This window comes from Exiguobacterium sp. RIT452 (genome assembly GCF_003598705.1).
Taxonomy (GTDB): domain Bacteria; phylum Bacillota; class Bacilli; order Exiguobacteriales; family Exiguobacteriaceae; genus Exiguobacterium_A; species Exiguobacterium_A undae.
The window spans coordinates 230,687-461,372 of sequence record NZ_QXJB01000002.1; the positions used below are offsets into that span (position 1 = coordinate 230,687).

Below are 230,686 nucleotides of genomic sequence, written 5' to 3' on the forward strand. Positions count from 1 at the left end.
TGTATCTGACGATGTTATGTTTAGGGGAAATGGCGGTGCACATGCCGGTTTCCGGATCGTTCCAGACGTATACGACACGGTTCATCGGACCGGGCGTCGGCTTTGCCGTCGGTTGGATTTACTGGCTCGGCTGGGCTGTGACGGTGGCGCTCGAAATCACGGCAGCCGGCAGTTTGATGGGACGTTGGTTTCCGGATATGCCGATTGTCGTCTGGTGCGCCCTCTTTACGCTGATCTTATTTGGTCTGAATGCCGTTTCAGCAAAAGCCTTCGGGGAGGCTGAGTTTTGGTTTTCCAGTTTAAAAGTCCTTGCCATTCTTTTCTTCATCGGGCTCGGGGGAGCCGCTTGGTTTGGCTGGATTGAGATGACGGCAGCCCGTCCGGACACACTGTTCGCTAACTTTACGGCCAACGGTCTGTTTCCAAACGGGGCACTCGGAGTCTTGACGACGATGATCGCCGTCAACTTTGCTTTTCAGGGAACAGAATTGATTGGTGTCGCTGCCGGTGAATCGAGTGATCCCGAAAAATCAATTCCAAAAGCCATTCGCAACACTGTCTGGCGGACATTCATCTTTTTTGTCCTCTCGATCACGATTGTCGGTGCCTTGATTCCCTATGAAACAGCTAGCGGAATCAGCAGTCCGTTCATCATGGTATTTGACGCCATCGGAATTCCTTATGCGGCTGACTTGATGAACATCGTTGTCTTGACTGCCCTGTTATCCGTTGGAAACTCAGGCTTGTATGCGGCGACACGGATGTTATGGTCGATGTCGCAGGAAGGTATGATTTCAAAAAAACTCGCAATCATCAATTCGCGCGGGGTACCGATGCGCGCGTTGTGCTTTACGATGTTATTCGCCATGTTATCACTCCTGACCGCCTTTTTTGCAGAAGATACCGTCTTCATCTGGTTGTTGTCACTCGCCGGACTCGGGGCGCAGGTCGGATGGATTTCGATTTCTGCTTCACAGATTGCCTTCCGTCGCCAATTCATCAAAGACGGACACTCTGTCAATGAGTTGAAGTTCAAGACACCATTTTTCCCGGTCTTACCGATTCTCTCATTTTCTTTGAACCTGCTTGTTCTGATCAGCCTTGCCTTCCAAGCGGATCAACGGATCGCCTTATATATCGGTGTTCCCTTCTTCCTTTTGACATGGGCGTCGTATCATTGGTTCGTTAAAGGAAACCATCTCGCTGCCCAAACGGAACGTCAGGCAGCCAGTTCGACCTTAGAACCATAATCCAAAAGAACGTGATCGGCTGCAGGAGTGATTTCCTGACCGTCACGTTCTTTTTTCAGTCATTTTTTATTATCAGAGAGACTTCGTAATACAATCACTTCACCCGTGTGGACCGTGACATCGGCAAGCTGATGATCCGTCCATTCATTGCTGACGGTTAAGGAGCCGCCGACGGGCACGTCATGATCGGTCAGCGGATACTTGACACCCCGAAGCGTTAAACGGGTCGGAACAAGTGGGATGAAGGACAGGTAATGATACTGGTCTGCCTTGATTTGATCGTGTCCCTCCTGTAAGAAACGCACCTCTTCCCGCTTCGTCACAAGACGGGCTGCCGGAAACTGTTTCAATAAATAGACGTTTTGCAGGGTCATATCCAGTCGACCACCTGTCGCCCCGAAAATCAACACGTCCGTCACTTCATACTGTTCGTTGACATGACGCAAAGCGAGCTCTAAATCGGTTTCATCTTTTTCAGCCGGATGAATCACCGCCCCTTCCGGCGTATATCCAAGCGAATCAAAGTCGCCGATTGCCAAGTCAAACGCAAGACCTTGTTGTACTAGCGTAGCGACACCGCCGTCGACAGCGATGACCACCGTGTTCTCGTCGATGAACGGCGTTAAGGACGGGATGTCCTCGACCGGTCCTGCTGCAACAATCACAGCCCGCATCAGACACCTCGCGCCGAATAACGGAGGAGTCGTGGCGCCGTCGTAAACAAGAGTCCTGCGACGATACCGCACAACAGATACGACGGAACCATATACGTCGCATTGTAAATCAAGGAGTACGGGACGACCGGACCTTCTGCGTATTCAGCAAAGAAGACGATTCCACTGATGACATGGCAGACATACCGTAATCCGGCACCAAGGAACGTCGCCATCAGGACGATGGCCATCAAACGTCCGTTTTTCCCAGCCGCTGCCGCCTTTTTGACTTGACGGGCAAATAAACCACTCAGTCCAACAACACCAAATGCAATCGTATAATCGAGTAACGGTTGGACGACCGTCAAGATTTGCGGCGCGAACATCAGCTGAATCGTTCCGACGAGAGCTCCTGTCACGACACCACCCACGACGCCGTGACGGAACGCCATCACAAAAATCGGTAGCATCGCTAAGCTGATAGCTCCTCCTTGAGGCATCTTAAAGGGAATCAATAAATCAAACACCACTCCGATACTTGCAAAAATTGCAATTTCCATTAACATTTGTAGCCGTTTCATACTTGTTTCCTCCTAAAAATAAAATCGCAGGACGGCAAAAAGGCAGTACGACGAACGCCGTACTGCCTGCGTGCGCCACATCCCTACGTCCGTCTGAACGGAACAGGTTCGAAGGGTTAAAGTCCAATCACTTCTCTCAGCCGCTTGACGCGACACCCCTTGCGGTCATCATTAAGTTTTGTTTGCCTTTTTATTATACGTGAGCCGCATTCCGAATACTAGTGATTGCTTCCGTATAATCAGGTGCATTGTAAATCGCGGATCCGGCAACAAGGACGTTCGCCCCGTTTTCGATGCACAGCTTCGCTGTCTCCGCATTCACACCCCCATCAATTTCAATTTCAAACGTCAGTCCACGCTCTGCCTTTAGGTCTGCAAGTTGCTTCAGTTTCGTCATGACACCAGGCAGGAAGGCTTGACCGCCGAATCCAGGATTAACCGTCATCAACAAGACCATATCGACCTCTTCTAAGACATGTTCAATCGTCGTAAGCGGTGTATGCGGGTTCAGAACAACCCCCGCCTTCGCACCCGCTGCTTTGATTTGCTGGAGGACACGATGCACATGGTTCGTCGCCTCAACATGGAAGGTCACGATGTCAGCACCTGCTGCAACAAAAGCCTCCACAAAGTTTTCCGGACGATCAATCATTAAATGAACGTCGAGAACCATATCTGTTTTTTGGCGTAAACTGTTTAAGACCGGTAAACCAAAGGAAATGTTCGGGACAAACTGACCATCCATGACATCAAAATGAATGTAATCGGCGCCTGCCGCCTCGACAGCTTTGACGTCCCGCTCCAAGTTTGCAAAATCTGCTGATAAGATTGATGGTGCAATTTTAATCATCTCAATACCTCCGGGCTCGATTCTTGATTTCCTCTACAAACATACCATAATTCGTATACCGTGAGGGCATGATTTCGTGTGCTTCAATTGCTTCTTTGACGGCACATCCCGGTTCATTCAAATGCAGACATCCCCGGTATTTACAGTCATCCTGCAAGGCGACGAATTCTGGAAAACACCAACGCAATTCTTCGAGTTCCATTTCATGCGGGAAATCGAGGTTTGAAAAACCAGGTGTATCGGCGATTAACCCTTCACCGAGCGGAATCAAGGTGACATGTCGTGTCGTGTGTCGACCGCGTCCGAGTGATTTCGAAATATGACTCGTTTCCAGGGCCAGCGAAGGTTCAAGCGCGTTGAGCAACGAACTTTTTCCGACACCGGATTGTCCGGCCAGTACGCTCGTCTTATCTTTCAGCAAGGGACGGACGAGCTCCACTCCGACAAGCGTCTCACTCGAAGTCTCAATGACAGGGTAGCCGATTTCCCGGTACGCCGCGATGGCTTCTTTCACCGCCAGTTCGGTAGTTCCGTGCAGCAAATCCATCTTCGTCAAAATAATGATCGGTTGAATGTCCTTCGCTTCAATCAGCACAAGAAACCGGTCGAGCAGATGGGCGGAAAAATCGGGTTCCGCAGCTGAGACGACCAGTAATGCTTGATCGATATTCGCAACCGGTGGTCGGACCAAGAAATTTTGACGTTCTTTCACTTCCAAAATGTAGCCGGTCTCACTTTCAATGTGTAATACAACCTCATCGCCTACGACAGGACTGATTCCACGTTTTCTGAAATTACCCCGGGCGCGTGACCGGATTTCTCCTTGAGGGGTCATGACATCATAAAATCCACCTTGCAGACGAATAATCGTTCCGTCCCGGTTGTCTTCAATTCGACTTTCCGCCATCCTATGCACTCCTTTTGTCAGCATTCCGCTGCTTACTCTTGTGATTTTGCTTGATTGTACGTGATGGTCTTCGAACGATATACGTCATCATCTTTATAGATCGTGATTTTTCCTTCTTCCCCCGGATCAATCGTCAACGGGACATCAAAGGTTTCATCTTGATCAATCGATTCTTCGATGACGGTCCGCTTTCCTTTCGCATCTTCCGTTTCAATCCGGACGACTTGACGGGGTGCTGGTTCATCCTCTTCACTGATGCCATCATACACCACTTTTTCAGGGAATGTAGCCGTGACTGTTTTTTCTTCCTCACCGCGTGAGATAAAGACCGTCACCGAGTCATTGGGTTCGACTTGAACACCGGCCTGTGGAAATTGCCGGATGACTTGATCCAGTTCGACGTCACTTGAAAACTCTTGTTCAAACGTTCCGTCCAGTCCCATTTCATCCAGATACGCTTTGGCTTCATCGCTCGATAGATTCGTCAAATCCTTTAAGACAAAGGCAGAAGAACCGTTCGAGACCGTGATGGTGATCATTTGTTCTTTCGCAATGACCTCGGTTCCCGCTGAGATGGACTGTCGGATGACGTTTCCGCGTTCGATGTCTTCTGATTCTTCCCGTTCAACATCGACTTTCTCAAATCCACTGTCCTTTAATATCGCAATCGCTCGTTTTTCTGTTTCATCGGATACATCCGGCACTTCGACCGGATCACTTCCCGTCGAGACGACCAACTCGACCGTTGATCCTTTTTTGACAGCCGCCTCTGCGCGCGGCGACTGACTGATGACAAGACCTTCTTCGACCGTGTCACTGGAACGTTCCGTTGACTCGACGAGGAACCCGAGCTTTTCGAGTTTCGTCTCTGCTTCGTCCGCATCCGTTTCCGCTACGTTCGGAACGACTACTGTCGGATCCGGCCACATCGCAAACGTCGTTGCCGCCCCGCCCAGTAACAGGAACAAAACAAGCACGATCCACCAGGTCCGCTTCTTTTTCTTTTGTTCCTTCGGCAAAACCGTCGCAACCGTTGGAGACACGGCTTCTTCTTTCGAATCGTTTGGCAAAGACACGGGACTCAATACCATCGTCTGTTCCATTTCATCGTCTCCACGAATGCCTTCCTGTGCCCGTTCGTCAGACATGGCGGTCACCATGTCCTCTTTAAAGGCCGCCACCGACTGTTGCCGGTCATGTGGTGCTTTCGCGAGTGCCTGCATGATACAGTTTTCCAGCGCTTGTGGTACGGCAGGATTTAATTCCGTCGGACGCCGCGCCGTATCTTGCAGGTGTTTTAAGGCCACTGCGACCGGCGAATCCCCTTCAAACGGAACTTTTCCTGTCACCAATTCGTAAAGTACCGCTCCCAGTGAATAAATATCTGATTTTTCATCCGCGAATTTCCCTTTCGCCTGTTCCGGCGAAAAGTAATGGACGGATCCTAACACAGACATCGTATGCGTCAATGTCGCATTCGACATCGCAACGGCGATACCGAAGTCTGTCACTTTGACGGTTCCATCCGCTCGGACGAGCATGTTTTGTGGTTTGATATCGCGATGGATGATCCGGTGCGCATGCGCATGATCAATGGCGTCACAAATCTGGCTGATGATGTCAATCGCTGTTGTCACCGGTAAAGCCTGACCTTCACAATATGTTTTTAATGTCATACCATCGATGTATTCCATCACGATGTAATAAATCGCTTCTTCTTCCCCTACATCATATACGGCAACGATATTTGGATGATTTAAACTCGTTGCAGCATGTGCTTCTCGTTCAAATCGACGGATGAATTGTTCATCATGCGAAAACTCGGTACGTAAAATTTTGATTGCGACCATTCGATTCAAGATTTCATCATATGCCTGATAAACGTTTGCCATCCCGCCATTTCCAACCAGCCGTTCTATGCGGTAGCGGTCATTCAATCGATCTCCGTAACGCATATTCAGACCCTCTCTCTTTCTTTAAAACGGATTGCAGCAATCGTGATGTTGTCTGCTCCCCCTCGCTCATTCGCCTCGAGGACCAATCGTTCAACAATCGTTTCCAGTGGTGCATCTGCTTGCAATAGCCGTTGCATGACGTCATGAGGCACTTCGTCCGACAATCCGTCACTGCATACTAAAACAATTTCATAATCAGGTGCATCGCGCACTTGAATGTCGACATCAACGGATTCGTTTGAACCAACCGATCGGGTGATCACATTTCGGCGGGGATGGTTTTCCAGTTCCGCTTCCGACAATTCCCCCAGTTGCTTCAACATATTGACATAGGAATGATCGTCGGTCAGCTGTTTCAACTGTCCTTCCTCAATCGCATAGACCCGGCTGTCTCCGACATGACCAATGACAAGCAAGTCATCGGACCAACAGACACAGGCCATCGTCGTGCCGACGATGGATAGATTCTCGACTTGAGAAAAACGTAAGATTTGAGCATTTGCTTCCTTCACCAATCGCTCAATCCAAGAAGATAATTCAATCGGACGGCTCGGCATCTCGGCATAGGCTTCATCAAAGATTTGACGTACAATCGCACTCGCCGTTTCACCTGCTGCGTGCCCGCCCATTCCATCGGCCACGACGGCTAACCCTTTTTGGGCGTCGCCGACGAGCAAGACGGTATCTTCATTTTTTGAGCGGACCTTTCCCGTCGTCGTCAAATACGCTAACTCCATGACCCGTCCCCCTGTTCGTGTTTGATCCTCGTTCTTTCAGACGATTTTCTTAAAGGCAGCGATATAAAATCCGTCTGTCCCAAATGATGTGGGTAACAATTTCAGTTCCGCCCGGTCGCCGATCAACGATTGAACGGCTTCCGGCATCCGTGTTTTGAACGTCTCGTCAAATTCATAGCCTTGACTCAGGATATATTCTGTCTGCTGTTCATTCTCGACGGGATCAATCGTACACGTCGAATAGACAAACGTTCCGCCCGGCTTGACTAGTGGCAGGACCGCTTCGATGATTTGACGCTGGATGACCGGCAGCTGAGTGAGATCTTCCGGACGTTTCGTCCATTTGATATCCGGCTTCCGGCGAATGACGCCCAGTCCGGAACACGGTGCATCCACTAAAATCCGGTCAAACGATGCTGCTTCGAACCGCGTACCGGCTTGGCGCGCGTCGAGTACTTCCGTCTGAACCGTCTCTAACCCTAAGCGTGTTGCTTGTTTTTCGAGTAACTTCACTTTATGCGGATGAAGATCAAGTGCCGTCAACGAACCGGTCGTCAGTCCTTCTGCGATATGCATTGCTTTTCCGCCTGGTGCGGCACAACTGTCCAAAACCCGGTCAGAAGGTGCTGCCCCGACTGCGGCAGCAACCAGCATCGAACTTTCATCTTGCAACGACAGATAGCCGCGCTCGAGCAAGTCGGTCTGTTGGACACTTCCACTGATGATTTCCAGACCATCAGGTGCTGCATGCGCTGGTTTTGCCGTCACTCCTTGTTCTTCAAGCAGTTGAATCAGCTCTTGTCTATCGGCACGGGTCCGATTGACACGTACGGTGACGGGAGCCGGTTCATTGTTCAGTCGACAGATCTTCCAAGTCTCTTCTTCTCCAAACAGTTCGATCCAGCGCTCGACGAGCCAGACCGGATGACTTGTTTCGATGCTGATTCGTTTGACCGTCGAAGAAATGGCTGCAAAATCAGGTTGCCCTGATCGAAGCACATTTCGTAAGACACCGTTGACGACCTTGGCGATATGCGGTTTGCCGCGGGTCTTGGCAATCTCCACCGCTTCATTGATGACCGCGTGATCCGGAATCCGGTCTAGATAAAACAGTTGATAAACACTCATCCGCAACAATGGACGCATGAAGGGATCCAATTTTTTTTGCGAAGCCAGAAACGGCTCCAAGATATAGTCGAGTGTCAATTCCCGGCTGAGCGTACCGTAGACCAGTTCTGTATATAAACCGACATCCGCTTTTGAAATCGCGCGCTTCTCAAGCATCTGGTGGACGGAAATCGTCGAAAACGCTCCGCCTTGTCCAATTTTTAATAAGGTTGTGACTGCTGCATCCCTGACGTTCATGCTTGTTCGCCTACTTTCTGTCCAATCGTCAATGTCTGTCCGACACCACGCATGAACGTTGCACCGTCCATTCGCTTTTTCCCAGCCGGCTGGACGTCGATTAATTTAAGTGCGACGTCGGAACCGGTCGCGATGACTGGTCCATCCGCTTCCAAGGCAATGATCTCTCCGGCGGTTCCGTTACCTGGTACTTTTTCAGCAAAATAAACTTTCAGACGATCGCTTCCAAGCGTCGTATAGGCACTTGGGAATGGATTCATCCCGCGAATTTGGTTGTATAAGTCTTCACCCGGTCGGGAAAAGTCCAATCGCTCCCGTTCCCGGCTGATGTTCGGCGAAAACGTGACGGCGTCTTCTTGTTGTGCTTCCGGTGTCAACGTACCGGCAATCAACTGCGGTAACGTTTCGATCAACAACCGGGCACCCGCAGCACTTAATTTATCGAACATCGTGCCTGCTGTATCCTGTTCTTCAATCGGGACGATGATTTTCGATAACATATCCCCTGCATCCAAGCGATCGACCATGTACATGATCGTGACGCCGGTTTCTGTCTCTCCATCGATGATTGCTTGATGAATCGGAGCACCTCCACGATACTTCGGCAACAAGGACGCATGGACATTGATGGCGCCAAACTTTGGTGCCTCAAGGACGGCTGTCGGAACAATTTGTCCATATGCCGCCGTGATGATCAAGTCCGGCTTTAAATCGAGCAGATCCTGATAGTCTTCGCGGATTTTAGTCGGTTGCAACACCGGAATGTCGTGTGCGAGCGCCACTTCCTTCACCGGTGTCGGCTTGATTTCACGTTTGCGCCCCACTGGTTTATCGGGTTGCGAGACGACACCGACGACGTCATATCCGGCATCGATGACTTCTCGTAATGTATTGGCGGCGAAATCCGGTGTCCCCATGAAGACGACACGTGGAGACGCTTCGGTTTCCACTAACTTATCGGTAAATAACACGCCGTCCAGATGATCCATCTCGTGCTGAATGGCCCGTGCAAAAAAACCATTTGCTTTAATTTTGACGCTCCGTCCTAGACGGTCTTGCGATTTCACGACAATCTGTTCAAAGCGTTCGACGGGTCCGAAGACACCCGGCATGCTCAGACACCCTTCATCATCGATTTGTGAACCACTTGCTTCGATGATTTCCGGATTGATCAGCTCGATTGGTCCCGTCTCATCATCCGTATGGACGACCGCCACACGAATCGGCTGATTGACTTGTGGAGCCGCCAGTCCGACACCATCGTATTCGTACATCGTATCGAACATGCGATCAATCATTTTTCCTAACTTTTTATCAAACTTCGTCACCTTTTGGCAGGTTTGACGCAACACTTCATTTGGTACTTCTACAACTTTGTACATATTGCCACCTCACATGAATACAAATGGATTTAAATCCACTGTTACTTGGACTTTTTGTTTGATGCGTAACGCAAGCATCGCACGGAGTGCCTCCCGCACTTCTTCCTGACCTTTATGTTTTAAAATCACCTGTTGCCGGTACATGTTTTTCAACCGGGCAAGCGGTGCCTCGAGTGGACCGTTGACAATCAAGTCCTCTGATTCGAGATGCCGGAGTTCGCCGGCGATTGCTTCCGCTTCCGCCTGTGCTTCGAGCGGATGGGCCGCCGATATCGTCACCAATCCTAAAAACCAGAACGGCGGGTGACCGCCTAGTTTCCGTAACTGCATCTCCCGCTGATAAAATGTTTCATAGTCGTGCTGTTTGGCCGTTTGGATGACATAATGATCCGGATTATACGTCTGGATGATGGATTGTCCGGCGAGTGCACCACGCCCTGCCCGACCCGAAACTTGCGTAATCAGCTGAAACGTCCGTTCACTTGCCCGGAAATCTGGTATGCCAAGTGTTGCATCAGCCGCAATGACACCTACTAAGGTGACGTTCGGAAAATCCAACCCTTTGGCAATCATCTGCGTGCCGAGCAGGATATTCCCTTCCCCTCGCTCAAACGCGTTTAATAGTTTTTCGTGAGCCCCTTTACGGGATGTCGTGTCTTGATCCATCCGAATGATTTTTGCTTCCGGAATCAAATGGGCCAACTCTTCTTCGATTTTTTGTGTCCCGGTCCCAAACTGACGAATTTTTTTTGACTCACATGTCGGACATGTTTTGGGCATGGCTGCTTCAAATCCACAATAATGACACTTCAGACAATCTTGGTGTTGATGATATGTCAGATTGACGGCACAATGCGGGCATTGAAGCGTCTCACCACAATCACGGCAGAGAACAAACGTCGTATAACCACGACGATTCAACAGCAAGACCGTCTGTTCGCCACGTTCGATTCGTTGTTTGATCCCTTCAACGAGCGGCAGACTGAAGGGTGTCCGATTACCGCGTTCCAGTTCTTTTCGCATATCGATGATATCGACCGGCGGCAATTCGCCGCCAAACCGTTCTTTTAGCGGCAAATACCGGTAAACCCCTTTTTGAGCACGGGCATATGTTTCAAGAATCGGTGTCGCACTCCCGAGAACAACCGGACACTGATGGTACGCCGCACGCCAACTCGCGACATCACGGGTGTGATACCGCGGATTTTCTTCTTGTTTGTATGTCGTCTCATGTTCCTCATCTAAAATGATGACACCGACATTCGTCAACGGTGCAAAAATGGCCGACCGGGCGCCGACGACGACATCGACTTCCCCTTGGGCGATCTTTCGCCATTCATCGTATTTTTCACCTAACGACAAGCCGCTGTGAAGAACGGCGACCCGTTCCCCGAACCGGCGTTTAAAACGTTTGACCATCATCGGCGTCAAACTGATTTCCGGTACGAGCAACATCGCTTGGCGCCCACGTTCCAGCATCGTGTGAATCGATTCCAGATAGACTTCCGTTTTCCCGCTTCCGGTCACGCCGTGGAGTAAAAAGGTACTTGTTTCGTCCGGTGTTGTAATGGCATCGACGGCAGCTTGCTGCTGCTCGGTCAATCGCGACGGAACAAAAATATCTTGTACCAGATGTTCATATGGATTCCGATTCACATCAATCGTTTCGACGGCAATGACCCCTTTTTTCTCCAAACTGTTCAGGATGCTGACTGTTAAATCGAGTTCATGCATCACTTCACTCCACAATACTGTCGGATGTTCAATCAAATGATTCCGTAACAGCAGTTGTTTCGTCGCTTGTTTCGATAATTCAATCGTCGGGTCGACTAAACGAATCCGTTTATCGGTTTTTGATGTTTTCTTTTCTTTGACAATCGGTTGCAGGTGCAACTCCCCTTGCCGGGCGGCCACTAAAATCTGCTGTTGGATCTCACTTGGAAACTGACTGATTTTCTTATGATGCCAGTTCGAAAATCGTGGCGTTTCCGTCACAATCAGTTTATCATAACTGACTTTCAAGGCGGCCGGTAACATCGCGAGCAGCGCTGTCGCCTGATAGCACAGCGTCGTATCCGAAAGATAACTGGACAGTTCGAGCAATTCTTTTGTATACGTCGGCGTCTCATCCAAAACCCGGACAATCGGTTTTGTCCGGGCGAGTTCCGTCTCGGCTTTTACCGCCACGACGATGCCAAGTAAAGCGCGTGGACCAAACGGTACCTCGACACGCATACCCGGGACGACGAGATCACGCCATAACTCCGGCACTTCATAGTCAAAAGGTCGGTCAACCGTTGCCGCTGCAACGTCGACGATGACTTCGGCAATCATCGGAGCGCCTCAGCGAACTGGGCCATCAATTCTTGCGCCAACCGGGTTTTCGATTGTTGATCGTAGTGGACGATTTGATTTTCTTTTCCATAAACGGTCACCTGATTTTCGTCACTCGAAAAACCGATTTCCGGACGCGATACATCATTGGCAACAATGAAGTCCGCCTGTTTCCGAATCAACTTTTGCTTGGCATGACTTTCGAGATTTTCGGTTTCTGCCGCAAATCCAACAAGAATTTGATTACTTTTCCGTTCCCCAAGCGTGCGCAGGATATCAGTCGTCTCTTCCAACTCAATCCGTAACGGTCCATCCATCTTTTTTTGTTTCCGGTCGTATTGGATCGTCGGACGGTAGTCGGCAACGGCCGCTGCCATGATGACCAAATCCTGTTTTTCGTAGTGCGCAAGCATCGCTTCGAGCATCTCTTCGCCAGACTCGACGGCAACCGTCGTTACTCCGGCCGGCAATGTGCCACGAACCGGACCGTGAACAAGCGTCACAGTTGCTCCCGCGTCACGGGCTGCTTCTGCGAGCGCGATGCCCATCTTGCCGGATGAATCATTCGTCAAGTAACGGACGGGATCAATTCGTTCAACGGTCGGACCGGCACTGATCAAGACGTGACGATCTGCTAATTTTTTTGATTCAAAAAGTCCGGATAATGTCTCGACGAGTTCCTCAGGTTCCGGCAACCGTCCTTTTCCGACCCAACCGCATGCCAAATTCCCGACGCCTGGTGCAATCAAGTGGACTCCGTCTGCCATCAGCCGTTCCATATTACGCACCGTTGCCGGATGTTCCAGCATATTGACGTTCATTGCCGGGGCTACGACGACCGGACAGGTTGCCGCCAAAATCGTCGTCGTAATGAAGTCGTCGGCAATGCCGTGGGCAAGTTTGGCAATCAAATTGGCGGTTGCAGGAGCAACAACGATCAAATCTGCTTCATCCGCCAAATCGATATGTGCGATTTTGGATGCATCATGCTCGATGAAGACATCATCATAGACCGGTTTCCGTGTCAACGCTGCAAACGTCGTTTTTCCGACGAATTGTTGCGCATTTTTAGTCATCGCGACCTGAACACTCGCACCTGCCTGAACCAATTTTGATGCCAAGGCAGCCGCTTTATACGAGGCGATTCCCCCTCCGACACATAATAGGATTTTACGATTCGTTAGCATGATGAACTCCTCCTTATTGAAAAAAACAGCCACAATGAGGAGTGGCTGCTTCAAAATTAGTCTTGCGGTTGGTTCGTAACCACGACTTCACCAGAAAAGAGTTCTTCGAGCGCTTTTCCGACTGGTTTGTATGATTTCGGGTTCGCTACTTTCACACGTTTCCCGTCTTGGATTTGACGTGCACGTTTTGCTGCGACCGTCACGATTGTGTATTTCGAAGGGACCGTCTTTTGAAGCTTGTCTACTGATGGATATAACATGTTATTTAACCTCCATGGCTTTTTTATACAAGGACGCAACGCGTTCCCGGCTACAATGTTCTGCGGTGACGATTGCTTGAATTCTGTCACAGGCTTTGTGGATTTCATCATTCGTGACGACGTAATCATAGGCATCCATCATTTCGATCTCTTCTTTCGCAACGAGCAGACGCTGTTTGATGACTTCTTCTGACTCCGTTCCACGTCCGACAAGGCGGTTACGAAGTTCCTGTAGACTTGGCGGCGCCAAGAACAGAAAAACAGCTTCAGGGAAATGTTCCTTGACCTGCATCGCACCTTGTACTTCAATCTCTAAGATGACATCTTTTCCTTCATCTAAGATTTTGTTGACCCAATCAACGGGTGTTCCATAATAATTCCCTACGAATTCAGCGTATTCCAGCAATTGATTGTTGGCGATCATACCCTCGAATTCTTCACGTGTCTTGAAGAAATAATGGACGCCGTCCACTTCTCCTTCACGCGGTTGGCGTGTCGTACATGACACGGAATAATGTAAATCATTGTCTTCATCTTCGCGTAAGGCACGGCAAACCGTTCCTTTACCAACCCCACTCGGACCAGACAATACAAGTAATAAGCCACGCTCTTTAAAAATCACTTCAGAACCCCTCCATCTAACAAACTTCACATTGTTTCATATTAGCAGTAGAGACGGGAAGTTCGCAAGTGGTCTTTTTCAGCTCGACTGCTTAATCATACCATAACAAGGCGGTTTCTGTTACCTTTAGAAAGTGGAAACGAAATCAAGAAAGAAGGTAATTTCATGGCTTTTGATGGATTAATGACGACACGGGTCGTCCGTGAACTCCAACCGCTCGTTGGCGCACGCATCAATAAGATACATCAACCGTACGCACTCGATTTGATTTTCAGTGTCCGGGCAGATCGAAAAAATGTGACCTTGCTTGCATCGGCCAATGCGATGTATGCCCGTCTGCATCTGACGTCGGAGTCAACCAGTAACCCAAGCGAACCGCCGATGTTTTGTATGATGCTCCGGAAACATCTTGAAGGCGGGTTCATTGAATCGATCGAACAACTCGGGCGCGACCGGGTCATTCTGATGCGCGTCCGCTCGCGGAATGAGCTCGGTGACGAGGAAGCGAAAAAATTATACATCGAACTGATGGGACGTCACTCCAATATTTTATTGACGGATGGTCAAGATAAAATCTTAGACGCCATCAAACATCTCCCGCTCAGTCAAAACACATTCCGGACCATCATGCCGGGTCTGCAGTACCAGTTACCGCCGGAGCAGGACAAAGTCGATCCATTGACCGGCGATATCGAACAAGCGTTGCACCGGATCGACTGGAACGCCGGAAAAATTGATCGTCAATTGTTAGGTCTGTTCAGTGGTTTCTCACCACAAATCACGGCAGAAATCGTTGCCCGGGCGGGACTTGCGAACCGGTCGTCGCTCGCAGAAGCAATCCGGTCCGTTCTTGATGAACTGACGGGACCTTATTATTTACAGCGGCTTGCGAACGGCAAGGAACGGTTCTCTCCCGTCGCCTTGCATCATGGAGACGTCGTCGAAGAAAAAACCTTCTCATCCAGCGGTGATGTACTCGATGCCTTTTTCCATCAAAAATCCAACCGGGACCGGGTCAAACAACAGGCAGCTGATTTGGAACGGTTCATCAAAAGTGAATACGATAAGAATATTCTCAAACGTTCCAAATTGGAGCGCGATCTCGCCGCCACGGAAAAGATGGACGAACTTAAACATAAAGGCGAGCTGTTGACAACCTATCTCTATCAGTTAGAACGCGGCATGAAAGAAGCCACGGTCGTCGACTACTATGACGAGGACGGCAAAGAAATCACGATTGCCCTCGATCCCCGCTTCTCGCCGAATGAGAACGCGCAACGTTACTACAAACGCTACAACAAACTGAAGACCGCTAAAATCGAGGTCGCGAAACAACTCGAGAAAAACCAACTCGAGATTGATTATTTTGAAGGGCTGCTCGCCCAACTTGATGTCGCTTCTCCGGACGATATCCGGGAAATGCGCGAAGAGCTCGTCGAAGAAGGGTATGTCCGGGAGCGCAGTAAAAAGAAAAAGAAACCGCTTGTTCCAAAACTTGAAGCCTATCAATCATCGACAGGCATTCCGTTTTTCGTCGGAAAAAACAATAAACAAAATGATTATGCGACTTTTAAATTCGGACGCCGTTCGGAAACTTGGTTGCATACAAAAGATATTCCCGGTTCACACGTCATCATCCGCAGTGAACAGCCGGACGAAACGACACTGAAGGAAGCCGCCATCGTCGCTGCGTATTATTCGAAAGCCCGCGAGTCGAGTCAAGTCCCGGTCGACTTCACGGAACTCCGTTATGTGAAGAAGCCGAGCGGAGCAAAACCCGGGTTTGTCATCTATACGGATCAAACGACGCTTTATGTCACACCGGACGCCGACCTTGTGCAGTCGCTTCGGACCAGTTAAACACAAAAAAAACGCCGTCCCGCTTAGCCTTTTTCTAAAAAGAGCAAACTGGGACGGCGTTTATTTCATTTTTTCGAGTTGTTCACGATAATCGAGCAGATGACCGTTGATGATGTCTTTGACTTCACTGATTTCTTGATCGAACGTAAACATCGGTTGGTTGCGGTCATGTGAAAAAATCACATCATAATGATGGCTGAGCAGAAAATCGATTTCCTGCCCCAATGCTTTTTCCTGTTCTTCCGACATCGGCAAATCCCGGTGACTGGCGATGCTTTCGAGTAGCAACAGCAACTTATCTTCCAAGTCAACAAGCTGCTTCAGTTGAATGAAGGCCTCGCTTTGACCACTTGCGACCAGAGGATATTTTTGGTCTTCTTGTAACATGATGATCATCTCTTCATGTTTTAAGACCTGTTTTCGAACAGCCAGTAACTTCGAATCATCCTTGACCAGACTGCGCCAATCCTCCATTAATTGTTTCGTCGTCTTTTTAACGAACAGCAACAAACGGTCTTCGTAGTGTGGCGGAAAGACGATATAGTTCACCGCGACGGCCGATAAAACGCCGACGACTGTTAATAACGAACGGGTCAGCGCGTAATGTGCATAATCGGCCGTCGGGCTTTCGAACATCAGCACGATGGCAAATGCCGCAAACGTCGACATGTCCGTCCGTCCGATCATCGAATTAAACACAAGCGATACGATGACGGCGAGCCCAATCGTCAATGGATTGGCGCCGAGCGTCGCGACGACGGCCAATCCACATACTAACCCAAGAATTGTTCCAAAAATCCGATTAAAGACGATTTTAAACGAACGGTGAATTGTCGGTTGCATCGCTACGATTGCCGCAACGGCCCCCATGCCCGAGTAAATTCCAAACACATACCACGAAAAACCGAGGGCAATCGCGACAGCAATTCCGGTTTTGATTGTCCGGAGACCTACACGAAACTGGAGTTTCACTCGAGTGTCACCTGCCCGACTTCACTTTCAACGGTGACTTCCGGTTTTTCCTGTTTCGACAATTCAAATAAGGCGACATCGACCTCTTTTTGTTTCGTGTAGCGGTCGGCCGCTTTAATGTCTCCTTCTGTCGTGACGGCAATCGTCCCGGCGGCTTTGGCCGGTTTCAAACGGATTGCGCCGTCGATTGTCGAGACGTTCAGACTGAGTTTGGCTCCGTATGCAGCTAAGTTAACCGATTCGCCCACTACGTCCGCATGAACGGCATTCATGTTTTCCACCTGGACTTTCCCCCGTCCGGTCAAGGAAATGTCGTCAGCATCGATTTTATTCAAATCCATCGTCCCTGCCGTCATTGAAATCGTTTTGGCGAAGACGCCCATTCCTTTTAACGATTCTGCTTCGACGTCAATTTGATTCATATAACTGGGCAAACCGACTTGAATCGTATAATCACCGGGTTCTTCACTCGGACGATTGCCAAGACGTGCCGCAAATCCATCCCGTCCGGTGACCGTAAGTGTAGTGCCTGACGTACCGATTTTCAGTCGTTTTTGACTCGACGCACTGTCGACCAATTTCAATTGGACGTTTCCATCCGTGCTCCGGACAAAGTTAACCGTCGCGTTCGGGGCGTCCACCTGTAACGTTTTATACCGATTCGTCGTTTTGAACGATTCGCCCCGCGATAAGGAATCCGTCGTCAAAAACAGTGTCACCGTATATAACAGGACAAGGCTCAAGACGACCGATCCATACACGATGACCGGACGGCGGATCGGCTTGCGCGTCCCGATCCGGTCAAATGATGCCGCTACCTTCCGTCGCTTGTCTTTCAGTCGTGTAAACGACGATTGTTTCCGTTTCCGTTCCGTTCTGCTTGTATTCTCATCCATGGGTCTACCTCCATCCAATTCTCTCCCATTATTCCGAATATAGGATTCGTCTGTCAACATTCCTTCTTTATCATACGAAATTGTTCACATATTGCCATCGGGCGGAGGATGGAGCACAACAAAAAACGAACACCTCTTCCTGCTTCATCAGAAAAAGTGTCCGTTTTGATGATCGAAGATCCTTCACATGGAAGGTCTCGCCGTATGTTAGAGTTCGATCGATGCGTCAATTTTTAACGCATGACCCGTCTGCCCTTGGGCTTCGAGATTCGCACAAAATGCCTCGGCGTCCTGTTTGATTAAATCAAACGTATCGTAATGGACCGGAACGACCGCTTTCGCTTGGAGCATGTCTGCTGCAACTAACGCATCCTCAGGTCCCATCGTGTAGTTATCCCCGATCGGCAAGAAGGCGAGATCGATGTCATAATGGGCACCATAAAGCGCCATATCACCGAATAGTGCCGTATCTCCGGCGTGATAGATGACTTTGTCTTCAATCGTCAATAAGAATCCGGCAGGCATCCCCATATAGGTGATCGTCTGCTTTTCTTCATCGATGATGCTCGAAGAATGGAAAGCTTGCGTCATCTTGACCTTACCAAACGGAAATTCAAACTGCCCGCCGAGGTTCATCGGATGGACGTTCAATCCTTTAAAACTGAGATAGGTCGCCAGTTCGTGTGTTGCGACAATCGTCGCTCCCGTCGCTTTCGCAATCGCTTCCGCATCCAACATATGGTCAGCATGCGCGTGTGTCAGCAAAATGAAATCCGCTTTGACGTCTTCCGGTTTTGTCATCGCTTGATCGTTACCGCTGAAAAAAGGATCAATGACGATATGTTGTCCGTTCGTTTCGATTGTGACGGTAGATTGTCCGTGATAAGTCAACTTCATGTGAAATAACCTCCTGAGATTAATGATATCAACAGAAAGATTAGTTCCCTTCTCCCCACGCACATAAACCTTTCATCGCCGGTTGTAACGTGTAAGCGGCGTCTGTCAACCGGTACTCGACATGTAAGACGGCTTCGTCGAATTCAATCCGTTCGACCATTCCGAGCCGTTCAAGTTCCTTTAATTGATCGGTCAAGACTTTACGTGAAATACCCGGAATCGCACGTTGTAACTCTAAAAAACGTTTCGGACCGTCCTCTAACGTGCAATATAATTGTGGACGCCATTTTCCGCCGATGATGGCGAGCGCCCGATTGACTGGAAATTGTTCTGTCGTCATTGTTTCTGTCTCTCCTTCAAGTAGTTACTTCAAAGTGCGTACTATGCAGTCGAGTGTATCGTAAGTTATCGTTGTCGTAAATCAAAATGCAAAGGAGATCGATGTCATGACCTATCCACGTAATTTTTCACACATCGGACTGTCCGTTCCGAATTTAGAACAAGCCATTTCTTTTTACTCAGAGGTGATGGGCTGGTATATCATCATGGAACCATCTGATGTCGTAGAGGATGATTCGCCGATCGGCGTCATGTGCACGGATGTATTCGGAGCAGGCTGGGAGAAATTCCGGATCGCACATATGGCGACGGGTGACCGGGTCGGGATCGAATTATTTGAGTTCCCGAACAATGAACAACCGGAAAACAACTTTGAATTCTGGAAAACAGGTATTTTCCATTACGCGATCCAAGATCCGGACATCGAAGGCATGGTCGAAAAAATCGTCGCGCACGGCGGCAAACAACGGATGCCGATCCGTGAATATTATCCGGGCGAAAAACCATACCGCATGGTGTACTGTGAAGATCCGTTCGGCAATCTCGTTGAACTCTATTCCCACTCGTATGAACTCACGTATTCGGAAGGAGCATATTAATCATGAAAGCATGGCTCAATGAAACGGGAACGACGGTCGAAAACTGGATTTACACGGACATTGATACGCCTACACCGATGACGGGCGAAGCCTTGATTCGTGTTCAAGCGGTCGCCTTGAATCCAGTTGACTATAAAGCGACAAAAAATCCGGCTTGGACCTATCCGCATATCCCGGGTGTTGATTTGACCGGTGTCGTCGAACAACTTGGACCGGATGTGACGGACGTTCATCTCGGAGATCGTGTGGCCATCCATACGAACTTACAAAAAAACGGGGCCTTCGCAGAGTATGTCACCGTTGACGCCCGGGCTTTGGCTAAAATTCCGGAAGCTGTCAGTTTCACCGACGCAGCTGCCATTCTGTGTGCCGGAATGACGGCCTATGAAGCGATTTTCCAAAAGATGAATACGACGGATAAAGAAACGATCCTGATTCATGCCGGTGCCGGCGGTGTGGGTGGTTTTGGGATTCAGCTCGCGAAACGCCTCGGACTGCAGGTCGCGACTACCGCGTCTGCTGACAATCATGACTGGGTCAAACGTTTAGGTGCTGATCTTGCGATTGATTACCGGAACGAAGATGTTACGCAGGTGATCCGCGACTGGACGAACGGACGTGGGGTCGACTTGATCTTGAATACGGTCGGTCGTCAGGAAGCAACCGATGATTTGGACCGTCTTGCATTTTCCGGTCAGTTGGCTTACATCGCCGGAGGTCCCGATCTGTCCGTCGTCACACCGTTCACGTTGTCGCCGTCAATCCACGAAGTCGCACTGGCCGCTGCCTACGCGAGTGAAAATGACCGCGCGATCCGCAATCTGGGTCTGATGGCATCGGAACTGTTACAGCTTGTCGCAAGCAAACAACTCGATCCCCTCGTGACGAAAGTCGTTGCCGGATCGGAGATTGCCGACTACCTTGAATTGTTGTCCCAACGTCACGTCCGTGGAAAAATCATCGCGACGTTCTGATTAAGTATGCTGGATATACAAAAAGCAGATGCCCTTCCTTGGTTCAAGGATGGGCGTCTGCTTTATCGTGCAGTCAGCGGGTCATTGGTATTTTGGACGTTTTGTAATTTGAACCGAACGTCCGACAAGTTTAAACCCGATCGCTTGATAAATCTTATTGGAAGTCGGATTCGACCAATCCGTGTACAGCGAGACCATCGGATAGTTGGTCAACAAATGATCCGACAGACAAGCGACCAAATAAGACGCAATCCCCTGTTTCCGCCATTTTTGAGGAGTAAAGACATATGAAATCGTCACACCGGAAGCAGTTGGCCGACTCGACGAAGCCATCGCAAGCAACTGTCCGCCGTCGAACAGACCAAACAACGTCCCCGCCTCGATATGTTTTCGAATCGTCTGTTCATTTTTCAGCCGGCTTCGCTCCGTCGCGGGCAAGGCCCCCGTCTCTTCGATGAATGCCCAGCCGAACCGAACCGCATCCTCCGTAAACGACGGCTCAATCAAACCGAATCTATACTCAAGCGTAGCAGGCGGAATCACGGTTCGCAACGTATAAATCCCCTGATCCATCTTGATTTGAAAAGGACTGTGCGATGCAAGCAACGGTTCAATGATCGTCTGCTCTCCGATGTATCCCGGACAGTTCAGAATCCGGGATAATTTCCGGATTCCATTGTATGTAAACGCGTCTCCCGCCAAGATGGCTTGCTCTTCAATCGTTTGCAGCACAACGATCGTCCGGTCTCCTTCTCGCGCGATGGCCATTAAAATCGGGACATCTCCTCGCTCCAGGATTCCGAGCGGCAGTTGATGAATATCCGAGCGCTGCTCAAGCAATGGAACGGCAATCTGCTTAAAACTTTCGTAATCACGGTAATGAGTCAACATCTGAAAAACAACTCCTTTTCTCTTTTTTAGTGTATCAAAAAAAGAAGCGGCTGACTCCTCCCTCTCGTTTTTTGACGGAATCGCCTGGAGCAGCATCATCCACGAGACAAAAAAACACTCGTTGTACGCACTGGCAATAAAACAGCGTGCGACAGACGAGTGATTTCTTGTACCATCAATTTTTTTCAGTTGCCGCCATGAACGCCTCACTCCACTTGACCGGATCAACCGCCCAGTCCTGCAGACGGTCCTGTTCTTCGTGGGAAATGTACGTGGTCGCGACCGCCGTTTCCAGCAGTTCAGAAAATGTCAGTAAGGCATCCGCTTGAACACGGGCCGCTTCTAGGTTTTCCATTAATCGTGTCATTCCATACGAAAAAATCGCTTGAATCCGTACGACCGTTGCACCTGCTGCCTCGACCGCTTGTGTCGCTTCAATCGAGGACATGCCGGTCGACAATAAATCCTCAATGACGACGACGCGTTGTCCTGCTTGAATCCGTCCTTCGATTTGATTGCCTTTGCCGTGTGCTTTCGCACTGCCCCGGACATACACCATCGGCAATCCGAGCCGTTCTGCGACCAGTGCCGCATGAGGAATTCCCGCCGTCGCCGTTCCGGCAATCACATCGACCTGAAGCGGTTTGATGCGTTCTGCGAGCAGATCCGCAATCAACGTCCGGACGGCGGGACTCGACAACGTCAATCGGTTGTCGCAATAAATCGGTGAGCGCAGACCACTCGCCCACGTATAGGGTCTGTTTGGTGCAAGTGTCACGGCTTCGATATCGAGTAGCGCTTTTGCGAGTTGATTCATGCTTTGATCCCCTTCCATTGTGTCAGTACCATTTCATACATCTGTTTCGGATCCGCTGCCTGTGTGATGGCACGTCCGATGACGAGATCCGTTGCACCAAATTGCCGTGCATCCGTGACGGTCGCAACCCGCTTCTGGTCATTTGCGTCCGTCCCGGCTGGTCGAATGCCCGGTGTGACCAATTGGAACCCCGTCCGACAAACGGTTTTAAGTGTCGGTGTATCGAGGGCCGAGCAGACGACGCCGTCTAGTCCCGCCTGTTCCGCTTGTTGCGCATAATGCGTCACTACCTGATCCATCGCATGGGGAATCATCAAATCGGTCAACATCGCCTGATCCGTTGACGTCAGTTGGGTGACCGCAATCAAACGGGTCGTCGGGGAGGTTTCCCGCAATCCTGCGAGTGCCGCCCGCATCATCGCCTCTCCACCCGCCGCATGGACATTCGTCAGTTCGACACCCAGTTGACCCAGAATCCGCATTGTACGGCGCGCTGTTTCTGGAATGTCGTGAACCTTCAAATCCAAGAACACGGCATGTCCTTGTTCCGTCAATCGCCGGACAAACGCAGGACCCTCAGCGTAGTACAGTTCCATGCCGACTTTAACCGCCGGACGGTATGGTGCCAGTTGATTCAAAAATTGTTCGACCTCTGCTGCTGATTGAAAATCAAGCGCGATGTAAAGTTGCCCCATATGCTTTCCCCCTGATGTCTAGAATGTGTTCGATTCCTAATTCATCCATCCGTTTCGGCAGAGCTGAAATCAATTCCTGACAGATGAACGGATTAACGAAATTTGCTGTCCCGACCGCTACGGCGGACGCGCCCGCATAAATCATCTCAAGAACATCATCCACTTCCATGACACCGCCCATCCCGATAATCGGAATTTCGACGGCTTGAGCGACGTCGTGAATCATCCGGACGGCCACCGGTTTGATTGCCGGTCCGGACAGACCACCGACGCGATTCGCCAATATGGGTTGCCCTGTCCGGACATCAATGCGCATGCCAACGAGAGTATTGATCATCGTCAGTCCATCCGCCCCTGCTTGTTCAACGGCCTGCGCCATGTCGACAATCGACGTGACGTTGGGCGACAGTTTCACATAAACCGGTTTGTCCGAAACGGCTTTGACCCGTTTCGTCAGCTCCGCTGCCATCCACGGATCCGTCCCGAATTGCATCCCGCCGGATTTAACGTTCGGGCAGGAGATGTTCAGTTCAATCGCTTTAACGACCGGATCTTGACTGATTCGTTTCGTGACGGTCTCATACTCTTCCGGCGTCGAACCGGCAACGTTCGCAATGATTTCCGTATCAAATTGACCAAGGAACGGCAATTTCTGGGCGATGATACCGTCGACGCCCGGATTTTGTAAGCCGATGGCATTGAGCATGCCCATCCCGCTCTCCGCGACGCGTGGTGTCGGATTGCCGTACCGTTCTTCACCGGTCGCCGCCTTGATCATGATGCCGCCTAAGATCGACAAATCGTATAGTTTTGCAAATTCTTCGCCAAATCCAAAACAGCCGGACGCCGGGATGATCGGATTTTTTAATTGGAGACCGGGTAAATTAACCTGTAAACGACTCATAGGATCACCTCTTCCGCCCGGAAAACCGGACCGTCGGAGCAGGTCTTAACGTAGTGTCCATCCGGTGTCGGACAGACACAAGCGAAACAAGCCCCAATGCCGCAACCCATTCGATTTTCAATCGATAAAAATTTATGCGTGATCGGAACGTGTTGAATCGACCGCAACATCGGTTCCGGTCCGCAGGCAAACAACGTGTCAAACCGATTGGGTTCAAGTGCCGCGGTCACAAATCCCTGAACACCGGCTGTCCCGTCGACCGTCGTGACAGTCGTCGGACCAAGCGCTCGGAATTCGTCTTCATAAAACACGCTGTCCGCCGTATCAAATCCAAGAATCGCCTCACAGGAAATCCCCCGTTCCACGAGTTTTCGCATCGTGTAGTAAAGCGGTGGTACGCCGATTCCGCCGCCCACCAGTACAATCCGGGTGTCGGGCGCGACGTGCTGGACCGGAAACCCGTTTCCGAGCGGACCGAGAGCATCAATCTGATCTCCCGGACGTAACTGGGCGAGTTCTTTTGTCCCTTGACCGATTTCCTTAAACAAAAAGGTGATCAAGTCCCCTTCGACGTTGGCGATCGAAATCGGGCGGCGTAACAGGGGACCGACCCGTAAGTGCATGAAACGTCCCGGTTCGATAACCGTTGCGTCAGGCAGACGACAGACTAACTCTGTCGCCCCCTTCGCGATTTGCCGGCGTGTCACGACTGTCAACATATGAATCATCGGGTCACCGCCTTTTTCATGTAGTCGAACGGTTGGATGGCGCTGGCTTCAAAGGATAAACTTTCGATGACACGCAACAAGGCTTCTGCCGTATCCAGTGACGTCAGACAAACGACATTGTTTTCTGCCGCCGCGCGACGAATGATGAAGCCGTCTTTTGTGACTTGGGAGTCACGGCTCATCGTATTGATGACATACTCCACTTCTGCTTTTTCAATGACATCAAGCATCGACCCTTTTTCCGAACCGATTTTTCCGACGACTTGAACACGCAACCCGTTTTCTGCCAGGAAACCGGCGGTGCCGGCCGTCGCAAGAAGTGTAAACCCAAGTGCCGTGAATCGTTTTGCGAGATCCAGCATTTCGTGTTTATCCTGATCCGCGACGGTCATCAAGACGCGACCGTGTTCCGGAATCGCCATTCCGGAGGCGAGTAGTCCTTTGTAAAGTGCTTTCTCGAGTGTCCGGTCGGTTCCGATGACTTCGCCGGTGGATTTCATTTCCGGTCCGAGCGACGGATCCACTTCTTTTAACTTCGCAAACGAGAAGACCGGCACTTTGACGGAGACAAGGGCTTCTTCCGGTAAGACACCACTCGTTAATCCATAAGAAGCAAGCGTCTCTCCTAAAATGACGTTCGTCGCAAGTCGGGCAACCGGTAATCCGGTAACCTTTGAGATGAACGGGACAGTACGACTCGCCCGTGGATTCACTTCCAAGACATACAATTCACCGTCCGCGAACACGAATTGGATGTTGAGCAGTCCTTTAATCCGGAAGGCTTTGGCGATCCGTGTCGTATAATCGACGATCAAATCCTTGATCGCTTGCGGCACCCGTTGCGGAGGATAGACACCAATCGAGTCCCCCGAGTGAACCCCGGCGCGTTCGATATGTTCCATGATCCCCGGTATGACGACATCGTCCCCATCGCAAATCGCATCTACTTCCAGCTCCATCCCGGTCAAATACCGATCGACAAGGACAGGACGTTCCGGCGAGGCGATGACGGCGTGCTTCATATAGTGTTCTAGCTCCTGCTGTCCGTACACGATTTCCATCGCACGTCCACCAAGGACATAGGACGGTCGGACGAGCACTGGATACCCCAGCCCGTTTGCCGCTTCTGTCGCTTCTGCTACCGTAACCGCTGTTTTTCCGGGTGGCTGAGGAATGTTGAGTTGCGTCAGAGCAGCTTCAAACTGTTTCCGGTCTTCTGCCCGGTCTAAGTCTTCCAGTGATGTTCCAAGGATATTGACGCCTTCTGCTTCCAGCGATTCCGCCAGATTGATTGCCGTCTGTCCCCCGAACTGAACGATGACACCAATCGGCTGCTCATTCCGGATGACTTCCAAGACATCTTCCGTCGTCAAGGGTTCAAAATACAGGCGGTCGGAAATCGAGAAGTCCGTTGAGACGGTCTCCGGATTATTGTTGACGATGATCGCTTCATAACCCGCTTCGCGAATCGCTTGAATCGAATGGACGGTCGCATAATCAAACTCAACGCCTTGTCCGATCCGAATCGGTCCGGAACCTAACACGAGGATCGACGGCCGGGTAGTCGGCATCGCTTCATTTTCGACTTCGTACGTCCCGTAATAATACGGTGTGTCCGAAGCAAATTCAGCAGCACATGTATCGACCATCTTATAGACCGGATGCAGTCCGGCATCTTGTCGGACACGCCGGATTTCCGTTTCCGTCTGTCCGGTCAGCCGTGCGAGCATCACATCACTGAAACCGTAGCGTTTGGCATGACGGAGGCGTTCCTCGGTCAATCCGTTCTCGATGATGTCCTGCTCGATCCGGTAAATATGGTGCAGTTTCTCAAGAAAGAGCCGATCGATGTTCGTCCACGCGTATAACTGTTCAACGGAGTAACCGCGCTCGATGCCCGCATATAAAGCAAACAACCGCTCGTCCGTTGCTTTGATGATTTGCTGGTGTAATTCCGCTTCCTCCATGCCGCCAAATCGCGCCATATGGAGATCCGACTGGCCGATTTCCAGAGAACGAACTGCCTTGAGCAACGCTTCTTCCATCGTTCGTCCCATCGCCATGACTTCGCCGGTCGCCTTCATCTGTGTACCGAGTGTCCGGTCCGCTGATTCGAATTTATCGAACGGCCAGCGGGGAATCTTCGCAACGACATAGTCGAGTGCCGGCTCAAAAGAGGCGAAGCTTGTTTCCGTAATCGGGTTTTTTAATTCAGATAAGGCGTAACCCACCGCGATTTTAGCGGCTAATTTTGCAATCGGATAACCGGTTGCCTTAGAGGCCAGCGCCGACGAACGGGAGACCCGCGGGTTGACTTCAATGACGTAATACGTGAAGCTCAACGGATCCAGCGCAAACTGGATGTTACATCCCCCTTCAATGCCGAGTGCCCGGATGATATCGAGTGAGACGTTACGCATCATCTGGTAGTCCCGGTCGGACAACGTTTGTGTTGGTGCAAAGACGATCGAATCGCCGGTGTGAACACCGACCGGATCAAAGTTTTCCATCGCACAGACGATGATCGCTTGGTTCGTCGCGTCCCGCATGACTTCGAATTCGACTTCTTTCATGCCGGCAATCGATTTTTCCAGCAAGACTTGTGTCGCCGGACTGGCCTTCAGTCCTCCTTCGACGATGCGGATGAACTCGTCCATCGTCTCGGCGATGCCTCCGCCTGTTCCACCAAGTGTATAGGCGGGACGGATGATAATCGGGAGACCGATTTTTGCACAGAACTGTTCTGCTTCTTCCACCGTATGGACGATTTCACTTTCCGGCACACCATGTCCGAGTCTAAACATCAGTTTTCTGAACAAATCACGATCTTCCGCTTCCTCAATGGCGGATAATTTTGTCCCGAGCAGTTCGACGCCATATTCTTTCAAGACACCAAGACGGTCGAGTTCGACGGCAAGATTCAGACCCGTTTGTCCGCCGAGCGTAGCAAGTAAGGCATCCGGACGTTCTTTTCGGATGATCCGGGCAACGAATTCTGCTTGGAGGGGTTCGATGTACACCCGGTCCGCAACCGTCGGATCCGTCATGATCGTCGCTGGATTCGAGTTGACGAGTACGACTTCATACCCTTCTTCCTTCAAAGCTTGACAGGCTTGTGTTCCCGCGTAATCAAATTCTGCTGCCTGTCCGATCACGATTGGACCGGAACCGATGACGAGTATCTTCTGAATATCTTGACGTTTAGGCATGAGTGACCTCCTGTTGGTTCGTGATTTCTGTTAAAAACTGATCAAATAAATCGTTGGCATCGGTCGGTCCCGGCGAAGCCTCCGGGTGATATTGAACGGAAAAGACCGGATGTTTAGTATGACGAATTCCTTCCACTGTCCCGTCGTTGATTGCCCGGTGCGTCAACGCGAGGTTCAATCCGGCAAGCGATTGTTCTTCCACGGCATATCCATGATTTTGTGACGTGATACTGACTTGACCGGTTCGGATCTCCTCGACCGGGTGATTCGCACCCCGGTGACCAAACGGTAACTTAAACGTATCTGCGCCATGCGCCAGGGCAATCAACTGATGACCGAGACAAATCCCGAAGATGACGACTTGCCCCGTCAATTCTTGAATCAATGGAATGGCCGTCGGGACGTCTTTCGGGTTCCCGGGACCGTTCGACAACATGACACCGTCCGGTACATAATGGAGGACTTCCTTCGCCGTCACGTCGTACGGTACGACGACGACTTCACATCCACGGCGGACGAGCTCCCGGACGATTCCAAGTTTTGCGCCAAAGTCCACGAGGACGATCCGGGGTCCGGCGCCGGGAATAACGTAAGCCCGTTCCGTCGAGGCCCGTTTCACTTGATCAGTCGCCAGTTGCAACTGCCGAATATGATCGAGCTGTTCCTGCAAGTCGTATGCCCCATCGACCAGTACACCTCGCATGACACCTTTTGAACGAAGATGGCGGGTCAACTGCCGCGTATCGATGCCGGTCAATCCGGGAATGTTGAATTCTGTCATCGCGTCGGCAAGCGAGGTCTGTGACCGGAAGTTCGACGGCGTGTGGCAGATTTCACGGACAATCAGCGCTTTAGCAAGCGGTCGTGTCGTTTCATAGTCGTCCCGATTCATCCCGTAATTTCCGATCAACGGATTCGTTAACACAATCATTTGATCACAATAGGAAGGATCCGATAACATTTCTTGATAACCTGTCATTCCGGTCTGGAAAACGACCTCGCCCATCGTCACCTCGTCTGCTCCAAAAGCTTCTCCCTCAAACACCAAACCATCCTCTAAAATCAACGTCCGTTTAGACATGTGTCATTTCCCCCTTGAATACGATTTCTCCGCCAACGATTGTCAGGACCGGATAGCCAGTCAGATGTTCTCCGCGAAACGGTGTGTTTTTCCCCTTTGAGAAGAACTGCTCCGGTTCGACCGCACGGCTTGTCTGCAGATCCAGCAAAACAAGATCGGCCGGCGCCCCGACTTCGATCCGTCCATACGGCAGTTCAAACAATTCAGCAGGTGCTGCCGACAACCAGTCGATGACCCGCGCAAGCGGCAGGATTCCCGGTTCGACCAGCTTGGTGTAAAGCAACGCGAATGCCGTTTCAAAACCGGTGATGCCAAACGGGGCACGTTCAATGCCGAGTGCTTTTTCGTCTGCCGCATGGGGTGCGTGATCCGTTGCGATACAATCAATCGTCCCGTCCAGCAAGCCTTCGATCAGAGCCTGGCGATCCGCTTCGCTGCGAAGTGGCGGGTTCATCTTGAAATTTGGATCCCGTCCGATGATGTCGTCTTCCGTCAATACTAAATGGTGGGGCGTGACTTCCGCCGTCACCCGGATGCCTGCTCGTTTCGCATCCCGGATCACCCGGACCGATTCTTTTGTCGAGACGTGGCAGACATGATAATGGCAGCCGGTCGCTTCGGCAATCAAGACATCCCGTGCGATGTGAATGCTTTCCGCAAGTGACGGGATGCCTTGTAGTCCTTCCCGTTTGCTGTAAGTGCCTTCGTGGACACACCCCGCCTTGAGCGAATCATCTTCACAATGGGCGACGATGCTTTTATTCAGGGCCGCAGCCCGGGTCATCGCTTCGCGCATGACGGCGGCGCTTTGGACACCGACTCCGTCATCCGTAAAAGCAAAGGCATCGGTCAACTGTTCAAACGCGACGAGTTCCTGCCCTAGCTGATTTTTTGAAATCGCCGCATAAGGGAAAACACGGACAGAGGCCGTTTCCTCAATTTTTTTAAACAGTGCGTCCAGCGTTTCCCGGTCGTCCGGCACCGGACGCGTGTTGGGCATCGGACAGATTGTCGTAAAGCCGCCTGCAGCCGCAGCCGCTGTGCCCGTCGCAATCGTTTCCTTGTGCTCGCCGCCCGGTTCACGTAAGTGGACGTGAATGTCGACGAAGCCCGGCGCTACGAGATAGTCGTTCGCATCAATCACATGGTCCGTTTCCTTCGGTGTCGCATCCAGTTCCGTAAACAGTCCGTTTTCGATTCGGATGCTCGATTGTTGCCGTTCACCGTTTTTATACCACGTTGCATGATCAATTCGAATTGCCATCTTATATCGTCTCCTTTGTTGTCGGCTCATCAAAAGCCCGTTCTAAAATCGCCATCCGTGCAAAAACACCGTTCGTCATCTGGTCAAAAATCCGCGATTGAGGATGTTCCACAAGTTCTTCGGCAATCTCGACACCCCGATTGACCGGTGCCGGGTGAAGGACGATGGCTTCCGGACGAATCCGTGCCATCCGTTCATGCGTCAAACCATACCGTTGATGGTAGACCGTCGCCTCAAACGACTGGTCGTCCAAGTGACGTTCATGTTGCACACGCAATAGCATGATGATGTCACTGCTCGTCAACGCTTCGTCGATTTCTTGATACGCAATGCCTAACGTGTCGTCGAACCATTCACGGGGACCTGATCCGATGACCGTCGCCCCCAATCGTCGCAAGACATGTGCATTGGATCGCGCGACACGGCTGTGTCTAAGGTCTCCGCAGATGACAATCGTTTTCCCGGTGACATTCCCAAACGCTTCATACATCGTCATCAAGTCGAGCAACGACTGTGACGGGTGTTGGCCGCTCCCGTCGCCGGCGTTGATGATCGGAATCCGGAGCTGTTCTTGTAAGCGTTCGTAGTAGCCGGTCTCGCCGTGACGAACGATAAGTGCGTCGACCCCGATCGCTTCCAGCGTCTTACAGGTGTCGAGCAACGTTTCGCCTTTTTGGACGGAGGACGTCGCTGTTTCAAACGGCAGGACGTGCAGTCCGAGGTGATGTTCCGCCATTTCAAATGAACATTTTGTTCGTGTCGAGTGTTCGAAAAATAGGTTGGCGACTGTTTTGGTTACCGTCCTGTGCGGCGGAGCCCCTTGCTTTAACTCTAATCCGCGGGCGATCAACCGTTCAATTTCAACCGTTGATAAGTCATCCAAACTGACGAAATGTGAAATGCGTTGCTGTGTCTGCATCTTATTCTCTCCTTTTGCCCCACAAAAAAGCGCACCTTCTGATGTGAAGGTGCGCTGAAGAAGACAGGGCTGTTCGCCTGCACTTCTGAAGGGCCTCCACTTTATCGTTCTCTCTGGAACGTCTTAAAAGTCGTTAGCTGCTCGTTTCGATTGTAAGGTGTCTTGTTCGCTTTGTTCTGCTTCTACCGGCGTCTTCGGCAGGATCAGATTCAGGAGGATGCCAAGAACCGTTGCCAGTGCCATGCCTTCTAAAGAGAAGTCGCCAACTTTCAGGGCGGCCCCACCGATACCGATGACAAGAATGACGGCCGTGATCGTTAAGTTTCGTTTGTCTGCCAGGTCCACTTTACTTTCAACCAATGTCCGGAGACCGTTGGACGCGATGACACCGAATAACAAGATGCTGATCCCACCCATGACCGGTGTTGGAATCGTTTTGATGAACCCTTCGACATAACCGAGGAAACCAAAGCTGATGGCAAGAACGGCGGCACCACCCAGGACAAACACACTGTAAACCCGCGTAATCGCCATGACACCGTTGTTTTCACCATATGTCGTAACCGGTGGTCCACCGAGCATCGAAGCGACCGTCTTGGCCAACCCGTCTCCGAGGACCGTCCGGTGCATCCCTGGATCAAGAAGCGTCTCGCGCCCGATGATCCGTGATGTCACTTTTTGTTCCCCGATATGTTCCGTCAACGTGACGAGCGTGACCGGGACGATGAGGGCGAGTGCCGCCCAGTTCAACGTAGGTGAGTAGTCGAGAAACGGTACCGTGAAGTCTGGAATCTGGAAGAAACTTGCTTGACGAAGCGAGGTGAAATCCACGATTCCGACAGCTGCTGCGACAAGGTATCCCGTGCCGATCCCAAACAAGATCGGAACCGTGCTCCACATGCCTTTGAAGTACGTCATCGCCAGCAAGGTCACGGCAAGTGTCGTCAAGGCAACGAAGAACAATGTGCCGCTGTATTTGCCATCCGCATCGTTCATCGCCATGTTGACAGCGGTCGGAGCAAGCGATAGACCGATGACCATGATGACCGGTCCGATGACGACAGGCGGCAAGAGTTTCATCAGCCAACCGACACCCGTATAGGTGATGATGAGCGACACCAGTCCGTAGACCAGACCGGCGACCATGCCGCCGACTAAGGCGTCTTCGACGCCCCAGCGTTCACTGACGGCGATGATCGGCACGATATAGGCAAAACTCGAGCCTAAGTATGTTGGGACTTTGAAGCGTGTGACGGCGAGGAAAATCAAGGTGCCGACTCCACTTGCGACGAGAGCGACTGACGTGTTCAATCCCGTTAATAACGGAACGAGGACAGTCGCGCCAAACATCGCGAAGACATGTTGCAGGCTGAGCATCAGCCACTGGAGAGGATGGTTCGGACGTTCTTGTACATCAAGAACTGCTGTGTGTTTTTTCATGAGGATAACTCCCTTTCTGGTCTCTCTGGACCACGTTAAAGGTATTTTGTTTAACGTTTGATGAATACTTGATCGGCGTCATCGACTTCTGACAACGCGACGACGACTTGTTCTTCCCGTGACGTCGGCACGTTCTTGCCGATGAAGTCCGGTCGGATCGGCAGTTCGCGGTGTCCCCGGTCCACCAGGACGGCGAGCTGGATCATGCTCGGACGTCCATGGTCGACGAGTGCGTCCATCGCGGCACGGACAGTCCGCCCGGTGTAGAGGACATCATCGACGAGGACGATGATTTTTCCAGTTACGGTCTCCGGCATGTCCGTGCCCTTGATTTCCGGTTCCAGGCTTTTCTTCGATAAATCGTCCCGGTACATCGAGATATCAACGACACCGAGTAAAACCGGCTTCCCTTCAATCTGTTCAATCCGGCGGGCTAAACGACGGGCTAACGTTTCGCCCCGTGTCTTGATCCCGACGATCATCAGTTGATCGATCCCTTTGTTACGTTCGATGATTTCATGCGCAATACGTGTCAACGCGCGACCGATTGCTGCTTCATCTAAAATGACGGATGGTTTCATGATTGGCTCCTTTCTACAAAAAAACCTCCTGCGTAAAGTCGCAGGAGGTTGTTGAAGACAAAACGTGTCGGTAGCAGACAGCTACACGTGTATACACAAATTAAGTGTCTCCCTTTCGAAGCCTCTCCGGACTCGTTTAAAGGTGTGCTATAGGTAGGATCGTCAACGCGGACGACCGATTGTGAGGCAGATGTCTCGCATCGCTCTCTAGGTGATACTCTACCGTTTTATCAGAAAAACGTCAAGACTCTAATTCGAGTTTTTTCAACTGACTGATTTCAAATGTCATCTCTTCCGGCAAATCGGCTTCAAAACGCAACGTCTCGCCAGTGCGTGGGTGCGTGAATCCGAGAACCGCGGCATGGAGTGCTTGACCGTTCATTTTCATCGTTTTCCGCGGTCCGTATTTCGGATCTCCGGCAAGCGGGAAGCCGATGTAACGCATGTGGACACGGATTTGGTGCGTCCGTCCTGTCTCGAGCTTACACTCGACGACGGTAAATCCTTCGTAACGCTCAAGTACACGGAAATGTGTCACCGCTGCTTTTGAATTCTTGTCGGTCACGGTCATTCGTTGGCGGTCATTTTTGTCGCGTCCGACCGGCGCTTCGATTGTTCCGAGTTCATGCGGAATTTCACCATGGACCAGGGCAATATACAACCGTTCAGTCGTTTTGTCTTTTAATTGTTGCGCCAAGGATTCATGAGCCAAATCATTTTTAGCGACCATCAGGAGACCTGATGTATCTTTGTCGATTCGGTGGACGATCCCGGGACGTTTCACACCATTGATGCCGGAAAGATCCTGGCAGTGGTACAACAAGGCGTTGACCAATGTACCCGATACATGACCGGCGGCCGGGTGGACGACCATCCCTTTTGGTTTGTTGATGACGATGACATCACTGTCTTCATACACGACATCCAGTGGAATATTCTCGGGTAATACTTCAAGTTCGACCGCTTCAGGAATCCGGACGAGAATGTTTTCTGTTCCGGACATCTTATAGTTCGGTTTCACGATGCGTCCGTCGACTTCGACATGACCGGCTTTTAGCCAATCCTGGACTTGTGAACGCGACCAGTCTTGTTGTTCCGCCAACCATTTATCGATTCGACCGGTTGCACCATTGGCTTTTACAGCCCATTCATTCTGTTCATTCATTAATCAATCGTTCCCTTCTTAGTCAAACGCTCTTCAAACATGACGCTGATCAGCATCAAAATCACCCCAAACGTCAAACAGACGTCTGCGATATTGAATATCGGGAAGTTGTAACCAAACGGATAAAAATGGAAAAAGTCAACGACTTCTCCGCGCGCCATCCGGTCGATAAAATTCCCGATCGCCCCGCCCAGTAATAAGGCAATGCTCCAAGCAAATACTTTGTTTTTTGTGCCTTCTTTATACAGAAAATAAATCAATCCGATGACGACGACAACGGTAATCACGAAGAAAAAGCCAAATTTCCCTTCTAACATGCCCCATGCCGCACCACGATTTCGGTAGGAATTCAAATAAAAGAAATTCGGAATGATCTCAATCGCCTGACCGATCGTCATTTGTTGTACGACGATCCATTTCGTCAATTGATCCACGCCGACGAGTACAGCAGCAATCGCTAAGTAAAGCCACATTCTTTTTTCCTCCACATCCAAAAATAATGAGGGACCGCTACGAAGTCGCCGCAGCTGCCCCTCCCTGACCATTATAAAGAATTGACGACCTCAGTACAACGTGGGCAAAGTGTCGGATGAGCCGGATCTTGACCAAGTTCGGTCGAATAGGTCCAGCATCGTTCACATTTTTCACCGTCTGCTTTGAGAACCGTGACTCCTGTCGTTTCGTATGTCTTCTCAGCCGAATCAACGAAAACAATCTGTGAGACTTGCAACAACTGTTCGAGGTGATCAATCGTCCCAAGCAACGCCTTTGTCTCGTCATTTGGCGCAAGCTCGAGCTTGGCTTCAAGTGTTTTCCCGACAAGCTTCTCCGCACGTGCTTCTTCGAGTGCTTTTAGGACGTCATCGCGGAAAACGAGGAAGCTGTTCCATTTCGCAATCAACGCCAGACCTTCTTCCGTCACTTCCGGTGTTTCCGGAAGATCCGTCAAGAAGATGCTTTTCGTTTCGACACCCGGAACGAATTCCCATGCTTCGTCTGCCGTATGCGGCAAGACCGGTGCCATTAATTGTAACAACGTCACGACCGTGTCATACATGACTGTCTGAACGGCACGACGCGCCGGTGCATCTTCTTTTTCGATGTAGAGGATGTCCTTCGTGTAATCCAGATAGAACGAAGACAAGTCCAAGACACAGAAGTTATGCAACAGTTGATATACTGCCATGAAGTCGTAGGCATCATAAGCCGCCTTCACTTTGCCGACAAGTTGGTCAAGCTTCGTCCGCATGAAGCGGTCGGACTCTGGTAAGTCCTCAAAGGCAACACGGTGTGTCGTGTGATCAAATTGATCGAGGTTTCCGAGTAAGAAGCGGACCGTATTCCGGATTTTCCGGTACGATTCCGATACTTGCTTGAAGTTGTCCATCGAAGCGCGAACATCTGACTGATAATCAACGGAAGCGACCCACAGACGGAGAATTTCAGCTCCGAACTGTTGCATGATCTGGATTGGTGCAATCGTATTTCCGATTGATTTCGACATCTTCCGTCCTTGTCCGTCCAGAACAAATCCGTGACTGACGACCGCTTTATACGGTGCTTTCCCCGTCGTTGCGACGGCTGTCGAAAGGGATGAGTTGAACCAACCGCGGTATTGATCCGATCCTTCCAGATAAAGATCCGCTGGACGCTCGAGCTCCGGACGTGCTTCTAACACACCCGCATGCGAGGAACCGGAGTCAAACCAGACATCCATGATGTCCGTTTCTTTTTTGAAGACACCATTCGGGCTTGCCGGATGCGTGAAGCCTTCCGGAAGCAGATCAACCGCTTCGCGCTCGTACCAGACGTTTGATCCGTGTTCAGCGAACAGATTCGCGATATGGTCAATCGTTTCCGGTGTGACGATTTCCGTGCCATCTTCCGCATAGAAAATCGGCAGTGGTACACCCCACGCCCGTTGACGGGAAATGACCCAGTCTCCACGGTCTTTAAACATGTTGTGCAGGCGGGTTTCGCCCCACTCCGGTACCCACTGGACACCTTTGATCTCATCCAGGATTTCGGTACGGAAATCTTTGATCGAAGCAAACCACTGTGGTGTTGCCCGGAAGATGACCGGTTTTTTCGTACGCCAATCGTGTGGATACGAGTGTTTGATGAACGACAATTTCAACAAGGCGCCGGCTTCTTCTAAAGCAATTCCGATTTCTTTGTTTGCATCTTCATAGAACATGCCTTCAAAACCGGGTGCTTCTGCCGTCATGACACCTTTATCATCGACAGGGCAAAGGATATCGAGTCCGTAGGCTTGACCGATTCTAAAGTCGTCTTCCCCGTGTCCTGGAGCCGTATGGACGACACCTGTTGCTTCCGCTGTGACGTGATCCCCAAGCATGACGAGTGATTCACGGTCATACAGTGGATGTTTCGCTTTGATGTATTCAAAGTCCGCGCCGTTGAAGACACGACCTACCGTCGCTTCTTCCCAACCTAATGCTTCGATGACTTCCGGTACGAGTGTCTCGGCAACGATGTAGCCTTTGCCTTGGTATTCGATGCGTGCATATGTCAACTCACCGCTGACAGAAATCCCGAGGTTCGCTGGAATCGTCCATGGTGTCGTCGTCCAGATGACGAAATGATCCGTCGGCTCCAAGATGTTTTTCCCGTCCATGACTTGGAACGCGACGTAAATGGCAGCCGATCGTTTGTCTTGATACTCAATTTCCGCTTCCGCGAGAGCCGACTCTGAAGAAGGTGACCAGTAAACCGGTTTTTTCCCTTTATAGATGTATCCTTTGTTCGCCATGTCACCAAACAGACGGATTTGTGCCGCCTCGAACTCCGGTTGCAACGTGATATACGGATTGTCATAATCACCTAACACACCAAGTCGTTTAAACTGCTCTCGCTGATGATCGACTTGCTCGAGCGCATATTTCGCACAGAGCTTCCGGAATTCAGCAACCGACATCGACTTGCGGTCGACACCTGCTTTTTGTAAAGCCGTTTCGATCGGCAGACCATGCGTGTCCCAACCCGGTACGTACGGTGAACGGAATCCGTTCATCGATTTGTAACGGACGACGATATCTTTTAGGACTTTATTTAAGCCGTGCCCCATGTGGATGTCACCGTTCGCATAGGGAGGACCGTCATGTAAGATAAACGTCGGTTTCCCCGCATTTTTTTCTTGGACTGCTTCATAGAGATTCATCTCGTTCCAGCGTGCCTGCATGTCCGGCTCACGTTTTGGTAAGTTTCCTCGCATCAGAAATTCCGTTTTCATCATCAATAATGTATCTTTGTATTCCATCTGGCATTCCCTCACTTGTCTGTATTTTTAAGTACAAAAAAAAGCCAAGCTCATCCCCTGATAGGGACGAGTTTGACTTGAACTCGCGGTACCACCCTACTAGCAATCCTTACGAACGGATTACCACTTAAGAGCCCGATAACGAGGGCGAAACGACGGAACTTACTGCATTTGTTCAGTCCCGTACTCAAAGGGGATATTTTTTTTCATTCACTGGTCGGGCTCACACCGTTTCCCGATTCGCTGACAGTATCCTGATAAAAAACGTGTCCTTCTCACTGCTTTACTTTATATGACATCGTCGTCATTATACGCAACTGCCGGAATCTCGTCAAGCGCACCTCGCGTCGAACTATCAAACGCATCCCAGTCGTGACTTGTCAATAATTCCATCTGGGCATCAATCAACACTTTGAACCGGTTTCGGTACAACTCGATTTTTTTACGCATCTGTTCGACTTCAAAGTCCGTCCGTTGGGCGCGGCGTTGCGCTGCATCTTGTAACTGCTCCGCTTCCCGTTCAGCTTGTTTGACGATCAGGCTCGCTTCTTTCGTCGCGTTGGCCTTCACTTCTTCTGCCGCTTCTTGAGCGACGATGATCGATTTGTTTAATGTTTCTTCCATCGAACTGAAGTAATCGACACGAGACTGCATGTTTTGAATGACTTCTTGTTGTTGACGGTTTTCCCGAAGCAACAATTCAAAATCCTTGATGACTTGATCAAGAAATTCATTGACCTCATCTTCGTCATACCCGCGAAACTTCCGTGTGAATTCCTTATTGTGAATATCAAGTGGCGTCAATGGCATAATGAATCCTCCTCAGTTTGTTTGTTAACCTTTTAACAGACCGTATTGCAGTTTGATCCGATCCCGCTTTGTTGAACCGAGTACGGCAATCAACTTGACACGACCTGTTCCGCGAAGGGACAGTAAATCCCCTTCATCTAACAGAAAACTTGGATCTTCCACGATTTTGTAATTGACTTTACTTTCACCTTGCTTAATCAAGCTTTGCGCTTTTTGTCTCGAAAAACCAAGAATCTCACTGACTACGGTATCGAACCGCAGGGAACTGACAAAACCTAACTCTTCTTGCCATTCCTGCTCTTTGATTTTCAATTGTTCTTCCGAATCCACGACGGACAAACGGATTTTCGTCTTGCCTGCCCGATCGACATTCGCTTCGATATACGAGGCAACTTCTTTCGCGACAGCAAATTGCACTGTCTGGTCCTGAATCACCACATCGCCGAATTTTCCGCGTTTCAGCCCAATATTCAACAACGTGCCGGTCACCTGTCGATGCGACAGTTCAACGAATTTTGTAGGATAATGAATACGATAAATGGCAATATCAAAGTCGTCTGCATCGAGATCATAATAATCAGGTGCAATCAATGCACGCTGTCGTTCTGCGCCTTCGAAACCGCCCTCAAAAAAGAGGGCGCATTTCGTACCGACGAGTTCCCGTGTGATTTGCTGTTCACGTGGATCCAGAAAATCAGTTAGCTTAAACGTGTAGGTCGCTTCGACATGGTCGATCCAGTTTAAGACAAGATCGACAAACTCCCGCTCATGTCCGCGATAATGATCATAAACACTCATTACAGGAAGATAGCCCGGATTCCTGCCTGCGCCAAGTTAAGCACAAGAAAGGCAACGATTGGTGAAATGTCAAGCATACCTCCGATGGGCGGGATAATCCGTCGGAACGGTGCAAGAAACGGTTCGACTAACATCGCTAAGACCTGACCGAATCTGGATTCCCGTGCATTCGGGAACCAAGAAAGTAAAATGTAGACGATCATAACGTAGCTGTAATATTGAAGTAATGTGCCAAGTGTACGCCCGATTGCATACATGACTTGTGAATCCATGTTTACCACCCCTTATGGTTGATATCATCTTCGCCGAGCAGATTGGAAATACTTCCTGCTAGCTCGACGTTGTTCGGAACACAGAGGAGTGTATTTTGACTAATCGTCGTAATCGTCCCGTCCAGAGCAAACACGACACCGGATAGGAAATTGATCATCTGACGTGACTGATCTTTAGACATCCGTTGCATGTTCACGATGACGGCACGATTTTGACGAAGGTGTTCGCCAATCTCTTGCGCTTCGTTGAACACACGTGGTTCACTCAAAATCACTTGTGATTTTGCCTTTTTAGTATGAATCGGTACGATGTTCGATTGTCTCACAGGGTCCTCCTTTTGAGTAACACTCGGGGTAGATTCCTCGTAGTACTCGTCATATTCTTGCTGTGAAGCACCTCTACCTTTATTTATTGTAGCATCATTTTCGTATTCGAGTTCATCTAAATCGTCTGTGTTTCCGAGAAATAGATTTTGCATTTTCGATTTGAATCCCATATCGATTCTCCTTTCGCTTATCTAGACAATTTATCGTTGGACTAAAACAGTACCCACTCGAACGTATGTCGCACCCTCTTCAATGGCAATCTCATAGTCGGAAGACATGCCCATTGATAACTCCGTACACGGTGCATGGGGAAGGTGACGTGCTGCAACTTCATCCCGCAAGTGACGAAGCGATCGGAACACGGAGCGGATCGTCTGCTCGTCTTCTGTCAAGGGTGCCATCGTCATCAAGCCGATGACCCGAATCATCGGATATTGACCGACCTCGTGTAAAAAGGAGTGGATATCGGTTGGATGGATTCCTTGTTTGGACTCTTCACCGGATACGTTGACCTGTACAAAACAATCGACAGGCTGTTTCGCCCGCTTGTTGATTTCCTCGGCGAGGTGCAACCGGTCAAGAGAATGCAACACATCAATCCGATCGATGACCTGACGCACCTTTCGTGTTTGCAGTGTCCCGATGAAGTGCCATTCGCATGCCGTGCGACCCAGTGCTGCCTGTTTGTCCGCCAATCCTTCCGGACGGTTTTCACCCAGTGCGGTCACTCCTGCTTCCAGCAACTCCGCCGCTACTTCGCTTGACACTGATTTCGTCACGCCAATCAATTGTACCTGCTTGTTTTGCTCAGTCTTTTCATATGCCTGTTTCATTTTTTGGTGTACGTGTCGTACATTTTCAGAGATTGACATCAAGAGGCTCCTTTACAATCAAACTAGCAAATCGTCCACCGTGGTCACCATGTCGGTAGGAGAAATAATCTTCCGCTTGGCAATTCGTACAGATGCCTGTATCAAGCACATCACCGACTCCACTTCGTTCTGCTAAGAGAGCATTCGTTTTTTGGAGCGATAACATCGCTTTGCCGTTTTCCTTCCGGACGTACGGCGATTCTTCTAGTCCGAGTTGATCGATGGCTTCGAGCACAGGACCATCCACTTCATAACAACATTCCCGAATCGACGGTCCGATTACCATCTGGACGGAAGAGCGCTCTGCTCCTGCTTGTTCCATCTTCGTCAATGTCTCTTCGACGATGTTCGCTACGGTTCCCCGCCATCCGGCGTGGACATTTGCGATGATGCCTGTTCGCGGATCACAGAAGATCAACGGTACACAGTCAGCGAACAACATCATCAACAAGACATTGGAGTCGGTCGTCACCAATCCGTCTGTACCCTTAATGGCCGTCTCATAATCGGATGCGCCGCACCCTGAATCGAGTGTCGTCACCTGTTCGACATGATTGCCGTGAATTTGTTCCGCCCAAACGGAATTTTCAAGTGCTAATTCCAATTGTCGGACGATGACTTGACGGTTTTCGACGACGCCGTTTGCATCATCCTTGACATGTAATCCAAGATTTCCATTTCCATGTGGCGCTGCAAACTTTGTGGTGAACGCTGCCCGAACGGTTCCCGTCGGGGTATCCCATTTTATCCATTGACCAAACATCTCATCCCATCCTTTTTTAAAAAAAGAGGTGTCGCTTACGCGACACCTCTTGATCTAGCAATCGTGTCTTTGGAATATCGGTTTAGCGATTATTCCGGCGAAGGAAAGAAGGAATATCCATCGTCTCTTCGACATCTGACCCTTTTGCTGGTTCTTGGTTCGAGCTACTAGGTGTCTCTTCGACTTGTGGTTTCGGCTCTTCAGCAACTGGTGATGGTGCCGCTTGTTTTTTCTTCAACAAGTTTTTCATCATTTCTTGTGCTGATGGAATTTCGAAATCGAGTGGTTCGTTTTCAAATTCTGTTGCGATGACCGTGACGATGATTTCATCTTCGAGGTTATCGTTAATGACCGAACCGAAGATCAAGTTCACTTCTTCATCCGCGGCACTTTGAACGATTTGAGCGGCTTCCGTCACTTCATACAGGCTCAAGTTCGCACTTCCGGTAATGTTCATCAAGACACCTTTTGCACCTTCGATCGATGTTTCGAGCAATGGACTAGAAATTGCTTTTTTCGCAGCTTCCGTCGCACGGTGTTCACCTGTTGCGACACCGACACCCATTAACGCTGAACCTTTTTCTGTCATGATTGTTTTTACATCGGCAAAGTCTAAGTTGATCAGACCAGGAACGGCAATCAGATCCGTGATCCCTTGAACCCCTTGACGAAGAACGTTGTCTGCCTCTTTGAATGCTTCAAGCATCGGCGTATTACGGTCAACGATCTCAAGCAACTTATCGTTTGGAATGACGATGAGTGTATCTACTTTTTCTTTGAAGTTTTGGACACCAGATACAGCATGTTGCATCCGCTTACGTCCTTCAAACATAAATGGTTTCGTGACGACACCAACTGTCAATGCACCAATTTCTTTTGAAATCTCCGCGATGACAGGAGCAGCTCCTGTTCCTGTACCTCCGCCCATTCCAGCCGTGACGAAAACCATGTCCGCACCCGAAAGAATTTCCGTTAACTGCTCGCGACTCTCTTCAGCGGCTTTTTTTCCGATTTCCGGATTTGCTCCCGCTCCAAGACCGCGTGTCAATTTTGCGCCCAATTGAAGTTTGACGTCCGCTTGAGACATATTTAACGCTTGCGCATCCGTGTTGACAGCGATGAATTCTACGCCTTGGACACCATGTTCAATCATTCGGTTGACAGCGTTTGATCCACCGCCACCTACTCCGATGACTTTGATTTTAGCTACTTGGTCCATCATTTCATCAAAATGCAACATAAAAGGGGCCCCCTATTTTTTTATACTGATTATTTTTTATTAACCGAAAAATTTCTCAAAGAAACTACTGAATGACTTGCGTTCTTTTGGAGGCTGTTCTTGCGGCTTTCGATCTTCGCGTGCGGGTGCTTGAGGCTGACTCGCCAACAGTTCTTCTTGTTCACGCCCTTGTGCGATACTACCCTTTTCATCCGCACGGTCAAACCCGGACTTCGAAACTGTACTTCGTGACAGGACGTAACGTAACATCCCAGCAGCCACTGCATACTTTGGATGACGAATACCGAGGCTCGCCGGCTGATAGACGTTGACGTTCTGTTTGAAGATCCGCTTCCCGAGCTGATCGATTCCAGGAAGCGACGAACTTCCACCGCAGAGAATGATACCGCTGTTCATTTGCGAATAACCGGCTTGCGTCATCCGCTTCTGAATCATTTCAAAAATTTCTTCAAGGCGTGCTTCGAGTACGAAACCAATTTCCGTTTGCGGTTCGAAACGGTGTTCCCCGTTGATTGTGACGTACGAAACTTTTTCTTCCGGATCGCCTAGTGCTTCAAGCGCAACCCCGTACTCTTCTTTTGCAAGCTTTGCATCTTGGTATTTACAATTCATTTTATACGTCAAATCGCGTGTCAGGTGATCGCCACCATACGCTAATGTCGTGGAATACACTAAGTCATTTTTTTCGTAAATCGAAAGCGTTGTTGTTTCGTGTCCGATATCGACAATCCCGACACCAAGTTCCAATTCATCGATGGAAGCAGCAATTCTTGAGACGGCTAAGCTTTCTAGCACATATCCCGCAAGTTCCAAGCCCGCTCGTTCGATGGAACGTTTGATGCTATGTAGAATCGTCTTCGCTCCAATGATCAGTTTCCCGGTCACTTCTAAGCGATAACCAATCATTCCGCGAGGATCCGTAATCTCCGTTTGCTGGTCGACCGTAAAGGTTTTCGGAAGAACATCTACGACACTCAGCTCATTCGGAATGCGCATGACCATGGCCGAATGAAGGACATCCTTCACGTCATCGTCCGTGATTTCATTGTCCTCACCCTTGATGGATGTCATGCCTTGGCAATCCTTCACTTGAATATGCTCACCAGAAATCGCTACGTATACTTCACCAATCGGTTCACCAAGTGTTCGTTCCACTTCTGTGACCGCTTGTTTAATGGCATTCACTGTTTGATCGATATCGACGATGACACCTCGCTTGACGCCAGCAGACGGAGCAGATCCTTCCGCTAACACATTCAGCGTTCCACCAAGAAGTTCACCAACGATGAGTTTCACTTCCGATGTCCCAATGTCTAGTGCGGCAATCGTACCTTTCGTTTCCATGGGAGTGACACCTCCACTTTCATAATACTAATCCAATTCGTTCCTGTTTATATTCACAGGAATCAAGAGAAGCTTCTTCTCGTTTAAGTCTACACTATAAAAAACCTCACGAAAAGAAGTTATTGCCTAACATACCCATCTAATAGATTACGATTTGATGACGATACGCCCGGTTTCTTCCTAATGAAAACAAACGTTTGTTAAACCGTTCTATCTCGCCCTTTGTTTTTCTATTTTTTTCCTGTATATGGTTTGAAATAGATTCCACCATCAATTGTAATCGTCCCTGTTTTTCCTTTTGGCAAGGCGGAAATCACTTTGACATATTCATTCAACGAATTAGAAAAAGCCGACGTACTCAATAAGACGGTATTCCCGTCTGTCATGAATAACTTCAATCCCCCTTTATCGGTCTGATCGTTGGCGACGATTTCCGAAATCCGACTCCGGACTTTCGGTTCAATCTTCACGAGTTCTTTCGTCAGACGTTGCAGGGATGGATCGGTGAATCCGGTTAGAATCGGTGCATCGAACAGCTCTTCCTTTGACTTACCAGGAAGGATCGTACCATCTGCCAATACAATCCGGGCACCGGGTTTATCTTTCGCGTACGCAATCTCTTTTTCTTCGACGACTTCTACTTCATAGTGGTGAAGAAATCGTTTTTTCATCGTCGCTTCTCGAATACCCGGTACATCTTCGATTCGTTCCAGTACGGCTTCTTCCGACACATTGAAAGCATGTGTCTCCTTGACCTTAATACGCGATGCTTGAATGATGTCTTCCTTCTTGACGTTAATCGTGCCGTCGATATCAAATGTCGCGACACGTGAATAACTGGATTGAAGGTAAAAGACGACACCAATCAATAGACCGATCAGGATGAGGACATAGATTAGACGACGGTTTGCTTTCTTCCGACGCTGCTCACGGACATATGGAATTTTATCTTCTAAGCTACGGACAGTCGTATCCGTCTGCGGCTGTCTTTTCGGTCGTTGTTCCCTCACGTAAGCCTCTCCCTCCATACTCATTCATTTCAGTTCCTTATCGGTCTATTCCTGCTTTGATTTAATTTTTTTGTTGGATCAACCGCAACAGCTCGTCGACTAAGTCACTTGCTGCGTCTGGCATACCGAGTGCCAAAGAGGCTTTTGACATCGCGTCCTGCTCGGCAATCGCCGTCGTACAGGCTTCGAACAGACGGTCGCCCGTCAATTCCTTTTCGCGCACGAGCAGACTGGCTCCCGTTTCGACAAGTGACGAGGCATTCACTTCTTGATGATTTTCCGTCACGTAAGGGCTCGGAATCAAAATGCTCGGTAAACCAAGTGTCGTCAATTCCGCCAATGTACTTGCCCCTGATCTTGAGATGACCAGTTGACTGGCTTTTAAAATCAAAGGCAAGTCATAGATGAACGGTCGCAGTTGGATGCGTTCCGGTAACGTTCCAAGTTGTGCCTTGATTGTTTCGTAATGGACCTGTCCCGTAACGAACAACAATGACCAGTCGGTGTTTTCCAGTCGTGGAATCATCTCGACGACGGCCTGATTGATGGCCGGTGCACCCCGGCTTCCACCATAGACGACGATCAAGGGACGTCCTTCTTCAAACCCGTATTTCCGCCGTTCTTCCACCGGATTGATTTCCAACAAAGCAACTTCGGAAGCACGCGGATTACCAATTAAAATCGTTTTTGCTTCGTTTTTCCCGAAGTGATGACCGGAGCCTTTAAAGGACAAAGCGACACGATCCACATAGCGGGCTAAAAATTTATTTGTAATTCCAGGTAAACTGTTTTGCTCATGAACCAATGTCTTATATCCCATCTTCGCTGCCGTATACAGCACGGGACCACAGACGAAACCGCCTGTCCCGACTACGATGTCCGGTTCGAAATCACGCAACAACTTCCGGACACGGACGACACTTTTCAAAAATCGGATGCCGGTCTTGACGTTTTCAAATGAAAGCGACCGGCGGATTCCTGAAATCTCGATGGATTCAAACGGAATTCCCGCGCGTCGGACGATGTCTGCTTCCAATCCATTTTCCGTCCCGATATAGAGAACTTCGCATGGCATACGGCGTTCGATTTCCCGAATCATTGCTAAAGCCGGATAGATATGACCACCCGTGCCTCCTCCAGAAACTACAATTCTCATTTCGCCGCGCCTCCCTGTTCTTGGACGGAGCGAATGAAGTGTTCGCCGCGCTCTTCGTACGTTTTATATTGATCCCAGCTGGCAGAAGCCGGTGACAGTAAAATGATGTCGCCCGGTTCAGAAACGTCAAATGCCGCTTTCACCGCTTCTTCCATCGCTTGTGTAACCGTTGCTGCCACCTGTTGTTGCTCTGCCAACTCAGCGAAGCGTTGACCGGTCTCTCCTAACCCGATGACATGCTTGACATGGGTCATCGCATGACGGAGCGGACTCAAGTCTGCCCCACGTTCAAGACCCCCGCACAACCAAACGATTGGCGCTGTGAAGCCGGATAAAGCGGCTTCTGTCGCGACATTATTCGTTGCTTTTGAGTCATTGTAGACTTTGCGTCCCTTGAACTCTCCGATGTATTCCGTCCGGTGGGCGACGCCACCAAATGTCCGCAACACATCCTGAATGTCTGTCATGGCGATGGCGAAGGGTTCGATCAACGTCAAGGCTGCCAAGACGTTTTCCAGATTGTGCCCACCGCCTAATGCCAACTCATTGACCGGCAGTACCGGCGTCTCACCGATGATGATCATCCCGTCTTCCACCCGGGCATACGCCGATTGTTTACGTGAGAACGTCAAGCGTTGCGCTGCCGTCTGTTCGCTCAACTGCATGACATGACGATCATCTGCATTGACGACGAGACGTCCGGAGGCCTCCATATTCTCAAAGATCCGTGCTTTCGCTTCAGCATACGATGCGACATCCCCGTGATAATCGAGATGTGCCGGCGAGAGATTCAAAAAGGCTGCACTGACTGGTTGAAAAGCATCAATCCCCATCAGTTGGAAGCTCGACAGCTCAATCACGATCACATCTCCTGCTTGTGCCTGTTGCGCGATTTCAACTGCCGGAAATCCGATGTTACCAGCCAGATGGACACGTGCTTGACCACGGCGCAACAGCTCGTGCACCAGTGTCGTCGTCGTCGTTTTTCCATTGGATCCGGTAATCGCCACCCAGCTCGCACCGGTCGCCCGATAAGCCAATTCCACTTCCGTCCAAATCGGGATTCCTTGCGCCAAGGCTGCTTGCAACAACGGAATCTGATACGGAATTCCTGGATTTTTAACGATCAGCTCGACTCCTTCAAGTAAGGATAGAGGATGACTGCCAAAAATCGTCTCGACCTTTAATGTTTGTAATGTCTCGACATCTTCTACGCTGGGTGTTCCACCATCATTGACGGTGACGTCGGCCCCTGCTTGGACTAAGTAGTGAGTTGCTGCAATACCACTCTTGGCCGTTCCGAGAACCAGTACCTTTTTTTTATCCAGTTCAGAGATCTTCATCTTTAAATCGCTCACTTTCTTGACCACAAATTTCGGTTATACAAACAGGTAGGCGATGAACGCCATGATAAAGCTGATTGAAGCAAACGTTCCGACAATCCGCCATTCACTCCATCCGACCATTTCAAAATGGTGATGGATCGGACTCATCTTAAAGATCCGTTTTCCTGTCGTCTTAAAGGAGATGACCTGTAAAATGACGGACAGCGTCTCGACGACAAACACGATACCAATCAAGACGAGCAACAGTTCTAGTTTCAGTAAAATCGACAATCCGGCTAGCGCCGCCCCTAATGCAAGTGATCCGGTATCCCCCATGAAGATTTTAGCCGGATAGACGTTAAAGACTAAGAAACCGATCAAGGCACCGACTGCTGAAAAAGCAAACAAGGCGACACCCGGCTCATCTGCAATCAACCAACCGTATAATCCAAAGAACAAGAAAGTTGGGATCGCTGTAAAGGAGACCAGCCCATCCAGTCCGTCCGTCAAGTTAACGGCATTCGAAAAACCGACCAGCCAAAACAAGGCGACGAACGGATACAGAAGACCAAAATCAAACGACAACGACGTAAACGGAATCGAGAGATAAGTGGCTTCGCTTGTAAATCCACCACTCAACCAGACGAAGAGCAGTCCAACCACAATTTGACCGATTAGTTTTTGTTTGGAATTCAAACCGAGGTTCCGTTTTTTGACGACCTTGATGTAATCATCGATGAACCCGATTGCTCCATAGGCAAGCGTCAAAAAGAGTAACGACAAATGACTTGCTTCAAAGCCGTTCGTAAACAACGTGACGATGAGACTTCCGATCATCGCCAGTAAAATCACGATACCGCCCATCGTCGGCGTTCCAGATTTCACTTGGTGCCAGTCCGGACCTTCTTCGCGGATTTCTTGACCAAATTTCAGACTGTGCAAAAACGGAATGGCTTTTGGCATCACGAGTACGACAACCAAAAACGCAACAATTAAACTGATGAATAACGTGATCATTGTAAACACCTACTTTTAAGGATTAAATTTTGTTTAGATATGTGAAGATTTGTTCGAGGGCAAGCCCACGTGACGCTTTCAATAAGACAACCGTTTGTTCTCCTAACAAGGGTTCCAGCAGACGAGCGGCCTCTTCGACCGTCTCCGCAAATTGGACTTGGACGGTTGGATCGACGATTCCGTCTGCAATATGGCGCCCCTTCTCCCCTACAAGGATAGCATGTGACACAGGAAGTGCAATCTTCTTCCCGACAGAGGCATGTAACGACTTTTCCTGTTGACCCAGTTCATACATGTCTCCGAGGACGACGACCTTGTTCGTAAAGCCGTCCAACTCCACAATCGTCTCGATTGCGGCATTCATCGAAGTCGGACTGGCATTGTAAGCATCATTGATGATCGCCGTTTGTCCATACATCAGACGTTCCATTCGCATCGGTGTCAATTGCACCGCATTTAATCCGTCTTGGATGACATCATTCGACAATCCAAGCGCTTTTGCTGTCGCAATGGCATAAGCGGCATTGCGGACTTGGTGTTTGCCGAGGACCGGAATCGTAAACTCTGTCCCGTCGAATTTAAACGTTGTTCCGATGAACGTCGCTTCCGCTTGTTCGATGACGAAGGTGTTCGAGTGGCGATATCCGATTCGTTCAGCAGTCGCTTCTGCCAGTAACGGTTCATCTCCGTCGATGAACAGGTGACCATCCGGCTTCAAACCTGATTGAATTTCCAGCTTCGCCCGTGCGATTCCCGTCCGTCCGCCGACCTGTTCGGCATGTGATTCGCCGATGTTGGTCACGAGCGCGATATCCGGTTCTGCCAGATTCGACAACAGTTCGATATCACCGAATCCGTTCATGCCCATTTCGAGCACGGCGACTTCCGTGTCGAGTGGCATCATCATGATCGTCAACGGCATCCCGATGTCCGAATTAAAGTTTCCTGCTGTTTTATGTGTCCGGTACGTCCGCTTTAAGACACTTTCGATCATATCCTTCGTCGATGTCTTACCGTTTGACCCTGTAATGGCAACAACTTTCGGGGAAACGAGTTGTAAGTATTTCCGGGCAACGAGTTGAAGCGCTGCTAACGGTTCCTCGACCTCAAGGACGACGATATCGGTCTCCGGAAGAGGAACTCCTTTTTTCCATAACGTCGCGATTGCCCCGTGTTGCACGGCTCCCTCGATGAACGAATGTCCGTCGACGCGTGCTCCCTGAATGGGAATATAGAGCCCATCCGTCAGTGTGCTTCTTGAGTCTGTCGCAAAGTTTCGCAACGGTCGTGCATCCGATTGGTCGATTCCCAACCAATCTGCTAATTGTGCAATGGTCACCATATCTTTTCCTCCACTCATTTACAGCAAACGAGGACGAACAGAAGTCAACGAATGACTCCGGTCCGTCCTCGTTTCACTGCAGAAATCAGGAAACCGCCGTTCCTTACTCTTTTGGTTCAGCGAGTTCCACCGTCAGCTTTCCATTTTCCTTTACTAGTGTACCAGTTCGTGCCGATTGTTTGGTTACAAAACCTTTACCAATCACATCTAACTTCAAGTTGTACAGACTGACTAATTTTTTAACGTCACGCTGCGACCACCCGGTCAAATCTGGAATTTTGAACGTGTTCGCTGTTTTCAACAGGACACGTTCTCCGCTGACGAACTCTTGTCCTCGTGTCGGGATTTGCGACACGACCTCGGCACCGTCCCCAAGAATGACGGGAACCGCCCCTTGTTCTTTTGCTAATGACTCTGCCTGGTTCATGCTTTTTCCGATGTAACTCGGAATGATTTTTGCTTTGACATCCACGGACTCTTTTTGTGTGGCCGGTTTGATGCTCCGATATTGCAACGCCGTATTCATGACGCTTTTGAAGACCGGACTCATGATGCTTGGACCGGAAACCGACGATTCGTTTTTAGAAGGTCGGTCGACGGCAATATACATGATCAGTTCAGGATCATCCTTTGGAGCCATTCCGATGAAGGAGTGGATGAACTGTCCTTGAATGTATTTGCCGTTCTCCGAAATCTGTGCGGTTCCGGTTTTTCCGATGACACGGTAATCTTTTAACTTATACATCTGTCCTGTTCCGATTTTACTGTTGACGACACCGTCGAGTGCTTCTCGTGTCGCTTTTGCCGCTTCAGCTGAAATCGGTTTGCCAACCACTTCGGTTTTGGCTTTGTACGGAGCCTTATCGGTATGGTCGGCTTTTTGGATGATGTGTGGTTTTACCATCTCGCCGTCACCGGCGATCGCTGTCGCCCCTTGCAGGATTTGCATTGGCGTGACCGCCGTTGATTGTCCCCAAGACGTGATCAGCGTATTTAACGGTTTAGATAAATCCGACTGGCTGTTGACTTCGCCCGAGATGTCTATACCCGTTTTTTGATCAAAATGAAACTTCTTGAAATAGTCTTTGTACCGTTCGATGCCCAACTTTTCCGCCGTTAAGATCGAGAACATGACGTTCGACGAATGATAGACCCCTTCAATCATCGGAATCGTTCCCCACCCGACGTCATTGTAATCTTTGATGACGGTCCCTTTGTAGTTGTAGCTTCCGGATTTGTAAGGTTCTTTCGGACGGAAGACACCGGCATCGATCGCCGCTGCCAATGTAAAGATTTTCATCGTTGATCCCGGTTCGAAACGGGACGACACGGCAAAGTTCGTAAAGTCCGTCATGTCCCGTAAGTTAGGGTTAAACGACGGTCGATCGGCCATCGCCAGAATCTCACCTGTTTTTGCATCCATGACGATCCCGGTTGCATTTTTCGGTTTGTATTCGTCGTACATTTTTTGCATCTGTTTTTCGAGCGACTGTTGGATTCGGTGATCAATCGTTAAGTAGAGATTTGATCCGTCTTTCGGTTCATTCGAGATTTTGGATGTCCCTTGAACGAGCTCACCGCCGCTCCGGTCTTTCTCGAACACACGGGAGCCAAACGTTTCCCGTAATGCCTCATCGTACTGCTTTTCGATCCCCATCTGCCCTTTTAAGACGACACGTCCGTTATTTTCCGTAATCTTTTGGACGAATCCGAGCGTATCCGACAAGAAAATTCCGTTTGGATAATACCGTTTCGGTTCCTCGATCAAACGAATACCCGGTAGTTTCAAGCGGTCAATCTGCTCTTTTTGATCAACGGTCAAATCATTTCCTTTTTTCCCGAACTCGATTTGCGACCGTTCCTTGTTCTCAATCAAGTAAGTTTCCAGTTCTTTGACGGACATGCCGAGAATCGGTGCAAGACCTGTCGCTGTTTTCTTGAAATCCACGACGGTCTCGTCCGGATCCTTTTCACCGCCTAAACGATAGACCGCAACGAGATGATAGGACGGGATGTTGATCGCAATCGGCGAACCCAACCGATCAAAAATCTCTCCCCGTTCCGCCGATAACGTCGACTGGGCTTCCCACCGTTTTTTTTCGGCATAGACGATCATATCTTCACCATGAAATTGTTTGGTCGTTGATAAATACAAAAAGCGGCTGATGAACACCAAAAAGAGAGCAGCAAATATCCATAAGATAATGCGTACTCTCCGTCGGGATTTAGATAGTGGATTCATTTAGGAATCACCTTAATGTTCCCTTTTCGCATATCAAGACCTTGTTCTTTCGCAATCTTGTAAATTCGTTCTGGAGAGCTTAAGTTTGTCACTTCAAGCTGAAGCCGTTCATTTTCTTTTTTCATCGTTTGCGTCACTTGATTTTCCTTCGCCAGATCCCGACTGATATTGTAGGCATCATTATGTGCCCCAATCGTCATGCTGCCAAAAAGAACGATTCCACCAATCATTGCACTGTAGAGGAATTTTTCGAATGGATACAAACGATATTTTGGGCGAACCGCGACGCGACGGGCGATATCTTCCGTTTTACGCGGTTCTTGCATCGGTTGCTGTCGAACGGGTTCCATTGTTTGAATCGGTTTACGAAGTGGTTCTGCCATGTGAATGCTCCTCTCAACTTTCTTTCATTTTTTCAACAATCCGTAACTTCGCGGAGCGTGACCGGCGATTGTCATCGAGTTCGTCGTCTCCTGCTGTAATCGGTTTTCGTGTAACCAAACGCAATTCCGGTTCAAACTCTTTCGGAATCATCGGTAATCCTGGTGGAAGTTCTGGAAGTGATGATTTTTCCTTGAACGCTTGTTTGCACATGCGATCTTCAAGCGAATGGAATGTAATGACACATAACCGACCGCCGATGGCTAATAGATCAATCGCTTGATAAACCGCGCGGTCAAATACATTCAATTCATCATTCACGGCAATCCGAATCGCTTGGAACGTCCGTTTTGCAGGATGTCCGCCTTTTCGTCTCGCCGGAGCTGGAATGGCGTCCTTAATCAGTTCGACAAGTTCAAACGTCGTTTCGATCGGCCCGAGTTCACGTGCTTTTTCAATCTTGCGGGCAATCTGTTTGGAGAACTTTTCTTCCCCGTATGTAAACAAGATTCGGACAAGATCGTTGTACGGCCACTCATTGACGACTTCGTAGGCGGATAATGAAGAGGATTGATCCATCCGCATATCCAGACGCGCATCAAAGTTGTAGCTGAATCCACGTTCTCCTTCATCCAACTGAGGGGAAGACACGCCTAAATCAAACAAAATCCCATCCACTTTTCTCACACCGCGTGCTTCTAATTCTTCTTGCAGATGTACGAAATTACTTTTTATTAATGTAAAGCGACCTTCATACGCCGCGAGACGTTCTGCTGCATGTGCCAGTGCGACATCATCTTGATCAAACGCATACAGATGTCCTGTCGTCAGCTGTTTGACGATTTCTTCACTGTGTCCTGCTCCACCCAACGTGCAATCTACATACACGCCGTCAGGCTTGATGTTTAGTCCTTTAATGGACTCCCATTTTAATACTGTTTCATGCTCAAACATGTGCTGCCTCACCTTTCACTGTCCAACTGGACGTTACTCTTTTTCAATGTATCATATTCTTTCTTAAAAACGTTACGAAAATGAGACAGTTTCCTTGATTTTTTGAACTTTTGTGTATCTTTCGTTAAAAAAACAAAAAAACCTGCCTCATCAGCAGGTTTAGACCAATATTTTTAATTGTTCCGCTTCCGTTTGCTCATACTCGATACGGAGCGCTTGAAGCAAATCCAAACCGTAACGGTTCAGCCACGGCAAGACCGAATGAATCCGCTCTTGTGGTGCGTGATCCGGTGCTAGTTGATACTGAAGGGCACGATCGGAACGATTCGCCTGTTCGTGCAGACGCCGCTCTTGCTCAACGATGGTTTCGAAGGCCTGTTGCAGCTGTTTTGTTAACTTCGTCGTGATGACCGATGTTTTTAACCGCTTCTGTTCAACCTGCTTGATTTCCTCCACCAAGACCTCACTGAGCAAGGAAGAGGCATGCAGGTGTTGTTTGACTTCACCGGCGTCAAACGGAGTAAGTGGTATGCCGTCACGCAAGGCTTGATCGATTGTGAGCTGATGTCTGCGCAACCGCTTCTCGTCTCGAGCTTGTAACAAGATAGCGCCCATTCGCGGAATCAACAACGGCATCGTCCAATCGAAATGATGAAACAGCGGACGGAGTCGCGTCCAGTACGCAATCTCACCAGGACCGCCGATGTACGCAAGCGTCGGGAATAAATAGTCCTGCATCAACGGACGTGTGACGACACTGTTTGAAAAACGCTCCGGACTCGCATAAAGCAACGCCAACAGTTCAAGTTCGGTATAGGTCTTTCCTTGTTTCGTCACAAAATCCTGACCCGGATACAACAACTCACGTCCGATGTCTTCAACAAACAGATGCGCTGCTTCTTCGTTCAAGAAGGTATCCGGTAAATCCGACGTTTGCGCGATCCCTTTCGACAAGGCTTGCCGGATTTCCGGGTTATCTTGAATCAACCGTTCAAAAAACGGGATTTCGATTTGCCGGACGGCTTTCGCATCGGCATCAAAAAAGATGATGTCATGATTCACCAATTCACCTAAGAAGGCGGCAAAGAAACCACCGTACGTCGTGTTCGTTTCAATCAATCGATCCGTTAAAGCCAACAGCTCTTTTGTATAGGGTGTCTCACCTTCTGTACATAACGCCTGACGGACAACTTCCTTGACCGCATGTTGGTCAAACGGAATTCGACTGACTGAACGCTGGATGGAATCCGGAGGCGAAACGGTCAGCTTCCGTGTTCGAAAGTCATGTGTCGGAACGATGAGATGATTGATTTCATCAAAATCATGGTCTTCGGTTGCAAGCCAGAAAACGGGCAGGACCGGAATGTCGAGCAGTTCCTCCGTTTCGCGTGCAACCTTTAGACAGGTTAACAGCTTATAAACAGCATACAGTGGACCGCCGAGAATGCCGGTCTGTTGACCGGTAATCACGACCTGCGCCTCTCCGGTGCGCAGACGTTCGAGTTGTCCTCTCAGCCTCTCACTCAACTGAGGGTTTTGTCGATTCAGCTCGTCCACCAGCAAACTGAGATGCGGGTATTCCCGGTGCTTGAGGTGTTGGCTACGCGCGAACATCCCTTCTTCTCCAAGATGATCCACGTATTTCGAAAATTCCGGTTGTGATGCTCGATGCATCAATGAATCTTCTGCATACAGAGCATGAAATGGTTGTACCTTCAAACAAAATCCCTTCTTTCTGACAAGATCAATGAATGAACAGTTGACGGATTCCAATCCCAAACAGCATCAGCTGGACAGGCAGGGCAATCAAAATCGTGATGCGCCAACTGTGTCGAATCATCTGTAAGTAATCAACATCCACTTGTTGGATCCGTTGCCATAAGGCATTCACTGCAAAGATGAGGAGAATGGCAATCAATAGCCATCCTAAGTAGTTTTGACCGGTCAAAGCAATCAGTGCGACATGAATCCCATAGAGGACGACAAATGTGCCGACATCCAGTGCAAGTCGAAGTGCTTTTTGGTGTGTTCGAAACACCATAAAAAAAATCATATAGAAAACAACCAAACTAAAGATTGGGAAGATTATAAACAATGTCACATGGAATCCCCTCTTTTTTCCTGAGATGTAATCTGTTCAAAATAAAACGTCAATAAGGGCGTCGGTGTCACGGCTCGTTCCAGAACATATCCGACAATCGGATCAATCTCTGTCCTTCTCCCCTGTTCGATATCCTGCAACATCGATGACCGGTTCAGTCCGGTACGCTGCATGACCTGTTCAATTTCCGCATACGATATGTCGTGTTGCGGAAAAACATGGCGCAACTCTTCAAATAAAGCATGCGCTTTAGACGCGTACGGTTCCTCGAGTAATTGTCCGTTTGTGATCCGGTGGTAGGCCGTGAGTGGATTGATGACAGCGTTCATGAACAATTTCGTCAACATGACCGACTGGATGTCCTCTACATGTTCAAAATGCAGGGGACTATCCTCGAGCATCGGCAAAAACGCCTGTCCATATCGAATGCGTCCAACTCCGGTATGCCGGACTTCATATTTCCCGGTTCTCATGGCACCGTGCTCCACGATGCCGAACAAAGCATGCGGCACCTGTTCGACTTGCGTCACGTGCCCCATCCCGTTCTGTAAAAACAGGACCGGTGCCGTCTCGGTCATTAAATATGGAATCACACTTTTTATATCATACGACTTTGTCGTCACGAATACCAAGTCTTGCGACTCGAATTGATCGAGTGGTCGAACCTCCACCGGTTGGCTGGCTGTTCCGTTCCTGATGATGCGGACATCCCAATCTTCCGTCTGCCGCGTATAAACGGTTACCTCATGCTGTTCTGATAAGTAGGAAGCGATTAATAACCCGATGGATCCCGCTCCGATGATTCCGATTGTACTCATGCGCCCACGCTCCTTTTGTCATCAAAAAAAGCGACCTGCCAAACCGATTGCTCGATTCTTGGGTCGCTTTTATACCGATCATTCAGCTTACTTGCTGACGATTTCTTTACCTTTGTACGAGCCACATGCTTTACAAACGCGGTGTGAAAGTTTCATTTCACCACAGTTTGGGCACTCGACCATACCTGGTACACGGAGTTTGAAATGAGTACGGCGAAGACGTTTGCGTGTTTTCGACGTTCTGCGGAATGGTACTGCCATCGTTGTCCACCTCCTTGAAAAAATACACTCGCCTTTATGAAAAGATTAGGAATCCTGATCCTTTTTAAAGAACTGAGCGAGACCCGCAAGTCGCGGATCAATTTTTGGTTCAGCTTCTTCTGGCGCTTCTTCTGAAAGAACCGTCCAGCCTTCCCCTTGAACCAACTGATTTTCTTCATCATCCCCATGCACTTGCACTGGCACATGAAGTAAAATCAATTCTTGCACGAGCGGTTGAAGATCAACCGTATTCCCGTTCGGTAAATTGATGTCGTCCGAATCAATCGGAACAGCATCAACTTCGAGCAGGAATGACTCGATCGATTCAATCTCGAACGGGTACGCGACGTCATTCAGCGTCCGGGCATCCGGAAGCGTCATTTCGCCTGTAATCCGGAGATTGAATATTAATTGATTCGATGTAAACGATGCATTTGCACGAACGTGCACAGGTTGCACCGCCCGGATATCCGGATGGAGGGCGATGAGCTCAGGAAGCTCAATCGTCTCGTTAACCTGAAGTTGACCCAGATTGCGCAATTTATTCAATTGCATCAGGGACCATTTCATCCGAATCACCTCAATTGCAACAATATGAATTATAGAGAGGACATCTTGTTTTGTCAATGTTTTTTCTTTACACTGAAATCGCTAGAGAACGAACACTTTTGGACGTCTTCATCCATATTACCGCACTTAATTCGGTTTGCAAAGGAGAAAGTTTCATGAGAATGACAGCAATTATTTCTGAGTACAATCCGTTTCACAATGGACACCTTTATCAAGCGAAAATCGCCCGGCAGGAAACCGGTGCTGATTTGATCGTCGCCATCATGAGCGGAACGTTCATGCAACGCGGGGAGCCCGCCTTCACTGACAAGTGGTCCCGGGCTCAAGCGGCAGTCGCAAGCGGCGAGATCGACCTTGTTCTGGAACTTCCTTTCTACTTTGCCGTCCAACGTGCTGACCGCTTTGCACGCGGCGGGGTGACGATCGCCGAGACAATTGGGGCACAGACGTTGTCTTTCGGTAGCGAGTGCGGTGACATCGCTCCCTTTATCCAAGCGGCTACTGAAAATCATGAAACAACTCCACGGTACCAAGCGTTGGTCCAACAAGGACTGGCCAACGGATTGTCTTCCGCAACGGCCGCGAGTCAGGCTTTTGCGGCCATGACGACGACGCTTGATTTGACGACGCCGAACAATACGCTTGGTTATTATTACGCCCGGGCAGCGTCAAGCATCACGCTTCATACAACAAAACGCATTGGCAGTGGCTATCATGATCTGTCAGTCGGAGACATCATGAGTGCAACGGCGATTCGCGCTTATTACATGAAGCACCAGTCGTTGATCGGTTTACCGGACGCAACTGCTGACGTGCTCCAGAATGGCGCCTTCGCCTCTTTTGATGCCTACTATCCTTTCCTCCGCCATCGTCTTCTGACAACCAGTCTCGTTGATTTGATGCAATTCAACGGCATCGATGCTTCACTCGCCCCGCGTCTGATCGAAGGTGCCCGGCAGGCCGCTACTTTTGAAGAGTGCCTTGCTTACGTCAAAACACGGCGATATACCCGGACGAGCCTGCAACGTGCCCTGATCTACTTGCTGACGTCGACGACAACTCGTGAAATGGAAGATCTGGCGTTTGATCAAGTGGAGTATGTTCGTCCCCTTGCATTTAACGATCGGGGGCGTGCCGCTTTACGCGACATCAAAACACGTATTCCGGTCGTCTCAACGTTTTCGAAACATCCTTGGCTCATCAAAGAGAGCCAAGTCACAGCAGCGTACGCTGTGCCCTTGGCTCGTTACAGTGATTTGGAAGAACACCGCCGCTTTGCTTATTTTTCCGGTAAGGCTTCCAAATAATCAATCGCTTCTTCCACCGTTTTAATCGGGACGAGTTTCATTTTCGTCTCGATTTTTTTAATGGACGGTTTAGCCTCTTGATAGTTGGCGCCGGCTGGAACGAACATGATTTCCGCGTCGGCTTCATCCGCCGCCACGACTTTCTGCCACGCACCGCCGATTGGTCCAACTTTTCCACCTTCTTCAATCGTTCCGGTTCCGGCGATTTTATACCCTTTCGCCAAATCCCCGTCTGTCAATTGATCGTAAATTTCAAGCGTGAACATCATGCCGGCGGATGGTCCACCGACATCTTCAACATTAAAATCGATGTCCGGATTCGTTTGGACAGCCGACATCGGGAGTGGTTCATAAATCCCGAGTCCGACCCGTTCCGACTCTTTTGTCAACCGGTTGACCGCAACTGTCATCTTTTGCTCCTTCTTGTTTCGCAGCAACGTCAAATCGACTTGTGTCCCGGCTTTTTTGGCACTGATGGTCTTCATGAAGTCATTTAACGACGTGATGGACTTCCCGTCCACCGAAACCAGTTGATCCCCGGCTTTTAATTTTCCTTCCGCCGGTCCTCCCGGAATGACACCTGATACGTAAATCCCTTTAAAATCGACGGCTACTTTTTCTCCGGCTAATTCATACCCTTCGATTGTCGCATTATGCTGGGCTTCTTCCATGTAGAGTTTCTGACGCTTCTCGTACTGGTTGTCCGACTCACCATCGTAGAGGTAGTCGCTGACACTTGAGCGTTCAGCAAACGGCAGGAACAGGCTCTCAACGAGGAAATAAGGAGTCGCCCGACGCTGGGCGATCGTCAACATCATCAAATCACCCGGTTCTTTTGTTGCGCCCTCGACATCGATTAATTGTTCGGTCGACGTCGCATCTCCCGGATACGAAATAAAATAAGGTAGCGGGACGAAAAAAGCGATCATGGCAGCGAGGATCGCCGCTAAAGCCGGTTTCCATGCCTTCATTTCAATTCCCCTTTGCTGTATTTATGACGTAACGCTTCCTCGACGACCGGCGGAACAAGTCCTGCCACCGATGCCCCGTATTTCGCGGCTTCCTTGACAATCGATGAACTCAAAAAAGAATACTGATTGTTCGTCATCATGAACAACGTCTCAATCTGATCATTCATTTTTTTATTGATCGAAGCAACCTGCATTTCGTACTCAAAATCGGATACGGCCCGTAACCCCCGCACGATGGCGTTGGCTCCGACTTCAGCAGCATAATCCACGAGCAGCCCGTCAAAGGAATCAACCTTGATGTGCGGCAGGTGTTCCGTCACTTCAGAGATCAGCTCCATCCGTTCCTTGACCGAAAACAACGGTTGCTTTGAGGAGTTGTTGAGGACGGCGACGATGATTTCGTCAAAAATTGGTGCGGCACGTTCAATGATATCGAGATGCCCGTTCGTAATCGGATCAAAACTACCGGGACAGATGGCAATTCGTTTCATGCGTTTTCCTCCAGCTCTGTAAATTCATATAATGTAATGGAAATGACCGTCGAGTAGCGGAGCCGTTTGATGACGCTCAAACGACCAATTTGGTCCGGCAGTTCCGTCTCCGAACCATGTTCGCAGATGATGACCCCGTTATCCGTCAGCATGTCATGTTGCTCTATGTAGGCGACTTGGTCCGCCAATTGTTCTTTGGCATACGGCGGATCAAGAAAAATCAGCTTGAACGGCTCTTCTGACGCCAATTCCGCCAAAGCGACCGTGACATCCTTTTTCAAGACACGGCTGCGGTCCGTCAGGCGGGTCGTCGCAAGATTCTCCTTGATGGTCTGAATCGCCTTGAACTGTTGATCGACGAAAACCGCTTCCTCACATCCCCGTGATAACGCTTCAATCCCGAGTCCGCCGCTACCGGCAAATAAATCGAGTGCTTTTCCCCCATTGAAATAAGGACCGATGACATTAAATAAGGATTCCTTGACCTTATCCGTCGTTGGTCTTGTCTGATCTCCTGGTACAGCTTTGATTCGCATGCCTTTTCGTTCCCCTGATATGACTCGCATCCTGTTCCTTCCTTTCAAAAAGGAGCGACGAGGATGTCCTCATCGCTCCACCAGTTAAACTTCTTCTTGCATCTTACCTTTTTTATTGGCGTATGTCTCGATGATGAACGGTCGCTCCGAACGCAACACGCTCTCGACGAACGGCAAGGCCGTAATCCGTTCGATTACTTGTTCATGTTGATCAAGATCAACATATAAGAACACGTACCGTTCACGTTTTGAAGTAAAATAGACATTCCCGAAACGGCGTAACTGACGCGACGCCTTCAACGCATTGACATAGACGATAAGTCCAATCCGATCCTTGATCACAACACCGTTCCTCCCTTTTTCAGCGATTAGCCGCTACAGCTGCAACTTCCACCTGTCGAACATCCGCCCGCACACCCTTGATCGAAGAATGGATTGCCTGTCGGGACTTTGATTTGGGGCGAGACTTGCCCGGCGAGGACGAGGCTCACTTGTCCGAGTAAGGTTTCGAGTTGCTTCTCTGCTTTTTTGAACACGGCGACCTCTTCTTGCAGATCAAGCGCGCGTTTGATTTCGTGCACCTTTTTCGTGATCGTTTGGTAGTCCGGATGATACCGGCCAAACCGTTGGACCAATTCATATTCTTCTTTGATCCGGTTAAAGTCACGAATCACATCCTGCGCCTGCCTTGAATTCGCACGCGCTTGTTTCGCTAATCTATATGCTTGACCTGTTTCGCTTTGCGAGAGAGAGTGTGCAAGGTCTTCCGCTGCGTTGATGAGGTCTATCGTTTTATCTGAATATATCACAACGAATCTCCTCCTTGACTTAACCATCATATCATAACATTTATCTCGCTCCTAGCACGCTGAATTGTGTATAATTTGTTCAGAAGGAAGGAATGAATTGTATGCAATTTTTATCATTTAACATGTTCCGCACGATCGGGATTAAAACCGAACATGCGAAGTCCGATTATCACTTTGATTCACTCGGCAAAATCGCCCAAGCTGACGTGATTTTGTTCCCGGAATATTGGCAGATCCATTCCATCATCTACGGGATGAAGAAACCAATCTTCCCTTCTGCGGCCACGTTCCATCTTGGGCACGATAAGATTGAAATGACCCGTATCTTCCAGACTGTCATTCCCGAGAATATCCCGCGAACCGGCATCTATGGAAAAAACGAATTTACGGTCACACGGGTACTGGAGGAGTTTTCGTTCCCCTTCGTCGCGAAGACGGTCCGCAGTTCGATGGGACAAGGTGTCCATCTGATTAAGGATCAAGCCGATTGGGACAAGTATGTCGCGTCGCATGAGACGTTTTACATTCAAGAATACATCCCGAATGAGAAGGATCTCCGCGTCGTCGTCATCGGTGATAAGGTTCTTGCTGCTTACTGGCGTGTCGGAGGCGCCCAATTTTTGAACAATGTGGCCCAAGGCGGTGTCCTTGATTTCGAGAACATTCCACAGGAGGCACTTGATTTTGTTTTGGCATTGGCAAAACGACTCGACATCGATCACGCCGGATTTGACCTGATCTTCCGGGACAATCACATCTATGTCCTCGAATTTAATGTGTTTTTTGGTGGAGAAGGTTTAAATCATCTCGGAATTCATGCGCCTGATACGATTCTCGAATATGTCGAACGGAAATACGGAAGTTCATGAATTCTTCAAATTGACTTCACAACTTTTTCTTTATCCGTTCATTCATTATGGTATGATAGCTTGGAAAGACTAGTGCACACTAGCAAACTGGGGTATAGGGGGATTCACACATGAAGTTTGAAAAGTTCGGAATCGAAGGCAAGGAAATTAAGTTCGGGTTACTCGAAACAATCATGGATCATCATCGTTTTGTTCGGGAAGGACAATGGGATTATGAACGTGCCATGTATGACATGAAATACGAAAAACAATCTACGGGAGAAGTTTTTTATCTCCGCGTTCCGGTTTACGCGATTCAAGGTGAACTCGAAGATCGTCACGCTGTCGTTCGGATGCTGACGCCTCTTCTCGGAAAACATTATTACCCGCACGGTGTCGAGTATGATGAGGAGTTCCCTCCGGAAATCGTCAAAGACTGCGAACGTCGTTTGACGGCATTACTCGAAACACTCGAAAAATAAGTTACCTTGCCAAAGTCCGCCTCCCAGTGGACTTTGGTTTTTTTATAGACTTGGATACAAAAAAGCGACGAGGGGAACGGATACTATATCCGTCCCCCTCGTCCCTCTTCATTTCGCAATCAACTGGAGATAATCCAAAACATCTTCACCGAGCTGTAAGTTTACCTGTTCCCGTAAATGATGGTACAACGCAGGAAGCTGTGCCGGTGCGACGCTGACCTTCATGCTGAATGAGATGGTATCTTGCGACAATCGTTTGATCCGGATAACGGATCCTCCAAAATCCACGACCGTACATAATAACAACTCTTCAATCGCTTGAACCGCTACCGTTACCTCACCTTGTACGTCATAGTGTTCAACCATCGTATTCACTCCTTCGCAAGTTGTTTGACCGATGTCATAACTTCCTCTAAGTCGACCGGTTCATCCGGAGTCTTCGCCATCGATGAAATCGCCCGGACTTTGTTGTCTCGATCAAGAATGAACATTTGTGTTCCGTGCGTCACTAAGCCACTTTCCGCTTTAGAATAATAAAAATTCAATTGACGGGTCAGACGGTCAATGACGACGCCATCTCCTGTCAACACCTTCCACCCTTCCGCATTGGCTTCAAAGTTGGACGCATATTTTTTCAAGACTTTTGGTGTGTCGACTTTCGGGTCAACCGTCACAGCGACAAGTTCGACATCCGAGCCGTACAACTCTTCCGCCCGTAACTGTTTCTCTAACTTCCGGTAGTCATTTAATGTCAAGGGACAGATGTCCGGACAGTTGGAGTAGAAGAAGGTCAAGACCTTCACCTTTCCGTCTTCGGAATCAAACTGTTTCCCGTCCACCGCATTCGTCAATTCAAATGGAGTCGGCTCTGCGATGACAGGTAATTTTTCTTTCATGAAAAAGTAATAGTAGCCACCGGCTGCCGCAATGAGAATCAAGACAGCTGCTGCAACCGTCAAATAACTGTTTTTCTTCAAGTCATGACCTCCTTAGTGGTTCCAGATTGCCCGAAACACGTTTGTCGTCTCTCCCGGCTCATACACCACATAGAGGAGGCAGTAGACGATGACTCCTGTAATCGCGGTCAAAAACCAGATGACAGAAGCTTTGGGACCGATTTTACGATGACGCGTAAAGTTTTTCTTGTACGCATAAAAGAGAGCCATCAATCCAAGCACGCCACCCGATGTCGCTAAAATGATGTGGAAGATTAAAAATCCTGTGTAATACGGTTTAATCGTGTCCGGTCCGCCAAAGGCGGTGTTACCTAACAAGATTGTCCGTAACGCATACATGATGAAAAATAACAGTGCTAAAGCAGCAGCAATCGTCATGACGAATTGGTGTGCTTTCATGTTCCGACGCGTCTGAGCAATCAAGAACCATCCAATCGCTACGAAAATCGCGCTGATGACGATCAACGTGACACAAATCAACGGCAAATAACTCATGTTCCAACTTCCCCCAATTTAATCCGCTTTTGGCGAGAAGGACATACCTTCATCGACAGCAGTACTTTTAGAACGTCTCACCCATGTGAAGAACGTAAGTCCAAAGAACAATCCGTATACCAGCTCTTGACCAAGCTTCATCAATACGCCACCAAAACGTTGGTCTTCCAGCAGGTCTTTTGTTGTTCCGAACAAACGCTCCATATCAAGTCCACTTACATCATTGTTTGGCATACAGTACGCAAGAACTTTTGCGAACGTCGCCGGATCTTGATAGGCTTCATATTGAAAACTTTGACTAAAGATCATGAAGGCACAGGCTGGTGTCAACAAGACGCCATTGGCGACGATGTAGACCATCTTCTTCAAATCCGATAAACTGTCTTCCTCGTTCACCGGTGCGATGATCGGATACCACATCGTCATGCTGAGGAAAATCAATGCCCCGTGGAAAATCCGGTGCACCGTGTAATTCGTCAGGACATAATCAAAAATGAAAGGCATATGATAAAACGTAAACAGTGAATTAAACACGACCAATGCAATCAATGGCAAGATAAAGAACCGTAATACTCGTCCAAGATAAGGGACTTCAAACAAACGTTTGAATACCCATCCAGGAATCGCCAGCATCAACAGTGGCGGTGCCACCATATAGACGAATACCATCTGCAACATATGCGCTGAGAACGTAAGATGCGCCATTACATCGAGCGGACTACCAAAACCAATGTAATATACTACCAAAGCAGCCAACATCGAAAATTTCTGACCAAGCGTTGTCTCCGCCTCATCCGGTCGACGAATTTTTTCCGTCACGACTGCATAAAAAATATAGATTCCAATCAACAGTAAAGCATAATATGGACTCCACAAAACCGTCCAGTCAAATTGTGATAAAGATCCCCTTAAGTTGCCTAACACATTTCTCACCCCGTTCCTTTTTCCTACAGATTAAGATTACCGTTCCCCTATTTCATTGTAAAGGTTTCTCATAAAACGATTCTAAAATAAAAGACCATCCTGCTAAACGTTAGCAGAATGGTCACAATTTATTACCAGATTAAAAGACGCAGTGTCGCGACAATCGTCAAGGCGACGAAGATCCCAAGTGCCATCATGACTTTAATCCATGTGTTCCCTTTATTGTTCATGTGCATGAACATATAAAGTTGAAGATAGACTTGCACGATCGCCATGATGATCAAGAACCCACCGGCTGCCCAGTGAGGCATGAGTTCTGCCATGACCGCACCAAAGGCGATCAACGTCAGGAAGATCATCAAGGCAAAGCTTGTGAGTTGAAGTTGCATCTCGCGGCTGCGGTCTGCTTTCATCTCGAGCTCCATTTGATTACGTGTCAGTTGCGGTTCGTGTTTTTCCATCTTATTTCACCATCCCCATGAGGTAGACGACTGAGAAGATAAAGACCCAGACGACGTCAATGAAGTGCCAGTAAAGACTTGAAACATAGTACTTCGGTGCGTTCACGACTGTGATACCGCGGTTCCAGTTACGGACGAGTAATGTCGTGATCCAGAGAAGACCAAACAAGACGTGTGCACCGTGGAATCCGACAAGTGTGTAGAATGCTGATCCAAAGGCACTTGACGTAAACGTATGACCGATGTGGTAGTAATGATTAAACTCATAAATCTCACCCGCTAAGAACGCTAATCCAAGAACAAGTGTGATGATCAACCACATTTTCATCTTCTTCACATCGTTGCGTTTCATCGCCATCATCGCAAGAACACTTGTCAGTGAACTTGTGAGAAGCAGCATTGTCATGATGAAGACAAGACCCATTTCAAAAATATCGTAACTGCGTAATCCTTCTTTCGCACCCGAGTTATGCAACCCGATGTACGTCCCGAACAGCGAGGCAAACAATGTTGTCTCTCCACCAAGGAAGAACCAGAAAGCTACATATTTATTCTTACCCTCAAGTGTTGCTTTTTCAACATGATCCGGAATACCCGTGATCGGGTTATTTGGAACTGAATGATGTCCCATCTTACTTCGCCTCCTTTTCAGCTTCAAGGCGTAGATCTTCTTCGATGACGGATTTTGGAATGTAGTATCCTTCATCGTCAATCCATGAACGGAGGAACATCGCAACGAGTGTCGTAGCGAGACCGATCAACGCAACGACGAGACCGACTGTTCCGTAGTCCAGGCGAAGAATAAATCCGAGACCTGCGAGGAATAGACCGACTGACATGACGAACGGCAGAATCGTGTTGTTCGGCATGTGGATATCGCCAACTTCTTCCGAAACGGAAACGGTTTTGTTTCCTGCCATTTTTTCGAGCCAGTATGTGTCAAGTCCTTTGACAAGTGGTGTTTGTGCAAAGTTATATTCTGGTGTTGGGACAGGAAGCGTCCACTCGAGTGTCCGTCCATCTCCCCAAACGTCACGTTTGACGTATTCTTTTGACATCAATGCCGCTGCAATCGAAACAACCAATACGATTGTCGAGACACCCATGAAGCCTGCCCCGATTGACGACAGCAAGTTCATTGTTTCCCAGCCTTGGTTTGGCAAGTACGTGAAGACACGACGTGGCATTCCTGTCAGACCGAGAATGTGTTGCGGGAAGAACGTCAAGTGGAAGCCGATGAAGAACAACCAGAATTGAATTTTACCCCAGAATTCGTTCAACTGTTTTCCGAACATGAGCGGGAACCAGTAGTAAAGACCGGCGAAGAGACCAAAGACAACCCCACCGACGATAACGTAGTGGAAGTGGGCAACTACGAAATAACTGTCATGGTACTGATAATCGGCTGGTGCAACAGAAAGCATGACACCCGTCATACCACCAACGAGGAACGATGGAATGAAGGCAACCGAATACAACATCGCAACAGGGAACGTCAGTTTACCGCCCCACAGCGTAAAGAGCCAGTTGAATATCTTAACCCCGGTCGGAACGGCAATCGCCATTGTGGCAACCGCGAAGATTGCGTTCGCAACTGGCCCGAGACCGACTGTGAACATGTGGTGAACCCAAACCATGAATCCTAAGAAACCGATCAACATTGTCGCAAAGACCATCGTCGTATAACCGAAGAGACGTTTACGGGCAAAAGTAGGAATGATTTCTGAGAAGATACCGAAGGCCGGTAAAATCAAGATATAAACTTCCGGGTGACCGAAAATCCAGAAAAGGTGTTCCCAGATGACGATGTTACCACCCGCTGCCGGATCAAAGAAATGAGCTCCGAACAACCGTTCAAACGTCAAGAGGAATAATCCGACCGTAAGTGGTGGGAAGGCGAAAACGATCAAGGCAGAAGCAACGAATGCTGTCCAAGTGAACAACGGCATCCGCATCAGTTTCATACCTGGTGCACGCATGTTTAAAATCGTAACGAGGAAGTTGATCCCCCCCATTAATGTACCAAAACCAGAAATCTGTAATCCAAGTGCGTAGAAGTCAACACCAAGTGATTCTGGAACTGTTGAAAGTGGTGCATACGCAGTCCATCCTGCGTTTGGTGCTGCGCCGAAGAACCATGATAGGTTCAAGAGCACTCCCCCGAAGAAGAACAACCAAAAACCAAGTGCATTCAAAAACGGGAAGGCAACGTCGCGCGCCCCGATTTGTAATGGTACAGCTGCGTTCATGTACCCGATCAACATCGGCATCGCTGCCAGGAAGATCATCGTCGTACCGTGCATCGTGATCAACTGGTTAAATAACTCACCGCTGACGAAATCGTTCATCGGTTTAATCAGCTGAAAACGAATCATTAAGGCTTCTACGCCACCGACCAGAAGGAAAAACAATCCGGACATGATGTAGAGAACCCCGATTTTTTTATGGTCGACTGTCGTTAGCCAGTCCATGATGCCGCTTTTTTTCTTCGGCATACCCATAGTATGTGTCCCCACTATGATTCCCCCTTAAATATTATTGGAGCTTCTTGTCCAATAGATAGTCTGCCAATTCGCTTAACTCGTCATCGCTGATCTGATCCTCAGAGAAACCAGGCATTTTCGTTCCTTGTTTTTCTTTTTGTGGATCGCGAATCCATTTTTCGAGATTTTCTTTGTCATGATCAAGGTATCCTGCGATACGCTCACGATCACCAAAGTTTGTTAAGCTCGGCGCGACTTTCCCGCCGCCGTGACAACTGAGACAGTTTTGTGCGTAGACTTGCTCGCCTGTTGTCCAGTTCTTTTCGTTTTTCGCATCAAGCTGTTTTGTTTCTGCTTCTTTTGCTGTTTTCATGTCTTTAAGCCATGCATCGTACTCATCCTGCTCAAGTGCGATGACTTTAAAGTCCATCAATGCGTGTGATGGTCCACATAACTCCGCACATTTACCGTAGTATGTACCGGCTTCTTGTGCTTGTAACCACATTTCATTCTCAAGACCTGGGTTTGTATCTGTTTTACCTGAAAGTGCAGGTACCCAGAATGAGTGAATGACGTCTTTTGATGTCAGGTTGACAGCAACTCGTTTGCCGACTGGGATGACAAGTTCTTGTCCTGTCGAAACGCCTTTATCCGGATATTCAAATTCCCACCAGTAAAGGTTTGCCGTAACGTTGATGACTTCATTTTTCTTCGCTTCTTTTGCATCTGCTAATTCGACTGTCGTTTTGATCGTCGGTACAGCAAGGACGACTAACAAGAGGATTGGAATGACCGTCCAGATGATCTCGAGCGTATGATTCCCTTCAACTTGTTTTGGAACTGTGTTGTCTCCAGCTTTACGACGGAATTTCATAAGTACGTAAATATAGATGACTGCTACAATCGCAAGGACAAACAACATGACCCATAAGCTGAGCTTAATGATCTCAAGTTGCATTTGTGCGCCTTCCCCGCGAGGCTGTAGTGCGGACAATTCCGGGATTCCACAACCTGATAACAACAATGCCATCAAACCGATCGGAAGAAGCCGGAAGAGCATTTTTCCTGATTTTTTCACAACCATCCCCACTTTCTTTTCCCCAATTTTTTTCTTTCTTGCTGATGTTCGTGAATATGTCAAATCGTTTTAGAGAGAAACGAGTACGACCGTCACGATCCAAGCCGTGAAGTAGAAGAGCGAGAAGAAAAACATCTTCGAAGCCCACTTAATCTCAGCTTGTTCTTCCTTGATTTTGAGACCTTTCAATCCCATGTAGAGCCAGTATCCGCCAAGCACTGCCATGACAAGCATATAAATGATGCCGTAGTGCGCAAGGAGGAGTGATGATGGAACTAAAACTGCGATCCACCATACAATTTGTCGTTTCGTGATTGCAAAACCATTGACGACAGGTAACATTGGAATACCGGCAGCCCGGTACTCTTCCGTCCGTCTCATGGCGAGCGCAAGGAAGTGAGGCGGTTGCCATACGAACATGATGAGAAATAAAATCCATGCATCGATATGAAGTGTCGGAGTGACTGCCGCAAATCCAATGATCGGTGGCACTGCTCCAGATATACCACCTACGACCGTATTGATCGTATGCGTCCGCTTCAGCCACATCGTGTAGATGACGACGTAGACAAACGATCCAATCAATCCGAAAACTGCTGCGACATGGTTAACGATTAACAAAAGGATGGTACCGGTAGCCAGTATACCAAGTCCTAATGCCAATATCCGTTGCCCGTCCATCTTACCGGTCACACTCGGTCTCCCCATCGTCCGTTCCATCTTATAATCAATGTCACGGTCGATGTAGTTATTGAGGTAACAACTACCGGCAATGACCAGTCCACTTCCAAGAAGTGTCCACAATAACGTCAACTTCGTCTGCCACAAATAGAGTAGAACATCATCCGTTAAGTACGATGCTGCCACGACATAACCTGCGAAGACGGTGATGAGATTCGCACGGACGATTCCCATCTTTGCTAGGGTGACATAGTCCTTGAACGTCGGTTGATCCGATTGCTCGATCATGATGTCCAGGGTCTCCCCATTTACTTTCGCCATGTTGTTTCCTCCTTCTAACCGCCTGTGTTCTCTCTGTACGCATGGTACACGCATTTTCTTCACAGAAATAACACAGACACGCCACGAAACGTCCTTTTCTCTATAAAAGATACCACATATTCAAGGTCGTGACGTATGAAAATACTTTCGACATAATGAACAAAATGTGAAATCTATGTGATTTACCTCACAGTTCACCATATTTACCTAATATTAGAATAGCGTTCTTCTAAAAGATTGCAAGCGTTTCGATATTTTTTATGCGATACTATTGCTAGGTATTTCAAGTATCTTGTATTTTTCCAGAAAGGTGGTGTCTGCGTCTTGAATCGAAAACTTTCGATCTTTTCAGCATTCGTGACATTCACGATGATGATTGTTCTCCTCATGGGGGGGACTGTCACAAAAACCGATTCAGGTAACGGGTGCGGAACGGACTGGCCGCTCTGTCACGGTGAATTGATTCCAACCAACCCTAGTGTCGAAACGATGATTGAATATAGTCACCGTGCCGTGACAGGTGTCGTCGGATTATTGATCATCGCGCTTTGCCTATGGACACTCGTCGCATTCAAGGAGCGTCTAGATATAAAAATCTTCGCTTTCCTAGCCTTTATTTTCATGTTGATTCAATCCATCGTTGGTGCAGGAGCAGTCGTCTGGCAACAGTCCGATCTGGTCATGGCGTTGCATTTCGGAATCTCACTGATTTCCTTCGCTTCCTTGCTCATCTTAACGATATTGATCATGGAACGTCCCGGTCGAGAATTCAGGGAATCCGTCCCAGCATTCTTGCGTAAACTTCTGTACGGCTTATTGGTTTATACACTAATCGTCGTGTATACCGGCGCGTTTGTCCGCCACGTCGGTGCTACATATGCCTGTGTCGGCTGGCCGGTTTGCGAACAACCGACTATGACGTTTGAAGCCTGGGTGCAAATGATTCACCGGATACTCGCCGGACTCTTATTTTTCTATACGTTGTTCGTTCACTTCATGGCGATCCGTCTGAAACATCGAACGACACGGACTGCCATGTGGTTTGCGACCTTCTTCATCTCTTGTCAGGTCGCGACCGGTGCCTGGATCGTCTTAGGTGGTCACGCCACTTACGTTCCATTGTTGCACGCATTCTTGATCACGTGTTACTTCGGTGTCATTTCGTATCTCGCATACCATGCTTTCCGGACACGAAAAACAGATTCCCGATTGCATTGATCCTTTTTCAGAGTTCTAAAAAATCGCCGGCTGAATCGTCGGTCGGTATACGCAACAGGGGGTGGATTTTAAAATCCACCCCCTGTTGCCATCTATTGATTTCTTTTATTCTTTAAAACGGGCAATCGCCCGCTTCCGTGCCATGTCATGATCGACGATGGGCATGGGATAATCGTAATCTTTTCGTTGTTGTTCCGTCGGTTCATGAATCGACGTTTTCGGTAAATCCTTGATTTCCGGCAAATAGTTGCGGATGAACGTTCCATCCTTATCAAACTTCTTCGATTGGGTCGTCGGATTAAAAACTCGGAAGTATGGAACGGCATCCGTTCCGACCGATGCCGCCCATTGCCAGCCTCCAATATTCGAGGCGGCCTCATAGTCGACCAGCTTTTGTTGAAAGTACCGTTCTCCTTTTTGCCAGTCAATCAGCAGGTCCTTGGTCAAAAAGGAGGCGACGATCATCCGGAGACGATTATGCATCCATCCAGTCGTATTCAGTTGCCGCATGGCGGCATCGACGATCGGATAACCGGTTTTTCCTTCCGACCAGGCTTTAAACCCTTCTTCATCCTCTTCCCACTTGATTTGCGTATACTGCTCATTGACCGGAAGACGCTTAGCTTCTGGATAATGTAACAGAATCGTATAGTAAAATTCGCGCCAAATCAGCTCCGTGATATAGGTTTGTTTCCCTTTCGAATCCTTCTCCTGGCTGACCGCCTCAAAAATCGTCCGAATCCCAATCTCTCCGGTCCGCAGATAACGTGACATTAAACTCGTGCCATCAACAGCCGGAAGATCCCGCTGCTCTTCATACGATGCCAGGCTAGCCTTCAGGAACTGCTTCAACCGCTTCTTCGCCTGTTCTTCACCGGGTTTAAAATCGATGTCCGATTCCGCCTGTTTAAAATATTCCAGCATGAACGCATTGTTTTGCCGACGCTTTTGATAACGTTCCTGCAGACGCTTGAGGTCGACCGGATACGGTTTTGGCAACTCTTTTTTGAGAAAGGCATTTTTGTACGGGGTGAAGACTTTATAATACGAGCCATCGTTTTTCTTTACGGCATGAGGGTGAAGCAAATGCCGATCGAGCAGTCGTTCCGTCTTCTTCTCGCCGCGTTTTTTGATGATTGCGTCATCCCGTGTCTTGAACGGTTCCACGTATTCCGCATTAAACAGCAGAACGTCAGCCATCTCGGTCGCCTCTAAAAAGTCTGTTTCCGTCCCTTCAATAAACCGAATCGGCATACCGTTTGTCTTACATGTCTTCGCAAACTGTTCAAGCGCTTGGAAAAAATATTGTTGCCGGGCATCGTACTCCCCGATGTACTCCGGATTGATCCAAAACACGAACTCGACGTTTGCCTGCTCGTTCTCTTCGAGATAGTGCGTGGCTTGCGCCAACATGTGATTGTCCTCGATTCGAAAATCACTCCGAATCCAACAAATGATGTTCATAGTCGTTCCTCCCTGAAAGTTGAAAATGAACGAAAAACAGGCAATCCGCCATGCGTTTCGCCTGTTTAACGTCATTATGATTTCTTACTTTTTGGCGTTGCGTGTCAGATGAATTCAATCAATAAATCTTGACCTGCAATCGCTTCGCCTTCTTTTACGTGGACGGCTTTGATTTCACCGTCTTCCGGCGCTTGAATCGTCGTTTCCATCTTCATCGCTTCCGTTACAAGTAACTGTTCGCCTTTACGGACGCGTGTTCCCGGTTCAACGAGGACTTTCAAGACGCTGCCCGGCATCGAAGCACCAATCTGTTTCGGATTCGAACGATCCGCTTTCGGACGGCTGGATGAACTTTCCTTGATGCTGATATCCTTCACTTCGACTTCACGTGGTACACCGTTCATCTCATAATAGATGACACGGACACCATGATCGTTTGGTTGACCGACTTGAATCAGCTTCAGATATAAGGTTTTCCCGCGCTCGATCTCGACTTCGATCGTCTCACCTAAACGCATGCCGTGGAAGAATGTACTCGTATCGAGAACCGAGATATCACCGTATCGCTCGACATATGAACTGTAATCAAGGAAGACTTTTGGGTACAGGGCGTAAGCCAACGCATCGAACTCCGTCACCGGACGTTCCAGCTTTTCGAACAGTTCATGTTTGATGGCATCAAAGTTGAGCGGTTCCATCATCTTACCCGGACGTTCCGTCAACGGTTCGACACCTTTTAAGATAGCCGCCTGAACTTGTTTCGGGAACCCGTCTGGTGGTGTGCCGAGTTCTCCCTTCATCAATTCGACGACCGAATCTGGGAAGTCCAGGTTACTTGCGCGTTCGAGTACATCGTCTTCCGTCAAGTGATGTTGGACCATGAACAGCGCCATGTCTCCGACGACTTTAGAAGATGGAGTAACTTTCACGATATCACCAAACAACATGTTGACCCGGGCATACATCGTCTTGACTTCCGACCAACGATCCGCGAGTCCGACGGCTTTTGCCTGTTGTTGCAAGTTCGAATATTGTCCTCCCGGCATTTCATGATCATAGACCGTCGGGTTTGGCGCTAGCATATCGAGCTCAAATGCTTGATAGAGGTGTCTGACATCCTGCCAGTAATCGGAGACCTGCTCAAATTTCTGTGCCGATACAAGTGGTTGGCGTTTATGACCACTCAAGGCATGAATCAGACTTCCACCGGCCGGCTGACTCGTCAGTCCTGCCATGCTTGAAGCCGCCACATCGACGATATCGACACCGGCGTCAACCGCACGGGCATACGTATAAATCCCGTTTCCGCTCGCATCATGCGTATGAAGATGGATTGGCAGGTCGACTGCGTCTTTTAAGGCAGACACGAGGGCGTAAGCCGCTTCCGGTTTAAGCAATCCTGCCATATCCTTGATGGCAATGATATGTGCTCCGCTTGCTTCCAACTGTTTGGCCAGTTTCACGTAGTACGGCAAGTGATATTTCGGACGGTTCGCATCAAACAAGTCGCCTGTATAACATACGGCGGCTTCCGCGATTTTACCCGTTGGTAAGACCGCATCGATGGCAAGTTGAATCGATTCCGGATTGTTTAAACTGTCAAAGATTCGGAAAACATCGACGCCTGCTTGTGCTGATTCTTTAACGAATGCATGAATGACATTGTCCGGATAGTTTTTATAGCCAACGCCATTTGCTCCACGCAACAGCATTTGAATCAAGACGTTAGGCATCTTCTCACGTAACTTCATCAAACGGACCCATGGATCTTCAGACAAGAAACGGTAGGCGACATCAAACGTTGCCCCGCCCCATGCTTCGACCGAGAACAGTTCCGGCAGTAGTTTTGCTTCCGCTTCCGCAATCGCAACCAAGTCCTTCGTCCGCATCCGGGTCGCCAGTAACGACTGGTGGGCGTCACGGAATGTCGTATCCGTCAATTGAACGCGTTCTTGTGCTTTTAGCCAGTTGATGACACCAAGCGGACCTTCTGCTTCCAGGATAGCTTTTGCTCCGTCTTGATAGGCTGCCGGCAACTCCTTCGGAATCCGTACATCCCGGGCAATTGGTTTGTCAATCTTCCCAATGCCTGGGAATCCGTTAACGGAAACTTCTCCGATGTACGTCAATAACTTCGTTCCACGATCTTGACGTTTCGGGAAGATAAACAATTCCTTCGTATCGTCAATAAAGGACGTGTTGTAATCCCCACTGATAAACGCATGGTGCTTCAAGACATTGCTCAAGAACGGAATGTTCGTTTTAATACCGCGGATTCGGAATTCACTTAAGTTCCGGCTCATCTTCGCGACGGCTTGATCGTATGTCAAACCGTGTGTCGAAATCTTAACGAGCAATGAATCATAATACGGTGAAATTTCTGCTCCAACATATGCGTTTCCACCGTCTAGACGGACGCCAAAACCACCCGGTGAACGGTACGCCTTGATTTTACCCGTATCCGGCAAGAAGCCGTTTTCTGGATCTTCCGATGTAATCCGACTTTGGATGGCAAAACCAAGCATTTGAATGTCTTCTTGAGCAGGAATACCTACCAATTCACTATGTAGCGACTCACCTTCAGCTACCCGAATCTGTGTCTGGACGATATCAATTCCTGTAATCATCTCTGTGATCGTATGCTCTACCTGAACACGTGGGTTGACTTCAATAAAATAGAACGATTCGTCTTGTGTCACCAAAAATTCGACCGTTCCCGCATTCTCATAGCCGACATGCTTCATCAATGTCACAGCAGCATCACAAATCTTCTGTCGTCCTGCATCAGACAACGTGACACAAGGTGCCACCTCGACAACTTTTTGATGACGACGTTGGACGGAACAATCCCGCTCAAACAGATGGACGATGTTTCCATGCGCATCGCCGATGATTTGAACTTCGATGTGTTTAGGACGTTCAATCAGTTTCTCTACATAAATTTCATCGGAACCAAACGCTTTTAAGGCTTCTGATTTGGCCCGTTCAATCATTTCCGGCAGTTCTTCTTCTGTCCGGACAACACGCATTCCTCGGCCGCCACCACCAAGAGAGGCTTTGACCATTAACGGATAACCGGCTTTTTCAGCAAAGGCGTAGGCCTCATCAATCGATGTGATTGGACCATCCGTCCCCGGTATGACGGGAAGACCCGCTTCGATGGCTGTCGTCCGTGCACGGACCTTATCCCCGAAACTGTACAGATGTTCTTCTCGTGGTCCGATGAAGATGATTCCTTCTTCCCGACAACGTGTTGCGAGTTCAATATTTTCTGATAAAAAACCATATCCGGGATGGATCGCGTCACATCCTGCTTCTTTCGCCGTGGCGATGATCCCTTCGATGTCGAGGTAGGCTTCGATCGGCTTTTTTCCTTCGCCGATCCGATACGCCTCGTCTGCTTTATATCGGTGAAGCGATCCCATATCTTCTCGTGAATAAATTGCGACTGTCCGAATCCCAAGTTCGGTTGCCGCACGAAATACTCGAATCGCGATTTCTCCGCGGTTCGCGACAAGAATTTTTTTGATTTTAGTCAACTGATGCTCCCCCTTTAGGTAATGAACTCGTAGCACTCATGTTGCGTGCTTCCTGTACTTCCTTATGATACGCTATCCGGTGCTTGTTTTGCATCGAAATATTTGCCACGACACCGAGCATCGTACTCATAACCAACAGTGACGAGCCGCCGTAACTGATGAACGGCAGGGTCACTCCGGTACCTGGAAACAGACCGGACATGGCGCTGATGTTGATACACGTCTGAATGAAAATAATCGACGAAATTCCTAGTGCGACCATACTGGAATAAATCGATGCCGACTGATAGGCGATTCGTGCCCCTTGGAACATTAAGAAGAACAATAATCCGAGAACAACGAACACGCCTACAAATCCGAGTTCTTCCGAAATGATCGACATGATATAGTCGGTTTCCGGCTCCGGCAGATATCCGTACTTCTGAAAACTGTTCCCTAATCCGACACCAAATATGCCGCCGTGGGCAATCGAGATAACAGAGTTGATCAGTTGATATCCCTTATCCTCCGGATCGAGAAATGGATTGAAGATGACACGAATCCGCTCCATCTGGTTCGCCGAAAAATTATTCAGTGCATACACGCCGATTAATGGTACAGCGATAGCAGCCAATGCGATATAGCCTCTCGGTAAACCGACGGCAAACCAGATCATCGCTGTAATGAGCAACAAGATGAACAATCCTCCGTCATCCGGTTGCATTCGAATGATAATCGCATACGGTGCCAATAAGACAAGCATCGGAATCAACAGCCAGTCCGCAAAACTGAGTAAAATTCGTCTCCAGGACGAAGACGGCGCCATTTGGCTGTGGATGAAATGGTGAACAATCCCGATGACACCGTTCATCTGTCCTTTATGCTTTTGATCAAAATAATTAGCGAGCCCAATGACCAGGACAAACTTACACAGCTCGATCGGTTGGATTAAAAAGATCCCGAAATTCAACCAAGCACGCGCCCCGTTCAACGGTTCAGAAAACAACGTCGCCATCAACATCCCCCATGTAACCACATAAAGCATCAGACGGAAAATCGGTCCCCGAAACACTTCATGATTGACGTGGGCCGCAAATAAAAACAGGACGATGGCCATCGCATCAAACATCAATTGTTTTTCAAAAAATGAAGTGTTGGCATAGTCGCCACCGTTCCACACGCTGGCACTATAGACCATCACCGTACTGATGGCCATCAGAACCAACATCGTAAAGAACAGGCGATAATCAAAAAACGCACGCTTTTCTTTAAACTTCGATTGCATTATGTACACGTCCTTTTTCTAGTTCTAAAAAAAAATACCCAAACGCCGCATTTCACGTTTGAGTAGAAAATCAGCACGTCTCCGCATCATGTAAATCAGATAATTGCTGTTCCAATGAGTCGAGTAGTTGTTTCCCTTCACTCGCATCAATCAGTTCGAGACGAACGGCAAAATCAATTTGACGCGACAATCCGAACATTTGTGTATCCAATACTTCCTCATAAAGAGGACATTGTGGCATCGTTAAATTCGCAAGCTGGACCTCGATCAACCGGCGGATTTTATGGGCATCCGCTTCTAGTAGCTCAAGAGCGCGCTGGCGATGAACTGTCCCGATTTCAGTTGACAATCCAATCCCTCCTCATCAAATGACGCGTTCCTGTTATAGATAAACTTTACCTTACTTTCGCCAACAATTCAACGTTTCGGTATAATGGATTTGCACGACTCATACATTTAGGGGGAATAATGATGATTTTTCCGATCACAGGCAAGGTACGTTATTCACTTACCATCGATCCAACCGTTTGGATCTTTGATGAGCGGAAGATTGAAGTCGATCAAATTGGGAAAGCGACCGACGATAACGCGCAAGAAGCGTATTATGCCAAGATGGGGGCTGCTTGGGATAAAGGGATCACCGAAGGCAGTCGGACCGACCACAATAAGCCGATGACCCGTGAAGAAAAAGATGCAGCCTTGCGGGGAACGTTTGCAATGCCGTTAGCCCCATTCATCCAAAATGCTGAAGTCTTGGACGAGGCAACGATGCTTCGGTTTGAAGGAACCGATACGGTTGAACTGGCGTTACATTGTTTGCCGGAACTGTATCTTCAGTTCTCAAAAGACGGGAAAGTTTTGACGGACGGTCCCGTTCACCTCTTATACCAGGATCAAATCGTGCGTTCCGTCGAACGCATCACGGTTTTTTGAACTACCTCCACCTACGCTTCACTTAGAGGTGAAGGATTCCTGAGTTATCCGACCTACCGGTCGAAACCTGATCAGGCTAACCCCGTCGTCCCGACGGTTGAAGAAGCTAAGATACGTTCGGCTTCTTGTTTAAGATTCAGTCCTGCGTTCACATCTCGGTCGTGATGGATCCCGCAACTCGGGCATGTCCATTCACGCAAGCCAAGATGCTTCACGTCTTTGTGTTGATGTCCGCAACTGGAGCACAGTTGGCTCGATGCGAAGGTCTTCCCGACCTTCACGACGGTCTTTCCGTACCAATCTGCCTTGTATTCCAGCATACGGAAGAACTCCGACCAGCTGACGTCCGAGATGGCCTTGCTCAACTTGCGGTTCTTCTGCATGTTCTTCACCTGCAAGGTCTCGATGCCGATGACGTCGTGGTTTTTGACGATCTCGGTCGATACCTTGTGCAGGAAGTCAGTGCGCTTGTTGGCGATCTTCTCGTGGATACGGGCGACCTTCCGCTTTTGCTTCTGATAATTCTTAGACTCGGAAAGCTTCACTTTCTTGTTCAAAGCGATGCGTTGACGACGGGAGAGCTTACGCTGTTCGCGCGCCAGTTTCTTCTCGAGTGTACGGAAGTAACGGTCGTTCTTATACATCGTGCCGTCCGACAGGATGGCAAAGTGCTTGAGTCCAACGTCGACGCCGACAGATGAACCAGTCTTCGGCGGCTCGTTGATTTCCTGCTCGACGAGTAGGGAGACGAAGTATTTGCCTGAAGCGTTGCGTCGGATCGTGGCGTTCAAGATACGGCCTGTGACCTGTTTCGAATGGGCGAAACGCACCCATTTCAGCTTCGGAAGTTTGAGCTGGTTGCATTCAATCGAGACTTCAGGAAGCTGGTTTTTACCTTGGATGTTGGTTTTGTACGACTGGACGGGATTGCGCTTGGACTTGAATCGAGGGCGTTCGTTCTGCTTCTTGAAGAAGCGGTCAAACGCATCAGCAAGATGCTTGACGCTGATCTGAACAGAGGTACTATCGACTTCCTTCAACCAGTCGAACTCCTGCTTTAACAAAGGAATTTCTTTGGAACAAGAACCGTAGGACAGTCCTTTTCCAGTGGTCTTATACGTTTCATCCCACTTCGCCAAGAAGTGGTTGAAGATGAAGCGTGAACACCCAATCGTCTTCGCGATCAGGATTTCCTGCTCTTTTGTGGGGTAGATTCTGAATTTGTAGGCCTTGTGCTTCAACACCATTTTTCACCTCCTTCAAAGGGAATATACCCGAAAGGCAGGCAAGCGATTCATCTCCCACTTTCACTTCGTTTAGAAGTGGGCGTATTCTCGCCTAATTTTGATAAAACAACAAACCGCTCTGGTTCTCCCTAAAAATAGGGAGAACCAGAGCGGTTTTTTTACAGTTAGATTTTTTATTTTTAGAGAAGATCGGCTGCAAGACGAGCCAAGTTCGACCGCTCTCCTTTGACCAACTTAACGTGCCCGGTCATTTTTTCACCTTTTAAACGCTCGACGGCGTAAGACAGTCCGTTGGAATATTCATCGAGATACGGGTGGTCAATCTGTTGCGGATCGCCTACAAGAACAATCTTAGAATTTTCGCCGACCCGTGTTAAAATCGTTTTCACTTCGTGTTTCGTTAAATTCTGCGCTTCATCGATGATGATGAATTGTCCCGGCATGCTTCGACCCCGTATATACGTCAACGCTTCCAATTGGATCGACTTCATACCGGCCAGAATATTCCCTAACTCGTCGCCTGAACTCGTATTAAACAGGTGCTCCAAGTTGTCATAAATCGGTTGCATCCATGGACGTAGTTTCTCTTCCATTTCTCCCGGCAAATACCCGATATCATTCCCCATCGGAACAACCGGTCGAGCGACGACCAGCTTTTTGTAACGATGCTCATCTTCCACTTGTAATAAACCTGCTGCGAGCGCGAGCAACGTCTTCCCTGTCCCCGCCTTCCCGACGAGAGTCACGAGCGGCACATCGTCACGAAGCAATAATTCGAACGCCATCCGTTGTTGAACGTTCCGAGGAATGACTCCCCAGACTTGATCGACATCGAGTGACAGTGCACGGATGATCGGCATTTCTTGATCGACGACAGCAATTGCCGAAGCTTTCGACATGTTACTTTTTAAAATGACGAACTGATTGGGATGGACTTTTTCGGGCAGCAGGTCTACCGACAACCGTTTATCTTGATAAAACGCATCGATATACTCTTGATCCACGGTCAATTCCACAAACCCCGTATAGAGTCCCGTTAAATCCGCAATATGATCCGTCAGGTAATCTTCTGCCACTAAACCGTATGCGTCCGCCTTTACCCGGACTAAGATATCTTTTGAAACCAAAATGACATCACGACCGCTTTGTTGTTCTTTTTGCTCCCGGTGAATCGACCAGGCCAGCTCCAAAATCTTATTATCGTTCGATTCATGGGTGAACGGTGACGCATCACTGATCGTATCGCCGATGTCGACACGCAGAATCCCGCCGTTTCCTAAGGGAACCCCTGCATGCAAGTGTCCTGTTTCCCGCAGTTGATCCAGAATCCGTGCCGTTTCACGGGCGTTTCGTCCGACCTCATCCATGTTACGTTTTTTTCCGTCCAGTTCTTCTAGGACGATGGCCGGAATGACGACATCGTGTTCTTGAAATTGAAACAAGGATAACGGATCGTGTAGCATGACATTGGTATCGAGCACATATATTTTTTTCATTCCATCGGTCGCCCCTTTAGAGTCGAGTTTTGATGAATGTTAAGATTTTAAAATCGTATGAATCTGATGATCTAACCGCACCGCCGCCGCCTCATCGTACGTTTTATGCACACGCGGTCGTTCGGATACGGCAGCCCCATAAAACAAAATATCACGTACTTCTTTTAATTCTCCTTCATACAACGCTACCTTTAAAGGTAACGATTCCGTTGTTTCAAACGGCTTTACATCCGTACAGGTCAAACTGTACGTCGACTGATCCGCAAAGAAAATCAGGGTGAAGATTGGATGATCGGTTAATGTTTTCACAATCAGCGAGTCGGCTTCAATCGCAAAGCGAATCGTCGTCTCATCTTTCGCATGCACCCAACTGATGGCATGCGTGATCGGCCAGCTTGTTGATTGGTCATGCGTGATTAAGAAAACAAGTGGTAAATCCGTTAATGCTTCCATCTGCTTGTCACTCAGACGATGTTCCACTTTATTTGCCATGGTACCACCCCCTCTTCTGCTTATTGGATACATTCGATATCGGATCTGCGCATTCCTTTTTCGATTTGAACAATTCTTAAATATGATATACTAAGAAAAAAAGAGGAGGACCTCCCATGCGTGTAAAATGCACCATTTGTGATAAAAGAGAAACCATCGATGATTGGTCCTTCACAGCGAAACGGCTGCGGAACAAACCAGTCCGTGTCTACATATGTGACGAATGCCATGAACGGGTTACCCAGCGAACGTTGGCGCGTCAGGAAACGGGACAGTTCCACCTGTATCCGACGTGGGCGACAACTAAAAAGAGATGGTGAACTACTTTGACTATCAAAGTAGTTTTTTTATGGCGTCAAACGGACGAGTACATCATCCTCGTCACCGGGGTTCCCTCTGCCGTCTGTATTGTTTGTAATATAATAAAGAGCCTCTCCGTCGACCATCACGTCACGAATCCGACCTCGATCCGATACGACCTGTTCCACTTTTGACGTTGAAGTCTCGATTGACCGCAGACTTTGGCCGACAAGTGTTCCAAAATACAATTTACCGTCAAGTGCTGCGATACCGCTCGGCGCGACGGATTGTTCTCCGACTTCATACCAAGGTGTCACCAGTCCTTGCTGTTTTTCCGTTCCTTCGATCAACGGCCATCCGTAATTCTTCGATTCGATTCGATTGATTTCATCATGACCACTCTGCCCATGCTCCGTTGCATAAAGCGTTTGATCGACAAACACCAATCCTTGTGGGTTTCGGTGACCATAACTGTAGACATATTCCCTTAAGTTCCCGTCAGCCGGACTCCCGTCTAACTTCATCCGTAAAATCTTGCCTGCTAAGGAAGACAACTTTTGGGCATTTTCTGGTACTGCTGCATCTCCTGCTGTCACATATAAAAAGTCATCCGGTCCGATTTCGATGCGTCCGCCGTTATGAATGGACGCACCCGGAATCTCGTCGAGCAAAACACGTGTTTCTTTCCACGTATCGTCTTGTTCAACGATTTCAATGACACGGTTGTACAACGTTCCATTTTTTTCGTACGTGTGATAAACGTATGCCGTCTGATTATCCGAGAAGTCGGGATCAAGCGCCATCCCCAGCAGACCACCCTCCCCTTCAGCCACGACGTTCTCTGACAGATCAAGCTCCATCCGGACCTGTTCCTTACTCGACCCTTTCAGAATCGTTCCTTCCCGCTCCGTGATATAAAACGTGTCTTCATTTTTTTCAATATTCCACGGTGTCCGTAACTCTTTTAATACAACATTACTTTCGACGGTTTTCGCTGTTTTCGGTACGGACGTTGATTGGTCTGTTGATGAATCACGTTCTTCAGATTGTGAACAGCCTGCTAAAACGATTGCAAGGCTGACTGGAATACTCCATGTATGCTTCCACATGCTTTATCACCCCTTACCGTTTTTTTCCCCAAACCGTCCTGATTATTCCTCAATTCGAACATACCGCCATTTTCCCATCGTTTTACACAAAAAAACCCGCCTTCTGATTAGAAGACGGGTCCAAGCGTATATCAACTTACGTAGCAGTCCGTTCCCGCTCACGTTTGACCATCCACATCCGGAACCGGTAGATTCCAAGAATGACGACCATCACGAGCAAGACCTCAGGAATCGGCCACGTCCAGAAGACGAGTGTTAACGCAGCTGAGAAAACAGCCAACATCAGATAGACAATCAGTGATTTCCACCAGGCCAACTCTTTTGCAAAACCTAATTTAAACACGATCAACGTCAAGATGACGACGGTAATCATCAGCGCGTTAAAACCAGCGCTTAGATTATTTGGATCACTTCCTACGCCGACTAACTTGGCGACGGCAGGAATATCATATTTCGAGAAATCAGAAGCAACGGCAGGTTGTGCAGTCATTGCCAGTCCCCCTTACGTGTTAAGAGCTCAGTCTTTACCAAGACGACGACGCTTGTCTTGTTTTTCACGTTCGTTTTTGTTCAATACTTGTTTACGAAGACGAACTGATTCTGGTGTGATTTCACAGTACTCATCTTCATTCAAGAATGTCAACGATTCTTCAAGTGAGAAGACACGTGGACGTTTAAGAACGTTTGTCGTATCCTTCGCAGATGCACGCATGTTTGTCAATTGTTTCGCTTTAACGACGTTAACAGCGAGATCGACGTCACGGTTACATTCCCCGATGATCATTCCTTCGTATACTTCAAGGCCTGGCTCGATGAAGATCGTTCCACGGTCTTCGAGTGCAGAGATAGCGTAAGCAGTTGCTTTACCAGTTTCGATTGAAACCATAACACCACTGCGGCGTCCACCGATGTCTGCATTGATGAACGGACGGTATTCTTCGAATGTGTGGTTCATGATTCCGTATCCGCGTGTTGCAGATAAGAATTCATTCCGGTATCCGATCAATCCACGTGAAGGAACGATGAACTCCATTTTTGTTTGTCCGTTATCCATTGTTTGCATGTTCGTCAGTTCACCTTTACGGAGACCAATCGATTCCATGACGCCACCAGTGTATTCTTCCGGTGTATCAATGACAACGCGCTCAAACGGCTCAACTTTTACGCCGTCTTCAACCTTGATGATTACCTGCGGTTTAGATACTTGAATTTCGTATCCTTCACGACGCATGTTTTCGATCAAGATACCGAGGTGAAGCTCACCACGGCCAGATACGATCCAGCGGTCCGGTGAATCTGTGTTTTCGATGCGGAGTGAAACGTCTGTTTCAAGCTCTTTTTCAAGACGCTCTTCGATTTTACGCGAAGTGACGAGGTCACCTTCACGACCAGCGAATGGCGAGTTGTTGACGATGAACGTCATTTGAAGAGTCGGCTCATCGATACGAAGTAATGGGAGTGGATCGACGTGTGAAGTCGGGCAAACCGTTTCCCCAACGTTGATGTCTTCCATTCCTGCGATTGCGATCAAATCTCCAGCTTTCGCTGCTTCGATTTCGACGCGTTTCAGACCGAAGTAACCGAATAATTTCGTTACACGGAAGTTTTTGATTGATCCATCAAGTTTAGAAAGCGACACGCTGTCTCCAACTTTGATTTCTCCACGGAAGACGCGTCCTACTCCGATACGACCAAGGTAGTTATCGTAGTCAAGCATCGTAACTTGGAATTGTAATGGATCCATGCTGTTATCAACAGGAGCCGGTGTGTGTTCAAGAATCAAGTCAAGAACGTTTGTAATTGTATCTTCTTGATTTTCAAGTTCAGGGTCAAATGAACTTGAGCCGTTGACTGCCGATGCATAAACGACTGGGAATTCGAGCTGATCTTCATCTGCTCCAAGGTCAATCAAGAGGTCGACGACTTCGTCAACAACTTCGAGCGGACGAACCATCGGCTTGTCAATTTTATTGACGACGACGATTGGTTGGAGACCTTGCTCAAGTGCTTTTTTCAATACGAAACGTGTTTGTGGCATACAGCCTTCACGTGCGTCAACAACGAGGATAACGCCGTCAACCATACGCATGATACGTTCAACCTCACCACCGAAATCGGCGTGACCTGGTGTATCAACGATGTTGATGCGTGTATTTTTGTAATCGATTGCTGTGTTTTTCGCAAGGATCGTGATTCCGCGCTCACGCTCGATATCATTTGAGTCCATTGCGCGTTCTTCAACTAGTTCATTCGCACGGAATGTTCCAGATTGTTTTAAAAGCTCATCGACGAGTGTCGTTTTACCATGGTCAACGTGGGCGATGATCGCGACGTTGCGTAAATCATTTCTTACTACTGTTGTCATAGGTGTGTACCTCTTTCTGTTCATTTAAATAATCCATAAATACTTTCGGTCAACTTTAAGAGTATAGCACAGGTTGACTGGTAGTTGGCAATCACTTCGATTGAAGATGATAGCGAAAGCCTTTTCATTGTCCCCGATTCACGCTAAACTAGAGACGAGTTCATGTATCGTGAGGGGGAAACTACAGATGCGAATTATTTTTCTATTATTAGCCATCTTGGCAGTTGGGTCGATGGCTTCGATCGGTATTTTTATCGCAGAGCAAAACGTCGTGATGATGTTTGTCTCCATATTACTGATGATTGTCTCGATGGCTGTCGGCTTTGTTCTTAAAGCCCGGCTGCGCAAGCAAGCTTAAACGCCCAGACAGGGCGTTTTATTTTTGCACATACGTCAATACGTCTGAAACAAACCGTTGACTCCCGGCAAGAACACTCGTCTGTTCCAAAAAGCTCATATCCGCTCCTTCAATCGTGCCGACACGTCCACCCAACTCTTCAATCAACAGTTGCCCCGCTGCATAATCCCAAGGCATGTTGCGCATCGTGATGTAACCGTCTACGCGACCGGCGGCGACCCAAGCAAGTTCAAGGGATGCCGCTCCGACCGCACGTGTTCCGACCGCATCACGGACGAGTGGAGCGAGCAGGCTCGGATCAATCCGGCGATTCGCCGTCACCCACGTCGCATTCATGCAGATGATGGCTTCTTTGACCGGACGATCTTCGATTGGATCCAGACGAATTCCATTCTCATACGCCCCTTGTCCTTTGATGGCATGGAACATTTCATCTGCCATTACGTCATATACAAAACCGTAACGTAATTCGCCATCAATCATGATGGCAATAGACACCGCAAACAATCGTTTCTGACGAATGAAATTCATCGTCCCATCAATCGGGTCGACAAACCAGATGGTGCCGTCCAATGTATCCGGTCGCTCAATTCGTCCCTCTTCTCCATAAATCAGATGATCCGGATATTTTTCCAAGATGCCCTTGATCAACAAGTCTTCTACATGTTGATCAATTTCGGTGACGAGATCACTTTTGTTCGTTTTTTCTTCTATATGATACGCCTGATCCATTTTTTGACGGATGTACTTTCCTGCCCGTTTCATCAGATCAATCGCATGCAACTCCAGCCCCTGCATCTGTCTCACCCCTTCAGTCTGTCGAACATCATAATACTCTATAATAGTAACAAAAAAAATCAACCAACGAAAAGATTCGCTGGTTGATTCTGGCATTATTTTATTTTGAGTTATTTTATTGTTAAATGGAACGCATGTCTTACGCTTCGAGGCGTACCATCTCTTGACGGTATTTTTCAAGGCGTTCCTTACTCGCACCTACCGCTTCCGTATCACTTGCTACGATTGCATCATGCAATGTTGCAAGTTCATAATCGATTTCGAGGCGCAATACAGGAATGCGTTTTTCTGCATCTTTTCTTTTGTATGCTTCTATCACTTGTTTCACAGTAACCACACTCCTTCGCGGGATAAACAAATTTACTTAGTTATCAGACAATTGCGACTAATTAGTGGATTGAATCCATAATAGTACGAATCAACTTAGATGTAAAGTATCTATTTTTAAAAATTACAGTTACACGATATCGTCTTGTATGTAGTATATAACCAGTTTTTGTTTTTTCTAAACAAACAAACGGCTTTCCCCCTTCTATATGAAGGAGTGAAAGCCGCTTACACTAGGACATGTTCAGCATGTTAGACGCTTTTGTGGATAGACCTGTCTTATTTCTTCAATCGCAAAAGTGGCTGTTCTTGTTTTCTTGCTTGTTGGACGGCGCGGTAACTAGAACATCCGGTCTCTTCAAAATAAAATTGATCCAATTGTTTTTCTTCTGATTTTGAGTTGACGATTGCCTTAAACGCTTGGTAAGCACTTAAGAAGGCACTACGATCAACTCCTTTTTCATAGGCTTCTTCGACGACGTTAAAAAAATGGATGACGGTAACGATTTCGTCCGTAGACCAGTCCGGATTAATCGGATAATTGACTGCCATTGTGACACTTCCTTTCTTGACGCTTTCTATTTTACAACGAAATCGCGTATAAAACAGTTGCAACCTCATGAAAACTTGTTATAGTTAGCTTGTTTGATTGTTTTTTTATTCGGTTTTAAGGGGGGAAATCTGGTGCAAACAAAAAGCTTAACACAGCTCGATACACCTTTATTCGATGCGCTGCTGGCGCATGCGAAACGTCAACCAATTCAATTTCATATTCCCGGTCATAAAAATGGCCAAGGGATGGATCCTGCTTTTCGATCATTTATCGGTCAAAATGCGCTCGATATTGATTTAATCAATATCGCTCCGCTTGATGACCTTCATCATCCAAAAGGCATTATCAAAGATGCCCACCGACTTGCGGCGCAAGCCTTCCATGCTGACGAAACATTTTTCTCGGTTCAGGGAACTTCAACCGCCATCATGGCAATGATCATGAGTGTCGTCGGTCCGGACGATAAAATTCTTGTTCCGCGAAATGTCCATAAATCGGTGATGTCGGCTATCGTTCTTTCTGGAGCGCATCCGATTTTCATTCATCCGGAGTTTGATGAAATGTTCGGCATCGCACACGGGATTACACCAAGTGCCGTCGAACGTGCACTCAGCCTGCACCCGGATACAAAAGCCGTCCTCGTGATCAATCCGACGTATTTCGGCGTTGCTGGCGACCTGGAGAGCATCGTTACGCTGGCACATAGTAAAGGGATTCCCGTCCTTGTCGATGAAGCACACGGCGTCCATATCGCGTTTCACGATGATATGCCATTATCCGCAATGCAGGCAGGCGCTGACCTTGCTGCGACGAGCGTGCATAAACTTGGTGGCTCTTTGACAGGGAGTTCTGTCTTAAACGTCCGTCGTGGTCTTGTGTCGCCCGATAAGGTACAAGCCGTCCTCTCGATGCTGACGACGACTTCAACCTCTTATTTGTTGCTTGCGTCACTCGACTGTGCCCGTCGTCACCTTGCCATCAATGGTGAGGCGATGAACCGTCGCGCACTCGAACTCGCGACGCGGATGCGAATGGGGCTCGCCAAGCTTCCTTATCTCGCCGTCTTCGGAGAAGCCGATCTGCACTCGAGTGCAACCTTTGCCTTCGATCCGACAAAAGTCTTGATTTCTGTCAAAGGACTCGGAATTTCCGGTCATCTCGTCGAGGAATTTTTACGGGAAGAACACCGGATTGAAGTCGAGCTTTCTGACTTAAACAACATTTTGTTGATCATCACGTCCGGTGATTCAGAAGAGACGATTGACGCCTTGCTCAAAGGAATGGCTGAACTGGTCGAACGACACCGGGATACGGGTTCAAAAACCGCTTCCCATTCGATCGTCTTACCCGATATCCCTGCGCTTGCGCTCAGCCCGCGGGACGCCTTCTATGAGGAGACGGAGACTATTCCGCTCGCAGATGCGGTCGGCCGTATTTCGGCAGAATTCATGATGGTCTATCCGCCTGGTATCCCAATCTTCATTCCAGGGGAAATGATTACGACCGACAACTTGGCGTACATCAAAGAAAACATCGAAGCCGGTCTGCCGGTTCAAGGTCTCGAAGATCACACACTCGAAACCATCAAAGTCATTCAACAATCCAATGCCATCCGGTAACGGGTTTATTCCAAAAATCCTGCAGGTGCGTAAAGCACCTGCAGGATTTTTTTTAGTCCGCCTGTTCATAACGGGGGACGTAAGGTAACAGGGTTCCTAAAAAGTCTCCGACCGCCCCAGCATCGATCGGATCCACATCAAGTATCCGGTGCAGGACATCTGCGTCGAGGACATCTTCATGATCCAACAAAGCTGCGCGTCCGCTGCTGAGGCTGACGACCAACATCTTCCCGAAAAATTGACCTGTAAAGATCACACCAAAATCGTACCGGGCATGATCAGTTGTGACACCAATGAATCGGACCTTATCCACTTCTGAGACATGATACAGTTCTTCGATCGGAGACAATTGAGGTTCCACTGCAACTCACCCTCTCTTTTTTTATTCTTTTCCTATTTTTAAGCAGAGTTAAACGAACAAAAAAGACCTTGAAACGGTCGGCTCCCCGTTTCAAGGTCTTCGTTACTTATTTGATGATGTGGATCGGGCTTCCGATTGCTACTTCAGCTGTTTCCATTGCGATTTCACCAAGTGAAGGGTGTGCATGGATTGTGAGTGCGATATCTTCAGCAGTCATTCCAGACTCGATTGCGAGTCCCATCTCTGCGATCATGTCAGATGCGCCGGTACCAGCGATTTGAGCACCGATCAAGAGACCGTCTGATTTGCGTGTGATCATTTTCAAGAAGCCGTCTGGCTCGTTGAGTGCAAGAGCACGTCCGTTTGCAGCGTAAGGGAATTTAGAAGCGAGGTAATCAAGACCTTCTTCTTTTGCTTGCGCTTCTGTATAACCGACTGTTGCGAGTTCTGGGTCTGTGAAGACAACCGCAGGAATCGCACTGTAGTCGAGGTATGCCGGGTGTCCAGCAGCCGCTTCAGCAGCAATTTTCGCTTCGAATGAAGCTTTGTGTGCAAGTGGTGGTCCAGGAACGATGTCACCGATTGCGTAGATGTTTTCGTTCGACGTACGGCACTGATCGTCGATTTCAACAAGTCCGCGTTCGCTGACTTTGACTTCTGCCATTTCAAGACCGAGATCAGATGTGTTCGGGCGACGACCAACTGTGACGAGGACATAGTCCGCTTCGACAGTTTGTGTTTCACCTTTGACTTCAAACGTAACTTTCACGCCTTCTTCTGTCTCTTCAACACTTTGTGCAAGTGCTTCGTTGTGAATCGTGATGTTTCCTTTTTGTTTGAGCTTTTTCTTGACGACTTGCGTCATTGCCGGCTCGAACCCAGAAAGGATATCTTTTGTTCCTTCTAAAATGACAACTTCAGTATCAAAGTTTGCATACGCTGTTCCAAGCTCCATTCCGATGTATCCTCCACCGATGACGATGAGTTTTTTCGGAAGTTCAGGAAGGTTCAAAGCGCCTGTTGAAGAAAGGACACGTTTTGACCATTTGAATGCTGGAAGTTCGATTGGAGTCGAACCTGTTGCGATGATACATTTTTTGAATTTGTAAGGTGTAGAAGAATCTTCGTTGATGATACGAACTGTATCTTCAGATTGGAAGTACGCTTCCCCAACAACTGTCTCGACGTTGTTACCTTTAAGAAGGCCACCAACACCGCCAGTCAATTTGTTGACGACAGACTGTTTCCAAGATTGAACTTTTGAGAAATCGACTGCAACGTTTTCAGACGTGATTCCCATTGAGTCAGAACCTTTTGCATGTTGGAAGTTATGTCCAGCTGTGATCAAGGCTTTTGACGGGATACATCCGACGTTCAAACAAACACCACCGACGTTTTCACGTTCGACGATTGTTACTTTAAGTCCGAGTTGCGCACCGCGGATTGCAGCGACGTAACCACCAGGGCCAGCCCCGATTACGAGTAAATCTGTTTCTTGTGCGAATTCACCTACTACCATTGCTTATCCCTCCATAATGAGAAGTTGTGGGTCGTTCAACAAGCGTTTAACCAAGTTAAGCGCGTTTTGTGCAGTTGCACCATCGATGAGACGGTGGTCAAAGCTGAATGAAAGAGCGAGTACTGGTGCCGCAACGATTTCACCGTTTTTGACGACTGCTTTTTCAGCAATACGGCCGATTCCGAGAATTGCAACTTCTGGGTGGTTGATGACCGGTGTGAACCATTGTCCGCCAGCAGAACCGATGTTTGTAATCGTGATCGATCCGCCTTTCATTTCCTCACCAGAAAGTTTACCTTCACGTGCTTTACCAGCAAGATCGTTGATGTTGTCTGCTAATGCAAAGATTGATTTACGGTCTGCATCTTTGACGACAGGAACAACAAGACCGTTGTCTGTGTCTGCTGCGATACCGATGTTGAAGTAGTTTTTGTAAACGACTTCTTCGTTGACATCGTCGATTGATGCGTTGATGGCAGGGTATTTCTTAGCCGCTGCTGTCAATGCTTTCACGACGAATGGAAGGTATGTCAATTTCGTACCTTGTGCCGCTGCAACTTCTTTGAAGTTTTTGCGAAGAGCAACAAGATTCGTTACATCGACTTCGTCCATCAACGTTACGTGTGGAGCCGTGTGTTTCGAGTTGACCATTGCTTTCGAAATCGCTTTACGGATTCCTTTGATCTTCTCGCGTGTTTCAAGCTCAGGCTGAGCCGCAACGTAAGGTTTCACTTCAGATTTAGGTGCTGAAGCTTGTGCCGCTGGTGCTTTTTCTTCTGTTGCTGGTGTAGCTGAAGCAGAAGATTGTCCACCGTTTGCGAATGCATCGATGTCTTCTTTGACAACACGACCGTTGTCACCAGAACCTTGAACTTCACGGATGTCTACGCCTTTTTCACGCGCATACTTACGTACTGAAGGCATCGCGATGACACGTTCTGATTTATGGATTTGAACTTCTGTTGGTTTGTCTTCGACTTTGCTGTCTGTGTCTTGGACATCTTTTGCGTTATCTGCTGCTTTAGGTTGTTCTGGAGCTTCTTCTTCAGAAGGAGCTGAACCTTCACCTTCAACGTCGAATGTGATCAATACGTCGCCAACGACAGCTACGACACCTTCGTCTACTGTTACTTCTTTAACTGTGCCATCAACTGGTGACGGGATTTCAACGACTGCTTTATCGTTTTGGACTTCAAGAAGAATGTCATCTTCTTTGACCGTGTCGCCTGCTTTAACGAACCACTTTACGATTTCACCTTCGTGAATACCCTCACCGATATCCGGTAATTTGAATTCAAATAAACCCATTTGAATTAGCCTCCTTTTATTTCACTCTTCAAAGTCGATTGTTATCTTTAAAACGGAAGCAAGGAGAGAATTGCCTCTCTCCTTTTTTCCGGTTCACGCTTAGAAATTGTAAACTGTTTTCACTTTTTCAACGATATCTTTGTGGTCCGGAAGCCATGCATCTTCACCTTGTGCGAATGGGAAGATTGTATCAGGAGCCGCTACACGAAGAATCGGTGCTTCAAGATCAAGAATCGCGCGCTCTTGAATTTCAGTTGCAACCATTGCAGCCACACCTGCTTGTTTCTGAGCTTCTTGAACGACGACAACACGGTTCGTTTTCTTAACTGATGCAACGATTGTGTCGATGTCAATCGGGCTGATTGTCATCAAGTCGATGATTTCAACGCTGATGTTTTCTTTTTCGAGCTCTTCAGCTGCTTTAAGTGATGCGTGAACCATTGCACCGTACGTTACGATCGTCACGTCAGTACCTTCACGTTTGATGTCAGCTTTTCCGAGTTCGATCGTGTAATCGCCCTCTGGCACTTCACCGCGGAATGAACGGTACAGTTTCATGTGCTCAAGGAACACAACTGGATCGTTGTCGCGGATTGATGCGATCAAAAGACCTTTTGCATCATACGGAGTTGAAGGGATGACGACTTTAAGTCCTGGTGACTGAGCCATTAATCCTTCCAAGTTATCTGCATGAAGCTCAGGTGTTTTAACACCGCCACCGAAAGGTGAACGGATTGTAACAGGTGCACTGTACGTGCCGCCTGAACGGTAACGTAAACGTGCGAGTTGTGCCGCTACAGAATCAAATACTTCGAATACGAATCCGAAGAATTGGATTTCCATGATTGGACGGAAACCAGTCAAGCTGAATCCGACTGCAAGACCACCGATACCAGACTCGGCAAGTGGTGTATCGAAGACACGGTCTTCGCCTAATTCATCTTGAAGACCTTCTGTCGCACGGAATACCCCACCGTTTTTACCGACGTCTTCACCGAACAAGAGAACTTGCTCGTCGCGTTTCATCTCGACGCGCATTGCGTCAGTGATCGCTTGGATCATCGTCATTTGTGCCATGGGTTATTTCGACTCCTTTGCTGTATACTCATCAAGCTGCTCTTGCAGGTTTTGTGGTAACTTTTCAGCCATCACGTTGATGAAGTCTGTTACTTTTTGTTTTGGTTCTTTATCTGCTTGAGCGAGTGCTTCTTTAACATCCGCTTTTGCTTGTTCAATCACTTCGTTCTCTTTGTCTTCGTTCCAAAGACCTTTTGTTTCCATGAACGCACGGAAACGAACGAGTGGATCTTGTGCTTGGTACTCATCGTCCATATCTTTTGTACGGTAACGTGTTGGGTCATCTCCAGCAAGTGTATGTGGTCCGTAACGATATGTGAGTGTTTCGATCAATGTCGGTACACCGTTCAGTGCTTCAACACGAGCTTGTTTTGTTGCTGCGTAGACGGCAAGAACATCCATTCCGTCAACTTGAATTCCGTTGATACCCGCTGCAACAGCTTTTTGCGCGATTGTTTTCGCCATCGATTGTTTTTCAACCGGTGTCGAAATCGCAAAACGGTTGTTTTGGACAACGAAGATCGCAGGTGCTTTGAATGCTCCGGCAAAGTTCATACCTTCGTAGAAGTCACCTTGTGATGATCCGCCATCACCTGTGTAAGTGATTGCGACTTGTTCTTTTCCACTTTTCTTAAGACCGAGTGCGACACCGGCAGCTTGCACGATTTGTGCACCGATGATGATCTGTGGCATTAAGACGTTTACACCTTCAGGAATCTTACCGCCTGTGATGTGTCCACGTGAGAACAAGAATGCTTTATAAAGCGGGAAACCGTGGAAGACCATTTGCGGGATATCACGGTAACCTGGAAGGATCCAGTCATCTTTATCTAAAGCGAATTGTGAACCGATCATTGACGCTTCTTGTCCTGCGACTGGCGCATAGAAACCAAGACGTCCTTGACGGTTGAGTGAGATTGCGCGTTGGTCCCAAATACGTGTGTAGACGAGACGACGCATTAATTCCGTAAGCTCTTCATCTGAGAGATCCGGCATAGCGTCTTTGTTGACGACTTCACCTTTCTCATCCAGAATGCGGAATGTTTCAAAGTTTTCTTCCACGTTTTTAAACATGTTTAAGTTCATCTTTTCACCTCATCCTTTCACTGTGCTCAGCGAAATATTCCTCTGACTGATTTGCTCACATACGAATAGTGTTCAAAAAATGAAGTCCCGTATGACCTTTTCTTGAACATATATCTGTGTACCTATCCAGTTGAGTAAACTGTATTAACATGACGAGACACGAATGCATGTCTTGTTCATTACGTTACAAGTATAAAACTGTAACACCTATAAAATCAAAGGAAATGTTTTATTTTTTTTAGCGAACTCTCTTGTGAAATGCATCACATTTTAAGAACGTTGCTACTTCTGTACTATTCAACTATCGGCACCTGTGTTAGTTATTAATATTCCTCCCTTGTTATGCTATAATTTTTTTAGATGAAAGGGGTGCTGTTCATGATTACCATGAATGAGATTGTCCGGGAAGACGTACCTTCGCTTCACGAACGATCTGTCGACGTTACCTTCCCACTGAGTGAGGAAGATAAAGAAACGATGCGTCTTATGATGGAATATTTGTCCAACAGTCAAGACGATGAACTAGCTGAAAAATATGATTTGCGCAGCGGGATCGGATTAGCCGCTCCCCAGATTGGCGTCAATAAACGGATGTTCGCCGTTCGTTTACAGGACGGGGATGATTTACTTGAGTTCGGGATCTACAATCCTAAAATCATCAGTCACTCCGTAGAACAAACGTATCTGGCCGGAGGCGAAGGCTGTTTATCCGTCGATCGTGAAGTCGAAGGACACGTACCGCGCTATATGCGTATTACCCTGTCTGGGATCGATCATAACGGAAATCCTGTAAAATTAAGATTAAAAGGATTAAAAGCCGTCGTCTGTCAGCATGAATACGATCACTTGGACGGTATCATGTTTTATGACCGAATCGATGACAAGGAGCCGTTCAAGGATTACGGTTCACCGCTCTGAGAAACACATAAAAAAAGACATTCCCACAATGTGGGAATGTCTTTTTTTGGCGTCACACTTCCATGATGATCGGCATGACCATTGGATGACGTTGTGTTTTTTCTGTCAAATAAGGTGTCAGCGTATCGTTGATCACTTGTTTGATGTCCGTCCATTTCGTATTGCGGTTCGCAAGAGACTGCTCAAGCGACCGTTTCAAGAGACGTTCGGCATCTTTAATCAAGTTGCCGGACTCACGCATATAGACGAATCCGCGTGAAATGATGTCCGGTCCGGAGACGAGACGGTTCGTTTTGGAATCGAGTGTCACGACGACGACGACGAGTCCTTCTTCCGAAAGAATACGACGATCACGCAGGACGATGTTTCCAATATCTCCAATTCCTTTTCCATCTACATAAACAGCATTGGCTTGGATTTTCCCGGTAATCGCTGCTGCATTGGCATCAAGCGCCAATACTTCGCCATTATCCATGACGAAACAATTTTCTTCCGGAACACCTGCATCCATCGCAAGCGACATATGTTTTTTGAGCATCCGGTATTCCCCGTGGATCGGCATGAAATACTTCGGTTTTAACAGGCGGAGCATCAACAACTGTTCCTGCTGGCTTCCGTGACCTGACGTATGGATATCGTTTAACTTGCCGTACATGACATCAGCACCCGCTTTATACAGCTGGTTGATGGTTTTCCCGACCGAAACGACGTTTCCTGGGATTGGTGATGAAGAGAAGATGACCAAATCGTCAGGAATGATTGAGATTTGACGGTGCGTTCCGTTGGCGATTCGACTGAGCGCCGCCATCGGCTCACCTTGCGATCCTGTACACAGAATCGTCAATTCATTCGCTTTGTATCGTTTCATTTCATTTGGTTCGATGATGGTCCCTTTTGGCGCTTTGATAAAATCAAGCTCTTGACCAATCATCATGACTTTATCCATGCTGCGTCCGAAGACGACGATTTTCCGACCGGCTTCGACCGATGCATTGACGACTTGTTGCAGACGGTAGATATTCGAGGCAAAGGTCGCAAAGATGATCCGTCCCTCTGCTTTACGGAAGATGTTTGAAATCGTATCCCCGACGACTCGTTCACTCATCGTAAAGCCTTCGATCTCCGCATTCGTTGAATCGGACAAGAGGCAAAGTACACCCTCTTTTCCAAGTTCAGCCATCTTCGTCAGATCAGCTGGTTCTCCAACCGGCGTAAAGTCGAATTTAAAGTCACCGGTATGAACGATGTTACCTTGTGGCGTTTTGACGACGACTCCAAATGAATTTGGAATCGAGTGGGTTGTACGGAAAAACGAGATGCTTGTCTTCCGGAATTTGATGATCGAATCTTCATCAATTTCGTGAAGTTCTGCATTCCGCAACAAACCGTGCTCTTCCAGCTTCACTTTAATGAGACCAAGCGCAATTTTCCCCGCGTAGATCGGTAAGTTCACCTGCTTCAACAAGAACGGCAGACCACCGATATGGTCTTCGTGACCGTGGGTGATGAAGACACCTTTTACTTTTTCTTTGTTTTTGATCAAATACGTATAATCTGGAATGACATAATCAATCCCAAGTAATTCATCTTCCGGGAACATGACACCAGCATCGATGACGATGATCTCATCCTGAAATTGGACGACATACGTGTTCTTCCCGATTTCTCCTAAACCGCCGAGTGCGAATACGGCTGCTTGATGGTTTTTAACGAACTTCATGCGAACGTTTCAACCTTGTAGTCTGGGCTTAATTTTTCATATTCCAAAAACTCTCCGCTGACTTCGCGGATGAATTCGACGTTAATGTCTTTGATGAGATGATCAATCGCTGTTCGCACTTCACGAATGTTCTCTCCTTCGACGTACATCACTTCTGTTCGTTCCCGTACCGGGGCTTCTGAACGAAGCGGTTGATAAAATACTTTAAAAATCATGTTTAGCAACTCCTTATCAGTCCATTGTTTTTTGTCCTTAGATTAGTATACACGATATCCTACTATTTTTTCATCCTATTCCTCATCCAAGCTCTGCGTAAATGGGAACGCTGTGCTATAATTCCACATGTATCCGGCTGAAAAGCCAATTAAAAAGAGAAGGTGAAACCATGGCAAATCAGAAAGTCGTCTTTTTCGATATCGATGGAACCTTACTTCACGATGGACATTTCGTTCCAGAGTCAACGAAACAAGCGATCAAACAACTACAAGCGAATGGTGTTTATGTCGCCATCGCAACAGGACGTGGACCGGCTATGTTGTCCGGTGTACGTGAACTGCTGAATATCGACACCATCATTGGTTACAACGGACAAATCGTCGTCCATCAAAATGAAATCATCTACAAACGCCCTCAGCCGATTGCTGATCTTGAACACTTAACGGCTCGAGCGCAGAAGAATGGACATACACTCGTCTACTTAGGCGAAAAACAGGGCTTCTCGACGCAGCCTGCCGATGAGTTAGTGAAAGCATCTCTTGGAGGGCTTGATATCCCACTCCCTTCATTTAAAGAACAGCCTTTTTTGACGCACGACGTCTTCCAGACCCTTGTCTATTGTACAGCGGAAGAAGAAGCGGAATATGTCAAAAATTATCAAGCGTTTGATTTCATCCGCTGGCATCCAAATGCGATGGATGTCATCAACGTCGGTTCCTCTAAAGCAGACGGCATCAAACAATTCTTAAAACTGACGAATATACGACGTGAAGATACGTTTGCGTTTGGTGATGCCTTAAATGACTTGGAGATGTTACGTTATGTCGGAACGGGCATCGCGATGGGGAACGGTCTTGACGAAACGAAAGCAGCTGCCGACTTCGTCACTAAACACATTTTAGAAGATGGTATTGCTCACGGATTAAAAGAATTCCAACTGATTTAATCCATTGGCGACAAGTAAAGGGAAGATCACGAAACCGTGATCTTCCCTTTGTTTTTAGTTTTTCACTTTATGGATGGCACGTTCGAGACGATCCAAGTCATCGTTTTCGCCAATCACGACAAGGTAATCTCCTTTTTCAATCAGCTCATCGGCCTGCAGGGAAATCATGACGTTTTCTCCCCGCTTGATGGCCACGACATTTGCTCCGTACTTGCTGCGTAAATCAAGATCAATCAACGTTTGGTTTGCCATCCGATCGCTGACTTTGATCTCAACGATGGAGAATTCCTGCGACAAGTCGAGATAGTCGAGGATGTTTGAACTCATCAATCCGTTGGCAATCCGCACACCCATATCCCGCTCCGGATGGACGATGAAGTCTGCCCCGATTTTTCGTAATACCTTTTCATGGTAGTCGTTCGTTGCTTTGACGGTGATGGACTGCACACCAAGCTCCTTTAAAATCAAGGTCGTTAAAATCGAAGCCTGGATGTTCTCTCCGATTGCTACGATGACATGATCAAAGTTTCGGATACCGAGGCTTTTTAGGACGTTCTCATCTGTCGTATCTGCGATAACGGAATGTGTCGCAATCCCCATATATTCGTTGACGCGTTCTTCATCTGAATCAATCGCCAGGACGTCGTATCCATTTTTCGATAACTCCCGGACGATGGAACCCCCGAACCGTCCTAATCCGATTACTGCAAATTCTCCATTCATTTTTTCAACTCTCCTTCACGTTTCTGCTTCAGTAGTAGTTTACCCGATTCATTTATAAAATACTATGAACGCTTTCACAACGTCGTTCCGACTTTTTTATAGGCGATCCAGACGGCAAAAAAAGATATACAATCCAGAAACGGATTGTATATCTCCTGTTCACTCATTTCCTGCTCATTTTGATTTTTTCCCACTGACATAATCATTGTCGAATAAGAATAAACGTAAGATCAAATAGAGGGCCGGAATCAATAACATCAGTCCGAAGATAAAGACGACGACAAGCGCGGTCGCCATTGTCTCATTTACGACGGCTTTATTGATATCGATGTACGGATAGAGGATATACGGCAGGTGCGTATAACCATAGCCGAACCAAGCGACGCCATATTGTGCCATGACGGCAATGAAGGCGATGCCGTAGTTCTTTTTCAAATAGACAAGTGTGACTGCAACACAGAAGAAGATGAAACTTGCTGCGAACCACCACCAGTTTCCGTTCAAAATGTTCTCATAATGCCAAGCTGCCTGATTTTTTAAACCAAAGAAGACTAACGCACAGACAACGATGGTCGGAATGCTCCAGAACAATGCCCATTTACGAATGAGCGGAGTCGCGTTCTCATCTTTCGCTTTATCCGCGTAGAATAATAAGAACATCGCACTGATGTACAAGACAGAAACGATGGCGAGCGCAACGACTGTCCAAGAATAAAAGTTCGTGAACAACTTTGTCCCAAGGAACTCCACCGTCTCATTTGTCTTGCGAATGAAACCACCTTGACTGATCGTCAAGGTCGTTGACATTGCTGCCGGAATCAATAATCCTGTCGCACCGTATAAAAACGTATAGAACATGCTGTCGTTTGATCCGTAGTTGGCAAACGCATAAAAGCTACCACGAATCGCAATCAGTACTAAGACGATTGAGGCCGGAACGAGCAGCGCTGTTCCGTAATAGTACGCCGTATCCGGAAAGAATCCGACGAGTCCGACAAAGAAGAAGACGAAAAAGACATTCGTCACTTCCCAGACCGGAGAGAGATAACGTAAGATCAGACGGTTCGTCAGATGATCACGTTTTGTATATTTTGAATAGAACGCATAAAAACCGGCACCGAAGTCAATTGAGGCAACGATGAGATATCCATAAAGGAACGTCCAAAGTACGGTTATTCCAAGTGTTTGAATGTCCAACTCGTTCCCTCCTTATTTATTGTCGTCGGCAAACATCGCTTCACCACGTGAATGATGATCATCTGCAAGTTCTTTGCCAACAGGGTTATTTTTAAACATCCGTAACAAGACGACCGTACAGATCGTTCCCAGTAACAGATACAGTAAGCTGAATAAAATCAACATTGGTCCAACAGCCGTCGACGTTGTCGCCGCATCAGCCGTTCTCATAATACCATAAAGTGTCCATGGTTGGCGTCCGATTTCCGCATACATCCAACCGGCTTCAATTGAGACGATGGCAAGTGGTCCACCGATGAAAATACCGCGCAGTAACCACTTATTATACGGATTTAATTTCTTGAGACGGAACGCGAGAACGAACAGCGCCGAGATGGCCGCCAGATACATTCCGATCGATACCATGATGTCGAAGAAGTAGTGGACAAACAGCGGTGCCTGATCCTCTTTGGCGAACTCGTTTAATCCGATGACTTCCGTATCAGGTGCTCCACCCGCAAGAATCGATAGTGCATACGGAATCTTGATGGCGCCTTTGATTTCGTAGCTGCCGTCTTCTTGTTCATCTAAAATACCACCAAAGATTAATTCTGCTTCGCTTGTCGTTTCAAAATGCCACTCTGCAGCCGCTAATTTTTCCGGCTGGTACTTCGCTAAATATTTACCTGAGAAATCTCCGACAAGTGCTGTCGAAAAGGCGAAAATCAAACCGGCCATGACTGTTAAGCGAAGGGCTTTTTTATGATAAGCCGTTTCCGCTGCCGACAATGTTTTTTTCCGTAACAGGTGGAAGGCAGCAATTGCAGCCAAGATAAAGGCAACTGTCAAATATGCCGAGACGATGACGTGTGTTGCTTTTGTCGGCGTCGCTGTATTGAACATCGCTTTTAACGGTTCGATTTGTGTTAACGTTCCGTTGACGATTTTAAAACCTTCCGGTGAGTTCATGAACGAGTTGACTGTCGTAATGAAGAAAGCGGACAAAGTCGCACCGATGACGACAGGAATCCCGATCAACCAGTGTAACCACGGGTTTTTAAATCGATCCCATGTGTACAGGTAGATTCCTAGGAAAATCGCTTCAAAGAAAAATGCGAATGTTTCCATGAACAACGGCAACGCAATCGTTTGACCGGCTACCTGCATTAAGGACGGCCATAAGAGTGATAATTGCAACCCGATTGCTGTTCCGGTCACGACACCTACTGCTACTGTTACGATATAACCGCGCGTCCAGCGCCGAGCCAGAAGAATATAGTCTGAATCTTTTCGTTTAATTCCGATGTACTCTGCTGCGAGTACCATCAATGGAACCCCTACCCCAATCGTCGCAAAGATGATGTGGAATGCTAATGTGAGCCCTGTCAACAATCGACTGAGCATTACTGGATCATTGAACATGTGTATAGCCCCCTCTTTCTAAACGTACTTCTATATATTGTTTATATCCGTATCATAGAGAACATAATCATTTGTGTCTGTTCTTAATGTTTGATGTAACAAATTGTTCACATATACTCGTGATTTATTTCACAAAACGTTCGAAAACTGTTCCGTTCTGTGAAATGAAAGCCCTTTATTCGTTTTCATCAGGAATAAAGGGCTTCTTGTCACGTATTTTGTTTAGACATATTCTCTAAAATAATGATCGAGTAAGTTGATGATGAACGGAATCGCCTCTTCGTCTGGATTCAATGTCGGTTGATGTAGACCAGAGGTAGCATTGTTGACTCCCAACCAGAACATCATGCCCGGTATTTCTTTCAACATGAAGCCAAAATCTTCTCCCGTCATCGCTGCATCGCACTCAACATAATTGGCATTCATTTTAACGAATGATGAAAATTTGTTGACGACATTCGGGTCATTGACGACTTCATAATACCGGTTCCCAAACTGGAGATCGATTTTTACACCGAATGAAGCTTCGATTCCGCGAACGATTTCCCGAACCCGTTGTTCCAATTTTTCCATATCATTTCCGTTAAGTGCCCGCATCGTTCCGTCGAGCAACGCCCGACCCGCAATGACATTTTCCCGAATTCCCGCCTCGACCTTACCGATCGTGATGACACTACAGTTCATCGGATTGATTGATCGGCTGACGATCGTTTGCAATTGCATGATCAAAGCCGCTTGTGCGACAACAGTATCAATCGTGAGGTGAGGAAATGCCGCATGACCGCTCTGACCATAAATCGTAATATGGACTTCTCGTGCACTCGCGAACAATACACCGGGACGACTCGCAATGGTCCCGACCGGATATTCAGGTGCGACATGTAGACCGTACATCTCACTCGGACGGTATTTCTCAAACAACGGACTTTTAATCATCGGTTCCGCTCCACCCGGTCCTTCTTCTGCAGGTTGGAAAAGGAAGACGACGTCATCCATGACCGGAAGCTCGACAATCCGGCGCAACAAACCTAACGCAATTGAAGTGTGGACATCATGTCCACAGGCATGCATGAAACCGGGGTGTTCCGAGCAAAACGGTAATCCTGTTGCTTCTTCAATCGGCAATCCGTCGATATCCGCCCGATACCCGATCGTCCGATTTCCGGTCAACCCCTTGACCCGGACGAACACTCCGGTTTCGAATGTATCATAACTGACTCGATTTTCCGGATAAGACCGGATTTGATCCAAAATAAAGGCCTGCGTCTTGAACTCCTTGAAACCAGGTTCCGGTATTTTGTGAAGTTCCCGGCGCATCTCAATCGCGTATTCCATCTGACTGACTTCCTCCTTCTTCTTTGACGATGTCCCAAAATGCTTGGACTTGTTTTAACTCAAGCATGGATTCCGTTGACAAGATCCATGTATCCCGCTTTAAAATTTTCCCGGATGAGGTCTTGAGGGGAATTTGCATGACTTGACTGGCTTCATGAATCGTCGATTCCGGTAAAATCGCAAAACCGATACCGTGCAATGCCATTTGTTTGCAGGTTTCGATTTGATCAACGACCAATGTTCGCGACGGAGGACTTGAAAAACGATCCTGCCACCATTCCAAAATTTCTTGGTAATACGTCGAATCACTTTTGAATTGAATGAAAGGACGTTCGGTTTTCCGAAGTTGTTCCAGCGACGTCAATTCACTGTCGACGAGGTAAAGCGGATCAGAAAACAACCGCTCCTTGACCCCTTTCCAGTCCGGATTCCCCCGAATGATCCCGATGTGAAAATGTTCCTCGAGCATATGGCGCATCATCTCACTCGACCAGCCCGTCACGAGTTGGACCCGGACGTGGGGATAACGTTCGACGAATCGTTTTAAGACACGAGGGAGCCAGTACTGACCCATGATGGACGCTACGGCAATCCGAAGTGTCCCGTAAACCGCCCCCTCTTCCGCCGTCAATTCGCTTTTCAGTTCCAACTCTTTCCGGTTCATCTCTTTGGCCAGACCAATGACTTTTTCACCTTGAGGGGTGATGCTCAACCCACGCGAGGAACGAATGAACAATTTAGTCGCCCAGCGTCGCTCAATGGCCACGAGACGTTGACTGAGGGCCGGTTGGGATACGAAAAGTCGTTCGGCTGCTCTTCGCATATTTAATTCTTCCGATAACGTAATCAACATTTCCATTTCCGACACTTGCAATGTATGATCCGACTCCTCATGATATAAGATGGCATTAGTTTAACACGTTAGAGAGGAAGGTACATATGTCACGCTATCATTTTATGTTGATCGTCTCAACAGTCGCGACTCTCGGGAGTCTTTACTTCAGTGAAATCCGCGGATTTATCCCTTGTCCGTTGTGCTGGTGGCAACGCTTATTCATGTATACGACGGCCATTTACTTATTGATTTCTTTATTCCGCAACCGACCGGTCGATGCCTTTTTCATCCGCGTCTATACGGTGCTTGGTTTTGCTGTCGCCGCTTACCATGTCATCTTGGAACGTTTACCGGATGGAGAAGCACTTTGTACGAATGGATGTCTAATCCAGTGGGTCAATTATTTTGGATTCTTGACGATTCCGATGATGAGCTTGATTGCTTTTACGATTTTGGTTGTCCTTGCCTTTTACCCGCAACAAAAAAACGCTCAATGAGCGTTTTTTTTATTGCCATGCTTCTGCAACGCTATACGCACTGGAAAACGACAACTCGGATAACTGCCCTTCCCCTTCACACCAATCCCCGACGAAAGCGACCTTTTCCTCACGCTCTTCATGCAGGAAGCAAGGCAAGGCAGCTTGTCCCATCTTCCACTTGATTTCTTGTACAATCGCCCGCTTCATCGTTCGTTCCGTCACCAACTGTTCACGCCATCCGGCGTAATGCTGATCGAGCAGACGATGGATGTGATTCACTTTTTCACTCAAATAATCCGGATGACCAACACGGTCATGCACTAAATACGCGACGACTTGCAGGACTTGACCATTTTTAGGCGCAATACTTGGATCGTAATGCGATAAATCCGTCACGAACAATTGGTGCGTTCGATCATATACATAGGAAAAAGGTGTCTTGATATAAGGATGCACTCCGACATCATAGACAAGAACTTCAACCGGTTCATATTGGGCATAAGGTTCGATAAACAGCTGAATCGGTGTCGGTAAGGCAAGTTTCCGCATCTCTCGGGGCGGAATGGCCAACACGATACGATCGACGGTCCATTCGGTCTTTTTCCGGTCACGTAACCGGTAACCGGTATCACTTTCTTCAATCGCTGTGATTTTTGTTTTACGGTGAATCGTCCCGTCATGTAGCATGACCACACGTTCCAGTTCATTGATGAGAACCTGCCAACCGCCGGCAATGTAGGAAACCGGCTTTCGGGTGCGAAACAGTTTTTTATAATAGTTGAAATAGACGTCTGAGGGAATGTTTTCAGGTTCCGCCGTAAAAAAGTTACTGGAAGCTAGATCTAACATCAATCGCGAAACGTCTGCTTCCACCTTCTCTTGTACCAACCACTGACCAATTGAAAGCGCCGGGTCTCCCTGTTCGAGATGTAGCACGGTTTTGACGACTTCCCATGTAAACCGGAGCTTATCGGTTCCACCGATGACTTCCGTTTTCAACAGACCGATTGCATTGGCCGGAGCAGCGGTCAAATGACCTGCAAATTCGTATTTGGCTTTCGCGGAAGAAAAATCCAACCAGGTGATGTCTAATTTCAGCTGTTTAATGATTGTCCGCAATATTGATTGATCCCGTGCATAAACAGCGTGAGCTCCGTAATTGAATGTAAAGCCTTTGATCACTTGTGAAGTCGCTCTTCCACCCAACAGACCGGTATCATACAACTGAACTCGTTTTCCTTGCTGTGCGAGAAGAGCAGCCGCTGACAAACCTGCTAATCCGCCACCAATGATTCCAACCGTCTCCATACCATCACCTCCAGCTTTTCAAAAAGATGCTATCTTTTTTCTTTTCCCGATTATGGACGAAAAAAACGACAGCTCAGTCGGCTGTCGTTTTTTTGCGATGACTTATTTCCACCAAACATCAAGTGGCGAGACCGGCATGTGGTGTTTATGACCAACTCGTTTGTATTGTGCTTCCAGTTTGGCGGCACTTTCGCTCGAAATCGACTTCCCTTCCAAATAGTCATCGATTTCATCGTAGGTCATACCAAGTGCTTGTTCATCCGGTAAACCCGGTTGGTTATCCTCCAAATCGGCCGTCGGTACTTTTTCGATCAGAGCGTTCGGCGCCTGAAGATGACGGAGTAATTGTTTTCCTTGACGTTTGTTGAGCCCAGTCAGCGGCGTAACATCACAAGCGCCGTCCCCGTGTTTTGTATAAAATCCGGTCACGAATTCTGCGGCATGATCCGTTCCGACAACTAAACAACCGAAGTGTGCCGCGAGGTCATACTGCGCCTTCATTCGTTCCCGTGCCTTTGTATTTCCTTTACTGAAGTCAGACAGTTCCTGTCCCGTTGCTTGTTCAAATGACGCCATCGATGCGTCGACAGCCGGTTTGATGTCGACACGTAACGCATGGTCCGGACGAATGAAGGATAATGCGAGTTGCGCATCAGACTCATCTTGTTGTTGACCGTGCGGCAAACGAACAGCATAAAATTGATAGTCGCGATCCGTCTCACTTCTCAGCTCTTCGACCGCCAACTGGCACAAACGCCCTGCAAGCGACGAGTCTTGTCCTCCCGAAATCCCGAGTACAAATCCTTTTGCTCCGGTGTGCAGCAGATACTCTTTTAAAAACTGAACACGTTGCTTGATTTCTTCTCCTGCTTGAATGACCGGCTTGACGCCCGTCACTTGAATGATGTCTTGTTGCATGAAACATTCACTCTCCTTTTTCATTGTCGATTTTTTGGCGGTCCGTCATGACGGATTCCGGCGTCCCTTCCACCTGTCGAATCGTCGACGCCTCGATTTGGTCTGCTCGACTGGACTGCGGCAACTCGATTCTGACTTCGTACCGCTTGCTCTCCAAAGCTTTAAACGTTTCCTTTTCAATCACTTGTGTAAACACTTGTTCTTGCGAGAACGTATACAGCATTTTCCCCGTCTCGTCTTTGACAATCAACTCAAATCGTTGGGACGTCGGAAACGTCACTGTCACATCCTGCTTATTTGGATTCTTCAGCAAAACGATTGCTTCTACGATTCCCGATTCCGGTTGTTCCGCCGACACCGCAATTGTTATCGGCTGACTGGTTACTTCATCCTGTGCTGTTTGTTTATTCTGGCTGTTTTTTTCTTGTTGCGCACAACCTGTGAAAACGATTGTGAACAAAACGAGACAAGATAACCGGCTTATCCACTTCAAAACACCGCCCCCTCTCTTCTCTACTACAGATTTTAGCACAAAAAAGAGGAGGAATAAGGTCGTAACCTCATCCCTCCTCGCTGGTTCACATATTAGGCAACCGGAATTGCTGCTTTGTTTTTTGTCATTGAAAACAGTTGCTCGATCCCCGTTACGAACAACTCGTCACAAATCGCGTCCGTCGCCGTTGCAGGAGCCACAAGCGTGATTGTCCGGCTGTCCATTGTCTCGATTGTCACGAAGACGCCCGAAGCCGTCCGCTCTTTATACCCCACCGCTAAGTCTGTTTCAGCAAAAAGTATCATATCCCCGAATCTCCTTTAAAGTCAGATGTCAGTCAAACCAAAATAGCTGTTTGAAATCGAATCAGTTATTGTGTTTTCACTTTATCAAACGGGAAGAAAGGTCGGGAAATTGTCATTCGACAATTTGTATCAAAACTTTGTATCAAAAAATACAACCATATTTTTACACCAAGATTTAGTTGGCTCATACAGCTTAAAAGCTTCGATATATCGCCATATTTCAAATCCATTTCAAATCCATTACAGAAAAATATTCATTTTTTTCCAATATATATTGTTCCATAGGTAAAATATACCTAGACAACTGGTGCGTTATTTTGTCGAATGGTTCTGTACACCCTCTTATTTTTAAGTTCTTATGAACTTTCTCCGGTCATTCGATTCATTTGTTGCCAAACCGTCCCTAGTGCTTCTTCCCCGCTCTCGATTCGAGCTAAGGCGAGTTCCGCCTGCAAGGCCACTTCATATTCCCGATCTTGAACCGCTTCTTTTAAGCGGGGGACCGATTGCTCTGTCCCGACATCAAATAAGAACCGGGCAGCCCGCCAACGAACAAGCTTATTTTTATCCGTCAATGCTTCAATCATCATCGGCTCTGCTTCTGCCAACGCCCAGTCTGAAATCGTATCTCCGGCTGTTCGACGTACACTACTCGAAGGATCGTGCAAGGCATTCGTAATGTACTCCAATAACTCCAAACGATTTTCTTCGAACATACCGAGTTTGACGACAGCTTGTCTGCGAATCTGCATTTTTTCGTCTTGTAGCATTCTGGCATACGCCGGAATCCACTCGAGTTCAATTGGCAACTCATCAAGTGCTGCAAATCGTTGTTTCCAATCATTTGATGTGAGTGCCTGTCCGTCAAATGTCACTTCTTCTCCTGAAGCAATCGTTTTTAAGCGATTGATTCGCTCAACGGGATAAGCGACCTCGATTTCTTGTGCGACTTCAGCAAGACTTTCATCCAAGTCGCCATAACGCGGCGCCTGTTCGACCCAGCGGCGATCACTGATGACATTCTTGACGAACGGTTGCACGAACAAGGCTGCTTCTCGAAAACGGTCCGATAACCCGTATCGTTTCTCTTCGAGACCTTTAACTCCTTTCAGTTGCATCGGAACCCCTAAAATGAATTGAACAAATAAATGGACAGGTTCAAAGGCCGCATCTGTTTCATGTTGTTCGACATCACTCAGGATTTCTCCGAAAGCCCGGCGGATTTCAATGACAAGCGTGCGCCAATCATACTTTGGAAAACGTTCGACTGCTAAAAAATCACTGACTTGATACACGGATTTGATTCCTGGAATATCGAGTAGTTTGGCGACATGATCAGGTGCACCAAACGCATGCTCAAAGGTCTGGCCTTTTTCAGAAAACGTCTCATCGACGATGACTTTCATATTATTCGGACTTGGTGTTGGTTCAATAGCTATAATTTTCATCTGTATCCCTCCCTCTTCATCATTCAGAAATTTACTTGGAATTGCAATGCAAAAGCTCAAAAAATGAGGACTGAACGAAAAAGGGATCACTCTTCCTTTCACGCGTTTTCCTGTCGGAGTCACGTGAAACGAGTCATCCCTTTTTAAACGAATTTGACTAAATAAAACCGTTATTTCGCAAACGCTTCTTCCACAAAATCAGCGAACGCATCGGGTGTCTCGAGCATTCCCATATGGCTGCTGTCCGTCGACCGGAATAGAATCCGTTCATTTTGTGGCGCAAACGCACTCTCTTCTGTAATCAAAGGATCAAGCGTCCCGTGGAGAATCAGACCACGGACAGACGTGTTGCTTAATGTTTTCGTCATATCTCTTCGATCACGCATCGCAGATAATGCTCGAATCGCCCCTTCAACCGTCATCATGTATCCCAATTCTTTTGCTTCTGAGATCAGCATCGGGTCCGCTCCGTCGGCAAAAAGTCCGGGTACGAGTCCGTCAACGAATTCCCGGACACCGATCTCTTTCACACGGCTGATGTTTTGATTACGCTTTTGTTTTCCTTCATCTGTATCCGCCTTAGCTGTTGAATAGACCAGTCCGAATCCAGAAATTTTTTCAGGATACATCTCAACGATGGCAGAAACGATATAGCCACCAAAAGAATGACCGATGATAATCGGTTGATCGATTCCTCTTCGTTCGAGATCTTCCATCACCCATGTCGCAAATCCTTCCATTGTATCCGGACCCACTGCTTCTCCTTCATGTCCGGGCAATGCTAACACCAGAACATCAAACGATAAACGAAGACGGGCTTCCACCCGGTTAAAATAATCTGTCCCTCCGGTAAATCCATGCAATAACACTAGTGACTGTTTCGACATTCAATGGTCATCCTTTCCATTCCGATGCAAGCATCCGGTAAATTGTTAAATCCATGAAACGTCCGTGACTATACGCATAATCCTCGAGCAATCCCTCTGCTTGAAAACCAAGCTTTTGGACAAGCGCGTTCGAGGCGATATTTTCGGGTGCGACCAGAGCACTGATGCGATGAAGGGCAAAATCTTCAAAACCGTGTGTCAAGACAGCTCGTGCCGCTTCCGATGCTACACCTTGCTGCCAATATTCTTGACTGACTTCAAAGCCGATTTCAGCTCGATGATATTGGGTTAACCAATTATGAAAACCAATCGTTCCAACAAGTTGATTGGTTTGCTGATCGGCGATCGCCCATCGAATGGCTTTTCCTTGAGTGAACTGTTCCTTGAAATAACTGATGACATTTTTGGCTTCATAAACTGTGACCAACGGATCTGATCCGTAATAGTACATGACCTCATCATCTGATAAAATCTTGAACAGATCACGTGCATCCCTATTTTCTAGTTCACGTAAGATAAAGCGTTCCGTCTTTAGTTCTGGGAATGGTTTGCGTAACCCCCACATCACCTATCACCTCTTTTCTTTATTATGCCCGTTTTCAGCGGGAAATATCCTTTTCGCGTCATAGAAGTTTTGCTACTATTGAAATAATAGGATTGATTGTTCAGGAAGGAAGGCTTGTTTATGTCTAATTCATTACTTTATCTATACGAAGATGCGGAGAATCACCGATTGACGATGTCCGGTGTGACCTTTGCCGATTTCATTGTTGCGACTGATTCAAAACGCCCTTTACTCATTTCAGGTGCCGCCTTCAAGTCTGCCAAACAGTCCTTGCGAACATCTTTTCATTACGTGGAAGGACACGAAGTCGAACAGTTCGTTCAGTCTGGTGAAGTCGAACGTTTTCCATTAAGCGCAATCGACATCCGTTCCTCCCATTCACTTGATACATTGACAGACGCTGAAATCGCAGAACTTTTGTTCATCATGCATATGAAACGCGGTATGCCGAGTCCGTTTACGTCGTCTGTCGAAAATGAGATGGTTTACTTTAGTGAAAACCCCGGTGTACAAGCCACTGTCTATTTAAAAGACTGGTCACGAATCGAACAGCTGTTGACCTTTTTGATTCAACGGAAAATGCGTCGCGAGTTGCGTCTTCCTTCTTCTCCGTTAACGGCTGAAATCATTATCAACTTACGTCATCTGCTCAGTGAAGGAATTTTGATGGATTTTGCTAATGCCAAACAATCCGTTTTTACAAGAAACATCAGCATTCCGGTCTACGCCGCCGGACGGTACGAAGATATGACCGTCTTGAAGGAAGACCTTGATTCTAAAAAGGAATCCATCGTCAAACGTGGTGAGTTGGTTCATCGTAAGAAAAATTGGAGTTTGGAGTTACAATGATCTTCAGCATCTTCGTCCGCCACGGACAAGATGCTTTTTTCATATGTCCGTTCCTCTTCGTTTCCTGGCTCTTTTCAAGTAATGTCTTATATGACAATACTGTTACCAAATCGTTTGAATTTTCACATAAATTAGTACTGGCATCTTCAGCAGACTTCGTTATAATGAGATTAACCTTTTGGAAGTTAGAAGTTGTACCTGTTTTTCTTACGATTTTCGAGAATGCATCAACTGAAGGAGGAAATTAGCATGGATCAGTTAAAAGTGAACGGAATCGGTTCATTCACGAAGTTTGCAACGAACGGAAACATTCTGAAATTAAAGGATGCGACGACGGGCGAGCTGAAAGTCTCCCTGAATGAAGCGAGCTCAATGACTATTTCACCAATTGATGAAGAAACAGGATTATTCATTATCCACGGTCAGCAACAAGAACCACTCGTGGAACTGACCCTCCCTCGTCAATCGTGCGAAGTCGTTCACGCTTGGCTACTCCATAAACTGAGACGACAAAAGAAAGGTCGTTTCATGGCATCTAGCTAAACTCCTACTCTTTTTAGTTTACCATGGGTAATTCAATCATTTCATCCCTCTACCTGTAAGGTCAAAACGTTGACCTTACAGGTTTTTTTGGTATCAAGGAACAGCTGAAAAAAGACAGGTTGAGGATTTATTTTGTCCATGTTAACCTTAAAAAATGAATGTTTGCTTAAGGATTTGCTTTTTTACAAGAAGGATGGACAACGAGACGAACGAATATTCTAAAAATTCTTTCATCACTTGTGGTCTAATGGTATAGTGGACAAGATTATTGAAAAACAGGAGGTAACTTATATGTTGAACCGGAAAGACATCTTTGCTTTAGGATTCATGATTTTTGCTTTATTTTTTGGTGCAGGTAACCTAATTTTCCCTCCTGAACTCGGTGCCTTAGCCGGAACACAATTTTTGCCTGCTATGCTCGGCTTTATCGTGACCGGCGTTGGATTGCCGTTAGCCGGATTGATTGCCGTCGCCTGGGTAGGTGGCGGGATTAGCACGCTTGCCAACCCGCTTCCGAAATTCGTCAGCGCCCTTTTGACTTTTGCGCTCTATGTCGCGATTGGTCCGTTTTTCGGGATTCCCCGAACGTCCGTCGTCACGTATGAGCTCGGTGTGGTTCCTTTCCTGAGTGGACCATCCCAAACTAGCCTGGTGATCTCTTCAACCATTTTCTTTTTAGTAACTTTATACTTGGTGCTTCGCCCCGGTAAATTACTTGATATCATCGGTCGGTTCATTACTCCACTGCTGCTCGTAGCACTCGCGACACTCAGTATCAGCAGTATCATCAATCCCCTTTCGCCGGTTCAACGTCCGGCACCCGGGTACGACACGTTTACCGATGCATTTATCCAAGGTTTTCTTCAAGGGTATCTGACACTCGATGCACTGGGCGCCCTTGTATTTGGTGTTATTATTTTGCACACACTGCACGCACGTGGTCTAAAACACCGAACGGCTCAACTTCAGACTGTGACACGGGCTGGTTTGATCGCTGCCGTTTCACTGACACTTGTCTATACAGGGCTTGGTTTCATCGGACGAAACAGTTTTGGTGCCGTCGGAGCTGTCGATGGTCCGTCGTTATTGCAACAATACGCGGATGACACGTTCGGAACGTTTGGTTTGATGATTTTAGGCGTCGCCATTTTACTCGCCTGTCTGACGACATCCGTTGGTCTCGTCACCGCGTTCTCCGAATACTTGATGACGTTTTCTAAACGGCTTTCCTTACCGGTTACGGGCATCTTCACGACAGTTCTCGGTTTCGCCATTTCGATTGTCGGTTTAAAAACGTTGCTCTCCATCGCGGTTCCCGTACTGATGTTTTTATACCCGATCGTCATCGTGTTAATTGGATTGACCTTCATTCGTTCCTTCTTAAAAAAACCAACACTCGTCTACCGGACGACACTGTTCGTGACGGCGTTCTTTTCTTTGTGGAGTGCCCTGTATTCCTTAAAAGTCTTACCGGGTGCACTGACTGCGGTCTACAAGATTTTCCCGCTGGTCGAACAAAATTTAGCATGGTTGTTGCCCGTTTTGATCACATTTATCGTCAGTTCATCGATTGGACACGTTTCAAAAGATTCTATTCCTGAAAAGCGTATTGGCTAGTGATGCCGCTTTCATGCCTATGGTATGATTAAAAAAATGAATTTCTACTGGAGGCGTCGCTTTAATGGATAAGATCGCTTGGATTACCGATAGTATGGCATTTTTCCCACCTGGGGAAGCAGAAAAAATCGGTGTCCATGTAGTACCAACTGTCATCATCATCAATGGAGAATCCTATCGTGAATACGTTGATCTATCGGTCGAGGAACTCGATGCGAAGATGCGTCACGATTCTTCCGTTATCCCGACCACCTCGCAGCCTTCTTTCGGTGAGTTAGTGGAACTGTACGAACGTCTCAAGACTGAAGGATATGACTACGGCTACGCCGTCCACATCACGAGTGGCTTAAGCGGAACGTACGCGAGCTCTGTAGCCGCTGCGGATGCCGTTGGTTTCAAACTCTATGCCATTGATTCCTATACAGGTGGTGCCAACCAACAGGAAATGTTACGGGTGTCGATGCAACTCGCACAGGCAGGAAAACGACCGGAGGAAGTCGTCACCGTCTTGGAGCAGTTTAAACATCAATCACACTTTTACCTCATCATCGGTAATATGGAAACGATGCGTCGAAGTGGTCGCGTGTCGAGCAGTCAATTTTTACTTGCCAACATGTTGAACATTAAACCCATCGTTAAGTTTGATGAAGTCGGAAAACTGGTTCCGTTCAAAAAAGTGCGTTCGATCAAAAAAGCCTTTAATGAAATGACTTCAGAGATTGCTTCACAGATCGCCAAGTCCGGCCTTTATCGACAAACGCTTTATATTGGTCATACGCTTGCTCGACCTGCCGCTGAACAATTACGGGATGCCCTTCAAGCTAAATTGCCACAGATTTCAATTGAGATCACACAGTTTGGCTCCTCGATTTTGACGCATGCCGGTTCAGAAACGGTTGGTGTCTTTTGGTTCGATGAGATCCACGTCCCAACTTAATCAGAAAGCCCCTTGCCGATGTTTGGCAAGGGGCTTTTTTCAGTTTGAGACATTTTGTTTTAACAGTTGATCCAGAAGTTCCGCTTCGTCGGCGACCCGCTCAATCATCTGATAAGGTCGTTTCGTTCGACCGGACCAGACTTCAGCCGGATAAACCGTCCATTCCAGCTGTTCGATCTCTTCCAGATAGCTGAGTGTTGCTTCGAGGTCTGCCGTCTTATGATATTGGCGCAACCAGTTCTCATATCGTTTGTCGGGCTTCCCGTCTTTTAGTAAGACACTGCCGCTTTCAAGAATTGCCCATTTCGGTTTAGCATCAATCTGGAACAACTCCAGTTGTCGAAACATTTCAAGCGTCCGCTTCGTAAAGGGAATCACTTGATTGTGTTCGACGAGTCGTTTTAAGCGTAAGTGTGTCCGCATGGTCATAAAACGTTTATGACCATCCATACGTTCGACTAATAATGTCGGGACAGATAAGGTATTCATCACCTGCTCATCAAAAACCAAGCTGTGATCGATATCAAGTAGTAACATGCGTCCGCTCCTTTTTACGTCGAGACGAGATAAAAGCATAGGACAATCCTAGTATGAAAGCAGCAAAACAGAATCCACCGACGACATCCGAGAAGTAATGGACATTCAGGATGATGCGGGATGACCCCATTGCAAGAATCAACAGACTAAGGACTGCTCCTAATACAATTTTCCCGGTACGATTCAAAAACCGCCAGCTCAAAATTAAAAATCCGCCGTACACAGCAAAGGCCATCGATGAATGACCGCTTGGAAAACTATAGCCCACTCCCCCGACCAGTTCATTCAGTGAAGGCCGGTCTCGGACGAAGATGGCTTTTGCGACTTGGTTCAATACAGCTACTGCCGCAAATGACAATAGGTACCACAGGCTTCCGATCCGGTCACGCCAGAGATAGTAACTGATCAACGTCAAGATTAACGTGACGGTTACGGCTCCAACCCCGGATCCTAGCTGAGTGAACCAACTGACATAATCTGCTGGAACTTGTTTTGCCATTTGATTTGATAGTTGGGCGTCAAATAAAAAATAACCCGTCAAGCGAATCGAAATGGCGATACTAATGAAGAGAATGAACGCGATCCCAGAAAGAAGTAACGCACGCTGGTTTAATTTCATTTAATACGTTCCCTTCCGCTGTTCGAGTTCCTCTGCTGAATAATCTTCTTTATCACGCAAGCGGTGGGCCAACCGCCCGGACGCATTGGCTGCAATGGCCGCAACGATATCATCCATGAATGTATTGACGCGTCCATCGTCCACTTTCGTGTCCAGTTCTTTGATGATGCCGATTTTGGCTTTATCTAAATATCCGAACGTCGTGACGGCAATCGAACCGTACGTATTAACGGCACCAATCGCAATCGTCTCGTCCACGCCAAATAATCCTTCATCGCTGCGGATGATTGACAGAAGCGGTTCTGATAACAACCCTTTTTCTGCTAAGATATCCAGTTCCGCCCCCACAAGGATCGCATGTTGTAATTCACGTTTTTCGAGCACACGTTCGACAGAACTCGTACACGTTTCAAGTGTTAATTCGATTGTATACGGCGCTTGCATCTGATACACGATTTCCGCTATCGCATGAATCGTGACGCCCCGTTCGTGTAACTTATCAATTGCTGCTTGCTTAACCTCTTTTGAATGTGCTTTTTCTTTCATGACAAAATCCACCTCTCTGACAAAGTTCTTCACAAGTATACACGGATTCCCCCTCTCCCCTCAAACTTCTTTGACATCACGCCGATAATCCGTCATGATTATGCTGTAAAGCGTTATCATTTCAGGGGAAAGTAGGGGATTTTCGATGAACATCGGGGTAGTTTTGTTTCCATCGAAACGGATTCAGGATTTTGCGAATTCATACCGCAAACGGTATGATTCCAAGTACGCGTTGATCACACCACACATTACGATGCGCGAACGCATCAGTGTAGACGATTCAGAGCTCGATACGATCGTGGCTGCACTAAACAAGGTGGCGGCGCAAACAAAACCTGTTTCACTTCATATTCAAGGTGCACGGTCGTTTCACCCAACGAATAACGTCTTGTTCTTAAAGGTTATGCCGACGGATGAACTCGAACAACTTCACCGGGATTTACATGCCGGTGACCTCACGCATACACCGAAGTATGATTTTTTGCCGCACATCACAATCGGACAGGATTTATCCGATGTCGAGCTGTTTGACGTGCTCGAACGCTTAAAAATGGAAGATATCCGCTTCCAAGAAGACGTCACGAAAATGGCACTTCTTTATGAACTCGAAAATGGTTCTTGGAGTGTGTACGAGACATTCCGATTTACAGGTCAATAACATCAAACTTCCCGGTCGAACGTGCGACCGGGAAGTTTTAATTCAGGCAATACACCATAGGCATTTGCTTGTTCTTCTAACTCCTCATGATGCGGTTCCACATATTTAATTGGATTGATGCGAGCGACCGGTTCTGTTTTCCGCTCCAAATCGACTCTGACTTGACGATTTACATATTGTACAACCGTAAAATCCACTTGATACATATGCCATCCCTCTCCCTCATCTTCAGCTTGTTATTGTCTTATTCCCAAAATGGCTTCGAGAAAAACAAAAAACCAAGGTTTCCCTTGGCTTTCACTGCATGTCTTGAGTTTTTCGAGACGGCAAATCGTATTATAGGATATGGAATCCGCTGTCGACGTGTAGAATTTCTCCCGTGACACCGCTCGACATTTGCGACAACAGGAACAATCCGCTGTGTCCAATCTGTTCCGTCGTGACATTCCGGTGAAGTGGTGCACGCTCTTCGATACTTTCAAGAATCGAATTAAAGTCACCGACACCTTTCGCTGAAACCGTCCGAATCGGTCCCGCTGAAATGGCATTGACACGTACGCCCTGCTTCCCGTATTCTGCTGCTAAGTAACGGACACTGGCATCAAGAGCCGCTTTTGCGACGCCCATGACATTGTAGTTCGGTACCATTTTTTCTCCACCGAGATACGTCAACGTGATGACAGAAGCATCTTCTGTAAAGAAGTCTTTTGCCGCTTTGACGACAGCCGTTAAGCTAAACGCTGAAATATCGAGTGCTTGCGCAAATTGTTCGCGCGTGACGTCTGAAAATTCACCGCGTAAAGCTTCTTTGTCCGCAAAGGCAATCGAGTGTGCAATCCCGGAGATTTTTCCATGATCGGCATGGATTGTTTGGAACACTTGGTTGATTTCTTCGTCACTCGTCACATCACACGTGTAATACGTTGCAGGACGTGAAAGTTCCTGACCCAATTTCTCGAGTGGTGCTTTAAAGCGTTCTCCTACGTACGTAAACGCCAAGCTAGCACCCGCTGCGTCTAAAGCACGTGCAATTCCCCACGCGATTGAACGTTGATTGATGACACCCATCACGACGTACGTCTTCCCTTCGAGCGAAGGATAAATATTCATTATGAGTTCCCCCTTGAATTAGTACCTGGTAATAACACCTATATCTAGGTTACAAAAACGTAACGCTTCTGTCAACCATCGCTCTTGATATTGCGATTTTGATAAATTACGGTAATATAGAAAGAGACAGAAAGTAGGGATGGAATGAACCGTTTTAAATCATTTACACAACGTTATGATAACACATTGCTTTTTTTGCTCGGCTGTCTGATGGTCGTCAGTATTTTGGCGATTTATACTGCACAACCGTTTTTGCAAGGGGCAATTAGTGAAATCAATTTCACCGCGAAACAAATTCAATGGTATGTGATCGGCTTCGTTGCACTATCCGTTGTCATCCTGATCGATTATGAACAACTGAAACGTTTTCACTGGTACTTGTACGGCGCCGGAATCCTTTCTTTGATTGGTCTTGTCGTTTTACGGAATACACCGCTAGTCGCAAATATCAAAGGAGCGTACGGATGGTATCAGTTCCCGGTCATCGGAACCGTCCAGCCTGCCGAGTTCATGAAATTTTTCTTGATTGTCACATTAGCGGCCGTCATCTCGGAGCATAATGCCCGTTATGTCCAACATGAACGGGATTTGTTATTGTTAGTCAAAATGGTTGCGATTACGTTACTTCCTTTAGGGTTGATCATCATTCAGCCTGATTTGGGAATCGGCTTAATCCTCTGTGTCATCTTAGCCTGTGCGATGTTGCTGTCCGGATTAAACTGGAAATGGTTGCTCAGTATGTTCGGTTTATTTGCCGTTGCAATTGTCGGCTTCTTTTACTTGTTTTATTTCCAAAACGATTTGCTGGCGACCTTCTTCCCGGGACATGCGATGAACCGGATCATGGCGTGGCTGCAACCGTTCGAATATGCAGATGATCTTTCTTATCAGCTGGTCCAGTCCATTAATGCAATCGGCTCTGGTCAGATGTTTGGTGTCGGTTACGGGAAACTTCAAGTCTCCGTACCGGAGCTCCACACCGACTTCATCTTTACGGCAATTTCTGCCCACTACGGATTCATTGGGGCTGCCGTCGTCTTGATAGTTTTGTTCTTATTCATCTATCGGTTGATTCAAATCGCTTTGGAAACAGCCGATCCGTTCGGAACTTACATCGTAACCGGTTATGTCGCGATGTTTACATTCCAGATTTTCCAAAACATCGGTATGACGATGGGGGTCTTACCGATCACCGGTCTTCCGCTACCTTTCATCAGTTATGGTGGTTCAACGATGATTGTTAACCTGGTTGGTCTTGGTTTGATCATGGCGATTGCTTCACAGTCACGAATTTCGATGTTTGATGAAGATTAAAGCAAAAGAGTGGATTCCGAAATTGGAATCCACTCTTTTTGGTTTAAACAGATAAATCGTCCGGCAATGGTGCAATGAATGTCATCAGCTCACCCGTAGCGGGGTGTGGAAATGTGGCGGACGCACTGTGTAACGCTTGTCGTGGAATAAGAGGCGTTCCCCGGTACATCGTGTCGCCGACCAAGGGATGACCCAAGGCTGCCAGATGGACACGAATTTGGTGCGTTCGACCGGTCTCTAATTTAATCGTCAATCGCGAAAGTGCCTTAGAAAACGCAGTGATGGGTTCACTCGTCAAGATATGCGTAATGGCCTGTTGTCCGTCCTCCCGCACCATTCGTTCCATAAAGGAATGATCAGTTTGACCAATCGGAAGATTGATCGTTTGGGGAGAAAGATGTCCCTCAATCAACGCGACATAGCGCCGATCGAGCAGACCATTTTGTTGCATCTTACTCAGTTGGTGGTGCGCAAGCGCATGCTTAGCAAAGACGACCAGACCACTTGTGTCGCGATCCAGCCGATTGACGATATGAATCGCATAAGGAATATTGTGTTGTTGATAATAGCCGAGCACAAAATTCGATAAGGAACGTTCCGGATGAAGGCGCGAGGGAATCGATGCCATCCCGGGTGGTTTGTTGACGATCAATAACCAGTCGTCTTCGAACAGGACATCCAGCTCGCCACTTGTCGCGTGCATATCTTCGGCAGGATGTTCTTCCGGGAAGTGGACATGAATCTGATCTCCGGGATGGACGGTTTCCGTGACATTGACATGTTGACCATTCCGTAAGATCTCACCATGATGCTTGATCGACACAAGCATCTTGCGGGAGATATGTAGGCATGTGGTGCAAAAATGACTGACACTCCATCCCTCTTGTTCCCTAGTTACTTCTTTTTTTAATTGAAATGCCATGCTATTTACCTCGTTTAACTTCTTTCTTCTGCTAAAAATGATTCTCTTACTCTCTGCCAAAACGGGAAGGAACGGAATCGGGCGAATTTCACCTTTTTGTCCGATACACGACAACGAATCGATTTGACGTTTTGATGCACGATCGAAGCGTAATGATCGTACGTCAATTGAAAATCAATCGGATTAACGGGTCGGATTTCGACGTCATGATGTTTTGGAAGCAACATCGGGGAGCCAATTGTCCGGTACACCCGGTTATTGATTGATGCCATCTCTGTGATTTGAATCGCTTCTAACGCCGGATGCACGATCGCTCCACCCAGTGCCTTATTGTAGGCTGTCGAACCGGATGGCGTGGAGATGCATAACCCATCCCCCCGAAACGTCTCAAAGTACTCCCCACGAATCGAAAGGTCACACACTAACGTCTGGTTGAAGCTTTTGATTGTACATTCGTTAAGTGCTAACAACTGATTCGTCGAACCATCCGCATAGTCAATCGATAATTCAAGCAACGGATACTCGACCGTCGCGACATTGTTGTCCGCAATGTGCTGGATCAACTCACCCATCTCTTCCGGTCTCCAATCGGCATAAAAACCGAGATGCCCCGTATGAATCCCGACAAGCGTAATGTCCTCCACTTGATCCAAATAGGAATGGAAAGCCTGTAACATCGTCCCGTCCCCACCGATTGAAATCACGATTTCCGGAGTAACGGTGTCTCGATGACTTCCCCGTTCCATCAACGCTTGTTCCAATTGTTCCTTAAGCATGTGAGACCGTTCATCCCCGCGCGCTGTAACCGCAAAACGCATCGTCATCCCCCTACTCTTTCGATCGATTTTTAGTTTCAGTCGCTTGTCGTTCGTGTAACACGACTTGCGCATCTTGTATCTCTACTTTCAGCTGACTCATTTCCGCATCGAGCAGAAAAGCGGCTTCAGCCGCACGCCGTAATCGTTCTCGTGTCTCTTCCGGAATATTGCCCTGGTATTTATAGTTTAGAGAATGTTCAATCGTCGCCCAAAAATTCATCGCCAGTGTCCGAATTTGAATCTCGACAAGCGTCGGAACCTCTCCTTGAATCGTTTGAACCGGATAGGCGATGATGATGTGATACGAACGGTATCCACTCTCTTTCTTTTGCGTGATGTAGTTGCGTTCTTCAACAATCTTGAAATCTCCCCGTGACCGCAACAACTCTAAGACATGGATGATGTCGTCCACGAATTGACACATGATTCGAAGACCTGCAATATCTTGCATATCTTGATCAAGCAAGTCGATCTCAATCGATTTCCGTTCTGCCTTCTGTAAAATACTTTTTACAGGTTTGACACGCCCTGTGACAAATTCAATCGGTGAATGTTCCCCACGTTGTTGAAATTGTTTTCGAATGGCTTTTAGCTTTACCTTCAATTCATCCACTGCGATTTGGTACGGTGCGAGAAATAAATCCCAATTTTCTTTTGTCATCGTTGTTGTCACCACTTTTAGTCTAAATTATTGGTTCGATTCGTTCCTTTACATCATTCATGGTATCATATTTTCAAGCATTCAACTAGAAAGGTGTGGTCAGAAATGAGACAAGAAATGGAAATTGAATTTAAAAACCTGTTGCAAGAGTCGGAATACAACCAACTGATGGAACACTACAACAAAGAAAGCTCTTCTGTTTGGCAAGCGAACGACTATTTTGACACGCCTGCTTTTGAACTTCGAAACCACGGTGCCGCTCTAAGAATCCGTGAAAAAAAGTCAGGTCTTATCTTGACCTTAAAAGAACCCAAAGACGACGGTTTACTTGAAACACACGTTTCTTTATCTGAAGCCGAGGCGGAAGATTTGTTCCAGTACGGACTGATTCATTCAAACGAAATGAAATCGCAATTGGAAAAATTTAACTTATCCGCTTCTCTTGAACATTTAGGACGTCTTGAAACAGAACGGTTTGAACAGCAGCTAGAGGCAGGATTACTTGTTTTAGATAAAAGTCGTTATCTCGGTGTGACCGATTATGAGTTAGAGTTTGAGGTAACCGATTATGCAACCGGTAAGCAAGCATTTGAAGATTTACTCCAATCAAACGGTATTCCACAACGTCAAACGAAAAATAAAATCGTCCGTTTCATGGACCTTAAAGCGCTTTCACGCTAATCGTGTAGAAATGTACAAGCAAAACCTTTGCTCTTTCTTTTTTTTCGTTGCTAAAATAGGGTAACGATATTAACAGAAAAGGGGTGAACGGATGGAACACGAACAATGTAACGGATCGTATTGTTCATTGGACGAACCATCAATTCAACAACCGACGAAACCTCTGGAAATTTATCATTTTCTAGACGTCACACAAACGGATGGTTTACGGTTGATTCCCGTTCTCAAGAAATTAGAATTAGAATACGGTCATTTATTCCGCATACGGACGATTGCAACGATTCCTTGTGCCCCATCCCGGTCGGCATGTGATATGTCGCCTCTGCTGATCTTAAAAGCGATTGAACTACAAGGGAAACCGCTTGGCATGCGCTTCATGCGCCGTTTACGGATGTTGCATAATGTTGAAGGCGAGCGTGCCTATTCACGCACCTCTTTAATGCATTTAGCGGAAGCCTTAACAGAATTTGGTCTGGATTTAGCAGAGTTCCATCGAGACATTGAGTCGGACACGATTCAATTGATGCTTGAAAAAGAGACGGAACTCGTTACCGACTGGGATGTCAGAATTCTCCCGACGCTTGCTTTTGTTGGTGATGAGGAAGCAATTAAAGCCGAAGGTCATTATGAATATTTGATCTATGTATCCATTCTAAACGAATTATTGGAGCAGCCTTTCGAGAAACAGGCAAAGCCTCCCCTCGAACAGTTCTTGAGACGGTATGATACGGCAACAACTTCTGAGATCGCTTTTATCTATGATGCGACAGAAGCACAAGTCGAACATGAATTAAAAAAATTAATGCTGCAACAAAAATGTGTTTCCCTTTCTTACTGTGACGGTAAAGTTTGGCGTCATTTGAAAGATTCAGCACATGCTTAATAAAAAAAAGCCGTTTCCACTTTCGTGGAACGGCTTTTTTGTCATCTTCATGACCATTGGATGGGGGAAAAGAGAAAAAACAGGGGAATGTGATCCTCTTCACATGATTAGTATAAATCAACTTTTCTCAAAACTCCATCCCTTTGTTCAAAAATTCACAATTTCGTCATTCTCCAAGTAACGCCTCGAATTCATTCAATACACGTTCGAATTGACGCAGTGCCGCTTCAACCGGCGCTTTTGTCGTCATATCGACTCCCGCTGCTTTTAATACTTCAATCGGATAGTCACTCGATCCGGCCTTTAGGAAATTGTTGATGTAACGGTCGACAGCAGGTTGTCCTTCTTCTAAAATTTGTGAAGTCAGTGCTGCCGCCGCAGAAATACCTGTCGCATACTGATACACATAATAGTTGTAATAGAAGTGTGGAATCCGTGCCCACTCTAATCCGATTTCTTCATCGAGAACGATCCCGTCTCCGAAATACGTCTCATTGAGTGCATAATACGTTTTTGTTAAAAACTCAGGTGTCAACGCTTGACCGAGTCGTGCTGCTTCATGAATTTGATGTTCAAATTCAGCAAACATCGTTTGTCGGAACAACGTTCCACGGAATGTTTCCAACTGATTGTTCAACAGATACAGTTTTTCATTTTTATCCGTCACCCGTTTTAACAGATAATCATTTAACAGTGCCTCGTTTGTTGTCGACGCGACTTCCGCAACAAAAATCGAGTAGTCACCGTACGCATATGGCTGATTTTGACGTGTATAGTAACTGTGGACGGAATGCCCAAACTCGTGTGCTAACGTGAACAGGTTATTGACGTTGTCTTGCCAGTTCATCAAGATGAACGGTTGCGTATCGTACGCGCCTGAAGAATAGGCACCACTCCGCTTACCACGTGTTTCCCGGACATCCACCCAACGTTTTGCCAAACCGTCTTCTAAGATATGTTTATATTCCGCACCGAGTGGAGCAAGACCATCGATCATCAATTGTTTGGCTTCCTCGTACGTGACTTTCATTTCCACTTCACTCACAAGTGGTGTATACATATCGTAGACATGCAGCTCTTCGACACCTAAGATCCGTTTCCGTAACGCCACATAACGATGTAACAATGGTAAATGTTCATGAACTGCTTCGATCAAGCCGTCATAGACTTGTTCCGGAATCGTATTTCCATGTAAAGCCGATTCGCGCGCCGTTTTGAACTTACGGACTTCTGCATAAAAGTTATCCTTTTTGATCGATCCTGCTAAGGTAGAGGCTAACGTGTTTGTGTACTGGCTGTATGTCCCGTACATGGCCTTAAAGGCGGCTTCACGAACAGAGCGGTCCTTCGACTCCATGAACGTGATAAAGCGTCCGTGTGTCAACTCCGTCTCTTCCCCATCTTCCCCTTTAATTTTCGGGAATTTCATGTCCGCATTATTCAGCATGCCAAACGTCGTTCCGGATTGACCAAGAACTTCACCGGCTTTCGCTAAAATCGCCTCTTCCGCTTCTGACAAGACGTGTTCACGCTCACGGTTCAACTCATCGAAGGCATGACGGTATAATGCAAGATCCGGATTTTTCTCTAAGTAGGAAGCAATTGTTTCTTCCGGTACTTCCAACAACTCCGGCGTCATGAATGCTAACGTGGCACCAATTTGGGACGCCAGTGTCCGGGCACGGTCATTCATCGCCTGATAGAAACTGTCTGCCGTATTCTCATCGTAACGCATATGGGCGTATGTATAGAGTTTATGCAGACGTCTTGAAACCTCATCACGTAACTGTAATCCTTCAAATAGAATCGCATCCGTCTGCGCCAGACGCCCTTTGTACTCGACAAGTAACGGAAGCATCGCTTTGACCGATTCAAATTCCTCTTCCCATGCCTCGTTCGTTTCGTAAATGGACTCTAAATTCCATGTTTCTTCAACATTCACATCATTCCGGGTTAATACTTCTGCCATTTGAATCACTCCTTTACTTCATTTATACCTGTTTCCCTTTCGACAAACAAACGAAGCGCTCCTGCTAATTTTTGATCTTCCTGTAAGCGTCCTGCTAAATCGAGAGAGTCCTGCTTAAAAAGTTCCGGGAGTGTTCTTTTAATAAAATCAATCATCACCTGCCATTCACGAATCAGTTCATGTAAACAAGACCACTCGTAAGCAATATGACATTCAGTCAGGCAGGAAGTAAGAAATGTCGTTAAACGCTGTTCTGAATAGTCGTCCTTCAACCGGAGAAAAGCAGCGAGTTGCAGTTCAAAGGGGTGGATCGGAATGGAAATCAAGGTCGACAACGGAAGATAACACCAACTGGGGACTGTAGAGACGTGAAGACGGGACTGATAAAGGGGGTGTCGCAAGTAATGCGAAGGCAAAGAAGAAAAAAATGGGCGAAGCCGATAATTTTTAACCAGCGTCGCCCATTGGCGCTCGGGAAACTTTCGGGGAATCGGGCAAGGTGATAAAAAGCCGTCCACTGTCAGCGGAACACGTTGACAAAACGCAACGCGCCGAGCAAACGGAAGCGGATACGTATAACGGACGATCTTCCCCTTTTCAACGACATCGACGTAACCGTCTTCGGAAAAGGCTTGCTTCATCCAGGCAGCCATTTGAAAAATCGGTCCTTCCGTGTCACGAAATCCAATCCAACGCACCTCATAACCGGATTGCTGATCCAGTAAGGCCCTTCGTTTCCATTCGTCCGCGCTCATTTTTGAGCGTTGAATCTCAATTCCAATCGCTCCCGGCTGAAGCAAAAGATCAAATCTTCTTTTTCCTCGAACCGCTTCCAGTTCGACCTCGAAATAAAGTTTTCGGAAATAAGCAGCCAGATACGTTTTCCAAAATACATGATCGGTTGATTCGCCCGTACACGAGGTCAGGTGAACGAAATGCAACCGTCTTTTCCCCTGCCTGACCCGGAGTCGTGTCCGACAATACGGGCAATACAATATTTTTTGAGCCAATGAGTGTGCGGTCTCTAGCTGACTGTTGATCCGATTTCCGTGTTCATCAATCGCTTCAAACATCTTACCCCTCCTTTTACGCAGTGGCATGACAGTTTAAAGCAACGGTGAGAATAAACGGGAAATCGATTCGACCAGCCGTTGCCTGAAACTTCTCCGAATAAAAACACTTCGTTCGACTTGTGAAGAATTCGAAAAATCTTCATAAAAATCACGGGTCAATTCATGAACGGAATTTGTACCGTATAAAAAGGCGTTGACTTCAAAATTTAAGTGAAAACTTCTTAAATCCATGTTGGCTGTTCCAATCGTCGCAATCGCGTCATCCACTACAATGACTTTGGAATGCATGAATCCTTTGTTGTATTCATAAATTTTTACACCTGCTAACAACAGGTCATCAAAATAGGAACGACTTGCATAAAAAACGATTTTATGATCCGGAAAACTTGGCAAGAGGATTCGGACATCGATTCCGGACATCGCAGCCGTTTTTAATGCCGTCATCAAGTCTTCATCTGGAATCAGATAAGGAGAGGCGATATAGACAGAGTGCCTTGCTTCCGTAATTAAACCAAAGTACAGGGACTTCATCGTTTCATACGGCTCATCCGGACCACTGGCGATGATCTGTACGCCCCCTGTTGCGTTCTCCATGACTTCAAGCGGTTTCATATAGTACGGGGTAAACAACCGCTCTCCGGTCATGTAATACCAATCCTGAAGAAAAATCAATTGGAGTTCGGAAACGGCTTCGCCGCGGACAATCAGATGAGTATCCCGCCAAAATCCAAACGCCTTATCTTTTCCCAAGTATTCATCGCCGACGTTGATGCCTCCCGTAAAGGCGACCGTGCCATCGATGACAACGATTTTCCGGTGATTGCGATAGTTGGATTTACTGGAGATGAACGGCAGGACGACAGGGAAAAACGCGTGCACTTCGATGCCTGCCGCCTCCATCTTTTTAAAATACGCTTTATCAGTCGAGAAGCAACCGACTGCATCATACAAAAAACGGACTTCTACACCGGCTTGCGCCCGTTCAATCAAAGCAGCCTGCAACTCTAACGCCAGTTCATCATCCCGCACGATATAATACTGCAGGTGAATATGATGCTCCGCCTGACGGATTTCTGTTAATAACAAAGGAAATTTTTCTTGTCCATTCGTCAACACCTTCGTATGGCTATTATACGAAATCGGCAGGCGACTGATCGAATCAATAAGTTTAACAACCTTTGCGTAATGTCCATGTTTGAACACTTGATTGTGTACACCATGATCAAACTGGGTACGATATTTAATGTAAGACTCTTCATCGAGCATCGCTTTCAGACGAAACATTCTTTTTCGTCTATAATTTTGACCAAAGGTAAAATACACAAACACACCGACGACTGGGAGTGCCATCATGACAAGAGCCCAGACAAGCGTTCGTTCCGGATTACGGTTCTCCAGTAAGATGATGACAAAAACACTCAGTACGACCAGAATGATGACCAGGGATAACCATCCTACCATGTACACACTCCAGTAATACGAAAGGAAACCGATCAGGCTGACCGTCAGCAGTAACGTCATAAGTAATTGGACACGCCGCAACATGAGATCCCCTCCTTTGATTTGATATGGAACACACTTTATGTAGAAGGGAAGAGTAAGTATGAAAACTTATCTAGTAACTGGTGCAACAAGCGGAATCGGAGAAGCAACAGCCTTACAATTGGCACGCGAGGGACATACGGTCCTCGCACTTGGACGAAATGAAACGAGCGGGAAGGAACTGGAGACGAACGGAAATGGACGCATCAGCTTTTTCCCGGTCGATCTGTCCGTGCCTGAAGAGATCGAACGATTCTTTGAAGACACAAAAGAACAGTTTCCGACGCTTGACGGCATTTTTAATAATGCCGGTACATTCGGAAAACCAGTGGCCCCGGAACGCGTAACCGATCAGCAAAAAGAAGTGTTCCAAGTCAATTATCATGCACCGGAACAAATCATTCAACTCGCCGTTAAGCGTTTCACAAAAGGTGCCTCCATCGTCAATAACAGCGCGATCGTCGGTCACGTGAAGTTCCCGGCCATGCTGTTGCCGTATGCGTCTTCCAAAAGTGCCCTTCTCACCCTTACGAAAACATACGCCGCTCGGTTTCACGGGAAATACCGCTTTAACGCCATCTGTCCCGGTCCGGTCGATACGAAGCTGAGCCACTCTTTATATGGCGGGAAGGATAAATTCGACTTGGCGATGAAACACCATTTGCGCGGTCAAGCCGCCCAACCATCCGAAATCGCGGAGGTCGTCTGTTTCTTATTATCCGATAAAGCGAGTTACATCAATGGACAGACGTTAATCGTCGACGGTGGTTATACGCTGACCTGATGAATCTCTACATCAGAAAGGACTGCTTCCTGACGTATAGGAGCAGTCCTTTTTGATGGCATGTTATGCGTTTGCTGATTTACTTTGGAAAATGACTGCGGACAAAGGTAAAGACATCTTCCGCAATAATTGTTTTCCCGTACTCAGCTACCGGATGAATCGTTTGTTCACTGAAGTTCAAGTATTCCGCAATCAGACTCATGACATTTTCCTGTTCTTCCACTTCCGTTGCATCCTTGAAATGAAGATGAAGCAGGTATAATCCATCTTTCTGATACAGAGAGGTATTGAGTTCTTCGAAGACAGGTGCTTCTGCATATTGGCTAAGGGCAATGATATGCTCGAAATCCGTTGTTTCAAATAAGACGTCTTGACTGAGTTCTGTTTCTTTCTCTTCCGCATCAGACATTGCGGAACGGAGTAGGGAATCCAGTTCCTCTTCATCTACTTGTTCACCATCGACTGATGTTTTAGCGATCGTGACAGTGACTTCTAGACCTTTTTCAAATGCCTGTACTTGTATCCATAGTGGACCTTCGAAGGAGATGGACTCTTTTTCATTCGCTTCATCCATCATCTGCCAGAATAACTGTTCTCCACGCTCACGGTTGTACCAAATCTCATCACGGGCAAAGCCGCGGCGTTCGATATCCGTGTACGTAATGAAGAACTTGACGGTGTTGTCATTGACGCGTTCGATTTTCAATATGTCCACTCCTTTCCTCTCGCTCTTATCTAGTATACGAACGAGCACTTCACATAGATTCAAAAGAATCATCAAACATATAGGGTATATTCCTTTGTTAACTTTATTTTAACCTTTTTAGGCGGTAACAAAAAGCACACTGCTCAGAAAGCAGCGTGCTCGGTGTATATTATTCGTTGACAAGGCGCTGAGCTTCCAATAGTTGGAAGGTACGGACTTTACGTGGTAAAAATCGGCGGATTTCATCTTCATTGTATCCAACTTGAAGACGTTTTTCGTCGATTAAAATCGGACGACGTAACAATCCTGGATATTCTTGAATTAAATCATACAAGTGTTGTAACGATAAATTTTCTACCGATACATCTAATTTTGAAAAGACTTTTGAACGGGTCGAGATAATTTCATCCGTTCCGTCTTCTGTCATCCGGAGTATCTGTTTGATCTCATCAAGCGATAATGGTTCCGAGAAAATATTACGTTCCACGAATGGGATTTCATGTTCTTCAAGCCATGCGCGCGCTTTACGACAAGAAGTACAGCTTGGTGAAGTATAGAGTGTTACCATTGAAAAACATCCTCCCCCTGATTTCACATCATTTCTCCTGCGAACATCCGTTGCGCAGCAGCTGATGATTCTATTACTTGATAGTTTACATTGATTTTTAATAAAATAAAACCCAATATGTTTTGAGATGAAAGAACTTTTCGTAAAAAAACTTGCCAGAGCCACCAGGTGGCTTCAGCAAGCTGGTGTGTGATCAAAGGGTTGAGAAATCGTCTCTTTTGCTTTCGGGAGTTTAATCTCTTTTAATTTTTTTTCGAAAATGTCCCGCAAAAGGCGTTTTTTCAACTTTTTCTTTTTATCACGTTCTTTCATATCCGACACCTCACTCGGTCCGAAAAAAGAACAGTTAACCAACGAAAGCTAAATTATCATCTTCTACATTACTTAGTATACCACGTTTACCTAATTTCTATTCCTACTTCAGGCAATTAATTATGTGAGATTGTCGATTCCCCTTCAGTAAATAGTTGCAATTGTCTTCAACATCACGTAAAGTGTATAGAAATACCTACTCGTGAAAGGAGTCATTTCATTATGTCAGTCACTCTTGTTACCATCATCGAACATCCAATCGCTCAAAAATATTTGGAACGATCGGGTTTAAATCATGCGATTTCCGTCGCCGAACGCGCTTTGACGCTCGCCACACAACGTGGTCTGGATGCGGATACAGCAACAAAGGCGGCCCTTCTTCATGATATCGGACATTATGAATGGTACACCGACGGAACATGGAACTACGATCTCTACCGTCAAAATGACATTCATGCCATCAAAGGCGCCGAGCGAGCGCACAAATTGTTAATCCGCCTTGGCGAAGAACCGGAACGAGCGAAGGAGATTGCCCTTGCCGTCTTGTTGCATACGGATTCTTACCTTCCGCCGGGCTCGATCAATCGGACACCGCTGCAACAGCTTGTCCATGAAGCCGATACGTTGGAGGAACAACCGGGTGGTCTTCATCATTATGAAAAAATTCCTTTTGAAGAAGCCGTCCAACGACTGCACGCAATCGATTCTGTTGTTCACCGCTTCAACAACTTGCCGCGCATCGCTTCTGAAAACTAAAAAAAGGCATTCCCGAATATTCAGGAATGCCTTTTTTGTTTGGCTTATACGAGTTGTGCTTGATATGCTTCGAGTTCTGCATCCGTCATCGAGACGTAATGACCAGGCTCGATTTCGCGCAACGGCGGGATGCTTGAGTCTTCACTCGACTTCCCGACCGCTCCACCTGTCGGACGGTCATAAATGATCCGCTTACGCGTCCGTTCATGCTCCGGGTCCGGAAGTGGAATCGCAGATAACAACGATTTCGTGTAGGCGTGAACAGGATTCTCATACAGACGATCCGCATCACACAATTCAACGAGGTGACCTTGATACATGACACCGATCCGGTCTGAGATGTATTTAACCATCGACAAGTCGTGGGCGATGAAAAGATACGTCAGACTGCGGTCACGTTGCAATTGTTTCATCAAGTTGACAACCTGTGCTTGGATCGATACATCAAGAGCAGAGATCGGCTCATCGGCAATGATGAAGTCCGGCTCAACCGCTAGTGCACGGGCAATCCCGATCCGTTGACGTTGTCCGCCTGAGAATTCGTGCGGGTAACGGCTGGCGTGTTCTTTTGTCAGACCAACAGTTTCCAGAAGATCATATACCCGGTTGTTCCGCTCGTCTTTCGAGTTAGCAAGACCGTGGATATCGATTCCTTCCGCAATGATGTCCCCGACCGTCATCCGTGGGTTCAGCGATGCATATGGATCTTGGAAAATCATTTGCATCGAACGGTTGAATTTTAATTTTTCTTTACGTGATTTTTTAGCGTGAACATTCTCACCTTTGAAAAGTACTTCTCCATCTGTCGCATCGTATAAACCGATGATTGAACGTCCAGTCGTCGATTTACCACAACCAGACTCACCAACAAGACCAAGTACTTCTCCTTCATAGATATCAAACGACAGTCCGTCGACAGCTTTCACGACGCGACCACGACCGATGTTAAAGTGTTGTTTTAAGTTTTTTACTTCAAGTAGTTTATTACGATTCTCCATTACTTAAGACCGCCTTTCAGAAGCGCTTTCGCGAATGTGCTATCAGGGCGATACTTCAGCGCAAGATCGCGGATGGCTACTGGTGGTTCTACATAAGGTGCTTGTGGATGCAACAACCACGTTGCCGCTTCGTGTGTATCCGTAATCGGGAAGAACGGAGGTTCTTTCTCGAAATCAATCTTCATCGCGTACTGATTACGTGGTGCGAAGGCATCACCGACCGGTGGATGAAGCAAGTTTGGTGGCGTTCCCGGAATCGCCGGTAAATCTTGCGAACGATCATCAGACGGACGCGGCATCGAACCGAGTAATCCCCAAGTGTATGGGTGACGCGGCTCATAGAAAATTTCATCAACCGTTCCTTTTTCAATCAATTTCCCGGCATACATAACCGCTACACGGTCAGCCATGTTCGCTACGACACCAAGATCGTGCGTGATGAAGATAATGGCTGTACCCGTTTTTTGCTGAATATCTTTTAACAGTTCCAGAATCTGCGCTTGAATCGTTACGTCAAGTGCTGTTGTCGGCTCATCGGCAATCAAGACTTTTGGATTACAAGCCAGTGCGATTGCGATAACGATCCGTTGACGCATACCACCTGACAATTGGTGCGGGTATTGTTTCAGACGCGCTTCCGGGTTTGGAATCCCGACAAGTGTCAATAACTCAAGTGTACGTTTTTTAGCTGCGTCCCCTGTTAATCCTTGGTGACGTTTCAATCCTTCAGCAATCTGTTTAAAGATTGTCATCGTCGGGTTGAGGGATGTCATCGGATCTTGGAAGATCATCGCGATGTCACGTCCACGGACTTTTTGCATCTCTTTGTCCGACAGTTTGACTAGATCGCGCCCTTCAAACATGATCTCACCTTTCGTGATCTCACCTGGAGGATTTGGAATCAAACGCATGATGGCTTTTGAGGTAACCGATTTACCAGAACCGGATTCACCTACGATGGCGAGTGTTTCGCCTTTTTTCAAATCAAACGATACGCCACGGACGGCTTGTACCGTCCCGGCATACGTATGGAAAGCGACAGTCAAGTCGCGTACTGATAAAATAGTTTCCATTGTGGATGAACTCCTCTCTTATTTCCGTTAGCGACGTAGACGTGGATCAAACGCATCGCGTAGTCCGTCTGCCAGCATGTTAAAGCTGATCATTAGGAGTACGATGACCGTAGACGGCACGACGAGCAAGTAAGGGAATGTTTTTAATTCTTTATACCCTTCATTGATCAGTGTACCAAGTGACGGTTGTGGTGGTGCGAGACCAAGTCCAATGAAGCTTAGGAAGGCTTCGAAGAAAATCGCACTAGGAATCGTAAACATAAGCGAGATGATGATTGTCCCAAGTGTATTTGGAATCAAGTGTTTGAAGATTAAACGTGCGCTAGAAGCCCCAAGTGTACGCGCTGCGAGAACGAACTCTTGGTTCTTAAGTTTCAGGATTTGTCCCCGAACAAGTCGACTCATCCCGATCCAGCCGGTGATGGTCATCGCGAGGATAATGGTTATAATCCCCGGTTCCAGAATCAAGATAAAGAGAATGATCAAGATCAAGTTTGGAATACCTGTCAGAATTTCTGCAATCCGTTGCATGATGTTGTCGACACGTCCACCGTAATAAGCTGAAACCCCACCGTATGTGACACCGACGATAACGTCAATGATTGCTGCCATCAACCCGATGAAGAGTGAAACGCGTGTTCCTTCCCAGACACGTGACCATAAGTCACGACCCAGGTGATCGGTACCAAACCAGAAGTTTTCTTCTACTTGCTTTGTTTCATAAAAATCGATCGGCTTTTCACCAAGCGTTGCCATTCCATCAAAACCAGCCCATTCGAGGCCTGATACTTTTGGTGGAAGTTTAGCTTGTGTAATCGTTTGGGTATAAGCATCATTACCAGATAAACTTGGTCCGATAAGCGACAAAAGTGCGATGATTAAAATGACCGCTAGCGACAAGATTGCCGCTTTGTTTTTCCGAAGGCGTGTCCAAGCATCTTGCCAGAAGTTTAAACTTTTTCCGGCAATCCGCTCTCCCGCTTGTTCATTAAATTCAACAGGTTGGAACAACGACGAGTCGAACTGCTCTGTTTTTGCTTTTGCGTTTGAATTTTGCTCTGCCATTATTTGTTACCCCCCAAACGAATCCGTGGATCAACGACTCCGTAAAGTAAGTCGACGATCAAAATCATCAAGATGAACACTGCTGAGAAGAAGAGTGTTGTTCCCATGATAACTGTATAGTCATTTTGTGTGATCGACGAAACGAACAATTCGCCAAGACCTGGTACAGAGAAAATTCTTTCGATAACAAGCGTTCCTGTGATCAACGCTGCTGTCATCGGTCCAAGAATCGTGATTGCCGGGATCAAAGCGTTACGCACCATGTGTTTCCACGTGATTGCTTGACCGTCTAGGCCTTTTGCCTTAGCAAGTGTCACATAATCCTGACCTGTAACCTCAAGCATCTCAGTTCGAACGAATCGGGCTATCGATGCCGTTACACCAAGCGATAAGGAAATCGTCGGTAAAATCGTATGCGCTGGACTTTCCCAGAAAGCAACTGGCAACACGCCCCATTTCACCCCAACATAGTATTGAAGAAGTGACGCAAATACGAATGATGGCACGGAAATTCCGAGTACTGAAATGAACATTGCGCTGTAATCGATTGCTGTGTTGTGACGAAGTGCCGCAACAACACCTAACACGAGTCCTAAAAATACTCCCAGAATCAGAGCCTGAACACCTAATTGAGCCGAAGGTCCGATTCGCTCCATGATTAAGTCTGTGACTGGACGACTATCATATTTAAATGATACTCCGAGATCACCTTGGAACAAGTTGACCATATAAGCCGCATAACGTTGTGGAAGCGGATCATTCAAGTTGTACTTATCCCGAAGGATATCCAACTGTGCAGGAGAAAGTTTCTCCTGGTTTTGGAACGGTGAACCTGGTAACAGGTCCATTAGGAAGAAAGTGAACGAAGCGATGAGTAAAAACGTCAGTACGCCGTAAACAAGGCGTTGAGCTAAATAACGGCCCATAGATGGCACCCCCTATAAAGATTTTCTGTTTTTTTCGAAACATCAATAAAATCAGTATGACCCAAAATTGTCGGAACATTCAAGAATTTTGTCATAAAAATTTAAATTCTTTTTATTTTGGACTGATTGACGCCCCCCTGGCCGCTGTTTTTTCACAGTTAACCAATATTTCAGAATTTTTCGTTTGATTCCATTATACTTTGCTAACAAAGTAATTAGAACATCTTTTTTACAAAAAGTTCACATTTTACTGAAAATGAGTTACCGTTCAGAAAAAGACGTATAAAACAGGAGCGTTCCTTGAATAAGTTTCAAGGACGCTCCGTTTTTCAATTACTTCACATCAACGTATTTGTACTGGAAGTCAGCACCGAATACTTGGCGGTTAAAGTCTTTGACTGATGGACGGCTCAAGTAAGCAGCACCTGCTTGATAGATCGGTGCGATGGCTTGATCTTTTTCAATCAATTGTGATTCAGCTTGTTTAAAGAGATCAAGACGTTTTGCTACGTCTGATTCTTCGTTTGCAGCATTCAACAATTTATCATACGCAGACGATTTGTATTTGACGTCGTTTTGACTGTTTGTTGATTCAAAGATCGACAAGTTTGACATTGGATCTTGATAATCCGGACCCCAAAGCGCGTAAGACATTTGATAATCGCCTTTCGCTTCTAAATCAAGCTTGTTTTTGAACGGTTGTTGTTTGATCGATACAGTGACGTTTGGAAGGTTTTTCTCAATTTGTCCTTTCATGTATTCACTGATTTTTTTCGCATCTTCGCTATCAAATGATAAGAGTTCAATCGTTGTTTTCTTATCGCCGTTTGCTTTTTTCCAAAGATCAGCCGCTTCTTTTGCATCACGGTCAAACCAGTTGATGTCGCTTGTGTAGTCTTTACCAGCATCATCTTTGATAAAATCTTTTGGAATGAAGCTTGTTGTCGGAATCGATCCGTTCGCAAGTAACGTATCCGTGATTCCTTTTGGATCGATGGCACGCGCAATTGCTTTACGTGCATCCGCATTCTTCATAGCCGCATCTTCATTGTTAAATTTCAAGTAGGCGATTGAAGAACGAAGAGCAGTTTTGAACTCAGGTTTTGACTCGTAAGTCGCAACTTGCTCTGAAGTGAGTCCTGCATAATCAATTTCGTCTGTATCATAGAGATTGGCAACCGTTGATGTATCTTTAACGACACGGATTGAGACTTCATCCAGTTTTACGGCATCTTTATCCCAGTAGTTTTCGTTTTTCGTCAGAACACGTTTTGAATCCGTTTTCCAAGATGTCCAAACGAAAGGACCATTGTAAAGCAGCTTATCCGGTTGAAGTGAGAAATCCTTTTTGTTTTTGTTGTAGAAATCTTCACTGATCGGTGTGTATGTTCCAAACGATGTGAGTGAAAGGAAGTACGGCGCCGGACGCTCGAGTTTTACTTCGAGTGTCTTATCGTCAATCGCTTTGACACCTAAGTCATCAACAGGTTTTTTACCTTGCGAAACGTCTGACCCGTTTTTGAGTGTGTCAAAGATATATGCATACCCTGACGCTGTTTTTGGATCAACGGCACGTTTCCAAGCAAATTCAAAATCTTGTGCCTTAACCGGTGTACCGTCTGACCATTTTGAGTCACGGAGTGTAAACGTGTATGTGAGATTGTCACTTGAGATATCTGTTTTTTCTGCAAGTGCTGGAATCGCTTTACCGTCTTTGTCTAATCGGTAGAGTCCTTCCATCGTGTTGCCGATCATGTTGAATGCGACTGCATCCGTTGCTTGTGCCGGATCAACTGTCGTAATATCCGACGTATCCGTCAAACGTAATACTTTTTTGCCTTCAGAAGAACCTGCATCTTTATCTCCGTCACCTGTTGTTGAACAACCTGCAAGTACAACACTTCCTGCAAGCATAACTGATAACGCGAGACCGACTGTTTTTTTATTCATCGGTGAGTCATCTCCTTTTCCATTTTCAAAACCGCCATATGTGAGCGATTTTTAGACATCTCGTCGAAACTAAAATTACGTTCCCCAAAACGCATTGACCTAGTTTCAAAAACTTAAACGAAGTGATAAATTGATTTTATGTGAGAATAACAATAACGTCAAGTGAATAGTCACACTATTTGCTATTTTATAGACTGTGAATCTTTCAGAGTCGTAACAAATAGTGCCTTTGCGTATAATAAAAGTATCATCTTGGTTCAGGAGGTTTTATCATGTCAAATAAAGTAGTACGTCCTTTACTGATCGCCTTAATCTTAACAGTGGTATATACGACTTGGGCAGTCGTCACGGATGCTACGCATTCGTTTCTCTATCACTTGTCAGGAGGCTTATTCATTGCCGGTTTTCTGCTGCTTGCAATTGGTTTTTTCTCTAACATGTCAGCCAATGGTTTTTTCAAAGGCATCACAGTCGGTTTCAAAAAACAACGGGAAGCAAAATTACGGGAAGTGGATGGAGATTACTATGAAGATGAGGACGAGGAAAACGAAATTCTGGAAGCGAAGCAAAAACGTGCCTCAAACCGGACGCTCCCCTATCTCTCGAGCGGCTTCCTTTGTATCGTCGTCTCGTTACTGATCTCTTTCATCTGACCGAATTTAGATGACGTCTTGAATCCACCTATGGTAAAGTAGGAATAACGATATACGAGAACACAGTGAAGAAGAGTAGTACGTCTGCTAACCACTTACAGAGAGTCCATGGCTGGTGGAAATGGACAGTTGGTGCAGATCGAATGGACTTCGGAGTGGCTGATTCGAACTTAGATAGAATCAGACGGGTCTGCCCGTTACAGCAATTGAGCGGCTAGTTTTCTAGCAACTTGGGTGGCAACGCGATGACTCGTCCCTTGAATAATTCAAGGGACGAGTCATCTTTTTTTATTTTATTTTATTTTTTGGAGGGGTTCACATGAAAACAATTTTCTCAGGCATTAAGCCGACCGGGACGGTGACACTCGGAAATTACATTGGAGCCATGAAACATTTTGTTAACTTACAAGACGAACATGATGCGTATTACTGCATCGTCGATCTGCACTCCATCACGGTTGAAATCGACCGGGTCGAATTAATGAACAACACACGGGCCCTTGCCGCTCTGTACATCGCGAGTGGACTCGATCCGGAGAAAGCAACGATTTTTGTCCAATCCGAAGTGAAAGCACATGCGCAACTGGGCTGGATGCTAACTTGTCTCTCAGGTATGGGCGAACTGGAACGGATGACACAATACAAGGACAAGTCACAAGGAAAAGACCGGATTGGCGCTGGATTATTCGTTTATCCGACATTGATGGCCGCGGATATTCTTTTATATGACGCAGAACTTGTTCCGGTCGGTGACGACCAAAAACAACATATCGAATTGACGCGGGATTTGGCGCAACGTTTTAACAGCCGTTATTACGAGACGTTCAAAATGCCGGAACCCGTTATCGCAGAGACCGGTGCGCGAATCATGAGCTTAACGACTCCTGAGAAAAAGATGTCAAAAACTGATACGAATCCAAAAGGATATATCTCGATGCTCGATGCACCGGATGTCATCCGCAAAAAAATCAAATCAGCCGTAACCGACTCGGAAGGTGTCGTACGATTTGATCGCGAAAACAAACCGGGTGTGTCTAACTTACTCGAAATCTACTCTTTACTGGCGGATCTTTCGATTAAAGAACTGGAAGCGAAGTATGCCGGTCAAAATTATGGTGTCTTCAAAGCAGATGTCGCTGAAGTCATCATCGCTGAGCTGGAGCCGATCCAAAAACGCTACCATGACTTGATTGATTCTGAAGAACTTGATCTGATTTTAGATCAAGGTCGTGATAAAGCGGATTTGGTCGCTTCACGAAAACTGGCGAAAGTGGAAAAAGCGATGGGTCTTCAACGTAAACGCGCCAAAGTAAAAAAATAAATTTATCTGTTTTTCGACGATTCGCCCCTTTCTTCTTGCTTTTCAAGAAGAGAGGGGTTTTGAATTATACAATAAAAAAGCGTTCCCGGTTATGGGAACGCTTTTGATACTTATTTACCTTCGATTGAAGTCCATTTGTACGAGAAGTCTGCGCCGAAGTTATGTTCGACAACTCCTTTAACGTATGGTTTAACGATGAATGCACGTCCACGCTGATAAACAGGTGAAATCGCTGCAGAATCAAGAAGGATTTTCTCTGCTTCTTGAAGCTCTGACCAACGTTTTGTAGCATCCGTTTGTGTCTTCGCATCGTTGATGAGTTTATCGTACTCTTTATCTGACCACTTACCACGGTTGTATGGTCCGTCAGTCAAGAAGAGATCGAGGAACGTCATTGGATCTTGGTAGTCAGGACCCCAGCCGGCGAATGAGAACTCAAAGTCGCCTTTGTTTTCGAGATCCAGTTTGTTTTTGAACGGTTGTTGCTTGATAGTGACTTTCATGCCTGGAAGGTTCTTCTCAAGCTCACCTTTCAAGAACTCACCGATTTTCTTCGCATCATCACTGTCATAGTTCAGAAGCTCAAGTTCAACCGAGTCTTGACCGATTTCTTTTAAGCCCTCTTCCCAAAGTTTTTTCGCTTCGTCTGCATTGTACTCGTTGAATGTCGGGTACTTTTCACGGAAGTCTTTTCCGTCTTCATCCTTCGCGAAATCTTTTGGTACTAGGAAGTTCGCTGGAATCGAACCGTTCGCCAAGATGACGTCTGTGATTCCTTTTTTATTGTAACCCATGTCGATCGCACGACGGATTTTTTCATTGTTCAACGCTTTGACTTTCGTGTTCAAGTAAAGGTAGAAGATTGTTGACTCCCCTTTAGTTTTGAACTCTTCGTTATCTTGGAACTGGGCAACGAACTCGGAAGAGAGACCGGTACGATCGATATCTCCTTTTTCGTAAAGGTTAACGCCTGTAGCCGTTTCTTTAACGACTTTTACGTTGATTGTGTTCAGCTTCACGCTGTCTTTATCCCAGTAGTTATCGTTCTTGACCATTTTCCAGCCTTGTTCACGTGTCCACTCTGATAACTTGAATGGTCCGTTGTAAAGTGCTTTATCAGCAGCTGATCCGAAGTCCTTACCGATTTTCTTCGATAGTTCTTCCGACTTCGGCATGAATGGTCCGAATCCAGTTAATCCGAGGAAGTAGTCAGCAGGTGCTTTTAATTTAACTTCGAATGTCTTGTCGTCGACAGCTTTGACGCCGACCGCATCACGCTCGCCTTTTTTCGTGTTATATTCTTCAGCGCCTTCGATGTTATAGAAGACATATGCATACTGAGAAGCGTTGTCCGGGTTCAGAACTTCTTTCCAAGCATATTCGAAGTCTTTTGCCGTGATTGCTGTACCGTCTGACCATTTCGCATCACGTAATTTGAACGTGTACGTCAACTTGTCGTCCGAAACTGTGTGACTTTCAGCAATACCCGGAGTCGGTTGTTGCTTGTCATCTAAACGGTAAAGACCTTCCATCGTGTTGTTCAAGACGTTGAATGAAACCGCGTCTGTTGAAGTAGTCGGATTAAGCGTTGGAATATCAGCGCTCTCAATCAGGTTTAGCGTTTGCTCACTTGATTTTTTGTCCGAACTGTTATCGCCCGATGATGTGTCATTTGAATCAGTCGTCGAACAAGCTGCGAGGAATGCGCTTGATACGAGCGCTACAGACGTAGCGAGTGCAAAACTTTTCTTTTTCATGATACGATGACCCCCCTAAAATTTCCAAAGCTAGTAATCTAAGGTTTTTGAGCGAAAAAAAAAACGTTATTTCTATTCGTCCAAAACCCTTCGTTACAAATAGTTTACAATGTTCTGATAATTTTGCAAACCTTTTATCCGATTTTTCTAAATATTTTTTCAAAAAGACAACTGATTTTAATTTATTTCTTGTTTTTTTCTATTTTATTTTAAGATTTCAATATTTTTTTTTAAATAAAAAAGCGATTCAAACGGTCAAATGAACCGCTGAATCGCTTTTTATAGGTATTACGCCTGATAACGTTTAAAGACCAGTGAGGCGTTATGACCACCAAATCCGAGTGAATTGCTGAGAGCATATTCGAGTTCCCATGCCCGGCTGCCTTCACGAACGTAATCGAGATCGCACCCTTCGCTCGGCTGCTCCAGATGAATCGTCGGATGGACGGTTTGCTCTTGAAGCGACTTGATGGCTGCGATTGCTTCGACGCCACCGGCAGCTCCCAACAAGTGACCAATCATCGATTTTGTCGAGTTAATCGCTAATTTTTGAGCATGTTCCCCGAACACGGTATGAATGGCTTTTGTTTCAAGAACATCATTCATCGGTGTACTCGTTCCATGGGCATTGATGTATTGGACCGCAACCGGATCGATTCCGGCATCTTGAATTGCCATCGCCATTGCGCGCGCTCCTCCGTCACCATCTGGATCCGGTGCCGTGATATGGTAGGCATCTGCCGTCAGACCATATCCGCTGACTTCAGCATAAATCGTTGCACCACGAGCAATCGCATGTTCATATTCTTCCAGAACCAAGATTCCCGCACCTTCTCCCATGACGAATCCGTCACGTCCTTCGTCGAAGGGACGGCTTGCCGTATTTGGATCATGGTTCGTCGACATCGCTTTGTTTGCACAAAAACCGGCAAACGCCAAGTTTGTGATTGGGGCCTCTGCACCACCGGCAATCATCACGTCCGCGTCACCACGTTCGATGACACGTAATGCTTCACCAATCGCGTTTGTCCCGGAAGCACATGCCGTGACGGAACAGTTGTTAGGACCTTTTGCTCCTGTGTAGATCGAGACTTGACCGCTCGCCATATTCGGAATCATCATCGGAATGAAGAACGGGCTGACGCGGCGGTGACCACGCTCAAAATAGATTTTTGCCTGTTTTTCGATTGTCTCGACTCCACCGATTCCTGATCCGATCCAGACGCCTATGCGGTTGGCATTGGCTTTGACATCAAGTCCTGCATCCTTGACTGCTTCCATGCTGGCAACGAGTGAATAATGGACGAAACGATCCATCTTCCGTGCTTCCTTCGCTTCGATGAATTCCGTCACATCGAAGTTCTGTAATTCGCCCGTCACTTTGGTCGGATATTCATCAATATCAAGCCGTTCCATTGGACGAATTCCGTTTTCGCCTGCTTTTAACGCATTCCAAAACGTCTCGACGTCATTTCCGATTGGTGTCAATGCGCCCATACCTGTCACTACTACACGTTTTCTCATCATCTTATGTGTTCTCCCCTTTAGTCCAAGTAATATAAGCCGCTCCCCATGTCAATCCAGCACCAAATCCAGCCAGTACGAGAGTCGTCCCCGGTTGAAGACGTCCTTGACTCCGGGCTTCTTCGAGTGCGAGTGGAATCGACGCTGCTGATGTATTGGCATGTTCGTCAATCGTCACGATCACTTTTTCTTCTTCAATCCCTAACCGTTCACGTGCTGCCTCGATGATGCGTAAGTTCGCTTGGTGCGGAATCAGCAAATCAAGTTCTGCTAGTGTCCCGTCTGCTTTTAAAATCACTTTTTCAACGATATCCGGCAACTTTCGGACCGCAAATTTAAAGACTTCCCGTCCGTTCATTTCAATCGGACCATCCAGTTCTTTAAATAATAAATGTGCCCCCCGGCCATCTGTTCCGAGTTCAAAAGCATTCAGCCCTTGTTGTTCGGTTGGTCCAAGTACGACGGCTCCGGCCCCGTCACCAAACAGGATCGCTGTCGACCGGTCTGACCAGTCGACGATGCTTGACATCTTTTCTGCCCCGATAACGAGGGCATACTTTGATGCAGTCGCCGGCATCATGCTGGCGGCAGTTTGAAGAGCAAAGATGAAACCGCTGCAGGCGGCACTGATATCAAACGCGGTTGCCCCCAACGCTCCAAGCCGTTCCTGAACGGTACAGGCAGTGGATGGAAAAGCACGTCCTGTCGCTGTTCCGACGACAATCAAACCGATGTCGTCCGCCGTCAGATTGGCATCTGCCAATGCTTTTTGAGCGGCTTCCGTTGCTAAGTCCGTTACATCGATTGTATCATCCGCAATCCGTCTTGCTGCAATGCCTGTCCGTGTTCGAATCCATTCATCATTCGTATCGAGTGTCGTTGCTAAATCATCATTTGTGATTCGACGTTCGGGTAACGATGTCCCCAGTCCTATAATTCCGATATTCATATGGACGCTCCTTTAAAATTAGTATCTGGTACTAATATAAAGCGTTAAGTGGTTTTTGTCAAAGAAAAAAGAAGGCCCTGTTTCCAGGAGACCTTCTTGTGGGTCATTCTGATTCTTCTGAATCCGCCAATGTCCGGACAACTTCCATGACCATCTTCGCAGAATTGATGGAAGCAATCTCCAAAAATTCATCAAATGATAAAGAAGCTTCTTCGTCAGCGCTGTCCGAAATCGAACGTGTCACGACGAAAGGAACGTTAAATTGGTGACAGACTTGAGCGATCGGTGCCGCTTCCATCTCGACTGCTGCAACATCCGGGAAGTTCGTTTTGATGATGTTCGAACGTTCCGTATCATGGATGAAGGAATCTCCTGTCACAATCAGACCATGAACGACACGAATCGCGTCCATCCGTTCGATGACTGCTTCCGCTGTCGCAACCAGTTTCGAATCCGCCGTGTAGGCAGCAGGCATTCCCGGCACTTGCCCGTACTCATAACCAAAAGCCGTCACATCGACGTCATGATGACGGACTTCCGTTGAGACGACGACATCCCCGACTTTCAGACCGGCTTTAAAGCCGCCGGCCGATCCCGTGTTGATGACCGCACTCGGCTTAAAATGATCGAGTAACAGTGTTGTCCCTATCGCTGCATTGACTTTTCCGATGCCGGATTTCAGGATGACAACAGGCACGCTGTTGAGTAATCCTTCATAAAAATGATAGTTGGCAATCACCGTATCTTTTCGTTCCGATAATTCATTGCGAAGTAAGTTGACTTCTTCTTCCATGGCTCCAATAATCGCGATTGGCACACGAATTCCCCCATTCAAACAGAAAACCGGATTGCTCCGGCTGCTGTCATTCATTATTTAATCGATGTAATTTTCACGGCAAAGTCGCCACCCGGCGCTTGCACTGAAACTTGTTCTCCAACGCTGTGACCAAACAGGCTCTTCGCGATTGGTGATTCGTTCGAAATCTTGCCTGTAAACGGATCGGCTTCCGCACTACCGACAATCGTATACGTCTCTTCTTCATCATCTTCAAGAATCAAGAAAGTGACAGTCGTTCCGATTCCAACGACAGAAATGTCTTTTTCATCTTCTGAGATGATGGCGACGTTCCGTAACATTTCTTCCAATTGAGCAATCCGGCCTTCGACCATCGCTTGCTCTTCTTTCGCTGAATCATATTCCGCGTTTTCCGACAAGTCACCAAATGAACGGGCAATCTTAATGTTTTCAACAACTTCTTTTCGGCGGACTGACTTCAGTTCGTTTAATTCGTTTTCAACATTCGCTTTACCTTCAAGCGTCATATAATACTGTTTTTCTGCCATTTTTGTCACGCTCCTTTTTATTCCACTAGTATAGTATATTCACATCTTTTTTGGAATCAATATCCTCTTTCATCAAGTGCCGACCGGTAATCAAGAATCGCACGAATCTTCGTGACGAGTAAATCGATGGCAACGTGATTTTCTCCACCTTCCGGCACGATGATGTCGGCATACCGTTTCGTTGGTTCACAAAACTGCAAATGCATCGGGCGGACCACTTTTGTGTACTGCTCGACGACGGAATCAATCGAACGTCCACGTTCGTTGATATCACGTTGCATGCGGCGAAGGATTCGGACATCGGCATCCGTATCAACGAAGACTTTAATATCCATCAATTCCCGTAAACGTTCATCTTCAAGCGCTAAAATTCCTTCGACGATGATGACGTCACGCGGATCGAGTTTAATCGTTTCTTCCGCTCGTGTATGTGCGACATAATCGTAGACCGGTTTTTCGACCGCCTGATTTTCGCGTAACGTTTTGATATGTTCAATCAGCAGATCATTATCAAAGGCAAACGGGTGATCATAGTTCGTTTGGTAACGTTCTTCCATCGACAGCTCGCGCTGGTCCTTATAGTAAGCGTCCTGTTCAATCATGACGATGGATTCACTAGGGAATGCCTCGACAAGTGAACGTGCGACCGTCGTTTTACCTGATCCTGTTCCTCCAGCAACGCCAATTACAACCGGTTTTTGCATTGAATTCGTACCTCCATCATTCATTCCGACTTGATTTTCCGACTGACGGATACACCGTCACCGAGTGGGAAAATCGTCGTATCATATTGATCTTGCTCCATCATCCACGCTGTGAACTCTTTGACGAGACGGACAAGCCGCCGTCTTCTCCGGTCAAAGGTCTTCGGATCCGTCTCGAGGACGTCACCATGCAAAAACAGGTTATCCGTGTATAAAACGCCGCCTATTGGCACCAATCGCCCATAACCGTTAAAGAATTTTTTATACTGTCCTTTGGCCGCGTCAATGAATACGGCATCAAACTCCTGGTCAAGTGTTTCGGCTAATTCTACTGCATCGGCAAAAACGATGTCAATCCGATCCGCGACATCCGACCGTTCAATGAACATTTTGGCTTCTGCGTACCGTTTGGCATTTCGTTCAACGGTCGTGATCCGGGCGTCCGGTAAGGCACGTGCCATCCGAATCGCACTGTATCCGATGGCGGTCCCAAGCTCGAGAATCCGTTTCGGCTGTTGAAGTGTCAATAACGACAACAAGACTTCTGAACCGGTCAATTCGATGATCGGGATATGGTGTTCTTTGGCGTATGCTTCCATCTCTTGCAACAACGGATCCCGTTGTTTAATCATTCCTTCAACATACGTTGTAAAATCATTCATTCGGAACTACTTCCTCTCCGCATAAACAGGTTGACCAGAAACGAAGATCCCGTTTCCGACCAACCCGGTGTTCATTACTCTTTACTTGCTTCGTATTCGACCCATTCCGGTTTATACTTGACGACGTTACGCTGATGTTCTTCATACGTTTCTTCGTATAGAATTTGACCGCGCGGATTTTTATCGCTTGGTGGTCGTGCAAAGAAGTAGACATATTTCGTCTTGTTCGGGTTGAGGACGGAGAGAATTGAATCTTCGCTGACTGTCGAAATCGGACCAATCGGAATACCTTCGTATTTATACGTATTGTATTTCGAATTGTTCTCTAAATCTTTTAATGTCGTCAGTGCTGTATTTTCTCCTGTTCCATACCAAACCGTTGGATCCGATTGGAGTTTCATCCCATCGTTGAGACGATTCGTAAAGACGCCGGCGATTTCTCGACGATCGTCCGGTGTTGCGGCTTCCCGCTCGACCATCGAACCGAGACTCAGGACTTCATGGAAGGTCATGCCCGATTTTTTGATAGCATCGGCATTCGTATCATAAATCTTTTCCATCTCATCTAACATCGTTTCTGCAATTTGATTGATGCTTTTCCCTTTGTCGAATTCATACGTCGCCGGGAAGAAGTATCCTTCGAGTGAATAAAGGACACCTTGTTTCGTCACTTCATCCGTTAACATCGGATACTTCTCAATCAAACTGTCGATGTACGCTTCATCGGTCAACGATTTTCGAATCGATTCGGCCTTGAATCCTGTCGCTTTGGCAATGATTGCAATTTGACGATCCATCGTAATCCCTTCCGGAATCGTCACTTTGACGTCTGCGGCTTTCATGATCGTTCCGGTTTTTAACTCGTTGATGATCTCATCTGGCGTCATCGCTTGCGTCAAGGTGTACGTGCCGGCTTGGAATGACGATTCATTCTTATAGCGGACGTAATACCGGAAAATCGTTTCATTGGCGATTAAATCTTTGTCTTTGAGAATACTTGAGATCGTACTTGTTCCAGCCCCGAGCGGAATTTCGACTTTGACGGACTTCGTCGCCTCTTCATCGACCGGCTCAAGTGAACTCTTTAAAAAGATGTAAATGGCTGCTCCTGCTACTAAGAAAATCGTGAACAATACTGAAAGGATGATCAACGTAATCCGGCGTGATGTCCGGCGGCGCTTTTTTTCAATTTCAGCATTTTTCTTCCATTCATTCTCCATCGGTTCCTCCTTCTTCTCTTAAAACAAGGTGACATCGAAAGAGCATTGCTCTCACGACGTCACCTTATACACGAGTCGGTTTAGTCAAGCTCGTCTTCTAATGTATTAAAGACTTCTTCGATTTCATCCCATGTTTCCGTATCGTCTTCTGCAATCGGAACAAGATTGAAATCGTCGTCTCCGTCGCCATATTCTTCTAATTCGTAGACGAAGATATCGACTTCTTCTGCTTCTTCGTATTCCGTGCCGATTGGCTCAAGGAAAATGTATGTTTTGCTTGAACGTGGGCTTTCGTAACGTAGACGCTCCGCAAATTTAAATTCGTTACCTTCTCCGTCGGGAATTACGTAATGTGTTGGTTCATTCTGTTGCATCATTCATCCGCTCCTTTAATGCAGCCTCGAGTTCATCCCAAGTCTGCTCATCGTTTTCATCAATCAGGCTCAACTCGAAATCGTCTTCGCCTTCCCCAAATTCATCGATTTCACAGATGATCAGATCATCTGCTCCCTCTTCGGGGTGTCCTATCATTTCAAGAAATAGATAGGTTTTACCAGTCCGTTCACTGACATAACGGTACCACTCTTCAAAAAGATGTTCGCCACCGTCTTCATCAGGAAAGAGATACTGCCGTTTTTCTTCCGACATCTCATTTCCTCCTTATCGATTTGCCCGATCCAAATAAGATTGCAGGATCATGACTGCCGCCATCTTATCGATGACGAGTTTACGTTTTTTCCGACTGACATCTGCATCAATCAACATTCGTTCTGCCTGCATCGTCGTCAGCCGTTCGTCGACAAGGACGGTCGAAAGACCGGTGTGCGTCTCGATTTCACGCGCAAACGCTTCACTGGCTTCCGCCCGCGGTCCTATCGAACCGTTCATGTTTTTCGGATGTCCGATGACGATGATTTCGACACCGTATTCCTTAATGATTGTATCGAGCCGCTTAAAGGCGACAGGATATTCCGGCTCCGTCCATTTGATGGTCTCGATTCCTTGTGCTGTCCAGCCCATCAAATCACTCACCGCAACACCTATCGTCCTTGAGCCGACATCGAGTCCGATCGCACGCTTCATTTTTTGTCTCCACTCTCCGATAAATAAGATTTCACGAGTTCTTCAAGTAGTTCGTCACGCTCAATCTTTCGGATCATATTACGTGCATCGTTATGACGAGGAATGTAAGCAGGATCCCCGGAAAGAAGATATCCGACGATCTGGTTGATCGGATGATAGCCTTTTTCTTCTAAAGCATGGTAGACCGTCAGCAACACTTCACGTGTCGCCGCCTGACTATCGTCTTCTGGAAAATTAAATTTCATCGTTTGATCCATCTGACTCACGTTAGTCACCTCTTTCATTTACACTACTTCTCTATTATGCCAGTGATTGCACGTAATGTGAAGTAAACGCAAGTGCTTCGTTCAATTTCGTAGCATCTTTTCCGCCGGCCTGTGCCATATCCGGACGACCGCCGCCACCGCCGCCGCAGCGTGTTGCCACTTCCTTGATCAGTTTACCAGCATGGTACCCTTGCTCAATCAAATCCTTCGAGACACTTGCGACGAGGTTGACTTTGTCGCCTTGTGCACTACCGAGAACGATGATTGCTGAACCGAGGCTTCCCTTCAATTCGTCCATCATGCCGCGCAGTGCATCCATGTCTGAAACGTCCACACGTTTTGAGAGGACTTGGACACCGTTGATTTGTTCCACGTCGTCTTTGAGTGACGCCGCTTCGATGTTTGACAACTTCGCTTGCAACGACTCGTTTGCCCGTTCCGTCTCGCGGAGTTGGACTTGAAGCGCTTCGATGCGTCCCGGTACTTCAGTCGTTTTTGTTTTCAGGATGCGTGCCGCCTGCTCGAGCGTCTGCAGATGACCGTTCATGACGTGGTACGCACCTGCACCTGTCACTGCCTCGATCCGGCGTGTACCAGCCCCGATGCCTGACTCTGAGATAATCTTGAAGAGACCGATTTCTGCCGTGTTTTGAACATGGATTCCGCCGCACAATTCGATTGAATAGGTGCCTGCTGAGACGACACGAACCGTTTCACCGTATTTTTCACCGAACAACGCCATCGCACCTTTTGCTTTCGCATCGGCAATGTTCATCTCTTCGATTTCAACAGCAAGCGAAGCCCAGATGGCTTGGTTGACATCTTGCTCAATTTGAACCAATTCTTCTGCCGTCACTGCTCCGAAATGCGAGAAGTCAAAGCGGAGACGGTCTGCCGAGACAAGTGAACCGGCCTGGTTGACGTGTGTGCCAAGCGTGTCCTTAAGTGCCTTATGCAATAAGTGTGTCGCCGTATGGTTTTTCGTAATGGCTTTTCGTGATGTTTCTTCGACTGCTGCCTGAACGGTTGCGTCTGCCAAGACGATTCCGGTCCGGACGATCACCGTATGCAGGTTCTGACCGTTTGGTGCCTTCTGAACATCTTTGACGTCAAGTACGAAGTCCGTACCGACGATAGTTCCCGTATCGGCTACTTCTCCGCCGCTTTCCGCATAAAACGGTGTGACGTCGAGGATGACTTGTGCCTCTTCTCCCGCCGCGACTTCCGTTACTCGTTCTCCATCATGCAACAAAGCAACGATTTTTGCATCCGTCTTAAGGTCCGTATACCCGATGAATCGGCTTGGGACTGTCAACGTTGCCAATACTTCCGACTGTTGTTGCATCGAACCGCCGTCTTCACGGGCAGCACGGGCACGTTTACGTTGCTCGTCCATTGCCCGTTTGAATCCTTCTTCGTCAACAGACATCTGATGATCTTCTGCATATTCGACTGTCAATTCGAGTGGGAAACCGTATGTGTCATACAGACGGAACGCATCTTCTCCACTGATGATCTGTTCCCCGTTGTTTTTCGCTGTTTGCGCGACGGTATTCAAGATCGCCAAGCCGTCATGTAACGTTTCGTGGAACCGTTCCTCTTCATTTTTAATGACGCGTTTGATGAAATCAGCCTTTTCCGGGACTTGTGGATAGAAGTCCACCATGACGTTTCCGACTGTATCAACGAGTTCGTACATGAACGGACGTTCGATACCGAGCATCTTCGCATAGCGAACAGCGCGACGAAGCAAGCGACGTAAGACATAACCGCGTCCTTCGTTTGACGGCAAGGCACCATCACCGATTGCAAAGGCAACCGTCCGAATGTGGTCGGCAATGACTTTGAAGGCGACATCGAGTTTTGAATCTTCACGATACGTTTTGCCGCTGAGTTCCTCTGTTTTATGGATGATCGGCATGAACAAGTCCGTGTCGAAGTTCGTCGGCACGTCCTGCATGACACTTGCCATCCGTTCGAGACCCATTCCTGTATCGATGTTTTTCCGCGGCAGTTCAGTATAATTCCCGTTTCCGTCATGGTTGTATTGACTGAACACGATATTCCAAATTTCGAGATACCGCTCGTTTTCACCGCCCGGGTACAATTCGGAATCGTTTGGATCGTCACCGAATGCCGGTCCACGATCAAAGAAGATTTCCGTATTCGGACCAGATGGACCTTCACCGATTTCCCAGAAGTTGTCTTCCAGTGGAATGATGCGTTCAGCCGGAACACCCAGTTCGAGCCAAATCTGACGTGCCGCATCATCTTCCGGGTGAATCGTTACCGAAAGACGTTCCGGATCGAGTCCGTACCACTCGTCACTCGTCAACAGTTCCCAGCCCCATTTGATCGCGTCTTCGCGGAAGTAATCCCCGACAGAGAAGTTTCCGAGCATTTCGAAAAATGTATGGTGTCGCGCTGTTTTTCCGACGTTTTCGATATCATTCGTCCGGATTGATTTTTGCGCATTGACGATTCGTGGGTTTTCTGGAATGACACGTCCATCAAAGTATTTTTTTAAGGTCGCAACACCTGAATTGATCCACAGTAATGTTGGATCTTCAATCGGTACAAGCGATGCACTCGGTTCGATTGCATGCCCTTTGGATTGGAAAAAGTCGAGATACATCTGACGGATTTCTGCACCCGTCAACGGTTTTAATGGTTTCATCGAAAATACCCCCATGAATTAATTTGTCCGGAACGCAAAAAAAAACGATACATTCATCCCTGAAAAGGGACGAAAGCATCGCTTTCGTGGTACCACCCTCGTTCGCAAAGACCAGACTGCATCTTTACCTCGAAAAATCCGTTAACGGAGATTACCCGCAAGTGTTTGCACCCGACTCCGGAAGGAGCTTCAATCGACTCTTCATGGAGATGGTTCCAGCACATCCATCTCTCTCTGGTACATGAAGCATTCGACTTACTTAACTTCCATCAACGTTTTGCGTCCATTCATCTATCGTGATTATTACCTATCTCACGCATCGCGTCAAGTCTTTGTCATACCGCCCAGTCGTTCGATGAGTCGGGTCCGCCGGCGCGGTTCTTCTTCTTGAGAGGCTTTATAAAAAGCACGTGGATCGCCGAATAACAGTAAGCTCGCTTTCGCCCGCGTCACCGCCGTATAGATGAGATTACGGGAATGCTTGAAAGCGCCGGTGAAAAAGACCGGCATTAAGACAATCGGAAACTCTGACCCTTGGGCTTTGTGAATTGTAATCGCATAGGCGTGTGTAAACTGATCCCAGTCGCTCCGATTGTACTCGACTTCCGTCTGATCGAAACGGGCGATGATTTTATCCACCTTATCGACGTTTTCCTTTGCAAAAAAGATGTTGACGATTTCGCCGATGTCTCCGTTGTAGACATTTTCTTCAGCATTATTGACCAGCTGAAGAATCTTGTCCCCGCTCCGGTAAATCCGCGTCCCTTGTTTGACTTCCCTTTTTTTAGGTGCTTCCGGATTGTAGACCTGCTGCAGCACGATGTTCAGTTCGTCGATGCCGACCTGTCCGCGGTAGGTCGGGGCTAAAATCTGGACATCGAATTTCGAATACCCTTTTGCCAGTGCCTTCTCCGCGAAAGCGGCAATGCCGCGCAAGGACTCCTGCGGCGCCAGTGAATAGAACCGGCGATCGGACAACGGAGCAAGTAAATCAGCCGAAGTGACACGATTTTTCAAGTCATGCGCCAACCGGAGAATCGAGGAATCTTCCGCTTGACGGTGGACGACGTTGAGTCGGACGACGGGAATCCCGTCCGTATCCATCAAGTCAGCGAGCACTTGTCCCGGGCCAACCGACGGCAACTGGTCACGGTCGCCGACAAACAGAATCTTCATCCCGTTCGGTACAGCCCGTAATAAACTCGACAACAGATAAATATCAATCATCGACGATTCATCGATGATCAATACCTTCCCTGTAATCGGTTGATCTTCGTTTAATTGGAAGTTCGTTCCGTCATATTTCAGAAGCCGGTGAATCGTCATGGCCGGGACGTCCGTCGCTTCAGACAGACGTTTGGCCGCTCGTCCGGTCGGGGCGACGAGCACATACGGATAGACCTCACCCGACTTGACCTGACTTTTTTCAAGCGGCCAGTCGTGAATTTCCTGAAGGGCATGCAAAATTCCTTTGATGACCGTCGTCTTCCCGGTCCCGGGACCACCCGTCAATACCATCAGCGGAGCCTTGACTGCGAGCTCGATCGCTTCCCGTTGTTGGACGGCATACTCCATCCCGAACCGTTCTTCGAGCTGACCGATTGCCGATAAGATCGTCGCAACATCGACTTCCTGCTCCGCACCATTCGCCATCACACGGGCCAACTCTTTTGCTGCCCGGACTTCGGCGTAAAAAATCGTCGGTAAGTACAAACAACCTTCTTCAAGTTTGACCTTGTCTTCCGTCAACAACAGCTCAATCGCTTGTTCGAGCCGTTCGCCCGGGTCTTCTCCGAGCAGACGCGGCGCCCGTTGCAACAGCGATTCGACGGTCGCAAAGGCATGTCCTTCGCCCGCCTCTTGTTCCAAAATATGCATGATTGACGCTGCAACCCGCTCCGGATGCAGTCCGACAAGCCCCAGATGTGAGGCAATCTGATCTGCCGTCTTAAACCCGATTCCACTGACTTCATACATCAAGGAATAGGGATTCTCACGGATGCGTGCCATCGCATCCCCTTCGTAAGCAGCATAAATCTTCGCCGCCAGTTTCGGTGTGACATCAAACGGCGCTAAAAAGAGCATCAGTTGATCGACACCGTATAATGTCGCCAGGCGACTGAAGATGACATCCGCTTGTTTTTGCTTCAAACCCGGAACACGGTCAAGCGCCTTGCTGTCTTTTAAAATGACGTCGATCGCATCTTCGCCTAACGCATCGACGATGTTTTTCGCTGTTTTCGGCCCAATGCCGGTAAACGAACCGTTTGTCAAAAAACGGACTGCTGCGTGTTTCGTCATCGGCACCGACCGCCGGATCAATTCGGCCTTTAATTGTTTGCCGAACCGCGGATGGTCAATCAATCGTCCGAACGCTTGATAGGTTCCGCCAAGCTCAATTCCGACGCCGGTTCCCGTAATGACGAGTTCCGTCTCTTTTAATTCAAAGTTTTTTTCTTTGATGGCAATCAAAACAATCGAATGGGCTTCTTCTTCGGAGGAAAAAAGCACACGTTTGACGCGACCAACTACTTGATGGGGGTGCTCCATCACTCCACCTGCTTTCTTTCTGGACTCCGTTACTCTGCTATTATCATAGCATTCGTTTAACGGATTTTAAATGAGGGAAACGTTCCTTGAGTTAATATGCGAATGGAGGAACGAATCATGGGACGTCTACCGATTGCCGGATTATGTGAATTAGTATTAGAAGTCGAGGATATGGACCGCGCTGTTGCGTTTTGGAACGGGACGCTCGGCATCCCGATCGTCGAGCAATGGGCGCCAGAAGATGCCGAACCGAGTCAAGAACAAAAAAAGCAAGACGGTGTCTGGGCGACCTGGCTGTACATCGGGGGGAACACACGCCTCGGTCTTTGGCTGAAGCGTGACTTCACGATGGAGGAACGGACCGTCAAACGCCTTCCCGTCACAGAGTGGGACAGCCTGTATGACGAAGGCGGCATGCATGTCCACTGTGCCTTTTATATCGAAAAAGAACAGTTCGACGAGGCACTGGAACTGCTTCGTACCGCTTCGATTGCCGTCAAGATTCGGGAATGGGACGAACAAGAGACTTCTAACGATAAAGAGTATTCTGCGTACTTTAAGGACACGGAACAAAACGTCATCGAATTGTACACGAAAAACATGGACGAAGCCTATGAAGACTTTTCCGGTCCCCCGTTACGGATTGTCCGTGAAGTCGGACATTAAAAAAAGCTCTGCTGGATCTGATTGCGCAAGGCAGTCGGCAGCAGAGCTTTTTTTGTGTTACTTCAGTAATGCATCCATCTTCGCTTTGGCATCACGCGCAAGCGTATGGTTTGGCTGATAGGCAAGAACGGTTTCCAGTTCTGTGTAACAGGCTTCTTGCTGACCTAAAAAGGCAAGCGCGATGGCGTAGTTATAACGTGCATCAGTATGCGTTTCTTCCAGCAACAAGACTTGTTCGAAGATTTCAGCCGCTTCTTCGATTTGTTCGTTTTGGGCAAGTGCCAATCCATATTGGAAGGCAATTTCAACATCGACGCCATTCAATTCCGTCGCCTGTTTCAAACGAGGAATTCCACGGACGGGATCACCCAATTTTTGATACGTCAGCCCGAGCATGAAATGCAGGTCCGCATCGTCCAAACCGTGCAATAAGGCCAGTCGTAACGACTCTTCCGCTTCAACGAGTTGATCTGCAGCAAAGTACAGAGCCCCTTTCGCGTAATGGGCACTTGCGAACGTCGGGTCAATCGTCAATGCTTTTTCATAAAAGCGGAGTGCCCGATCGGCATCATCCATCGACTGAAGTAATGTACCAAGATTGACATAGGCTGTCGGATCGTTTGGTTGTTGTTCAATTGCATCGTTAAACGCTTGGGCGGCCAATTCATAATTGCCGGCCTCGAGATGTCTGAATCCCACTTCATTATAGTTCATACGATTCGCTCCTTTATGCGAGATACGCCAAGCGTTCTCCGGCTTTATATGCTTCATCGATCGTTGCCCCACCCAGGCACACGTCTCCGTCATAAAAGACGACGGCTTGTCCTGGTGTGATGGCCCGTTGCCGTTCTTCGAACGCGACGTCCAGACGTCCGTTTTCGAGTACACGGACCGTGACCGGTGTATCAGTCTGACGATAACGGAATTTCGCTGTACAACGGAATTCTGTTCCAGCCGGCATCGTTGCCGTCCAGCTGATATCAGATGCATACAATCCTTCTGAATAAAGCAATTCATTGTGGAATCCTTGCTCGACGAACAAGATGTTATCGGCCAGGTTTTTACCGACGACGAACCATGGCTCACCGTCTCCACCGATACCAAGACCATGACGCTGTCCCATTGTGTAATACATCAGACCATCGTGACGTCCCATCGTTTTTCCGTCGAGTGTCCGCATTTCGCCCGGTTGTGCCGGGAGATACTGACTGAGGAATTGTTTGAAGTTCCGTTCCCCGATGAAGCAAATCCCGGTTGAGTCTTTTTTCTTCGCCGTCGCGAGGTTCGCTTCTTCGGCAATTTTCCGGACTTCTGATTTCTCCATATGTCCAATCGGGAACATCGCTTTTGCAATTTGATCTTGTGACAATTGATTCAAGAAGTACGTTTGATCCTTGTTCGTATCGACACCACGCAACAATTTATGTTCGCCATCTTCATATACAGCACGGGCATAATGACCGGTCGCGACAAAATCGGCACCCAGACGCATTGCGTGATCAAGGAATGCCTTGAACTTGATTTCTTTGTTACACATGACGTCCGGGTTTGGTGTCCGGCCGAGTTTATATTCATCTAAGAAATACGTAAAGACTTTATCCCAGTACTCTTTTTCGAAATTGACCGCATAATACGGAATGCCGATTTGGTTGGCAACGGCGATGACATCTTCATAATCTTCCGTCGCCGTACAAAAACCATTTTCGTCTGTATCGTCCCAGTTTTTCATGAAGATCCCGATGACGTTATATCCTTGTTGTTTTAATAAATAAGCCGTGACGGAAGAATCGACACCGCCGGACATCCCGACGACGACCGTTGTTTCGCTCGGCGCTTTTGCACGTGTATTCATATTTTTCACCTCTTAGTTGTTCTGAAACGATTTTACGATATCTATCAGTCCTTGTGCGAGCAGTTCGACTTGTGCCGCATCGTTCCCGCGACCGAAGCTGATCCGGACCGATTGTTTTGTCCGCGGATTTTCACCGTACATCGCCGACAAGACATGTGACGGTTCGATTGATCCTGCCGTACAGGCACTGCCGCTCGAGACGGCAATTCCCCGCATATCCAGCATGATCAAAAACGGTTCGATTTCGACACGGGGAAAATACAGGTTGATGACTTGGACCAAACCTTGCGTCCCATTTACTTCAAAGTCAATCGTTGACGCTTCGAGCCGCTCGAGTAACAGCGTCCGCAGCTGATGGTAATGGGTTGTTTGTTGCAGACGTTCCGCTGCCGTCAAACGGACTGCTTCCGCAAAACCGACGATCCCGGCAACGTTTTCTGTTCCGGCACGGCGTTTTCGTTCCTGTTCGCCTCCGAAGGATTGCGGCGATAACTTTAGACCGGAGCGGACATAGAGCAGACCGACACCCTTTGGTCCATTGATTTTGTGACCTGAAGCGGATAACAGATCAATGCCCATTTCTTCCACATCAATCGCCATCTTGGCAAAAACCTGGACAGCATCCGTGTGAAACAAAATCTGTTGTTCCTGTAAAAAACGACCGCATGCCGCAATCGGCTGAATCGTTCCGACTTCGTTGTTGCCGAACATGATCGATACTAAAATCGTATCCGGTCGAACGGCAGCGCGCAAAGCATCTTCCGTTACGACACCGGACGCCGGTACATCAAGATATGTCACGTCAAACCCCCGTTTTTCGAGTTCTTCGAACGCATGCAGGACCGCATGGTGTTCAAAGCGGGTCGTGATGACATGACGGCCACGTGATTTGTATTGCATCGCTGCACCGATGATGGCGTAATTATCAGCCTCCGTCCCGCCGCTCGTAAAGATGATTTCCGTCGGTTTGGCGTTTAATTCCGTTGCCATCATCCGCCGTGCCGTGTCAATCGCTGCCCGCCCGGACCGGCCGAAAGCATGTACGCTTGACGGATTACCGAACTGTTCGAGCATGTATGGTGTCATCTTCTCGAGAACTTCCGGACGCATCGGTGTTGTTGCTGCATGATCAAAATACATCATAGTTGGTTTCACCTCTCATATATAAAACATATAACCTGTATCATCTTCTTCTGCCAAATCTTTTAATGTCGTCGAATCGAGTACATCGTCGACTGCCCGTTGAATTTTATCCCATAACTTCCGTTTCGTCACTTCGTCACAGTTGTCCCCTTCGACGACGACGAGTGGTCCTTCGAGCAAACGAATGATGTCCCCTGCCGTGATCTCCTCGGCAGGACGGCCCAGTTTATATCCGCCGTATGCTCCGCGGACACTTTTGACCAGACCCCCGTTACGAAGCGGTGCAATCAACTGCTCCAGGTAATGTTCGGACAAATCGTACATCTGGGCAATTTTTTTTAAAGACATCGGCTTCAACTCGCCTCCCTTGGCGAGTGCAATCATGATTGTCAGACCATAACGGCCTTTTGTCGAGATTTTCATCATGCGAAAAAACATCCTTTCTAGTATAGTAGTAGCTAAAAGTCGAAAGAAGGAACGCTACCTATGGCTAACTTATTTGAATCCCATTCTCCAGCCGGTCCGCTTGCCAACCGGATGCGTCCTCAATCACTGGACGAAATCGTCGGACAACGCCACTTGATCGGTGAGTCCACCTTATTACGTCGGGCTATTCTCGCCGACCGGCTCGGAACCGTCATCTTCTACGGACCGCCGGGGACCGGGAAGACGACGCTCGCTCGTGTCATTTCCAGTTATACGAAATCGGCATTTGAACAGCTGAATGCTGTCACGGCAAAACTCGATCAATTACGGGAAGTCCTGAAAGCCGCTGAATCCCGGCTCCAATTTGACCAACAAAAAACAATCTTATTTTTAGATGAGATTCATCGTTTTAATAAAATGCAGCAAGACGCGTTACTTCCTGCGCTCGAGGCCGGAACAATCACGCTGATCGGCGCAACGACAGAAAATCCAAGTTTTGAAGTCAATGCTGCCCTGTTGTCTCGGGCGACTGTCTTCCGGTTCGAGACACCAACGACGGACGATTTACGGGTCGTCCTGCGCCGAACCTTGGAGGATACAGAACGTGGTCTCGGAAAATATCCGATTACGATCACGGATGATGCTGTGGACCATTACGTCAAGTTATCCGATGGCGATTACCGTGCTCTGCTGAACGCACTGGAACTCGCGGTTTTAACGACACCGGAAATTGACGGGGAGATCACGATTGACCTCGCCGTAGCAGAAGAATCAATCCAACAAAAAGCCTTGAAATACGATAAGGACGGCGACCGGCATTACGACGTCATCTCGGCCTTCATTAAGTCGATTCGCGGCTCGGATCCGGACGCTGCACTCTACTGGCTCGCTGTCATGATTGAAGCCGGTGAAAGTCCGCGCTTCATCGTCCGGCGGTTATACGTTCATGCGGCAGAAGACATCGGATTGTCCGATCCTCAAGCCTTGTTGCTCGTTGATGCCTGTGCCCGGGCTTGTGAATACATCGGATTTCCGGAGGCACGGATTCCACTCGCTGAAACGGTGTTATATCTGGCGACGGCTCCAAAATCAAACGCGGTCATCACGGCGATTGACAAAGCACTTGAACTCGTCCGCCGTTCAGACGGCGGTCCGGTCCCGCCCCATTTACGGGATGCGCACCATGCCGGAGCGGCGGCACTTGGCAACGGTGTCGAATACCAGTATCCGCACCAGTTTCCACATGCTTACGTTAAACAGAATTACTGGCCGGAAAATCTGGCGCGTACGAAACCGGTCTTTTATACACCCAGTCCACGTGGTTTCGAAAAACAACTGCAAGCCCGTCTCGATTTCTGGAAAAAACAACCGTAAACGATTAGAAAAAGCGACCTCAGCAGGTCGCTTTTTTTCTTAACGGACACGTTCGATGATGACGCCTGCTTCACGAACGATTTCGTTGATGACATGACTGGCTGCAATCAAACCGCCAACCGACGGAACAAAGGCATTCGAACTTGGCGGCATCTTCGCTTTTCGAATGACGGCTTCGTCATTACCCACCACTTGCCGGACTTCTTCAATGATCTTGACCGGTGGTTCGTCCGAGAAGACGACCGGGACTCCTTTATGAATCCCTTCCTTACGCAGTCGCGTCCGAATGACCTTTGCGAGCGGATCATAGCTTGTATCTTTGATATCAACGATCTTGATTCGCGTCGGATCCATCTTGTTCGCCATCCCCATGCTCGAGATGATCGGAATCTGACGTCGTTTACATTCTTTGATCAAATGAATCTTAAACGAGACCGTATCTGAAGCATCGATGACATAATCCGGATTTTCCGCAAAAAAGGCTTCATATGTCTCTTCATTGTAAAACATCTTCAAACGAACAATCTCGAGGTCGGGATTGATTTGCATCAACCGATCCGCCATTGCATCGACCTTCGGTTGTCCGACTGTCGGCAGCAATGCATGGATTTGACGGTTGACATTCGTGATGTCGATATCGTCTTTATCGACTAGAATCAACCGGCCGACACCACTGCGGGCAAGTGCTTCGGCAGAAAAAGAACCGACTCCGCCAATCCCTAAAATTGCGACAGACTTGGAAGCCAATGCATCAAGTCCGGTCTTTCCGATTGCTAATTCATTACGTGAAAATTGATTTAACATCTCATAACCTCACAATACTCATACTGTTTTACTCGGAATTATATCATAAAAAAAAACGTCATGCGACGTATAGTTCAAACCTTTAAAAAATAAACGATGGGACCCGAAGTGCCGTGTCGATACCTTATTTTTGAACCTGCTGTGCAGGTGGGTGTCTTATCCGATTCCTATTCGTACGTCCTCCTGCTGTGTTACGAGGCATGTACTACTAGTTGGAACGTCAAACTCCCTATCAAAAAAGAGTGGCTCAAAGATAAAAGGCGGCTCTCGTACATCTCAGGAACCCCATCTGTTGCATTTAATATAGCATTCCCCCTATCGAAATGCAACTGGTTCTGCCTTTGAAAATTTGGTCATTTTTCAGTCGTTTCACTTGACATCCAACGGCGGATGAAGGCCCCTGTCGGATCATACTTTTGTTGCTGAAATTCCGGATTGAATTGCGGCGTTCGTGTCGCATTTCCGACTCCGGCGATGTACGCCCAATTCCCGTAATTGGAGGCGACGTCAAAATCGATCAACTGACTTTCAAAATAGCGGGCACCTATGCGCCAGTCTTGTTTTAGGTCATGAATCAAATAACTGGCGGTAATCTGCCGCCCTCGATTCGACATCCAGCCGGTCTCCTTGATTTCCCGCATGAATGCATCCACAAATGGTTCACCCGTCTGTCCGGCAATCCAAGAATCCACGGCTGCTTGATCCGTTTTCCATGTTAGATGACCGTCTCGTAAACCGTTTGATCGAAAAAGCCGGTGACCGGTCTCTCGCATCGTCAAATGGAAAAAATCACGCCAAAGCAGTTCGAAGTATAACCAGTAGGTCGATTCATTGGCACCGTGCTTCCGTTCGGCACGTTGAAGTTCTGCCATGACGCGTCGCGGCGAAAGGGAACCGTTCGCAAGCCAGGCGGATAACTTTGAAGAATCATCGCGGTCGAATCCGTTCCGTGTCTCTTTATAGGTAAAGACGGGTCCTTCCAAATAAGCAGCCAGGCGATTACGCCCTGCCGTTTCTCCTCCCGCAAACGGGAATGCCGTACGGGAATCCAGCTTTTCCTTATCCGGCGGTTCAGCATAACGAATCTCTCCCGGTGCATCCATCGGTTCTTCAAATCGGCCGGACTGTTCCACTCTTTTTCGGAAAGCCGTAAAAACGCGTTTCAGTTCGTCACTCCCGATATCTTCCCGCCGGTGCAGCGTCTGCGTTTCATACATATAGGCTGTGTACTGTTGTAAAACCTGCTGTTCGAGACGCGCTTCATAAAAACCGGTCATCCGGTGAAAGTAGAGGACATCCTCCGGTGCCGTGAAGTGCGAAAGTTGTTCCATCGTCTCGCCTTGCAAAATCGTCAGTTCAATTCCGAGTTGTCCTAAATGATTTCGTAAAGCGTGTAATGTCTCTTGTTCAAAGATGACTTGTTGGCGGCCACGCTGTTCCGTCTCTTGTTGAATAAAAACTGCCCGAACCTTGTCTTGCTCGGCACAGGCCTGTGTTAACGCTTCATGATCGTCGACCCGTAAATCATTTCGATACCAAACGACTCCTGCCATGTCACTCACTCCTTTGTTATCCTTACCCGTACTATCTCAATCTTCTTCCTCTCCGCAAACGATTGATGTGCTGAAAAGGTTTTGATTTTTTGTTTTCGTGGAATATGATTAGTACAACTTACTAAGGAGTGAATCATTTCATGGCTGCTAAAAAAGGGAAACTCAAGACACTCATTACGCTCGCTACGACGGTCGGACCGATCGTCTACAAATTTTATAAAAAACAACAAGCTAAAAAATCAATCAATACACCAAAACGATGAACTAACAGATGAGGGGGCGGATATCAAATCCGCCCCCTCATTTCGTTCTAATCTGATAATTTATCAAAATTTGGCGAGAATACTCCTACTTCTAAACAAAGTGAAAGTGGGAGCTGAATCGCCAGCCTGTTTTTCGGGTATATTCTCTTTGAAGGAGGTGAAAAATGATGTTGAAGCACAAGGCCTACAAATTCAGAATCTATCCCACAAAAGAGCAGGAAATCCTGATCGCGAAGACGATCGGTTGTTCACGATTCGTTTTCAACCACTTCTTAGCGAAGTGGGATGAAATGTACAAGACCACTGGAAAAGGACTGTCCTACGGTTCTTGTTCCAAAGAAATTCCTTTGTTGAAGCAGGAGTTCGACTGGTTGAAGGAAGTTGATAGTACCTCTGTTCAGATCAGCGTCAAACATCTTGCTGATGCGTTTGACCGCTTCTTCAAGAAGCAGAACGAACGCCCTCGTTTCAAGTCGAAGCGGAACCCCGTCCAATCGTATAAGACCAATATTCAAGGGAAATCTCAACTTCCCGAAGCCTCTATCATCGGGAACAAGTTAAAACTTCCGAAGCTGAAATGGGTTCGTTTCTCCTATTCGAAACAGGTCACAGGCCGTATCTTAAATGCCACGATCCGACGCAATGCTTCAGGAAAATACTTCGTCTCCCTGCTCGTCGAGCAGGAAATCCACGAACTGCCGAAGACTGGTTCATCCATCGGTGTCGATGTCGGACTCAAAAACTTCACGATCCTGTCGGACGGCACGGTATACAAGAACGACCGTTACTTTCGAACGCTTGAGAAGAAACTGGCGCGCGAACAGCGTAAGCTCTCCCGCCGTCAACGCATGGCCCTGAACAAGAAAGTCAAGCTTTCCGAGGCGAGAAATTACGAAAAGCAAAAGCGTAAGGTCGCCCGTATCCACGAGAAGATCGCCAACAAGCGGAACGATTTCCTGCACAACGTATCGACCGAGATCGTCAAAAATCACGACATCATCGGTATCGAGACCTTACAGGTGAAGAACATGCAGAAGAACCGCAAGTTGAGCAAGTCCATCTCGGACGTCAGTTGGTCGGAGTTCTTCCGTATGTTGGAGTACAAGGCAGAATGGTACGGGAAGACCATCGTGAAGGTTGGCAAGACCTTTGCTTCGAGCCAACTGTGCTCCAGTTGCGGACATCAACACAAAGACGTGAAAGATCTTGGTTTGCGTGAATGGACATGCCCGAGTTGCGGGATTCACCACGACCGGGATGTGAACGCAGGACTGAATCTTAAACAAGAAGCTGAACGCATCTTAGCTTCTTCAACCGTCGGGACGACGGGGTTAGCCTGATAAATTTTCGACCGGTAGGTCGGATAACTCAGGAATCCTCCACCTCTAAGCGAAGCGTAGGTGGAGGTAGTTCAATTTTTACTTACGCCGGTGCTGCCGGATTCGTAAAAGCGCCACGGATACGCCGTCGCTTCCCCGGCATTCGGGATTCCGATTCGGGTCGTCTGAACGATAGTCTCCGCCTCCCCCACTTCAATCTGAAAGCGTTCATCCCTGTATAAATCCACACCCGAATCTTCTGTCGTCAAACCAAACGCTTGGCACAGCTTAGCCGGACCGTTGACTAAGTTTTTTTGTTCGGCTTTGGTTAACGTTGCGTATGATTTTGCAAATCGGCGTTCGGCGACGAGATCATGTCCGCTGATCACCTCCGCGCCGCGCAGTAATACGGCATACCCTTGACCAATCTCTCCACAGACGATGTTCAGGCAATGGTGCATCCCATACGTGAAATATACATAGAGGTGTCCCGCCGGTCCAAACATCGGTGCGGTCCGTTTCGTCGGTCGCCCACTGTAGGAATGAGCCGCTTGATCATGCGGTCCAAGATACGCTTCGACTTCGACAATCCGCATCGTCACCGCGTTGACCGTCAAGACACTCCCGAGCAAGTCCGGTGCGACGTCGACCGGAGACCGTTCAAAAAAAGACCGTTCCATCTTCATTCCTCCTCTAAAAAAAACAGATTTCCTTCTCTTATGGAAGGAAATCTGTTGCTGTTACGACTGTTTGACTGCCGTCCGAATCGATAGCTCATTTAATTGTGCATCTGAAACCGGACTTGGTGCCGCTGTTAATAAATCACTTGCCGACGCCGTTTTCGGGAAAGCAATCGTATCCCGCAAGTTCGTTCGTCCAGCGAGTAACATGATCAGACGGTCAAGACCTAACGCGATGCCGGCATGCGGCGGCGTTCCATATTCGAACGCTTCCATCAAGAAGCCGAACTGTTCGTTCGCTTCCTCTTCCGTGAATCCAAGTAATTTAAACATCCGCTCTTGGATATCCCGTTCGTAAATCCGCTGTGATCCTCCGCCAAGCTCATACCCGTTCAAGACAAGGTCATAGGCAACGGCTAGTACACTGCCCGGGTCTGTCTCGAGTTTGTCGAGATCTTCCCGGCGCGGCATCGTGAACGGATGGTGGTTTGCATAGAAACGACCGTCCGCTTCTTCAAACGTCACAAGTGGGAAATCCGTCACCCACAGGAAGTTGAAGACCGTTTCGTCAATCAAGCCGAGTTCTTTTCCGAGTTTTTGACGAAGTGCGCCGAGACTATCCGCAACGATTGAGGCTTTTGCTGCCACGAAGACGAGCAGATCGCCCGCTTCCGCCGACGTTGCGTCAACAAGGCGTGCCGTCGCTGCTTCATCAAAGAACTTCGCGATGGGACCGTTCAGTCCGTCTGCCGTTACTTTGACCCAAGCGAGACCTTTCGCGCCATAGATTGCTGTGAACTCTTGTAATTTGTCGATGTCTTTACGTGAGAATTGGTCGGCTGCGCCTTTGACGTTCAACGCTTTGACTTCGCCGCCGGATTCAAGTGCCATGTCGAAGACTTTAAAGCCGGCACCTGTGACCGCTTCCGCCACATCAATCAACTCAAGACCAAACCGTGTATCCGGCTTATCCGAACCGAACCGGCTCATCGCTTCCGCATACGGCATCCGCGGGAACGGTGTCGTAATGTCTTTTCCGAGCGTTTCTTTCATGACACGTGTCATCATCGATTCCATCATCGCATACAAGTCTTCGACATCCATGAAACTTGTTTCGATGTCGACTTGTGTGAATTCCGGTTGACGGTCTGCACGCAAATCTTCATCACGGAAACAACGGGCGATTTGGAAATACCGCTCAAAACCAGATACCATCAGTAACTGTTTAAACAATTGCGGCGATTGCGGCAAGGCGTAAAACTCACCCGGATGAACACGACTTGGTACCAAGTAGTCCCGTGCGCCTTCCGGTGTCGATTTCGTTAAAATCGGTGTCTCGACTTCGAGGAAATCTTGTTCGTCGAGGAAGTTCCGCATGATGTTTGATGCTTTTGAACGCAGACGGAATGTTTCCTGTAGTGATGGACGACGAAGATCCAGATAACGGTATTTCAGACGGAGATCTTCTGATGTCTGTTCCGCTTCTTCACTGATCGGAAACGGCGTCATTTTTGAAGCGTTCAAAATGATGACTTCATCCGCGACGACTTCGACTTGACCTGTCGGAATGTTCAGGTTCGGATTTTCACGTTTGATGACCGTCCCTTTGATGTCGAGCACGTATTCCGAGCGAATCGTTTCTGCCAGACGGTGTGCCTGCTCGTTTTCCGGTTGGAAGACGACTTGGACAATTCCGGTCCGGTCACGTAAGTCGAGGAAAATCAATCCACCGAGGTCACGGCGTTTTTGAACCCACCCTTTTAGTTGAACGGCTTGGCCGATCGTTTCTTCTGTTACGGTTCCGTTCATGTGTGTACGTCCGATCATTGTACTTCCTCCTTTAATTTCGCGACAATCGTGTCGGCGACAGCTGACAGCGGGACATCAATCTGTTCGCCCGTCGACATGTTTTTTAACGCGGCCGCACCACGTTCGACTTCTTCGTCTCCGAGGATGACGGTAAAGCGTGCCTGCATCCGGTCTGCTGCTTTGAATTGCCCTTTGAACTTCCGCCCGAGGTAATCCCGATCCGCAGCAAGTCCTTCCAAACGCATCAATTGAAGCAGGCGGGTCGCTGTTTTTTCGACTTCTTCATTGCCTTGCGCGACGATGAAGACATCGATTGAATCATCGACTTCCGGTAAAACCGCTTCGTTTTCAAGCGCCATCAACAGACGTTCAAGGCCGATGCCAAAACCGATGCCCGGTGTCGCAGGACCGCCAATCTGTTCGACGAGTCCGTTATAACGTCCTCCGCCGCAAAGCGTCGTGATGGCACCGAACCCTTCTGCCTCCGACATGATCTCAAATGATGTGTGGTTGTAGTAATCGAGACCGCGGACGAGTGTCGGGTCAATCACGTACTCGATGCCAAGTGCATCTAAGTGGAGCAAGACTTGATCGAAATACGCTTTCGAAGCCGGATTCAGGAAATCGAGAATCGACGGTGCCGTCGCCATGCTCGGATGATTGCGGTCAACCTTACAATCGAGAACACGGAGCGGGTTGGCTTCGAGACGGTTTTGACAGTCTTGGCACAACTCGTGAGCAACCGGCTTGAAGTGATTGACCAACGCTTCGCGGTGCGCGGCGCGGCTTTCACTGTCTCCGAGTGAGTTGATGACAAGCTTCAATTTTTTTAAGCCGAATGATTGGTAGATGCTCATCGCTAAACTGATGACTTCTGCATCGATTGCCGGCTCTTCACTGCCAAGCGCTTCGACGCCGTATTGGTGCAACTGACGGAAACGACCGGCTTGCGGACGTTCATAACGGAACATCGGTCCGATATAAAACAGTTTGACCGGCTGATTCGGTGAACCGTACAGTTTGTTTGTCACGAATGACCGAACGACGGCAGCTGTTCCTTCCGGACGGAGCGTAAACTGTTCCTTGCCGCGTTTTTCGAGCATGAACATCTCTTTTTGAACGATGTCTGTCGTCTCACCGACACCTCGTTTGAACAGTTCTGTCTCTTCAAAGATTGGTGTCCGGATTTCCTTGTAGTTGTATCGTTTACTGATCTCCCGCAATTGGTTTTCAATATACTGCCAACGTTCGACTGTACCCGGAAGCACATCAAACGTTCCGCGTGGTAATTTCATCCTAATTCCTCCTTTTGAATACAAAAAAAGCCCTCGTCCGCAAAGGGACGAGAACTTGAAGATCCCGTGGTACCACCCTGGTTGCTGAAAAATCTCAGCCACTCGGTGCAGTTAACGCCTGCTTACGATTTTCCCTACTCTATACATTTCAGGAAAATACCTCAGAAGGGTCTTTCATCTAGTTCGCCTGATCACCCTTCCAGCCAAGGGGCGACTCTCTAAGCAGCCGAGATCTAAATTACTCTTCTTCGTCATCGGTTCTATAATCGTTCTGTTATCCCTTATATTGCCTCGTTCGAAAGATCCTGTCAAGACTTTGGTTACTTTTCTAAAATCAAGGTCACCGGTCCATCATTGACGAGCGCAACATCCATCATTGCGCCGAACTGTCCGGTTTCGACCGTAATCCCTTGTGTGCGCAGACGCGTGTTAAAGGCTTCATACAATTCATTCGCAAGATCCGGTTTCGCCGCTTCCGTAAAGGCGGGACGGCGTCCTTTTTTAACATCTCCGTACAGGGTGAACTGAGAAACGGACAAAATCTGACCGTCCACATCTTGGAGCGACCGGTTCATCCGCTCTTCCTCATCTTCGAACACCCGTAGTCCGGCAATCTTATCCGCCAACCAATTGACTTGCTCCAGCGTATCTTCATGCGTGACCCCGACGAGTAAAAGAAATCCTTGATCGATTTGACCGGTAATCGCTCCTTCGACCGTCACGCTTGCTTCTTTGACCCGTTGTAATACGACTCGCATTCTTATCCGCTCCTTATGTCATCATGACGCGATGCACGGCATACACGTCTGATATCTGTTTAATCCGGTCAACCACTTTCTGCAGGTGATTGACGTTATCGATCGCAATCGTCATCGAAATTTTCGCCTGTTTGCTGTCGTCCCCTTTACCGCTGACAGCCACGATATTCGTATTCATCGCGGACACGGATTGGAGGACATCGTTTAACAAACCGGCCCGGTCAAAACCGGAAATCTCGATTTCGACGTTATAGCTTTTAACCGTCTTGCCTTCGTGCTCCCACTCGACTTCAAGCAATCGTTCTGGGTTTTGTTCATGAATGACGTTTAAACAATCTGACCGGTGAATCGAGACACCGCGTCCGCGGGTGATGTAGCCGACGATGTCGTCTCCCGGTACCGGATTGCAACACCGGCTCATCCGGACCAACATGTTGTCGATCCCTTTGACACGGACACCTTCCGGATTTTGTTTTTTCGGTCGGTCAAACGTCTTCATTTCACTGATGGCTTCGTTTAGTTCAAGGTTTTTTGACTCTTTGTCTTTGCGCAATTTTTCCGTCAATTTATGCGCGACTTGGGCAGCGGTCAGGCCGTGATATCCGACGGCAGCATACATATCTTCTTCTTGACCGAAGTTGAACTTCCGTGTAACGTCTTCGAGTGTCTTTTCGTTGATGACATCCTTTGGTTCAAAGCCAAGTTTTTTTACTTCCGCCTCAATCAGTTCCCGACCTTTCGAGACGTTTTCTTCCCGTTGTTGTCGTTTGAACCACTGGCGGATTTTATTTTTCGCCTGACTCGATACACAAATCTTGAGCCAATCCTTACTTGGTCCATAACTGTGTTTTGACGTGACGATTTCAATGATATCACCGGTCTTCAGTTTGTAATCGATCGGCACCATCCGTCCGTTCACTTTCGCTCCGATTGTCCGGTGTCCGATTTCTGTATGGATCCGGTAGGCATAATCAATCGGCACCGATCCTTTCGGCAATTCGATGACGTCACCTTTTGGTGTAAAGACGTACAGCATATCGCTGAAGAAGTCGACTTTGACCGACTCCATGAATTCTTCCGCATCGGCGGTATCTTTTTGTAACTCCAGAATTTCACGGAAGTGGGCGATTTTATCTTCGAAACCGGACTTCGCTTCCTGCTCTTTTCCTTCTTTGTAAGCCCAGTGTGCGGCAATTCCGTACTCGGCGATGAAATGCATATCGCGTGTCCGAATTTGCACTTCAAGCGGTTCACCTTTCGGCCCGATGACCGTTGTATGCAACGACTGGTACATGTTCGGTTTAGGCATCGCGATGTAGTCCTTGAAGCGTCCCGGCATCGGTTTGTATTGGGTGTGAATGATTCCGAGAACCGCGTAACAATCCTTGATGGAGTCGACGATGATGCGCACGGCCATCAAATCATAGATTTCGCTGAATTCTTTTTTCGAATTCTGCATCTTGTTGTAGATCGAGTAGATATGTTTCGGACGACCATCCACCTCGGCCGCAATCTCGACTTCTTCAAGCACTTCGTTGACTTCATCGATGACAGACGTGACGAGCGCTTCGCGTTCCGTCCGCTTTTGTTTCATCATCGAGACAATCCGGTAGTATTGTTGCGGATTGATGTAACGCAGGCTGATGTCTTCGAGTTCCCATTTAATTGTCGAAATCCCGAGTCGATGCGCGAGCGGCGCAAAGATTTCAAGCGTTTCTTCTGCTTTTTGGACTTGTTTCTCTTTGACCATATGTTGAAGCGTCCGCATGTTGTGCAGGCGGTCGGCTAACTTGATCAAAATCACACGGATGTCTTCCGCCATCGCAATAAACATTTTCCGGTGATTTTCTGCCAACTCTTCTCGTTTGGACTTGTATTTGATCTTCCCGAGTTTCGTCACGCCATCGACCAGCATCGCGACATCTGCTCCGAACCGTTCCGTGAGTTCTTCCAGCGTAATGTCGGTGTCTTCGACGACATCATGAAGAAGAGCGGCAACAATCGTCGTCGCGTCCAGCCCGATATCTACCAGTATCCCAGCCACTTGAACCGGGTGAATGATATAAGGTTCACCCGATCGACGAAATTGTCCTTCATGCTCGTCTTTTGCGAATTGATAGGCACGTTCGATATCTTTTACCTCTGCCTCCGTCATGTACTCCGCACATCGAGCGAGAAGGTCTTCTACATTTACGATTTGTTTATTTGTCATCCCTTATCCTCACCCAGTCCCCGGGATTGATTACGCTGAATCCCTAATTATATATACCTTCTATTATCGTGAAATTTTGATAATATGTCAAAATAAAAAGAAATACCCCCCCGACTACAACCGAGAGGATATCTACTATGGATTAATCTGCGTAACGAATCAAGGACAAGATATCGTATCCTTCTAACTTCTCACGACCGCCTAAACCGTCCAACTCAATCAAGAATCCGATTCCGGCAACCGTTCCACCGAGTTGTTCAATCATCTTGATTGTCGCTTCGATTGTTCCACCCGTTGCGAGTAAATCATCGAGAATGACGACACGTTGTCCAGGTTGGATCGCATCGTGGTGCATCGTCAAGACATCTTTTCCGTACTCAAGACCATACTCGACACGGACTGTCTCACGTGGTAATTTTCCTTCTTTGCGGACAGGAACGAATCCGATTTCCATCGCATAAGCCGCGGGACATCCAACGACGAATCCACGTGCTTCCGGACCTGCGATGACGTCTGCGCCCTGCTTACGGGCGTAGTCGATCAACGCATCGACGGACTGCTTGTACGCAGGACCGTTTTGCATCAGGGATGTGATATCTTTAAAACTGATTCCTTCTTTCGGCCAGTTTTCAACCTCTTTTATATGCTGTTTGAACTCCATGTCATTTCCTCCTGCTTCGCCGCTTCTACCAAAGTATCAAAACGCTCTTTCAACTGAGCGAGTGACGAATAAATGTATTGTTGCTCGAGACGTTGACGTTCCTCATGACGTTTGTACGTCGCAGCTTCCGTCAAATCCCGTTTTTCAGCATTCGGGTTCACACCCGGCAGCCCGTCCTCCATTGTAACAAGAAAATCAAGTTCCGAAAACACTGAATGCATAAAGTTAATCGAACGTTTTGACCATTTTCGGGTTTTCGACAAACGAACCAGCCCGATCCGCAGTTCTTCCCGCGGACATTTCGCAAAATAATTGAAGTAATGTTTGAAGTCTTCCCGCGAAGGAATCGTCTCGAAATAATAGCCTTCATCTTTGAAAGCACAGTAGATCCGTTCCGCTTCTTTCAAGTAGGGCAGGAAGGCCGATTCTTCTTCCGGTAAGTCCAAGAAGACGATATTTGCTCGAATTGGTCCGTTCAAATGACGTTCCGCATACTTGGCTTTTGTCTCTTGCGTAAAGGCCACGAATGTCGTCTCTTCTGATGGCAAGGCAAACACGTCCGTCAATGGTTTTTTTCCGCCGCGATAATCAAACAATTGAACGTCAGCAACCGCTAAATCCTGAATCATCAGCTGTGGTTTTCGGAAACCGTTCCACTCATTGATGTTTAAACTTCCCATCAAGGAAACGTCTGCCAGCGACGAAATCTCATCCACCGCATCACCAAAACCGAATCCGATTCCGTCCAGTTCCGTTTTCCCGTCCGTCACAAGAACTTTTAAGTGCGTCAGGTCCCGTCCGATTCGTTTCAAGTCACGAATGCTGGCGCCTTCGACGACGACGCGTGGTGACGGGTTCCCCATTCCAAATGGCGCAAGTCGTCCCATCTCCTCGATCAAGCCAATCGAAATATCGGAGACATTCAGGCGTAAATCGATTTCAACCGTTCCGATGAACGCTTCGTCCGGTAAGTCGGCTGCTTGGGCATTCAATCGTTCCCGTAACAGAGCGACATCGTCCGATGAAAGTGTCATTCCGGCTGCAGCCGGGTGTCCTCCGAAATGCGGGAGAATATCCGAACAGACGGTCAATTCCGCAAATAGATCAAAGGCGGCAATCGATCGACCGGACCCTTTCGCCGTACCTTTTTCCGCATCATGACATAACAGGATGACCGGCCGGTGGTACTTCTCGACGAGTCGTGAAGCGACGATACCGACGACTCCCGGATTCCAGTGGGCTGCATCGACGACCAACACCCGATCGGCCAAGTAATGCTGTTCCACTAATTCGATTGCTTCTTCTGCAATTTTCTTCACGATATCCTGCCGTTGTTTATTTTGTTGATCCAGTTGTTCCGCCAACAGACTGGCTTCTTCGAGTGTGTCCGCGAGCAACATCTCGAGCGCCGGCATCGCCGAATCGAGGCGACCCGCTGCATTGATCCTTGGACCAAATGCAAAACCAACCGACTCCTCCGTCAACTCGTCTTCGACGAGGCTGCAGACTTTCCGTAATGCTAAGATACCGGGACGTTCACTGGCGTTTAAGGCTTCGATACCTTTTGCCGCAAGCAACCGGTTTTCCCCGACCAACGGAACCAGATCGGCAATCGTTCCGAGGACAGCCAGATCCAGCAGTTCCTCCGGCACCCGCCCGAGCAAGGCATGGGCAACCTTGAAGGCGACACCGGCACCGGCCAGTTTCGAATACGGATAGTTTGGATCAACACCGGGATGAATCATCGCAAAGGCATCCGGTAAGACGTCTTTTGCTTCATGGTGATCGGTGATGATCAAATCGACTCCGAGTTCTTTTAAGACAGTTGCTTCATCAATACCGGAGATGCCGCAGTCGACCGTAATGATCAAACTGAAGCCTTCCTCTGCTGCCCAGCGGAAAGCCGCCTCGTTTGGTCCGTAACCTTCCGTAAACCGATTCGGGATATAACATTCCGCCATCGCTCCGATTTCAACCAACGCATGCCAGAGAATGGCCGCGGAACTGACACCGTCGACGTCGTAATCGCCGTAAATTAAAATCATTTCTCCCGCATCCGCCGCTTGCTGAATCCGGGTCACAACCTTGTTCATATCTTGAAACAGGAACGGATCATGAAAATCCAGCTGGTCCGTTGCTAAAAAGGCACTGGCTTGCTCTGCTGTATCGAACCCGCGTTGGACAAGCAAATGCGCCACATGCTTCGAGACCGCTACCTGTTCGGCTATCTCGTCTATTTTGAGCGGATCGACTTCTTTATCGATCCATGTTTTCTTTGAATGATACATCTAACCCCTCCAATCAACTTCATCATTATAAAACAAAACCCGCGTTAGCGATAGCTAACGCGGATCTGATTACGAAGCTTGTTTGGAAGACTTGAGTGTCCGCCCTTTCATCACGAGCCACAATTGAGCGGCGATGAAGATCGACGAATACATTCCCATGAACAAACCGACGAGCAAGGCGAGACTGAAGCCTCGGATCGCTTCACTGCCGAAAATATACAGGGCAGCGGCCGTCATGATGACGGTCACGACAGTATTGATCGAACGAATAATCGTTTGTTGAATCGACTCATTGACGATATGCGACAGTTCACTGAACGTGACTTGACGCCCGCCTTTTTCCGCCAGTCCAAGATTTTCCCGGACCCGGTCAAACGTAACAATCGTATCGTTAACCGAATACCCGATGATTGTCAGAACAGCGGCGATGAAGTACAGGTTGACTTCAATCTGGAACAGCGAGAAGAACGCGATGATCATCAAAGCATCATGAAGCAATGCCAATACTGTTGCAATTCCGTACAACGGTTGGAAACGGAATGAGACATAGATGACGATCCCGAGCGAAGCCAGCAAGACGGCATAAATGGCGTTGCGGGCAATTTCCTGACCGACTTGTGCCGATACCGTCGAGATGCTCGGTTCCTTGCCGTACTCGGCTTCAATGACTTGTTTCATTTCAGCAATTTGCTCTTGACTGAATTCACCGACGAATGTGACGTTCGCGAGTGTTCCGCCTTGGGCAAACTGTACGCCATTGATTTCCTCCGCATCGATACCGGCATCTTCAATGACGGACCGGACGTCCGCTTCTTTGATCGTGTTCTCAGAAGCAATCTCGACCCGTGTACCTTCCGTAAAGTCGATCCCAAGGTTTAACCCGCGGAACGCAAGCAACAGAACCGAAATCAACACTAAGGCGATCGTAATCGTAAAGTAGATTTTCCGGTGTTTTATATAATCAAATTTCGTTGGATTAAAGTTCACGAATTTCACTCTCCTTTACGCCAAACCAGGTTTTCTTCTTATCAAACCATCTGCTGCTGACGAGAAGTTGCATCAAGTAACGGGAGATGAAAACATTCGTGACGAACGTAACGGCGATTGAGACCATCAACATGATCGCAAAGCCTTTGACGGTGCTCGTCCCGAAGTAATACAACACGCCTGCCGAAATCAACGTCGTTAAGTTCGCGTCAAGAATCGTTCCGAATGAACGACGATTTCCGGCTTTAAACGCCGACAAGACCGATTTCCCACTGCGAAGTTCATCTTTAATCCGTTCTGCCGTGATGATATTGGCATCTACCGCCATCCCGACACCCAGTACGAGAGCCGCGATTCCCGGTAAGGTCAGAACCGCATTGATTCCGTTAAAGAAGATCATGACGAGATAAATATAGAACAGTAACGTGATGATCGACACGAAACCCGATACCCGGTAAAACAACAGCATGAACACGAAGACGGCTGCGACACCGATCATCGAGGCGAACAACGTCTGATCAAGTGCGTCTTGACCAAAAGCGGCCGAGACGGACGTCGAGTAGATTTCATCAAGCTTAACCGGAAGTGCCCCGGCATTTAGGATCGACGACAGTTGTTTGCCGTATTCTGCTGTGATATCGCCACCTGAGATGATCGCTTTATCCGAATTGATCGGCTGTTGGACCGACGCATCGGAGACGATTTTCGAATTTTCTTTTTGAATCTCTTTTTCGTACGTATCGCCTTTTTCATAATCCAGCCAGATGACAAGACGATTTGCTGGTGGTTGCATTTGCGACACTTGTTGTGTCACTTCATAGAACTTTTCTTTTGATTTCATCGTCAGTTCGACGAGCGGCGCGTTGGTTTGCGGATCATATCCGACTTTCGCCCCTTTGGCCTTCAAATCCGATCCATCAAGTAACACTTTGTCGTTGATGTCGCGGAACGACAATTCAGCCGTCGAAGATAAAATCTGACGTGCCTCACTCTGGTTTTTGACGCCGGCTAATTGAACACGAATCCGGTTGTCTCCTTCGATCCGGATATCCGGTTCCGAAACACCCAACACGTTGACCCGGTTTTCGATTGCCGTCAGCGTCGCGCTCATCGCATTGGCATCGATGACGTCGCCTTCTTTCAGCGGTTGTACTTCATACAAGACCTCAAAGCCGCCCTTTAAATCCAAACCTAGCTTCGTATCTTTCAGGAGCCAAGTCGATGTCGTACCGATCAGTATGAGCAGTGCGGCAACGATGATAAAGAACGTGGCCAGTTTTCCCTTCTTAATCATGCTACATTGTCCTTTCTCTCAATCCCAGTATATTTTCAGACAACTTTCTTATCCTATCCTAGCTTACATAAGAACTGGTAATTATAGCAATCGTTTTTCTCGTATAAAAACAGAAAAGACGCTCCCGAATTCGGAAAGCGTCTGTTTCTAGCCTTATTCGACGATTTCGTCGTCCATGACAGTCGTTGATTTTTTCGTAACTTCTGCGACCGCACTACGGTTAAACGTCAATTGCGCGTTACCCGATTTCAATGTGACCGTTGTCTCATCAACTTTTTGTACGACCCCATGAAGGCCACCGATCGTCACGATCGAGTCACCGCGTGATAACTGGGTTTGCATCTCACGCACTTGCTTCTGGCGTTTGTTCTGTGGACGAATCAACAAGAAATAAAACACCACGAAGATCAAGATCATCGGGAGGAATGTCAATAATTGTTGCATCTGAGTCAGCTCCTTTTCATTCAAATCACGTTCATTATACCGTAAAAAGAATAGAATTGTCAGACCATTTATCAGAAATTCTTCGCGTTCGGCAAATTATAGCCGTATTCTTCAAAGAATTCGTCTTTAAAATCAAGCAGACGATCTTCACGAATCGCTTGACGAACGCCTTCCATCAACTTGACGAGGAAGTGAAGATTGTGTGTCGAACAGAGGTGCAGACCAAATGTTTCTTGCGCCCGGATCAAGTGGTGAATGTAAGCACGTGAGTAATTCTTACACGCATAGCAATCACATTTTTCGTCGAGCGGACGGAAATCACGGGCATATTTGGCATTTCGGACGACGAGACGTCCGCTTGATGTCATCAAGGTCCCGTTTCGTGCAATCCGTGTCGGTAAGACACAGTCGAACATATCAATCCCGCGAATCGCACCTTCGATCAAGGCATCCGGTGAACCGACTCCCATCAAGTAACGCGGTTTGTCTTCCGGCATGAGGGGTGTCGTAAAATCAAGTGCGCGGTACATGACGTCTTTCGGTTCTCCAACCGACAATCCACCAACGGCATAGCCCGGGAAATCAAGCGACGCGAGGTCACGTGCACTCTGACGGCGTAAATCTTCATACTCGCCACCTTGGATGATGCCGAACAACGCTTGATCTTGCGGACGTTCGTGTGCAGCAAGGCAACGTTCCGCCCAACGGCTTGTCCGTTCGACAGACGCTTTCATGTATTCATGAGAAGCCGGGAACGGCGGACATTCGTCAAACGCCATCATGATGTCCGAACCGAGGGCGTTCTGAATCTCCATCGCTTTTTCCGGTGACAGGAACAACTTATCGCCGTTCAAGTGATTGCGGAAATGGACGCCTTCTTCCGTGATGTTACGTAAATCGGCGAGCGAAAAGACTTGGAAACCACCGGAATCGGTTAAAATCGCCCCGTCCCAGTTCATGAATTTGTGCAGTCCGCCGGCTTCTTTAATGACATCGTGGCCAGGACGGACCCAGAGATGGTACGTGTTCGAAAGGATGATGTTGGCATTCATATCCTTGATTTGTTCCGGTGCCATCGTCTTGACCGTCGCTTGTGTTCCGACCGGCATGAAGACGGGTGTCTCGAAACTACCGTGCGGCGTATGGACGATTCCTAACCGCGCACCGGATTGTTTACAGGTTTTGATGTGTTCGTAAGTTACAGCATGTTTTGTCATCGGTTTAATTCCTCTCTCGTTAAGAACATTGCGTCTCCGAAACTAAAGAATCGGTATCCTTGCGCAACGGCTTCTTCATAAGCATGTAAGATGTGTTCGCGTGTCGACAACGCGGATACGAGCATGATCAATGTCGACTTGGGTAAGTGGAAGTTCGTGATCAATCCGTCAATTCCTTTGATCTCTTGACCGGGATAGATGAAAATATCCGTCCAACCGGAGGCTTCGACGAAATCACCATGATCCCGAATGACGGTCTCGAGTGTCCGCGTCGATGTCGTTCCGACAGCGATGATCCGGCCGCCGTTCTTACGGGTGTCCCGTAAAATTTGTGCCGACGATTCCGGCAACTCATAGTATTCACTGTGCATCTTGTGGCTGTCGACATCATCGACCGAAACCGGTCGGAACGTGCCGAGTCCGACGTGCAGGGTTAATGGCGCGAGCTTGACCCCTTTGTCCGTCAACGCTTGCAACAATTCCGGCGTAAAGTGAAGTCCTGCTGTCGGGGCTGCTGCACTCCCCCGTTCCCGGGCATAGACCGTCTGATAACGGTCCTGGTCTTCCAATTGTTCATGGATGTACGGTGGCAACGGCATCGTTCCCAACTGATCGAGTACTTCGTAAAAGATCCCTGTATAGGAAAACTTCAAGATCCGTCCGCCGTCCTCGAGGGCTTCCATACATTCTGCCCGCAGTAAACCGTCGCCAAATGACAGCACGGTTCCCGGTTTGACTCGTTTTGCCGGTTTCGCGAGGGTCTCCCAGACATCATCACTCGTCTGTTTGAGCAACAACAGTTCAATTTTACCACCCGTCTCTTCCTTGACGCCGAACAAACGGGCCGGCAAGACTTTTGTATCGTTGATGACAAGCGTATCTCCGGCGTTGAAGTGTGACACGATATCATGGAACTTCTCATGACGGAGAGCCCCCGTCTCCCGGTTGATGACCATCAATTTCGAACTGGTCCGGTCGAGCAACGGGACTTGGGCAATCTGTTCTTCTGGTAAATGAAAATCAAATAAATTTACATCCATCTTTAATTTCCTTCTTTCAATCCTAAATGTTGCCGTGCAAACGGCGTCAAGACACGTCCGCGTGGTGTCCGTTGTAAAAATCCCTGTTGAAGCAAATACGGTTCGTAGACGTCTTCAATCGTCTGCGCATCCTCACCGATTGTCGCAGCAATCGTCTCAAGACCCACCGGACCACCTGCAAACCGTTCGGCAAGCGAACGTAATAACCGGTGATCAACATCATCAAGTCCGAGCGCGTCGACATGCAGGCGATCAAGCGCACTCGTTGCAAGTGTCGCGTCAATTGCGGTTTGATGAGCGACCTGAGCAAAATCACGGACCCGCCGTAAAAGACGGTTCGCGACACGGGGTGTCCCACGTGAGCGGAGTGCAATCGCTTCTGCTGCCATCCGGTCCGCTTCAAAACCAAACAAGCGGGACGTCCGCGTGACGATGGCTGACAATTCCGGCATCGTATAATACTCGAGTTTCAGCGTCACACCGAAACGGTCACGCAGCGGTGCCGACAACATACCGGCCCGCGTCGTTGCGCCGACGAGCGTAAACGGTGGTAAATCAATCCGGACGCTTCGTGCCAGTTCACCTTGACCGATGACGATGTCGAGACAGTAGTCTTCCATCGCCGGATATAAAATTTCTTCAATCGAGCGGCTCAGACGGTGAATCTCATCGATGAACAAGACATCTCCCGGTTCAAGCGAGGAGAGAATGGCTGCCAAATCTCCCGGACGCTCAATCGCCGGTCCGGCTGTCGTCTTGATCCCGACACCCATCTCATTGGCGATGATGGTCGCAAGCGTCGTCTTCCCAAGTCCCGGCGGACCATATAACAACACGTGATCCAGCGTTTCCTGACGGATTTTTGCCGCTTGGATGAAGACACTCAAATTGCCCTTCGCCTTTTCTTGACCGATGTACTGATCCAGCGTCTGCGGACGCAAACTCCACTCTTCTTGATCTTCTGCGTGGGCAGATTCTGACAAAATACGCTCTTCCATATCCTCACCTCACATTCAATAACAGCTGCAACGCCCGTTTCACATATTGGTCGGTGGACAGTACTTCGCCTTGGAGCGCCTTTTTGACCTTTTCGACTTCCCGGTCGCTGTAACCGAGTGCCGTCAAGGCTTCGCATGCTTCGTTCAGCTCGGCGTTTCCTTGCGCAAACAAACCTTCGCTCGGGATATAATCCGGTGCCAATTCAGCCAATTTGCCTTTTAAATCAAGGGTCATCTGTTTCGCTGTCTTTTTACCGACACCCGGGAACTTAATCAAATAACTTTCCTTTTCCTGTTCAATCGCTTCAACGAGTGCGTCCACGTCACCGGATGCCACGATGGCAAGTGACCCTTTTGGACCAATGCCGGTCACACCGAGTAATTTCGTGAACAGTGCCCGCTCGCGTCGGGAACGGAATCCGAACAATACTTCTTGATCTTCTCTGACATAATGATACGTATATACGATAACCTGTTCGTCTCCGGTCCGATAAAAAAACGGGTTCGGTGCTACGATTTTGTAGCCAATCCCCCCGACCTCGATCGTCACGAATTCCGCACAGACATAAGCGACTTCGCCGCGTACGAATTCTATCACTTTAGAACGCTCCCATCCATTAACAAACTCTCGTGTTATTGTAGCATATAACGAGGAAGCTCTTCAAAATGTAATTCCGTAAACGTAGCAATCGGGCAATCTAAATAGTCATATGAAAAGGCGAGGATGGCAGATTTTAAATCTACCATCCTCGCCTGTCTAAAACGACTTTTATATGACTTGATTTTAAGAACGTTCGAGCATCCGCTCAAGCGCGAGGACCGCATACCGGGTCGTCTCCAAATCCACCGTGATGATGTTGACCGGCTCTCCTGCTTCGATCTGAACAAGTGACCATGCAAGGTGCGGTAAATCAATCCGGTTCATCGTCAGGCACGGACACATGAAGGGATTCAACGAGACGATATCGAGCTCCGGATGATCTTTTGCCAAGCGTTGTACCAGATTCATTTCTGTTCCGATCGCCCATTTCGTTCCCGGTTCTGCCTGTTCAATCTGCTGAATGATGTACGCTGTCGAACCGTTCAAATCAGAAGCCGCGACGACTTCAAACGAACATTCCGGATGGACGAGAATCGTCCGGTCGGGTTCTGCCTTCCGGAATTGCTCGATTTGACCGACGGTGAACTTTTCATGGACCGAACAATGACCCTTCCAAAGGATGACCCGAATCTCGTCATCTGCACCGTCAAACAACAGCTCATCCGCAATCGGATCCCAGACCGCCATCTGTTCAAGCGGAACGCCCAGTGCATGCGCCGTGTTCCGGCCCAGATGTTGATCCGGCAGGAAAAACAAAATCTCTCGTTCCGCAAGCGCCCATTCGACCATCCGGACGGCATTGGACGAAGTGACGGTCGCGCCACCGTGGCGACCTACAAACGCTTTGATTTCCGCCGTTGAATTGACATACGTCAACGGGAGAATGGAACGTTTGAGACGCTCCGATAAAATCTCATAGGCACGTTCCGTCTGAAAACCATTTGCCATGTCGGCCATCGAACATCCGGCCCGCATATCCGGCAAGACGACCGTGTGGTCACTCGCGGTCAGCATATCTGCCGTCTCCGCCATGAAATGAACGCCGCAAAACACGGTATACTCCGCCGCTGTCATCTTTTTCGCGATTTGCGCGAGCTGAAGCGAATCTCCTGTCGCATCGGCAAACTGGACGACTTCATCTTTTTGATAATGATGGGCCGGTAAAAATAATCGACTGCCCATGCGGGATTTCACACCTTCAATCACAGCAATCAGCTCTGCATCTGATTTTGCCAAATACGTTTTCGGAATGCCGTTATCGGTAAACAAATCAAGCTTCATCTTTTTTTCCTCCTACGATTTTCATACTGATATCCAGTGCGGGCGCTGAATGCGTCAACGCACCAAGCGAGATGTAATCGGCACCGGTCTGACAATAAGCAGGTAACGTGTCGAGGGTAATCCCACCCGACAATTCGACGGTGATGTGAGCCGGTATGCGTTGCCGTAACACCTTGACCTCTTCCGGCGAACGGTTGTCGAGCATGATGATATCCACGTTTGCCGCCACTGCTTCTTCGACTTCATCCGCTGTCTCGACCTCGACCTCGATTGGTGTCGTATGACCAATCTGTCGTTTCGCCCGTTCCACGGCTGCCGTAATCGATCCGGCGACCGTGATGTGATTGTCCTTAATCATGACTGCGTCATCGAGGCGCCCTCGGTGGTTAAATCCTCCACCGATCCGGACGGCATGTTTCTCAAGCATCCGCAATCCGGGTGTCGTCTTCCGGGTGTCTGAGATCCGAACGTTTCCCGCCGCTTGTCGAACCGCCTGATGTGTCAGCGTCGCAATTCCTGATGTGCGTTGAATCAGATTCAAGGCGACCCGTTCGCCTGTCAAAATCGATCGCAAATGTCCGGACCACCGGGCAAGGACTTGTCCCTGTTCAATCGCTTGTCCATCCTTGACTAAAAGCTCCTGCTCCACTCCGAGCAACGCTGCAAGTTCGGTTAAAACGAGCTCGCCGCAAAAGACGCCGGATTCTTTAGCGATGAATCGTCCGACCCCCTGCTCGTTTCCGGTCAGACACACTTCACTGGTCACATCTTGATGACCGATGTCTTCCGTTAAAAATCCTTCAAGTTGTTGCCGCAGTAACCATTTGTTCATGTACTTGTTCTCCTTTTACGCGTCGGATCGCCCCTTCTAACAACAACCGGGCCGTCCTCGTTTTTAACTGATTGATTTCTGCTTGCCGTCCTGTCCGCTGACCGTCTGACGACAGCTCGATTGTTCGCAGGGCATCCTCGAGCAATTTTTCATGCAACTCTACCTGCAGAACCTCAGTCAGCAAGGATTCGACAGCATGGGTTTCGTCGTCCTGTACACGTCTGTTCGGCAATGGTTGTCGCTCCGGTAGCTGAAGCTGCTGAGCCAGTTGTTTCCCTACCACAAAACACTCGAGAAGCGAGTTCGAAGCGAGACGGTTTTTTCCGTGCAGACCGGTCGAGGCTGTCTCCCCGACCGCATACAAGCCGGGCACCGTCGTCCGTCCTGCTTGATCCGTCTTGATTCCCCCCATCAAGAAATGAACACCTGTCGTCACTTCGACGAGATCGGGCGATATGTTCAATGATTCACATTTTTTAACAAACGTCGGGAATCGTTGATCGAGCGTCTGAACCATGGTCGTATTCAAATACACCGGCTTGTTTTTTCTCGTTGCAGTAATGACGGCAGCCACCTCGTCCCGTGCCGCTAAGTCACCTTGCGGATGGTCAGCCATCAATCGTCGACCGTCTGCTGTCATCAAATAAGCCCCGGCTCCCCGCAAGGCTTCTGTGATCAACCCTTGGCTTTTACCGTTATGGACGAGGACCGTAGGATGGTGCTGAATGTATCCTAAGTCGCCCAGTTCGGCTCCCGCTTGACTGGCAAGTGCTAAACCGTCTCCGGTCAGACTCGGATCGTTCGTCGACGTCAGAAACAAGCCGCCGATCCCTCCCGTCGCCAGAACTACAGCTCGAGCGGAAATCCGCATCGGATTTTCGCCTTGGTATCCAACAGCTCCGACAACCTGTTGACCGTTCATCAACAGCTCCGTCACCACTGTCTCCTCCAAAATCGGGTGCTGCAGTTGTTGCAACAATTGTGTCATCATCCGTTCACCCGTTTGATCGCCGCCGCTGTGGAAAATCCGCGGCAGGCTGTGGGCGCCTTCCCGTCCGAGTGCATAGTGTCCAGATGCGTCCCGATCAAAGGTCACGCCAAACGATTCCAGTTCGGTGATGACATGCCGGCCGGCTTCTGTAATGAACGTAATCATCTCCTCGTCGGTGTGTCCTTTTGCCGCTTGGATCGTATCCGCTTGATGGGAGAAAGGAGTCTGTTCCAGATAGGCGGACGCAATGCCTCCTTGTGCCCGCATCGAGTTTGTCTCGGTCTTCTTTCCTTTTGAGACGAGCAGGACGTTCATGGACGCCGGGACATGTAAGGCAACCGAAACTGCCGCCAGTCCTGTGCCGATAATTAATAAGTCCACTTCAACTTCTTTATGTAAAGACATTTGTTTTACACCTCTGTATTATTTGTTTACTATTGACTTGACAATAAGTTTGGCATATTTTTAGCTGAGTGACAAGATGAAAGGATACGATAACTGATGATTTATTTGGATCATGCTGCAACGACCCCCATCCATCCGGATGCGTTAGAGCAATACAAAAGAACGGCAGAAACCGCCTATGGCAACAGTTCTTCACTTCATGACGCGGGGGACGATGCTCTCCGATTATTAAATCAAGCCCGTGCTCAACTGCTCGATTGGCTCCAATTGACCGAAGGAAATATCTTATTTACCGGCAGTGGTTCAGAAGCAAACTATATCGCGCTCAGCCATTTGCTTCGTCAAAGTAAGAAGACAACTGTCTTGACACTTGCTTCGGAACACGATTCCGTCCTGCTCCCCTTGAAACGATTGGCCCGTCAAACGGTGACGATCAATTTGTTACCGACAGGAGAATTTGACTGGAACGCCTTTCGTGAGGCCTGTACGGACGACATCGGTGTCGTCTCCGTCCAACACGTCAATTCCGACACCGGTTTTGTGTTTCCGGTCGCCGAGATCGCTGCATTTTGTCGGCAAAACAATATTTTGGTTCATTGTGACGGAGTTCAGGGATTTTTAAAGCAACCCGTCTGTTTAAAAGATGTCGACGCCTATACGATCAGCAGTCATAAAGTCTACGGTCCAAAAGGTCTTGGCGCCGTCTACTTGCGGCGCCCGTTATTCAGTCCGTATTACGAATCCCATCATGAGTTCGGGATTCGTCCCGGCACGGTCGACGTCCCCGGGATCGCCGCATTCTTGATGGCGTGTCAGCGTTACCGCGATGAAAATCAGAAGATCCAGGCATCGAGTAAAAGATTTCGTGGTATGCTAAAAAAAAGACTTCCATCTACTCGGTATCAAATCATTGAATCGCCTCAGCAACTCGACTCGATTTGCGCCATCCGGACAAAACAACGGGATGGTCAATTCGTCCTTCTTGCCCTGAACCGTGCCGGCATTGCCGTCTCGGCAGGAAGCGCTTGTCGGGCAGGTGAAAATGGTCCAAATGCGACGTTACGTGCGATCGGGTACGAAGATTCGGCCGCGCATGGACTCATTCGTCTGAGCTTTGGCCGCACTACCACTACCGAAGAAGTCAATCAGTGTATCGCTGTACTTTGTTCACTGGAGGAATCAGATTAAGAGAAAGGCAGGAGTCGTCATGGAAAGAAGACAGTCCGGAGAAGAACGCCGGCAAGGATTACTGCGGATGATCCAAGAAAACGATCGTCCGGTTACCGGTACACAACTTGCGAAGCAAGCAGGGGTGAGTCGTCAGGTCATCGTCCAAGACTTATCGTTGTTAAAAGCAAAAGGATATCCGGTCGTCGCGACCGCCAGAGGATACTTATTAAATGATCCGGCGCTCGACGGAACCCGTCGGATTCGAAAAGTCGTCTGCCGTCACGGTTACGATCAATTAAAAGCCGAATGTGATGCCATCGTTGATGAAGGGGTCATTTTGCGAGATGTCATCGTCGAACATCCGGTGTACGGGTTTTTGACAGGTGAATTGATGTTGAGAAGCCGGCGAGATGTCCGCGCCTTGATTGAGCGGCTCGAAGAAACACAGGCTACCCCCTTGTCCAGCCTGACAGATGGTGTCCATATCCATACACTCGAAGCCGACAATGAAGAAGCTTTGGACGCAGCGATTGAAGCCCTTGACCGGTTAGGTATCCTCGTTTCAGAACTGGATGTCTGATCTTAGTTCATGTATTCCGTGCAAATGCGCATATCAAAAAAGGTCCATCCCGTTTTTTACGGAATGGACCTTTTTTATGGTTTCAATTAGACGGACTCATCGATCGGCTCAACAGGTGGTTCATCCAAAAATGTTGCCAAGACCGTTCGAACACGACGATTCTCGACGTGTAAGACAGTCAAGGTGACTTGTCGATAAACCATCTGCGTTCCCTCTTCCGGAATATGACCGACATCTTCCATAATCCATCCGCCAAGTGATTGCGCTTCTGTTTCCGGCATCGTCAGACCAAATTGATGACAAAAGTCTTCAATATCATATTCAGCGAGACATTCATAACGATTCGTTCCGACTTGTTTCGTGTACTCAAGGGATTCATCGTGTTCGTCCCAAATTTCACCAACCAGCTCTTCGAGGATATCCTCGAGCGTGATGAGTCCGGCCGTTCCGCCAAACTCGTCCAGTACAACCGCCATATGGGACTGCTTTACCTTCAACTCGGGCAAAAGATCCATGATATGCGTTTGTGGAACGACAAATGAGACAGGCCGAATCAGCTCTCGAATCTCCACTCGCCCGTTTTTTACGAATTCACGTAAAAAATCGCGTTCGGATAAGACACCGATGATGTGATCGATGGAATCTTTATAGACCGGCAAGCGCGAAAAGCCGCCCTTTTGAACTTCCTGTAAGATGTCATCAAAACTCGCATCAATATCGATCGCCTGAATGTCCGTTCGCGGTGTCAACGCTTCCTCGACCGTGACATTCTTGAAATCGACAGCACGATGAACGATTTCGGCACTGGCTTGATTCATAATCCCTTCTTCTTCACTGATATCAACGAGCGCACGGAGTTCTTGTTCCGTGACGAGTGGTCCTTTCGGATCGGCACCAATCAGCACTAATGCTGCTTGTCGTAACTTCAGGAATACAAAAATGAAGGGTTTGAAGACGACCAAACAGAGATGAAGCGGACTGCTGATCCAAAATACATACGTTTCCGCATGTTCTCGTGCATACGATTTAGGAATTAACTCTCCAAATAACAATATGAACAAAAACGTCAGGAAAATGATGCTGATTTGCATCAACAAATCCGTCGACAAGGACATCGCCAACCATCCGCCGATCATCGCTACACCTAGATTCGACAGTGTATTTCCGATCAGGATGGCGGTGAGCGTCTCCTCATAACGTTGTAACAGACGGAGTGCTTGTGACGCACGTGCATTGCCCTCTTCCGACTGATGTAAGATCCGTAACCGATTCGCACTAGATAAGGCTGTTTCAGAAGACGAAAAGAATGCTGAAATAACTAGTAAGACGAAGAACCAGATGAACTGAATCGCGGGAAGTGGGTCCACGATGCTCTCACACTCCATTTCTCAAATAATCTTGTTTGACCGTTTCGATTAGAACGACGACTCGATGAATTCGAATTCGAAGTCACGGATTCGAACGACGTCGCCGTCAATCGCACCCATTTTACGAAGCTCTTCGTCGACACCCATTTGACGCAACGTCCGCGCAAAACGTTTGATCGACTCTTCACGCATGAAGTTTGTCATCGTAAACAGTTTCTCAATCCGTGGTCCTTTGATGACGAAGCAATCATCTTCATCTTTCGAAATCGTAAATCCAGCTTCCGGCGCTTCATATCCGTAGACGACACGTGGTGTCGCTGTTTTCTCTTCCAGCTCTTCCAGACCGAATTCAGGCGTCGCATCCACAAGATCTGCAATCCGGAATAAGAGGTCCCGTAACCCTTGACGCGTCGCAGCTGAAATCGCGAATACTTCCAAGTCCGGGAATGCTTCCTTGAAGGCTTCCAGATTGGCTTCTGCATCCGGCATATCCATTTTGTTTGCGACGACGACTTGTGGTCGTTCTGTCAAACGCAGGTTATAGTCGGCAAGCTCCTTATTGATGATGTTGTAATCGTCAATCGGATCGCGTCCTTCCATCCCGCTCATATCGATGACATGGACGATGACTTTTGTCCGTTCGACGTGACGTAAGAATTGGTGACCAAGACCAACCCCTTCGCTTGCGCCTTCAATCAGACCCGGTAGATCGGCCATGACGAAGCTCCGGCTGTCTTCCGTTTCGACTACTCCGATGTTTGGTGTGATTGTCGTGAAGTGATACGCTCCGATTTTCGGGCGCGCCGCTGAGACGATCGAAAGCATCGTTGATTTCCCGACACTCGGGAATCCGACGAGTCCGACATCCGCGAGCATTTTCAATTCGAGTTTCAAGTACTTCTCTTCACCTGGTTCCCCGTTTTCCGCGTGTTCCGGAGCCGGGTTGGCTGGTGTCGCGAAACGTGAGTTCCCACGTCCTCCGCGTCCACCTTTTGCGACGATTGCTTGTTGCCCGTGGTGGACGAGATCGGCGATGACTGCATCCGTATCGTCATCATACACGACCGTACCTGGTGGAACCTTGACGACGAGATGCTCGGCTTTACGACCGTGCATTCCTTTCGACATCCCGTTTTCACCTTGGACGGCTTTGAAGTGACGTTTGTAACGGAAATCCATCAAGGTCCGGAGTCCTTCATCCACTTCGAGAACGACGTGAGCACCATGCCCGCCATCTCCTCCGGCAGGACCACCGTCTGGAACATATTTTTCGCGACGGAACGCAACTTGTCCGCGTCCTCCATCTCCTGCTTTTACATAAATATTTACCTGATCGACAAACATGTCAGATCCCTCCTATTACTGTTCTTCCTCTACAGGAAGACTTTCGATTTCGATCACACACTCATGTTCCGTCTGTGACTCGATCTCCATCGGCGTCACTAGATCTTTAAGGCGCGACATATCTAGTAGATCCCGATAGATCTCGATGGTCACGCCCTCATGAAAGGTTACGGATACTTCTCCATTTCCCACTTCTATCATGTCAAGCGCAGCTTCAATGACGGTCGCAAGACGCGAATCATCGATCTGCTTTGGTTTCTCAATCACATCATATTCGACAGTTAAACCTGTCCAATCCGCTCGTTGCAGTGTGAGCGCTGTTTTCGGCAATTCAATCAAGGAGAGTCGCCCTTCTCGTGACGCTTGCTCCCGGTAGACTGAACAGATCGATTCAACAGCCGCCTCGTCACCCATCGCGCTATATGAACGAACGAGTTGCAATCGATTCAACCATTCGTGACGAAGTGACTTCAAAAGATCCAGTACCTGCTCATCCTTCATCAGTCGTTCCCTCCTAAAAAAAACAGACCCTAACCCCTGAAAGTGGCTAGAGTCTGCTTCATCGATCACTTATGCTGGGTAAACGCTGACTTGTTTTTTGTCGCGTCCGAGACGTTCGAAACGAACGACACCAGTTGCAGTTGCGAAAAGTGTATCATCGCCACCACGTCCGACGTTCATACCTGGGTGAATCTTCGTACCGCGTTGGCGGTAGAGGATTGAACCAGCAGAAACAGTTTGACCGTCTGCACGTTTCGCCCCAAGGCGTTTCGATTGCGAGTCACGACCGTTCTTTGTCGAACCTACCCCTTTTTTCGATGCGAAGAACTGAAGATTAAGTTTCAACATGTGGAATCCACCTCCTATATTTGTTCAAGTTGGATATACTCACCGTAACTTTCAGCGATGGTTCCGAGTTGGACCAATGTCGCTTCCAGTAACAATTGGGTGCGTTCGCTGATTTCCGGTGCTAAATCAGCATACGGTTCTACATAAAAGTAGCCACCTTCTTGTTGTTCTGCCATTTCAAGGAGCAGGACCTGCCCGAGGAGTGATTCGATGGCATTGTATGCCCCGAAAATCACACTTGATGTGCCGGCACAGACTAAATCCAAACCAGGCTCAGCAAATTCGGCATGTCCTGTCACTTCGATGGAGCGGATTAACTCCGCTTCATCTCGTCGAATCTTGACACGTATCATGGCTTACGCTTCGATTTTCTCGATGCGGACCTTCGTGTAAGGTTGACGGTGACCTTGCTTACGACGGTAGTTCTTTTTAGCTTTCATTTTGAAGACAGTGATCTTTTTCGCGCGAGCGTGTTTGATGACCGTTGCTACGACCTTCGCACCTTCTACGAGTGGAGCGCCGACTTTAACATCGTCACCACCAAGGATCAAGACTTCACCGAATTCTACTGTGCTGTCGACGTCTGCGTTTAATTTCTCAACGTAGATTTCTTGGCCAGCTTCGACTTTAACTTGTTTACCACCAGTTTTAATAATTGCGTACATTACGTGCACCTCCTCTTAGGAACTCAGACTCGCCATCACGGGCAGCGGATGCTTTATGACCCGGTCTGTGCGGTTGTAGTCATTTGGGTGCTTCCAAACGAACTAACGTTATTCAGAATACCAAACGATGTTGACTGTTGTCAATAACGTTCTGTCAGGATTCTGATTGTCTTTTGACGAAATCGTCACAGTCGGCTTTTGTGCCTGTAAACAAAATACCCGTTTCCCCTTCCACAAGCACAAGTTCGACCGGACTTTCTTGAAGGAAAAGTGGACTGAGCGAATCGAGTGGTGCCCGTACGACGGCGGCTTCTGCATAGGTCGCAATTTCGAGCAGCTTCGGTTCGAGTTGCCGGTGAATCGCAATCCGGGACGGTTTTCCTTGCTCGAGCGATCGTTCGAGTAAGGACTTCCCATGGCGTTGCCGTGTCAGCTCACATAATCCCATCTTCGTAAATCCATGGATTTCAATCTGTTTCGACTCATGCGCCGCCCGTTCTTTTAACAGTTGCGTCACACGGGTCTGTCCTTTACTCGACCCCCGCAGGAAATCGACGGCAATCATGCCGCTGATGTTCCGCAGACGCAGTTGACGCATGATTTCCACCGCTGCTGCTTCGTTAATTTGATCAAACGTCCGTTTTTGTTCCTTGACGGAAATCGTCTTGCCGCTGTTGATGTCGATGACCGTCATCGTCTCCACTTCTTCAATCAGCAGGTAAGCGCCGCCCTCTAACCACACGACTTTATCCAACGCCTTGTCAATCGCCCGGTCGACTTGCTCCATCGCCGGGAGACGTCCTTTCATGACCGGCCGTTCGACACGCAAGCCCATCTGTTCGAGCCGTTCCTTATCGATCCGGCTCGTCACGAGCGCTTCTTCGACATGTGCCAGCCGTTTTGCTTCCTGCACGATCAACGACTCATCCTGCTCAAGCGTCATCTGCTCGACCATCTTCCCGTGACGCGCACGCAACTGTTTCAGTTCGGCTTCAAGGACCGTCCCTTCCGCTTGTGCCGATTCCGTCCGGTAGAGAAGGCCTTCCGTCTCATCCAGTGTCACTCGTTTCGCCAACTGCTGCTGGACGACTACATCCAGCTTCCGGCTGAAACGGACACGCCGCCCGTATGGGAAGTAGACAAGAAAACGTCCGCCATAGGTGATGTTTTGTGTCACCTTATGTTGTTTTGGTGCCGCTCCTTCTTTGACGACTTGGACGAGTAGTGTCTGTCCGACCTGAACCGCCTGTCCGATCGTCGGCACGTCCGGATAACGCCGCAAGGCTTCCAGCGTCTCATTGATCGGTAAATAAAGCGGGGTGCCGTCAGTCGCCACTAAGAACGCCGCACCGAGCGTCGGATGTAACCGGTCGACCTTTGCGTGAAGCAACGTCCCGACGCGGATCTCATCGCGCATCCGTTCATGGTATTCGACGACACGCCCGCCTTCCACTAAGGCGACCCGTTCCAAGGACGGGGTTTGTTCACTAATCCATTTCATCTCGATTCCTCCATGAAAAATAGACTAGAAGCATAAAAGCCCTTCTAGTCTATTTTCCCCTTCTTATTTCATGCCAAGCATTTTTTTCAGTTTAACGAAAAATCCTTTTTGAGGCTGCTCCATGATATCAAGCAGCGGTACCGATTCTCCAAGAATCCGGCGGGTGATGTTCCGGTAACCGAGACCTGCCCGATTATCCGGATTCATCGTCACCGGTACACCGCGGTGTGATGCGGCAATGACTTCTTCGTCATCAACGATCAATCCGAGGAGGTCAATCGATAAAATACGCATGATTTCATCAATGTCGAGCATGTCGCCGGACGCCATCATGTGTGAACGAACCCGGTTGACCACCAGTTTCGGAACGATTTTCCGCTCTGATCGTTCGAGCATCCCGATGATCCGGTCTGCATCCTGAACCGCTGCTTTTTCCGGCGTCGTGACGATGACGGCTTCATCCGCTCCCGCGATCGCATTCATGAATCCTTGCTCGATGCCGGCCGGGCAATCAATCAGGACAAAATCATACTCTAACTTCAATGTATCAATGATCGCCTTTACCTGTTCCGGTGTGACGGATGACTTATCCTTGGACTGGGCAGCAGGTAACAGGTACATCTCTTCAAAACGTTTATCACGAACGAGGGCTTGATGCAATTTACATTGTCCTGTCACGACGTCAACAATGTTATAGATACTGCGGTTATCCAGTCCGAGTACGATATCCAGATTCCGAAGACCGATATCTGTATCGACAAGGCAAACCGAATGTCCCATCAGCGCAAGCGCTGTACCGATGTTCGCCGTCGTCGTCGTTTTACCGACGCCACCTTTACCAGATGTGACGACGATGGCACGACCCACATGCGTCGCCGCATCTCTATGTACCTGTTCTTTCACTTGTTCCATATCTGTCACCCTCTTTCACTATCAATCGCAAACTGATCCATCCGCGCAAGCGGAACGGTCTGAAGACGGGAAAATTCAACCCCGGTGTCTCCTACAAAAGCACAACCCATTTCTAGCGCTTTTACCGGCGCATCATCCGGATCTTCATAGACGAAGTCGGAAATGGAAATCCATTTGGGTTGTAAGATACTTGCGGCAATCACCGCTTGCTGATTTCCGCCTTTCCCTGCGTGAACGGTTCCCCGTAACGCGCCGAGACAATAAATACTGCCGGTCGCATGTACGACGGCACCCGGATTGATGTCACCGATGACGACGATTGATCCTTCGACATCGACGACATGACCGCTGCGGGCGGTTCCGCCAAAGTAATGAAACGTTCGTTCGCCGTAGAGCGCCTTCGCTTCATCCTTGGTCAGACAATCACTGTCATAACCGTTAAACGAAAATGAATCATGACGCGCAACAATGGATTCGACGGCCGTCACAACGCCTTCGTCGACATACCGTCGACCGAAGAAGAAGGTAATCGGCACGGCGCGTCCGTTCTCGACGGATTTGTCGGCAAGCGTCAATTCTAAATCGTCAAGAAATTCATCCACACTGCACCTTTCATTTACATAGACGGCGAGGCCACCACGATGACCTTTCATCGTTACATAACGCTTACGCTCAATCATGACTCATCCTCTTTTCTCATCAAATGTGGATTGCACCAGACGCGTCATCGGATAATACAACACGATGATTCCAATCAACTGGGCAATGAGACTCCTTGGAATGATTTGTGTCGCCAGCTCCTTGAAGGGAACCTCGACACCGACGACCGAAGCCGTAAAGAAATAGATATCCAGTTCAAACAAAATAGCGCTGAACGTAAAGGTGACGATAATCGTTAATACGTTCTCCTTTACATATTTTAGCACGAAGCTACTAAAAAGCGGAATGGCTGATAGTGCAAATAAATAAATTCCGATGATATCCGAGTAGACGAAATCATACAACAGACCAAATAACAGACCAAAACCAAGTGCCTGTTCGATTCTGCCGTATCGTCCCAAGAACATCAGCGCAATCAGCGTCACGTGCACGGCATACGGAGAACCGTCTCCGAGCGGACCCGCAAACAGCGTCCCTTCCAAGATAAAAAGAAGGAACACGGCGAAAAACAACTTGATGTTATTCACTAGTGTCCCCTCCCTTGTCGGTCTCAGCGAAAGGTTCCTTCGCTTCGCGTTGAATCACGAAAACGTGACCAAACTGTTCGAAGTCTGCTGCCGGTTTGACGTATGCAATTTTCGAAGCACCGTATTGATCCGATTTCACCTGTTCGATCTTCCCAACAACGATTCCGCTTGGATATTTACCACCAAGTCCCGAAGTCGTCACCGTCTGACCTTTTTTTAATTTGGCATCGTTTGGAATCTTCGTGAACTTCAACAGATTCGTTTCTTCATCAAATCCTTCGATCGTTCCGAATACCCCTTTGCCTTTTGTATCATCCGCAACCGCGGAGACATTGTTCGTCCGGCTTGTATCAGACAGTAGTTGCACGAGCGACGTGTAGGCACTCGTCTGAATGACGCGGCCGATCAGTCCGTCTGCTGTCACAACTGCCATATCGGCTTTGACACCTTGTTCTTTTCCGATGTTGACCGTGACGAATCGTTGCCATTCGGATGACGTCCGACCGATCATTTCTGCCGGAAGTAATGTATAGTCACGAATCGAACCTTTTAAGTTCAACATGTCTTTTAATTCTTCATTTTCACGTTCCAAGTCGCGGACCTTGACGGAATTTCCCGCATAGTCCCCCAGTCGTGATTTTAAATACTCATTTTCCTTATACACATCGCGCACTTCTTTAACCGAAGTGACCGTATCATCAATCCAGCCAATCGGTGTCGCAAACAGACGTTGCCCGACCCCCACCGTATCGCGGACAAAACTTTGATACCAGTGGGTTTGGTTACGTCCCTGAAGCGAAATCCCGATTAAAATCACCAAAAGGAGAAAACTAAGGAGTGTGATGAGCAGTTTTCGATTATTTAAAAATCGCTTCATCGCTCATCCCGTCCTTATCTTTTTTGTGAGATGCCTGATTTCGAACGCAATACATTCATCATCTCCAGTGATTTACCTGTACCGATTGCAACACAGTCGAGTGCGTTTTCCGCAACGAGTGTCAAGATGCGTGTCTCGTCTTCAATGACTGAATCCAAGTTTTTCAAGAGGGCACCGCCACCTGTCAAGACGATTCCGCGATCCATGACATCCGCTGACAATTCCGGCGGTGTCTGTTCCAGCGTATGTTTGACGCCTGCTAAAATCGCATCCACCGTATCGGATAAGGCGTCGCAAATTTCTGCACTTGTCACTTCAATCTGCTTCGGAAGTCCTGTGACAAGGTCACGTCCACGAATTTCCATCGTTTCGTTTTCTGACTCTTCATCGATGCGGGCATAACCGATCGTCATTTTCAACGTCTCTGCCGTCCGCTCTCCGATCATCAGGTTGTATTTTGATTTGATGTAACGAATGATCGACTCGTCCATCTCATCTCCACCGACACGAATCGATTGGCTCGTCACGATCCCACCAAGTGAGATGACAGCGACTTCTGTTGTACCGCCACCGATGTCGACGACCATGGATCCTGTTGGTTCTGAAACCGGGAGACCGGCTCCGATTGCTGCTGCGAACGGTTCTTCGATCGTATACGCTTCACGCGCTCCAGCAAGTTTCGCTGCATCTTCAACCGCCCGTTTTTCGACCGATGTGATACCGCTTGGTACACAGATCATGACGTTCGTTTTTGATGAGAACAATCCTTTTTTCTTTGTTGCTTGGTCCATGAAGTATTTGATCATCGTAGCCGTTGTTTCATAATCGGCGATAACCCCATCTTTCATCGGGCGTCGTGCCGTCACGTTCCCCGGTGTCCGTCCAATCATGTTCTTCGCAGCATTACCAACTGCTTCAATCTTTCCTGTATCCGTACGGAATGCGACAACGGAAGGTTCGCGCACGACGATTCCTTGCCCCTTCACATAAACGAGCGTGTTTGCCGTACCTAAGTCAATGCCGATTTCACGGCTAAATGATCCAAACATTATTCAAAAAACCCCTCTCTGAGAATACACTTCACTAATTATAACGGAAAAGCCTTCCTTGGAAAGCGTTAAAACGTTACAGCTTGTTTACAGTTCATTTATTGATTCATAAGAAAAAACGCCTGAGGTCGGGAAACAGACTTCCCCCTCAGACGTTATTCTTACATAAATCCCCGCTGTTTCATACTAATAAATTGTCCATGCCCGATGACGAGGTGATCGATGCAGCTGATTCCGATCAATCTTCCGGCCTCGACCATCCGCTCCGACACCTCGATATCTTCCCGGCTTGGTGTCGGGTCACCCGATGGATGATTATGGACGGCAATGAAGCTTGCTGCCGAACAGCGGATGGCTTCGCGGAAAATATCGCGGGGATGGACGATCGACGTATTGAGACCGCCGATAAACAGCGTCTTTTTGGAAATGACTTCGTTTTTCGTGTTCAAATACAGACAGATGAAATGTTCCTGTTGGTACAGGCGCATCTCCTCCATCAATAATTCTGCCGCATCATCCGGAGAACGAACGACCGGGCGAACCCACTTCGGTTCGGTGACGAGCCGGCGTCCGAGCTCAAGTCCGGCCATGATTTGTAACGCTTTGGCTTTTCCGACACCGGGTGCTTTCTCGAGCCCGCCGACACCCGCCGCCTCGAGTTCGATCAAGGACGGGTAGATGTCGAGCAGTTCTTCCGCGATTTCGAGCGGTCCCCGGTTCCGGGTGCCGCTTCGAACGAGACACGCCAACAACTCAACCGTCGTCGCCTGTGCCAACCCTTTGAGTTGAACCATATCCTTCGGCCATTCAATCACTACATCCGACCTTTCTGACGAGGAATTACGCAAACATCGGTTTGATTCCCAGCGTATCGAGACGACGGCTGATTGGATTAATCGGTAAGCCGACGACATTATAATAATCGCCGTCAATCGCCTCAACGAACAGTCCGCCGATGCCTTGGATACCGTATCCACCGGCCTTGTCATACGGTTCATCGGTCGCGACGTACGACAGCATCCAACTTTCCGGAATCGTACAAAAACGGACTTTTGTCGTCACGGTGAACGTCTCTTCCCGCTCGTCCGTTAAAATCGTCACGCCGGTCACGACTTCATGTGTCCGCCCAGACAACAACCGCAACATCTCAAGGGCAGCTGACCGGTCCGCCGGTTTTTCAAGGATCCGGTGATCCAGTGACACAACCGTATCCGCAGCCAAGATCACTTCACCGGGTTGTGCCACAGCGCGTGCCTTTTTTTGCGACAAATACATCACGTAATCCTCGGAAGACATCGGATAAGGGGCTTCTTCCAGTACATCGGCCGGCCGCACCGTATGCGGTACACCGATCTGTCGTAATAGTTCGGTCCGTCTCGGAGACGCGGAAGCCAGAATCAAGTGGTGTTGCGTTAACATCAGTATCACGCTCTTTTCATATTTTTTCGACCTGCCTTGTTGCAATCAACTTCCAGTATAACGAAAAACAAGTGCTTCTCCGAGAGGGAGAAACACTTGCTTCGTCTTTAGTTACCTGTGACATCGACAAAGGGATCGGATTTTGGTGTCGTCTCCTGTAACGGCGTCTTCTTATCCGGAATCAATTGCGTCAAATCCGGACGGTAGTAACTTTCGATTTCGACCGTAAACGACATCATCTCGTCTTCTAAGACGATCGTCTGACTACCCGCACCTGGTTCATCTGGACCTGTCAGCTGAATCTGCCGTAAAATCGTGATCCGGTCCGTTCGTTCGATTTGCTTCAGGAACGCCATCAATTCAAGATACGACGGCGCCTCCACGGTCAAAGAAGCCGGCAAAGCGGTTGCGGTCGTCGCCGCGACCGGTGTCTCTGCCGTCTCGGCAGCTTCGGTTTCCGATTCCGTCGCCATCGCCCCGTCAACGACTGGCGTCGACTGAACGGGTGATGCTGGTGTTTCAGCCCCTGCCGTACCAAATGTAATGGCTTGTACTTTCACACCGGCAATCTGGCTCGCTGCATTGATGGCATCAAGGACATCATCATTCGCCGGCAAGACCGGGACTTGTTTCTGGAGGAAACTCGACTCCGCGACATCGACTTTCTGCTCGTTCGCCTTCGCGGCTTCGAGTGCCATCTGTTCCCGTTCGAGTGTCGCTTCCGTTCGATTCAGTTCTTGATACGTCGTATACGTCGTATAACCAAAGTAGGATAGACCACCGACGACAAGTAAAATCGTCACGGCCAGAAGTATGAAACCACTATACCGTTTCAATTTTCTTCCACCTCCTCTACTTCAGTCGAGACGACTTCGCCCGGTTCCGGGTCCGTCGTTTCCGGAACGACCTCATCTGAGTTTGACTCCGGCTCGACTGCTGGATCCGTCGTACCATCTTCTTTTGGAGCATCCGGATCGGCTTGATTCGTTTCGCCCTTGATGACCTCCGCTGGGACGACCGTCAACGCAAATTGACCGATGTAACGGGGTTCTTCCGTCTCTGTGTCATCCGATGGTGTGATCGTCGTCGTCGGAATTTCTTCGCCGGTCGTCGGATCGACTGTCGTCGACGTGACGACCTCCGCTTCTTCGTTCATGGTTTTAGTCGTCACACTCGTCAACGTGATGCCCGTAAAGGCAGTATCCGTCAACAACTGACGGTAAAATCCATTTAATTCGTCCAGAGTCTCGAACTGGGCATTCATCGTCACCGTATGATCCGCCGCGTAGGCGAACTGCAGGATGTATCCCCGCTCCGGCAAGTAACGGGTAATCCGTTCGAGTGCCGGGACAGCCGGACGTGGAGTCGCTTCAAGGTCATCGACCGTCTGTTTCAACTGCGCGACTTCTTGTTTCGCGGACTGCGCCGATTCGGACTGGAGCGTCCGGACGATTTGAATTTGATTGTTCGCTGTTTCCATCCGGTCTGCAAATTGATCGGTCTGCCAGTAGAGATACCCACCGATCATTCCGCCAAACAGCAACAAGACTAATGAAGCGACAAGCGGAAACTTTGGTGCAACGTCACTGTCCGGCAACAGATTGATCCGGTCTTTATGGACCGTCGCGAGACCGACAAGCGGCAGATAAGCTTTTGGAACCGGTTGACCAGTCAGCTCAAGCGTATCCGGGACTTGTTCGAGCCTTAGATCAAAGTTTGCTTCAAACCGGCGGACCAGTTCCTCTTGAAACGGGAAGTCTCCCGTCAACATGACCCGGCTGATTTCCCGTCCGTCCCGTGCTAACGAAAAGCGATAAAAATCAAGTACGCGTGAAAATTCGAGCAACATTTCTTCTAAAATCATTTCGACGTTCGCATCGTCCGATCGATACCGATAATGCAAGCGGTCATCGATGACATCAACGTCCCAGGCATTCGAGACAAACGTATCAACGGAACGAATCAAACGCGGAACTTTGTCCTCGATGATGATCAATTGATGATTCGTCGCATTAACGTTCCAGATCAGCAGATTGCTGTCCGCTTCGACCTCATAAAGCGAGTCGAGACCAAAAAATGTCGCGAGCGGTTGCGGCTCAGCCGCGACCAGCCGGAGATGCTTTTGTTTGAACAGCTCCATATATTGTTTGAGCGCTTCGTTTGGAGCGGCATACAACATGATTTCCCGTTTACCGTCTTCTTCCAGTAACGTGTAATCAAAATACGGTTCTTCAAACGGCAGGACGATACTGTGTCCAAGTTCCATGAACAAGTACCCGCGAATCTGATTCGTCTCGATCGTCTCGGGAATTTCGAGTTTCCGGGCGAGGACAAGCGAACCGTCGAGTGCCAAGACCGCTTGGGAACCGCGGGGTACCTTCAGCTTGGCGAGCAAGCTGTCAAAAATCAAATCAAGCGAAGCTTCCGGCTGTAACCATCCGCCCTGAAGCGTCCCCGGCGGAAGCGAGACGACGGCACGGCGTTTGATGACCCCTTTTTTGACGACCGCTCCGAAAATCCCGACATCCGTAAAATTAAAGTAAATATATGTACCTCTGCGCCTAGCTTGCGGCATATGTAGATTCTTCCTTTCCTAGAGGAACAGATCGAGATAAAGCTTTATCCAATCGTCCGCAAAGTAATATGTCAGTAGTGTCCCGATGGCGATCGACGGCACAAACGGTATCGGTTGTTTCCGCTGGACCCGTTTTAATCCAAGCAACGTCAGTCCGATAATCGAGCCGACAAAAGCAGAGACGAACAACGCAATCACGACATCTAACGGTCCTAAAAAAATACCGAGCAATCCAAATAGTTTCACGTCACCAGCCCCCATCCCTTGACGTGACGCAAGAAAGATCACGAACAATAGAAAGAAGCCGACAAATCCGCCAATAATTGGATTATACCAGTTCTCAAGGGGAGAAAGGTAGCGAACAATCAGACTAATCGGTAAAAAGAATAATAAGATTTTATTCGGAATCAGCATATAGGCAAGATCGGACATGACTAGGATGCTGAGTAGACTCGTCAACAGAATCGACAGGACGAATTGCATCGACCAACCGAACTGATAAAAGGCGTAGGCATATAGGATGCCACCGAGTAATTCGAGCGCCGGATATTTGATGGAGATTGGCAACTGACACGTTCGGCATTTGCCACGCAAAACGAGATAACCGATCACCGGCGTCAACTCGAGTGGACCCAGAACATGCCCGCAGTTCGGACAATGCGACCGCGGACGGACAACCGATTCCCCGACCGGCACCCGTAAACCAACGACGTTCGTAAATGAGGTCACAAGCATCCCGATCAGGAAAAAATAAACGGTAAAGACGACAGTCATCGTGCATTCCCTCCTTAAAAAAGTTCAGAAAAAAACCCCCGAGATGGGGGCTTTCATCTTATTTTTCAACTACTCCAGAACGTTTTAAATCTTTTGGATTTGCACCTGTAAAGTATGTGTAAGCTGTAGATTCACTTTTTAAAGTGACTTTGTATTCATACGATCCGTTCTTTTCAGTAACGGTTACGAATGAATCTTCATAGTCAGCATCTGAGTTTAACGCATCTTTCATATCATCGATATATTTTTTTAAAGAATCTGTTCTCGGAGCGGCTTCCGTCCCTTTAGCAACAGCATTAGCTGCAATCGCTTTTTTATCTTCGTTGACACCAACTTTAATTGTTTCCCCAGGCTGAACCGGGTTTGAAGATGTGTAGAGTTTTGCTGCTGCTACCAATTGTTTCGCATCAGATACAACCGCATCCTTACGTGAGTTCTCGATCAATCCACCGATGGCGACGACAGCGATTGCTGCAATGATACCTAAGATAACGACAACTACGAGTAACTCGATCAATGTCAAACCACGCTCATCGCGCATTTGTTTTGCATCTAACCAGATTTCTTTCATACGTTCTAACATGTTTACTATTCCTCCCTAGTACTTTTTAACTGCGACTGGTGTATAGGTCATACTGTCCAGATGAATACTATTATAGTAGCACCATATTTTTTGTAGAAAATGACTTTTTTGTACAAAAGGTAAATGTTTTGACAGTTGTCAACTGGCTTGGATATCGGAGTAGATTTTAAACATCGGTACAACAACCGCGATGACGATGACACCGACGATGACGGCCAAAACGACGATCAATAACGGCTCAATGATTGACTTCAAGCGATCCGTCGTCGTTTCGACTTCCGTTTCATAAAAGTCGGCAACTTCCGTCAGCATCGAGTCGAGCCGTCCCGACTCCTCCCCGATTGCAATCATCTGCGTCACGAGAGGTGGAAAATATTTGTTTTTTGATAACGGTTCGTGCATCGGAATCCCCCGGGACATCGCTTCGTTCGCGCCGGCGATCCCTTTGCGGATGACCCGGTTCGTGACGATCCGTTCTGTGATGTCGAGTGACGCAAGAATCGGGACGGAGGCATTCAGTAAAACGGCCAGCCCCCGTGTCATCAAGGCAATTTGTGATTTTTGAATCAACGGTCCAAACACCGGAATCATTAATATCAGGCGGTCAAAGATCACCCGTTGCCGTTCATTCTTTAAGTTGAAGTACAACAGACCGAGCAACCCAAAGACAATCAGTAGCAAGACCCACCAGTAGGCGACAAAAAAGTCCGATACCGCGACGACGATTTTCGTAATCAACGGCAATTCACTGCCGAGCTGATCAAAAATCGAAGCAAACGTCGGGACGACGTTCAGCATCAAGAAGACGACGACGCCGATTGCAACAACTGAAACGACCGCCGGGTAGATTAAGGCGGAGATGACCTTCCGTTTGATTTCATACTGCTTCTGCAGCTGGGTGACGATGTTATCCAGTGCTTCCTCCAAGTTTCCGCTCGCTTCCCCGGCCATCGCCATACTGACAAAAAACGTATCAAAAACGCGGGGATGTTTCTCGATGGCCTGTGAAAACTGAATCCCGCTCCGTAAATCATCCTCGACTTCGACGAGCGCCCGTTCCAGTGGTTTCGATTCCGTCTGTTTCCGCAAGATTTCGGTTGCCTTGACGATCGAAACGCCCGATCGGACAAGTGTCGCGAATTGTCGGGCATACATGACGAGATGCTCAATTTTCGGTTTAGCGGTCAAAAACGTAATTTCGGTATTTAACCCTTTTGATTCTTGTTTCTCGAGTGACGTCACGGCAATTTGATCGGTCCGTAATCGTTCGGCCGCCTCCCGTTTGGTTAAAGCAGTAATTTTTCCTTTTTTTCGTTTACCGGCCATCGTTCGACCTTCATATATGAAGACTGCCATTGATTCACCCCGATATGTAAGGTGTCGCGGCTGATGCTGGGATCAAGCCCCGACTTACTAAGTCTTGTAGTGCCATTTGCATCGTCTGCATCCCGTATTGTTTGCCGGTCTGCAGGATCGATTGAATCTGATATTCTTTGCCGGTCCGGATCAGGTTTGAGACAGCCGGTGTCTCGACCATGATTTCGAGGGCGGCAACACGTCCTGTCCCGTCCGTCCGCGGCATCAGCCGTTGCGAGACGACGCCGGCCAAAACGTTCGCCAGTTGCGCCCGGATTTGATCCTGTTGTTCCGACGGGAAGACGTCAATGATCCGACTGACGGTCGACGCCGCCGTCGAGGTATGCACGGTCGCAAACACTAAATGACCGGTCTCAGCCGCCGTGACGGCAGTCGAAATCGTCTCCAGATCCCGCATCTCACCGAGTAAGATGACGTCCGGATCCTGCCGGAGCGCCGAGCGTAAACCGGTCGCAAACCGCGGGGCATCAATTCCGATTTCCCGTTGGTCGATCAAACTTTTTTGGTGGCTGTGTAAATACTCGATCGGATCTTCAAGCGTGATGATCCGTTTGTACATCGTCTGGTTGATCTCGTTGATCATTGCAGCCAAGGTCGTCGATTTCCCGGAACCGGTCGGACCGGTCACGAGAATCAACCCGTGGGGCTTTGTCAGGAAACGTTTTAAGACCGGTGGTAACGACAGTTGTTCGAGTGTCGGCACCTCCGTCGGAATGGTCCGAAAAGCCATCGACAGCGCTCCGCGCTGATAAAAACAGTTGACGCGGTAGCGGGCGACTCCCGGCACACCAAACGAAAAATCGATGTCGCGGTCTTGTTTGAGTTGGAGATACATTTCCTCGGTAATCAGTGAACGGACGAATCCGTCGATGATGATTGGCTTCATCTTGTCCGTTCCAAACGGCATCAATGTGCCGTTGACACGAAAGACAGGCGGTGATCCCGCCGTCAAATGGACGTCAGATGCGCCCTTTTCTTTTGATGACCGTAGGATGTCTTCGATTTGTGCGCGTTCCATCGTACTCATTCGGAAATCACCGTCCGTAGAATTTCTTCTGTCGTCGTGATGCCTTGGGCCACTTTCGACAAACCATCCGCCAACAATAACCGTTGTCCTTGCGATCTTACATACATCGTGATTTCACTCTCCGTTGATTGATTCATGATCATCCGTCGTAAAACCTCATCGACCATGACGACTTCTTGAATCGCTAACCGTCCGCGGTATCCGGTCATGTTACACGACGAACAACCACGGCCACGCATGACGGTTGTTGCTTCAATCCCTTCTTGTGCGAACAATTCTTCCTCGCGTTTCGATAACGGTTGGACTTCGCCACAATCGCGGCAGACCCGGCGGACAAGACGCTGGGCAATCAGTCCCGTTACCGAGGCGGCGACCAGGAACGGTTCCACTCCCATATCAATCAACCGGGTGATCGAGCTGACCGCAGAGTTCGTGTGCAACGTCGAGAGGACCAGGTGACCGGTCAAGGACGCCCGGATTGAAATCTCGGCTGTCTCGATGTCACGAATCTCCCCGACCATGACGACGTTTGGATCCTGCCGTAAAATCGAGCGCAAACCACTGGCGAACGTTAACCCGATTTTCGAGTTGACCTGGACTTGGTTGATTCCGTCGACCTGATACTCGACCGGATCTTCGACCGTGATGATGTTCCGCGTTTCATCGTTTAATCCATTTAACGCCGCATAAAGCGTCGACGATTTTCCGGAGCCGGTCGGTCCCGTGATCAAGATGATGCCGTTTGGACGTTTGAGCATTTCACGGAACTGTTGTTCATTCCGCTCACTGAATCCGATTTTTGAAATCGAGATATTCGAATTCGAACTGTCGAGAATCCGGATAACCACTTTCTCACCGTAGACGGTCGGCAGCGTCGAGACCCGGAAGTCATAGGCGACGCCATTATAAAGAAACTTGATCCGTCCGTCCTGCGGCAAGCGGGTCTCGGTGATATCGAGTTCACTCATCACTTTGATCCGGGTCGTCAGGATGTTTTGAATCTGTTTCGGATAATTGTTTTCCGTTCGAAGTTCTCCGTCGATCCGGATTCGGATCGATAACGACGTTTCTTGCGGATCCATATGAATATCCGATGCTCGTTGGGAGATACCGTTCTCGAGAATCTGATTGACGAGGCGGATGATTGGTGCATCTTCGCGGGTCACCGTATCACGCGACGTATCGGAAATCGTCATCTCGTCCGACTCAAGCAACTCCCGTAACGATGAATCGATGTCGTAATATTTGAGGATCGTCCGTCGAATCTCGTCACGTGTCGCAAGACCAACTTCAATCATCAAGCCGGTTTGAAGCCTGAGATCGTCAATCGCAATCAAATCCATCGGATCGGCCATCGCGATGAACAGACGGTTTCCTTCACGGTAGACCGGAACAAGCGTATGCCGTTGGGCCAGCTCTTTTGAAATCAATTTCGTGACCGCCACGTCAACCGGATAGTTGTACAGTTGGATGACCGGAATCTTTAATTGATGATGCAAGGCTTCAATCAATTGTTGTTCTGTCAAATGACCGAGTCGCAGCAGGGTATCCCCTAGTTTTTCCGTCGTCCGTTTGACGGATAACGCTTCTTCGATCTGCGCTTCCGTCACGACACTTTCTTCTAACAACATTTCACCCAATCGTTTCCGTTTCATTGCCATTTACCTCGTCATCCTTCCGCGTGCCATGTTTCTTCTTCGTCAAGTGGTGTCACCTGTTGCTTTTTTTCATCCATCACACTCGTAATGGCCGCGATGACTAAAATAGTGATCACGTATCCCGCAATGACAAACGGGTTTGTGATCCAATCCATTTTGACGATCATGTAGAGTGAAGTGACTAATACCAATGCGGTTATTGAGAGCGTCACTTTGGCCGCCATTGTCGTCACAAAAGGAATTTGAATGGCAAACATCAATCCGCAAATGATGGTTGCAAGACCAATGATGATACCGAGTTCAATCGCTAAGTCCGTCCAGTTCATATTCATCCTCTTTTCTTATAGCAGTATCAGCCGACTGCGCCGTCCGTCGGCTCACCATCGACGGGTGATGCCGGATCCCCTGTCGTCGGCGCATCCGGTGTATCCGGTGATGTCGGTTGATCCGGTGTAACGGGTTGTTCCGGCGTTGTCGTACCGTCGGTTGATCCATCGGTTGATCCGTCCGTCGCATTATCTGTATTGTCCGTCGGATTTTCAGTCGTACCGTCGTTCGTTGAGTCATCTGTCGTGTCGTCCGTTGATTCTTCTGCCGGCGGGATCACGACTGGCGGCGCTTCTTCCTGGCTGCTTTTCGTCACGATGGCTGGTGTCGCAGTATAAAAATCAAGCGCAAGCAATCGTTTGATTTCTCCTTCGTTCGACTTCGTGACGCGATACAATTCGATTGATTTCCCTTCCACACCCGATTGGGTATCACTGCTCGTTCCGGCAGATAATGTCGGAGAGTAGCGGGTAATCGTCCGGTATGGAATCGTTTTTTCAGCTTCCAGTACGGCTGTGACCGTTTCTTTGAACGGAGTTCCGCGTAATTCCAGCGTGACATCACTTCCGTTTTTCGTCGCGATGACCTGATAATTGACCGCCTGTGTATTCCGGACGGCAAAATCTGTTTTCTCATCAATCTTGACGTCATACCCGAGCGTCACATCGTCCGGTAACTGGGGATGTGGCATCCGTTCGACAATTTCAAAAGGAGTCTTCGCAAATAATTCATACAGTTTACTGCCGATGAAGGATGCCGCAACCGGATCCATGCCGTACGTCTTCACATTCATCAATTGACCGGCCTTGATGTCGACTTGTGCCATCGCATCAATCATCTGTTCTTCAGCTGCCGAACGGGTCATGAACGTGACACTCGAAACGACTTCACCTGTCGGGTCCACAGCTGCGACCGTTTCTGCCGGATCAAAATTACTTTCTTCTAATTTTTCACTGGTCTTGACTAACCACGTTTTAAAGGTCTGGATTTGTTCTTCCGTGTATGTAATTGGTTGTGTCGCTAAATATTCTTCCGTCGCCGCTTCATCGATGGTGACTTGTAACGCACCACCTTTTTTCAACGATGCGGCTTTAATCGACTCATCGATCTGAAACGTCACGAGTTCTGTCGGAATCGGAAGCGTCTCTTCTCCCGTCCCGACCGTCAACGGTGTTTTTTTAGACCAAGCGGTAACGGCTTCTTGGACTTTCGGTTTGGCTTCTTTACGTGTCAAACCACTGACAGGAACAGAACCAATACGCGCCGTGTCAGAGAAGTTTTCCGAGACTGTTGCTTTGCCGGTAAAGGAAATCAAGGCAAACGAAGGAACATAGATTAAGGCGATTAAGGCGACTAGCAGTAACGTATGTACAGCAAAACGTTTTAAATTTATCATCATCTGTTTCCTTTCCGTATGAAATAACCATTTCAGGTGTCTAGTATTTCCATTATAATGAATATTATGATGAAACATAAGTCCTACCTGACAAATACTTTCTTCATGTGAGAATACATACCGTTTTTCATTTTTTAGTTCAGACATCCTATTGATTCAGACACGAGGTGAGTCCATGCAAGACGAACAACATGGTTTTTCGTTAATTGAAGTGTTAGTCAGTATTACTATCTTATCGATAATCTCGGTTTCCTTGATTAGTATTTTTTCACAATCACTTTCAGCGTCCAGAGACAGTACAGAGTTAACCTTCGCCAATTACTTAGCGAAAAATGCCGCCTCCTATATCGAACGGGAAGCAATTGAATCAGATGCTGGTCCATTCGCTTTTGATACCTTAGCGAAACAGGCAGAATTGACGATTTATCAAAATGGAGCTTTTGAAGTACCGACGCCGAACACGCCGTCATGTGGTGTATCGGCTATTTGTGACTCAATCTTCAACGATGCGGAAATAAATAATCTCCCGTTTGATGTGAAGTTCAGTGTCACGCCGCATAAAATCAACGGACAAAACGATCCGAACCTACTCGATCTTTACGTGTACGTGTATCCGGACGGACAACCAGAACCCATTACCTCTTTGAAAGGATCGATTACGAATGCGACGCTTAATCAAAGTTTTCCGTCAACGAAGTGACGGATTTTCGCTCGTTGAATTATTGGTCGCCATCGTCATTGCCGCGATTTTCAGCGCCGTCATCTTAACCGTCTTCATCTCCGGAACCAAAAGTTTTCAGGCAACAGGCATCATCAGTGAATTACGAAGCGAAGCCGACAGTTCCGTCGGGATGGTTCTGAACGAGATTACGGGTTTCGACGCTATTCGCATCGATCAACCCAATGAATTAGCGTTTTATCAAAAAACATTGCCGAGCCTCAGTCAAGCGACCGGCTTACTCGAACGCTCTGCCGGTTTTGTACCGTATAACGCCAATCAAGACCAAACAGACGAGACGGTCGATCCGATCACCTATACATTTGCCGAGCAAGAAACCGAACAGACGACTTTGATTTATAAAGGACCGCCCGAAAGCATCAATGACCAGACACGCGTTGAAAAAACATTTACGTTATCACGTCCGGAAACGGTCACGATCACAACAGGCGACTATCCAGGTGTCTATGTCATTCACGGCATCTTGACGATTACCTTAACCATTCAGTCCGTTGATCAAGAAGAAACACAAACCCTCACGAGTACGATCGGCTTCTAAGGCAGAAAGGACGACCTATGCGAAAATCTGAAGAAGGTTACACCCTACTATTTGTATTAGTGACATTGACCGTTCTGTCCGTACTGGCAGTGGCGACAATTGGTATCAGTCTACAATCCACCCGGTTGACGGAAATCCGGGGCACGAACATCGAAGTCGAATCAGCGACACAAAATGAATTGAATCAAGCCATCGCTGCCCTGCAACAAATCGTTGCCACGACGGCCGGCACCAATCCAACCAGTTCTTCCACCGAATTATTTAAGGATCCAACCAATCAAATCATTTTAAAACTTGCGGCTTCCGCACCGAATGTCAAAATCGTCTTAAACGAGGCGGCCTCGAACATCCGGGTCAAAGCATTTGATTTGACCGCAGAGGTCGAAGAAACAAAAGGCGATCAGCCGACGGTCCGGAAAACGTATTCACAACGCGTTTATCTGTCTGCGATTCCAAGTTTTTTATACTACATCTTAGGTTCGGACAATCAAGTGATTTTAAATGGCGCGCCGCGGATTCAGGGAAATGTCTTTTCCCGGGAATCGTTGCAAGTATCAGCGTCACCTAACTTCATCTACAATGGTGTTTCAGGGAAGTATACGGATAAAACGGCCCGGTCTTACATTGATGGTCAAGTCAAGGTGTTCCAGCCAAAGGACCAACCGTTATTGAGCTGTCGTGATTTTTTACCTTGTGATTCAAGTGTATTCGACTCGACCGTCAAAACGGACTTGTTGGCCACAAAAGACGCCTTGGTCCCGTTTGATTTTGAATTCGCTTTAAACGATTTTTTAGATATTCCGAGTACCACGCCACTCGCCACGTTATCGAGTTACTTACGAGATCAACCAATCAAACAGGCTGTCTTATCAGGTCCATTTTTAAACGAACTAAGTACAGACAAACAACTGATTCGACCGGCACCAACAGAAAACAACACGGTGACCATTACCGACGACATCGTCAAAGCTTCCACTGAACCCCTTATCATCGACGGTAACTTGACGATTTCTTCCCTCAACCCCATCGATCGACCGCTTGAAATCAAACGCCCGATGATTGTTCTCGGTAATTTGCTGATCCGCGGTAACGTCAGCTTTGCGACGACGATGTTTTCGACGGGGTCGAGCCGCCTGGACGATGCGAACATTCAAGGAATTGCCAGTTCATCCAGTCAGAATACCTTGATCCTTCTCAGTAAAGGAAGTTTGACGATTAACCGCGTCAATAAATTTTCAACACCAAAAACAGCAACACCCGATATGAGTGCTTTTTTATACAGCGATGATCCAAAGCTGAACCGAATCTATTCCGTTGGTTCGACGATGAACCTTCAAGGCGGAATCTTTACGAAAGGCAGTCTCGAAGTCAATGCCTACCGCGGAACACTTGATTTACCCGAAAATAGTTTCCCGCAAGATGTAAGAGCACTCGAGACCTTGATGAAGGCCAAGCAATCCGCTGATGCTGAAAAATCCCGCCTTCGTTTAACCTATGATGCGAGTGTTCTTCAAAATCCGACGGCGATGCTTCCGCTCAGCCGGGCCGTTCAACTCTATGTCGAAACGCCGAAACGACTTCCATGACCAAAAAACACGACACCCGTCAACAGCGGATGTCGTGTTTTCAGTTACTCAAAGGATGCTGCACCATACGTTTCAGCCAATTGTTTCACTTGTTTACGTGTTGCTGAAGCACCGCTTTTTTCTAACACTTGATAAAGATCTTTCCGGTTTTGTTTGACGGTCTCGTAAATCGGGCGATCTTTCCCTTTATCCGGCGAAGCACCCGCTGCAAGTAACAGCTCCATCGCTTCTTGGTTTTGATCGACGGTTGCATAATAGAGTGGGGTATGACCGGATCGATCCTGCTGATTCAATTCGCGTTTCGTTGCTTGTTTGACGAGTAAAGCGTAGGCATCGACCGAACGATTGACACTTGTTGCGACATGTAACACATTTTGTCGTTCCTTGTTCACTTGTCGTACGGACGCGCCTGCTTGCAACCAATCCGCTACGACATTCTTCGGGGCAAACTGCGCGACATAAAACCAATTGGTTTGATTTTTAGCACTTGTCCGGTCCAACAGGACGAGTGCTTTGTCATACTCGAGTGTTTCTTGAAATTGCCGGATATACCGATTTCGTTCTTTTGTCGATAAATTGACAGCTTCTGCTGCTTGTTGCAACTTAGTCGCATCATTTGCCTTGAGGCTCGCTTCAAAGGTTTGTTGATTTCGATAATCGATTAACAGATACGTCGTTCCTCCGATTCCAATCAAGAACAGGAGAACGACGATCATGATTTTTTTTCGTGTCACGTCGTTGGCTCCTCTTTAATACACATCCGTATCACTTTCTCCCGCCGATCCCTCAGATGAAATCGTGACTTTAAACGTTGTTGTCAACGGTTGCTTCTCTTTTTCTCCGTCTTTCAATACTTCAAAAACGCTCTTGTCTTCTTTTAAGGCAGTCACCTTCACTCGGGCAACACCCGGACGAAGTGCCTTCAGCGTCTGAGCAGTCGCATCCGTCTTGACGTATTCTTTCCCTTGCAGGACTTCGAGACGATAGAAACGTTCCGTCGTCGTAACGGGCAGCCAATTGAGAAGCGGGCGTTTTTGATCGTCTTGTAGTGTCATCGTCAAATCATTTGCCGTCAACGTCAGTGGATTTTCACGCACATTGATTTTAGTGATCGCTTGCGTATCCGGGAAATCTTTTAACTGTAACAGTACATCAATCGGACCGTTTAGAGTCCCGGTCAATCCTTTGACGGTGTATCCGTTACCGGTCGCTGTCAGTTCAATGGCATCACTGATTTTCGAAAGAACAAACGGTAAGCGGATATCTGGTGAAAATGTTGCCGTCACATCCTTTGTCGTCCCGACCCATAGTTCCAAGTTGCTTGGATTCACCGTTAGTTCCGGAACCTTGACTTCAATCGTATAGACTTGTGATTGCGCCAAGTAGGTCGTTGCGCCTGCAGTTGCTGGCACGACTGCTTGAACGGTCAGCATACCGGGTTTAACGCCCGTTAAGCTCAACGTATCGGTGTCTTTCCCTTTTGATTCAACAGATCCAGGATTCGTCACAATCCATTTGATTGGTGCGTCTGTTCCGGACAACATGATGGCATCCCCTGTCATCGCTTTCGTTTGCCCCACGTACAACACATTTGGCACATCACGGACAATCAATCCGCCAAATACATCATTGATGGTCAATTTGGATGTTGCGACCAGTTCTTTGCCATTTGCGACAGGTACAATCAATTTGATATCCGTCGTACCAATTTTTTTCGGTACAATGATTCCTTCCTGATTGATCGTTGCAATACTCGTATCTGCAATCGACCATTTCAACGTCCCGTATTGACTGCCTGCCGGATTGATGTCAGGCAAGACTTTATATGACGGTGTATTGATATCGATACGGACGGATGGGATTTTGGCTTCTGTCGCATAACGTGTTGACAGTGCATACCCTAGCGTCGGAAAAGCTTGTGTGTCATTCGCAACGGACTTTGATTTATCGACTCCATTTTTCTTATCACGGTAGACCGTTTTCGTGGAAGTCATCGAATTATCTTTTTTATCAAACAGATGAACACCGGCTGCATCTTTTGCCCGGACCTTTACGGTAAAGGTCAGCTCAGATGGTTTAGCAATCCACAATCCTTTTTGAACACCGGCAATTGCTTCATCATATTCGATATCCGGCACGTTCCCGGTCAACTTTTGATTGACAATCTTCACGTTACCGAGCCCTGTCGCTGAGATTACCTCAACATTCCCCGGGAAATCTTCACTGAAGAGGATATCTTCCATCGTGACAGAGAATTGCCCCATGATATATCCATTATTTCCGATTGCATCTTTTTGAAGCATCGGACTCGTTTTAACGGTATAGGTAATGTCTGCTGTTTCCCCTTGTGGGATCGTCGCCGGATCAATCGAACGTGACAACGTAAACGGAGATGAGGCGGACGGCTGAACGACTTGAATCGTCCGTGTTTCAATCGTCTTCGCGCCACGTTGATCTTCCGCTTCGATCCGAATTACGGCTGACGTCTTACCAGCTAATTTCCCGGTAAACGTCTCACTGACAAAGGAATTGTTTTTCAATTTATCATTCTCATACACTTTTTCATTGTCGATATAAATACGTGTTTTTAATTCACGGTCCCGTAAGTCATAGTCATTTACTTTGTATGAGATAGTGAGTGGTTCGTTGTCTAAATAACTCGCCTGATTTTCCGGCAAAATATTTTTCAGAAGCGGTTTGTGGTTGGCACCAATGAAAGCACGGTACATCGTGTTCGAGAACAACTCTTTTTCCTGTTGCTGGTTGAAGGTCGAAGTATGTCCCGCTCCGGAATAGGTGACATTCCCTTTTGTATACATATAATAATGATTTCGGGCATCACCGATCGTACGTCCGGCATCCTGATTTGTCGAAGCGACGTTATTTTCACGAATGTTATACCATGGAATCAAGTCCGGTTGTTCTAAGTCCAGACCAAAATATTGGTTGTGGGTCGTCGCAATCTGAACGCTATTGCCTAACGTAAAGGGATACGACGTCATGACACCCTCGTTTTGTTTAACGGCTTGACCTGACGTCCGTGGTGCTGCGTATCCCATATTGGTAAAGTTTTTCTGTCCGGCGAGTCCGGCAAACTTCTTCTCCCAAAACAGTTCAGGACTTGCTGATTGATTCGGTCTAAAAATCGTATCATGGGACAACATCAGACCTTGTCCCGTGTTCGTAAACGCCAGAATGGCATTTGAGGCATCATCGCTCAATGAAGCAGCCCCATATGAATCCTGAAAACCGAATACAAGCATGTCGTAGGACGTATTTATGTTTTTGGTCGAGAACGTCTTATTAAACGTATCCGCGGTAATGACTTCTACGTTAAAATCGTAAAATCCGTCTTGCTTCAACAGCGTTCCCGAATTCATGAAACCATTGATCGAACCCGTCGCTCCGCTTCGAGTCACTTGAAGAATTTTTGCTTCCGCAACCTGATCCTTCATCAAAAAACTACCGGTTTTGTAGTCCGTCAAGCCATCACTGCTTGAGACACGAATCATCCAGTTCCGTGGACCGGTATAACTTGGCGCGTCAAAATTATAGCTTAGTGTACCCGTTTTCCCTGCCGGTTTTTCATCGACTTTTTCCGACTCTTCAAATTGATCATTGCTGTCGAAATCAATGTACAGTTGAACAAGTTGATTCGTATTTTCAGCGCTCGTCGTGTACGTAAAATCAATCGGGACGTTCGGAACGGCTGTCGTTCCTTTATCAACGCCAGTCAGAGCCGTTCCTTTTTGTTGGACAGATACGCCTGCCAAACGAGGGCGGACGACCTTTTGCAGTTTCAATCTTGAAATGACGGTAGAAAGATCCGTATACACCGGGGTCTCTTTAAAAATTGCCGTAAAGTTACTCGACGAATGTGTCAAAACATCTTGATGCAAAAAGACAGGTAGTCCTTTTTTGACATATGCATTTTGAATCTCGTTTGCTTTTAGCTTTGTAATATCATTTTCAATCTTGTTCGTATTATGATTTTTTTTCGTATCGGAAACAGTCATCGAATATCGATCTGTTCCCGAAAATGCAGACGGATCAAAAACGATCGCATCAAACGCTCCGTCAAGCGGGAAACGCGACGCATTCAGTTCCTTGACTGTCATCATCTTAATCTCGTACCGGCTCATATCCAATCCTGTCAACATGGAGGTCACCGTCGTACCGGGATCAATCCGGTTCGTCGTCGACCAGGCATCGCGCACCTCTAAAATCTTGAACTTCTCCCCGGTCGCCGCTTTTGTATGTGGTTGCTGTATATACGTAAAACTAGTAAAGATCAATAGACTGACTACAAACAGACGTACCCAACGCTTCATCTCAATCGTCTCCTCGTCATAAGATCGTAAAATCTAGGACTATATTACCCCACCTTTAGTATACAAGGACTTTTACTTTTTCCCCTTTTTTGTAAAAGACTGCCCCTTCAGCAATGTGCGGACCGTACTGATGAAATAAAGGGATCCTGTGACGATGAGTGTCTGGTTAGTTGTATCCGTCTGATCAAAAAACTGGTCGAGTTCCATCACATTTGCCCCGTCCAGCTTTAACTCTGCCAATGTTCGTGCCCGCGGAAAATCAAACGTCGTCTCATAGATCTCTGGCGTCACTTCCCGCAACTGATCAAGCATCGCCTCGCGGTCCTTGTCCCGTAAGATCGAACAAAGGACGATGACCGGTTTTGCTTCTTCCTTCAGCCGTTCGACGAGTGCCGCAACCCCTTCCGGATTATGGGCGCCGTCCAGAATGATCCGCGGCTTACGGGAGATGATTTCAAACCGACCCGGATGCGTCGCATTCCGCAGTCCGCGCCGGATCGCAGTCTTCGACCAACCGAGTTGTTTGGCACAGACGACGGCGTTCGCCGCATTATGTACTTGATGCACCCCTTCAAGACCGAGTCGTGTCTCGGGAATCCCTTCGTAGGTTGCCCACGTGCCTGTTGCACTGAGCCGGTAATCGCGAATCACTTCCTGGCTCCAGGTTAAGGTCGCTTGTCGATCGCCACAATAGGCCATCAACGGAACCGTTAATTCTTCCTGCAATTTCCCCGCAATGACTGTCGTCTTTTGTTTAATGATGCCAAACTTCTGTAAGGCGATTTCTTGGAGCGTATCTCCGAGAATCGCTTGATGGTCGTGACCAATCGACGTGATGATGGCTGCGAGCGGGTGTTTCAGTACGTTCGTCGAGTCATACAATCCCCCAAGGCCGACTTCATAGATGACCAAGTCAGGACGAATTTGCTGAAAATGATAGAACGCCAGTGCCGTCAATGCTTCGAATTCTGTCACAGTCCCGACCGTTGACTCGATGTTCCTGATTGCTTCCTGGACAGCAACGGCTGCCGCGACCAGATCCGCTTCACTGATCGGGACACCGTTCAACATGATCCGCTCTTCAAACTGGATGATATACGGTGACGTAAAGGTACCAATCTGCAGTCCTTGCGCCACTCCCATCTCACGCAAAAAAGCGACCGTCGATCCTTTGCCGTTCGTCCCCGCGACATGAATCGCCGGAATCGTATCCGGATCAATCTGTAGTTCTGTTAGCAAGGCCTCCATTCGGCTCAAGCCCGGTTTGATGCCAAATGCCAGTAACGCGGATAACCACTGCAACACATCTTCTCGTGTTCTCACCCTTCATTCGCTCCTTTAAAAAAAGTGACTCAAGAAAACTTGAGCCACTGTTAAGATTATTTTGCGAGTTCGCTGATTCGGACTTCAACTGCCGCCCGCTTCTCTTTATAGTCTTGTGCTTTTGCTTGTTCTTCTTCAATGACATGTGCCGGTGCTTTCCCGACGAATCCCGGGTTGTTGAGTTTTTTCTCGACCCGTCCGACTTCTTTTGTATACTTGACGAGTTCTTTGTTCAGACGGGCGATTTCTTCTTCGATGTTGATCAAGTCGGCAAGTGGAATGAACAATTCTGCTCCCGTTACAATCGCACTCATCGCTTTTTCCGGTGCTGTCATATTGCGTTCGACGAGCAGCTCCGACGCATTCGTGAACTTTTTCAAGTACGACAGATTGGTTTCCAAATCATGCTGGACTTGATCGTCACTCGTTGCAATCATCAACTGAATTTGCTTCGACATCGGTGCGTTGACCTCTGCCCGGATGTTCCGAACTGAACGGATGACGTTCTGAACGGCTTCAAATGCCGGAACAGCTTTTGGGAAGTCCAGTGAATCGTTCCGTGTCGGCCAAGCGGCACGTGTGACGGTTTCCCCTTCATGCGGTAGATGCTGCCAGATTTCTTCCGTGATGAACGGCATGAACGGATGCATCAGACGCATGATTTGATCCAGCGTATACGCAAGAATCGAACGTGTCGTCAATTTCGCTGCTTCGTCCTCACCGTTTAACGGCAACTTCGCCATCTCGATGTACCAGTTACAGAAATCTTCCCAGATGAAGTGATAGAGGACACGACCGGCTTCACCAAATTCATATTTGTCCGACAGACGCGTCACATCATCAATCGTCGTGTTCAGACGTGTCAAAATCCATTGATCGGCAAGTGATTTCTCGCCTGACAGGTCAATTTGCTCGTGTGTCAGCCCATCCATGTTCATCAATGCAAAACGGCTCGCGTTCCACAACTTGTTCGAGAAGTTCCATGTCGCTTCGATTTTTTCCCAGTAGAAACGTAAATCGTTTCCTGGTGTTGAACCGGTCGTTAAGAACCAACGGAGCGAATCCGCACCGTATTTCTCGATGACATCCATCGGATCAATTCCGTTACCGAGTGACTTCGACATTTTCCGTCCTTCCGAGTCGCGGATCAAACCGTGAATCAGTACATCGTTGAATGGACGTTCGCCTGTGAACTCATACGACTGGAAAATCATCCGTGAGACCCAGAAGGCGATGATATCGTAACCTGTTACGAGTGTTGACGTCGGGAAGTACTTCTGATAATCAGCTGCACCTTCGTTTGGCCAGCCCATCGTCGAGAACGGCCAGAGCGCTGAAGAGAACCATGTGTCAAGCACATCATTGTCCTGCTCCCAGTTTTCGATGTCAGACGGTGCTTCTTTACCGACGTAGACTTCGCCCGTTTCTTTATGGTACCAAGCCGGAATCCGGTGACCCCACCAAAGCTGACGGCTGACACACCAGTCACGGATGTTTTCCATCCAGCGGACATACGTGTTTTCAAAACGTTGTGGAATGAAGTTGATTTTGTCTTCCCCTTGTTGCTCGTGCAGTGCTTTTTCAGCAAGCGGCTCCATTTTGACGAACCATTGAAGCGACAAGTACGGTTCGACGATGGCATCCGACCGCTCCGAGTGACCGACGGAATGCAGATGCGGTTCGACCTTGATTAAAACACCTGATTCTTTCAGATCTTCGACGATTTGCTTCCGGCATTCGAATCGGTCCATGCCTTCATATTTGCCGGCATTTTCATTCATCGTTCCGTCTTCATTCATGACGAGAACACGCGGCAGATCGTGGCGGTTTCCGACTTCGAAGTCATTTGGATCATGGGCTGGTGTGATTTTCACAACCCCTGTGCCGAATTCCATATCCACGTATTCATCGGCGACGATCGGGATTTCCCGTCCGACGATTGGCAACGTGATCGTTTTTCCAACCAGGTGTGCATAACGCTCATCCTTTGGATTGACGGCAATCGCCGTATCACCAAGCATCGTTTCCGGACGTGTCGTCGCCAGTTCGACGTGACCCGTTCCGTCCGTCAACGGATAACTGAAGTGATAGAAGGCACCTTCGATGTCTTTATAGATGACTTCGATGTCCGAGATTGCTGTTTTCGTCGCCGGATCCCAGTTGACGATGTATTCGCCACGGTAGATCAAGCCTTTTTCGTACAGTTTAACGAACACTTCCTGAACCGCTTCCGACAAACCTTCATCGAGTGTAAACCGTTCCCGTGAATAATCGAGTCCAAGTCCGAGTTTCGACCATTGTTCGCGGATCGTTGACGCATATTCTTCTTTCCATGCCCACGATTGTTCGAGGAACTTTTCACGGCCCATCTCAAGGCGTGACTTCCCTTCTGCCCGGAGTTTCTGTTCGACCTTCGCTTGTGTCGCGATACCCGCGTGGTCCATTCCCGGCAGATACAGCACGTCAAAGCCTTGCATCCGTTTCATTCGTGTCAGCATATCTTGGAGTGTCGTATCCCAGGCGTGACCGAGGTGTAATTTCCCGGTAACGTTTGGCGGAGGGATGACAATCGTATACGGTGCTTTTTCAGGATCTTGATCGGCTTTGAAGTATTCCCCTTTCATCCAAAAGTCGTACCATTTTTCCTCTGTTGCTTGCGGATCATATTTCGTTGGCATTGATAATTCCTGCATCTAAATCGCTCCTTTAATCCATAATAAAAACGGCTTCTCTCGTCCTCATCTAAGGACGAAAGAAGCCGTTGCTCTTCCGCGGTACCACCTTAGTTCACTCCAAAAACAGAGCGCCCTCTAGCCCGCGTAACGTGCGGCAATCCGGATCTCGCTTGCTTGTCGCTTACGAGACCAGCTCGTGGGGTGACCTTCATCAGGACGTCCTGTCACATCTCTCAGCCCATGGATGTGTTCTCTCATACAGTGCGTTCCTTGACTACTCTTCCCGTCATCGCTGTTTCCAAATTATTCTTTCCTTATTTTATCCGAGACGTCCGTGACTCGTCAAGAACTGCTTAACGATTAAATTCAAGCTTCAATTCTTTGAACGTCAGCTCGACCGCCGCAATCGTCTGCTCGATATCTTCGTCCGTATGGACTGTGGATAAGAAGAGACCTTCAAATTGTGACGGTGGTAAGAAAATCCCACGTGCCGCCATCTTTTGATAATACGAACGGAACATCTCAAGATTCGATGTTTTCGCTTGTTCGAAGTTCGTGACCGGCTGATCGGTGAAGAAGACGCCGAACATCGCACCCGCCCGGTTTGTCGTTAACGGAATGTTGTATTTCGCCGCTGCTGCGAGATATCCTTCCGCAAGTCGTGCGGCTTTCCGGTCAAACTCTTCGTAATGCTCCGGCTTCAGTTGCGTCAGTGTCGCAAGACCGGCTGTCATCGCAAGGGGGTTACCGGATAGTGTACCGGCTTGGTAAATCGGTCCTTGCGGTGCGATTTGTTCCATGATGTCGCGACGGCCGCCGTAAGCACCGACCGGCATACCGCCACCGATGACTTTCCCGAGACATGTGATGTCCGGTGTGACGCCAAAGTATCCTTGGGCACAGTTAAAGCCGACCCGGAAGCCTGTCATGACTTCGTCAAAAATCAACAGGGATCCGTATTGTTCCGTGATGTCGCGCAATCCTTCGAGGAAGCCCGGTTGCGGTGGAACAAAGCCCATGTTTCCGGCTGCCGGCTCCACGATGACACCCGCGATGTCGTCGCCGTGTTTTTCAAAGGCAATCCGGACTGCGTCCATGTCATTGTACGGAACAGTTAACGTCATGCTGGCGATCTGTGCTGGGACACCGGGTGAATCCGGCAATCCAAGCGTCGCGACGCCTGAACCGGCCTTGATCAACAAGGAATCGCCGTGTCCATGGTAACAGCCTTCGAACTTCAGGATTTTCGTTTTCCCTGTATATCCGCGTGCGAGGCGAAGCGCCGCCATCGTCGCTTCTGTACCCGAGTTGACCATCCGGACGACTTCGACCGATGGAACACGGCTGATGACGACTTCGGCCATCGCTGATTCGATTTCCGTTGGTGTACCGTAACTCCACCCTCGTGTCGCTTGTTCTTGAATCGCTGCCGTCACGATCGGATCGGCATGACCAAGAATCATCGGTCCCCACGACAAGACATAGTCGATATATTCTTTGCCATCAATATCGTATAGGCGCGAACCTTTTGCCCGTTCCGCAAAAATCGGTGACATCCCGACTGATTTATAGGCACGCACCGGGCTGTTGACACCACCCGGCATCAACGGTAACGCCCGTTCAAAAGCGGCTTTTGATTTTGAGTTCTGATTAATCAAGCTCATTTTGTTCCCTCCAAGTAACGACAGATGTCTTTTGCAAAATACGTAATGATTAAATCAGCGCCTGCTCGTTTGAAACCAAGCATCGTTTCCATGACAATCCGTTCCTCGTCAATCCAGCCGTTTAACGCAGCGGCTTTGACCATCGCATATTCACCCGATACGTTGTAGGCGACGATTGGTAACTCGACGCGTTCGCGGACATCACGAATGATATCCATGAAGGCAAGTGCCGGTTTGACGATCATGAAGTCTGCTCCTTGATCGACATCGGCTGTTGCCTCTCGGAATGCTTCGCGGCGGTTTGCGGGATCCATTTGATAGCCTTTACGGTCCCCTTCGCCCGGCGCCGAATTGGCTGCATCACGGAACGGTCCGTAATAAGCAGAGGCATACTTCACGCCGTAACTCATGACAGGAATGTGGCTGAAGCCATTTTCGTCCAGACCTTGACGAATCGCTGCCACGAATCCGTCCATCATTGAAGAAGGGGCGATGACATCTGCACCGGCACGCGCTTGCGAGACGGCAGTTTGAACGTGCAACGGCAAGGAGGCATCATTGTCGACCGTACCGTCTGCTACGATGCCGCAGTGTCCGGTTGACGTATACTCACACAAACATGTGTCGGCGATGACCGTCAGCTGAGGTGCTACTTTTTTGACGAGTCGTGTCGCTTCCTGCACGATTCCGTGATCATGGAAAGCGCCTGTCCCTTGCTCATCCTTTAGGTGATCATGCGGGACACCAAACAAGATGACGGACTCGATACCGAGTTCAACCACTTCTTTGATTTCCGCTTCCAGATGATCAAGCGAAAGGTTAAACACACCGGGCATCGAACTGACTTCCCGTTTGATGTCTTCCCCTTCTGCAATAAACAGCGGATAAATCAAATCTGATTTGTGCAGATGATTTTCGCGTACAAGTGAGCGCAGGGACGGTGTATGCCGTAATCGGCGGTGACGTGCGAATTCTAATGTATTCATGACAATTCCTCCTCTAAAATACAGTCGATCAGCCCATCGAGTGTAAACGTCTTGGCGACGAGTAATGGCGTCAATCCATAGGTGCGAGCGGCTTGCTCCGTAATCGGACCGATGGCTACGTAAGTGCCTCTGGTCTGATGCCGGGATGATGCCAGAACTTCGACAGCTGAAGGACTTTGCAATCCAATATACGAAGCATGTTGCAATACGTCAGAAGAAATCGTCCGTAAGTTCGTCTCATACGTGACGACTTCCACTACTTCTGCCGCAACAGCATGCCTTAATCGTTCAAGTGGTTCTTGCCGTGAGCGGTTTCCCCGGGCAAAACAAATCCGTTGTCCGGGTTCGATGAATGGTTGTAACTCGTCGACGAGCGCGTCCCCGGTAAAAGCGGACGGGATAAAATCCGGCGTTCGCCCCAGTTTTTCCAATACCGCTGCCGTCTTTGTCCCGACGACTGCGATTTTAGTCTGCTGTAGTCGGTCGAGCTGTGATTTTAGTTGCGTGACGCCGGTCGGGCTTGTCACGATCAACCAATCCAGTGCTTCCGGTAACTCAAACGCGACCGGAACCGTCTCAATGACCGGATGATACATGACTTCGACTTGTCCGGTTCGTAACCGATTCAATTGTGCGGAAGTTGGTCGTCGACTTCCCGTCAAGACCAGTTTCTTAAAGGTCATCCGGTAAAGACGCTAAAATTTCGCGGCCACCCGCATCGAGTAAACGTGTTGCGACCTGTTGACCCAACTGCATTGGATCAAGCGACGTTTCCCGTTCGAGCAAAATTTGCTGACCGTCTACTGAACCAAGGAATCCGACGAGCGTCGTCGATAAATCCTCGTTGATCGTCGCAAAACCGCCGACCGGAACATGACAGCTTCCTTCGATGGCTGACAAGAAAGAACGTTCGGCAAAGGCCACTTTCTCTGTCATCTGATCGTGGATGAGATTCAATAAATCGCGGATTTCTTGATCCTGCTCCCGGCATTCGATTGCAAGGATGCCTTGTCCGACAGCCGGAATCATGTCGTCAGTCGAAATGTATTCCGAGACGATGTCTTCTGACCATCCCATGCGTTGTAGACCCGCGGCAGCTAATAAAATCCCGTCAAACGGTCCCGTCTTCAGTTTTTCAAGACGTGTGTCAATGTTTCCCCGGATCGATTCGATTTTTAAATCCGGACGTAATTTCAATAATTGAGAACCGCGGCGCAGACTGCTTGTTCCGACGATTGCGCCTTCCGGAAGTGAGGCCAGACCTCCGCCCGTCGTTGTAATCAAAGCATCACGAGCGTCGACACGTGCAGGTGTTGCCCCAATGATGAGTCCTGTCGGCAACTCAGATGGGAGATCTTTCATACTATGCACGGCAAAATCAATTTCTTCATCAATCATCTGCTGTTCGATTTCTTTGACAAATAATCCTTTTCCACCGACTTTAGACAATGTCACGTCAAGGATGCGGTCACCCTTCGTGATGATGTTCTTGATTTCGAACTCGTATGGTGCGCCCGCTTGTTTGAGTTGATCGATGACCCACTTTGTTTGTGTCATCGCGAGTTTCGAACTTCGTGAACCTACTATGATTTTTCGCATGCTGAAATCCCCCTGTACAATAATAAAGGGGCGACACAAGTCCGCCCCATGCTTTTCTATTGTAACACAATTCGACCTCTGTTCACCGGTTCACAGCTTTCCGTTCGACCGGTGTTTCGTCTTGTAAAACAGCCTCTTCCGCTGTTCCGTCAAACAATTCTTCATCCAGTGCAAACGTATCCATGAACTGAGCAATCCGTTGCTCGGCATCCGGTTTTGCAGCCGCGTCTTTGATATACGATAACGGTTCCCGGAGTAACTGGTTGATGATCGACTTCATGTGTTTCCCGATGACCGTTTTTTCACGGTTCGTCATGTTCGGTAACTTTCGCTCCAGACTTTGCATCGTCTCTTGTTGAATTTTAAGCGATTGGTCACGCAGTTCCGTAATGATCGGAACGACACCTAATGTCGTCATCCAACCTTCAAACTCAGCGATTGCCGCTTCAATCCGACGTTCGATTTTTGCTGCTTCTTTCATCCGTTCTGCCATATTTTGTTGCACGATTGACGTCAAATCATCAACGTCATACAAATGGACACCCGGCAGGTCGCCTGCCGTCGGTTCGATATCACGTGGGACTGCGATATCAATCAACAAAAACGGACGGTCGCTCCGGAACAATTGTGCTGCTGCAATGTCTTCACGTTTGATGATTGCCCGCTTTGCTCCGGTTGAAGAAATAACGATGTCAGCCCGAAGCAGACCGCATTGCATTTCATTGATCGAATGTGCGGATCCTTCGAAACGATTCGCCACTTCTTCGGCTTTGGCAAGTGTCCGGTTAAAGACCGTGATGTCACGGGCACCCGCTTCGTATAAGTTCAATGTCGTCAGTTCACCTGTTTCACCCGCACCGATGACGACGATTGATTTATCTTCAAGCGATCCAAGCAATTGTTCGGCAAGCGTTACTGCCGCTGCACTGACCGAAACTGCGTTTTCACCAATTCCCGTTTCAGCATGCGCCCGTTTCGCAAGCGTAACAGCTTCTTTGAACAACTTGTTGAAGACCGTTCCCGTTGTTTCGAGCTTTTGTGCCGTGAAGAAACTTGTTTTCACCTGACCAAGAATCTGTGTTTCTCCGACAATCATCGAATCCAGTCCACTTGTGACCCGGAAGAGATGTTTCATCGCGTCAAAGCCCTCATGGATAAACAAATAAGGCTCTAATTCCTCCATTGTTAAACCAAACCAGTTCGCGAGAAAACGTTTTGTATAATAACGACCTGTATGCGGTTGATCCGTGACGACATATAATTCCGTCCGATTGCACGTCGAGACGATGACACTTTCAAAAATGCTCTTTTCGTCACGTAGCGCAACGACCGCCCCTTTCATCTCATGTTCCCCAAATGAGACTTGTTCGCGGATTGATACAGGCGCCGTCTTATTATTTAAACCGACAACTACGATATGCATGCGCTCTACCCCTTACGTCCAAAGATTTCATTCTCATCTATCTTTCGTTCTCTACTCTACATTATAACCATTATAAAAAAGATTCCAATCAATTTATAAACTAAAATGAGTCGAAGTTGTGAAACTTATCTTCTTACCATATCCCTCTCCGGACCAAATCACAAACCCTCTGCTTTTATGTTCAGCAGAGGGTCGGATTTTTTATTTGGTTGAATCGGTGATGATTGGGGATTCTTCCGTTTGTAAATCAAACTTTTGTTGCCGTAATTGATAGATCCGGGCGATATTCTGGACTACAACTTTTGTGACGGCATACGTCGGGACAGCGAGAATGACACCGATGATCCCGCCGATTTTTCCGGCGACGAGCAAGACGATGATGATCGTCAGCGGGTGTACCTTCAATGTTTTCCCCTGGACGTACGGAGAAATCAAATTCGATTCAATCTGCTGGGCGACGACAATCGTAATGATCGCATACAGCGCCTTGATCGGATCATCGATGAACCCGACGATGACCGCAGGGACAGCTCCGATATACGGTCCGAGATAAGGAATGATGTTCGTGACCGTACAGAACAACGCCAGTAATAACGCATACTGGATGTCCGCGATGAAGAAACCGATCAGTGACATCAAGCCGACACACAACGATACGATGACTTGACCGTTGACGTAATGTTTGACCGTCACGTGCATATCGTGAAGAATCTTCCTTGTTTCCGTCTCATAGCTTTTCGGCAACAGCTTGACGACGGAGTTCGGAAACTTATAACCGTCAAGCAACATGTAGACCAAAATAAATGGAACAAGTACGATGATCAGGACGGTCGAAGAAATGACACTGAAAATCGTCCCGACAGAAGTCGACACCGACTTGAACAAGGTCCCGATGTATGACGTCGCCTCGTTTGTCCACTTATCAAATAGGTCCGTGTTTTCATGCACCCAGTTCGAAATGAACCGGTTATTCATCAGTTGATCACGCAGATTCAACGTCTGATCACGCAGTTCGACGACCAGATTCGGAATGCTCGTCACGAAATCCGTGACCTGCTCGACCAGAATCGGTCCGAGTGACGCCACGGCAATCGTGATGACACCGAGGAAGCCGAGTAAGACGATCAGCACAGCCAGTCCGCGTTTTTTGACACGTTTTTGCAGCATGTCGACGATCCCGAGCGTAAAGTAATAAAAGATCCCGGCGATGATCAACGGCGGGAAAATCAAAGCGAGCATGACTTTGATCGGTTGGAACAGGAAGGAAATTTTTGTTCCGACCCAAATCACCAAAAAGATTGTCAAAACCCAGAGTAATGCTTTAAACCATTTGTTACGAAGTAAATCCACGAACAGTCCTCCTGCCAATTTCTTCTTTTCATCTGTTTATCCGGTTTTTTCTTCCGTTTTCTCCGTGACGACTTCATCGAGCCGCTGTCGTTCCATTTTACCCCACTGACCGCGTCCCGTCATGAACTGAATTAAGCCGCCCAGTTTAAAGAAGACGAGAATCGGCCGGTACCAAAACGATTCCGTCAACGACCAGAGGTAAAGACGGATCAGTTCTTTGACGTTCTTGAAGCGGTGCATCGTCCACTCTTCCAGCAGGACGGCACCTGCCGACAACAACGAACCGTACAGTAACGCTACTGTGAGCAGGACGATCCCGAACTCAAAGTTCAACGTCCCGACAAGCAGGTTCAACGGAATGATGAAGTATCCGATCAATTCGACGATCGGACCCAGCAATTCAATTAAAAAGAAATACAGCATCGAGACACTTCCGACGAATCCATAACGGGGATTGCCGATCATCCGCTTATGCGTCCAGAGCGTCTCTGCCAGTCCGCGATGCCACCGTGTCCGCTGTGACCGCAACACTTCCATCGTCTCCGGTGCCTGAGTCCAACAGACCGGTGACGGAACGTACTCAATCCGTTTGTTGATTTTTTTCTCTTTCATATGACGATGCAGCCGGACGACAAGCTCCATGTCTTCCCCGACCAGACCTTCTTTGTATCCGCCGGCTTCGACGACAATCGCTTTTTGGAATAATCCAAACGCGCCGGATACAATCAGCAGGAGATTAAATCGGCTTAAACCCAGTCGGCCAAACAAAAAGGCGCGGAAGTATTCAATCATCTGCATCAAGACAATCCGTTGTTTCGGCGTCCGGATTTCGACGATTTCACCGCCTTCGATCGTACAACCGTTGACGAGGAAAATTGATCCGCACGTCGCAATGACCTCTTCGTCGGATTCGACGATCGGTTTCATGACCTTTAACAACGCATCCCGCTCTAAAATTGAGTCGGCATCGAGTGAACAAAAGTACGGATAGCTCGAATAATCAATTCCGGCGTTTAACGCATCTGCCTTCCCGCCGTTCTCTTTATCGATGACGATCAACCGGGCATCGATCCGTGACCGATAGACGGATTTGACCGGTTGTGATCCGATCAAGATGCGCGGGAAACGTAATTCTTTTTCCAACTCGTACACTTTAAACAATTCATCCATCGTCCCGTCACTCGAGCCATCATTGATGACGATGACTTCATGTTCCGGATAATCGAGTGCAAGCAAGGCTTGAATACTCGTGACAATCGTATACTCTTCGTTGTAAGCGGGAACCAACACACTGACAGGACGCGTGTAAAGAGACCGCATCAATGGCAGATATGAACTTTCCTTGCGACGGAACCGTTGTTTTCGGACCATCTGTGCTGAGATGAGATACAAAGACGAATAGAAGATGATGACGAGGATCATATAAATCAATACGGTCCAGGATAATACTTCAATGATTTTCTGGATCGTTTCAGATGACAACATGTTGTTTCATCTCCTTTGCTAGACGTTCCGTCGCTTTTTGTTTGGCATACCGATCGGGATGATCTTTTGCGACCAGTGCCAATTGTTCCAGTCCACCACAGGCGAGGAGTGCGTCAAAGGCCGCGGTCCGTACCCACCAGGAGCGACTTCCGACGAACGGTAAAATATAGACGACCGACTCTTTTGGGGCGACGTTTTCGAGGAAGCGGAGCGCCAGCATCTGTTCGACCCAACTCGTGTCGTCTTCCAGATACGGTGTATACAACTTCCAGTCTTCCTCGAGTCCGATGCGGGTCAACGCACGCAGGGCACGTTTCCGGATTTCCGGATGGGCATCCGTCGTTTTCGAACGGACGAGTTCAAGGTATTGTGTCTCTTCCCGGTCATAGATCAATTGGAGAACACCCATTTGGAAGGACTCTGTCAATTGTTCAAATTCCTCGATCCATGCCGTCAAATCCTTGCTGCGTCCGATCGCCAGCACTGCGCCAAAAAAGCTGATTTCGTTTGCTTGCTTCGCTTCTCCGATTGCTAAGTGAGGTGCAATCGAAACCAACGTCCGGACAATGACATCTTTTTCTTCTTTTGAGATGGATTTTCCTAATTTTTGATGCAACTCTTGTGCGACCGGTCTTAACCGGAATTGCGCAATCGCTTCATAAGCGTTTAACCGGCGATCAATACGCCGGTGACGGATTTGAACCTGATAATACGGTAATAACTTTGCCTCCACGTACTGATAGATCCGTTCTTGATGCGACACGGTCTCGGTCAAGTTCGTAAAAGCAAACAGTTCGAGCTCGACCAAGTCTTCATTTCCTGAGACGATGTGTGGCATCTCTCGTCTTTCGCCGGTCGCAAAATCATACAGTTCATCTTGAAACTGCCGTTGCCAGTTCAAACGGGCTTCTTCCTGCTTAACTCGTTTCCGTTTCTGGAAAACCAAGTAAACCAATGCTCCGACTTGGAGAACGACCAAAAGGAGAATAAAAAATATAATCCACCTCATTCGCGGACCCCCTCAAGTTTTTTGACCCATGCCCGAAATTCTTCGACTTTCAAAGGAAGGGTCATGATTCCGTCAACCCCACGTTCAATCGCCAGAACATGGTCACGTTCCCGGTTGTACATCGAAATCATGATTGCATGAAACGGAACGATGCTCTCGGATTTGGCACGCAACAATAACTCCAACCCGTCGGCACGAGGAAGCGCCGATGAAAAAACAAGGAGATACGGGCGCGTCGCCGCATGCTGTTCCAGAAACGTTTCTGTTCGTTCATACAGGACGACAGACTCAAAGCGATTGGTCAATTCCCGTTCCAACAGCCGGCGCAGATGAGGATTATCCGTCACGATGACGACATCGACAAGCCGTTGGACACGTTTATATCGCATCAGCCGATCGAGCAAGAGATCGACCGGCAAGTTTGCCGGAATGACCTCTCGTGCATTTTCGAGCTGATAAAAGGACCAGTCATCGGTCGTACCCGCGATATAAATGACGGGAACCCGTTCTTCGATAATCGGCTGGCTTGCGATGATGACATCCGCATACGAGATATCGGTTCTTGTGCATCGACCGGTTTCAATCAATTCATTCACGGCTTCCGGCATTAATCCAATCGTATGAATAAACACGACGCCGGATGTCGATCCTTTGACGTCTTCTTCTGTTACGACTGCCGTCGAGCTGGTTTCCGCATCGACCGGCTCGATCGATGCGTTGATCAACTGCCACATTTCTTCACGCCGCATTTACTTCACTCCCTTTTTGAATGCTTCCTGCATACTTTGATAAACAGGCTTCAATTCTTCCCGTTGTTGCGGGTTCGTCCACTCGGACCAGTTATAAAATCCTCGATCAGATTCCGGCAGACGCGTCTTGCCGATCAGACCGGTGACTTCGATTCCTTCCGTCACCATTTTCGCTTCCAGTCCGTCTTTCCAGAAGTCACCGATGATTTCATGTTTACTCGGATCCCGCATGTTCAGCACCATCCAAGGAATCCGTAACTCAATGCTTGGCTCCTGCAAGTCAGAGATGTCTGTTAAAATGCTGTCCGGTTCACCCTCGTTCAAAATGCCCGTATCCCATTTGATTGCCGGCTTGATGATTTTTTTGGTGACCGGATCACGTCTTGCATAGTCGAGCATCTGATAGATTGGATTGAAATTCCCGCTGTTTGGTTTATCGGAAGGTGGTGTCACCATTTCAAACGGTTTTTTCAGACCGTAGTGATAGCGGAAGATGTCATACCGCTCATCCACATCGATCCGTGCCTGCTTGTCAATCGTCAACCGGAACTCGGCTCCTTCTTCGAGCGTCAAGTCTCCCACCTGCTGATTGCCGTCATTCGGTTTGGTCGATAAGGCAATTGTCGTCGGCTCGACTGTCTTGCGGTCAATCCGCAGATACAGATAAGCTTCATCTGACGTCATATAAATCGCTTGGCCGTCGTTTTCCGCAACCGGGGCATAGCCTTTCCAATCATCCATTTTTCCGTCAATCGTAATATCAGCCCGTAAGAAACCGAGCATTCCAAAATGCTGTTCACTCGTTTGGACGTTTGACCAGCGCGGACGTGTATCCGCATCGTCATAATCCATCGTATTCCATGTCCGTTTGAACCATTCATCTTGCCAGATGAAAACGAGTCCGCCGGCCATCTTCGTGTCGACGATGTCTTGGTACAATTTCGCGACGAGCTTTCCTTGGTTTTCCTCGCTGACGTGTCCCTGATCAAATCCGTTAGGTCCAAGGTGTGTTTTCCCGCGTGAACTCGGAATTCCGAACTCGGATACGAGTAACGGCATATCATGATACGCTTTCATCTCTTTTAAATAACGGCTGTAGGATTCTGAACCCGTATCCCCCTTCCGACCAAATTCTTCCTTGATGAAGGACGGATAGTAGGGATAGATGTGATAGGAGGCAAACACACCGCCGGCAAAGTCTTTTGTTGCTCGAATATGGTTAAAGTCAATCGAAACAAGATCTTGTTCTTCTTCGACTTCGTCCGGATGCGCGAGCGGATCCGTCGTCGGCCAGTTCGTCGCTCCGATCGGCCGCGTCGTTTTGTACGTATCCAGTTCATGCTGGGTCGCGATATCCATTCGGCCGGCTAACCACGATTCAAATGGAGAGGCTTCTTTTGTCGTCGTCACGAACTCGCCTTCATATCGAAGGTCTTTATTTTTTTGATTGGTTCCTACGACCGCGTCCGGCAACCATTCAATCCCGAAAACAAAGGCCGAGACGTATTGCGAGACATCTGACGTATAGGTTCCGGAAGCATGCCCGACAACTTCCTTGACGACTGCATTGCCATGAATCACATCGACCATCCGTTTGGCTTCTGTATCCGTCATTTCTAAGAATTTTGGTTCAAAGGCATTTTTTAACTCTTCAAACGGTTTTTCTTCCACCCACATGCCTTGCATCAAATAAATCGGTATTTTTGCTGATTCGTTGTAGGCTTTTAACGCATCATAAAAGGCAGGTGGATGAAGCGTGTAGACCCGAATCGTATTGACGCCCATTTCTCCCATCTGTTTCAACCAACGGTCATATTCATTGCGACTGACGGCATGCTCTCCCGGAAATGCGCCCGGACGTCCTAATCCGACGTTCACCCCTTTGACGAAATAAGGCTTCCATTCCCCATCTTGATACATTTCAAGCGTGTCTTGACCGGACCGTGCGCGTGTCCGAATCGTCTGGTCGTTGATGTTTGTTTGTGATAATGGCTTTGTTTTAACTGCTGCCTGTTTAACCGGTTTCGTGTCTTTTAAAATCCGGCTGAGCGTCGGCGCATAAACTTTCCAGAAGAACGCTGACTCACTTTCCGCACTGTCTAAGATGAACTGTTTGCGGAACCAATCGAGTCCGGCATACCGGTAATAACGTGGAATGTCGGCGACGTCCGTATAGTCTCCGGCAAAGTAATGTCCGCTTCCTTGTTTGACATAAGCCGGAAATTCAAGCGGCAGTTGACGTTCGCGTAACATCGCTTGTGTTTTTTTCGACGGATTCCAGGAAAAGTGGGCCTGCTGTTCTCCCCCGTCCAGTTCCAATACTTCAAACCAGTAATTGTATCGGACTTCATCTTTTGCATCGCCTTGGTTTTTATCCCATGTAAAAAGGAGAGGGGTATCGTCATTGACGAAAAACACTTCTTCCGTTGAATCATTGATGAAGACATATCCGGGACCGGACAATTTAAACGCTTTGTCCTTTGCCTGAAGCTCCAGCTTCTTGATGACCGTCTCATCTAGTCCTTGTAACTTCGTCAAATCCGGGAAAAATCGGCCGATCCAGCCGGTCCATGCCGTACCAAACAACTGACGAAACGCATTTGAATGGTCAGCCGGTGTCGGGCTGGCTGCCGTATTAAATTCAGCAACTACCGTTTTTCCTTTTGAAATCGCATCTGTCGCTACGGCTACATCTTCCGCTGTCAATCCTCCACGGTGTTCTTGTTTCCCGTCAACGGTGTATGATTTTCCATATGTATCGGTAAACAATAAGACATCCGCCTGGGCTGCTTGCTTCAGCATCGCTTCACCTTGCGTGCCGTCATACCGGTTGATGTAATCCGTGTACGTATAGTCCTCCTCGTTCTCCGAACGGATTTTAAGGTGGTTCAACAACCACGTCGTACCCGCATGCTCCCGTTCCTGTTTTCCAACTGTATAATCGAATAACACAATATTTAATGTCCGTTCTTTTTGAAGAAACCATATGACGAGTGGTGTCACAATCAGAAGGACAACCAATGCTGCAATCCATTTATAGCGTTTCATTTTTACACAACCCTTCATAAGGCAATTAATTTAGGCAATTAGTTTTTTCTATTGTAACTTGAATTCAAGCTGTCGCATATAATGGAACCCGTTTTTTCTGAAAGGAATATACTGGATAAAAAAAGAAACCTGCTCCACAAGGAGACAGGTTTCTTTTACGTATAATCACAAGTGACGGTAAATTGCTTCCCATGCCGCATCGACACCTTCACCGGTTTCTGACGAGAACGGGATGAATGTATCTTGACCATCAAACTGCAATTTGCGTTTAATGGCTGCGATCTGTTTGTCACGTTGTCCGCGTTTGATTTTATCAAGTTTCGTCGCCACGACGATAACTGATAAATCATAGTATTTCAAGAAGTCATACATGATGACGTCATCCGCCGAAGGCTCATGACGGATATCGACGAGTAAGACGACGCCTTTTAAGATTTCACGTGTCGTGAAATACTTCTCCATCATCTTACCCCAAGCTTCTCGTTCTGTTTTTGAAACTTTCGCATAACCATAACCGGGAACGTCGACGAACATGACTTCATCATTGATGTTAAAGAAATTCAATGTCTGCGTTTTCCCAGGCTTCGAAGAAGTCCGCGCAAGGGCTTTTCGTTGGACAAGCTTGTTGATGAACGAAGATTTCCCAACGTTTGAGCGACCCGCTAACGCTACTTCTGGAAGGAGTGGTTCCGGATAATGCTCCGGATTGACACCACTCGTAATAAAATCTGCCTTATAAATTTTCATGTTACTCTCCTTTTAATGCATGTTCGAGCACTTGATCCATCGTTGCGACTGGAATGAATCGAATCCCGTCCCGGACCGTTTCCGGGATGTCATCGATATCCCGGGTGTTGTCTTGCGGCATCAAAATCGTCGTCAGTCCTGCACGGTGGGCAGCAAGCGACTTCTCTTTCAGTCCACCGATCGGCAAGACGCGACCACGTAATGTGATCTCACCGGTCATGCCGACGTCTCGTCGCACTGGACGTTTCGTCAACGCTGAAATCAGTGCTGTCGCAATCGTAATCCCCGCCGAAGGTCCGTCTTTTGGAAC

Annotated in this window: 226 protein-coding genes, 1 other RNA gene, 1 pseudogene, 1 riboswitch and 4 other annotated features (2 of these 233 cut by a window edge); of the genes and pseudogenes, 36 read left to right on the top strand and 192 right to left on the bottom strand. The window is 48.0% G+C overall.

Translation table 11 applies throughout. From position 1 onward, the window contains the following. On the top strand, nucleotides 1-1,250 hold the 3' portion of the coding sequence (locus D3D03_RS06695; protein WP_026832598.1) for an amino acid permease. It extends 154 nt beyond the left edge of the window; the window shows 1,250 of its 1,404 coding nt (coding positions 155-1,404); its start codon lies off the left edge, out of view; it ends in the stop codon at nucleotides 1,248-1,250. A gap of 59 nt (nucleotides 1,251-1,309) precedes the next feature. Here D3D03_RS06695 and D3D03_RS06700 read toward each other — a convergent pair whose 3' ends face one another. The 12 genes from D3D03_RS06700 to gmk all read right to left on the bottom strand — a co-directional run bounded on the left by D3D03_RS06700 (nucleotide 1,310) and on the right by gmk (nucleotide 14,080). Beyond that, nucleotides 1,310-1,924 (bottom strand): thiamine diphosphokinase, encoded by a 615-nt coding sequence (locus tag D3D03_RS06700; RefSeq protein ID WP_026832597.1) that lies wholly within the window; start codon nucleotides 1,922-1,924, stop codon nucleotides 1,310-1,312. Next, nucleotides 1,924-2,484: an energy-coupled thiamine transporter ThiT gene (gene thiT / locus D3D03_RS06705; protein ID WP_026832596.1), complete on the bottom strand. Its 561-nt coding sequence runs from the start codon at nucleotides 2,482-2,484 to the stop codon at nucleotides 1,924-1,926. The genes D3D03_RS06700 and thiT overlap by 1 nt, the downstream gene beginning before the upstream one ends. 63 nt (nucleotides 2,485-2,547) lie before the next feature. Beyond that, a riboswitch (TPP riboswitch) is annotated at nucleotides 2,548-2,654 on the bottom strand. A 23-nt stretch (nucleotides 2,655-2,677) separates the two neighbouring features. Next, nucleotides 2,678-3,334 carry a ribulose-phosphate 3-epimerase gene (gene rpe / locus D3D03_RS06710; RefSeq protein ID WP_026832595.1) on the bottom strand — a complete coding sequence of 219 codons (657 nt, stop codon included), beginning with the start codon at nucleotides 3,332-3,334 and terminating at the stop codon, nucleotides 2,678-2,680. A gap of 1 nt (nucleotide 3,335) precedes the next feature. Then, the gene (gene rsgA / locus D3D03_RS06715; protein ID WP_026832594.1) at nucleotides 3,336-4,241 is read right to left on the bottom strand and encodes a ribosome small subunit-dependent GTPase A; all 906 of its coding nucleotides are present in this window, start codon (nucleotides 4,239-4,241) and stop codon (nucleotides 3,336-3,338) included. Nucleotides 4,242-4,273: 32 nt separating this feature from the next. Next, nucleotides 4,274-6,196: a Stk1 family PASTA domain-containing Ser/Thr kinase gene (gene pknB / locus D3D03_RS06720; protein WP_119923197.1), complete on the bottom strand. Its 1,923-nt coding sequence runs from the start codon at nucleotides 6,194-6,196 to the stop codon at nucleotides 4,274-4,276. A gap of 2 nt (nucleotides 6,197-6,198) precedes the next feature. Next, nucleotides 6,199-6,933 carry a Stp1/IreP family PP2C-type Ser/Thr phosphatase gene (locus D3D03_RS06725; RefSeq protein ID WP_028106001.1) on the bottom strand — a complete coding sequence of 245 codons (735 nt, stop codon included), beginning with the start codon at nucleotides 6,931-6,933 and terminating at the stop codon, nucleotides 6,199-6,201. 36 nt (nucleotides 6,934-6,969) lie between these two features. Further along, on the bottom strand, nucleotides 6,970-8,298 hold the full coding sequence (rsmB, locus tag D3D03_RS06730) for a 16S rRNA (cytosine(967)-C(5))-methyltransferase RsmB (protein WP_119923198.1): 1,329 nt from the start codon (nucleotides 8,296-8,298) through the stop codon (nucleotides 6,970-6,972). Then, nucleotides 8,295-9,680, bottom strand: a complete 1,386-nt coding sequence (gene fmt, locus D3D03_RS06735) for a methionyl-tRNA formyltransferase (protein ID WP_119923199.1) — start codon at nucleotides 9,678-9,680, stop codon at nucleotides 8,295-8,297. The genes rsmB and fmt overlap by 4 nt, the downstream gene beginning before the upstream one ends. A 9-nt stretch (nucleotides 9,681-9,689) precedes the next feature. Beyond that, a complete protein-coding gene (priA, locus tag D3D03_RS06740) occupies nucleotides 9,690-12,014 on the bottom strand; it encodes a primosomal protein N' (protein ID WP_119923200.1) in 2,325 nt (774 codons plus the stop codon). Further along, nucleotides 12,011-13,201 (bottom strand): bifunctional phosphopantothenoylcysteine decarboxylase/phosphopantothenate--cysteine ligase CoaBC, encoded by a 1,191-nt coding sequence (gene coaBC / locus D3D03_RS06745; protein WP_119923201.1) that lies wholly within the window; start codon nucleotides 13,199-13,201, stop codon nucleotides 12,011-12,013. Before coaBC ends, priA begins: the two co-directional genes overlap by 4 nt. 56 nt (nucleotides 13,202-13,257) lie before the next feature. After that, nucleotides 13,258-13,461 carry a DNA-directed RNA polymerase subunit omega gene (rpoZ, locus tag D3D03_RS06750; RefSeq protein WP_012370799.1) on the bottom strand — a complete coding sequence of 68 codons (204 nt, stop codon included), beginning with the start codon at nucleotides 13,459-13,461 and terminating at the stop codon, nucleotides 13,258-13,260. 1 nt (nucleotide 13,462) lies between these two features. Next, nucleotides 13,463-14,080 carry a guanylate kinase gene (gmk, locus tag D3D03_RS06755; protein WP_174544509.1) on the bottom strand — a complete coding sequence of 206 codons (618 nt, stop codon included), beginning with the start codon at nucleotides 14,078-14,080 and terminating at the stop codon, nucleotides 13,463-13,465. A gap of 168 nt (nucleotides 14,081-14,248) precedes the next feature. Here gmk and D3D03_RS06760 point away from each other — a divergent pair, with 168 nt between their 5' ends. After that, a complete protein-coding gene (locus tag D3D03_RS06760) occupies nucleotides 14,249-15,943 on the top strand; it encodes an Rqc2 family fibronectin-binding protein (protein ID WP_026832587.1) in 1,695 nt (564 codons plus the stop codon). A gap of 60 nt (nucleotides 15,944-16,003) precedes the next feature. Here the strand turns inward: D3D03_RS06760 and D3D03_RS06765 are convergent, their stop codons facing one another. The 4 genes from D3D03_RS06765 to D3D03_RS06780 form a co-directional block, all read right to left on the bottom strand. Continuing rightward, nucleotides 16,004-16,915: an FUSC family protein gene (locus D3D03_RS06765; protein WP_026832586.1), complete on the bottom strand. Its 912-nt coding sequence runs from the start codon at nucleotides 16,913-16,915 to the stop codon at nucleotides 16,004-16,006. Further along, nucleotides 16,912-17,811 (bottom strand): DUF4097 family beta strand repeat-containing protein, encoded by a 900-nt coding sequence (locus D3D03_RS06770; RefSeq protein ID WP_119923202.1) that lies wholly within the window; start codon nucleotides 17,809-17,811, stop codon nucleotides 16,912-16,914. The genes D3D03_RS06765 and D3D03_RS06770 overlap by 4 nt, the downstream gene beginning before the upstream one ends. Nucleotides 17,812-18,018: 207 nt before the next feature. Beyond that, nucleotides 18,019-18,708 (bottom strand): metal-dependent hydrolase, encoded by a 690-nt coding sequence (locus D3D03_RS06775; protein WP_026832584.1) that lies wholly within the window; start codon nucleotides 18,706-18,708, stop codon nucleotides 18,019-18,021. 40 nt (nucleotides 18,709-18,748) lie between these two features. Then, on the bottom strand, nucleotides 18,749-19,048 hold the full coding sequence (locus D3D03_RS06780; RefSeq protein WP_026832583.1) for a winged helix-turn-helix transcriptional regulator: 300 nt from the start codon (nucleotides 19,046-19,048) through the stop codon (nucleotides 18,749-18,751). Between the two features lie 106 nt (nucleotides 19,049-19,154). Here D3D03_RS06780 and D3D03_RS06785 point away from each other — a divergent pair, with 106 nt between their 5' ends. Together D3D03_RS06785 and D3D03_RS06790 are read left to right on the top strand one after the other, a co-directional pair. Further along, entirely contained in the window at nucleotides 19,155-19,646 is a 492-nt protein-coding gene (locus D3D03_RS06785) for a lactoylglutathione lyase family protein (RefSeq protein ID WP_026832582.1), read from the top strand. 2 nt (nucleotides 19,647-19,648) lie between these two features. Beyond that, on the top strand, nucleotides 19,649-20,620 hold the full coding sequence (locus D3D03_RS06790; RefSeq protein ID WP_026832581.1) for a zinc-binding dehydrogenase: 972 nt from the start codon (nucleotides 19,649-19,651) through the stop codon (nucleotides 20,618-20,620). 81 nt (nucleotides 20,621-20,701) lie between these two features. Here D3D03_RS06790 and D3D03_RS06795 read toward each other — a convergent pair whose 3' ends face one another. From D3D03_RS06795 to D3D03_RS06965, 35 genes are all read right to left on the bottom strand, one after another. After that, nucleotides 20,702-21,511: a GNAT family N-acetyltransferase gene (locus tag D3D03_RS06795; RefSeq protein WP_119923203.1), complete on the bottom strand. Its 810-nt coding sequence runs from the start codon at nucleotides 21,509-21,511 to the stop codon at nucleotides 20,702-20,704. A gap of 175 nt (nucleotides 21,512-21,686) precedes the next feature. Further along, nucleotides 21,687-22,328 (bottom strand): orotate phosphoribosyltransferase, encoded by a 642-nt coding sequence (gene pyrE, locus D3D03_RS06800; RefSeq protein WP_119923204.1) that lies wholly within the window; start codon nucleotides 22,326-22,328, stop codon nucleotides 21,687-21,689. Further along, nucleotides 22,325-23,023, bottom strand: coding sequence for an orotidine-5'-phosphate decarboxylase (gene pyrF, locus D3D03_RS06805; protein WP_119923205.1), 699 nt, complete (start codon nucleotides 23,021-23,023; stop codon nucleotides 22,325-22,327). Before pyrF ends, pyrE begins: the two co-directional genes overlap by 4 nt. Beyond that, entirely contained in the window at nucleotides 22,998-23,927 is a 930-nt protein-coding gene (locus tag D3D03_RS06810; protein WP_119923206.1) for a dihydroorotate dehydrogenase, read from the bottom strand. The genes pyrF and D3D03_RS06810 overlap by 26 nt, the downstream gene beginning before the upstream one ends. Continuing rightward, nucleotides 23,924-24,655, bottom strand: coding sequence for a dihydroorotate dehydrogenase electron transfer subunit (locus D3D03_RS06815; RefSeq protein WP_026832576.1), 732 nt, complete (start codon nucleotides 24,653-24,655; stop codon nucleotides 23,924-23,926). The genes D3D03_RS06810 and D3D03_RS06815 overlap by 4 nt, the downstream gene beginning before the upstream one ends. Next, complete coding sequence (gene carB, locus D3D03_RS06820) at nucleotides 24,652-27,864, bottom strand: carbamoyl-phosphate synthase large subunit (RefSeq protein ID WP_119923207.1); 3,213 nt, start codon at nucleotides 27,862-27,864, stop codon at nucleotides 24,652-24,654. The genes D3D03_RS06815 and carB overlap by 4 nt, the downstream gene beginning before the upstream one ends. Beyond that, a complete protein-coding gene (locus D3D03_RS06825) occupies nucleotides 27,857-28,945 on the bottom strand; it encodes a carbamoyl phosphate synthase small subunit (RefSeq protein WP_119923208.1) in 1,089 nt (362 codons plus the stop codon). Before D3D03_RS06825 ends, carB begins: the two co-directional genes overlap by 8 nt. Further along, a complete protein-coding gene (locus tag D3D03_RS06830) occupies nucleotides 28,938-30,209 on the bottom strand; it encodes a dihydroorotase (RefSeq protein ID WP_028105985.1) in 1,272 nt (423 codons plus the stop codon). The genes D3D03_RS06825 and D3D03_RS06830 overlap by 8 nt, the downstream gene beginning before the upstream one ends. A gap of 1 nt (nucleotide 30,210) precedes the next feature. Further along, nucleotides 30,211-31,110: an aspartate carbamoyltransferase catalytic subunit gene (locus tag D3D03_RS06835; RefSeq protein ID WP_026832572.1), complete on the bottom strand. Its 900-nt coding sequence runs from the start codon at nucleotides 31,108-31,110 to the stop codon at nucleotides 30,211-30,213. A gap of 141 nt (nucleotides 31,111-31,251) precedes the next feature. Further along, complete coding sequence (locus tag D3D03_RS06840; RefSeq protein WP_026832571.1) at nucleotides 31,252-32,568, bottom strand: uracil-xanthine permease family protein; 1,317 nt, start codon at nucleotides 32,566-32,568, stop codon at nucleotides 31,252-31,254. A gap of 50 nt (nucleotides 32,569-32,618) precedes the next feature. Continuing rightward, on the bottom strand, nucleotides 32,619-33,149 hold the full coding sequence (gene pyrR, locus D3D03_RS06845; RefSeq protein WP_026832570.1) for a bifunctional pyr operon transcriptional regulator/uracil phosphoribosyltransferase PyrR: 531 nt from the start codon (nucleotides 33,147-33,149) through the stop codon (nucleotides 32,619-32,621). Between the two features lie 241 nt (nucleotides 33,150-33,390). Beyond that, entirely contained in the window at nucleotides 33,391-34,314 is a 924-nt protein-coding gene (locus D3D03_RS06850) for an RluA family pseudouridine synthase (protein ID WP_026832569.1), read from the bottom strand. Next, nucleotides 34,314-34,787, bottom strand: a complete 474-nt coding sequence (gene lspA / locus D3D03_RS06855) for a signal peptidase II (RefSeq protein ID WP_026832568.1) — start codon at nucleotides 34,785-34,787, stop codon at nucleotides 34,314-34,316. Before lspA ends, D3D03_RS06850 begins: the two co-directional genes overlap by 1 nt. A gap of 71 nt (nucleotides 34,788-34,858) precedes the next feature. Next, complete coding sequence (gene ileS, locus D3D03_RS06860; protein WP_026832567.1) at nucleotides 34,859-37,594, bottom strand: isoleucine--tRNA ligase; 2,736 nt, start codon at nucleotides 37,592-37,594, stop codon at nucleotides 34,859-34,861. Nucleotides 37,595-37,653: 59 nt separating this feature from the next. After that, nucleotides 37,654-37,882: a binding site (T-box leader), on the bottom strand. Beyond that, the gene (locus tag D3D03_RS06865; protein ID WP_026827944.1) at nucleotides 37,883-38,404 is read right to left on the bottom strand and encodes a DivIVA domain-containing protein; all 522 of its coding nucleotides are present in this window, start codon (nucleotides 38,402-38,404) and stop codon (nucleotides 37,883-37,885) included. It lies immediately after the preceding feature. Between the two features lie 24 nt (nucleotides 38,405-38,428). After that, a complete protein-coding gene (locus D3D03_RS06870) occupies nucleotides 38,429-39,202 on the bottom strand; it encodes a YlmH family RNA-binding protein (RefSeq protein ID WP_119923209.1) in 774 nt (257 codons plus the stop codon). Beyond that, nucleotides 39,202-39,474, bottom strand: a complete 273-nt coding sequence (locus tag D3D03_RS06875; protein ID WP_028105981.1) for a YggT family protein — start codon at nucleotides 39,472-39,474, stop codon at nucleotides 39,202-39,204. The genes D3D03_RS06870 and D3D03_RS06875 overlap by 1 nt, the downstream gene beginning before the upstream one ends. Nucleotides 39,475-39,476: 2 nt before the next feature. Further along, on the bottom strand, nucleotides 39,477-39,800 hold the full coding sequence (locus tag D3D03_RS06880; RefSeq protein ID WP_233550664.1) for a cell division protein SepF: 324 nt from the start codon (nucleotides 39,798-39,800) through the stop codon (nucleotides 39,477-39,479). 201 nt (nucleotides 39,801-40,001) lie between these two features. Next, nucleotides 40,002-40,673: a YggS family pyridoxal phosphate-dependent enzyme gene (locus tag D3D03_RS06885; protein ID WP_026832563.1), complete on the bottom strand. Its 672-nt coding sequence runs from the start codon at nucleotides 40,671-40,673 to the stop codon at nucleotides 40,002-40,004. Beyond that, entirely contained in the window at nucleotides 40,660-41,436 is a 777-nt protein-coding gene (gene pgeF, locus D3D03_RS06890) for a peptidoglycan editing factor PgeF (RefSeq protein WP_119923210.1), read from the bottom strand. Before pgeF ends, D3D03_RS06885 begins: the two co-directional genes overlap by 14 nt. A gap of 82 nt (nucleotides 41,437-41,518) precedes the next feature. Beyond that, a complete protein-coding gene (gene ftsZ, locus D3D03_RS06895) occupies nucleotides 41,519-42,676 on the bottom strand; it encodes a cell division protein FtsZ (protein ID WP_026832561.1) in 1,158 nt (385 codons plus the stop codon). A 39-nt stretch (nucleotides 42,677-42,715) separates the two neighbouring features. Beyond that, on the bottom strand, nucleotides 42,716-44,020 hold the full coding sequence (ftsA, locus tag D3D03_RS06900) for a cell division protein FtsA (RefSeq protein WP_026832560.1): 1,305 nt from the start codon (nucleotides 44,018-44,020) through the stop codon (nucleotides 42,716-42,718). 230 nt (nucleotides 44,021-44,250) lie between these two features. Beyond that, nucleotides 44,251-45,030, bottom strand: a complete 780-nt coding sequence (locus D3D03_RS06905; protein WP_119923211.1) for a cell division protein FtsQ/DivIB — start codon at nucleotides 45,028-45,030, stop codon at nucleotides 44,251-44,253. 61 nt (nucleotides 45,031-45,091) lie between these two features. Beyond that, a complete protein-coding gene (murG, locus tag D3D03_RS06910; RefSeq protein WP_119923212.1) occupies nucleotides 45,092-46,186 on the bottom strand; it encodes an undecaprenyldiphospho-muramoylpentapeptide beta-N-acetylglucosaminyltransferase in 1,095 nt (364 codons plus the stop codon). Further along, nucleotides 46,183-47,529, bottom strand: coding sequence for a UDP-N-acetylmuramoyl-L-alanine--D-glutamate ligase (gene murD / locus D3D03_RS06915; protein WP_026832557.1), 1,347 nt, complete (start codon nucleotides 47,527-47,529; stop codon nucleotides 46,183-46,185). The genes murG and murD overlap by 4 nt, the downstream gene beginning before the upstream one ends. Nucleotides 47,530-47,565: 36 nt before the next feature. Further along, the gene (gene mraY / locus D3D03_RS06920; protein ID WP_119923213.1) at nucleotides 47,566-48,528 is read right to left on the bottom strand and encodes a phospho-N-acetylmuramoyl-pentapeptide-transferase; all 963 of its coding nucleotides are present in this window, start codon (nucleotides 48,526-48,528) and stop codon (nucleotides 47,566-47,568) included. 22 nt (nucleotides 48,529-48,550) lie between these two features. Continuing rightward, a complete protein-coding gene (locus tag D3D03_RS06925; protein ID WP_051523904.1) occupies nucleotides 48,551-49,870 on the bottom strand; it encodes a UDP-N-acetylmuramoyl-tripeptide--D-alanyl-D-alanine ligase in 1,320 nt (439 codons plus the stop codon). Nucleotides 49,871-49,973: 103 nt separating this feature from the next. Next, nucleotides 49,974-52,112, bottom strand: a complete 2,139-nt coding sequence (locus D3D03_RS06930; protein ID WP_119923214.1) for a penicillin-binding protein — start codon at nucleotides 52,110-52,112, stop codon at nucleotides 49,974-49,976. Continuing rightward, nucleotides 52,109-52,495 (bottom strand): cell division protein FtsL, encoded by a 387-nt coding sequence (gene ftsL / locus D3D03_RS06935; RefSeq protein WP_026832553.1) that lies wholly within the window; start codon nucleotides 52,493-52,495, stop codon nucleotides 52,109-52,111. Before ftsL ends, D3D03_RS06930 begins: the two co-directional genes overlap by 4 nt. 13 nt (nucleotides 52,496-52,508) lie before the next feature. Further along, on the bottom strand, nucleotides 52,509-53,447 hold the full coding sequence (gene rsmH, locus D3D03_RS06940; protein WP_026832552.1) for a 16S rRNA (cytosine(1402)-N(4))-methyltransferase RsmH: 939 nt from the start codon (nucleotides 53,445-53,447) through the stop codon (nucleotides 52,509-52,511). A 159-nt stretch (nucleotides 53,448-53,606) separates the two neighbouring features. Further along, a complete protein-coding gene (gene bshC, locus D3D03_RS06945) occupies nucleotides 53,607-55,121 on the bottom strand; it encodes a bacillithiol biosynthesis cysteine-adding enzyme BshC (RefSeq protein ID WP_233550665.1) in 1,515 nt (504 codons plus the stop codon). A 70-nt stretch (nucleotides 55,122-55,191) separates the two neighbouring features. Next, nucleotides 55,192-55,548, bottom strand: coding sequence for a DUF3397 family protein (locus tag D3D03_RS06950; protein ID WP_026832550.1), 357 nt, complete (start codon nucleotides 55,546-55,548; stop codon nucleotides 55,192-55,194). Next, a complete protein-coding gene (locus D3D03_RS06955) occupies nucleotides 55,545-56,366 on the bottom strand; it encodes a 2-dehydropantoate 2-reductase (RefSeq protein ID WP_119923216.1) in 822 nt (273 codons plus the stop codon). The genes D3D03_RS06950 and D3D03_RS06955 overlap by 4 nt, the downstream gene beginning before the upstream one ends. A gap of 87 nt (nucleotides 56,367-56,453) precedes the next feature. After that, nucleotides 56,454-56,627, bottom strand: coding sequence for a 50S ribosomal protein L32 (rpmF, locus tag D3D03_RS06960; RefSeq protein ID WP_012370841.1), 174 nt, complete (start codon nucleotides 56,625-56,627; stop codon nucleotides 56,454-56,456). Nucleotides 56,628-56,672: 45 nt separating this feature from the next. After that, nucleotides 56,673-57,197, bottom strand: coding sequence for a YceD family protein (locus D3D03_RS06965; RefSeq protein WP_119923217.1), 525 nt, complete (start codon nucleotides 57,195-57,197; stop codon nucleotides 56,673-56,675). A 155-nt stretch (nucleotides 57,198-57,352) separates the two neighbouring features. Here D3D03_RS06965 and D3D03_RS06970 point away from each other — a divergent pair, with 155 nt between their 5' ends. Next, nucleotides 57,353-58,504, top strand: a complete 1,152-nt coding sequence (locus D3D03_RS06970) for a tRNA(Met) cytidine acetate ligase (RefSeq protein ID WP_119923218.1) — start codon at nucleotides 57,353-57,355, stop codon at nucleotides 58,502-58,504. Here the strand turns inward: D3D03_RS06970 and D3D03_RS06975 are convergent. The 5 genes from D3D03_RS06975 to D3D03_RS06995 are packed head-to-tail and all read right to left on the bottom strand — an operon-like array spanning nucleotide 58,477 to nucleotide 61,311. After that, entirely contained in the window at nucleotides 58,477-59,475 is a 999-nt protein-coding gene (locus D3D03_RS06975) for a SepM family pheromone-processing serine protease (RefSeq protein ID WP_119923219.1), read from the bottom strand. The two genes, D3D03_RS06970 and D3D03_RS06975, sit on opposite strands and share 28 nt — an antisense overlap. Continuing rightward, a complete protein-coding gene (gene coaD, locus D3D03_RS06980; protein WP_026832545.1) occupies nucleotides 59,472-59,966 on the bottom strand; it encodes a pantetheine-phosphate adenylyltransferase in 495 nt (164 codons plus the stop codon). The genes D3D03_RS06975 and coaD overlap by 4 nt, the downstream gene beginning before the upstream one ends. Further along, entirely contained in the window at nucleotides 59,963-60,550 is a 588-nt protein-coding gene (gene rsmD / locus D3D03_RS06985; RefSeq protein WP_255415515.1) for a 16S rRNA (guanine(966)-N(2))-methyltransferase RsmD, read from the bottom strand. The genes coaD and rsmD overlap by 4 nt, the downstream gene beginning before the upstream one ends. Before the next feature lie 36 nt (nucleotides 60,551-60,586). Continuing rightward, nucleotides 60,587-60,844 (bottom strand): YlbG family protein, encoded by a 258-nt coding sequence (locus D3D03_RS06990; RefSeq protein ID WP_026832543.1) that lies wholly within the window; start codon nucleotides 60,842-60,844, stop codon nucleotides 60,587-60,589. A 26-nt stretch (nucleotides 60,845-60,870) separates the two neighbouring features. Next, nucleotides 60,871-61,311 (bottom strand): YlbF/YmcA family competence regulator, encoded by a 441-nt coding sequence (locus tag D3D03_RS06995; RefSeq protein ID WP_026832542.1) that lies wholly within the window; start codon nucleotides 61,309-61,311, stop codon nucleotides 60,871-60,873. Nucleotides 61,312-61,412: 101 nt separating this feature from the next. On the opposite strand from D3D03_RS06995, the gene D3D03_RS07000 reads away from it, so the two are divergent. Together D3D03_RS07000 and D3D03_RS07005 are read left to right on the top strand one after the other, a co-directional pair. Further along, nucleotides 61,413-62,180 (top strand): ATP-grasp domain-containing protein, encoded by a 768-nt coding sequence (locus tag D3D03_RS07000; protein ID WP_233550667.1) that lies wholly within the window; start codon nucleotides 61,413-61,415, stop codon nucleotides 62,178-62,180. Nucleotides 62,181-62,290: 110 nt separating this feature from the next. Beyond that, entirely contained in the window at nucleotides 62,291-62,641 is a 351-nt protein-coding gene (locus D3D03_RS07005) for a YugN family protein (RefSeq protein ID WP_026832540.1), read from the top strand. Between the two features lie 108 nt (nucleotides 62,642-62,749). Here the strand turns inward: D3D03_RS07005 and D3D03_RS07010 are convergent, their stop codons facing one another. The 9 genes from D3D03_RS07010 to cyoE form a co-directional block, all read right to left on the bottom strand. Then, nucleotides 62,750-63,007: a hypothetical protein gene (locus D3D03_RS07010; RefSeq protein ID WP_119923221.1), complete on the bottom strand. Its 258-nt coding sequence runs from the start codon at nucleotides 63,005-63,007 to the stop codon at nucleotides 62,750-62,752. Nucleotides 63,008-63,012: 5 nt separating this feature from the next. Continuing rightward, entirely contained in the window at nucleotides 63,013-63,618 is a 606-nt protein-coding gene (locus D3D03_RS07015) for an SCO family protein (RefSeq protein WP_026832538.1), read from the bottom strand. Nucleotides 63,619-63,630: 12 nt separating this feature from the next. After that, on the bottom strand, nucleotides 63,631-64,092 hold the full coding sequence (locus D3D03_RS07020) for a DUF420 domain-containing protein (protein WP_119923222.1): 462 nt from the start codon (nucleotides 64,090-64,092) through the stop codon (nucleotides 63,631-63,633). Nucleotides 64,093-64,110: 18 nt separating this feature from the next. Continuing rightward, complete coding sequence (gene ctaG, locus D3D03_RS07025; RefSeq protein WP_119923223.1) at nucleotides 64,111-65,025, bottom strand: cytochrome c oxidase assembly factor CtaG; 915 nt, start codon at nucleotides 65,023-65,025, stop codon at nucleotides 64,111-64,113. 122 nt (nucleotides 65,026-65,147) lie between these two features. Further along, nucleotides 65,148-65,477, bottom strand: coding sequence for a cytochrome C oxidase subunit IV family protein (locus tag D3D03_RS07030; protein ID WP_026832535.1), 330 nt, complete (start codon nucleotides 65,475-65,477; stop codon nucleotides 65,148-65,150). 1 nt (nucleotide 65,478) lies between these two features. Beyond that, on the bottom strand, nucleotides 65,479-66,108 hold the full coding sequence (locus D3D03_RS07035; RefSeq protein ID WP_035387592.1) for a cytochrome (ubi)quinol oxidase subunit III: 630 nt from the start codon (nucleotides 66,106-66,108) through the stop codon (nucleotides 65,479-65,481). Between the two features lies 1 nt (nucleotide 66,109). Beyond that, nucleotides 66,110-67,978 (bottom strand): cytochrome c oxidase subunit I, encoded by a 1,869-nt coding sequence (gene ctaD / locus D3D03_RS07040; RefSeq protein ID WP_026832533.1) that lies wholly within the window; start codon nucleotides 67,976-67,978, stop codon nucleotides 66,110-66,112. A 34-nt stretch (nucleotides 67,979-68,012) separates the two neighbouring features. Beyond that, a complete protein-coding gene (gene coxB / locus D3D03_RS07045) occupies nucleotides 68,013-69,044 on the bottom strand; it encodes a cytochrome c oxidase subunit II (RefSeq protein WP_119923381.1) in 1,032 nt (343 codons plus the stop codon). A gap of 63 nt (nucleotides 69,045-69,107) precedes the next feature. Then, nucleotides 69,108-70,040: a heme o synthase gene (cyoE, locus tag D3D03_RS07050; protein WP_026832531.1), complete on the bottom strand. Its 933-nt coding sequence runs from the start codon at nucleotides 70,038-70,040 to the stop codon at nucleotides 69,108-69,110. A 324-nt stretch (nucleotides 70,041-70,364) separates the two neighbouring features. Between cyoE and D3D03_RS07055 the strand changes: the two genes are divergently transcribed. After that, nucleotides 70,365-71,258, top strand: coding sequence for a COX15/CtaA family protein (locus D3D03_RS07055; protein WP_026832530.1), 894 nt, complete (start codon nucleotides 70,365-70,367; stop codon nucleotides 71,256-71,258). Nucleotides 71,259-71,363: 105 nt separating this feature from the next. On the opposite strand, the gene D3D03_RS07060 is transcribed toward D3D03_RS07055, so the two are convergent. The 4 genes from D3D03_RS07060 to D3D03_RS07075 form a co-directional block, all read right to left on the bottom strand. After that, nucleotides 71,364-72,722 carry a cryptochrome/photolyase family protein gene (locus tag D3D03_RS07060; RefSeq protein ID WP_119923224.1) on the bottom strand — a complete coding sequence of 453 codons (1,359 nt, stop codon included), beginning with the start codon at nucleotides 72,720-72,722 and terminating at the stop codon, nucleotides 71,364-71,366. A gap of 104 nt (nucleotides 72,723-72,826) precedes the next feature. After that, entirely contained in the window at nucleotides 72,827-76,261 is a 3,435-nt protein-coding gene (locus tag D3D03_RS07065; protein ID WP_119923225.1) for a pyruvate carboxylase, read from the bottom strand. Next, entirely contained in the window at nucleotides 76,254-77,525 is a 1,272-nt protein-coding gene (locus D3D03_RS07070; protein WP_026832527.1) for an FtsW/RodA/SpoVE family cell cycle protein, read from the bottom strand. The genes D3D03_RS07065 and D3D03_RS07070 overlap by 8 nt, the downstream gene beginning before the upstream one ends. Before the next feature lie 70 nt (nucleotides 77,526-77,595). Next, the gene (locus D3D03_RS07075; protein ID WP_014970798.1) at nucleotides 77,596-77,874 is read right to left on the bottom strand and encodes an Fpa/YlaN family protein; all 279 of its coding nucleotides are present in this window, start codon (nucleotides 77,872-77,874) and stop codon (nucleotides 77,596-77,598) included. A 122-nt stretch (nucleotides 77,875-77,996) separates the two neighbouring features. Here D3D03_RS07075 and D3D03_RS07080 point away from each other — a divergent pair, with 122 nt between their 5' ends. Continuing rightward, complete coding sequence (locus tag D3D03_RS07080) at nucleotides 77,997-78,458, top strand: hypothetical protein (RefSeq protein WP_026832526.1); 462 nt, start codon at nucleotides 77,997-77,999, stop codon at nucleotides 78,456-78,458. A 71-nt stretch (nucleotides 78,459-78,529) separates the two neighbouring features. On the opposite strand, the gene tnpB (D3D03_RS07085) is transcribed toward D3D03_RS07080, so the two are convergent. The 3 genes from tnpB (D3D03_RS07085) to D3D03_RS07095 form a co-directional block, all read right to left on the bottom strand. Beyond that, on the bottom strand, nucleotides 78,530-79,702 hold the full coding sequence (gene tnpB, locus D3D03_RS07085) for an IS200/IS605 family element RNA-guided endonuclease TnpB (protein WP_026832525.1): 1,173 nt from the start codon (nucleotides 79,700-79,702) through the stop codon (nucleotides 78,530-78,532). Between the two features lie 182 nt (nucleotides 79,703-79,884). After that, nucleotides 79,885-81,201, bottom strand: a complete 1,317-nt coding sequence (locus D3D03_RS07090) for a PhoH family protein (RefSeq protein ID WP_026832524.1) — start codon at nucleotides 81,199-81,201, stop codon at nucleotides 79,885-79,887. Between the two features lie 39 nt (nucleotides 81,202-81,240). Beyond that, entirely contained in the window at nucleotides 81,241-81,693 is a 453-nt protein-coding gene (locus D3D03_RS07095; RefSeq protein WP_028105970.1) for a PNPOx family protein, read from the bottom strand. A 116-nt stretch (nucleotides 81,694-81,809) separates the two neighbouring features. Between D3D03_RS07095 and D3D03_RS07100 the strand changes: the two genes are divergently transcribed. Further along, nucleotides 81,810-82,013 (top strand): YlaI family protein, encoded by a 204-nt coding sequence (locus tag D3D03_RS07100; protein WP_026832522.1) that lies wholly within the window; start codon nucleotides 81,810-81,812, stop codon nucleotides 82,011-82,013. Nucleotides 82,014-82,040: 27 nt separating this feature from the next. On the opposite strand, the gene D3D03_RS07105 is transcribed toward D3D03_RS07100, so the two are convergent. The 3 genes from D3D03_RS07105 to typA form a co-directional block, all read right to left on the bottom strand. After that, nucleotides 82,041-83,102, bottom strand: a complete 1,062-nt coding sequence (locus D3D03_RS07105; protein ID WP_119923226.1) for a PQQ-dependent sugar dehydrogenase — start codon at nucleotides 83,100-83,102, stop codon at nucleotides 82,041-82,043. 136 nt (nucleotides 83,103-83,238) lie between these two features. Further along, nucleotides 83,239-83,592, bottom strand: a complete 354-nt coding sequence (locus tag D3D03_RS07110; RefSeq protein WP_026832520.1) for a YlaH-like family protein — start codon at nucleotides 83,590-83,592, stop codon at nucleotides 83,239-83,241. Between the two features lie 27 nt (nucleotides 83,593-83,619). After that, on the bottom strand, nucleotides 83,620-85,467 hold the full coding sequence (gene typA, locus D3D03_RS07115) for a translational GTPase TypA (RefSeq protein WP_026832519.1): 1,848 nt from the start codon (nucleotides 85,465-85,467) through the stop codon (nucleotides 83,620-83,622). 187 nt (nucleotides 85,468-85,654) lie between these two features. Between typA and D3D03_RS16725 the strand changes: the two genes are divergently transcribed. Then, entirely contained in the window at nucleotides 85,655-85,825 is a 171-nt protein-coding gene (locus tag D3D03_RS16725) for a DUF5325 family protein (protein ID WP_158583691.1), read from the top strand. An 18-nt stretch (nucleotides 85,826-85,843) separates the two neighbouring features. Here D3D03_RS16725 and D3D03_RS07120 read toward each other — a convergent pair whose 3' ends face one another. The 3 genes from D3D03_RS07120 to D3D03_RS07130 all read right to left on the bottom strand — a co-directional run bounded on the left by D3D03_RS07120 (nucleotide 85,844) and on the right by D3D03_RS07130 (nucleotide 87,502). Next, nucleotides 85,844-86,623 carry an inositol monophosphatase family protein gene (locus D3D03_RS07120; RefSeq protein WP_026832518.1) on the bottom strand — a complete coding sequence of 260 codons (780 nt, stop codon included), beginning with the start codon at nucleotides 86,621-86,623 and terminating at the stop codon, nucleotides 85,844-85,846. A gap of 139 nt (nucleotides 86,624-86,762) precedes the next feature. Further along, a complete protein-coding gene (locus D3D03_RS07125; protein ID WP_026832517.1) occupies nucleotides 86,763-86,951 on the bottom strand; it encodes a hypothetical protein in 189 nt (62 codons plus the stop codon). A 278-nt stretch (nucleotides 86,952-87,229) separates the two neighbouring features. After that, a complete protein-coding gene (locus D3D03_RS07130) occupies nucleotides 87,230-87,502 on the bottom strand; it encodes a UPF0223 family protein (RefSeq protein ID WP_119923227.1) in 273 nt (90 codons plus the stop codon). Nucleotides 87,503-87,634: 132 nt separating this feature from the next. Here D3D03_RS07130 and D3D03_RS07135 point away from each other — a divergent pair, with 132 nt between their 5' ends. After that, nucleotides 87,635-89,122, top strand: a complete 1,488-nt coding sequence (locus tag D3D03_RS07135; RefSeq protein WP_028105966.1) for an aminotransferase class I/II-fold pyridoxal phosphate-dependent enzyme — start codon at nucleotides 87,635-87,637, stop codon at nucleotides 89,120-89,122. A gap of 52 nt (nucleotides 89,123-89,174) precedes the next feature. Here D3D03_RS07135 and D3D03_RS07140 read toward each other — a convergent pair whose 3' ends face one another. The 5 genes from D3D03_RS07140 to pdhA form a co-directional block, all read right to left on the bottom strand. Then, entirely contained in the window at nucleotides 89,175-89,483 is a 309-nt protein-coding gene (locus tag D3D03_RS07140) for an SAV0927 family protein (protein WP_028105965.1), read from the bottom strand. Between the two features lie 106 nt (nucleotides 89,484-89,589). Beyond that, nucleotides 89,590-91,002: a dihydrolipoyl dehydrogenase gene (gene lpdA / locus D3D03_RS07145; RefSeq protein ID WP_026832513.1), complete on the bottom strand. Its 1,413-nt coding sequence runs from the start codon at nucleotides 91,000-91,002 to the stop codon at nucleotides 89,590-89,592. Nucleotides 91,003-91,005: 3 nt separating this feature from the next. Further along, the gene (locus D3D03_RS07150; protein WP_026832512.1) at nucleotides 91,006-92,310 is read right to left on the bottom strand and encodes a dihydrolipoamide acetyltransferase family protein; all 1,305 of its coding nucleotides are present in this window, start codon (nucleotides 92,308-92,310) and stop codon (nucleotides 91,006-91,008) included. A 99-nt stretch (nucleotides 92,311-92,409) separates the two neighbouring features. Further along, nucleotides 92,410-93,387 carry an alpha-ketoacid dehydrogenase subunit beta gene (locus tag D3D03_RS07155; RefSeq protein ID WP_026832511.1) on the bottom strand — a complete coding sequence of 326 codons (978 nt, stop codon included), beginning with the start codon at nucleotides 93,385-93,387 and terminating at the stop codon, nucleotides 92,410-92,412. A gap of 3 nt (nucleotides 93,388-93,390) precedes the next feature. Then, a complete protein-coding gene (pdhA, locus tag D3D03_RS07160; protein WP_012370881.1) occupies nucleotides 93,391-94,473 on the bottom strand; it encodes a pyruvate dehydrogenase (acetyl-transferring) E1 component subunit alpha in 1,083 nt (360 codons plus the stop codon). A gap of 378 nt (nucleotides 94,474-94,851) precedes the next feature. On the opposite strand from pdhA, the gene def reads away from it, so the two are divergent. After that, nucleotides 94,852-95,391, top strand: coding sequence for a peptide deformylase (def, locus tag D3D03_RS07165; RefSeq protein WP_026832510.1), 540 nt, complete (start codon nucleotides 94,852-94,854; stop codon nucleotides 95,389-95,391). A 52-nt stretch (nucleotides 95,392-95,443) separates the two neighbouring features. On the opposite strand, the gene rnjA is transcribed toward def, so the two are convergent. Both rnjA and D3D03_RS07175 read right to left on the bottom strand, forming a co-directional pair. Further along, on the bottom strand, nucleotides 95,444-97,111 hold the full coding sequence (rnjA, locus tag D3D03_RS07170; protein WP_026832509.1) for a ribonuclease J1: 1,668 nt from the start codon (nucleotides 97,109-97,111) through the stop codon (nucleotides 95,444-95,446). After that, nucleotides 97,108-97,326: a DNA-dependent RNA polymerase subunit epsilon gene (locus tag D3D03_RS07175; RefSeq protein ID WP_026832508.1), complete on the bottom strand. Its 219-nt coding sequence runs from the start codon at nucleotides 97,324-97,326 to the stop codon at nucleotides 97,108-97,110. The genes rnjA and D3D03_RS07175 overlap by 4 nt, the downstream gene beginning before the upstream one ends. A 170-nt stretch (nucleotides 97,327-97,496) precedes the next feature. Between D3D03_RS07175 and D3D03_RS07180 the strand changes: the two genes are divergently transcribed. Further along, nucleotides 97,497-98,273: a Cof-type HAD-IIB family hydrolase gene (locus D3D03_RS07180; protein WP_026832507.1), complete on the top strand. Its 777-nt coding sequence runs from the start codon at nucleotides 97,497-97,499 to the stop codon at nucleotides 98,271-98,273. 54 nt (nucleotides 98,274-98,327) lie between these two features. Here the strand turns inward: D3D03_RS07180 and D3D03_RS07185 are convergent, their stop codons facing one another. The 5 genes from D3D03_RS07185 to D3D03_RS07205 form a co-directional block, all read right to left on the bottom strand. Next, on the bottom strand, nucleotides 98,328-98,996 hold the full coding sequence (locus D3D03_RS07185; protein ID WP_012370886.1) for a potassium channel family protein: 669 nt from the start codon (nucleotides 98,994-98,996) through the stop codon (nucleotides 98,328-98,330). A 174-nt stretch (nucleotides 98,997-99,170) separates the two neighbouring features. Next, the gene (locus tag D3D03_RS07190) at nucleotides 99,171-100,193 is read right to left on the bottom strand and encodes a cytochrome d ubiquinol oxidase subunit II (RefSeq protein ID WP_026832505.1); all 1,023 of its coding nucleotides are present in this window, start codon (nucleotides 100,191-100,193) and stop codon (nucleotides 99,171-99,173) included. Between the two features lie 12 nt (nucleotides 100,194-100,205). After that, on the bottom strand, nucleotides 100,206-101,594 hold the full coding sequence (locus D3D03_RS07195; protein ID WP_026832504.1) for a cytochrome ubiquinol oxidase subunit I: 1,389 nt from the start codon (nucleotides 101,592-101,594) through the stop codon (nucleotides 100,206-100,208). A 222-nt stretch (nucleotides 101,595-101,816) separates the two neighbouring features. Beyond that, nucleotides 101,817-102,929 carry an N-acetyldiaminopimelate deacetylase gene (locus D3D03_RS07200; RefSeq protein WP_119923228.1) on the bottom strand — a complete coding sequence of 371 codons (1,113 nt, stop codon included), beginning with the start codon at nucleotides 102,927-102,929 and terminating at the stop codon, nucleotides 101,817-101,819. Continuing rightward, nucleotides 102,913-103,803 carry a transcriptional regulator CcpC gene (locus D3D03_RS07205; RefSeq protein WP_026832502.1) on the bottom strand — a complete coding sequence of 297 codons (891 nt, stop codon included), beginning with the start codon at nucleotides 103,801-103,803 and terminating at the stop codon, nucleotides 102,913-102,915. The genes D3D03_RS07200 and D3D03_RS07205 overlap by 17 nt, the downstream gene beginning before the upstream one ends. 65 nt (nucleotides 103,804-103,868) lie before the next feature. Here D3D03_RS07205 and D3D03_RS07210 point away from each other — a divergent pair, with 65 nt between their 5' ends. Beyond that, entirely contained in the window at nucleotides 103,869-104,261 is a 393-nt protein-coding gene (locus D3D03_RS07210; RefSeq protein ID WP_026832501.1) for a disulfide bond formation protein B, read from the top strand. Nucleotides 104,262-104,270: 9 nt separating this feature from the next. Here the strand turns inward: D3D03_RS07210 and D3D03_RS07215 are convergent, their stop codons facing one another. The 7 genes from D3D03_RS07215 to D3D03_RS07245 form a co-directional block, all read right to left on the bottom strand. Continuing rightward, nucleotides 104,271-105,551: an FAD-dependent oxidoreductase gene (locus tag D3D03_RS07215; RefSeq protein ID WP_119923229.1), complete on the bottom strand. Its 1,281-nt coding sequence runs from the start codon at nucleotides 105,549-105,551 to the stop codon at nucleotides 104,271-104,273. Between the two features lie 102 nt (nucleotides 105,552-105,653). Next, nucleotides 105,654-106,469: an ammonia-dependent NAD(+) synthetase gene (gene nadE / locus D3D03_RS07220; RefSeq protein ID WP_119923230.1), complete on the bottom strand. Its 816-nt coding sequence runs from the start codon at nucleotides 106,467-106,469 to the stop codon at nucleotides 105,654-105,656. A gap of 7 nt (nucleotides 106,470-106,476) precedes the next feature. Next, nucleotides 106,477-106,962, bottom strand: coding sequence for a BsuPI-related putative proteinase inhibitor (locus D3D03_RS07225; protein WP_158583692.1), 486 nt, complete (start codon nucleotides 106,960-106,962; stop codon nucleotides 106,477-106,479). A gap of 92 nt (nucleotides 106,963-107,054) precedes the next feature. Then, on the bottom strand, nucleotides 107,055-107,267 hold the full coding sequence (locus D3D03_RS07230; protein ID WP_026832498.1) for a hypothetical protein: 213 nt from the start codon (nucleotides 107,265-107,267) through the stop codon (nucleotides 107,055-107,057). Nucleotides 107,268-107,623: 356 nt separating this feature from the next. Then, the gene (locus D3D03_RS07235) at nucleotides 107,624-108,715 is read right to left on the bottom strand and encodes a virulence factor (protein WP_026832497.1); all 1,092 of its coding nucleotides are present in this window, start codon (nucleotides 108,713-108,715) and stop codon (nucleotides 107,624-107,626) included. 170 nt (nucleotides 108,716-108,885) lie between these two features. Beyond that, a complete protein-coding gene (locus tag D3D03_RS07240; RefSeq protein WP_119923232.1) occupies nucleotides 108,886-109,602 on the bottom strand; it encodes an alpha/beta fold hydrolase in 717 nt (238 codons plus the stop codon). A 7-nt stretch (nucleotides 109,603-109,609) separates the two neighbouring features. Then, on the bottom strand, nucleotides 109,610-110,167 hold the full coding sequence (locus tag D3D03_RS07245; protein WP_026832495.1) for a GNAT family N-acetyltransferase: 558 nt from the start codon (nucleotides 110,165-110,167) through the stop codon (nucleotides 109,610-109,612). Nucleotides 110,168-110,287: 120 nt separating this feature from the next. Between D3D03_RS07245 and D3D03_RS07250 the strand changes: the two genes are divergently transcribed. The 4 genes from D3D03_RS07250 to D3D03_RS07270 all read left to right on the top strand — a co-directional run bounded on the left by D3D03_RS07250 (nucleotide 110,288) and on the right by D3D03_RS07270 (nucleotide 114,113). Next, entirely contained in the window at nucleotides 110,288-111,016 is a 729-nt protein-coding gene (locus tag D3D03_RS07250; RefSeq protein WP_026832494.1) for a hypothetical protein, read from the top strand. Nucleotides 111,017-111,265: 249 nt separating this feature from the next. Beyond that, nucleotides 111,266-111,559: a hypothetical protein gene (locus D3D03_RS07260; protein ID WP_026832492.1), complete on the top strand. Its 294-nt coding sequence runs from the start codon at nucleotides 111,266-111,268 to the stop codon at nucleotides 111,557-111,559. Nucleotides 111,560-111,850: 291 nt separating this feature from the next. After that, complete coding sequence (gene brnQ, locus D3D03_RS07265; protein WP_119923233.1) at nucleotides 111,851-113,176, top strand: branched-chain amino acid transport system II carrier protein; 1,326 nt, start codon at nucleotides 111,851-111,853, stop codon at nucleotides 113,174-113,176. Nucleotides 113,177-113,240: 64 nt separating this feature from the next. Next, nucleotides 113,241-114,113, top strand: a complete 873-nt coding sequence (locus D3D03_RS07270; RefSeq protein WP_119923234.1) for a DegV family protein — start codon at nucleotides 113,241-113,243, stop codon at nucleotides 114,111-114,113. A gap of 39 nt (nucleotides 114,114-114,152) precedes the next feature. Here D3D03_RS07270 and D3D03_RS07275 read toward each other — a convergent pair whose 3' ends face one another. Genes D3D03_RS07275 through D3D03_RS07285 form a run of 3 tightly spaced genes read right to left on the bottom strand, consistent with a single transcriptional unit; the run spans nucleotide 114,153 to nucleotide 115,815 of the window. Next, complete coding sequence (locus tag D3D03_RS07275) at nucleotides 114,153-114,650, bottom strand: HAD family hydrolase (protein ID WP_119923235.1); 498 nt, start codon at nucleotides 114,648-114,650, stop codon at nucleotides 114,153-114,155. After that, nucleotides 114,637-115,269 (bottom strand): phosphatase PAP2 family protein, encoded by a 633-nt coding sequence (locus tag D3D03_RS07280; protein WP_119923236.1) that lies wholly within the window; start codon nucleotides 115,267-115,269, stop codon nucleotides 114,637-114,639. The genes D3D03_RS07275 and D3D03_RS07280 overlap by 14 nt, the downstream gene beginning before the upstream one ends. After that, nucleotides 115,270-115,815 carry a phosphatidylglycerophosphatase A family protein gene (locus D3D03_RS07285; protein ID WP_026832488.1) on the bottom strand — a complete coding sequence of 182 codons (546 nt, stop codon included), beginning with the start codon at nucleotides 115,813-115,815 and terminating at the stop codon, nucleotides 115,270-115,272. Between the two features lie 145 nt (nucleotides 115,816-115,960). Here D3D03_RS07285 and D3D03_RS07290 point away from each other — a divergent pair, with 145 nt between their 5' ends. Further along, the gene (locus D3D03_RS07290) at nucleotides 115,961-116,473 is read left to right on the top strand and encodes a YjcG family protein (RefSeq protein ID WP_026832487.1); all 513 of its coding nucleotides are present in this window, start codon (nucleotides 115,961-115,963) and stop codon (nucleotides 116,471-116,473) included. 2 nt (nucleotides 116,474-116,475) lie between these two features. On the opposite strand, the gene D3D03_RS07295 is transcribed toward D3D03_RS07290, so the two are convergent. Then, entirely contained in the window at nucleotides 116,476-116,679 is a 204-nt protein-coding gene (locus D3D03_RS07295) for a hypothetical protein (RefSeq protein ID WP_014970836.1), read from the bottom strand. 130 nt (nucleotides 116,680-116,809) lie between these two features. Further along, complete coding sequence (fabI, locus tag D3D03_RS07300) at nucleotides 116,810-117,583, bottom strand: enoyl-ACP reductase FabI (RefSeq protein ID WP_119923237.1); 774 nt, start codon at nucleotides 117,581-117,583, stop codon at nucleotides 116,810-116,812. Between the two features lie 144 nt (nucleotides 117,584-117,727). Here fabI and D3D03_RS07305 point away from each other — a divergent pair, with 144 nt between their 5' ends. After that, complete coding sequence (locus tag D3D03_RS07305) at nucleotides 117,728-118,897, top strand: FtsW/RodA/SpoVE family cell cycle protein (protein ID WP_026832485.1); 1,170 nt, start codon at nucleotides 117,728-117,730, stop codon at nucleotides 118,895-118,897. 43 nt (nucleotides 118,898-118,940) lie between these two features. Here the strand turns inward: D3D03_RS07305 and D3D03_RS07310 are convergent, their stop codons facing one another. From D3D03_RS07310 to yjbM, 3 genes are read right to left on the bottom strand one after another with little or no spacing between them, the layout of a single operon-like run. Then, on the bottom strand, nucleotides 118,941-119,819 hold the full coding sequence (locus D3D03_RS07310) for an RluA family pseudouridine synthase (RefSeq protein WP_026832484.1): 879 nt from the start codon (nucleotides 119,817-119,819) through the stop codon (nucleotides 118,941-118,943). Nucleotides 119,820-119,833: 14 nt separating this feature from the next. Continuing rightward, complete coding sequence (locus D3D03_RS07315) at nucleotides 119,834-120,637, bottom strand: NAD kinase (protein WP_028105954.1); 804 nt, start codon at nucleotides 120,635-120,637, stop codon at nucleotides 119,834-119,836. A gap of 10 nt (nucleotides 120,638-120,647) precedes the next feature. Next, nucleotides 120,648-121,298 carry a GTP diphosphokinase gene (gene yjbM / locus D3D03_RS07320; protein ID WP_119923238.1) on the bottom strand — a complete coding sequence of 217 codons (651 nt, stop codon included), beginning with the start codon at nucleotides 121,296-121,298 and terminating at the stop codon, nucleotides 120,648-120,650. 105 nt (nucleotides 121,299-121,403) lie between these two features. On the opposite strand from yjbM, the gene D3D03_RS07325 reads away from it, so the two are divergent. Together D3D03_RS07325 and D3D03_RS07330 are read left to right on the top strand one after the other, a co-directional pair. Then, entirely contained in the window at nucleotides 121,404-121,979 is a 576-nt protein-coding gene (locus tag D3D03_RS07325) for a CYTH domain-containing protein (protein WP_233550668.1), read from the top strand. Between the two features lie 91 nt (nucleotides 121,980-122,070). After that, nucleotides 122,071-122,862: a DsbA family protein gene (locus tag D3D03_RS07330; RefSeq protein ID WP_026832480.1), complete on the top strand. Its 792-nt coding sequence runs from the start codon at nucleotides 122,071-122,073 to the stop codon at nucleotides 122,860-122,862. A gap of 166 nt (nucleotides 122,863-123,028) precedes the next feature. Here D3D03_RS07330 and pepF read toward each other — a convergent pair whose 3' ends face one another. Genes pepF through cls form a run of 3 tightly spaced genes read right to left on the bottom strand, consistent with a single transcriptional unit; the run spans nucleotide 123,029 to nucleotide 127,449 of the window. Next, a complete protein-coding gene (gene pepF, locus D3D03_RS07335; RefSeq protein ID WP_119923239.1) occupies nucleotides 123,029-124,831 on the bottom strand; it encodes an oligoendopeptidase F in 1,803 nt (600 codons plus the stop codon). 5 nt (nucleotides 124,832-124,836) lie between these two features. Beyond that, nucleotides 124,837-125,904 carry a competence protein CoiA family protein gene (locus D3D03_RS07340; protein WP_119923240.1) on the bottom strand — a complete coding sequence of 356 codons (1,068 nt, stop codon included), beginning with the start codon at nucleotides 125,902-125,904 and terminating at the stop codon, nucleotides 124,837-124,839. A gap of 33 nt (nucleotides 125,905-125,937) precedes the next feature. After that, a complete protein-coding gene (cls, locus tag D3D03_RS07345) occupies nucleotides 125,938-127,449 on the bottom strand; it encodes a cardiolipin synthase (RefSeq protein ID WP_119923241.1) in 1,512 nt (503 codons plus the stop codon). A 58-nt stretch (nucleotides 127,450-127,507) separates the two neighbouring features. Here cls and D3D03_RS07350 point away from each other — a divergent pair, with 58 nt between their 5' ends. Then, nucleotides 127,508-128,230: an SDR family NAD(P)-dependent oxidoreductase gene (locus D3D03_RS07350; RefSeq protein ID WP_028105949.1), complete on the top strand. Its 723-nt coding sequence runs from the start codon at nucleotides 127,508-127,510 to the stop codon at nucleotides 128,228-128,230. A 79-nt stretch (nucleotides 128,231-128,309) separates the two neighbouring features. On the opposite strand, the gene mecA is transcribed toward D3D03_RS07350, so the two are convergent. The 3 genes from mecA to D3D03_RS16790 all read right to left on the bottom strand — a co-directional run bounded on the left by mecA (nucleotide 128,310) and on the right by D3D03_RS16790 (nucleotide 129,816). Beyond that, complete coding sequence (gene mecA / locus D3D03_RS07355) at nucleotides 128,310-128,936, bottom strand: adaptor protein MecA (RefSeq protein WP_026832475.1); 627 nt, start codon at nucleotides 128,934-128,936, stop codon at nucleotides 128,310-128,312. Between the two features lie 169 nt (nucleotides 128,937-129,105). After that, nucleotides 129,106-129,504 carry a transcriptional regulator SpxA gene (gene spxA / locus D3D03_RS07360; protein WP_012370920.1) on the bottom strand — a complete coding sequence of 133 codons (399 nt, stop codon included), beginning with the start codon at nucleotides 129,502-129,504 and terminating at the stop codon, nucleotides 129,106-129,108. A 174-nt stretch (nucleotides 129,505-129,678) separates the two neighbouring features. Further along, the gene (locus D3D03_RS16790; RefSeq protein ID WP_012370921.1) at nucleotides 129,679-129,816 is read right to left on the bottom strand and encodes a hypothetical protein; all 138 of its coding nucleotides are present in this window, start codon (nucleotides 129,814-129,816) and stop codon (nucleotides 129,679-129,681) included. A 219-nt stretch (nucleotides 129,817-130,035) separates the two neighbouring features. On the opposite strand from D3D03_RS16790, the gene D3D03_RS07365 reads away from it, so the two are divergent. Next, the gene (locus D3D03_RS07365) at nucleotides 130,036-130,572 is read left to right on the top strand and encodes an HD domain-containing protein (protein ID WP_026832474.1); all 537 of its coding nucleotides are present in this window, start codon (nucleotides 130,036-130,038) and stop codon (nucleotides 130,570-130,572) included. Nucleotides 130,573-130,616: 44 nt separating this feature from the next. Here the strand turns inward: D3D03_RS07365 and D3D03_RS07370 are convergent, their stop codons facing one another. The 5 genes from D3D03_RS07370 to D3D03_RS07390 all read right to left on the bottom strand — a co-directional run bounded on the left by D3D03_RS07370 (nucleotide 130,617) and on the right by D3D03_RS07390 (nucleotide 136,584). Then, complete coding sequence (locus tag D3D03_RS07370; RefSeq protein WP_026832473.1) at nucleotides 130,617-131,570, bottom strand: ABC transporter ATP-binding protein; 954 nt, start codon at nucleotides 131,568-131,570, stop codon at nucleotides 130,617-130,619. Then, entirely contained in the window at nucleotides 131,570-132,643 is a 1,074-nt protein-coding gene (locus D3D03_RS07375) for an ABC transporter ATP-binding protein (protein WP_026832472.1), read from the bottom strand. The genes D3D03_RS07370 and D3D03_RS07375 overlap by 1 nt, the downstream gene beginning before the upstream one ends. A 27-nt stretch (nucleotides 132,644-132,670) precedes the next feature. After that, complete coding sequence (opp3C, locus tag D3D03_RS07380; RefSeq protein WP_026832471.1) at nucleotides 132,671-133,708, bottom strand: oligopeptide ABC transporter permease; 1,038 nt, start codon at nucleotides 133,706-133,708, stop codon at nucleotides 132,671-132,673. After that, nucleotides 133,708-134,634, bottom strand: a complete 927-nt coding sequence (gene opp3b / locus D3D03_RS07385; protein ID WP_026832470.1) for an oligopeptide ABC transporter permease — start codon at nucleotides 134,632-134,634, stop codon at nucleotides 133,708-133,710. The genes opp3C and opp3b overlap by 1 nt, the downstream gene beginning before the upstream one ends. A gap of 333 nt (nucleotides 134,635-134,967) precedes the next feature. Continuing rightward, nucleotides 134,968-136,584 carry a peptide ABC transporter substrate-binding protein gene (locus tag D3D03_RS07390; protein WP_026832469.1) on the bottom strand — a complete coding sequence of 539 codons (1,617 nt, stop codon included), beginning with the start codon at nucleotides 136,582-136,584 and terminating at the stop codon, nucleotides 134,968-134,970. A gap of 272 nt (nucleotides 136,585-136,856) precedes the next feature. Between D3D03_RS07390 and D3D03_RS07395 the strand changes: the two genes are divergently transcribed. Together D3D03_RS07395 and trpS are read left to right on the top strand one after the other, a co-directional pair. Further along, nucleotides 136,857-137,237, top strand: coding sequence for a DUF3899 domain-containing protein (locus tag D3D03_RS07395; RefSeq protein ID WP_026832468.1), 381 nt, complete (start codon nucleotides 136,857-136,859; stop codon nucleotides 137,235-137,237). A gap of 56 nt (nucleotides 137,238-137,293) precedes the next feature. Next, nucleotides 137,294-137,498 (top strand) — a binding site (T-box leader). A 58-nt stretch (nucleotides 137,499-137,556) separates the two neighbouring features. Further along, the gene (trpS, locus tag D3D03_RS07400) at nucleotides 137,557-138,558 is read left to right on the top strand and encodes a tryptophan--tRNA ligase (RefSeq protein ID WP_026832467.1); all 1,002 of its coding nucleotides are present in this window, start codon (nucleotides 137,557-137,559) and stop codon (nucleotides 138,556-138,558) included. A gap of 110 nt (nucleotides 138,559-138,668) precedes the next feature. Here the strand turns inward: trpS and D3D03_RS07405 are convergent, their stop codons facing one another. The 14 genes from D3D03_RS07405 to recD2 form a co-directional block, all read right to left on the bottom strand. Then, nucleotides 138,669-140,315 carry a peptide ABC transporter substrate-binding protein gene (locus D3D03_RS07405; RefSeq protein ID WP_026832466.1) on the bottom strand — a complete coding sequence of 549 codons (1,647 nt, stop codon included), beginning with the start codon at nucleotides 140,313-140,315 and terminating at the stop codon, nucleotides 138,669-138,671. Nucleotides 140,316-140,603: 288 nt separating this feature from the next. Then, nucleotides 140,604-141,842: a beta-ketoacyl-ACP synthase II gene (gene fabF, locus D3D03_RS07410; RefSeq protein ID WP_026832465.1), complete on the bottom strand. Its 1,239-nt coding sequence runs from the start codon at nucleotides 141,840-141,842 to the stop codon at nucleotides 140,604-140,606. A gap of 1 nt (nucleotide 141,843) precedes the next feature. Next, complete coding sequence (locus tag D3D03_RS07415) at nucleotides 141,844-142,788, bottom strand: beta-ketoacyl-ACP synthase III (protein ID WP_119923242.1); 945 nt, start codon at nucleotides 142,786-142,788, stop codon at nucleotides 141,844-141,846. Between the two features lie 103 nt (nucleotides 142,789-142,891). Further along, on the bottom strand, nucleotides 142,892-143,605 hold the full coding sequence (gene mtnN / locus D3D03_RS07420; protein ID WP_026832463.1) for a 5'-methylthioadenosine/S-adenosylhomocysteine nucleosidase: 714 nt from the start codon (nucleotides 143,603-143,605) through the stop codon (nucleotides 142,892-142,894). Between the two features lie 53 nt (nucleotides 143,606-143,658). Beyond that, the gene (gene greA, locus D3D03_RS07425; protein WP_028105939.1) at nucleotides 143,659-144,132 is read right to left on the bottom strand and encodes a transcription elongation factor GreA; all 474 of its coding nucleotides are present in this window, start codon (nucleotides 144,130-144,132) and stop codon (nucleotides 143,659-143,661) included. Between the two features lie 56 nt (nucleotides 144,133-144,188). Further along, the gene (gene udk, locus D3D03_RS07430) at nucleotides 144,189-144,836 is read right to left on the bottom strand and encodes a uridine kinase (protein ID WP_026832462.1); all 648 of its coding nucleotides are present in this window, start codon (nucleotides 144,834-144,836) and stop codon (nucleotides 144,189-144,191) included. A 20-nt stretch (nucleotides 144,837-144,856) separates the two neighbouring features. Beyond that, nucleotides 144,857-145,498, bottom strand: a complete 642-nt coding sequence (locus D3D03_RS07435) for an O-methyltransferase (RefSeq protein ID WP_026832461.1) — start codon at nucleotides 145,496-145,498, stop codon at nucleotides 144,857-144,859. A 74-nt stretch (nucleotides 145,499-145,572) separates the two neighbouring features. After that, nucleotides 145,573-146,718, bottom strand: coding sequence for an endolytic transglycosylase MltG (gene mltG / locus D3D03_RS07440; RefSeq protein WP_026832460.1), 1,146 nt, complete (start codon nucleotides 146,716-146,718; stop codon nucleotides 145,573-145,575). 80 nt (nucleotides 146,719-146,798) lie between these two features. Continuing rightward, nucleotides 146,799-147,095 carry a DUF1292 domain-containing protein gene (locus D3D03_RS07445; RefSeq protein ID WP_233550669.1) on the bottom strand — a complete coding sequence of 99 codons (297 nt, stop codon included), beginning with the start codon at nucleotides 147,093-147,095 and terminating at the stop codon, nucleotides 146,799-146,801. Then, nucleotides 147,079-147,366: a DUF1292 domain-containing protein gene (locus D3D03_RS07450; protein WP_012370940.1), complete on the bottom strand. Its 288-nt coding sequence runs from the start codon at nucleotides 147,364-147,366 to the stop codon at nucleotides 147,079-147,081. The genes D3D03_RS07445 and D3D03_RS07450 overlap by 17 nt, the downstream gene beginning before the upstream one ends. Nucleotides 147,367-147,378: 12 nt before the next feature. Further along, nucleotides 147,379-147,801: a Holliday junction resolvase RuvX gene (ruvX, locus tag D3D03_RS07455; protein WP_028105937.1), complete on the bottom strand. Its 423-nt coding sequence runs from the start codon at nucleotides 147,799-147,801 to the stop codon at nucleotides 147,379-147,381. Further along, the gene (locus tag D3D03_RS07460; RefSeq protein ID WP_026827846.1) at nucleotides 147,798-148,067 is read right to left on the bottom strand and encodes an IreB family regulatory phosphoprotein; all 270 of its coding nucleotides are present in this window, start codon (nucleotides 148,065-148,067) and stop codon (nucleotides 147,798-147,800) included. The genes ruvX and D3D03_RS07460 overlap by 4 nt, the downstream gene beginning before the upstream one ends. A 34-nt stretch (nucleotides 148,068-148,101) precedes the next feature. Beyond that, nucleotides 148,102-150,744, bottom strand: a complete 2,643-nt coding sequence (alaS, locus tag D3D03_RS07465; protein ID WP_119923243.1) for an alanine--tRNA ligase — start codon at nucleotides 150,742-150,744, stop codon at nucleotides 148,102-148,104. A 324-nt stretch (nucleotides 150,745-151,068) separates the two neighbouring features. Continuing rightward, nucleotides 151,069-153,294, bottom strand: coding sequence for an SF1B family DNA helicase RecD2 (recD2, locus tag D3D03_RS07470; protein ID WP_026832456.1), 2,226 nt, complete (start codon nucleotides 153,292-153,294; stop codon nucleotides 151,069-151,071). 117 nt (nucleotides 153,295-153,411) lie between these two features. Between recD2 and D3D03_RS07475 the strand changes: the two genes are divergently transcribed. Next, nucleotides 153,412-153,960, top strand: coding sequence for a VOC family protein (locus D3D03_RS07475; RefSeq protein WP_119923244.1), 549 nt, complete (start codon nucleotides 153,412-153,414; stop codon nucleotides 153,958-153,960). A gap of 57 nt (nucleotides 153,961-154,017) precedes the next feature. Here the strand turns inward: D3D03_RS07475 and D3D03_RS07480 are convergent, their stop codons facing one another. From D3D03_RS07480 to cymR, 4 genes are read right to left on the bottom strand one after another with little or no spacing between them, the layout of a single operon-like run. After that, nucleotides 154,018-154,674, bottom strand: a complete 657-nt coding sequence (locus D3D03_RS07480; protein ID WP_119923245.1) for a tetratricopeptide repeat protein — start codon at nucleotides 154,672-154,674, stop codon at nucleotides 154,018-154,020. A gap of 13 nt (nucleotides 154,675-154,687) precedes the next feature. Beyond that, nucleotides 154,688-155,812 (bottom strand): tRNA 2-thiouridine(34) synthase MnmA, encoded by a 1,125-nt coding sequence (gene mnmA, locus D3D03_RS07485; RefSeq protein WP_119923246.1) that lies wholly within the window; start codon nucleotides 155,810-155,812, stop codon nucleotides 154,688-154,690. A 12-nt stretch (nucleotides 155,813-155,824) separates the two neighbouring features. Continuing rightward, nucleotides 155,825-156,955, bottom strand: coding sequence for a cysteine desulfurase family protein (locus tag D3D03_RS07490; RefSeq protein ID WP_119923247.1), 1,131 nt, complete (start codon nucleotides 156,953-156,955; stop codon nucleotides 155,825-155,827). A gap of 15 nt (nucleotides 156,956-156,970) precedes the next feature. Next, nucleotides 156,971-157,378 carry a cysteine metabolism transcriptional regulator CymR gene (cymR, locus tag D3D03_RS07495; RefSeq protein WP_119923383.1) on the bottom strand — a complete coding sequence of 136 codons (408 nt, stop codon included), beginning with the start codon at nucleotides 157,376-157,378 and terminating at the stop codon, nucleotides 156,971-156,973. 63 nt (nucleotides 157,379-157,441) lie between these two features. On the opposite strand from cymR, the gene D3D03_RS07500 reads away from it, so the two are divergent. Then, nucleotides 157,442-158,755 carry a replication-associated recombination protein A gene (locus D3D03_RS07500; RefSeq protein WP_026832450.1) on the top strand — a complete coding sequence of 438 codons (1,314 nt, stop codon included), beginning with the start codon at nucleotides 157,442-157,444 and terminating at the stop codon, nucleotides 158,753-158,755. 39 nt (nucleotides 158,756-158,794) lie between these two features. Here D3D03_RS07500 and D3D03_RS07505 read toward each other — a convergent pair whose 3' ends face one another. The 3 genes from D3D03_RS07505 to D3D03_RS07515 all read right to left on the bottom strand — a co-directional run bounded on the left by D3D03_RS07505 (nucleotide 158,795) and on the right by D3D03_RS07515 (nucleotide 161,112). Next, nucleotides 158,795-159,559 carry a tRNA threonylcarbamoyladenosine dehydratase gene (locus D3D03_RS07505; RefSeq protein ID WP_026832449.1) on the bottom strand — a complete coding sequence of 255 codons (765 nt, stop codon included), beginning with the start codon at nucleotides 159,557-159,559 and terminating at the stop codon, nucleotides 158,795-158,797. 96 nt (nucleotides 159,560-159,655) lie between these two features. After that, nucleotides 159,656-159,845, bottom strand: a non-coding RNA gene (gene ssrS, locus D3D03_RS07510) — 6S RNA. Between the two features lie 67 nt (nucleotides 159,846-159,912). Next, complete coding sequence (locus tag D3D03_RS07515; RefSeq protein ID WP_119923248.1) at nucleotides 159,913-161,112, bottom strand: DASH family cryptochrome; 1,200 nt, start codon at nucleotides 161,110-161,112, stop codon at nucleotides 159,913-159,915. A gap of 140 nt (nucleotides 161,113-161,252) precedes the next feature. Here D3D03_RS07515 and D3D03_RS16965 point away from each other — a divergent pair, with 140 nt between their 5' ends. Both D3D03_RS16965 and tnpB (D3D03_RS07520) read left to right on the top strand, forming a co-directional pair. Next, a complete protein-coding gene (locus D3D03_RS16965; protein ID WP_255415516.1) occupies nucleotides 161,253-161,375 on the top strand; it encodes a hypothetical protein in 123 nt (40 codons plus the stop codon). A 167-nt stretch (nucleotides 161,376-161,542) separates the two neighbouring features. Next, nucleotides 161,543-162,715, top strand: a complete 1,173-nt coding sequence (tnpB, locus tag D3D03_RS07520) for an IS200/IS605 family element RNA-guided endonuclease TnpB (RefSeq protein ID WP_119923384.1) — start codon at nucleotides 161,543-161,545, stop codon at nucleotides 162,713-162,715. Nucleotides 162,716-162,786: 71 nt separating this feature from the next. Here tnpB (D3D03_RS07520) and D3D03_RS07525 read toward each other — a convergent pair whose 3' ends face one another. The 16 genes and pseudogenes from D3D03_RS07525 to D3D03_RS07605 all read right to left on the bottom strand — a co-directional run bounded on the left by D3D03_RS07525 (nucleotide 162,787) and on the right by D3D03_RS07605 (nucleotide 182,487). Then, the gene (locus D3D03_RS07525; RefSeq protein WP_119923249.1) at nucleotides 162,787-163,374 is read right to left on the bottom strand and encodes a DNA-3-methyladenine glycosylase; all 588 of its coding nucleotides are present in this window, start codon (nucleotides 163,372-163,374) and stop codon (nucleotides 162,787-162,789) included. Nucleotides 163,375-163,434: 60 nt separating this feature from the next. Next, nucleotides 163,435-165,201, bottom strand: coding sequence for an aspartate--tRNA ligase (gene aspS / locus D3D03_RS07530; protein ID WP_119923250.1), 1,767 nt, complete (start codon nucleotides 165,199-165,201; stop codon nucleotides 163,435-163,437). Further along, nucleotides 165,198-166,478, bottom strand: a complete 1,281-nt coding sequence (gene hisS, locus D3D03_RS07535; RefSeq protein ID WP_119923251.1) for a histidine--tRNA ligase — start codon at nucleotides 166,476-166,478, stop codon at nucleotides 165,198-165,200. The genes aspS and hisS overlap by 4 nt, the downstream gene beginning before the upstream one ends. A 40-nt stretch (nucleotides 166,479-166,518) precedes the next feature. Then, nucleotides 166,519-166,742: a binding site (T-box leader), on the bottom strand. 56 nt (nucleotides 166,743-166,798) lie between these two features. Continuing rightward, nucleotides 166,799-167,236, bottom strand: coding sequence for a D-aminoacyl-tRNA deacylase (gene dtd, locus D3D03_RS07540; protein ID WP_119923252.1), 438 nt, complete (start codon nucleotides 167,234-167,236; stop codon nucleotides 166,799-166,801). 13 nt (nucleotides 167,237-167,249) lie between these two features. Continuing rightward, a complete protein-coding gene (locus tag D3D03_RS07545) occupies nucleotides 167,250-169,448 on the bottom strand; it encodes a RelA/SpoT family protein (protein WP_026832443.1) in 2,199 nt (732 codons plus the stop codon). A gap of 142 nt (nucleotides 169,449-169,590) precedes the next feature. Then, nucleotides 169,591-170,109 (bottom strand): adenine phosphoribosyltransferase, encoded by a 519-nt coding sequence (locus D3D03_RS07550; protein WP_012370959.1) that lies wholly within the window; start codon nucleotides 170,107-170,109, stop codon nucleotides 169,591-169,593. After that, nucleotides 170,088-172,397: a single-stranded-DNA-specific exonuclease RecJ gene (gene recJ, locus D3D03_RS07555; protein WP_119923253.1), complete on the bottom strand. Its 2,310-nt coding sequence runs from the start codon at nucleotides 172,395-172,397 to the stop codon at nucleotides 170,088-170,090. The genes D3D03_RS07550 and recJ overlap by 22 nt, the downstream gene beginning before the upstream one ends. A 69-nt stretch (nucleotides 172,398-172,466) precedes the next feature. Continuing rightward, nucleotides 172,467-174,678 (bottom strand): annotated as a pseudogene (secD, locus tag D3D03_RS16995) (protein translocase subunit SecD). Between the two features lie 153 nt (nucleotides 174,679-174,831). Continuing rightward, nucleotides 174,832-175,122: a preprotein translocase subunit YajC gene (gene yajC, locus D3D03_RS07570; protein ID WP_014970891.1), complete on the bottom strand. Its 291-nt coding sequence runs from the start codon at nucleotides 175,120-175,122 to the stop codon at nucleotides 174,832-174,834. A 71-nt stretch (nucleotides 175,123-175,193) separates the two neighbouring features. Then, a complete protein-coding gene (gene tgt / locus D3D03_RS07575) occupies nucleotides 175,194-176,339 on the bottom strand; it encodes a tRNA guanosine(34) transglycosylase Tgt (RefSeq protein ID WP_014970892.1) in 1,146 nt (381 codons plus the stop codon). Further along, a complete protein-coding gene (queA, locus tag D3D03_RS07580) occupies nucleotides 176,336-177,379 on the bottom strand; it encodes a tRNA preQ1(34) S-adenosylmethionine ribosyltransferase-isomerase QueA (RefSeq protein WP_028105928.1) in 1,044 nt (347 codons plus the stop codon). Before queA ends, tgt begins: the two co-directional genes overlap by 4 nt. A gap of 2 nt (nucleotides 177,380-177,381) precedes the next feature. After that, a complete protein-coding gene (gene ruvB, locus D3D03_RS07585) occupies nucleotides 177,382-178,377 on the bottom strand; it encodes a Holliday junction branch migration DNA helicase RuvB (protein WP_026832440.1) in 996 nt (331 codons plus the stop codon). A gap of 4 nt (nucleotides 178,378-178,381) precedes the next feature. Beyond that, nucleotides 178,382-178,975 carry a Holliday junction branch migration protein RuvA gene (gene ruvA / locus D3D03_RS07590; protein ID WP_026827827.1) on the bottom strand — a complete coding sequence of 198 codons (594 nt, stop codon included), beginning with the start codon at nucleotides 178,973-178,975 and terminating at the stop codon, nucleotides 178,382-178,384. 186 nt (nucleotides 178,976-179,161) lie between these two features. Beyond that, complete coding sequence (gene nadA / locus D3D03_RS07595; protein ID WP_119923256.1) at nucleotides 179,162-180,259, bottom strand: quinolinate synthase NadA; 1,098 nt, start codon at nucleotides 180,257-180,259, stop codon at nucleotides 179,162-179,164. Continuing rightward, on the bottom strand, nucleotides 180,249-181,091 hold the full coding sequence (gene nadC / locus D3D03_RS07600; RefSeq protein ID WP_119923257.1) for a carboxylating nicotinate-nucleotide diphosphorylase: 843 nt from the start codon (nucleotides 181,089-181,091) through the stop codon (nucleotides 180,249-180,251). Before nadC ends, nadA begins: the two co-directional genes overlap by 11 nt. Then, nucleotides 181,060-182,487, bottom strand: coding sequence for an L-aspartate oxidase (locus D3D03_RS07605; RefSeq protein WP_119923258.1), 1,428 nt, complete (start codon nucleotides 182,485-182,487; stop codon nucleotides 181,060-181,062). Before D3D03_RS07605 ends, nadC begins: the two co-directional genes overlap by 32 nt. Before the next feature lie 96 nt (nucleotides 182,488-182,583). Here D3D03_RS07605 and D3D03_RS07610 point away from each other — a divergent pair, with 96 nt between their 5' ends. Further along, nucleotides 182,584-183,675 (top strand): cysteine desulfurase family protein, encoded by a 1,092-nt coding sequence (locus tag D3D03_RS07610; RefSeq protein ID WP_026832436.1) that lies wholly within the window; start codon nucleotides 182,584-182,586, stop codon nucleotides 183,673-183,675. 19 nt (nucleotides 183,676-183,694) lie between these two features. Continuing rightward, nucleotides 183,695-184,237 (top strand): transcription repressor NadR, encoded by a 543-nt coding sequence (locus tag D3D03_RS07615; protein WP_119923259.1) that lies wholly within the window; start codon nucleotides 183,695-183,697, stop codon nucleotides 184,235-184,237. Nucleotides 184,238-184,323: 86 nt separating this feature from the next. On the opposite strand, the gene D3D03_RS07620 is transcribed toward D3D03_RS07615, so the two are convergent. The 23 genes from D3D03_RS07620 to D3D03_RS07730 form a co-directional block, all read right to left on the bottom strand. Continuing rightward, on the bottom strand, nucleotides 184,324-185,604 hold the full coding sequence (locus D3D03_RS07620; RefSeq protein WP_119923260.1) for a hemolysin family protein: 1,281 nt from the start codon (nucleotides 185,602-185,604) through the stop codon (nucleotides 184,324-184,326). A 48-nt stretch (nucleotides 185,605-185,652) separates the two neighbouring features. Then, entirely contained in the window at nucleotides 185,653-186,948 is a 1,296-nt protein-coding gene (obgE, locus tag D3D03_RS07625; RefSeq protein ID WP_026832433.1) for a GTPase ObgE, read from the bottom strand. A gap of 15 nt (nucleotides 186,949-186,963) precedes the next feature. Beyond that, nucleotides 186,964-187,449, bottom strand: a complete 486-nt coding sequence (locus tag D3D03_RS07630) for a Spo0B domain-containing protein (RefSeq protein ID WP_026832432.1) — start codon at nucleotides 187,447-187,449, stop codon at nucleotides 186,964-186,966. 69 nt (nucleotides 187,450-187,518) lie between these two features. Next, on the bottom strand, nucleotides 187,519-187,797 hold the full coding sequence (gene rpmA, locus D3D03_RS07635) for a 50S ribosomal protein L27 (RefSeq protein ID WP_012370976.1): 279 nt from the start codon (nucleotides 187,795-187,797) through the stop codon (nucleotides 187,519-187,521). A gap of 14 nt (nucleotides 187,798-187,811) precedes the next feature. Continuing rightward, nucleotides 187,812-188,150, bottom strand: coding sequence for a ribosomal-processing cysteine protease Prp (locus D3D03_RS07640; RefSeq protein ID WP_026832431.1), 339 nt, complete (start codon nucleotides 188,148-188,150; stop codon nucleotides 187,812-187,814). A 3-nt stretch (nucleotides 188,151-188,153) separates the two neighbouring features. Beyond that, entirely contained in the window at nucleotides 188,154-188,462 is a 309-nt protein-coding gene (rplU, locus tag D3D03_RS07645; protein WP_012370978.1) for a 50S ribosomal protein L21, read from the bottom strand. A 15-nt stretch (nucleotides 188,463-188,477) separates the two neighbouring features. Next, nucleotides 188,478-188,547: a sequence feature (ribosomal protein L21 leader region), on the bottom strand. Between the two features lie 69 nt (nucleotides 188,548-188,616). Further along, complete coding sequence (locus D3D03_RS07650; RefSeq protein WP_119923261.1) at nucleotides 188,617-189,963, bottom strand: ribonuclease E/G; 1,347 nt, start codon at nucleotides 189,961-189,963, stop codon at nucleotides 188,617-188,619. Between the two features lie 63 nt (nucleotides 189,964-190,026). Next, a complete protein-coding gene (gene minD / locus D3D03_RS07655) occupies nucleotides 190,027-190,830 on the bottom strand; it encodes a septum site-determining protein MinD (protein WP_026832429.1) in 804 nt (267 codons plus the stop codon). A gap of 50 nt (nucleotides 190,831-190,880) precedes the next feature. Then, on the bottom strand, nucleotides 190,881-191,555 hold the full coding sequence (locus tag D3D03_RS07660) for a septum site-determining protein MinC (RefSeq protein ID WP_028105921.1): 675 nt from the start codon (nucleotides 191,553-191,555) through the stop codon (nucleotides 190,881-190,883). Between the two features lie 3 nt (nucleotides 191,556-191,558). Further along, entirely contained in the window at nucleotides 191,559-192,062 is a 504-nt protein-coding gene (mreD, locus tag D3D03_RS07665) for a rod shape-determining protein MreD (protein WP_026832427.1), read from the bottom strand. Beyond that, on the bottom strand, nucleotides 192,055-192,939 hold the full coding sequence (gene mreC, locus D3D03_RS07670; protein WP_026832426.1) for a rod shape-determining protein MreC: 885 nt from the start codon (nucleotides 192,937-192,939) through the stop codon (nucleotides 192,055-192,057). The genes mreD and mreC overlap by 8 nt, the downstream gene beginning before the upstream one ends. A 14-nt stretch (nucleotides 192,940-192,953) precedes the next feature. After that, nucleotides 192,954-193,988 (bottom strand): rod shape-determining protein, encoded by a 1,035-nt coding sequence (locus D3D03_RS07675; RefSeq protein ID WP_026832425.1) that lies wholly within the window; start codon nucleotides 193,986-193,988, stop codon nucleotides 192,954-192,956. Nucleotides 193,989-194,149: 161 nt separating this feature from the next. Continuing rightward, on the bottom strand, nucleotides 194,150-194,782 hold the full coding sequence (gene radC, locus D3D03_RS07680; RefSeq protein WP_174544507.1) for a RadC family protein: 633 nt from the start codon (nucleotides 194,780-194,782) through the stop codon (nucleotides 194,150-194,152). Nucleotides 194,783-194,828: 46 nt separating this feature from the next. Next, nucleotides 194,829-195,407 carry a Maf family protein gene (locus D3D03_RS07685; protein WP_119923262.1) on the bottom strand — a complete coding sequence of 193 codons (579 nt, stop codon included), beginning with the start codon at nucleotides 195,405-195,407 and terminating at the stop codon, nucleotides 194,829-194,831. Nucleotides 195,408-195,514: 107 nt separating this feature from the next. Beyond that, on the bottom strand, nucleotides 195,515-196,243 hold the full coding sequence (locus D3D03_RS07690) for a hypothetical protein (RefSeq protein WP_119923263.1): 729 nt from the start codon (nucleotides 196,241-196,243) through the stop codon (nucleotides 195,515-195,517). Beyond that, entirely contained in the window at nucleotides 196,240-197,982 is a 1,743-nt protein-coding gene (locus tag D3D03_RS07695) for a type IV pilus biogenesis protein PilM (protein WP_119923264.1), read from the bottom strand. Before D3D03_RS07695 ends, D3D03_RS07690 begins: the two co-directional genes overlap by 4 nt. 18 nt (nucleotides 197,983-198,000) lie before the next feature. Then, nucleotides 198,001-198,756 (bottom strand): prepilin peptidase, encoded by a 756-nt coding sequence (locus tag D3D03_RS07700; RefSeq protein WP_119923265.1) that lies wholly within the window; start codon nucleotides 198,754-198,756, stop codon nucleotides 198,001-198,003. 58 nt (nucleotides 198,757-198,814) lie between these two features. Continuing rightward, on the bottom strand, nucleotides 198,815-199,339 hold the full coding sequence (locus tag D3D03_RS07705; RefSeq protein ID WP_119923266.1) for a type II secretion system protein: 525 nt from the start codon (nucleotides 199,337-199,339) through the stop codon (nucleotides 198,815-198,817). A 138-nt stretch (nucleotides 199,340-199,477) separates the two neighbouring features. Further along, nucleotides 199,478-200,695, bottom strand: coding sequence for a type II secretion system F family protein (locus D3D03_RS07710; protein WP_119923267.1), 1,218 nt, complete (start codon nucleotides 200,693-200,695; stop codon nucleotides 199,478-199,480). 4 nt (nucleotides 200,696-200,699) lie between these two features. Beyond that, nucleotides 200,700-201,743 carry a type IV pilus twitching motility protein PilT gene (locus D3D03_RS07715; protein ID WP_119923268.1) on the bottom strand — a complete coding sequence of 348 codons (1,044 nt, stop codon included), beginning with the start codon at nucleotides 201,741-201,743 and terminating at the stop codon, nucleotides 200,700-200,702. After that, a complete protein-coding gene (locus D3D03_RS07720; protein ID WP_028105914.1) occupies nucleotides 201,740-203,404 on the bottom strand; it encodes a GspE/PulE family protein in 1,665 nt (554 codons plus the stop codon). The genes D3D03_RS07715 and D3D03_RS07720 overlap by 4 nt, the downstream gene beginning before the upstream one ends. Before the next feature lie 8 nt (nucleotides 203,405-203,412). Then, nucleotides 203,413-203,727: a hypothetical protein gene (locus tag D3D03_RS07725; protein WP_119923269.1), complete on the bottom strand. Its 315-nt coding sequence runs from the start codon at nucleotides 203,725-203,727 to the stop codon at nucleotides 203,413-203,415. 26 nt (nucleotides 203,728-203,753) lie between these two features. Then, the gene (locus D3D03_RS07730) at nucleotides 203,754-205,124 is read right to left on the bottom strand and encodes a G5 domain-containing protein (protein WP_233550670.1); all 1,371 of its coding nucleotides are present in this window, start codon (nucleotides 205,122-205,124) and stop codon (nucleotides 203,754-203,756) included. A 175-nt stretch (nucleotides 205,125-205,299) separates the two neighbouring features. On the opposite strand from D3D03_RS07730, the gene D3D03_RS07735 reads away from it, so the two are divergent. Genes D3D03_RS07735 through D3D03_RS07745 form a run of 3 tightly spaced genes read left to right on the top strand, consistent with a single transcriptional unit; the run spans nucleotide 205,300 to nucleotide 207,987 of the window. Next, nucleotides 205,300-205,824: a prepilin-type N-terminal cleavage/methylation domain-containing protein gene (locus tag D3D03_RS07735; RefSeq protein WP_028105911.1), complete on the top strand. Its 525-nt coding sequence runs from the start codon at nucleotides 205,300-205,302 to the stop codon at nucleotides 205,822-205,824. Continuing rightward, the gene (locus tag D3D03_RS07740) at nucleotides 205,787-206,401 is read left to right on the top strand and encodes a type II secretion system protein (RefSeq protein WP_028105910.1); all 615 of its coding nucleotides are present in this window, start codon (nucleotides 205,787-205,789) and stop codon (nucleotides 206,399-206,401) included. The genes D3D03_RS07735 and D3D03_RS07740 overlap by 38 nt, the downstream gene beginning before the upstream one ends. A gap of 17 nt (nucleotides 206,402-206,418) precedes the next feature. Then, a complete protein-coding gene (locus tag D3D03_RS07745; RefSeq protein WP_119923271.1) occupies nucleotides 206,419-207,987 on the top strand; it encodes a type II secretion system protein in 1,569 nt (522 codons plus the stop codon). Between the two features lie 44 nt (nucleotides 207,988-208,031). Here D3D03_RS07745 and D3D03_RS07750 read toward each other — a convergent pair whose 3' ends face one another. From D3D03_RS07750 to lon, 16 genes are all read right to left on the bottom strand, one after another. After that, nucleotides 208,032-208,721, bottom strand: coding sequence for an ankyrin repeat domain-containing protein (locus tag D3D03_RS07750; protein WP_119923272.1), 690 nt, complete (start codon nucleotides 208,719-208,721; stop codon nucleotides 208,032-208,034). A gap of 15 nt (nucleotides 208,722-208,736) precedes the next feature. Then, nucleotides 208,737-212,318, bottom strand: coding sequence for a GEVED domain-containing protein (locus D3D03_RS07755; protein ID WP_119923273.1), 3,582 nt, complete (start codon nucleotides 212,316-212,318; stop codon nucleotides 208,737-208,739). Nucleotides 212,319-212,390: 72 nt separating this feature from the next. Next, nucleotides 212,391-213,641 (bottom strand): bifunctional folylpolyglutamate synthase/dihydrofolate synthase, encoded by a 1,251-nt coding sequence (locus D3D03_RS07760; protein ID WP_119923274.1) that lies wholly within the window; start codon nucleotides 213,639-213,641, stop codon nucleotides 212,391-212,393. 56 nt (nucleotides 213,642-213,697) lie between these two features. After that, a complete protein-coding gene (locus D3D03_RS07765) occupies nucleotides 213,698-216,334 on the bottom strand; it encodes a valine--tRNA ligase (RefSeq protein WP_119923275.1) in 2,637 nt (878 codons plus the stop codon). 335 nt (nucleotides 216,335-216,669) lie between these two features. After that, complete coding sequence (hemL, locus tag D3D03_RS07770) at nucleotides 216,670-217,980, bottom strand: glutamate-1-semialdehyde 2,1-aminomutase (RefSeq protein WP_026832406.1); 1,311 nt, start codon at nucleotides 217,978-217,980, stop codon at nucleotides 216,670-216,672. Beyond that, the gene (gene hemB, locus D3D03_RS07775) at nucleotides 217,977-218,966 is read right to left on the bottom strand and encodes a porphobilinogen synthase (protein WP_026832405.1); all 990 of its coding nucleotides are present in this window, start codon (nucleotides 218,964-218,966) and stop codon (nucleotides 217,977-217,979) included. The genes hemL and hemB overlap by 4 nt, the downstream gene beginning before the upstream one ends. Further along, nucleotides 218,963-219,649, bottom strand: coding sequence for a uroporphyrinogen-III synthase (locus D3D03_RS07780; protein WP_119923276.1), 687 nt, complete (start codon nucleotides 219,647-219,649; stop codon nucleotides 218,963-218,965). The genes hemB and D3D03_RS07780 overlap by 4 nt, the downstream gene beginning before the upstream one ends. Then, nucleotides 219,639-220,565: a hydroxymethylbilane synthase gene (gene hemC / locus D3D03_RS07785; protein ID WP_026832403.1), complete on the bottom strand. Its 927-nt coding sequence runs from the start codon at nucleotides 220,563-220,565 to the stop codon at nucleotides 219,639-219,641. The genes D3D03_RS07780 and hemC overlap by 11 nt, the downstream gene beginning before the upstream one ends. A gap of 82 nt (nucleotides 220,566-220,647) precedes the next feature. Further along, complete coding sequence (gene hemA, locus D3D03_RS07790) at nucleotides 220,648-221,988, bottom strand: glutamyl-tRNA reductase (RefSeq protein ID WP_119923277.1); 1,341 nt, start codon at nucleotides 221,986-221,988, stop codon at nucleotides 220,648-220,650. A 201-nt stretch (nucleotides 221,989-222,189) separates the two neighbouring features. Continuing rightward, complete coding sequence (locus D3D03_RS07795; protein ID WP_026832401.1) at nucleotides 222,190-223,338, bottom strand: AI-2E family transporter; 1,149 nt, start codon at nucleotides 223,336-223,338, stop codon at nucleotides 222,190-222,192. Nucleotides 223,339-223,374: 36 nt separating this feature from the next. Further along, on the bottom strand, nucleotides 223,375-224,823 hold the full coding sequence (locus D3D03_RS07800) for a glycosyltransferase family 2 protein (protein ID WP_119923278.1): 1,449 nt from the start codon (nucleotides 224,821-224,823) through the stop codon (nucleotides 223,375-223,377). Further along, nucleotides 224,810-225,832: a HEAT repeat domain-containing protein gene (locus tag D3D03_RS07805; protein WP_119923279.1), complete on the bottom strand. Its 1,023-nt coding sequence runs from the start codon at nucleotides 225,830-225,832 to the stop codon at nucleotides 224,810-224,812. The genes D3D03_RS07800 and D3D03_RS07805 overlap by 14 nt, the downstream gene beginning before the upstream one ends. After that, nucleotides 225,829-226,581 carry a response regulator gene (locus D3D03_RS07810; RefSeq protein WP_119923280.1) on the bottom strand — a complete coding sequence of 251 codons (753 nt, stop codon included), beginning with the start codon at nucleotides 226,579-226,581 and terminating at the stop codon, nucleotides 225,829-225,831. Before D3D03_RS07810 ends, D3D03_RS07805 begins: the two co-directional genes overlap by 4 nt. Continuing rightward, nucleotides 226,582-229,629 (bottom strand): hypothetical protein, encoded by a 3,048-nt coding sequence (locus tag D3D03_RS07815; RefSeq protein WP_233550671.1) that lies wholly within the window; start codon nucleotides 229,627-229,629, stop codon nucleotides 226,582-226,584. Between the two features lie 165 nt (nucleotides 229,630-229,794). Further along, nucleotides 229,795-230,376, bottom strand: a complete 582-nt coding sequence (yihA, locus tag D3D03_RS07820; protein WP_012371013.1) for a ribosome biogenesis GTP-binding protein YihA/YsxC — start codon at nucleotides 230,374-230,376, stop codon at nucleotides 229,795-229,797. A 1-nt stretch (nucleotide 230,377) separates the two neighbouring features. Next, nucleotides 230,378-230,686: the final stretch of an endopeptidase La gene (lon, locus tag D3D03_RS07825; RefSeq protein WP_026832396.1), read on the bottom strand. Its footprint extends 2,001 nt past the window's final position; 309 of the gene's 2,310 nt are visible here — the last part of the coding sequence; its start codon lies beyond the right edge, outside the window — the gene reads right to left on this strand; its stop codon occupies nucleotides 230,378-230,380.

Bases quoted from the DNA above. Each gene is read 5' to 3' on its own strand.
- D3D03_RS07740 (WP_028105910.1), top strand. From the start codon at position 205,787: ATGCGACGCTTAATCAAAGTTTTCCGTCAACGAAGTGACGGATTTTCG.
- ctaD (WP_026832533.1), bottom strand. From the start codon at position 67,978: ATGGGTATGCCGAAGAAAAAAAGCGGCATCATGGACTGGCTAACGACA.
- D3D03_RS07110 (WP_026832520.1), bottom strand. From the start codon at position 83,592: ATGACTGCACAACCTGCCGTTGCTTCTGATTTCTCGAAATATGATATT.
- D3D03_RS07640 (WP_026832431.1), bottom strand. From the start codon at position 188,150: ATGATACGTGTCAAGATTCGACGAGATGAAGCGGAGTTAATCCGCTCC.
- udk (WP_026832462.1), bottom strand. From the start codon at position 144,836: ATGCAAAAACCGGTTGTAATTGGCGTTGCTGGAGGAACAGGATCAGGT.
- bshC (WP_233550665.1), bottom strand. From the start codon at position 55,121: ATGCATCGAGCATCACAACCGGAATTTTCGAAATACGTGGATCATCTT.
- yjbM (WP_119923238.1), bottom strand. From the start codon at position 121,298: ATGACAAAAGAAAATTGGGATTTATTTCTCGCACCGTACCAAATCGCA.
- D3D03_RS07010 (WP_119923221.1), bottom strand. From the start codon at position 63,007: ATGGTTGAACACTATGACGTACAAGGTGAGGTAACGGTAGCGGTTCAA.
- tgt (WP_014970892.1), bottom strand. From the start codon at position 176,339: ATGACAAAACATGCTGTAACTTACGAACACATCAAAACCTGTAAACAA.
- spxA (WP_012370920.1), bottom strand. From the start codon at position 129,504: ATGGTAACACTCTATACTTCACCAAGCTGTACTTCTTGTCGTAAAGCG.
- D3D03_RS06850 (WP_026832569.1), bottom strand. From the start codon at position 34,314: ATGAATGAACAGAATGAATGGGCTGTAAAAGCCAATGGTGCAACCGGT.
- D3D03_RS06975 (WP_119923219.1), bottom strand. From the start codon at position 59,475: ATGAAGGCATGGAAACCGGCTTTAGCGGCGATCCTCGCTGCCATGATC.
- murG (WP_119923212.1), bottom strand. From the start codon at position 46,186: ATGAGAATTGTAGTTTCTGGAGGAGGCACGGGTGGTCATATCTATCCG.
- rpmA (WP_012370976.1), bottom strand. From the start codon at position 187,797: ATGTTGAAACTTAATCTTCAGTTCTTCGCATCGAAAAAAGGGGTAGGT.
- ileS (WP_026832567.1), bottom strand. From the start codon at position 37,594: ATGGAATACAAAGATACATTATTGATGATGAAAACGGAATTTCTGATG.
- D3D03_RS07660 (WP_028105921.1), bottom strand. From the start codon at position 191,555: ATGATTGAGCGTAAGCGTTATGTAACGATGAAAGGTCATCGTGGTGGC.
- D3D03_RS07035 (WP_035387592.1), bottom strand. From the start codon at position 66,108: ATGGGACATCATTCAGTTCCAAATAACCCGATCACGGGTATTCCGGAT.
- D3D03_RS07815 (WP_233550671.1), bottom strand. From the start codon at position 229,629: ATGAAACGCTATAAATGGATTGCAGCATTGGTTGTCCTTCTGATTGTG.
- D3D03_RS07650 (WP_119923261.1), bottom strand. From the start codon at position 189,963: ATGAAATGGATTAGTGAACAAACCCCGTCCTTGGAACGGGTCGCCTTA.
- D3D03_RS07000 (WP_233550667.1), top strand. From the start codon at position 61,413: ATGCAATTTTTATCATTTAACATGTTCCGCACGATCGGGATTAAAACC.
- mreC (WP_026832426.1), bottom strand. From the start codon at position 192,939: ATGAAGCGATTTTTAAATAATCGAAAACTGCTCATCACACTCCTTAGT.
- mnmA (WP_119923246.1), bottom strand. From the start codon at position 155,812: ATGAATACACGTGCAAAAGCGCCGAGCGAAACAACGGTCGTCGTCGGG.
- greA (WP_028105939.1), bottom strand. From the start codon at position 144,132: ATGGCAGAAAAACAGTATTATATGACGCTTGAAGGTAAAGCGAATGTT.
- D3D03_RS06830 (WP_028105985.1), bottom strand. From the start codon at position 30,209: ATGGCAATTCGAATTGATCATGCAACGTGGTATAAAAACGGTGAACGG.
- D3D03_RS07090 (WP_026832524.1), bottom strand. From the start codon at position 81,201: ATGAAAAAAATATATGTGCTCGATACCAATGTCATGCTACACGATCCG.
- alaS (WP_119923243.1), bottom strand. From the start codon at position 150,744: ATGAAACCATTAAAACCGTTGACGGGTGCAGAAATCCGTCAGATGTAT.
- cymR (WP_119923383.1), bottom strand. From the start codon at position 157,378: ATGAAAATCTCGACAAAAGGCCGTTATGGTCTGACAATCATGATTGCA.
- rplU (WP_012370978.1), bottom strand. From the start codon at position 188,462: ATGTACGCAATTATTAAAACTGGTGGTAAACAAGTTAAAGTCGAAGCT.
- aspS (WP_119923250.1), bottom strand. From the start codon at position 165,201: ATGATCGGACGTACACACATGAACGGAACCGTAACAGAAGAAACGATC.
- yajC (WP_014970891.1), bottom strand. From the start codon at position 175,122: ATGCAACAATTATTGACATTCCTCCCGATGATCTTGATCTTCGTGGTG.
- opp3C (WP_026832471.1), bottom strand. From the start codon at position 133,708: ATGGCAGAGCAAAATTCAAACGCAAAAGCAAAAACAGAGCAGTTCGAC.
- D3D03_RS06770 (WP_119923202.1), bottom strand. From the start codon at position 17,811: ATGGATGAGAATACAAGCAGAACGGAACGGAAACGGAAACAATCGTCG.
- pyrF (WP_119923205.1), bottom strand. From the start codon at position 23,023: ATGGGGCAACTTTACATCGCGCTTGATTTTCAATCAGCAGCAGAGGTC.
- D3D03_RS07730 (WP_233550670.1), bottom strand. From the start codon at position 205,124: ATGATAAATTTAAAACGTTTTGCTGTACATACGTTACTGCTAGTCGCC.
- def (WP_026832510.1), top strand. From the start codon at position 94,852: ATGATTACCATGAATGAGATTGTCCGGGAAGACGTACCTTCGCTTCAC.
- D3D03_RS07545 (WP_026832443.1), bottom strand. From the start codon at position 169,448: ATGACAAATAAACAAATCGTAAATGTAGAAGACCTTCTCGCTCGATGT.
- D3D03_RS06925 (WP_051523904.1), bottom strand. From the start codon at position 49,870: ATGGTGACCATTGCACAATTAGCAGATTGGTTGGGAATCGACCAATCG.
- carB (WP_119923207.1), bottom strand. From the start codon at position 27,864: ATGCCTAAACGTCAAGATATTCAGAAGATACTCGTCATCGGTTCCGGT.
- opp3b (WP_026832470.1), bottom strand. From the start codon at position 134,634: ATGGGCCGTTATTTAGCTCAACGCCTTGTTTACGGCGTACTGACGTTT.
- D3D03_RS06700 (WP_026832597.1), bottom strand. From the start codon at position 1,924: ATGCGGGCTGTGATTGTTGCAGCAGGACCGGTCGAGGACATCCCGTCC.
- D3D03_RS07210 (WP_026832501.1), top strand. From the start codon at position 103,869: ATGTCACGCTATCATTTTATGTTGATCGTCTCAACAGTCGCGACTCTC.
- hemL (WP_026832406.1), bottom strand. From the start codon at position 217,980: ATGAGCTTGATTAATCAGAACTCAAAATCAAAAGCCGCTTTTGAACGG.
- radC (WP_174544507.1), bottom strand. From the start codon at position 194,782: ATGGTTCAACTCAAAGGGTTGGCACAGGCGACGACGGTTGAGTTGTTG.
- D3D03_RS06725 (WP_028106001.1), bottom strand. From the start codon at position 6,933: ATGGAGTTAGCGTATTTGACGACGACGGGAAAGGTCCGCTCAAAAAAT.
- D3D03_RS07710 (WP_119923267.1), bottom strand. From the start codon at position 200,695: ATGGCAGTCTTCATATATGAAGGTCGAACGATGGCCGGTAAACGAAAA.
- pdhA (WP_012370881.1), bottom strand. From the start codon at position 94,473: ATGAACTTAAACATGTTTAAAAACGTGGAAGAAAACTTTGAAACATTC.
- cyoE (WP_026832531.1), bottom strand. From the start codon at position 70,040: ATGGCGAAAGTAAATGGGGAGACCCTGGACATCATGATCGAGCAATCG.
- D3D03_RS07525 (WP_119923249.1), bottom strand. From the start codon at position 163,374: ATGGAACGGTCTTTTTTTGAACGGTCTCCGGTCGACGTCGCACCGGAC.
- rpmF (WP_012370841.1), bottom strand. From the start codon at position 56,627: ATGGCAGTACCATTCCGCAGAACGTCGAAAACACGCAAACGTCTTCGC.
- fabI (WP_119923237.1), bottom strand. From the start codon at position 117,583: ATGAATATTTATCCTTCGCTCGAAGGGAAGACGTACGTCGTGATGGGT.
- coaD (WP_026832545.1), bottom strand. From the start codon at position 59,966: ATGAAACGAATTGCCATCTGTCCCGGTAGTTTTGATCCGATTACGAAC.
- ftsA (WP_026832560.1), bottom strand. From the start codon at position 44,020: ATGGAAACGAAAGGTACGATTGCCGCACTAGACATTGGGACATCGGAA.
- D3D03_RS07505 (WP_026832449.1), bottom strand. From the start codon at position 159,559: ATGTTAAATCAATTTTCACGTAATGAATTAGCAATCGGAAAGACCGGA.
- D3D03_RS07150 (WP_026832512.1), bottom strand. From the start codon at position 92,310: ATGGGTTTATTTGAATTCAAATTACCGGATATCGGTGAGGGTATTCAC.
- D3D03_RS06965 (WP_119923217.1), bottom strand. From the start codon at position 57,197: ATGAAATGGTCCCTGATGCAATTGAATAAATTGCGCAATCTGGGTCAA.
- D3D03_RS07280 (WP_119923236.1), bottom strand. From the start codon at position 115,269: ATGAAATTAAACCAGCGTGCGTTACTTCTTTCTGGGATCGCGTTCATT.
- D3D03_RS07725 (WP_119923269.1), bottom strand. From the start codon at position 203,727: ATGAACTGGACGGACTTAGCGATTGAACTCGGTATCATCATTGGTCTT.
- D3D03_RS07295 (WP_014970836.1), bottom strand. From the start codon at position 116,679: ATGTATCAAGTGGATTTTACGGTTGTACAATATGTAAATCGTCAAGTC.
- D3D03_RS06810 (WP_119923206.1), bottom strand. From the start codon at position 23,927: ATGAGTCGTTTACAGGTTAATTTACCCGGTCTCCAATTAAAAAATCCG.
- D3D03_RS07260 (WP_026832492.1), top strand. From the start codon at position 111,266: ATGGATCAGTTAAAAGTGAACGGAATCGGTTCATTCACGAAGTTTGCA.
- rpoZ (WP_012370799.1), bottom strand. From the start codon at position 13,461: ATGTTATATCCATCAGTAGACAAGCTTCAAAAGACGGTCCCTTCGAAA.
- fmt (WP_119923199.1), bottom strand. From the start codon at position 9,680: ATGTACAAAGTTGTAGAAGTACCAAATGAAGTGTTGCGTCAAACCTGC.
- recD2 (WP_026832456.1), bottom strand. From the start codon at position 153,294: ATGGAGCACCCCCATCAAGTAGTTGGTCGCGTCAAACGTGTGCTTTTT.
- coaBC (WP_119923201.1), bottom strand. From the start codon at position 13,201: ATGCTAACGAATCGTAAAATCCTATTATGTGTCGGAGGGGGAATCGCC.
- D3D03_RS07405 (WP_026832466.1), bottom strand. From the start codon at position 140,315: ATGAAAAAGAAAAGTTTTGCACTCGCTACGTCTGTAGCGCTCGTATCA.
- D3D03_RS07735 (WP_028105911.1), top strand. From the start codon at position 205,300: ATGCAAGACGAACAACATGGTTTTTCGTTAATTGAAGTGTTAGTCAGT.
- D3D03_RS07800 (WP_119923278.1), bottom strand. From the start codon at position 224,823: ATGTTGTCATCTGAAACGATCCAGAAAATCATTGAAGTATTATCCTGG.
- D3D03_RS07185 (WP_012370886.1), bottom strand. From the start codon at position 98,996: ATGAATGGAGAATTTGCAGTAATCGGATTAGGACGGTTCGGGGGTTCC.
- queA (WP_028105928.1), bottom strand. From the start codon at position 177,379: ATGGATGTAAATTTATTTGATTTTCATTTACCAGAAGAACAGATTGCC.
- D3D03_RS07685 (WP_119923262.1), bottom strand. From the start codon at position 195,407: ATGTTAACGCAACACCACTTGATTCTGGCTTCCGCGTCTCCGAGACGG.
- D3D03_RS07765 (WP_119923275.1), bottom strand. From the start codon at position 216,334: ATGCAGGAATTATCAATGCCAACGAAATATGATCCGCAAGCAACAGAG.
- D3D03_RS06790 (WP_026832581.1), top strand. From the start codon at position 19,649: ATGAAAGCATGGCTCAATGAAACGGGAACGACGGTCGAAAACTGGATT.
- D3D03_RS07130 (WP_119923227.1), bottom strand. From the start codon at position 87,502: ATGGCAGTCAATTATCCGATTAATCCGGACTGGTCTACGGACGAAATC.
- D3D03_RS16790 (WP_012370921.1), bottom strand. From the start codon at position 129,816: ATGAAAGAACGTGATAAAAAGAAAAAGTTGAAAAAACGCCTTTTGCGG.
- D3D03_RS07180 (WP_026832507.1), top strand. From the start codon at position 97,497: ATGGCAAATCAGAAAGTCGTCTTTTTCGATATCGATGGAACCTTACTT.
- trpS (WP_026832467.1), top strand. From the start codon at position 137,557: ATGAAAACAATTTTCTCAGGCATTAAGCCGACCGGGACGGTGACACTC.
- pknB (WP_119923197.1), bottom strand. From the start codon at position 6,196: ATGCGTTACGGAGATCGATTGAATGACCGCTACCGCATAGAACGGCTG.
- D3D03_RS07080 (WP_026832526.1), top strand. From the start codon at position 77,997: ATGATTTTTCCGATCACAGGCAAGGTACGTTATTCACTTACCATCGAT.
- fabF (WP_026832465.1), bottom strand. From the start codon at position 141,842: ATGATGAGAAAACGTGTAGTAGTGACAGGTATGGGCGCATTGACACCA.
- D3D03_RS07030 (WP_026832535.1), bottom strand. From the start codon at position 65,477: ATGGAAAAACACGAACCGCAACTGACACGTAATCAAATGGAGCTCGAG.
- D3D03_RS07325 (WP_233550668.1), top strand. From the start codon at position 121,404: ATGAGACAAGAAATGGAAATTGAATTTAAAAACCTGTTGCAAGAGTCG.
- D3D03_RS07155 (WP_026832511.1), bottom strand. From the start codon at position 93,387: ATGGCACAAATGACGATGATCCAAGCGATCACTGACGCAATGCGCGTC.
- D3D03_RS07445 (WP_233550669.1), bottom strand. From the start codon at position 147,095: ATGATGCAACAGAATGAACCAACACATTACGTAATTCCCGACGGAGAA.
- D3D03_RS07805 (WP_119923279.1), bottom strand. From the start codon at position 225,832: ATGAGGTGGATTATATTTTTTATTCTCCTTTTGGTCGTTCTCCAAGTC.
- D3D03_RS07070 (WP_026832527.1), bottom strand. From the start codon at position 77,525: ATGCAATCGAAGTTTAAAGAAAAGCGTGCGTTTTTTGATTATCGCCTG.
- typA (WP_026832519.1), bottom strand. From the start codon at position 85,467: ATGACAACAGTAGTAAGAAATGATTTACGCAACGTCGCGATCATCGCC.
- rsmH (WP_026832552.1), bottom strand. From the start codon at position 53,447: ATGTTTGAGCATGAAACAGTATTAAAATGGGAGTCCATTAAAGGACTA.
- ftsZ (WP_026832561.1), bottom strand. From the start codon at position 42,676: ATGTTGCATTTTGATGAAATGATGGACCAAGTAGCTAAAATCAAAGTC.
- hemA (WP_119923277.1), bottom strand. From the start codon at position 221,988: ATGCATATCGTAGTTGTCGGTTTAAATAATAAGACGGCGCCTGTATCA.
- pepF (WP_119923239.1), bottom strand. From the start codon at position 124,831: ATGGCAGAAGTATTAACCCGGAATGATGTGAATGTTGAAGAAACATGG.
- D3D03_RS07305 (WP_026832485.1), top strand. From the start codon at position 117,728: ATGAACCGTTTTAAATCATTTACACAACGTTATGATAACACATTGCTT.
- pyrR (WP_026832570.1), bottom strand. From the start codon at position 33,149: ATGAAACCATCCGTCATTTTAGATGAAGCAGCAATCGGTCGCGCGTTG.
- thiT (WP_026832596.1), bottom strand. From the start codon at position 2,484: ATGAAACGGCTACAAATGTTAATGGAAATTGCAATTTTTGCAAGTATC.
- D3D03_RS07395 (WP_026832468.1), top strand. From the start codon at position 136,857: ATGTCAAATAAAGTAGTACGTCCTTTACTGATCGCCTTAATCTTAACA.
- hemB (WP_026832405.1), bottom strand. From the start codon at position 218,966: ATGAATACATTAGAATTCGCACGTCACCGCCGATTACGGCATACACCG.
- D3D03_RS07230 (WP_026832498.1), bottom strand. From the start codon at position 107,267: ATGATACTTTTTGCTGAAACAGACTTAGCGGTGGGGTATAAAGAGCGG.
- D3D03_RS07745 (WP_119923271.1), top strand. From the start codon at position 206,419: ATGCGAAAATCTGAAGAAGGTTACACCCTACTATTTGTATTAGTGACA.
- D3D03_RS16965 (WP_255415516.1), top strand. From the start codon at position 161,253: ATGGCTGCTAAAAAAGGGAAACTCAAGACACTCATTACGCTCGCTACG.
- D3D03_RS07270 (WP_119923234.1), top strand. From the start codon at position 113,241: ATGGATAAGATCGCTTGGATTACCGATAGTATGGCATTTTTCCCACCT.
- nadE (WP_119923230.1), bottom strand. From the start codon at position 106,469: ATGCAACAAGACATCATTCAAGTGACGGGCGTCAAGCCGGTCATTCAA.
- D3D03_RS07120 (WP_026832518.1), bottom strand. From the start codon at position 86,623: ATGCAGGGGCTGGAGTTGCATGCGATTGATCTGATGAAACGGGCAGGA.
- brnQ (WP_119923233.1), top strand. From the start codon at position 111,851: ATGTTGAACCGGAAAGACATCTTTGCTTTAGGATTCATGATTTTTGCT.
- D3D03_RS07615 (WP_119923259.1), top strand. From the start codon at position 183,695: ATGGAAAGAAGACAGTCCGGAGAAGAACGCCGGCAAGGATTACTGCGG.
- mltG (WP_026832460.1), bottom strand. From the start codon at position 146,718: ATGGAGAATGAATGGAAGAAAAATGCTGAAATTGAAAAAAAGCGCCGC.
- priA (WP_119923200.1), bottom strand. From the start codon at position 12,014: ATGATTGCCGAAGTCATCGTCGACGTTGCAGCGGCAACGGTTGACCGA.
- D3D03_RS07700 (WP_119923265.1), bottom strand. From the start codon at position 198,756: ATGACTGTCGTCTTTACCGTTTATTTTTTCCTGATCGGGATGCTTGTG.
- D3D03_RS07315 (WP_028105954.1), bottom strand. From the start codon at position 120,637: ATGCGTTTTGCGGTTACAGCGCGCGGGGATGAACGGTCTCACATGCTT.
- D3D03_RS06775 (WP_026832584.1), bottom strand. From the start codon at position 18,708: ATGAAGTTGACTTATCACGGACAATCTACCGTCACAATCGAAACGAAC.
- D3D03_RS07715 (WP_119923268.1), bottom strand. From the start codon at position 201,743: ATGAGTACGATGGAACGCGCACAAATCGAAGACATCCTACGGTCATCA.
- D3D03_RS06930 (WP_119923214.1), bottom strand. From the start codon at position 52,112: ATGAATCCACTATCTAAATCCCGACGGAGAGTACGCATTATCTTATGG.
- D3D03_RS06885 (WP_026832563.1), bottom strand. From the start codon at position 40,673: ATGTCAATCTCTGAAAATGTACGACACGTACACCAAAAAATGAAACAG.
- D3D03_RS07415 (WP_119923242.1), bottom strand. From the start codon at position 142,788: ATGAATATCGGAATTATAGGACTGGGGACATCGTTACCCGAACGTCGA.
- D3D03_RS07020 (WP_119923222.1), bottom strand. From the start codon at position 64,092: ATGAGTTATTTGCCGTTGATTTGTGTCACGTTGATCGTCATCAGCGCG.
- D3D03_RS07200 (WP_119923228.1), bottom strand. From the start codon at position 102,929: ATGGAATACGCGATTGAGATGCGCCGGGAACTTCACAAAATACCGGAA.
- pyrE (WP_119923204.1), bottom strand. From the start codon at position 22,328: ATGAATCAACTCGCAAAAGCGCTACTCGATATCGAAGCCGTGACACTT.
- D3D03_RS07330 (WP_026832480.1), top strand. From the start codon at position 122,071: ATGGAACACGAACAATGTAACGGATCGTATTGTTCATTGGACGAACCA.
- D3D03_RS06760 (WP_026832587.1), top strand. From the start codon at position 14,249: ATGGCTTTTGATGGATTAATGACGACACGGGTCGTCCGTGAACTCCAA.
- D3D03_RS06865 (WP_026827944.1), bottom strand. From the start codon at position 38,404: ATGCCATTGACGCCACTTGATATTCACAATAAGGAATTCACACGGAAG.
- D3D03_RS07275 (WP_119923235.1), bottom strand. From the start codon at position 114,650: ATGTTACTACTTGATATCGATCACAGCTTGGTTTTTGATGAGCAGGTG.
- ruvB (WP_026832440.1), bottom strand. From the start codon at position 178,377: ATGGAAGAGCGTATTTTGTCAGAATCTGCCCACGCAGAAGATCAAGAA.
- D3D03_RS07500 (WP_026832450.1), top strand. From the start codon at position 157,442: ATGGCTAACTTATTTGAATCCCATTCTCCAGCCGGTCCGCTTGCCAAC.
- D3D03_RS07720 (WP_028105914.1), bottom strand. From the start codon at position 203,404: ATGGCAATGAAACGGAAACGATTGGGTGAAATGTTGTTAGAAGAAAGT.
- D3D03_RS06825 (WP_119923208.1), bottom strand. From the start codon at position 28,945: ATGTCTAAACGGACGTTGATTTTAGAGGATGGTTTGGTGTTTGAGGGA.
- D3D03_RS07810 (WP_119923280.1), bottom strand. From the start codon at position 226,581: ATGCGGCGTGAAGAAATGTGGCAGTTGATCAACGCATCGATCGAGCCG.
- D3D03_RS06795 (WP_119923203.1), bottom strand. From the start codon at position 21,511: ATGTTGACTCATTACCGTGATTACGAAAGTTTTAAGCAGATTGCCGTT.
- D3D03_RS07240 (WP_119923232.1), bottom strand. From the start codon at position 109,602: ATGTCGAAACAGTCACTAGTGTTATTGCATGGATTTACCGGAGGGACA.
- pgeF (WP_119923210.1), bottom strand. From the start codon at position 41,436: ATGTTTGGTCAATGGATAAAATGGGATACCCCGACGGGAACCGTTCGG.
- yihA (WP_012371013.1), bottom strand. From the start codon at position 230,376: ATGAAAATTTATAAGGCAGATTTTATTACGAGTGGTGTCAATCCGGAG.
- D3D03_RS07375 (WP_026832472.1), bottom strand. From the start codon at position 132,643: ATGGAAACTATTTTATCAGTACGCGACTTGACTGTCGCTTTCCATACG.
- D3D03_RS06780 (WP_026832583.1), bottom strand. From the start codon at position 19,048: ATGACGACAGAACAATTTCCAGTCAATCGGGCGCTCGCCATCATCGGC.
- D3D03_RS07630 (WP_026832432.1), bottom strand. From the start codon at position 187,449: ATGAAGGATGAGCAGGTACTGGATCTTTTGAAGTCACTTCGTCACGAA.
- D3D03_RS07705 (WP_119923266.1), bottom strand. From the start codon at position 199,339: ATGTTAGAACGTATGAAAGAAATCTGGTTAGATGCAAAACAAATGCGC.
- D3D03_RS07005 (WP_026832540.1), top strand. From the start codon at position 62,291: ATGAAGTTTGAAAAGTTCGGAATCGAAGGCAAGGAAATTAAGTTCGGG.
- nadA (WP_119923256.1), bottom strand. From the start codon at position 180,259: ATGAAGCTTGATTTGTTTACCGATAACGGCATTCCGAAAACGTATTTG.
- D3D03_RS07310 (WP_026832484.1), bottom strand. From the start codon at position 119,819: ATGGCATTTCAATTAAAAAAAGAAGTAACTAGGGAACAAGAGGGATGG.
- mraY (WP_119923213.1), bottom strand. From the start codon at position 48,528: ATGATCACGTTATTCATCAGTTTAATTGTTGCGTTTTTGGTTGTCGTA.
- D3D03_RS07695 (WP_119923264.1), bottom strand. From the start codon at position 197,982: ATGCCGCAAGCTAGGCGCAGAGGTACATATATTTACTTTAATTTTACG.
- coxB (WP_119923381.1), bottom strand. From the start codon at position 69,044: ATGGTTGTGAAAAAATCAGGAAAAATGCTCTTCCGGCTTCTTCCGATC.
- hisS (WP_119923251.1), bottom strand. From the start codon at position 166,478: ATGAAATTACCACGCGGAACGTTTGATGTGCTTCCGGGTACAGTCGAA.
- tnpB (WP_119923384.1), top strand. From the start codon at position 161,543: ATGTTGAAGCACAAGGCCTACAAATTCAGAATCTATCCCACAAAAGAG.
- D3D03_RS07610 (WP_026832436.1), top strand. From the start codon at position 182,584: ATGATTTATTTGGATCATGCTGCAACGACCCCCATCCATCCGGATGCG.
- dtd (WP_119923252.1), bottom strand. From the start codon at position 167,236: ATGCGAGTCGTATTACAACGGGTCAAAGAAGCAAGCGTGACGGTCGAA.
- rnjA (WP_026832509.1), bottom strand. From the start codon at position 97,111: ATGAAGTTCGTTAAAAACCATCAAGCAGCCGTATTCGCACTCGGCGGT.
- D3D03_RS07390 (WP_026832469.1), bottom strand. From the start codon at position 136,584: ATGAATAAAAAAACAGTCGGTCTCGCGTTATCAGTTATGCTTGCAGGA.
- lspA (WP_026832568.1), bottom strand. From the start codon at position 34,787: ATGTGGCTTTACTTAGCGATTGCTGCTGTACTCGTCGGCGTGGATCAA.
- D3D03_RS07475 (WP_119923244.1), top strand. From the start codon at position 153,412: ATGGGACGTCTACCGATTGCCGGATTATGTGAATTAGTATTAGAAGTC.
- D3D03_RS07755 (WP_119923273.1), bottom strand. From the start codon at position 212,318: ATGAAGCGTTGGGTACGTCTGTTTGTAGTCAGTCTATTGATCTTTACT.
- D3D03_RS07490 (WP_119923247.1), bottom strand. From the start codon at position 156,955: ATGATGTATTTTGATCATGCAGCAACAACACCGATGCGTCCGGAAGTT.
- D3D03_RS06815 (WP_026832576.1), bottom strand. From the start codon at position 24,655: ATGATTCATATGTTGACAGTCGTGACACGCCGGCAAATCGCGAAGGGG.
- D3D03_RS06785 (WP_026832582.1), top strand. From the start codon at position 19,155: ATGACCTATCCACGTAATTTTTCACACATCGGACTGTCCGTTCCGAAT.
- D3D03_RS07250 (WP_026832494.1), top strand. From the start codon at position 110,288: ATGTCTAATTCATTACTTTATCTATACGAAGATGCGGAGAATCACCGA.
- cls (WP_119923241.1), bottom strand. From the start codon at position 127,449: ATGTTGCGGCGTGTCCAATTACTTATGACGTTACTGCTGACGGTCAGC.
- obgE (WP_026832433.1), bottom strand. From the start codon at position 186,948: ATGTTTGTCGATCAGGTAAATATTTATGTAAAAGCAGGAGATGGAGGA.
- D3D03_RS07215 (WP_119923229.1), bottom strand. From the start codon at position 105,551: ATGGAGACGGTTGGAATCATTGGTGGCGGATTAGCAGGTTTGTCAGCG.
- hemC (WP_026832403.1), bottom strand. From the start codon at position 220,565: ATGCGAAAAATCATAGTAGGTTCACGAAGTTCGAAACTCGCGATGACA.
- lpdA (WP_026832513.1), bottom strand. From the start codon at position 91,002: ATGGTAGTAGGTGAATTCGCACAAGAAACAGATTTACTCGTAATCGGG.
- D3D03_RS07370 (WP_026832473.1), bottom strand. From the start codon at position 131,570: ATGGAGAATCGTAATAAACTACTTGAAGTAAAAAACTTAAAACAACAC.
- D3D03_RS07175 (WP_026832508.1), bottom strand. From the start codon at position 97,326: ATGATTTTTAAAGTATTTTATCAACCGCTTCGTTCAGAAGCCCCGGTA.
- D3D03_RS07450 (WP_012370940.1), bottom strand. From the start codon at position 147,366: ATGTCGGAAGAAAAACGGCAGTATCTCTTTCCTGATGAAGACGGTGGC.
- D3D03_RS06970 (WP_119923218.1), top strand. From the start codon at position 57,353: ATGAGAATGACAGCAATTATTTCTGAGTACAATCCGTTTCACAATGGA.
- D3D03_RS07100 (WP_026832522.1), top strand. From the start codon at position 81,810: ATGCGTGTAAAATGCACCATTTGTGATAAAAGAGAAACCATCGATGAT.
- ftsL (WP_026832553.1), bottom strand. From the start codon at position 52,495: ATGGCAGAACCACTTCGTAAACCGATTCAAACAATGGAACCCGTTCGA.
- D3D03_RS07550 (WP_012370959.1), bottom strand. From the start codon at position 170,109: ATGGAGTTCAAACAGCATATAAAAGAGGTTGAAAACTGGCCGAAAGAA.
- D3D03_RS07290 (WP_026832487.1), top strand. From the start codon at position 115,961: ATGAACATCGGGGTAGTTTTGTTTCCATCGAAACGGATTCAGGATTTT.
- rpe (WP_026832595.1), bottom strand. From the start codon at position 3,334: ATGATTAAAATTGCACCATCAATCTTATCAGCAGATTTTGCAAACTTG.
- D3D03_RS07350 (WP_028105949.1), top strand. From the start codon at position 127,508: ATGAAAACTTATCTAGTAACTGGTGCAACAAGCGGAATCGGAGAAGCA.
- ruvX (WP_028105937.1), bottom strand. From the start codon at position 147,801: ATGAAGCGTGCGATCGGACTCGATGTCGGCTCAAGGACGATAGGTGTT.
- rsgA (WP_026832594.1), bottom strand. From the start codon at position 4,241: ATGGCGGAAAGTCGAATTGAAGACAACCGGGACGGAACGATTATTCGT.
- D3D03_RS06955 (WP_119923216.1), bottom strand. From the start codon at position 56,366: ATGAGTACAATCGGAATCATCGGAGCGGGATCCATCGGGTTATTAATC.
- D3D03_RS07095 (WP_028105970.1), bottom strand. From the start codon at position 81,693: ATGGCAAATAAAGTGGAACATCGTCTGAGTGACAAGCAGATGGAAGCA.
- rsmB (WP_119923198.1), bottom strand. From the start codon at position 8,298: ATGAACGTCAGGGATGCAGCAGTCACAACCTTATTAAAAATTGGACAA.
- D3D03_RS07605 (WP_119923258.1), bottom strand. From the start codon at position 182,487: ATGTCTTTACATAAAGAAGTTGAAGTGGACTTATTAATTATCGGCACA.
- D3D03_RS07340 (WP_119923240.1), bottom strand. From the start codon at position 125,904: ATGTTTGAAGCGATTGATGAACACGGAAATCGGATCAACAGTCAGCTA.
- D3D03_RS07235 (WP_026832497.1), bottom strand. From the start codon at position 108,715: ATGAAAATTATAGCTATTGAACCAACACCAAGTCCGAATAATATGAAA.
- D3D03_RS07245 (WP_026832495.1), bottom strand. From the start codon at position 110,167: ATGTGGGGGTTACGCAAACCATTCCCAGAACTAAAGACGGAACGCTTT.
- D3D03_RS07105 (WP_119923226.1), bottom strand. From the start codon at position 83,102: ATGTGGAAGCATACATGGAGTATTCCAGTCAGCCTTGCAATCGTTTTA.
- nadC (WP_119923257.1), bottom strand. From the start codon at position 181,091: ATGAACAAATGGTTACTGCGGCAACAACTTGAAGGATTTTTAACGGAA.
- D3D03_RS07060 (WP_119923224.1), bottom strand. From the start codon at position 72,722: ATGAACATCATTTGTTGGATTCGGAGTGATTTTCGAATCGAGGACAAT.
- D3D03_RS07515 (WP_119923248.1), bottom strand. From the start codon at position 161,112: ATGGCAGGAGTCGTTTGGTATCGAAATGATTTACGGGTCGACGATCAT.
- recJ (WP_119923253.1), bottom strand. From the start codon at position 172,397: ATGTATCATTCAAAGAAAACATGGATCGATAAAGAAGTCGATCCGCTC.
- D3D03_RS07435 (WP_026832461.1), bottom strand. From the start codon at position 145,498: ATGAATGATTTTACAACGTATGTTGAAGGAATGATTAAACAACGGGAT.
- D3D03_RS16725 (WP_158583691.1), top strand. From the start codon at position 85,655: ATGCGAATTATTTTTCTATTATTAGCCATCTTGGCAGTTGGGTCGATG.
- D3D03_RS06870 (WP_119923209.1), bottom strand. From the start codon at position 39,202: ATGAGTGTTTATGATCATTATCGCGGACATGAGCGGGAGTTTGTCGAT.
- D3D03_RS07780 (WP_119923276.1), bottom strand. From the start codon at position 219,649: ATGACCTTTAAGAAACTGGTCTTGACGGGAAGTCGACGACCAACTTCC.
- D3D03_RS06875 (WP_028105981.1), bottom strand. From the start codon at position 39,474: ATGGATTCACAAGTCATGTATGCAATCGGGCGTACACTTGGCACATTA.
- murD (WP_026832557.1), bottom strand. From the start codon at position 47,529: ATGAAGATCTCTGAACTGGATAAAAAAAAGGTACTGGTTCTCGGAACG.
- D3D03_RS07675 (WP_026832425.1), bottom strand. From the start codon at position 193,988: ATGTTTGGATCATTTAGCCGTGAAATCGGCATTGACTTAGGTACGGCA.
- D3D03_RS06840 (WP_026832571.1), bottom strand. From the start codon at position 32,568: ATGAAAAAACACACAGCAGTTCTTGATGTACAAGAACGTCCGAACCAT.
- D3D03_RS07195 (WP_026832504.1), bottom strand. From the start codon at position 101,594: ATGTTCAATGATCCAGTAATGCTCAGTCGATTGTTGACAGGGCTCACA.
- D3D03_RS07285 (WP_026832488.1), bottom strand. From the start codon at position 115,815: ATGAAAGAAAAAGCACATTCAAAAGAGGTTAAGCAAGCAGCAATTGAT.
- D3D03_RS07480 (WP_119923245.1), bottom strand. From the start codon at position 154,674: ATGAACTATAATGAAGTGGGATTCAGACATCTCGAGGCCGGCAATTAT.